The 230,686-nt window shown below is 38.8% G+C and carries 200 protein-coding genes and 3 tRNA genes (2 of these 203 cut by a window edge); 73 read left to right on the forward strand and 130 right to left on the reverse strand.

Going from position 1 to position 230,686, the window contains the following annotated elements:
• From MR041_RS03785 to MR041_RS03800, 4 genes are all read left to right on the forward strand, one after another.
• On the forward strand, positions 1–179 hold the end of the coding sequence (locus tag MR041_RS03785; protein WP_242092255.1) for a LysR family transcriptional regulator. The gene continues 745 nt to the left of window position 1, outside the view; the window shows 179 of its 924 coding nt (coding positions 746–924); the start codon falls outside the window, past its left edge; it ends in the stop codon at positions 177–179.
• 243 nt (positions 180–422) lie between these two features.
• Positions 423–2,213 (forward strand): glycoside hydrolase family 9 protein, encoded by a 1,791-nt coding sequence (locus MR041_RS03790; RefSeq protein WP_242092256.1) that lies wholly within the window; start codon positions 423–425, stop codon positions 2,211–2,213.
• Between the two features lie 216 nt (positions 2,214–2,429).
• Entirely contained in the window at positions 2,430–4,529 is a 2,100-nt protein-coding gene (locus MR041_RS03795; RefSeq protein ID WP_242092257.1) for an ATP-binding protein, read from the forward strand.
• A gap of 208 nt (positions 4,530–4,737) precedes the next feature.
• On the forward strand, positions 4,738–5,883 hold the full coding sequence (locus MR041_RS03800; protein ID WP_242092258.1) for an alpha/beta hydrolase: 1,146 nt from the start codon (positions 4,738–4,740) through the stop codon (positions 5,881–5,883).
• 1,443 nt (positions 5,884–7,326) lie between these two features.
• Here the strand turns inward: MR041_RS03800 and MR041_RS03805 are convergent.
• Positions 7,327–7,398 (reverse strand) — tRNA-Arg (locus tag MR041_RS03805).
• A 199-nt stretch (positions 7,399–7,597) separates the two neighbouring features.
• Between MR041_RS03805 and MR041_RS03810 the strand changes: the two genes are divergently transcribed.
• Positions 7,598–9,064, forward strand: a complete 1,467-nt coding sequence (locus MR041_RS03810) for an MltF family protein (RefSeq protein WP_242092259.1) — start codon at positions 7,598–7,600, stop codon at positions 9,062–9,064.
• Positions 9,065–9,184: 120 nt separating this feature from the next.
• On the opposite strand, the gene MR041_RS03815 is transcribed toward MR041_RS03810, so the two are convergent.
• From MR041_RS03815 to MR041_RS03825, 3 genes are all read right to left on the reverse strand, one after another.
• Positions 9,185–10,441, reverse strand: a complete 1,257-nt coding sequence (locus MR041_RS03815; protein ID WP_242092260.1) for a serine hydrolase domain-containing protein — start codon at positions 10,439–10,441, stop codon at positions 9,185–9,187.
• Between the two features lie 95 nt (positions 10,442–10,536).
• Positions 10,537–10,776: a hypothetical protein gene (locus tag MR041_RS03820; RefSeq protein WP_242092261.1), complete on the reverse strand. Its 240-nt coding sequence runs from the start codon at positions 10,774–10,776 to the stop codon at positions 10,537–10,539.
• A 98-nt stretch (positions 10,777–10,874) separates the two neighbouring features.
• Positions 10,875–11,165, reverse strand: a complete 291-nt coding sequence (locus MR041_RS03825; RefSeq protein ID WP_242092262.1) for a DUF2188 domain-containing protein — start codon at positions 11,163–11,165, stop codon at positions 10,875–10,877.
• 170 nt (positions 11,166–11,335) lie between these two features.
• On the opposite strand from MR041_RS03825, the gene MR041_RS03830 reads away from it, so the two are divergent.
• From MR041_RS03830 to MR041_RS03845, 4 genes are all read left to right on the forward strand, one after another.
• On the forward strand, positions 11,336–11,860 hold the full coding sequence (locus MR041_RS03830; protein WP_242092263.1) for a VOC family protein: 525 nt from the start codon (positions 11,336–11,338) through the stop codon (positions 11,858–11,860).
• Between the two features lie 193 nt (positions 11,861–12,053).
• Entirely contained in the window at positions 12,054–12,347 is a 294-nt protein-coding gene (locus MR041_RS03835; protein ID WP_242092264.1) for a cation transporter, read from the forward strand.
• 34 nt (positions 12,348–12,381) lie between these two features.
• Positions 12,382–12,564: a hypothetical protein gene (locus tag MR041_RS03840; RefSeq protein WP_242092265.1), complete on the forward strand. Its 183-nt coding sequence runs from the start codon at positions 12,382–12,384 to the stop codon at positions 12,562–12,564.
• A gap of 63 nt (positions 12,565–12,627) precedes the next feature.
• The gene (locus tag MR041_RS03845) at positions 12,628–13,563 is read left to right on the forward strand and encodes a L,D-transpeptidase (RefSeq protein WP_242092266.1); all 936 of its coding nucleotides are present in this window, start codon (positions 12,628–12,630) and stop codon (positions 13,561–13,563) included.
• Positions 13,564–13,656: 93 nt separating this feature from the next.
• Here MR041_RS03845 and MR041_RS03850 read toward each other — a convergent pair whose 3' ends face one another.
• Positions 13,657–15,993 carry a glucosidase family protein gene (locus MR041_RS03850; RefSeq protein WP_242092267.1) on the reverse strand — a complete coding sequence of 779 codons (2,337 nt, stop codon included), beginning with the start codon at positions 15,991–15,993 and terminating at the stop codon, positions 13,657–13,659.
• Positions 15,994–16,295: 302 nt separating this feature from the next.
• Between MR041_RS03850 and MR041_RS03855 the strand changes: the two genes are divergently transcribed.
• Complete coding sequence (locus MR041_RS03855; protein WP_242092268.1) at positions 16,296–17,183, forward strand: dienelactone hydrolase family protein; 888 nt, start codon at positions 16,296–16,298, stop codon at positions 17,181–17,183.
• Between the two features lie 125 nt (positions 17,184–17,308).
• Here MR041_RS03855 and MR041_RS03860 read toward each other — a convergent pair whose 3' ends face one another.
• From MR041_RS03860 to MR041_RS03870, 3 genes are all read right to left on the reverse strand, one after another.
• A complete protein-coding gene (locus tag MR041_RS03860) occupies positions 17,309–18,235 on the reverse strand; it encodes a DUF2268 domain-containing putative Zn-dependent protease (protein ID WP_242092269.1) in 927 nt (308 codons plus the stop codon).
• 100 nt (positions 18,236–18,335) lie between these two features.
• The gene (locus MR041_RS03865) at positions 18,336–18,764 is read right to left on the reverse strand and encodes a hypothetical protein (protein ID WP_242092270.1); all 429 of its coding nucleotides are present in this window, start codon (positions 18,762–18,764) and stop codon (positions 18,336–18,338) included.
• 112 nt (positions 18,765–18,876) lie between these two features.
• On the reverse strand, positions 18,877–19,092 hold the full coding sequence (locus MR041_RS03870; protein ID WP_242092271.1) for a hypothetical protein: 216 nt from the start codon (positions 19,090–19,092) through the stop codon (positions 18,877–18,879).
• Positions 19,093–19,552: 460 nt separating this feature from the next.
• On the opposite strand from MR041_RS03870, the gene MR041_RS03875 reads away from it, so the two are divergent.
• Positions 19,553–20,269: a hypothetical protein gene (locus tag MR041_RS03875; RefSeq protein ID WP_242092272.1), complete on the forward strand. Its 717-nt coding sequence runs from the start codon at positions 19,553–19,555 to the stop codon at positions 20,267–20,269.
• Between the two features lie 272 nt (positions 20,270–20,541).
• Entirely contained in the window at positions 20,542–21,480 is a 939-nt protein-coding gene (locus MR041_RS03880) for a glycoside hydrolase family 43 protein (protein ID WP_242092273.1), read from the forward strand.
• 96 nt (positions 21,481–21,576) lie between these two features.
• On the opposite strand, the gene MR041_RS03885 is transcribed toward MR041_RS03880, so the two are convergent.
• On the reverse strand, positions 21,577–22,275 hold the full coding sequence (locus MR041_RS03885; RefSeq protein WP_242092274.1) for an acetolactate decarboxylase: 699 nt from the start codon (positions 22,273–22,275) through the stop codon (positions 21,577–21,579).
• 193 nt (positions 22,276–22,468) lie between these two features.
• Here MR041_RS03885 and MR041_RS03890 point away from each other — a divergent pair, with 193 nt between their 5' ends.
• From MR041_RS03890 to MR041_RS03900, 3 genes are all read left to right on the forward strand, one after another.
• Complete coding sequence (locus tag MR041_RS03890) at positions 22,469–23,257, forward strand: alpha/beta fold hydrolase (protein WP_242092275.1); 789 nt, start codon at positions 22,469–22,471, stop codon at positions 23,255–23,257.
• Positions 23,258–23,561: 304 nt separating this feature from the next.
• Positions 23,562–24,407 (forward strand): LytR/AlgR family response regulator transcription factor, encoded by an 846-nt coding sequence (locus MR041_RS03895; RefSeq protein ID WP_242092276.1) that lies wholly within the window; start codon positions 23,562–23,564, stop codon positions 24,405–24,407.
• A 117-nt stretch (positions 24,408–24,524) separates the two neighbouring features.
• Complete coding sequence (locus MR041_RS03900; protein ID WP_242092277.1) at positions 24,525–25,151, forward strand: CPBP family intramembrane glutamic endopeptidase; 627 nt, start codon at positions 24,525–24,527, stop codon at positions 25,149–25,151.
• Positions 25,152–25,867: 716 nt separating this feature from the next.
• Here MR041_RS03900 and MR041_RS03905 read toward each other — a convergent pair.
• Positions 25,868–25,941 (reverse strand) — tRNA-Asn (locus MR041_RS03905).
• 70 nt (positions 25,942–26,011) lie between these two features.
• Positions 26,012–27,343, reverse strand: a complete 1,332-nt coding sequence (rseP, locus tag MR041_RS03910) for an RIP metalloprotease RseP (RefSeq protein ID WP_242092278.1) — start codon at positions 27,341–27,343, stop codon at positions 26,012–26,014.
• 161 nt (positions 27,344–27,504) lie between these two features.
• Between rseP and MR041_RS03915 the strand changes: the two genes are divergently transcribed.
• From MR041_RS03915 to MR041_RS15695, 4 genes are all read left to right on the forward strand, one after another.
• On the forward strand, positions 27,505–28,173 hold the full coding sequence (locus tag MR041_RS03915) for an SCO family protein (RefSeq protein WP_242092279.1): 669 nt from the start codon (positions 27,505–27,507) through the stop codon (positions 28,171–28,173).
• 241 nt (positions 28,174–28,414) lie between these two features.
• Positions 28,415–28,651 (forward strand): FeoA family protein, encoded by a 237-nt coding sequence (locus MR041_RS03920; RefSeq protein ID WP_242092280.1) that lies wholly within the window; start codon positions 28,415–28,417, stop codon positions 28,649–28,651.
• Entirely contained in the window at positions 28,644–30,743 is a 2,100-nt protein-coding gene (feoB, locus tag MR041_RS03925) for a ferrous iron transport protein B (RefSeq protein ID WP_242092281.1), read from the forward strand. The genes MR041_RS03920 and feoB overlap by 8 nt, the downstream gene beginning before the upstream one ends.
• A 37-nt stretch (positions 30,744–30,780) precedes the next feature.
• The gene (locus tag MR041_RS15695; protein WP_479686166.1) at positions 30,781–30,909 is read left to right on the forward strand and encodes a FeoB-associated Cys-rich membrane protein; all 129 of its coding nucleotides are present in this window, start codon (positions 30,781–30,783) and stop codon (positions 30,907–30,909) included.
• On the opposite strand, the gene MR041_RS03930 is transcribed toward MR041_RS15695, so the two are convergent.
• On the reverse strand, positions 30,859–31,041 hold the full coding sequence (locus tag MR041_RS03930; RefSeq protein ID WP_242092282.1) for a hypothetical protein: 183 nt from the start codon (positions 31,039–31,041) through the stop codon (positions 30,859–30,861). The two genes, MR041_RS15695 and MR041_RS03930, sit on opposite strands and share 51 nt — an antisense overlap.
• Here MR041_RS03930 and MR041_RS03935 point away from each other — a divergent pair.
• The 7 genes from MR041_RS03935 (at position 31,028) to MR041_RS03965 (ending at position 37,050) form a co-directional block, all read left to right on the forward strand.
• The gene (locus tag MR041_RS03935; RefSeq protein WP_242092283.1) at positions 31,028–31,687 is read left to right on the forward strand and encodes a metal-dependent transcriptional regulator; all 660 of its coding nucleotides are present in this window, start codon (positions 31,028–31,030) and stop codon (positions 31,685–31,687) included. The two genes, MR041_RS03930 and MR041_RS03935, sit on opposite strands and share 14 nt — an antisense overlap.
• Entirely contained in the window at positions 31,680–32,471 is a 792-nt protein-coding gene (locus MR041_RS03940) for a transporter (RefSeq protein WP_242092284.1), read from the forward strand. The genes MR041_RS03935 and MR041_RS03940 overlap by 8 nt, the downstream gene beginning before the upstream one ends.
• A gap of 73 nt (positions 32,472–32,544) precedes the next feature.
• The gene (locus MR041_RS03945; protein WP_242092285.1) at positions 32,545–33,450 is read left to right on the forward strand and encodes a metal ABC transporter solute-binding protein, Zn/Mn family; all 906 of its coding nucleotides are present in this window, start codon (positions 32,545–32,547) and stop codon (positions 33,448–33,450) included.
• A 54-nt stretch (positions 33,451–33,504) separates the two neighbouring features.
• Positions 33,505–34,242, forward strand: coding sequence for a metal ABC transporter ATP-binding protein (locus tag MR041_RS03950; RefSeq protein ID WP_242092286.1), 738 nt, complete (start codon positions 33,505–33,507; stop codon positions 34,240–34,242).
• A gap of 24 nt (positions 34,243–34,266) precedes the next feature.
• The gene (locus MR041_RS03955; RefSeq protein ID WP_242092287.1) at positions 34,267–35,394 is read left to right on the forward strand and encodes a metal ABC transporter permease; all 1,128 of its coding nucleotides are present in this window, start codon (positions 34,267–34,269) and stop codon (positions 35,392–35,394) included.
• Positions 35,387–36,547: a metal ABC transporter permease gene (locus tag MR041_RS03960; protein ID WP_242092288.1), complete on the forward strand. Its 1,161-nt coding sequence runs from the start codon at positions 35,387–35,389 to the stop codon at positions 36,545–36,547. The genes MR041_RS03955 and MR041_RS03960 overlap by 8 nt, the downstream gene beginning before the upstream one ends.
• A gap of 143 nt (positions 36,548–36,690) precedes the next feature.
• Positions 36,691–37,050, forward strand: a complete 360-nt coding sequence (locus MR041_RS03965; RefSeq protein ID WP_242092289.1) for a YraN family protein — start codon at positions 36,691–36,693, stop codon at positions 37,048–37,050.
• Between the two features lie 94 nt (positions 37,051–37,144).
• On the opposite strand, the gene MR041_RS03970 is transcribed toward MR041_RS03965, so the two are convergent.
• From MR041_RS03970 to MR041_RS03980, 3 genes are all read right to left on the reverse strand, one after another.
• On the reverse strand, positions 37,145–38,473 hold the full coding sequence (locus tag MR041_RS03970; RefSeq protein WP_242092290.1) for a TlpA family protein disulfide reductase: 1,329 nt from the start codon (positions 38,471–38,473) through the stop codon (positions 37,145–37,147).
• Between the two features lie 34 nt (positions 38,474–38,507).
• Positions 38,508–41,885 (reverse strand): transcription-repair coupling factor, encoded by a 3,378-nt coding sequence (gene mfd / locus MR041_RS03975; RefSeq protein WP_242092291.1) that lies wholly within the window; start codon positions 41,883–41,885, stop codon positions 38,508–38,510.
• Positions 41,886–42,328: 443 nt separating this feature from the next.
• Positions 42,329–42,847, reverse strand: coding sequence for a ferritin (locus MR041_RS03980; RefSeq protein ID WP_242092292.1), 519 nt, complete (start codon positions 42,845–42,847; stop codon positions 42,329–42,331).
• A 249-nt stretch (positions 42,848–43,096) separates the two neighbouring features.
• Here MR041_RS03980 and MR041_RS03985 point away from each other — a divergent pair, with 249 nt between their 5' ends.
• Positions 43,097–43,528: a TerB family tellurite resistance protein gene (locus MR041_RS03985; RefSeq protein WP_242092293.1), complete on the forward strand. Its 432-nt coding sequence runs from the start codon at positions 43,097–43,099 to the stop codon at positions 43,526–43,528.
• A gap of 31 nt (positions 43,529–43,559) precedes the next feature.
• Here the strand turns inward: MR041_RS03985 and metG are convergent, their stop codons facing one another.
• Positions 43,560–45,653 (reverse strand): methionine--tRNA ligase, encoded by a 2,094-nt coding sequence (metG, locus tag MR041_RS03990; protein WP_242092294.1) that lies wholly within the window; start codon positions 45,651–45,653, stop codon positions 43,560–43,562.
• Positions 45,654–45,934: 281 nt separating this feature from the next.
• Here metG and MR041_RS03995 point away from each other — a divergent pair, with 281 nt between their 5' ends.
• Together MR041_RS03995 and MR041_RS04000 are read left to right on the forward strand one after the other, a co-directional pair.
• Positions 45,935–46,957 carry a S66 peptidase family protein gene (locus tag MR041_RS03995; RefSeq protein ID WP_242092295.1) on the forward strand — a complete coding sequence of 341 codons (1,023 nt, stop codon included), beginning with the start codon at positions 45,935–45,937 and terminating at the stop codon, positions 46,955–46,957.
• A 177-nt stretch (positions 46,958–47,134) separates the two neighbouring features.
• Positions 47,135–47,374, forward strand: coding sequence for a hypothetical protein (locus tag MR041_RS04000; protein WP_242092296.1), 240 nt, complete (start codon positions 47,135–47,137; stop codon positions 47,372–47,374).
• Positions 47,375–47,459: 85 nt separating this feature from the next.
• Here MR041_RS04000 and MR041_RS04005 read toward each other — a convergent pair whose 3' ends face one another.
• On the reverse strand, positions 47,460–48,053 hold the full coding sequence (locus tag MR041_RS04005) for a YceI family protein (protein WP_242092297.1): 594 nt from the start codon (positions 48,051–48,053) through the stop codon (positions 47,460–47,462).
• 121 nt (positions 48,054–48,174) lie between these two features.
• On the opposite strand from MR041_RS04005, the gene MR041_RS04010 reads away from it, so the two are divergent.
• On the forward strand, positions 48,175–49,038 hold the full coding sequence (locus tag MR041_RS04010; RefSeq protein ID WP_242092298.1) for a helix-turn-helix domain-containing protein: 864 nt from the start codon (positions 48,175–48,177) through the stop codon (positions 49,036–49,038).
• 38 nt (positions 49,039–49,076) lie between these two features.
• Here the strand turns inward: MR041_RS04010 and MR041_RS04015 are convergent, their stop codons facing one another.
• On the reverse strand, positions 49,077–49,820 hold the full coding sequence (locus MR041_RS04015; protein WP_242092299.1) for a TerB family tellurite resistance protein: 744 nt from the start codon (positions 49,818–49,820) through the stop codon (positions 49,077–49,079).
• Between the two features lie 170 nt (positions 49,821–49,990).
• Here MR041_RS04015 and MR041_RS04020 point away from each other — a divergent pair, with 170 nt between their 5' ends.
• The 4 genes from MR041_RS04020 to MR041_RS04035 all read left to right on the forward strand — a co-directional run bounded on the left by MR041_RS04020 (position 49,991) and on the right by MR041_RS04035 (position 52,354).
• Positions 49,991–50,401, forward strand: a complete 411-nt coding sequence (locus MR041_RS04020) for a BrxA/BrxB family bacilliredoxin (protein ID WP_242092300.1) — start codon at positions 49,991–49,993, stop codon at positions 50,399–50,401.
• A 124-nt stretch (positions 50,402–50,525) separates the two neighbouring features.
• Positions 50,526–50,921 (forward strand): hypothetical protein, encoded by a 396-nt coding sequence (locus MR041_RS04025; RefSeq protein WP_242092301.1) that lies wholly within the window; start codon positions 50,526–50,528, stop codon positions 50,919–50,921.
• A 24-nt stretch (positions 50,922–50,945) separates the two neighbouring features.
• Positions 50,946–51,686, forward strand: coding sequence for a lysophospholipid acyltransferase family protein (locus MR041_RS04030; RefSeq protein ID WP_242092302.1), 741 nt, complete (start codon positions 50,946–50,948; stop codon positions 51,684–51,686).
• A gap of 2 nt (positions 51,687–51,688) precedes the next feature.
• On the forward strand, positions 51,689–52,354 hold the full coding sequence (locus MR041_RS04035) for an HD domain-containing protein (protein ID WP_242092303.1): 666 nt from the start codon (positions 51,689–51,691) through the stop codon (positions 52,352–52,354).
• Between the two features lie 6 nt (positions 52,355–52,360).
• Here the strand turns inward: MR041_RS04035 and MR041_RS04040 are convergent, their stop codons facing one another.
• Positions 52,361–52,537 (reverse strand): hypothetical protein, encoded by a 177-nt coding sequence (locus MR041_RS04040; RefSeq protein WP_242092304.1) that lies wholly within the window; start codon positions 52,535–52,537, stop codon positions 52,361–52,363.
• A 24-nt stretch (positions 52,538–52,561) separates the two neighbouring features.
• Positions 52,562–53,434, reverse strand: a complete 873-nt coding sequence (locus MR041_RS04045; RefSeq protein ID WP_242092305.1) for an AraC family transcriptional regulator — start codon at positions 53,432–53,434, stop codon at positions 52,562–52,564.
• Positions 53,435–53,962: 528 nt separating this feature from the next.
• Between MR041_RS04045 and MR041_RS04050 the strand changes: the two genes are divergently transcribed.
• Entirely contained in the window at positions 53,963–54,559 is a 597-nt protein-coding gene (locus tag MR041_RS04050; RefSeq protein WP_242092306.1) for a hypothetical protein, read from the forward strand.
• A 60-nt stretch (positions 54,560–54,619) separates the two neighbouring features.
• On the opposite strand, the gene MR041_RS04055 is transcribed toward MR041_RS04050, so the two are convergent.
• A complete protein-coding gene (locus MR041_RS04055) occupies positions 54,620–55,693 on the reverse strand; it encodes a PA0069 family radical SAM protein (protein ID WP_242092307.1) in 1,074 nt (357 codons plus the stop codon).
• A 194-nt stretch (positions 55,694–55,887) separates the two neighbouring features.
• On the opposite strand from MR041_RS04055, the gene MR041_RS04060 reads away from it, so the two are divergent.
• On the forward strand, positions 55,888–57,243 hold the full coding sequence (locus MR041_RS04060; protein ID WP_242092308.1) for a sulfatase family protein: 1,356 nt from the start codon (positions 55,888–55,890) through the stop codon (positions 57,241–57,243).
• Positions 57,244–57,301: 58 nt separating this feature from the next.
• On the opposite strand, the gene MR041_RS04065 is transcribed toward MR041_RS04060, so the two are convergent.
• The 7 genes from MR041_RS04065 to MR041_RS04095 form a co-directional block, all read right to left on the reverse strand.
• The gene (locus MR041_RS04065; RefSeq protein WP_242092309.1) at positions 57,302–58,084 is read right to left on the reverse strand and encodes an enoyl-CoA hydratase/isomerase family protein; all 783 of its coding nucleotides are present in this window, start codon (positions 58,082–58,084) and stop codon (positions 57,302–57,304) included.
• A 3-nt stretch (positions 58,085–58,087) separates the two neighbouring features.
• Positions 58,088–59,539, reverse strand: coding sequence for a sensor histidine kinase (locus MR041_RS04070; RefSeq protein ID WP_242092310.1), 1,452 nt, complete (start codon positions 59,537–59,539; stop codon positions 58,088–58,090).
• Positions 59,540–59,723: 184 nt separating this feature from the next.
• Positions 59,724–60,272, reverse strand: coding sequence for a CopD family protein (locus MR041_RS04075; RefSeq protein ID WP_242092311.1), 549 nt, complete (start codon positions 60,270–60,272; stop codon positions 59,724–59,726).
• A gap of 17 nt (positions 60,273–60,289) precedes the next feature.
• Positions 60,290–61,645 carry an MATE family efflux transporter gene (locus MR041_RS04080; protein ID WP_242092312.1) on the reverse strand — a complete coding sequence of 452 codons (1,356 nt, stop codon included), beginning with the start codon at positions 61,643–61,645 and terminating at the stop codon, positions 60,290–60,292.
• Positions 61,645–62,679 (reverse strand): ferrochelatase, encoded by a 1,035-nt coding sequence (hemH, locus tag MR041_RS04085; protein ID WP_242092313.1) that lies wholly within the window; start codon positions 62,677–62,679, stop codon positions 61,645–61,647. The genes MR041_RS04080 and hemH overlap by 1 nt, the downstream gene beginning before the upstream one ends.
• A 32-nt stretch (positions 62,680–62,711) precedes the next feature.
• Positions 62,712–62,900, reverse strand: a complete 189-nt coding sequence (locus MR041_RS04090; RefSeq protein WP_242092314.1) for a hypothetical protein — start codon at positions 62,898–62,900, stop codon at positions 62,712–62,714.
• A 44-nt stretch (positions 62,901–62,944) separates the two neighbouring features.
• Complete coding sequence (locus MR041_RS04095; protein ID WP_242092315.1) at positions 62,945–63,841, reverse strand: helix-turn-helix transcriptional regulator; 897 nt, start codon at positions 63,839–63,841, stop codon at positions 62,945–62,947.
• Positions 63,842–64,035: 194 nt separating this feature from the next.
• Here MR041_RS04095 and hemA point away from each other — a divergent pair, with 194 nt between their 5' ends.
• The 14 genes from hemA to MR041_RS04165 all read left to right on the forward strand — a co-directional run bounded on the left by hemA (position 64,036) and on the right by MR041_RS04165 (position 78,467).
• On the forward strand, positions 64,036–65,301 hold the full coding sequence (gene hemA / locus MR041_RS04100; RefSeq protein ID WP_242092316.1) for a glutamyl-tRNA reductase: 1,266 nt from the start codon (positions 64,036–64,038) through the stop codon (positions 65,299–65,301).
• Positions 65,294–66,871 carry a hydroxymethylbilane synthase gene (gene hemC, locus MR041_RS04105; RefSeq protein WP_242092317.1) on the forward strand — a complete coding sequence of 526 codons (1,578 nt, stop codon included), beginning with the start codon at positions 65,294–65,296 and terminating at the stop codon, positions 66,869–66,871. The genes hemA and hemC overlap by 8 nt, the downstream gene beginning before the upstream one ends.
• Positions 66,872–66,922: 51 nt before the next feature.
• Positions 66,923–67,948: a uroporphyrinogen decarboxylase gene (gene hemE / locus MR041_RS04110; RefSeq protein ID WP_242092318.1), complete on the forward strand. Its 1,026-nt coding sequence runs from the start codon at positions 66,923–66,925 to the stop codon at positions 67,946–67,948.
• Positions 67,941–68,696 (forward strand): EI24 domain-containing protein, encoded by a 756-nt coding sequence (locus MR041_RS04115; RefSeq protein WP_242092319.1) that lies wholly within the window; start codon positions 67,941–67,943, stop codon positions 68,694–68,696. The genes hemE and MR041_RS04115 overlap by 8 nt, the downstream gene beginning before the upstream one ends.
• Positions 68,686–69,231, forward strand: a complete 546-nt coding sequence (locus MR041_RS04120) for a GNAT family N-acetyltransferase (protein WP_242092320.1) — start codon at positions 68,686–68,688, stop codon at positions 69,229–69,231. Before MR041_RS04115 ends, MR041_RS04120 begins: the two co-directional genes overlap by 11 nt.
• Positions 69,231–70,133, forward strand: a complete 903-nt coding sequence (gene hemF, locus MR041_RS04125) for an oxygen-dependent coproporphyrinogen oxidase (protein WP_242092496.1) — start codon at positions 69,231–69,233, stop codon at positions 70,131–70,133. The genes MR041_RS04120 and hemF overlap by 1 nt, the downstream gene beginning before the upstream one ends.
• Before the next feature lie 89 nt (positions 70,134–70,222).
• Positions 70,223–71,215 (forward strand): porphobilinogen synthase, encoded by a 993-nt coding sequence (gene hemB / locus MR041_RS04130; RefSeq protein ID WP_242092321.1) that lies wholly within the window; start codon positions 70,223–70,225, stop codon positions 71,213–71,215.
• Between the two features lie 49 nt (positions 71,216–71,264).
• Positions 71,265–71,729, forward strand: coding sequence for a GNAT family N-acetyltransferase (locus MR041_RS04135; protein WP_242092322.1), 465 nt, complete (start codon positions 71,265–71,267; stop codon positions 71,727–71,729).
• An 85-nt stretch (positions 71,730–71,814) separates the two neighbouring features.
• Complete coding sequence (locus MR041_RS04140; protein WP_242092323.1) at positions 71,815–73,110, forward strand: serine hydrolase domain-containing protein; 1,296 nt, start codon at positions 71,815–71,817, stop codon at positions 73,108–73,110.
• A gap of 24 nt (positions 73,111–73,134) precedes the next feature.
• A complete protein-coding gene (locus tag MR041_RS04145) occupies positions 73,135–74,223 on the forward strand; it encodes a CNNM domain-containing protein (protein ID WP_242092324.1) in 1,089 nt (362 codons plus the stop codon).
• Positions 74,223–74,696 (forward strand): methylated-DNA--[protein]-cysteine S-methyltransferase, encoded by a 474-nt coding sequence (locus MR041_RS04150; protein ID WP_242092325.1) that lies wholly within the window; start codon positions 74,223–74,225, stop codon positions 74,694–74,696. The genes MR041_RS04145 and MR041_RS04150 overlap by 1 nt, the downstream gene beginning before the upstream one ends.
• Positions 74,697–74,803: 107 nt before the next feature.
• A complete protein-coding gene (locus MR041_RS04155) occupies positions 74,804–75,967 on the forward strand; it encodes a serine hydrolase domain-containing protein (protein WP_242092326.1) in 1,164 nt (387 codons plus the stop codon).
• On the forward strand, positions 75,951–76,664 hold the full coding sequence (locus MR041_RS04160) for a 3'-5' exonuclease (protein ID WP_242092327.1): 714 nt from the start codon (positions 75,951–75,953) through the stop codon (positions 76,662–76,664). The genes MR041_RS04155 and MR041_RS04160 overlap by 17 nt, the downstream gene beginning before the upstream one ends.
• Before the next feature lie 126 nt (positions 76,665–76,790).
• The gene (locus MR041_RS04165) at positions 76,791–78,467 is read left to right on the forward strand and encodes an ABC transporter ATP-binding protein (RefSeq protein WP_242092328.1); all 1,677 of its coding nucleotides are present in this window, start codon (positions 76,791–76,793) and stop codon (positions 78,465–78,467) included.
• Here the strand turns inward: MR041_RS04165 and MR041_RS15595 are convergent.
• Positions 78,462–78,584, reverse strand: a complete 123-nt coding sequence (locus MR041_RS15595) for a hypothetical protein (RefSeq protein ID WP_277926310.1) — start codon at positions 78,582–78,584, stop codon at positions 78,462–78,464. The two genes, MR041_RS04165 and MR041_RS15595, sit on opposite strands and share 6 nt — an antisense overlap.
• Positions 78,585–78,819: 235 nt before the next feature.
• On the opposite strand from MR041_RS15595, the gene MR041_RS04170 reads away from it, so the two are divergent.
• The gene (locus tag MR041_RS04170) at positions 78,820–80,787 is read left to right on the forward strand and encodes an acetoacetate--CoA ligase (RefSeq protein WP_242092329.1); all 1,968 of its coding nucleotides are present in this window, start codon (positions 78,820–78,822) and stop codon (positions 80,785–80,787) included.
• 136 nt (positions 80,788–80,923) lie between these two features.
• On the opposite strand, the gene MR041_RS04175 is transcribed toward MR041_RS04170, so the two are convergent.
• From MR041_RS04175 to trhO, 4 genes are all read right to left on the reverse strand, one after another.
• On the reverse strand, positions 80,924–83,269 hold the full coding sequence (locus MR041_RS04175) for a penicillin-binding protein 1A (protein ID WP_242092330.1): 2,346 nt from the start codon (positions 83,267–83,269) through the stop codon (positions 80,924–80,926).
• Positions 83,270–83,313: 44 nt separating this feature from the next.
• Positions 83,314–83,808, reverse strand: coding sequence for a gliding motility lipoprotein GldH (locus MR041_RS04180; RefSeq protein WP_242092331.1), 495 nt, complete (start codon positions 83,806–83,808; stop codon positions 83,314–83,316).
• The gene (locus MR041_RS04185; protein WP_242092332.1) at positions 83,795–84,976 is read right to left on the reverse strand and encodes a PSP1 domain-containing protein; all 1,182 of its coding nucleotides are present in this window, start codon (positions 84,974–84,976) and stop codon (positions 83,795–83,797) included. Before MR041_RS04185 ends, MR041_RS04180 begins: the two co-directional genes overlap by 14 nt.
• A 245-nt stretch (positions 84,977–85,221) precedes the next feature.
• Positions 85,222–86,292 (reverse strand): oxygen-dependent tRNA uridine(34) hydroxylase TrhO, encoded by a 1,071-nt coding sequence (gene trhO / locus MR041_RS04190; protein ID WP_242092333.1) that lies wholly within the window; start codon positions 86,290–86,292, stop codon positions 85,222–85,224.
• Between the two features lie 329 nt (positions 86,293–86,621).
• Between trhO and recA the strand changes: the two genes are divergently transcribed.
• From recA to MR041_RS04210, 4 genes are all read left to right on the forward strand, one after another.
• Complete coding sequence (gene recA / locus MR041_RS04195; protein ID WP_242092334.1) at positions 86,622–87,617, forward strand: recombinase RecA; 996 nt, start codon at positions 86,622–86,624, stop codon at positions 87,615–87,617.
• A gap of 104 nt (positions 87,618–87,721) precedes the next feature.
• Positions 87,722–88,129: a hypothetical protein gene (locus tag MR041_RS04200; protein ID WP_242092335.1), complete on the forward strand. Its 408-nt coding sequence runs from the start codon at positions 87,722–87,724 to the stop codon at positions 88,127–88,129.
• A 46-nt stretch (positions 88,130–88,175) separates the two neighbouring features.
• Complete coding sequence (locus MR041_RS04205; protein ID WP_242092336.1) at positions 88,176–88,718, forward strand: RNA polymerase sigma factor; 543 nt, start codon at positions 88,176–88,178, stop codon at positions 88,716–88,718.
• Positions 88,718–90,229, forward strand: coding sequence for a hypothetical protein (locus MR041_RS04210; RefSeq protein ID WP_242092337.1), 1,512 nt, complete (start codon positions 88,718–88,720; stop codon positions 90,227–90,229). The genes MR041_RS04205 and MR041_RS04210 overlap by 1 nt, the downstream gene beginning before the upstream one ends.
• 83 nt (positions 90,230–90,312) lie before the next feature.
• Here MR041_RS04210 and MR041_RS04215 read toward each other — a convergent pair whose 3' ends face one another.
• On the reverse strand, positions 90,313–91,044 hold the full coding sequence (locus MR041_RS04215; RefSeq protein WP_242092338.1) for a lysophospholipid acyltransferase family protein: 732 nt from the start codon (positions 91,042–91,044) through the stop codon (positions 90,313–90,315).
• A gap of 203 nt (positions 91,045–91,247) precedes the next feature.
• Between MR041_RS04215 and trpS the strand changes: the two genes are divergently transcribed.
• Positions 91,248–92,216: a tryptophan--tRNA ligase gene (gene trpS / locus MR041_RS04220; RefSeq protein WP_242092339.1), complete on the forward strand. Its 969-nt coding sequence runs from the start codon at positions 91,248–91,250 to the stop codon at positions 92,214–92,216.
• A gap of 4 nt (positions 92,217–92,220) precedes the next feature.
• Here the strand turns inward: trpS and dprA are convergent, their stop codons facing one another.
• On the reverse strand, positions 92,221–93,324 hold the full coding sequence (gene dprA / locus MR041_RS04225; RefSeq protein WP_242092340.1) for a DNA-processing protein DprA: 1,104 nt from the start codon (positions 93,322–93,324) through the stop codon (positions 92,221–92,223).
• Positions 93,325–93,423: 99 nt separating this feature from the next.
• Between dprA and MR041_RS04230 the strand changes: the two genes are divergently transcribed.
• Positions 93,424–94,776, forward strand: coding sequence for an HU domain-containing protein (locus tag MR041_RS04230; RefSeq protein WP_339328746.1), 1,353 nt, complete (start codon positions 93,424–93,426; stop codon positions 94,774–94,776).
• A gap of 104 nt (positions 94,777–94,880) precedes the next feature.
• Positions 94,881–95,390, forward strand: coding sequence for an acyl-CoA thioesterase (locus MR041_RS04235; RefSeq protein ID WP_242092341.1), 510 nt, complete (start codon positions 94,881–94,883; stop codon positions 95,388–95,390).
• 44 nt (positions 95,391–95,434) lie between these two features.
• Here MR041_RS04235 and MR041_RS04240 read toward each other — a convergent pair whose 3' ends face one another.
• The 18 genes from MR041_RS04240 to MR041_RS04325 form a co-directional block, all read right to left on the reverse strand.
• Positions 95,435–96,658 carry a murein hydrolase activator EnvC family protein gene (locus tag MR041_RS04240; RefSeq protein ID WP_242092342.1) on the reverse strand — a complete coding sequence of 408 codons (1,224 nt, stop codon included), beginning with the start codon at positions 96,656–96,658 and terminating at the stop codon, positions 95,435–95,437.
• On the reverse strand, positions 96,658–97,443 hold the full coding sequence (gene lolB1, locus MR041_RS04245) for a lipoprotein insertase outer membrane protein LolB1 (RefSeq protein WP_242092343.1): 786 nt from the start codon (positions 97,441–97,443) through the stop codon (positions 96,658–96,660). The genes MR041_RS04240 and lolB1 overlap by 1 nt, the downstream gene beginning before the upstream one ends.
• Entirely contained in the window at positions 97,436–98,815 is a 1,380-nt protein-coding gene (locus MR041_RS04250) for a tetratricopeptide repeat protein (RefSeq protein WP_242092344.1), read from the reverse strand. Before MR041_RS04250 ends, lolB1 begins: the two co-directional genes overlap by 8 nt.
• Before the next feature lie 218 nt (positions 98,816–99,033).
• A complete protein-coding gene (gene dut, locus MR041_RS04255) occupies positions 99,034–99,468 on the reverse strand; it encodes a dUTP diphosphatase (protein WP_242092345.1) in 435 nt (144 codons plus the stop codon).
• Positions 99,465–100,931 carry a lipopolysaccharide biosynthesis protein gene (locus MR041_RS04260; RefSeq protein ID WP_242092346.1) on the reverse strand — a complete coding sequence of 489 codons (1,467 nt, stop codon included), beginning with the start codon at positions 100,929–100,931 and terminating at the stop codon, positions 99,465–99,467. The genes dut and MR041_RS04260 overlap by 4 nt, the downstream gene beginning before the upstream one ends.
• 58 nt (positions 100,932–100,989) lie before the next feature.
• Positions 100,990–101,517 carry a hypothetical protein gene (locus tag MR041_RS04265; RefSeq protein WP_242092347.1) on the reverse strand — a complete coding sequence of 176 codons (528 nt, stop codon included), beginning with the start codon at positions 101,515–101,517 and terminating at the stop codon, positions 100,990–100,992.
• A 126-nt stretch (positions 101,518–101,643) separates the two neighbouring features.
• The gene (gene atpG / locus MR041_RS04270) at positions 101,644–102,504 is read right to left on the reverse strand and encodes an ATP synthase F1 subunit gamma (RefSeq protein WP_242092348.1); all 861 of its coding nucleotides are present in this window, start codon (positions 102,502–102,504) and stop codon (positions 101,644–101,646) included.
• Positions 102,505–102,606: 102 nt separating this feature from the next.
• Positions 102,607–104,181 (reverse strand): F0F1 ATP synthase subunit alpha, encoded by a 1,575-nt coding sequence (gene atpA, locus MR041_RS04275; RefSeq protein ID WP_242092349.1) that lies wholly within the window; start codon positions 104,179–104,181, stop codon positions 102,607–102,609.
• A 6-nt stretch (positions 104,182–104,187) separates the two neighbouring features.
• Positions 104,188–104,724, reverse strand: coding sequence for an ATP synthase F1 subunit delta (gene atpH / locus MR041_RS04280; RefSeq protein WP_242092350.1), 537 nt, complete (start codon positions 104,722–104,724; stop codon positions 104,188–104,190).
• 5 nt (positions 104,725–104,729) lie between these two features.
• Complete coding sequence (locus MR041_RS04285) at positions 104,730–105,230, reverse strand: F0F1 ATP synthase subunit B (protein ID WP_242092351.1); 501 nt, start codon at positions 105,228–105,230, stop codon at positions 104,730–104,732.
• Between the two features lie 83 nt (positions 105,231–105,313).
• A complete protein-coding gene (gene atpE / locus MR041_RS04290; RefSeq protein WP_102756010.1) occupies positions 105,314–105,505 on the reverse strand; it encodes an ATP synthase F0 subunit C in 192 nt (63 codons plus the stop codon).
• A gap of 31 nt (positions 105,506–105,536) precedes the next feature.
• Positions 105,537–106,631, reverse strand: a complete 1,095-nt coding sequence (gene atpB, locus MR041_RS04295) for a F0F1 ATP synthase subunit A (protein ID WP_242092352.1) — start codon at positions 106,629–106,631, stop codon at positions 105,537–105,539.
• A 116-nt stretch (positions 106,632–106,747) separates the two neighbouring features.
• Entirely contained in the window at positions 106,748–107,134 is a 387-nt protein-coding gene (locus tag MR041_RS04300; RefSeq protein WP_242092353.1) for a hypothetical protein, read from the reverse strand.
• Positions 107,131–107,373: an AtpZ/AtpI family protein gene (locus MR041_RS04305; protein ID WP_242092354.1), complete on the reverse strand. Its 243-nt coding sequence runs from the start codon at positions 107,371–107,373 to the stop codon at positions 107,131–107,133. The genes MR041_RS04300 and MR041_RS04305 overlap by 4 nt, the downstream gene beginning before the upstream one ends.
• Positions 107,324–107,749, reverse strand: a complete 426-nt coding sequence (locus MR041_RS04310) for a bactofilin family protein (RefSeq protein WP_242092355.1) — start codon at positions 107,747–107,749, stop codon at positions 107,324–107,326. The genes MR041_RS04305 and MR041_RS04310 overlap by 50 nt, the downstream gene beginning before the upstream one ends.
• Before the next feature lie 12 nt (positions 107,750–107,761).
• On the reverse strand, positions 107,762–110,332 hold the full coding sequence (porW, locus tag MR041_RS04315) for a type IX secretion system periplasmic lipoprotein PorW/SprE (RefSeq protein WP_242092356.1): 2,571 nt from the start codon (positions 110,330–110,332) through the stop codon (positions 107,762–107,764).
• A 106-nt stretch (positions 110,333–110,438) separates the two neighbouring features.
• Positions 110,439–111,146, reverse strand: a complete 708-nt coding sequence (locus tag MR041_RS04320; RefSeq protein ID WP_242092357.1) for an ABC transporter ATP-binding protein — start codon at positions 111,144–111,146, stop codon at positions 110,439–110,441.
• Between the two features lie 11 nt (positions 111,147–111,157).
• The gene (locus MR041_RS04325) at positions 111,158–112,639 is read right to left on the reverse strand and encodes a DUF5687 family protein (RefSeq protein WP_339328747.1); all 1,482 of its coding nucleotides are present in this window, start codon (positions 112,637–112,639) and stop codon (positions 111,158–111,160) included.
• A gap of 102 nt (positions 112,640–112,741) precedes the next feature.
• On the opposite strand from MR041_RS04325, the gene MR041_RS04330 reads away from it, so the two are divergent.
• Entirely contained in the window at positions 112,742–113,800 is a 1,059-nt protein-coding gene (locus MR041_RS04330) for a ferredoxin--NADP reductase (RefSeq protein WP_242092358.1), read from the forward strand.
• Positions 113,801–113,839: 39 nt separating this feature from the next.
• Here MR041_RS04330 and MR041_RS04335 read toward each other — a convergent pair whose 3' ends face one another.
• Both MR041_RS04335 and MR041_RS04340 read right to left on the reverse strand, forming a co-directional pair.
• The gene (locus MR041_RS04335; RefSeq protein WP_339328748.1) at positions 113,840–114,850 is read right to left on the reverse strand and encodes a glycosyltransferase family 9 protein; all 1,011 of its coding nucleotides are present in this window, start codon (positions 114,848–114,850) and stop codon (positions 113,840–113,842) included.
• Positions 114,851–114,981: 131 nt separating this feature from the next.
• On the reverse strand, positions 114,982–115,587 hold the full coding sequence (locus tag MR041_RS04340; RefSeq protein ID WP_242092359.1) for a DUF4254 domain-containing protein: 606 nt from the start codon (positions 115,585–115,587) through the stop codon (positions 114,982–114,984).
• A gap of 236 nt (positions 115,588–115,823) precedes the next feature.
• On the opposite strand from MR041_RS04340, the gene upp reads away from it, so the two are divergent.
• Positions 115,824–116,477 (forward strand): uracil phosphoribosyltransferase, encoded by a 654-nt coding sequence (upp, locus tag MR041_RS04345; protein ID WP_242092360.1) that lies wholly within the window; start codon positions 115,824–115,826, stop codon positions 116,475–116,477.
• Here upp and MR041_RS04350 read toward each other — a convergent pair.
• A complete protein-coding gene (locus MR041_RS04350) occupies positions 116,472–117,395 on the reverse strand; it encodes a DUF6427 family protein (RefSeq protein ID WP_242092361.1) in 924 nt (307 codons plus the stop codon). The two genes, upp and MR041_RS04350, sit on opposite strands and share 6 nt — an antisense overlap.
• Positions 117,396–117,462: 67 nt before the next feature.
• On the opposite strand from MR041_RS04350, the gene MR041_RS04355 reads away from it, so the two are divergent.
• On the forward strand, positions 117,463–117,690 hold the full coding sequence (locus MR041_RS04355; RefSeq protein ID WP_242092499.1) for a DUF6341 family protein: 228 nt from the start codon (positions 117,463–117,465) through the stop codon (positions 117,688–117,690).
• On the opposite strand, the gene purD is transcribed toward MR041_RS04355, so the two are convergent.
• Positions 117,685–118,956, reverse strand: a complete 1,272-nt coding sequence (gene purD / locus MR041_RS04360) for a phosphoribosylamine--glycine ligase (RefSeq protein WP_242092362.1) — start codon at positions 118,954–118,956, stop codon at positions 117,685–117,687. The genes MR041_RS04355 and purD overlap by 6 nt on opposite strands.
• 90 nt (positions 118,957–119,046) lie before the next feature.
• On the opposite strand from purD, the gene MR041_RS04365 reads away from it, so the two are divergent.
• The 3 genes from MR041_RS04365 to MR041_RS04375 are packed head-to-tail and all read left to right on the forward strand — an operon-like array spanning position 119,047 to position 122,623.
• The gene (locus MR041_RS04365) at positions 119,047–120,366 is read left to right on the forward strand and encodes a phenylacetate--CoA ligase family protein (protein WP_242092363.1); all 1,320 of its coding nucleotides are present in this window, start codon (positions 119,047–119,049) and stop codon (positions 120,364–120,366) included.
• Positions 120,363–121,457, forward strand: a complete 1,095-nt coding sequence (wecB, locus tag MR041_RS04370) for a non-hydrolyzing UDP-N-acetylglucosamine 2-epimerase (RefSeq protein WP_242092364.1) — start codon at positions 120,363–120,365, stop codon at positions 121,455–121,457. The genes MR041_RS04365 and wecB overlap by 4 nt, the downstream gene beginning before the upstream one ends.
• Positions 121,457–122,623 carry a glycosyltransferase family 4 protein gene (locus tag MR041_RS04375; RefSeq protein ID WP_242092365.1) on the forward strand — a complete coding sequence of 389 codons (1,167 nt, stop codon included), beginning with the start codon at positions 121,457–121,459 and terminating at the stop codon, positions 122,621–122,623. Before wecB ends, MR041_RS04375 begins: the two co-directional genes overlap by 1 nt.
• On the opposite strand, the gene MR041_RS04380 is transcribed toward MR041_RS04375, so the two are convergent.
• The 31 genes from MR041_RS04380 to MR041_RS04530 form a co-directional block, all read right to left on the reverse strand.
• A complete protein-coding gene (locus MR041_RS04380) occupies positions 122,617–123,963 on the reverse strand; it encodes an undecaprenyl-phosphate glucose phosphotransferase (RefSeq protein ID WP_242092366.1) in 1,347 nt (448 codons plus the stop codon). The two genes, MR041_RS04375 and MR041_RS04380, sit on opposite strands and share 7 nt — an antisense overlap.
• Before the next feature lies 1 nt (position 123,964).
• A complete protein-coding gene (locus tag MR041_RS04385) occupies positions 123,965–124,951 on the reverse strand; it encodes a UDP-glucuronic acid decarboxylase family protein (protein ID WP_242092367.1) in 987 nt (328 codons plus the stop codon).
• Positions 124,952–125,157: 206 nt separating this feature from the next.
• Positions 125,158–126,555, reverse strand: a complete 1,398-nt coding sequence (locus MR041_RS04390; protein ID WP_242092500.1) for a UDP-glucose 6-dehydrogenase — start codon at positions 126,553–126,555, stop codon at positions 125,158–125,160.
• Positions 126,552–127,487, reverse strand: a complete 936-nt coding sequence (locus tag MR041_RS04395) for a WD40 repeat domain-containing protein (RefSeq protein ID WP_242092368.1) — start codon at positions 127,485–127,487, stop codon at positions 126,552–126,554. Before MR041_RS04395 ends, MR041_RS04390 begins: the two co-directional genes overlap by 4 nt.
• Entirely contained in the window at positions 127,484–128,632 is a 1,149-nt protein-coding gene (locus tag MR041_RS04400; RefSeq protein WP_242092369.1) for an O-antigen ligase family protein, read from the reverse strand. The genes MR041_RS04395 and MR041_RS04400 overlap by 4 nt, the downstream gene beginning before the upstream one ends.
• A 2-nt stretch (positions 128,633–128,634) precedes the next feature.
• Entirely contained in the window at positions 128,635–129,363 is a 729-nt protein-coding gene (locus MR041_RS04405; RefSeq protein WP_242092370.1) for a WecB/TagA/CpsF family glycosyltransferase, read from the reverse strand.
• Positions 129,356–130,477 (reverse strand): glycosyltransferase family 4 protein, encoded by a 1,122-nt coding sequence (locus MR041_RS04410; protein ID WP_242092371.1) that lies wholly within the window; start codon positions 130,475–130,477, stop codon positions 129,356–129,358. Before MR041_RS04410 ends, MR041_RS04405 begins: the two co-directional genes overlap by 8 nt.
• Positions 130,478–130,495: 18 nt before the next feature.
• Positions 130,496–131,677, reverse strand: a complete 1,182-nt coding sequence (locus MR041_RS04415; RefSeq protein ID WP_242092372.1) for a glycosyltransferase — start codon at positions 131,675–131,677, stop codon at positions 130,496–130,498.
• Positions 131,674–133,860, reverse strand: a complete 2,187-nt coding sequence (locus MR041_RS04420; protein WP_242092373.1) for a nucleoside/nucleotide kinase family protein — start codon at positions 133,858–133,860, stop codon at positions 131,674–131,676. The genes MR041_RS04415 and MR041_RS04420 overlap by 4 nt, the downstream gene beginning before the upstream one ends.
• A complete protein-coding gene (locus tag MR041_RS04425) occupies positions 133,857–134,606 on the reverse strand; it encodes a glycosyltransferase family 2 protein (RefSeq protein WP_242092374.1) in 750 nt (249 codons plus the stop codon). Before MR041_RS04425 ends, MR041_RS04420 begins: the two co-directional genes overlap by 4 nt.
• Entirely contained in the window at positions 134,603–135,436 is an 834-nt protein-coding gene (locus MR041_RS04430) for a hypothetical protein (RefSeq protein ID WP_242092375.1), read from the reverse strand. Before MR041_RS04430 ends, MR041_RS04425 begins: the two co-directional genes overlap by 4 nt.
• A 477-nt stretch (positions 135,437–135,913) precedes the next feature.
• Positions 135,914–136,570 carry a LicD family protein gene (locus tag MR041_RS04435; protein ID WP_242092376.1) on the reverse strand — a complete coding sequence of 219 codons (657 nt, stop codon included), beginning with the start codon at positions 136,568–136,570 and terminating at the stop codon, positions 135,914–135,916.
• The gene (locus tag MR041_RS04440) at positions 136,567–137,823 is read right to left on the reverse strand and encodes an oligosaccharide flippase family protein (protein ID WP_242092377.1); all 1,257 of its coding nucleotides are present in this window, start codon (positions 137,821–137,823) and stop codon (positions 136,567–136,569) included. The genes MR041_RS04435 and MR041_RS04440 overlap by 4 nt, the downstream gene beginning before the upstream one ends.
• A 52-nt stretch (positions 137,824–137,875) precedes the next feature.
• Positions 137,876–138,598 (reverse strand): phosphocholine cytidylyltransferase family protein, encoded by a 723-nt coding sequence (locus MR041_RS04445; RefSeq protein WP_242092378.1) that lies wholly within the window; start codon positions 138,596–138,598, stop codon positions 137,876–137,878.
• 1 nt (position 138,599) lies between these two features.
• Positions 138,600–139,697 (reverse strand): iron-containing alcohol dehydrogenase family protein, encoded by a 1,098-nt coding sequence (locus MR041_RS04450; RefSeq protein WP_242092379.1) that lies wholly within the window; start codon positions 139,695–139,697, stop codon positions 138,600–138,602.
• A complete protein-coding gene (locus tag MR041_RS04455; protein ID WP_242092380.1) occupies positions 139,694–141,211 on the reverse strand; it encodes a xylulokinase in 1,518 nt (505 codons plus the stop codon). The genes MR041_RS04450 and MR041_RS04455 overlap by 4 nt, the downstream gene beginning before the upstream one ends.
• 8 nt (positions 141,212–141,219) lie before the next feature.
• Positions 141,220–142,050, reverse strand: coding sequence for a class II fructose-bisphosphate aldolase (locus tag MR041_RS04460; protein WP_242092381.1), 831 nt, complete (start codon positions 142,048–142,050; stop codon positions 141,220–141,222).
• Positions 142,051–142,111: 61 nt separating this feature from the next.
• On the reverse strand, positions 142,112–143,149 hold the full coding sequence (locus tag MR041_RS04465; protein WP_242092382.1) for a GDP-L-fucose synthase family protein: 1,038 nt from the start codon (positions 143,147–143,149) through the stop codon (positions 142,112–142,114).
• A 3-nt stretch (positions 143,150–143,152) separates the two neighbouring features.
• Entirely contained in the window at positions 143,153–144,271 is a 1,119-nt protein-coding gene (gene gmd / locus MR041_RS04470; RefSeq protein WP_242092383.1) for a GDP-mannose 4,6-dehydratase, read from the reverse strand.
• 83 nt (positions 144,272–144,354) lie between these two features.
• On the reverse strand, positions 144,355–145,362 hold the full coding sequence (gene pseB, locus MR041_RS04475; protein WP_242092384.1) for a UDP-N-acetylglucosamine 4,6-dehydratase (inverting): 1,008 nt from the start codon (positions 145,360–145,362) through the stop codon (positions 144,355–144,357).
• A gap of 707 nt (positions 145,363–146,069) precedes the next feature.
• Complete coding sequence (locus MR041_RS04480) at positions 146,070–147,206, reverse strand: aminotransferase class I/II-fold pyridoxal phosphate-dependent enzyme (protein WP_242092385.1); 1,137 nt, start codon at positions 147,204–147,206, stop codon at positions 146,070–146,072.
• A gap of 802 nt (positions 147,207–148,008) precedes the next feature.
• Positions 148,009–148,596 carry a sugar transferase gene (locus MR041_RS04485; protein ID WP_242092386.1) on the reverse strand — a complete coding sequence of 196 codons (588 nt, stop codon included), beginning with the start codon at positions 148,594–148,596 and terminating at the stop codon, positions 148,009–148,011.
• A 447-nt stretch (positions 148,597–149,043) separates the two neighbouring features.
• On the reverse strand, positions 149,044–150,306 hold the full coding sequence (locus tag MR041_RS04490) for a nucleotide sugar dehydrogenase (RefSeq protein ID WP_242092387.1): 1,263 nt from the start codon (positions 150,304–150,306) through the stop codon (positions 149,044–149,046).
• A 123-nt stretch (positions 150,307–150,429) separates the two neighbouring features.
• Positions 150,430–151,242 (reverse strand): dTDP-4-dehydrorhamnose reductase, encoded by an 813-nt coding sequence (gene rfbD / locus MR041_RS04495; RefSeq protein WP_242092388.1) that lies wholly within the window; start codon positions 151,240–151,242, stop codon positions 150,430–150,432.
• A gap of 43 nt (positions 151,243–151,285) precedes the next feature.
• The gene (rfbC, locus tag MR041_RS04500) at positions 151,286–151,846 is read right to left on the reverse strand and encodes a dTDP-4-dehydrorhamnose 3,5-epimerase (protein WP_242092389.1); all 561 of its coding nucleotides are present in this window, start codon (positions 151,844–151,846) and stop codon (positions 151,286–151,288) included.
• Positions 151,836–152,705 (reverse strand): glucose-1-phosphate thymidylyltransferase RfbA, encoded by an 870-nt coding sequence (rfbA, locus tag MR041_RS04505; protein WP_242092390.1) that lies wholly within the window; start codon positions 152,703–152,705, stop codon positions 151,836–151,838. The genes rfbC and rfbA overlap by 11 nt, the downstream gene beginning before the upstream one ends.
• Before the next feature lies 1 nt (position 152,706).
• Entirely contained in the window at positions 152,707–153,750 is a 1,044-nt protein-coding gene (gene rfbB / locus MR041_RS04510; RefSeq protein WP_242092391.1) for a dTDP-glucose 4,6-dehydratase, read from the reverse strand.
• Positions 153,751–153,753: 3 nt separating this feature from the next.
• The gene (locus MR041_RS04515) at positions 153,754–154,827 is read right to left on the reverse strand and encodes a YveK family protein (protein WP_242092392.1); all 1,074 of its coding nucleotides are present in this window, start codon (positions 154,825–154,827) and stop codon (positions 153,754–153,756) included.
• A gap of 11 nt (positions 154,828–154,838) precedes the next feature.
• Positions 154,839–156,527: a DUF6909 family protein gene (locus tag MR041_RS04520; protein WP_242092393.1), complete on the reverse strand. Its 1,689-nt coding sequence runs from the start codon at positions 156,525–156,527 to the stop codon at positions 154,839–154,841.
• 97 nt (positions 156,528–156,624) lie between these two features.
• Positions 156,625–158,127: a GH3 auxin-responsive promoter family protein gene (locus MR041_RS04525; RefSeq protein ID WP_242092394.1), complete on the reverse strand. Its 1,503-nt coding sequence runs from the start codon at positions 158,125–158,127 to the stop codon at positions 156,625–156,627.
• Entirely contained in the window at positions 158,128–158,997 is an 870-nt protein-coding gene (locus MR041_RS04530) for a M23 family metallopeptidase (protein WP_242092395.1), read from the reverse strand. It abuts the gene before it with no gap.
• Positions 158,998–159,114: 117 nt separating this feature from the next.
• On the opposite strand from MR041_RS04530, the gene MR041_RS04535 reads away from it, so the two are divergent.
• Positions 159,115–159,300 (forward strand): twin-arginine translocase TatA/TatE family subunit, encoded by a 186-nt coding sequence (locus MR041_RS04535; protein WP_242092396.1) that lies wholly within the window; start codon positions 159,115–159,117, stop codon positions 159,298–159,300.
• Between the two features lie 75 nt (positions 159,301–159,375).
• Here MR041_RS04535 and MR041_RS04540 read toward each other — a convergent pair whose 3' ends face one another.
• The 4 genes from MR041_RS04540 to MR041_RS04555 all read right to left on the reverse strand — a co-directional run bounded on the left by MR041_RS04540 (position 159,376) and on the right by MR041_RS04555 (position 164,361).
• Positions 159,376–160,353: a DUF4837 family protein gene (locus MR041_RS04540; protein ID WP_242092397.1), complete on the reverse strand. Its 978-nt coding sequence runs from the start codon at positions 160,351–160,353 to the stop codon at positions 159,376–159,378.
• Between the two features lie 20 nt (positions 160,354–160,373).
• Complete coding sequence (locus MR041_RS04545; RefSeq protein WP_242092398.1) at positions 160,374–161,927, reverse strand: LysM peptidoglycan-binding domain-containing protein; 1,554 nt, start codon at positions 161,925–161,927, stop codon at positions 160,374–160,376.
• A gap of 162 nt (positions 161,928–162,089) precedes the next feature.
• A complete protein-coding gene (locus MR041_RS04550; RefSeq protein ID WP_242092399.1) occupies positions 162,090–163,277 on the reverse strand; it encodes a phosphoglycerate kinase in 1,188 nt (395 codons plus the stop codon).
• 232 nt (positions 163,278–163,509) lie between these two features.
• Complete coding sequence (locus MR041_RS04555) at positions 163,510–164,361, reverse strand: T9SS type A sorting domain-containing protein (RefSeq protein ID WP_242092400.1); 852 nt, start codon at positions 164,359–164,361, stop codon at positions 163,510–163,512.
• Between the two features lie 148 nt (positions 164,362–164,509).
• Between MR041_RS04555 and MR041_RS04560 the strand changes: the two genes are divergently transcribed.
• The gene (locus MR041_RS04560) at positions 164,510–165,673 is read left to right on the forward strand and encodes a DNA polymerase III subunit (RefSeq protein WP_242092401.1); all 1,164 of its coding nucleotides are present in this window, start codon (positions 164,510–164,512) and stop codon (positions 165,671–165,673) included.
• On the opposite strand, the gene MR041_RS04565 is transcribed toward MR041_RS04560, so the two are convergent.
• Genes MR041_RS04565 through MR041_RS04575 form a run of 3 tightly spaced genes read right to left on the reverse strand, consistent with a single transcriptional unit; the run spans position 165,670 to position 169,575 of the window.
• Positions 165,670–168,021 (reverse strand): TonB-dependent receptor domain-containing protein, encoded by a 2,352-nt coding sequence (locus MR041_RS04565; protein WP_242092402.1) that lies wholly within the window; start codon positions 168,019–168,021, stop codon positions 165,670–165,672. The genes MR041_RS04560 and MR041_RS04565 overlap by 4 nt on opposite strands.
• A 58-nt stretch (positions 168,022–168,079) precedes the next feature.
• The gene (locus tag MR041_RS04570) at positions 168,080–169,009 is read right to left on the reverse strand and encodes a FecR family protein (protein ID WP_242092403.1); all 930 of its coding nucleotides are present in this window, start codon (positions 169,007–169,009) and stop codon (positions 168,080–168,082) included.
• 53 nt (positions 169,010–169,062) lie between these two features.
• A complete protein-coding gene (locus MR041_RS04575; protein ID WP_242092404.1) occupies positions 169,063–169,575 on the reverse strand; it encodes an RNA polymerase sigma factor in 513 nt (170 codons plus the stop codon).
• Between the two features lie 366 nt (positions 169,576–169,941).
• On the opposite strand from MR041_RS04575, the gene MR041_RS04580 reads away from it, so the two are divergent.
• A complete protein-coding gene (locus MR041_RS04580; protein ID WP_242092405.1) occupies positions 169,942–170,346 on the forward strand; it encodes a DUF6438 domain-containing protein in 405 nt (134 codons plus the stop codon).
• Between the two features lie 25 nt (positions 170,347–170,371).
• Positions 170,372–170,506, forward strand: a complete 135-nt coding sequence (locus tag MR041_RS15600) for a hypothetical protein (protein ID WP_277926312.1) — start codon at positions 170,372–170,374, stop codon at positions 170,504–170,506.
• Between the two features lie 2 nt (positions 170,507–170,508).
• Here MR041_RS15600 and MR041_RS04585 read toward each other — a convergent pair whose 3' ends face one another.
• The 5 genes from MR041_RS04585 to MR041_RS04605 all read right to left on the reverse strand — a co-directional run bounded on the left by MR041_RS04585 (position 170,509) and on the right by MR041_RS04605 (position 177,937).
• The gene (locus MR041_RS04585) at positions 170,509–171,027 is read right to left on the reverse strand and encodes an OmpH/Skp family outer membrane protein (protein ID WP_242092406.1); all 519 of its coding nucleotides are present in this window, start codon (positions 171,025–171,027) and stop codon (positions 170,509–170,511) included.
• Positions 171,028–171,257: 230 nt separating this feature from the next.
• Positions 171,258–172,115, reverse strand: a complete 858-nt coding sequence (locus MR041_RS04590) for a class I SAM-dependent methyltransferase (RefSeq protein ID WP_242092407.1) — start codon at positions 172,113–172,115, stop codon at positions 171,258–171,260.
• 69 nt (positions 172,116–172,184) lie between these two features.
• On the reverse strand, positions 172,185–174,056 hold the full coding sequence (mnmG, locus tag MR041_RS04595) for a tRNA uridine-5-carboxymethylaminomethyl(34) synthesis enzyme MnmG (RefSeq protein WP_242092408.1): 1,872 nt from the start codon (positions 174,054–174,056) through the stop codon (positions 172,185–172,187).
• 76 nt (positions 174,057–174,132) lie between these two features.
• Positions 174,133–174,549 carry an rRNA maturation RNase YbeY gene (gene ybeY / locus MR041_RS04600; RefSeq protein ID WP_242092409.1) on the reverse strand — a complete coding sequence of 139 codons (417 nt, stop codon included), beginning with the start codon at positions 174,547–174,549 and terminating at the stop codon, positions 174,133–174,135.
• On the reverse strand, positions 174,542–177,937 hold the full coding sequence (locus tag MR041_RS04605) for a DUF4175 family protein (protein ID WP_242092410.1): 3,396 nt from the start codon (positions 177,935–177,937) through the stop codon (positions 174,542–174,544). Before MR041_RS04605 ends, ybeY begins: the two co-directional genes overlap by 8 nt.
• 89 nt (positions 177,938–178,026) lie before the next feature.
• On the opposite strand from MR041_RS04605, the gene gltX reads away from it, so the two are divergent.
• On the forward strand, positions 178,027–179,541 hold the full coding sequence (gene gltX, locus MR041_RS04610; protein ID WP_242092411.1) for a glutamate--tRNA ligase: 1,515 nt from the start codon (positions 178,027–178,029) through the stop codon (positions 179,539–179,541).
• A gap of 84 nt (positions 179,542–179,625) precedes the next feature.
• On the opposite strand, the gene MR041_RS04615 is transcribed toward gltX, so the two are convergent.
• Positions 179,626–180,309 carry a hypothetical protein gene (locus MR041_RS04615; protein WP_242092412.1) on the reverse strand — a complete coding sequence of 228 codons (684 nt, stop codon included), beginning with the start codon at positions 180,307–180,309 and terminating at the stop codon, positions 179,626–179,628.
• A gap of 82 nt (positions 180,310–180,391) precedes the next feature.
• On the opposite strand from MR041_RS04615, the gene MR041_RS04620 reads away from it, so the two are divergent.
• Positions 180,392–181,324, forward strand: a complete 933-nt coding sequence (locus MR041_RS04620; RefSeq protein ID WP_242092413.1) for an SPFH domain-containing protein — start codon at positions 180,392–180,394, stop codon at positions 181,322–181,324.
• Between the two features lie 105 nt (positions 181,325–181,429).
• On the opposite strand, the gene MR041_RS04625 is transcribed toward MR041_RS04620, so the two are convergent.
• The 6 genes from MR041_RS04625 to MR041_RS04650 form a co-directional block, all read right to left on the reverse strand.
• Complete coding sequence (locus MR041_RS04625) at positions 181,430–181,735, reverse strand: hypothetical protein (protein WP_242092414.1); 306 nt, start codon at positions 181,733–181,735, stop codon at positions 181,430–181,432.
• Positions 181,736–181,841: 106 nt separating this feature from the next.
• Positions 181,842–182,474: a response regulator gene (locus MR041_RS04630; RefSeq protein WP_242092415.1), complete on the reverse strand. Its 633-nt coding sequence runs from the start codon at positions 182,472–182,474 to the stop codon at positions 181,842–181,844.
• Complete coding sequence (locus MR041_RS04635) at positions 182,461–183,957, reverse strand: ATP-binding protein (protein ID WP_242092416.1); 1,497 nt, start codon at positions 183,955–183,957, stop codon at positions 182,461–182,463. Before MR041_RS04635 ends, MR041_RS04630 begins: the two co-directional genes overlap by 14 nt.
• A 206-nt stretch (positions 183,958–184,163) precedes the next feature.
• Positions 184,164–185,327, reverse strand: coding sequence for an uS9 family ribosomal protein (locus tag MR041_RS04640; RefSeq protein ID WP_242092417.1), 1,164 nt, complete (start codon positions 185,325–185,327; stop codon positions 184,164–184,166).
• A 64-nt stretch (positions 185,328–185,391) separates the two neighbouring features.
• Positions 185,392–185,871, reverse strand: a complete 480-nt coding sequence (locus MR041_RS04645) for a DUF1761 domain-containing protein (protein ID WP_242092418.1) — start codon at positions 185,869–185,871, stop codon at positions 185,392–185,394.
• Between the two features lie 90 nt (positions 185,872–185,961).
• Positions 185,962–186,960, reverse strand: coding sequence for a phosphoethanolamine transferase (locus MR041_RS04650; protein WP_242092419.1), 999 nt, complete (start codon positions 186,958–186,960; stop codon positions 185,962–185,964).
• 52 nt (positions 186,961–187,012) lie between these two features.
• On the opposite strand from MR041_RS04650, the gene MR041_RS04655 reads away from it, so the two are divergent.
• On the forward strand, positions 187,013–187,210 hold the full coding sequence (locus tag MR041_RS04655; protein WP_242092420.1) for a hypothetical protein: 198 nt from the start codon (positions 187,013–187,015) through the stop codon (positions 187,208–187,210).
• A 270-nt stretch (positions 187,211–187,480) separates the two neighbouring features.
• On the opposite strand, the gene MR041_RS04660 is transcribed toward MR041_RS04655, so the two are convergent.
• The gene (locus MR041_RS04660; RefSeq protein ID WP_242092421.1) at positions 187,481–188,467 is read right to left on the reverse strand and encodes an acyltransferase family protein; all 987 of its coding nucleotides are present in this window, start codon (positions 188,465–188,467) and stop codon (positions 187,481–187,483) included.
• Between the two features lie 9 nt (positions 188,468–188,476).
• Positions 188,477–190,474: a glutamine--tRNA ligase/YqeY domain fusion protein gene (locus MR041_RS04665; RefSeq protein ID WP_242092422.1), complete on the reverse strand. Its 1,998-nt coding sequence runs from the start codon at positions 190,472–190,474 to the stop codon at positions 188,477–188,479.
• A 99-nt stretch (positions 190,475–190,573) separates the two neighbouring features.
• On the opposite strand from MR041_RS04665, the gene folB reads away from it, so the two are divergent.
• Positions 190,574–190,948, forward strand: a complete 375-nt coding sequence (gene folB, locus MR041_RS04670) for a dihydroneopterin aldolase (protein WP_242092423.1) — start codon at positions 190,574–190,576, stop codon at positions 190,946–190,948.
• Between the two features lie 100 nt (positions 190,949–191,048).
• Positions 191,049–191,119: transfer RNA gene (locus MR041_RS04675), tRNA-Cys, on the forward strand.
• A gap of 105 nt (positions 191,120–191,224) precedes the next feature.
• On the opposite strand, the gene MR041_RS04680 is transcribed toward MR041_RS04675, so the two are convergent.
• From MR041_RS04680 to MR041_RS04780, 21 genes are all read right to left on the reverse strand, one after another.
• A complete protein-coding gene (locus tag MR041_RS04680) occupies positions 191,225–191,905 on the reverse strand; it encodes a LysE family translocator (RefSeq protein WP_242092424.1) in 681 nt (226 codons plus the stop codon).
• A 105-nt stretch (positions 191,906–192,010) separates the two neighbouring features.
• On the reverse strand, positions 192,011–195,769 hold the full coding sequence (locus MR041_RS04685) for a glycosyl hydrolase (protein WP_242092425.1): 3,759 nt from the start codon (positions 195,767–195,769) through the stop codon (positions 192,011–192,013).
• A gap of 273 nt (positions 195,770–196,042) precedes the next feature.
• Positions 196,043–198,109 carry a T9SS type A sorting domain-containing protein gene (locus MR041_RS04690; RefSeq protein WP_242092426.1) on the reverse strand — a complete coding sequence of 689 codons (2,067 nt, stop codon included), beginning with the start codon at positions 198,107–198,109 and terminating at the stop codon, positions 196,043–196,045.
• 294 nt (positions 198,110–198,403) lie between these two features.
• The gene (locus tag MR041_RS04695; RefSeq protein WP_242092427.1) at positions 198,404–199,333 is read right to left on the reverse strand and encodes a glycoside hydrolase family 17 protein; all 930 of its coding nucleotides are present in this window, start codon (positions 199,331–199,333) and stop codon (positions 198,404–198,406) included.
• A gap of 24 nt (positions 199,334–199,357) precedes the next feature.
• Positions 199,358–200,779, reverse strand: a complete 1,422-nt coding sequence (locus MR041_RS04700; protein ID WP_242092428.1) for an MFS transporter — start codon at positions 200,777–200,779, stop codon at positions 199,358–199,360.
• Positions 200,780–200,839: 60 nt separating this feature from the next.
• Positions 200,840–201,754, reverse strand: a complete 915-nt coding sequence (locus tag MR041_RS04705; RefSeq protein ID WP_242092429.1) for a glycoside hydrolase family 17 protein — start codon at positions 201,752–201,754, stop codon at positions 200,840–200,842.
• A 55-nt stretch (positions 201,755–201,809) separates the two neighbouring features.
• Positions 201,810–202,439, reverse strand: coding sequence for a hypothetical protein (locus MR041_RS04710; RefSeq protein ID WP_242092430.1), 630 nt, complete (start codon positions 202,437–202,439; stop codon positions 201,810–201,812).
• Positions 202,440–202,470: 31 nt separating this feature from the next.
• On the reverse strand, positions 202,471–203,901 hold the full coding sequence (locus MR041_RS04715) for an MFS transporter (protein WP_242092431.1): 1,431 nt from the start codon (positions 203,899–203,901) through the stop codon (positions 202,471–202,473).
• A 17-nt stretch (positions 203,902–203,918) separates the two neighbouring features.
• Positions 203,919–205,370, reverse strand: a complete 1,452-nt coding sequence (locus MR041_RS04720) for a glycoside hydrolase family 30 protein (protein WP_422613563.1) — start codon at positions 205,368–205,370, stop codon at positions 203,919–203,921.
• Positions 205,371–205,432: 62 nt separating this feature from the next.
• On the reverse strand, positions 205,433–206,701 hold the full coding sequence (locus MR041_RS04725) for a glycosyl hydrolase family 17 protein (RefSeq protein WP_242092433.1): 1,269 nt from the start codon (positions 206,699–206,701) through the stop codon (positions 205,433–205,435).
• 2 nt (positions 206,702–206,703) lie between these two features.
• Positions 206,704–207,924, reverse strand: coding sequence for a glycoside hydrolase family 17 protein (locus MR041_RS04730; RefSeq protein WP_242092434.1), 1,221 nt, complete (start codon positions 207,922–207,924; stop codon positions 206,704–206,706).
• Positions 207,925–207,976: 52 nt separating this feature from the next.
• Positions 207,977–211,387, reverse strand: a complete 3,411-nt coding sequence (locus tag MR041_RS04735; RefSeq protein ID WP_242092435.1) for a hypothetical protein — start codon at positions 211,385–211,387, stop codon at positions 207,977–207,979.
• Positions 211,388–211,503: 116 nt separating this feature from the next.
• Positions 211,504–214,212, reverse strand: coding sequence for a carbohydrate binding domain-containing protein (locus tag MR041_RS04740; protein ID WP_242092436.1), 2,709 nt, complete (start codon positions 214,210–214,212; stop codon positions 211,504–211,506).
• 13 nt (positions 214,213–214,225) lie between these two features.
• Positions 214,226–215,077, reverse strand: coding sequence for a glycoside hydrolase family 16 protein (locus tag MR041_RS04745; RefSeq protein WP_422613558.1), 852 nt, complete (start codon positions 215,075–215,077; stop codon positions 214,226–214,228).
• Between the two features lie 30 nt (positions 215,078–215,107).
• Positions 215,108–216,529: a carbohydrate-binding protein gene (locus MR041_RS04750; protein ID WP_242092437.1), complete on the reverse strand. Its 1,422-nt coding sequence runs from the start codon at positions 216,527–216,529 to the stop codon at positions 215,108–215,110.
• Between the two features lie 12 nt (positions 216,530–216,541).
• Complete coding sequence (locus MR041_RS04755; protein ID WP_242092438.1) at positions 216,542–219,730, reverse strand: glycoside hydrolase family 2 TIM barrel-domain containing protein; 3,189 nt, start codon at positions 219,728–219,730, stop codon at positions 216,542–216,544.
• Between the two features lie 453 nt (positions 219,731–220,183).
• Positions 220,184–221,143: a PKD domain-containing protein gene (locus MR041_RS04760; RefSeq protein ID WP_242092439.1), complete on the reverse strand. Its 960-nt coding sequence runs from the start codon at positions 221,141–221,143 to the stop codon at positions 220,184–220,186.
• A 16-nt stretch (positions 221,144–221,159) separates the two neighbouring features.
• A complete protein-coding gene (locus MR041_RS04765) occupies positions 221,160–223,127 on the reverse strand; it encodes a carbohydrate binding domain-containing protein (protein ID WP_242092440.1) in 1,968 nt (655 codons plus the stop codon).
• A gap of 16 nt (positions 223,128–223,143) precedes the next feature.
• Positions 223,144–224,634, reverse strand: coding sequence for a RagB/SusD family nutrient uptake outer membrane protein (locus MR041_RS04770; protein ID WP_242092441.1), 1,491 nt, complete (start codon positions 224,632–224,634; stop codon positions 223,144–223,146).
• 9 nt (positions 224,635–224,643) lie between these two features.
• On the reverse strand, positions 224,644–227,673 hold the full coding sequence (locus MR041_RS04775) for a SusC/RagA family TonB-linked outer membrane protein (protein ID WP_242092442.1): 3,030 nt from the start codon (positions 227,671–227,673) through the stop codon (positions 224,644–224,646).
• Positions 227,674–227,901: 228 nt separating this feature from the next.
• Positions 227,902–230,686: the 3' portion of a triple tyrosine motif-containing protein gene (locus MR041_RS04780; RefSeq protein ID WP_242092443.1), read on the reverse strand. Its footprint extends 17 nt past the window's final position; 2,785 of the gene's 2,802 nt are visible here — the last part of the coding sequence; its start codon lies off the right edge, out of view; it ends in the stop codon at positions 227,902–227,904.

Below are 230,686 nucleotides of genomic sequence, written 5' to 3' on the forward strand. Positions count from 1 at the left end.
TGATGAACGGTGATCTGCAAATCATTCCCGTTAAAGGCTTACCCATTAGAACAACATGGAATTTGATCTGGTTGAAATCCAAAAAACTGTCGCCTGCCGCCTTAGCCTACCTCGATTATATTACAGCTCAGAAACATACCATAATAAAGGACAAATTTTCCTGGATCAACAAGTATTGATTCAATTTTAAAAAAGACCATTCCGTCGCATAAATACAACTTTAAAATGGCTAAAAATGGTCCTGAAAAAGGTTGAGAACGCGGTAAATGTATAAAGATGGTCTATCATTTAACGCTTCATCTGACCTGCAGATACGGGAATCCCTAACTTCTTTCTGTTCTTCAATCTTATGCCGTAAATTAGGTGTTGATCCCCTCGTTATTTCCCGTCCAATTGATTAGTTTTATATAAACATATGCGGTATGAGACCTTTGATTCAACTATTTCGAATTATAATCCTAATTGCATTAGCCCTTGTAACACATCACATTCAGGCAGCATCCGATATGGAAATCAGGGTGAATCTGAGAGGCTACCCAAGCCACATGCCCAAAACCGCTCTCCTGTTGAGTAAAAGCGCCTTGGAAGCTCCCACCTTAATCCTGATGGATGCGACAGGCACCATGCGCGGCACCTATAAGGGGGTTCTGCATAGCACCCACTGGTATCCATTTTCGCATTACTATACTTTTGACTTTTCAGATTTTCAGGATGAAGGATCCTATTACTTTCAACTTAAAGGCAGTGGCATCACCAGTCATAATTTTATTATCGGTCCCTATCCGAAGTGGCAGGAAGATGTCGTTGGGTTTATCAGAACCCAGCGCTGCGGTTTCAACCCTTACACAGGGGCGTTTTGTCATCAAAAAGACGGACTCAGTTTTTATGGTAAACGACCGGATAGCACCCGCATTGATGCTACCGGCGGATGGCATGATGCCGGCGACCAATTAAAATATTTAATAACCGGGAGCAATACGACGGCCCGACTGCTCATGGCCTTTCAAATGAAACCCGATCAGTTTAAGGATGAGTACAATGCCAAAGGGCTGATTGGGGCGAACGATCTGCCCGATATTCTGGATGAAGCCCGCTGGGGCCTGGAATGGCTGTTGAAATTACATCCCGCCCCGGATGAGTTATACCACCAGGTTGCTGACGACAGGGACCACCGGGGGTTTAAACTGCCTCATGAAGACAATGCCGACTATGGGTGGGGGGCCAATAGTTTTCGGCCCGTTTATTACGCCACGGGACAACCCCAGGGGCTTTCTGAATATCAAAGCCAGGCAACGGGAATTGCCAATTTGGCCGGGCGCTCTGCTGCCACACTTGCGCTTGGCTATGAGGTGTTTAGTACATTCGAAGCGCACAAAGGATTTGCCGATGAGTGCCTCAAAGCGGCACATGAGCTCTATGCCATGGGAAGAAGGCAGGAAGGCTTCCAGCAAGGGAACAGTTACGGCGCGCCCTACCGCTATGAAGAAAATACCTGGGCTGATGATATGGAATGGGCCGCTGCCTTACTCTACAGGATTACCAAAAAAAAACCATTTCTCGACGCGGCCAGAGCCTATGCCAAAAGGATTGGAACCTGGTCCTGGATGGAACGCGATACCGCCCGTCACTATGAGATGTATCCTTTTGTGAATATGGGACATTATGCCCTATGGCAGTCCGGGACTTCAAATGATAAAAAGGAGGCCATTGCCTATTATGAACACAATTTAGAGCAAATTGAGAAGAGCGCCGCAGAGAATCCCTATGGTGTCGGTCATTTATTTATATGGTGTTCCAATAATCTGGCGGCTGCCGTCGCTACTCAGGCCATGCTCTATGAAGACATGACCGGTTCGAAAAAATACCGTACGCTGATGCAAAACCATATGAACTGGCTTTTGGGGCTGAACCCCTGGAATTCGAGCATGATTACGGAAATTCCCGAAAATGCAGATACACCGGTGGATGTGCACATGCCATTCTGGAAGATAAAAAAAGAAGCCATAAAAGGGAGCCTGGTGGATGGTCCGATCTGGACATCCATACTCGACAACATGATCGGTATTGAGTTGTCCGCCCCGGATGAATATGCCCATTTGCAACCCCAACATATAAAATACCATGACGACTGGGCTGACTACAGCACCAATGAACCCACCTTGGACGGTTCGGCTGAATTGCTTTTAATTTTAACCGCATTGAGCAAGGACTAAAATTGCACTTGTCATTCTCTTATTGCTCTCCCATAATACATCTCACCGCTGCAGATGGTATTACTCTTCGTGGTGCTAAGCTCAGATCCGGAACCTAAGGGACTGATATTAATCATTGCCAAAAAAAACAGTCTCCAGTATTTTTAGAGCCTGAGTCTCTAAAACTGTTTTACCATCAAAGCAATTGAACATCTGTTACAGAAACTAAATAAAGGATTGACCCAATATGTTTATCAATCTGATGATACTTCGGATAACATTATCCTGAAAATAACATGGCTTTTACTCAATATAGGCGGTCTCCTGTTCTTGTTGCCCTTTACCTTTATCTATGGTTTCACCTCAGGACCAGTGGTGTTTGTCATGAACATCATTTTTTGTCTGGGTCTGATGATACCCCTGATGATCTTTCATTTCCATAGAAGAAACATTGAATCATTTGCATTTGCAACCCAACTCATCCTGGTTGTAATGACGTCCATAAAGGTCTACCTAATGGGTGGACTGCTTAACGTGGGTACGCCTGTTTATGTGGGACTAATGGCCCCTATATATGCACTTACACTTCCCAATAAAAAAAGAGCTGTCTTTATTTTTATCTTTTTCATAGTGTCCCTGATCATAGCTACCTTACTTAATCCTCATGGCCCTGACGATCATCTTTTTGCCCACTATTTTGTCGGATTACTTATTTTTTCGTCCTTCACCTTCTTTACGCTCTACTATTATACGACCCAATTACAGAGGATCAAAGCACAAGAAAAAAAACGGGTAAAGGATCTGGATGAGCTAAGGACTAAATTTTACACCCATATCACCCATGAATTCCGAACGCCTGTTAATATCATTGCCGGTATGGTAGATCAGATGAAGAAGAACCCTTCCAAATGGCTCAATGAAGGTCATAGTATCGTGAAACGAAACAGTAGAAATCTCATCAGCCTTACGGATAAATTGCTTGACCTTTCAAAATTAAAGGCCGGCTCCATGCCATTGAACTTTATCCAGGATGACATTGTATTGTATATTGAATATCTTGTCGAGTCCTTCCACTCCCTCGCCGCAGTAAAACATATAAAACTCTCCTTTTCTGCTGAACCGAAAACCATCCGGATGGATTTCGATCCGGACAAAATTCATGATATCATTTACAATTTAATCTCCAATGCCATTAAATTCACTCCCGACAGGGGTTCCGTAAAAATAGGTCTCACAAGAATTGAAGACTATAGCTTCGTGTTAAAGGTTAAAGATACCGGTATCGGCATTCCCAAGGATCAATTGCATCGCATTTTTGACCCCTATTTCCAGGCTAAAAACCATCTTGAAACCCTTAAGGAAGGTTCCGGTTTAGGCCTTTCGTTAACCAGGGAAATCGTGAAACTCCTTGACGGGACCATACAGGTCAACAGCATCTACAACAAAGGATCCCTGTTCACCGTTACCCTGCCCATTACCAATAGGGCGCCCATAGCACAACTTCCATTGCCGCCCAAAGCATCACATGATGGCTCGGTCATGTTGCATACCCCGGCGGTTGAAAGGCAGGACACTAACCAACTTACTTTGCTTATTGTTGAAGATAATACTGATGTTATACGCTATCTCCAGTCCCTGCTGGCCCCTTACTATCACCTGGAAGTAGCAGGAAATGGATTTGAAGGGCTGAACAGAAGCCTGGAGATCATTCCGGATCTCATTATAAGCGATGTTATGATGCCGGTTATGGACGGGTTCACCATGTGTAAAAAGTTAAAGGAAAACATCAGAACAAGTCACATCCCCATCGTGCTTTTAACAGCTCGGGTGGATTCCGATTCGCGTAATGAAGGCCTTAAGTGCGGTGCCGACGCGTACTTGAATAAACCCTTTAATCAGGAAGAACTATTCATAAGAATAAATAAGCTCATCGCTTTGAGACATCAGCTTCAACTGCGCTACCGATCGGTACATCAGGAACAGCTCAGTTCGGATACTATGGTACGTTCAGACAGATGCAAAGAAGACCAGTTCATACATGAGGTCCATACCATTCTAAAGGCCCATTTAGCTGATGAAGAATTTGGGATTAAAGCCTTATGTCGATCTCTGGGGATGAGCCGAGCCCAATTATACCGCAAATTTTCCGCTCTTACAAACACTACCGTATACTGTTACCTGCGTACCCTAAGACTAAAAAAAGCCAGAGAACTGCTTCTCACCACCAATCGCAATGTCACTGAAGTGGCCTACGATACCGGTTTTAAAAACCTCTCCCATTTCAGTAGGACCTTTGCCAAAGAATTTGGTCATGCCCCCAGTAAGACCAAAATCTGAAATGGTGGCTTTAATAGTGTTCATTTGCATTACATTCTGAGACGTTCAGGCAAACATTTGATACTTAAAAACAAGCCCTTACGGGAAAAGAGAATTAATTTTCCAATTGAAAATCAATTAGGTTCAGGTCAGGGCCCTTGGGTATAAACCTATATACCTCTGTCTTCTGAACCGGTGAATATTACAATAAACTTAAAACTAGTGTCTCATGAAAAATTTCAGATTTATTTACACATTAATGGCGGCCCTACTGGTCTTCTGGAACTGCGAAGTTGACCCATTAGAATCCAATTCCCAGGACCTTTCAGCCTCCAAACACGATACTGAAGCTGTCCATAAAAGTAAACTTCAGAATAGAGTATTTATAAGTGAAGCGCTTACACATAATGCGCTAGGTAATACCAACGTCAGAAAATTACAGATTTACACACCACCCGGTTATGATAAGCACGGCGATCGCATGTATCCCGTTGTTTATTTACTCCATGGTGAACCATTTTCCGAAAAAACATTTATCGATATGAAGACCTGGGATGAAACCATAAACCCCAACGGTTATTTTAAAGAGTATCCCGATTTTCCCGAGCAAGGATTCAAAGCCTGGGTTGATGATCTTATTGATTCCGGGGCCATGGAACCCATGATTATTGTTATGCCCAATTCCGACAGTGAGGCAGGTTACAGGTTCAGTTTTTATTCCAATTCCATATTAAATGGCAATTTTGAGGATTATATTGTTCAGGATGTGGTCCGTTATATGGACGAACACTATAACACCATATCCAATGCCTCAGGACGAGCCTTAATTGGCTATTCTCAAGGAGGATATGCAGCATTCAAATATGGTTTGAAGCACGCCGATATCTTTGGCACCGTTGCCAGTCATAGCGGATTATTACTCGTCGATGCCGTTCTCTCCCTTGGTGAGGTTGTCATCGCAGAAAACCCTGATGGATTTACCGGTCCCGATCCCACGAAATTCTTAACCTCCGCGGGATATGCCATGAGTGCTGCCTGGTCGCCCAATCTCGAGAATCCACCATTCTTTGTCGATTTACCTTTTGAATGGCCTTACCCGGAGCCACTTCCCGAAGTCGCTGCCAGATGGTACGAACATGACGTGTTTACTTTGTTGGACTCCCATGTTAACGCCTTTAAATCATTGAAAGGGATCTATTTCGACGTGGGTATTTACGATGAACTCGGTATTCAGGAGGCCTATCCCTATATCATAGCCAAATTGGATTACTATGGTATTGACTATACCTATAAAACCTTTAAAGGTGGCCATTTCAATAAAACCTTCGAACGGTTAGCCGAATCACTGGCCTTCTGTTCCAATGCGATGCAATAGAATAAGAATACCTTCATAAAACCGTCATCTAATGACGGTTTTTTTATGCGCACGGATTCCCGGTTAGCATTCGGCATGGCTGCTAGAGCATTATTTGCCGAGGGTTCTTCAATGAGACACTTTTTTAACAAACCCAAAAGGCATTCTTTTTGATACGGCTAAACTGTAAAATCCCTGATTATCCTTTGGAATCATTAGTGTTTACAGGGCCTGAGAAGCATGCGCAAGAAATGGACATTTCTTGCTTACGTTTCCTCCAATTCATGCCGATGTTTTCTAAGTTTCCTAAGCATGAAATTTTGGATCCACAGCCAGGGCTTTTTCCTAAAAATCCAGGCAGGTTTTCCTGCTTATTACAGGTTTGTGTTTTTTTAATCAAACTTCACGTCACACTTTATGCCAACTCGACGGCTCGCTCCTTTGCTAAATACATCCGCAGGATGTATTTTGAACACTTGGACTTGTTCATTTTTTTGCTTGTCCAACCCTTCGACTGCCTGTCGGCCGGTAGGCGGGCGCTCAGGGCAATATCATACCGAGGAAAGTTATGTATCCTTTACAAAGCGTAAACCATAATGGTTGTCATTCCTGCCTTTCGACTATGGCTCAAGATAAACTACAGCAGGAATCCATTAATAAATATGGCCTGCCCAATTACTACAAGTTTAATCGGTAAAATGCAATCAAAATTCATAAAATCGAATAATAATATTTAAATGAAAAAAGTGGATTATGCCATAGGATGTATTTTGAACACTTGGACTTGTTCATTTTTTTGCTTGTCCAAAAAAACTGAACCTAAAAAAAGGACACCAATAGTAGGAATTTCACCTACGGTGAACCAAGCTCAAAACTTGGCGTCGCTTCGCTCCTGGATTTCCAAGCTTTTGAGCTTCTATTCTTACTATTGGAGAAGTACATTGCAGTTTTGAATTTTCTTGTCATTCCTGCCTTTCGACTATGGCTCAAGATAAACTACAGCAGGAATCTATACAGAGCTTATTCTTCTAACCAAGAAATACTTTTTTCAAACTCCCCTTTCTCCCGGGCCAAGCGTAAAGAAACAGTCTGGTAGACTGTTTTAGCGCAGGCACTAGGTGGCGCCAAGGTAGGGGAGGTGGATCCCTCCCAAATACTTGGGATCGGGGGATGAAGGGTTTTGGATAATAGGATGCTATGTTTAATTGTTCTTTTTACCATTGCCGTAAAAAGAACCAAAAAGGTCTAGTCCTTATAGCTTCGGCGGTCAATTCAAATTTTGAAGACTAAAATCAATGAACTCCTCCCAAAGGTCGTCAAACAGCATTGATTTTGACGTCTTTTGCAATTGATTGACACTCGCCTGCCAGCTATTATGGACTTATCGGACTAAAGAGGGAAGCAAATAATATTAATAAGTCTTGTTCCTACCTAGGGCTCGGGACTATTCCCTGCCCGCCTTCGTGGCTCTACCAGGACTCGAACCTGGATCTAGAGTTTAGGAAACTCCTATTCTATCCCTTGAACTATAGAGCCGTAAATTGCCACAGGCAGGCCACAAACATAATAAACTTGGATAACATAAAAAAGCCTAAAACCACTGCGCGAATGACTTATAATGCTTAAACGAGAAGCAGATATTCCTAAATCAGACCCTGAGTCATTACTTATCACCCATTTTTGTAAATCTTCATATTTGTGTATCTTATACAGGTTCAATTTATAACAAACACCAATGATGCGCTTTATACGAAATACCATAACCGCAGTCTTAATTCTTTTATCCCTGTCCTGCGGGCATACCAATGCGTCCTCTGACCTGGCGGACCGACATTCATTATTTAAAAAAAACGTATCCAAACCCATTAAATTTGATTTGGACAAGATCAAATCCAGGGGGACCTTACGCGCCATTGTCTTTGAGGGTCCCACGAGCTATTTTCTGTACAAAGGACAGGCCATGGGATTTGAGTATGAACTTCTGAAGCATTTCGCCACACATTTGAACGTTGATCTCAAGATCATCGTGGCTAAAAATTTTGATGAATTAGGCGAACTCCTGAATAGCGGGGCTGGCGATCTTATTGCCCATGGGTTTACCGTAACCCTGGATCGGCAAAAGTCCTTTATGTTCTCCGATTATCTGTATCTAACAAAGCAGGTCCTGGTGCAGCGAAAGCCCAAAAACTGGAGGGCGATGAAACTTCATGAAATAGACAAAGAGCTCAAACACGATCCAATTCATTTGATCGGGGACACGGTGACCATTCGCGACCATTCCTCCTATAAAATGAGACTCGAAAATGTTATGAATGAAATTGGCGGCTTAATTCATATGAACATTGTGGATTCATCCATTTCTACAGACGAATTGATCCACATGGTACACAAAGGCGATATTAAATACACCATTGCTGATAACACCATAGCCAACGTGTTTTCATATCACTTTAAGAACCTTCATGTGTCAACCCCCATTAGTTTTTCCCAACGGGCGTCCTGGGTGTTACGTCGAAATACGCCGGAGCTGAAATCCGCGTTGGATGCATGGATCACTCAAATGAAACAACGTACCGACTATTACGTTATCTACAATCGTTATTTCAAAAACAGGTCCAGTATTTTACGACATGTGGAAAGTGATTATTATTTTAACCGGACCGGGGAGATCAGCCCTTACGATGACTTGATAAAGAAATATGCTGAAAACCTCCCCTGGGACTGGCTGCTACTGGCGAGTCAGGTATATCAGGAATCGCGTTTTGACCCTGAGGCCAAGAGTTGGGCCCGCGCTCATGGTTTAATGCAAATCATGCCCTCGACCGCCGAAGAACTCGGTATAACCAATACAGCCAACCCGGAAGAAAGTCTTCGAGGCGGGACCTCCTATTTACTTGACCTCTGGAATGAATGGCAGTCGATCCCCGACGTCAAGGAGCGTATCAAGTTCACCCTGGCCAGTTACAATGCGGGGCTGTACCATATTAAAGATGCCGTACGTCTCACCACACAATTGGGGGGCAATCCGAAACTTTGGGACGATCATGTCGAGCAGGCCGTTCTGAAGTTAACCTTGAAGAAATACTATACACGACCTGAGATCAAATACGGTTATGTTCAGGGCACCGAACCGGTAAACTATGTCAAAGATATTCTGAAACGGCATCGCTTATATCAATCCTTTTTTGAGGAAACCATCTGAGGCCTTTTATCGGGTTGAGTCCTGAATTAGGATACATTTACCCGAACTCCACAGAGCCATACAGTTGTTTGCTGTGGCCCTGCCAAGACGATGCATAAATAAATTCGTTCGCTTTAGAAATTAATTGGCCAAAAGGGATGTCCCCGTTTCATTCAAAGGCCCCAATTGACCGGCAATGGTCCTGTACAGCGCTATTTCATGGTCATGAAAATAACCGGTTGTATCCGTTTTAAAATGATGGTTCGAGGACAGTTTAACAATAACCATATCCTTGTCAGGATCGACATAAATGAATTGCGTATAGATGCCCTGAGCGTTAAACTCGTCATCAGCACCTAGGGGAATCCACCATTGATACCCATAGCCGTCTTTTGATCTCGCATTAGGGCGCACCCCCGGCATGACATGAGGCGCATCGGGTGTAACAGAAGCCTTAACCCAGGCGCCGGGCACCACCTGTTTCCCGTTCCAACGGCCTGAATCCAGGAAGAGCTGTCCAATTTTGGCATAATCCTTTGCGGTGCAGTTCAGTCCGCCCACAGCAAACTCCATCCCTTCATTATCAATGATCCAGAAGGCATCAGATTCCGCCCCGATAGGCTCCCACAGCTTGTCGTGCATGTATTCGGAAATGGACATACCTGTTGCTTCGGTTAAGATCATACCAAGGACCTGAGTATCGATGCTCACGTAATGATTATAGGTGCCGGGTTCACGTTCACGCTCCAGGGTTTTGGCAAATTTTCTCATGGGTTTACCGATGGCAAAATAGCGTCCCATAATGTTGATGTCCGAGTAGAAATCGCTGTAATCCTCATTAAACCGCACCCCTGAGGACATTTGTAATACGTCCTTAATTCTAACACCGTCATAACCCGTACCTGCAAACTCCGGCAGGTATTCCGTAACCGTGTTCTCTATACCCTTAATATAGCCTTCTTCAATGGCTATTCCAATGAGTGCGGAGATGACCGATTTTGACATGGAAAATGAGATATGGGTGTCGGTTGGCTGAAAACCATTACTGTAGTATTCGTAGATAATGGAGTCCTGTTGTATGACCAATAAAGCATCGGTGAGCGTATAATCGAGATAAGACTGTGTATCTATAACGGAATCGTTGTGCGAAAAGGTTTCGGGAAGCATTAATGCCTTCTTCGCATACGGAAAGGTATGGGCCCGGGTCGATTTAGGGACTTGTCTGATGGGGAAAATAGAGGCGACCTCACGAAAGTTCTCCGATATGTGCTCCGGTTCAAAAAAGGTGACCACCTTATACAGGCGATAGGCCTCCTGACGGTAGAACAGCAGTATAATAAATACCAAAAGCACGAAGAGAACTGCCAATCCCTTCACAATTTTTTTGATTCGTTTCATAATTCCATATTGCATTGTGCTCTGACCCCGGAATTTTACAAGGGACGATCAAAGCCTGGTTTATTTTAAGATATTAGGGGTGACGTCCGGCCATTTCAGCTGAGATTACCTGTCAGGGCGGCACCCAATAAAACGACCATGACAATTCCTAACACTGCAATTACTGTAACCACCAAAGAAATGACAAAAACGGCGATCCAGCAGCCCCTGTTCGGGCTCTCACTGCTCTTTTTTCGTAACCCGTTACTATATCCCAAATACAGTAATGGAAACAGAATCCCAAAAAAGAGTACGAGTAACATCAGTAGTATATGGCCGAAATGGAAATCATTCATCCTGACATCTTTTTTATAGATAAGGTGCTGAAAGATACAGAAAATCCCTTTATGACTCGAATAAAAAGTTTCAGAGCACCATATCCGGGTACAACTACCTAATCAAAATCGATTCGGTCCCTGATGGTCCCATCCTGTCTGTGAATGATCACATGCGCTTTGTGTTTTCTTGCCAGGCCTTTCGCTTTTCTAATCGCTGTACTCTGTTTTCTGTGTTTGGAGCTAATTCGTTTATTGCCTTCGCGCCGTACCGCCCAACCATCCTCATAAGGGACCACATGCTGATTCCAGGTCCTGCTTCTTGAGCCACTGCCTGAACTTTTAATAAAGGCTTCGAGCAACTCCCTTAGTATCCCTAACCAGGATGGTGCATTGTTGTTTTTTGCCATTTATGACTGCTTTTGGATCCCTAAGATACTATTTTCCTTCATGATGCCGTGGGATGACTTAGGTTACCGGATCTTCCTCCATTCATTACCCTTTATTCACTCTATACTATGACCTGTCTGTATGACCAAATAATACTTATCTTTAGTAAAGTAACGCTAATCGATATACTATGCACCTTTTAAGAAAAACAACTTTAATTTATTTATTCGGCTTACTTACGTTCCACAACGCCTCATTTTCCCAATCGCATGCGGACCTGGGCGTTGCTGCCATTGGATTAGTGGTAAGCGACATTGACATTTCAGAGCACTTCTATAAAAACATACTAGGTATGCAAGCCATTGGAGGCTTTAGTCTGGATGCGCAATGGAGTAAGGAGGCCGGGGCGGCACATGGGAAACCGTTCTCCGTGAAGCAGTTTAAAATGAAAGATCGGTCTTCCGCTACGGTATTGAAGCTAGCTTATTTCGATAAAACGGAAAAAGGTACGGACCAAGGGGGATTTGATACCCATTCAGGTGTCAATTATATTAGCCTCTTTTACAATGCTGAAGCATTTAAGGAGGTCATGAGGCGGATTAGTGCATCCGGCATCGAAAAGGTAGGTTGGGTGAAGCGAGACTCCTATCAACTGGTCTTTATCAAGGATCCTGATGGTGTTTTCGTTGAAATCGTTGGCCCTCCCGACCAATGAATCGACATTAACTGAAAAAGGGGACGTGCATTCTTAAACCCAAAAACATCTCAAACGCTGAAGCTTCTTTCATTTCTGATGAAAAGACAGGTAGTACAACCGGAACCATATTGAAAACATGCCAGAAGACTGATGATTATCATTTTATGCTTATGGGCTAAATTCTACCTTTATCCATAATCATTACTTGATAATGAAAACCACCTTATACATACAAAACCTAAAAGATGCAGGATGCGAGGGGGTCATCCTAAAAAGGCTTTCGGAACTCGAGCATATCAAAAACATCAGCTTTAAACTGCCCTACAGCACCATTACTTTCGAGCATCACAACAAAGCGGATATCAAAGTCGTAAAAAAGATGCTGTCAAAAATAGGGTATCCTCCCTTTGGAGAGAAAAACACATTAGGACAAAAAGCAAAATCGTATGTAAGATGCACTGCCGGGCGAATTAAAACAAAAGAACCCGCAGAAAGAATTCCATAATGACATCATATCAATTTATAGTAAACATAACATCATGAACACAAAAGAAGACAAAAGTAATTGGGCTATTGGCGGTGGCATTCTCGCAGGATTAGGTACGGGTTTCTTTTTCCTGGAGCAATCCGCTTTAATGTTTGTCGGCGCTATACTCCTGGGGCTGGGCGTTGGATTAATCATCACTTCCATTTTATCGGGGGCAAACAACAGGAAACCGTAGGCATTTCGAAAAAATAGGTTTCTAATCCCAACACCTGCAGCTGACAATTTTAAAATAAAAACCATGAAACGCGTATCAAAATGGGCATTAATGACCCTGCTGCTTTTATTGGTGAGCTTCAAGGTGAGTTGCCAGAAGCAAGATCCCTTTAACGACAACTCGGATAGTCAGGGCGGCAATGCGTTATTGGATCATCCCCTTCCGCTGAACATTCGAATTGACCGGAATATTAGTGTTGCCCATTATTTTCACTATATGGATTCTATTGTCAGCACATACGATTCCATGACGCCCTATACCCTCACGGAGCACCTCCTTGTTAAAAGTAATCCATGGATTATAGACACCCTCAGAAACACCGACTATTACAGGATGAAAGCACGGGATTCGTTCGTGTACAACCAAAGAAAACTGATCGCCCTGGCCGAAGGCTCTGATCTCATGATTCCGGATTCCTTAACGGCTGCAAAACTCATGACGGCCTTGGAGCATACCTATTTGGATGTCAATATCCCCGAGTTTAAACTCCGTATCTATGAGGATACCCTGAAGCTTTATGAGTTTCCCATTCGCGTTGGCAGACACGAAAAAAAATACTTGGAAATGTCCGGCAGGATTGAAGATCTAAGAACGAAACCGGGTATTGGCACCATTGTAGGATACAATAAAAACCCGAGATATGTGAATCCTGTTAACAACCATGAGTACTTTGTGACTAAAAGAGACGACAACCGGGTGACCAGGCTGCCCCTCATTCCTTTTTTGGAAACCGAGATCAACGGGTTGAGAAACGGGCAGCTCATACACCCGACCACAAACCCCATCACCCTTGGAAAAGCCTATTCACATGGCTGCATAGGCACCAGGGAATCCGATGCCTGGGTGATCTATTATTACGCCCCGATCAACACAAAAATAATTATCAGGTACGACCTCGATGTTATTGATGACCACGGCAAGCCACAAAAACTAAAAGATATTTACGGGTATGCTCTTTAACGATCAGAGGCCATCTAAAACTTTCTTTTGACAGATCATTTGATATACAGCCTGTACCGTATACGGCTTATATAAAGTGGCTACTCACAATACTCAATCCGACAGTTTCCTGACGGTATATACAACAGTATCGGGCTCCGGGACCTCCTCGCTGATGACTTCTTCGCCTTCCTTTTTTTCAAACAGGATGCGCCATCCGCTCTGTTCACTTTGAATACGAATAGTATACCCTGATTCTGTCTTCGTATAAGCGACCGATACATGATTATCTCCAACCCTGACGTTTTCCAACTTAGCGCTTTCCCAGGCAGAGGGCATCAAGGGTGAAATGGTAATCTGTTTCTCAGAGGCCCTGGGAGTGATTCCAAAGAACTGTTGAACAACCGGTACAGCATAACTGTACAGATTCCAGGCCTGGGCAAACATCCCGTAATCCGGAGAGACTTCATAAATGCTCCCCGGCAGTGCAAAACTGAAACTTCTACCCATACGCTTGAGATAGTCGAGGGCCTGATCAGGATTGCCGTAGTTGTTCTCGGCAACAGCCGAAACGCCGGTAGGCAATGTCATTACCGCTCCGGTATATGAAAATACCTTACTGCCCTTAAATGATCCTATCTCCTTTCCTGCCGATGCGTCCCTATCAATACCCGTAACGAAAACCCCGTAAGGGTTCACAAATTTACGAGCCGTTATCAATGCCTGCTTCGCTTTTTGCGCATCTGCAATGCCTGTTTCCAATGGGGTGTTCACGACCCAGTTATGGTGGAGCACAAAAGGCCGCACGGCGTCCGATGGGTGATTTAAAATATATCTTTTTGTCTCTAAGAGTTCCTCCACCGCCCAGGGCTTGTTTAAGGTATCCGCACGGATTATGGCATCTTCAATGAGACTCAAAGTTTCTTCATCCGTTGCCATAAAATCAGCGAATGAGTTAAATGCTTCCACCCACAGGACCTCGTTGATTTTATCTTTCAGATCCATCGCCTTGTTGAGATACTCCGACGACAATTCCGATTCCCCCAATGCTTCGGCAATTTTAGCCGCATCCCGGAATCCGCTTTGCGTATAGGTGGCGACATCGATCATCTCCGATTCGAGACCGTGAATTTCCATCATCCCGGCCCCTTCTGGGAAGCCGTTCTGATCATGATCCCTATCCGTAGCAATCCAGTCCAAACCGCGCTTTATGAGATCGAAATTATTTGACAGGAGCGTTTTGTCCCCGGTCCACAAATAGGTTTCCCATACCAGGGATGCAAACTGAGGGGTTTCGTTCATATTGCCGGGATTAAAAACCACGCCATTGGTCGATGCTTCATGAATAATTCTACCATTAGTATTTGTGTCGCGAGAAAGCTTCGCTATGAGGTCAATACTGGATCTGGCGATATCAAACTGACCAATGGATACATATCCTTTGAGCGCAAACTCCGTATCGCATCCAAACCACCATGGGTAATCCGGATAACCAGCTGCTATGCCGCGTCCGATCTCGGGCACCTCCCGAATGAACCACTCCGAATTATACTTCAACCATGTATAAACCAGATCGAACTCAGGATCAGAAGTCGTTAATCGCGCCTGGTTTTCAATGTCCTCAAAACGACGCTGCTTTTTCGATAAAAGTTCGGGGAAACCGAATCGCAACGCTTCTAACTCCCCAAGGACCTCTGCCTGATCCTTGTAGGAACCGGAGATGAAAAAATAGATGGTTTTCGTTCCCTTTTTATCAATTTTCAAGGGCAGGTCCATTCGGGCGGATCTGCCCTGACCCTTATAACTGCTTTCCAGGGATTCAAACCCCTGAATGGGTTCAGAACAGCCTACAGCTGCAAACCAATCGTTATTCTGATCCTTGGCAAGAATGCAATTTTGAGATGCATCAAAGCTTACCGTGTCGGCTCCATCGATCATCTGGGTTCGTTCTCCCAGCCAGGTGGGTCTCAGGTCAAATGCCACTTCAAAGGACAGTGTTCCTTCGAAAGGCGTAGGGTTGAGGTTGCTAATGCTATACCCAACGACTAGTCCTTGCTTTTGATCCGGAGCGAATTGAACGCGATCGACCGACAATCCGAAGTCTGAAAGATCATAAAGAAAGGCATTCCCGTGGGGATAGTTTGTAAATTGTGCATCCTTGAGCTCGGTTGTTTTGGATGAAGCTGTTATGTGTGCCTTGAATCCGTCGAGTAATTTTATGGGATGATTCCATATGCCCCCCATTTCTTTGTCGATATGCCAGCCGATTTCGGGGAAGCCTCCATTTTGTGCACCGATGGCATAAACGCGATCTCCCGCAGTGATGTATGGCGTGGTTTTAAATTCGTTCTTTCCGGAAATCCCTTCAGTATGAAAATCTAAATGCGATTCACGATGATGAACACAACTGAGAACGAGGATTGAAATAAGTATAGAAATCGAAGTTTTCATGGCTTTAAAAATAGCCTTAAAAATAAAAAAATCGAATACACCATAAAAGCATAAGGATTATAAAGTGATACCCCTCCCTCACTGCAGCAGGACAAAAAGGGTTCAGTTGGATCCATGGAACGGGTGTTTTTCGACATAGTTAAGTGTAAATCTGCGCCCTCAAAAGGACAAAACTAAAAAAGCAATGCTAAACATGCGATAAATAGGTTCAGAGCAAAATACAATCAATGCAGACCATGACATTAAATTGATTGGTTAATATTTCCTATATTGAAAGAATAAAAACGAAACCGGATACGCCTATGAAACCATTAAAAAAAGAAGACATCAATCAGCAGGTTTTTGAACTCTATGATGCTTATGCCCATAATAAAATCGATAGACGTCAATTTATTGAAAAGTTGTCCCTGTATGCTGTTGGCGGTATAACCGTTTCCTCACTGCTCAGTTTTATCAGTCCGAATTATGCGGACACCCTTTTGGTACCACAAAATGATCCGCGTTTGGATTCCGGATATATCCATTATGAATCGCCAAAAGGGGGAGGCACCATAAAAGGCTTGTTATCCAAACCGAGTGCTACTGAAAAAAAATTACCGGGTGTTGTGGTAGTGCATGAAAATCGGGGCTTGAATCCCTATATCGAGGATGTGTGCCGGCGTACAGCCCTGGAAGGTTTTATTTCCCTGGCCCCTGATGCCTTAACGCCGCTTGGCGGTTATCCGGGTAATGACGATGAGGGACGCGCTTTACAACGCCAACGGGATCGCAATGACATGCTGGAGGATTTTATAGCGGCCTACCATTATCTCAAAAGTCATGAATCCTGTGACGGGAATGTTGGGGTCGTTGGTTTTTGTTTTGGTGGTTGGATCTCCAATATGATGGCGGTAAGATTGCCCGATTTAGGAGCAGCCGTTCCCTTCTATGGCGGACAACCCTCGGCCGAAGACACCGCTAAAATCAAAGCCCCGCTGCTTCTGCAATTTGCTGAGTTGGACGCTCGTGTAAATGCCGGTTGGCCGGATTATGAAGCCGCCTTAATAGCGAACAATGTGGAATACACCGCTCATATGTATGAAGGCGTAAACCATGGATTTCACAATAATACCACACCGCGCTATGATGAAGACGCTGCGAACCTGGCCTGGAAAAGAACCATTGCATTTTTCAAGGAAAAGCTGGGCTGATACTGCCTGATTGATCGCCTTAAGTTTTCAGCTGATTTGTGGCGGGATAAACGTCCTGTCCCAGGCAGGTGAACGCGTGCAGACGGTTCAAAACAAAAAGGTCGCCCAAAAATGTTGTGAAGCATTTAACTCTTCTTAAAATAGTTACTTTTTTCTAAGCATTCGCTGGCATTGGTCATATTAAGTATTTCATTTATTACCGCATTTCTATCTCCAACTTCGTCAAAATAATGACTCCATATTTTATACCCCATAACATAGCCTAATAATTGAGGATGTTCTTTCTTTCCAATCGATTCCCAAAGCCAAAATGAATTGTCATGAATTTTAAGGTCATCCAAAAATTTTTGTTTTAATTCTGCCTCATTTTCATTAAAATAAGCAACAGAGCTTTCCTGTGTAAGGCTTCCTAACACCTGATTGGTTATAAATTCAGCTCCTCCCTCACGAAGGCAAAGCCCCAACATATTATTGGGCTGAGAATATAAAGAAACATAGTGTTGCATGCCTACAGTTTTGGCTTGCTGAAAATGGGCAAGTTCATGCACAATCAGGCTTAGTAATTTCTCTTCATTCTCTACTATTCTTGTTACCGTAACCAGCTGTCCGTATCGAGAGGCCTGTGCAATACCTCTGTTGGCTCCTACTAACAAATAGGTCGGAGCAAACATGGCATTTGGAACTACCTCTTCAAATCTGTTCAATACACTTAGCATCTTTGGTTTAAATGCGCTTAATCCATTCAGGAAGGCTTCTATTTTTTGATAGTCTTCCGGTCTTTTCATTATCGCTTTCTTAAGCATGTCCGGTGTTAAACCATGTCTGCTTATATACTCCTTCAGACCAACTGATGCCCTGTCAAAATAGTACGTGTTTAATACTTGAATCGTATCCCTATTTTTTTTCAAGTGATTCATGGCCACAGTGAAATTCTCAATATCTGTATAAATTAACTCTGCTTGGCTGGCCTCAGTTGGATAATTTGGCTGCTGTGCATAGGCCATTGCAAGACCAAACATCAGCAGTACAATACCTTTTGTGTATTGATTCATAATTGTAGTGTTTCAATAATTACTCGTTAAAAGACAATGATTATCGTCGCGTCCCAGACCGTCGAACTTATCCTATTGTTCCGCAGTAGTGCATCTATAGCTAGTCGGTAACTCTACGCCAGCCCACAGCTAATCCATCACTAACCTCCATTCCTACGCCTTTAGCCGCAACTTTCTCATTGATTATCCAGGAAACATCATAAAAATCGCCTGCTTTTTCTATTACCAGGTCATATTCATCTGAAAACTTACCACTTTCATAGAAGTACCGCACATGATAATTACCAGCATAGCCATCTGTATGTGGTCCACCAGTAGCTAAGCCCGGTCCGCTGGATTTGTTGGCATAATTCCATCTAGCAAATAATGTTCCCGGTGTATTGCCTTTTGTATATAGGACAAAGCCAATATTTAAAGGTTTTTTCGCATTTGTATCAGTAGCGTTCTGAGAATTGGTAAAATACGGAATTGTAAAGGCTATCATCAGTAATTTAATTTGCAGTGATCTAATAAATAGTTGTTTTCTCATTTGATTTGATATTTAGTAAACCCCATAAAGGTATTAAATTATAAATGAAGCGGTTTAAATCAGAATTGATTGCAGTTTTCAAGGATTAACTGCAACTAAATGTATTCTTAATTTAATTTCCCGCAAATGGACTTCCAAAAACACCTACAGCTAATTCAGCCCACAGAATTAAAAATAAAGCGATGATGAAAAAATAGTATAAATAACGCTTATGCCTTAATTTAACGCTTTTGCTTATTGTTGATATTCCCAGTCCGAGAAGCAATAATACGATGCCCATAATGACAAAATCGAACCAACTCCAATCGACTTCATTTGAAAATTGCATGGTTGTTAATGGAATTAACAATAATAACAATGGGTAAAATGTAAGTTTAGAAATTCTGAATGGATGCATAACATTATAATTGATAATTAAAATTACATTTTTAATTAAACTATGCGCTTAAGCTTATGTTAAAAAACAATTCATTCGGCAGTTCTATAGTCATTATATGTTATTGGTGTAGCTATGATGGTTTTCATTTAAAAATGACGCTTCGAGAGGGGCCTTAAGCGGGATGGGTTGTTTATTCCAACCCTGTGCAAACTTGAACCTGCTTAAAAATAAATGTTAATTAATTAAAATATAATTCGTACATTGGATTTAGCAATCCACTTAGCATGAGTGGGTTCATACATAAATTGCTTCCCCTTTTCCATAAATTAACATCCTTGTTTAGGTCTCCAGATTTACTTAAATGATCTTACATTGGATGGATAAGTATTAATTTAAAATCTAACTAATTATGAGAAAACACGTTTTAATGATGTCTCTTATGACATTCATCTTTTTCGGTTGCGGAACCAATGAGTCTGAACCGATTCAAGAGACACAACAAAAAGAATTTTATTCTAAAATGGTAAAGGATTTGGTTGCAAATGAAGATTTTCGAAACTATTTTAACAGTTCCAATTCTGCCCAGGATAAACCAAGTTATTCCCGCGGCAATGGGAATAGCGTTTGGTTTATTGAGAATGGTTATGGGGCACTTTGGGGTATTGGAATAGGGAATGATAATGGCACACCTGATTTCCCGGATGATGATTTTACCGAAAAAGTCGTTTTTTTAGGTGGTAAATCTGCCGACATTAAAGTGTTTAAAAATGGTTACGCAAGGGCACAATCTTCGTCGAATGAGGCCTTTTGCTTTGTGATTGATTTTTCCAATTTCTCCTTTTTAGGCAATGATTGCTATGAGACAAAAGGACATTTCAATTTGAAGGTAAGTGGAGATTTAATGGTCGATGAAGCGCCTTGGGGGGAACTATTTTATGTCATAGATTATGATTCAGTTTTTCTACACGCCAACAATATTACCATTAACAATGAATCCATTACCTATGATGATGTCACCGGAGAACCATTGTACTGTAATGGGGATGCTACGATCGAAAAATCGGTATCTCTTAAATTAGTGGGTGACGGGAACGGTCCTCTTGAAGGCAGAGTAAAGATTGAATAACATAAAAGTTATGAGTAAAACACCTCAATTTATGAGGTGTTTTTTTTTATAAACTATTCACAATGCACTCGTTTTGTAAATGGCTAAGGCTCGCCTTATTCTACCTGTTCCTCAGCGTTGCTCGACTATCAAATCAATTAATTATTCCTGGTTAATTCAAAAAATGTTCTGCTCTATAATATTTTAATACCATTACTTTTCTTTTAGTACTTTATTTATTTTAAATTTCTCATGTCATATCAACTTGATTATAAAAAATTCTCAGAATGGTCATGAAAGCATATCAATTCATCTTATTTGGAATTACACTTATGACCTTGAGCTGTTCCGTAAAGGAAGAGGTTTATTTGTTTTCATATTTCAAGAGCAATGGAGAAGATGGGCTCCATTTGGCGTTTAGCCATGACGGACTTAAATGGGAGGCTTTAAATGATGATAAATCATTTTTAAAACCCGAACTAAGTAAGGACAAACTGATGCGTGATCCTTGTATCATAAAAGGCCCTGATGGAACATTTCATATGGTTTGGACTGTAAGTTGGGAAGAAAAGGGAATTGGTTATTCAAATTCCGATGACTTAATTAATTGGTCTGAGCAAAAGTTTATTCCCGTTATGCAACACGAAAACGCATGCAAAAATGCATGGGCTCCGGAATTGTTTTATGATAAGAAGAAGGAACACTACCTTATTTTTTGGGCCAGTACTGTATCTGATAGGTTTTTGGAAACAGCAAATCAAGCTGAAGAAGATTGGAATCACAGAATGTACTACACAACGACCAAAGATTTTGAAGTTTTTTCAGAAACGAAAATTTTTTTAGAGCCCGGGTTTAATGTTATTGATGCGACGATATCCGAAAACGAAAATCACTATTTTATGATCATTAAAGACGAGACCCTACTTCCAAAGCCTAAAAAAAGTCTTCATATTTTATTTTCAGATCATCTTTACGATTGGAATGTACCTGTTTCAAAAGCCATATCGGGCAATTGGGTAGAAGGCCCCACAATTGCACGCCTAAATAAGGATTGGATTGTTTATTTTGATCAGTATAGAAAACAATCTTATGGCGCTATAACCTCGGAGGATTTGGTTCATTGGAAAGATATTTCAAATTCCATTTCGTTTCCTGACGGCATGAGACATGGCACTTTTTTTAAGGTTTCTAAAAGGGTATTCTCTAAATTAAAAAACCATGCTTCAAACTAATCCGTTATTTCAGGGAAAGACCAAAACCAAGATCCCTGGTTGCCTGTATTAGGGTCGCTTTGCTCCCCCTATTATTGAAAGTTGCAGCGGCGCTAATTATTTAGAAACTTTTAATGTCGCTTTTTTGGAATCAAAAACTACGGAATCGACATGCCCCATTATTGTGCGGTCATCGGAGATAAAATGGGCATGAAAATAACTGTCATGATGGGTGAACACCGTTTTATGATTTCTTGAAAAAAATCCAATTATAGATCCACTGACATCATCATATCTGTAATTTGTCAGACCCTCATGTGCTTCCCTGGGTGAAGACACTAAACTACCTTCAGGAAGATTGACACTGTGAATAGTAAGGTCTTCAAAAACACCATCAATTCGCACAAGTAAAGGATCATCATACGCTATGAAAAGTGAATCGATAAATTGTTCCGTTGATTTAAGCGATAACCTATGATCCGGCATTACTAATTCCATCAATTCACTCTTGCTTGTGTACACAAAAAATGGAGCTTTAGTTGATTTCATTTGCGTCACCTCGTGAGTGGAACTGTCTATAACTTTTGAAACAAATGTTTGTCCTTCAAACAATAACACTTCTCCTTTTAAGTATTCAATAGGCCCCAATCCATAGGAAGTCGGATGATTCATGGAATCTGTTGAAATTTTACCAGCTAATTCTCCCTTCCACATCACATCCCTCATCTGACCAACAACTTTGATAGAGGATGTATTGTTATTATTGTTACATGAGATGAACAACACAAAAGACGAGATGAACAAAAAGTATTTCATGATTCAAAAATAAAAAAACGGCTACACTTTAAAAGGATAACCGTTTTACTGTGATACGTTGGGCCCCCTGATATTGTTATGTCGAACCAATTTAATGAAGAATTGAAAAGATTTGCTTCATATTATGATTTTTATCATTATTCCTTAACCATTTAAAAAGTATCTTTTTAGATTCTCATAAACTAGACGAACTATGAAAAGACTAATTAAGCTCATAATGATTTTCACCGTTTCCTTAAACATAGCATGCAAGGAATCTCAACAAAAAAATAATTATGTTTTAGTTCACGGAGCTTATCATGGAAAATGGTGCTGGTATAAAGTTATTCCCATCCTGGAAAAAGATGGCAATAAGGTTTACGCAATAGATTTGCCGGGACATGGGCAAGACAACACGCCTCCAGAAGATGTAACATTAGAAAAGTATAAAGAGAAAATTTTACAAACTATAAACAAAATTGATGGGCAAGTTATATTAATTGGACACTCTCTTGGAGGAATTTCAATATCTTCAGTTGCGGAGACAGTTCCAGATAAAATTAAATCTCTAATTTATTTGAGTGCTGTTTTACCAATAGATGGTGAGTCTGCTTTTGTGGCTTCTTCGTTAGACCCAAATCCAAATGAAACTGTTTTTTATGAAATTTCTGATAATAAAAAGACTGTAAAGGTTATTCCTGACCTTGCTAAAGATATTTTCTATAATACTTGTTCTGATAAAGACAAGGAATACGGTATTTCGAAATTATCTGCTCAGGCTATGGAACCTTTTTTCGCTACTGTTAATTTGTCTAAAGAACGTTTTGGAAATATCCCAAAATATTTTATCGAAACCCTGAAAGATGAAGCTTTAAGTATAGAGATTCAACGTATCTGGCATCAAAGAACTAAATGTGAAGCTATTTATTCCTTAGATAGTGGTCATTCTCCATTTTTCTCAATGCCAAAAAAACTTGCCGAGACGATATTAGCGATAAAATAACTCTTTCTATGTCATCAGGATATTATAGAAATAACCCTTAAGTTTAAGGCATAAAAAACCATCGATATTATTGTAAGTGGTTTTTTTGCTCCTGCTCCGCAGCTGAACCACTGGAATCAATCAGTCATGCTTATTATTACCTACCTTCGACAAGCTCATGGTAAACTTGCTCGGTGAATTAACCCGGTCTGCCAACTGAATGGTTCTTCTCCAAGAAGGTCACTTGAATTTTTCGCTAATTTTACTTTTATTTTATGTGTTGCTATTGCAATAAAAATATAACAGAGAAAGATACCTTTGTAACATGTTTGAAACGCCATCAAATAAAAAAACAAGCATTTGGCCAAAAGATGGAGCAATTTATACAGAAACCGTTGTCATTATTTTGTTGGCCATAGTTTCCATGTCACTCCAGTATGGCAGGCTGGATTTAACCACATTGCTGAGTCCCCAATTAGGGGTAAGGATCATTGGAAGCTTATGTGTGTGGTTTGCGAACAAATACACCCTAGATTATATACTTCAGTCCAGGATTGACTCCAATAAGGTCTCTCAATACCTGCCTTTTGAGATGACCATAGCTTCGGTAGCCGTGACATCGATCATTTACCTTATTTTTTATCCGATTTTACTCTATCTGAACGACTTGAGTTTTGTCTGGGCCAAATTTCTTCAGGGGCTTTTTCTTACCTCCGGGCTTAGTTTGCTTATTGTGACCTTTTATGCTGGTATTCATATATGGAAATCCTGGTGGAGTGATGGTGAATTCCTATTCCTTGCGAAAGATAACGGACAAGCCGAAAAAGAATGGAGAGACTTTATCACCATAAAAAAATCCCAGGAGGACATAACTATTGACCTTAATGACGTGAGCTACTTTATAAGTGAATTTAAGATCGTGTTCCTGGTGGACACAACAGGTAAGAGATGGATCACGCAATACAATCTCTCTGAACTTGAAAACAGTCTCGATGACAGGTTCTTTAGATTGAATCGAAGAATTCTGGTTAGTCGCCCGATGATATCCCGTGTTAAAAAGCTCTCAAATCACAGACTTCTCGTAACAGTTGGTAAAGAAAACGAAAGTCACAAAGAGCCCGTCAGCAGATATAGGTCCACGAGATTTAAACAATGGTTACACAGCGCATAGCAATTAGTGATCATTCAGTAAAAATTCTGTGACCATTCAGGAAATGATTTGCACCCGCATGAAGAATTTACATGACAGTGTCGGTTATTTGTACTTATAAACAAATCATTCACAATTATGAAAAATAACAAGCTAACACTTTTCGGATTACTTTTATTCCTTGGGTTTCCTTTTCTATTGCAGTTTTTACACCTTGAGTTAATGTTTTTCGAAACAGGGATGTGGCTGCTTCTTGTTTTGATCCTCTTATGGATCTATTTGGTAGAGAAACGGACGATTGCCACAATCGGATGGAAAACATTGACAGTCAAAACAGCCTTTTCTGGAATAGGTCTGGGACTTGTGATTTTCATTCTTTTTGGGCTTTTAACCACTGTTATCCGAGCCATAGGCCTTGAGCTCAGTCAAGAAACAGCAGAGCTGATCGCAAGCCAATCCATTCCTTTTCTCTTACTGATGGCGTTGAGAGCAGCTGTGATTGAAGAAGTGCTCTATCGCGGATATGCTTTTGAACGTCTATACCAACTGACGAAGTCCAAATGGCTGGCCGCATTCGTGCCGGTGATCATTTTTACCCTGATGCACGTGTCCTGGGGTGTTGGACACCTCGTGTTCGTATTCATTGCAGGCGCGATTTTCATGCTTGTGTATATTTCTAAAAGACACCTGGGATTGATTATGATTGCTCATTTTATAACTGATGTTATTGCTTTGCTTGTGTTACCAATCTTGCTTGAAGCTTAGCAAAGTGCTAATGTAAATACAGAGCAAAAAACGCTTTTACATATTTGTAAAAACTTTATAATATTATTAAATGAAAATCCCTGCCATAAAAAAATGACGGGTTTTAAATTATATTTTAGCAATATAGAGCAAGCTTAATATGAGGTATAGTTTTAAGTATTTATCAGATGTGACTTATTCCATAAAATGCATAAAAGGTGATTAGTACATTTATTCTTATTAAATTCCATATTCAATAAGTATTTTTACCAATGAGTCTTAATAAGCTGAAAAAAGACTATAAACAGAAGTAAATAATAATTAAAAAACAATCAATAGTATGGATTTTAAAAAAGTAACATTCTTGGCATTCTTAGGTAGCCTTTTGATGCTGTTCCCATCGATTCTGTGGACATTAAGTAGCATTATTAGTAGTTGGGATTATAAATTATTTGGTCTTATACCTTCTCCATTACCATCTGTTGTATCTTTAATAGGTCAGATATTTATTGTCATTTTCTTTTATGCGCTCTACGAAAAACAAGATTAAAATGGTACAAACATAAAAGACCTACATTTTCATGTAAGTCTTTGGTGAGTTGCTCCCCCACCCCGCCCGAACGACTGAAATCGTTCAGTCGGGCGGGTTGGGCTTTCCGCTTATAGCGGGACAGGCTTCTTCGCCCAAAAGGGTCAAAACAAAAACGCCACCTTTTGGTGACGTTTTTCTTTCGATGCTCCCCCTCTTGGGCTCGAACCAAGGACCCTTTGATTAACAGTCAAATGCTCTAACCAACTGAGCTAAGGAGGATCATTTTCGCTTTTTGCGAGCGCAAATATATGCTAATTTTTAATCACTACAAATTTAATAATTAAAATTTTTAATCAAAAATGGCTTTAATGATATCATTGCCATTGGCAAACAAAACCAGTGCAATTAGAATGAAGAACCCTATCATTTGGGCATATTCCATGAACTTATCCCCCGGTTTTCGGCCCGATACCATTTCGTACAGTAAAAAGGTCACATGCCCACCATCTAATGCCGGTATGGGTAACAGGTTCAACACGCCAAGCATAATCGATAAAAATGCCGTTAAATACCAGAATGCCTCCCAATTCCATTGGGCAGGAAACATGTTTCCAATGGCCGCAAATCCACCTATCTGCGTGGCGCCCTTTTTTGTAAAAATGTATTTAAACTGCCCCAGATAATCCCGAACTTCCCAATACCCGTGGCTCAATCCTCCGGTCACACTTTCGGCAAAATTATAATCCCTTTGATTGAAGCTAATATATTCCAAATCCGATGGCGTTGTAAAAATGCCCATCACCCGGTCTTCTCCCAATGTAATTGAAGTCTGATTTAATTGGTTATCCCTCTCGTAGGAAATCTCAAAGCTATTGCCGCCCTGGTTTTTAATTTCATAAGTTAAATCCGAGTAATACGCAACCGGTTTGTCGTTAACGGCCACTATTTTATCTCCGGCCATTAACCCTGCCTTACCGGCTGGCAGGTCCGCAACCACAGAATCTAACTTAAAAGGATAACGCGGGGATAAACCGGGGATATCCCCTGCCTCAAACAGTTGGGTGCCTATGTCTTCCGGAAGAGCAATATCCTCAATGACACCATTCTCATGCGCAACTTTAATATTCTCGACCGTCCTGAACATCAGGATTTTGTTGATATCAACCGTAAGCTCTTCAAAGGGCTCTCCATTTACCGAAATGATCTTATCCCCCTGTTGAAATCCATATTTCTCCAATGTTTTGGAAACACCGTAACCATATTTAATATCATCTGTGTTGGAATAATTCGTTCCCCAGGTAAATAGCAGCATGATAAACAGAACGAAGGCCAGAATGAAATTCATAAGAACACCACCTAACATGATGATTAAACGTTGCCAGGCCGGCTTTGTCCTGAACTCCCATGGTTGTGGAGGCTGAGCCATTTGTTCAGTATCCATGCTTTCATCAATCATACCCGCTATTTTTACATAGCCCCCTAAAGGCAGCCAGCCAACACCATATACGGTTTCTCCTATTTTCTTTTTGAACAAAGAAAATTTCACATCAAAAAACAGATAAAACTTCTCCACCCGAGTTTTAAAGGCTTTCGCCGGGATAAAGTGCCCCAGCTCATGCAACACCACCAATATGGACAAACTCAATAACAATTGAGCTGCTTTTACTAAAAATACCGACATCTAATTTTTTTTAATCGCACAAAAGTAATGTTTTAAACCAAGTTTAAAAAGCTATTTGTGTTGGGACGAACTGATTTAACATGATTTTAAGGCTTTATAATTTCCGCGACCACCCACATTCGTCGTATTTTTGTAATAAAGTTATTTCATAAGTTTATCTCATGTTATCATTTTTTAAGGTTTACAGAAAATTTGCCATCGTTTTTGGCATTATTTCAATCATCATTATTTCACTTATTTACAGGACCTTAAATGTATACCAGCCATTGCCCGTTTACCAACCTGCTATGGTAAGTACCGATTTGGTGGACAGTACGCTTCAATACAAAAAGAAATACCATAAAATTGCTGATTTCTCCCTGGCTAACCAGAACGGTGATACCATAACTAAAGAAGATTATGACGGTAAAATTTATGTAGCCGATTTCTTTTTTACAACCTGCCAAACCATCTGCCCCATCATGACCGACCATATGGTCACCATTCAAAACGAAATCATGGACGACGATGAAGTGATGCTGCTCTCTCATAGCGTAACTCCCGAAATTGACAGCGTGGCTCAGCTGAAGCGCTATGCCATTGAAAAGGGCGTTATTGACAGCAAATGGAATTTGGTAACAGGAGAAAAGAAACAGATTTATGATCTGGCCAGGAAAAGCTACCTGGCAGTCAAAGATATTGGAGATGGCGGCCCTTTTGATATGATCCATACTGAAAATTTTATGCTGATCGATAAGAAAAGGCAGATTCGAGGATTTTACGATGGCACAGATGCAGAGGATATGGAAAAACTACTGGATGACATCGCACATTTAAAGAAGGAAGAATAACAGTCTGCCCATGGCATCGCCAGGGTGTCTTGCTGGTTTTTTTTATTGCTTAAGTACCTATTTCTCGACACCATGTATTGGTGTTTCCATAGATCAATTTGTTAAAGCGAGTTCTTTTGTCACTTGTCATGTTCATCGAGATGCTGTCATTATTGAATCATTTAAGAAACTTTGAACTTGAAACTTTGAACTTGAAACTATTTCCCGTATTTTTGCTTCTTTAAAATCAATCTAAATAAGCTTGCAACATTCGATAGCACATCTGAAACTTGGTGAACGGGGCATTATTATTGACGTTTCTTCCAAACTAATCCCCTTAAAACTCCTGGAAATGGGTTGTCTTCCCGGTAATATGGTGGAGCTCGTTCAGGTGGCACCCTTCCAAGACCCCATATATCTCAACATTAACGGGTCGCATCTTGCCATAAGAAAGGAGACTGCTGTTCATATTTTAATTGAAAAAGTACTCCATGGGTAAACAAATAAATGTTGCTTTAATTGGAAACCCGAATACCGGTAAAACCTCGGTTTTTAATGCCCTTACCGGATTAAATCAGAAAGTGGGCAACTACCCGGGTATCACGGTGGAAAAAAAAGAGGGGCTTTGCAGATTACCTCGGGGGGTCAAGGCCCATATTATAGATTTGCCCGGAACCTATAGCTTGAATGCCTCATCACTTGACGAAAATGTGGTCATTGAATTACTGCTGAATAAAAATGATAAAGATTTTCCGGATGTGGCTGTTGTGGTAAGTGATGTTGAAAACTTAAAACGCAACCTGCTTCTGTTTACTCAAATTAAGGATTTGGAAATTCCGACCATCTTGGTTATCAATATGGCAGACCGCATGAACTACAAGGGTATTTCATTGGATATTGACTATTTGGAGAAACAGCTACAAACAAAAATTGCCCTGGTCAGTACCAGAAAAAAAGAGGGCATTGATACCTTAAAGGATTTGATCGCAAACTACAAGGAACTCTCCGTTACACCCTGCTTGAATGCTTCTGAAATTGACACCCCCTATTTCGATAACCTGCGCAAAGCGTTCCCAAATCAGCTGCTTTATAAACTGTGGTTGGTCATCACTCAGGATGTCAATTTCGGTAAGACCAACAGAAAGGAAATAGAGGATGTATCCGGTTTTAAAACCAAAAGTAAAGCGGATTTAAAACGTCTGCAACAAAAGGAAACCATAAAGCGGTATCAATTTATAAACAATGTGCTCAAGGTTGGGCAAACCATAGATCTGAACAATGCCAAAGACCTCCGCATTAAACTGGATCGGATTGTAACACATAAATTTTGGGGCTTTATTATTTTTGGGTTTATACTGCTTACCATATTTCAGGCGATATACGACTGGTCCGCTGTCCCCATGGATTTTATCGACTCTGCCTTTGCTTCCCTAAGTGAATGGATTAAAAATCAACTTCCGGGTGGTGCCTTCACGGATTTGTTGGCCGAAGGTATTGTTCCGGGACTGGGTGGGATCGTTATTTTCATACCTCAAATCGCCTTTCTGTTTTTGTTTATCTCGGTATTGGAAGAAAGCGGATACATGAGCCGTGTCGTCTTCTTAATGGACCATATTATGCGCCGTTTTGGTTTAAGCGGTAAAAGCGTGGTGCCTCTTATTTCAGGTACGGCCTGTGCTATTCCGGCCATTATGGCAACACGAAACATTGAAAGTTGGAAAGAACGCCTCATAACTATTTTGGTTACACCATTTACGACCTGCTCTGCCAGGTTGCCTGTCTATTTGATCATTATTGCATTGGTCATCCCAGAGGGCCGCATTTTTGGCCTGGGTTATCAGGCTTTAACCCTCATGTTATTGTATCTGATCGGGTTTGGTAGTGCCGTTTTTTCTGCCTACATCCTCAACAAAGTTCTGAAGATTAAGAGCCGAAGCTTTTTTGTGGTTGAAATGCCCAATTATAAAATTCCTCTTTTTAAAAATGTGGTGTTCACCGTAGTGGAAAAAACGAAATCGTTTGTCTTTGGTGCGGGAAAAATCATCTTAGCCATTTCTATCGTGCTATGGTTCCTCGCTTCCTATGGACCGAATGAAAATTTTAATGAGGCTGAAAGCATCGTTAAAACAGAGTTTGAAGACCAAAATTTAAGTGATGAAGAACTCCAACAAAAAATAGCCTCTCACAAATTGGAACATTCATTTATTGGTGTTATTGGCCGTACATTGGAACCTGCGATAAGCCCTTTGGGTTATGACTGGAAAATAGGTATCGCCATTGTAAGTTCCTTTGCGGCACGAGAAGTTTTTGTCGGTACCCTGGCAACCATCTACAGCGTTGGCAGTGATGAAGAAGAAACCATTAAAAACAGAATGGCAGGTGAGGTGAATCCTATATTGGGAGGGCCTTTATTCAATTTTGCCTCGGGTATTTCGCTGTTACTTTTTTATGCATTCGCTATGCAATGCATGAGTACACTAGCCGTTGTAAAACGTGAGACAAACAGTTGGAAATGGCCAATTTTACAGTTGTCCATTATGAGTACCTTTGCGTATATTGTTGCTTTAATTGCTTTTCAAGTCTTGAAGTGATGCACTATTTCATGTAGCTCAATGCCTTATGACCGCGATGATTCAAAATTTATTGGTTCTTATCTGCCTGATACTGGCCCTGCTGTTTCTGGGTAGAACGTTTTTATGGAAAAGCTCAAAACATAAAAATTCCTGTGGCGGCAAGGATGATTGCGGCTGTCACTGATAATCTATACCCTATCCCTAAAGTAAATAAATGAGATCCATCATTGTATGCATCTCTTTTTTTTGTTACCTTTGAAAAATATTTAAGTATGCTTAAATTAATTTTAAAGGTATTATAAATGTCTGTTGCCATCGAGAATTTTTTAAAGGCCATTTACAAAAATGGTAAACGCGATAATAACGATACCAAGCCCGGGAGTATTGCCAGAGAACTCAATATATCTAATGCCGCGGCTACGGATATGGCACAAAAATTGGCAGCGAAAGACTTACTCCATTACGAAAAGTATCAAGCGCTCAGGCTCACTGAAAAAGGCACCAAAATAGCAATGGATGTGATACGAAAACATCGGCTTTGGGAGTCATTTTTATTCAAAACCTTCGATATGTCCTTGCACGATATACACAGGGAAGCTGAGTTATTGGAGCACCAGACCTCAGATTTCCTGGCCGAAAAAATGAGTACTTACCTGGGCAATCCTAAGTTTGACCCTCATGGCGATCCGATTCCCAATGCCGATGGCGAAATTACGACGGTGGATTCCTCCATAGCCCTCTCACAGGCCGAGGAAGGAAAACACTATACGATTTCACGATTGATGAGTGACGACAAGGAGTTTTTTGAATTCTGTGCACAACACGGACTTAAATACGGTCATGTGGTTCTGGTATCAAAACAATTCACCAAAACCAAAATGACTCAAGTTCAAATTAATAACAATACCCTCATTTTAAATGAAGGATTTACTTCGATAATTTATGTCAATGAAAATGAATAGAATAGCTGGTATGCTCTTAATTTGTGCGACATCAGTCTCGGTTTTCTCTCAGGAATTAGATTCCTCTCTGGGTACGCTGATAACGGATCGCCCTGATGCCACAGAATCGCCATCCACTGTTCCTGTTGGTTACATTCAGGTAGAGACCGGAGCGTTTTTTGAACGTTATGAAGAAGGTGATTTTAAAAATGAGAACTACACGTTCAATACCACTTTAGTCAGGCTCGGGATTTTAGAAAATCTGGAATTACGATTAGGATGGGATTTTATTGAACAAAAAACAAGTGGACAAAACAATGTATTAAGTGGTTTTAGCCCGCTTCTTTTGGGGACCAAAGTGGCCATTGCTGAAGAAAATGGTTGTTTCCCTGAGATTGGTCTCATTGGGCATTTATTCTTGCCTGTTAGCGCGGGGAGGGACTACAAGCCGGAGACCACTGGGATAGATTTCAGGTTTGCCTTTGCCCATACACTTAGCGAACGTTCCAGTTTATCGTATAATATTGGTGCTCAATGGGGCGACGATTCTCCCGAAGCCGCCTATATATATACCCTTGCATATGGGCTGGGGCTTACAGAAAAACTAGGGGTCTATGCAGAACTCTACGGTGACTTTCCGGAAAACCATAGTGCCAACCATTACTGGGATGCGGGATTGACTTATCTGATATCTGATAGCGTGCAGTTGGATGCTACTATTGGAACCAGTATAACCGAGGGACAGGATATTTTATTAAGTGGCGGCCTCAGCTTTAGAATACCTACAAAAAGACAGAAGGAATGAGAAACAGTACAAAAGACATAAATCGGAATAGTGTGTTAACCTCTTTATTGCTGAGATTTAAAAAGATACATCCATGAAGAAAATAAGTGTCCTAATGGCAGTTATGATACTGCTATTTAGTTGCAAAAATGAGAAAAAAGAGCATTCCCCGCTAAGGGTCGTTACCACCACAACGATGATTACCGATTTAGTGAAGCAAATTGGTGGTGATCTTATCGAGGTCCGGGGTTTGATGGGTAGTGGTGTGGATCCTCATCTGTATAAGGCGAGTGAAGGTGACGTTACCAAATTGACCAACGCCGATATTATTTTTTACAATGGCCTTCACCTGGAAGGAAAATTGGTTGAAGTATTTGAAAAGATGAAGAACAAAAAAACCGTGGCAATAGCTGATGCGCTGGATAAAAGCACCTTGATCGGATCGGAGTACTTCGCTTCCAATTACGACCCCCATATTTGGTTTAACGTGGATTACTGGAAGCAAGCTACCAATTTCGTGGTAAATACACTTTCCGAAACATTACCCGAACAAAAGGACTTTTTTGAAGCCAATGGAACGGATTATATAGAACAATTGGATGCCTTGAAGGCAAAAATTACGAATACGATAGCAACTCTGCCACTGGAAAAACGCATTCTGGTTACCGCTCATGATGCTTTTAATTATTTTGGGGCTTACTTCAATTTTGAAGTTGTTGGACTTCAGGGTCTGTCAACAGCAACTGAAGCCGGCGTTCAGGACGTTCAAAATCTGGCGGCGTTTATCATAGAGCGTCGGGTAAAAGCCATTTTCGTAGAGAGTTCTATCCCTAAGCGCACCATTGAGGCCCTTCAGGCAGCTGTGCTGTCCAAAGGGCATGAGGTTACTATAGGTGGTACTTTGTATTCAGATGCCCTGGGAGATGCCGATACCGTTGAAGGCACTTATTTAGGAATGTTTGAATATAACGTGAATACCATAGTAAATGCACTTAAATAACTTTAACCTGTTCTTTAAGTCGTTAAAAAAATACAATGAATGAATTAAACTAAAATGGAACCAAAAATAGCTGTACAAGTTGACGATTTAACGGTGGCCTATAACTACAAACCGGTGCTCTGGGATATCGATCTCGAGATTCCTGAGGGTGTTCTAATGGCTATTGTGGGGCCTAACGGGGCTGGAAAATCGACACTTATCAAATCTATTTTGGGTATTCTAAAACCTATTGCGGGAAGTGTCAGCATTTATGGAAAACCTTATGCTAAACAACGTGAACTGGTAGCCTATGTCCCTCAAAAAGGAAGTGTCGACTGGGACTTCCCAACAACGGCATTGGACGTCGTCATGATGGGAACCTACGGGAGTTTAGGCTGGATAAAACGTCCGGGGCAAAAAGAGAAGAAAGCAGCGCTTGAAGCTCTGGAAAAAGTAGGCATGTTGCCATTTAAAAACAGACAGATCAGTCAGCTGTCAGGAGGACAACAACAACGTGTCTTTTTGGCCAGAGCTTTAGTGCAAAACGCTGCTATATATTTTATGGACGAACCCTTTCAGGGTGTTGATGCTACGACCGAAATCGCCATAATTAATATTTTAAAGGAATTGCGTAAGGCCAATAAAACGGTTATCGTTGTGCATCACGATTTACAAACGGTACCCGAATATTTCGATTGGGTCACTTTTTTAAACGTAAAAAAAATTGCCACTGGTCCTGTAAAAGACATCTTTAATGATGATAACCTGACGAAGACCTATGGCATAAATTATAAAGTCAGTATCCAGGAATAGTCATTACACGAGTATAATTAAACAATGGACTTAGCAGAATACATACAGTTAGTGTTTACGGACTACACCTTGCGCACCATTACACTGGGCACTGCGATCCTGGGAGCTGTAACTGGTATGTTAGGAAGCTTTGCCGTATTGCGAAAACAAAGTCTTTTAGGCGATGCCATCTCCCATGCCGCCCTTCCCGGTATCGCCATCGCATTCTTAATCACCGGAATTAAAGACAGCAACGTTTTACTGCTTGGTGCCCTGATAAGTGGCCTTGTGGGCACTTTTTGGATACGAGGAATCATGAATAAAACGCACTTGAAATCGGATACCGCGTTGGGCCTTATTTTGTCCCTTTTCTTTGGTTTTGGAATGTTACTGCTCACCTTCATTCAAAAACAGCCCAACGCCAATCAGGCCGGACTGGACAAATATTTGTTCGGGCAGGCAGCTACCTTGGTTGAAAGTGATGTATGGATGATGACTCTGGTAACAGGGTCATGCTTATTTGTGCTTTTACTTTTCTGGAAGGAATTTAAAATCCTTTTGTTCGATGCCGATTACACGAAAACGCTTGGGTTCAACACCAAATTTATAGATGTTTTAATAACGACGTTTATCGTCCTGGCCATTGTTCTCGGATTACAGACTGTAGGTGTGGTTCTCATGAGCGCCATGCTGCTGGCACCTGCGGCAGCCGCTCGACAATGGACTAACAGCCTGGGTTACATGGTGATTATTGCCTCTGTTTTTGGCGCCTTGTCAGGTGTCGTTGGCACCGCCATCAGTGCAAGTCAAAATAACCTGTCTACAGGGCCGGTCATTGTTATCGTCGCAGGCGTATTTGTACTGATTTCCTTTGTCTTTTCACCAAGCCGAGGTCTCTTGTTTAAACAAATAAGATTACTAAAGAACAGACGCGATTTAAAATTACATAAGACCTTATCGTTTATGTACAATATTGCCAGAACACATGACGATATCTCTCATCCGCATGCGATTAAAATTTTGAATAATTTTCAGGGGTATACCACGGGGACCCTTCAAAAATTAGTCAGAAAAAATTATGTCCGCTTGGAAGCCGGCCAGTGGAGCCTGACCTTGGAAGGGTTTAAAGCAGCATCAAATTTGTATAACCAACAAGATCACAAAGATGAGTAGTGCCCAACTGGAAATACAACTCATTGCTAGTCTCGTCGCTATTGCCTGTGCCATCCCAGGGACCTTTTTGGTCCTGCGCAAAATGGCCATGATCAGTGATGCTATTAGTCATTCCATCTTACCGGGTATTGTTATCGGTTTCTTTATTACCCAAGACCTGAATTCCCCTTTACTTATCCTATTGGCTGCAATGACCGGCATCATTACAGTTATTTTGGTTGAGTACATTCAAAAAACAGGGTTGGTAAAAGAAGACACTGCCATTGGTTTAGTCTTTCCAGCATTATTTAGTATCGGTGTAATTTTAATTGCTAAAAATGCGAATGACGTTCATCTGGATGTCGATGCCGTACTCCTTGGAGAACTCGCTTTTGCGCCCTTCGACAGGTTAGTGATAGATGGATTGGACCTTGGTCCAAAGTCCTTATGGATTATTGGGGCCATATTGCTAACCACCCTGGGCCTGTTAATCGCATTTTTTAAAGAATTGAAGTTAAGTACCTTCGATATGGGTTTAGCCGCTTCCTTAGGGTTTCCCCCGGCAGTTATCCATTACGGTTTGATGAGTGTATCTTCTGTGACCACAGTAGGGGCCTTTGATGCTGTGGGTGCTATTCTGGTCGTTGCCTTAATGATTGCACCGGCGGCAACGGCTTACCTATTGACCAACGATTTAAAACGCATGCTCGGTTATGCCATCGGTTTCGGCGTTTTCAGTGCCATCTCCGGATATTGGCTGGCTCATGCCCTCGATGCCTCTATTGCCGGCTCTATAACCACCATGCTGGGATTATTGTTTTTAACGGTGTATCTCTTTGCTCCCAATAAAGGTATTATTGCCGTATTGTATCGTGAAAAACAGCAACGCACCGAAGTGTCTTTATTAACCTTTCTACTGCATCTTAAAAATCATAATGAAGAAACCGAACGTCATGTTAACCATTTGAATGAACACATAAACTGGCAAAAAGTTCGCAGCAAAACGGTATTGGATCTGGCTATTAAGAACAATATGATCAGCATTACCAATAATATCGTTTCGCTCACCGAAAAGGGTAATGATTTTACCACTCAGGCCATCGATTATATCATTACCAACGAAGATGCTCAAATTGAGCACATGAAAGACGATTTCTTCCTGTTCAGGGGATAATATTTTCTAATACGAACATAAAACACGCTTGGGCACACGCCTTTTTCGTGTTTTCAAAACGAATTATAGTTACATTTACAGCCTCCGATTTTAAGTGTTTCGGTCCTTCTTTAACCCATGTTTCAAATCATAACTAATTATATATGGCCCAACATTACGACCTAGGCATTGAAGGTGAACAGCTGGCAGTTGATTTGCTCTTAAAAAAGGGATATCAAATTTTAGAACGCAATTATCGCTATGATAAAGCAGAAGTAGATATTATTGCACAACAGAGCAAGACGCTTGCGATTGTGGAAGTAAAGACCCGTTCCTCCCTAGATTTTGGGAATCCGCAAGATTTTGTGAAACGAAAGCAAATTAAGAACCTGGTAAAAGCAGTTGACGCCTATATTAATGTGAATCAATTAGATGTCGAAGTTCGATTTGATATCATTGCTATCGTTAAAACAGGCACCTCATTTGAAGCTGAACATTTGGAAAATGCCTTTTACCATTTCTAACACTACCCTTTTTTATCAACACGGCCGCACAGCCTGTAGCCTGATTCTGAGAAAGGAAGCCAAGGCAGGATCAACCCTGTACTAAAATTTAAATTCAATCTGAACTAAACCATTCTTCCAGGGCTTCAAAATGTTCCGGTTTGGATACAATACGCTTGTCCTTATCTAAAACATAATAGGTTGGAGTTGACCGAACACCATATCGCTTCGCAATCGTGTTCTCCCATTTTCCTTTACCATAAATATTTATAAACTCTGGATAATCTAATATGAGATCCTCCCAACGCGAATTATCATCTTCCAGTGCTATTGCAATAATTTTAACCGAATCCTTTTGAAACGTCTTGTAAAAGTCATGTAATTTTGGGATTTCATCCAGGCAATGGGAACAATTTGAATTCCAAAACACAATGATATAATTTTTGTACCCTTTCAATTCACTTAAATTTCGATTGCCTGTTTTACCCTCCTTGGTTACATTAAACAAAAAGTCCGGTGCCTCATTCCCCAGGGAAGTATCCTTGAAAACAATTAATCCATTAAGCAGGCGCTGATCATTCAAGGACACTGCAATATCCATTAAATAGGATTCCCCAATATAGTTAGCCACGTCCTCCTTATTTAAATCTACCATTTGCTGCCATAAATCGACCAACAAAATACGCTTGACTTCCAAAGATGCTGATGCCATAGCTTGCCATAAAGTATCGGTATTTTCTATATATGCTTTGGTTTCATCCTCGGTAGATGCAGTCATTCCGAAGACATAATTAAGCATTTTTGCCTCCATAAGACTCGAACTTTGAAGCGTTTTATTGCTAAAATCAATAGCATCAAAATAATGGGTCTTGAGCAGATTCAAATAGGCCTTTAGGTCCACATATGTTTTCGGGATATATGGCTTATTCGCCTTTATAAGATCAAGGGCTATGGTGCCTTTTGCGGCCTTTTCAAAACTATCCTGTGTTTCACGCTGTATCTTAAAAATGGCTCTTAAAGCCGTTGTATCTTTACTTCCTTTTCTGTAGTATTCCCCAATACTTTGGGTAATCCTGGACATACTGTTGGCATAGGACGAGAGCAACTTATTCTCGAAAGATTTTAGGAATGACACCCCGGTTTCCGGGTTAAATGTAAGTTCTATGTCTTCCTTACCACTATAGATTACATCAAAATTGTAATCCTCCTGTGGGACCGCATAAACAATTTTATAAATGCCCCTGGTAACCGTAGAATCCAACTCAAACTTAAAACTGCCATCGCTGTGTATCTCAGCACTATTTATGTACTTCGAAACGGTAGGATTCGATTTGTATAGCAGAACGACCTTATAATCCTCGGGAGGTGAAAAACGTCCCGTGATGGAATATTGCCCCAAAATCAAGTGAGGTAATAATAGGACTATGGCAATAAAATGTTTCAATTCTATATGGTATTTAACTTAGGTGGCACAAGAATTACGCCAGTATGGACTGTAAAACCTTCAGTGCCTGTCGTACTGATTTTATCTGATCAAAAGTCAGGATTAAACGCAATCCATTTCTGGTTTGTTTTTCTTTTATTTTGCATAAATCAGGATGCCCCTGAACAAACTGTAACACTTTGGTAAAGGTATCACTTTGGTAAAAACTACTTTGCTGATCGTTTAAAAAATATCCGATAAGTTTCCCCTTTTTCATGACTACCTTTTCAAAACCAATTTTGGTAGCCAGCCATTTAATCTGAACACTGTCAAGTAAATCGACTACCTGTTGTGGTAATGCACCAAATCGATCCACCAAAGCCCCTTCAAAATGACGCAATGCCTCTTGACCCTTAATCGAATTCAATTCCGTATATAAATTTAATCTTTCTGTAATATTATTGATATAACTGTCTGGGAAAAGCAACTCAAAGTCAGAATCGATGGTGACATCCTTCACATAAGTAGTCCCTTCCTTGGTATCCTCATAAAGCGCCTTAAATTCATTTTCTTTAAGTTCTTCTATAGCTTCATTCAATATTTTCTGATAGGTGTCGAAACCTATTTCATTTATAAATCCGCTTTGTTCTCCTCCCAAAAGATCACCGGCCCCTCTTATTTCCAAATCCTTCATGGCAATGTTAAAACCACTGCCCAGTTCCGTAAATTGTTCTAAGGCTGTTATACGCTTTCTGGCATCATCGGTCATGGCAGAATACTCAGGAGTAATAAAATAACAGAACGCCTTCTTATTACTGCGTCCTACACGCCCCCGCATCTGATGTAAATCACTCAACCCAAAGTTATTGGCATTATTAATAAAAATGGTATTAGCATTAGGCACATCCAAGCCACTTTCTACAATGGTCGTACTCACCAACACATCAAAAGCACCGTCCATAAAGGCCAACATGAGTTGTTCTAATTTTTTTCCTTCCATTCGACCGTGTCCAATGCCAATTTTGGCATCCGGCACCAGTCGTTGAATTAATCCAGCAACCTCCTTAATATTCTCAATTCTGTTATGAATAAAAAATATTTGTCCGCCACGCTGAATCTCATAGCTTATCGCATCCCGAATGATGTCTTCATTAAATCGGATAACATGGCTTTCGATGGGATATCGATTTGGTGGTGGGGTAGTGATAACCGAAAGATCGCGAGCCGCCATTAAACTAAACTGAAGTGTTCTCGGAATAGGCGTTGCTGTTAGTGTGAGCACATCTACATTTTCCTTTAAGGTTTTCAGCTTCTCCTTTACAGCTACACCGAATTTTTGCTCTTCATCTACAATTAATAGCCCCAGGTCTTTAAATTTGACATAGCTGTTCACCAATTGATGTGTTCCTATAATAATATCGACACCACCGCTTTCCAATCCCTTAAGGGTTGTGCGTTTTTCTTTTGTCGTTCTAAACCTGTTGAGATAATCAACAGATACCGGAAAATCCTTAAGGCGATCCGAAAAGGTCCTGAAGTGCTGATATGCTAAAATGGTAGTAGGCACCAGGATTGCAACCTGTTTACCATTATCAACCGCTTTAAAGGCTGCCCGAATGGCAACCTCTGTTTTTCCAAAACCCACATCGCCGCAAACGAGCCTATCCATTGGGCGTTCGCTTTCCATATCTGCTTTTATATCGGCAGTCGCTGTGCTTTGGTCTGGTGTATCCTCGTAAATGAATGAGGCCTCCAACTCATGTTGCATGTAACTATCCGGGTGGTAGCGATACCCTTTTTGGGTTTTGCGTTTGGCATATAATTTTATTAGGTTAAAAGCAATGTCCTTGACCTTTGCTTTCGTTTTTTGTTTTAAGGTCTTCCAGGCATTACTGCCGAGCTTGTAAATCTTAGGTGGTTTCCCGTCCTTACCATTAAATTTCGTGATTTTATGGAGGGAATGGATACTTAAATACAGAATATCGCGCTCGCCATAAACCAATTTTATTGCCTCTTGCTTTTTCCCTTCAACATCAATCTTTTGAAGCCCGCCAAATCGTCCTATACCGTGATCGATATGGGTTACGTAGTCCCCTATATTTAAATTCGTTAACTCCTTTAAAGTAATGGCCTGCTTTTTAGCATATCCATTTTTAATATGAAATTTATGATACCTTTCGAAGATCTGATGATCTGTATAACACGCTATCTTGTTGTCGTGATCTATAAACCCCTGATGCAATGCCAGTATAACGGTCCTATACTGTTTAACCTCCAGGTGAGCGTCATCAAAAATATCATGAAATCTCTTGGCCTGCTGTTCACTGATACAGGTAATGTAATTGGTATATCCTTTATTGAAGTTGGCATTTAAATCTTCAATGAGCAGATCGAATTGTTTGTTAAAGGATGGTTGGGGTACGGTGTTAAACTGAATTGTTCGATAGGTTTCTCCATTGCTGGCATCTGAATTGGATATGGATTGACATAAAGTAGCCTGGGTGCCGAATTCAATGATCGAAAACTCAGACAATTGTTGTTTCAATAGTTTGGAATCACAAAACAGTTCATCGGGCTCAGCATGTTTTAATTCTGAGGAAAGGTCCTTAAAGGCCTGTTCGGCCTTCAAATAAAAATCATCTATTCTACCTAATAATAAATCGACGTTTTTTACAGCAATCACTGTTTTTTGAGCGATGTATTTTAAAAAACTTTGTCGTTTTTCTTCTAAGAATTTATTAGCAACATTAGGAATGATGTTAATTTTTTTTATTTGATTCAGGGAAAGTTGTGTTTCTACATCAAATGTCCTAATACTGTCTATTTCATCTCCAAAAAATTCGATGCGGTAGGGTTCATCATGAGAAAAGGAGAACACATCCACGATACCTCCTCTCACCGAGAACTCCCCGGGTTCTGTTACAAAATCAACCCGTTTAAATTGGTATTCAAATAGAACTTCATTCAAAAAATCGATCGAAAGCTCATCTCCAATCCTGATGCTTTGGGTGTGCCGTTCTAATTCCCTTCTAGTCACTACCTTTTCAAAAAGCGCGTCCGGATACGTTACAATTACAGCCGGCTTCTTCTGGGAATTAATACGGTTTAAAACCTCGGCACGTAACAACACATTGGCATTATCGGTCGCTTCAATTTCATAGGGTCTTCGGTAGCTTCCGGGATAAAAAAGGACATCTTTTTGATTCAGCAACTGTTCCAAATCATTGAGGTAGTGAGCTGCTTCCTCCTTATCGTTAAGGACAATAAGGAACGGTTTATCTGCAGCTTTAAACACAGTAGATATTACGAAGGAAACCGAAGAGCCCACAAGGCCCTTAACATGTACATTTTGTCTGGTTTTGGCAATAGTATTCTGCAGATTTTGCGTTTGCAAAGCCTGTAAAAAGGTTTGAGAGATAGGGGATATACTCACAAAAAGTTATTTTGAAATGCAAAGATAAGATATTAGAACGCATTGCAAAGCACTAATTAGAAGCAATTCTTTAACTGAAAGAAACATGGTCAGTGTCTTCGTTAACTCTGCGCATTTCAATGAAGAAGGTGAGGCTATTTTAAGCGTCTTGACAGAAGGCATTGATTTGTGTCCTAAAAAGCCAATTGAAGAGCGGAAGTGATGGTTAAGCCACTTTTTTCAGTAAGTCGAAACAAGGGCATTTTTTACATCGTTTTGAATCGCATTTCTTGTATTTCTTACAACAACTGGATTTTACATTATCGGAAGTCAACACGCCCAACTTCTGTAACTTTTTAATTTTCTTTTTTCGCTTCTTTTTGCCCAAACCTGAGAATAGGTTTAATTATACTAGACAAAAATATGTTATTTTTATTGAATCTAAATAAAATTAAGTGTTAAAATTACTCAGGATCTTCCATGGAAGCCGAACTGACCGTCAGGTTTACAATATCCCTATCGAATAAGTACAAGCCACCCTTATCGTTTCCAATAAGATTAATTTTATCCAATATGGTTCTAGCCATGGCTTCTTCTTCAATTTGTTCAGACACGTACCACTGCAAGAAATTATGAGTAGCGTAATCCTTTTCTGTTAACGTAATGTCGACCAGCTTATTAATGCTTTCTGATACAAATACTTCGTGCTTAAAAAGCATTTCAAACATTTCTTTGAAGGATTCAAAAGTCACGTTCGGCGCCTTCAATTCAGAGATCTGGGCGTGTCCCCCGCGCTCATTTACAAATTTTATTAATTTGAGCATGTGGTCGCGTTCTTCACTGGATTGATCGAACATAAAACCGGCAACACCTTCCAAGCCCTTAACTTCTGCCCAACAGGCCATTGCTAAATAAATTTGTGAAGATTCTGCCTCTATTCTTATTTGGTCATTTAAGGCCTTTTCTATTGATTTTGATAACATAATACTGATTTTACACAAAGTTACGCAATTATTTAGCGTTTTTAAAGCAAGACCGCGTACTTATTTCAAGAGAAATACAATTAATTTTTAGCTTCAAAATACTTTTAATTCTTTAAAATTTTATCGACCTTTAATATTGCTATTTTATGTGTTTTTAATGATGCGAAACCTTCACTAAAAATTTAGTAATAGGGTTTAGTTTATTAAAAAAAATATGTACGTTTGCAGCACTAATTAAGAAAAAAAGGCATGTCTATTTCAGATTTATTTGACAGTGGTTTTAAGAAGCGCAATCAAGATCATTTTGCAGCCATTGTTAGGGTGGCCATGGACGATGGTGTTATCAGCGATGAAGAAAAGGCATTTTTAGATCGCTTAGCTATTAATTTAGACATCAGTGAATCCGAGTATAAAGCGATTTTAAAAGATTTCAAGAGTCATCCTATCAATCCTCCTGTATCTTACGATCAGCGTTTAGAGCGATTATATGATTTGTCGCGTATGGTCTATGCAGACCATATTCGAGAGCCTCATGAAGAAGTATTGCTGAGAAAAATTGCAGTCGGGTTGGGGTTTCATGCCGTAAATGCCAAATATATTGTGGATAAGGCTTTGACATTGGTAAATAACAAGGTTGATCTAGACACGTTCAAAGACCAGATAAAAAACATGCATAAGTAACCTTAATTGGAATATCCCTTTTATACAGATGTTAACTTACGGTCAACCCATTTGTAGCCTGGGCCTTATTGTCCGGATTAACAAATACAAGTTGCCCATCTGAAGATGCAGTCATCAGGATCATACCCTGACTTTCAACACCACGCAATACTCTGGGAGCAAGGTTTATTAAAACCGTTACCTGTTTTCCGACGACCTCCTCTGGGGTAAAACTTTCTGCAATACCTGAAACAATAGTACGCACATCAATACCGGTATCTACCTTTAACTTAAGAAGCTTCTTTGTCTTTGGCATTTTTTCAGCTTCCAATATGGTGCCAATACGAATATCTAATTTTGTGAAATACTCAAAGGCAATTTCCTCCTTTTGAGGTTCTACTTTCTTGTTGGCAATTTCGTTGGCTCTTCTGCTAGCCTCCAGCTTATCCAATTGTTTCTGTATGGTTTCATCCTCTATTTTACTGAAAAGTAATTCTGCCTTCCCAATACGATGATTCGCTGGCATAAGTGCTTCCTTAACTGTAATATCAATCCATGAATTCTGCACATCATTCCCATCAAACCCTTCAATTGCCGTGGGTTTGAGATGCAACATCTTTTTAAGTTTTTCTGAAGTAAATGGTAAAAAAGGCTCAGATAAGGTCGCTAAAGCTGCAGCAATCTGAAGGGCGACATACATTATAGTTTTGGTTCGCGCTTCATCCACTTTTATCATTTTCCAAGGCTCTTCGTCGGCCAAATATTTATTCCCCAGACGTGCCAAATTTATAAGTTCCTGACCGGCTTCCCGAAATCTGTAACGTTCTATAGAACTAGCAATGACATCTGGATAAGCCCTCATCTTTCCCAAGGTATCTTCATCCGTTTGGATGAAATCTGACGGTTCAGGTACGATTCCGTTATAATATTTATTGGTCAATACGACAACACGGTTTATAAAATTCCCGAATATGGCAACCAGTTCGTTATTGTTCCTCGCTTGAAAATCCTTCCATGTAAAGTCGTTGTCCTTGGTTTCAGGAGCATTAGCATTTAACACATAACGCAACACATCTTGTTGACCCGGAAATTCCTTTAGGTAGTCCGGTAACCATACCGCCCAATTCTTTGATGTTGATAATTTCTGGCCTTCTAAATTTAAGAATTCATTTGCCGGCACATTCTCGGGTAAAATATAACTACCTTCAGCCTTTAACATTGCAGGGAAAATTATACAATGGAATACAATGTTATCTTTTCCAATGAAGTGCACTAATTTGGTAGCTTTATCTTTCCAATACGGTTCCCAATCTTTACCCTCACGTTCAGCCCATTCTATAGTCGACGAAATGTATCCGATTGGAGCATCAAACCAAACGTAAAGGACTTTTCCCTCGCCGCCTTCCAAAGGCACAGGGATTCCCCAATCTAAATCCCGGGTTACTGCACGAGGTCTGAGACCATCATCAATCCAGGACTTTACCTGACCATAGACATTGGGTTTCCAGTCCTTTTTATGGCCCTTAAGAATCCAATCCTTGAGAAAAGCTTCATGTTTATCTAAAGGCAAAAACCAATGTTTTGTTTGTTTTAAAGTAGGTGTATTTCCCGTTAAAGCTGATTTTGGATTTATTAAATCGGTTGCATTATGGCTAGTCCCACAGTTTTCACACTGATCTCCATAGCTCTCCTCATTGCCACATTTTGGACAGGTTCCAACGACAAAACGATCTGCTAAAAACTGATGGGCCTTTTCGTCGTAAAGCTGTTCGGTAGTTTCTTCAATAAATTCACCCTTGTTATATAAGGTCTTAAAAAATTCTGATGCCGTTTTATGATGTATGGGAGCCGTCGTTCGCGAATAATTGTCATACGAAATGCCAAAATCTTCAAAAGATTTTTTAATAATCGCGTGGTATTTATCAACGACATCCTGTGGTGACACACCCTCATTCTTCGCTTTAATTGTAATAGGGACACCGTGCTCATCACTACCTCCAATTAAGGCCACATCGTGACCGGTTAAACGTAAGTAACGTGCATAAATATCGGCTGGAACATATACGCCTGCCAGGTGTCCAATATGTATTGGGCCATTTGTGTAAGGCAGTGCTGTGGTAATGGTGTAACGCTTTGGTTCGTTCATGTTCGATGTATTCGTATGTCAGTCAAGCGTGTGAAGACGATAATACAGGTACCCGACTCCGCCTAAGACATCACAAGAAGTGTGTAAATTAATTAATTTTTAAGCCGTAAAAGTAAACATTTTAAAAGGGATTTAGAAAAAATAACTCTTGAATCATGTCTTTAAAGCCTCCCTTAGTACAGTAAGACATCATGTATCCTTCAATTCATAGAAGAGTTGTTGTAAAAGCAGGTTATTGACACCACTGGAAAGAATCTCTTAAAGTCAATTTCACTAAAAAAATGTACATTTACAATATGTCTAAAATCGCTCTATTAACTACCTTGTGTTGTACTCTCATTTTATTTGTAAAGGGTATAGTTACGGCACAGGAAATAACACCTCACAAATTGATACAACCACCATATCTAAAAGCCGGGGATTCAGTTGCCATTGTGGCGCCCTCGGGAATTCTTAAAAACAAATCAGACGAAATAGAACAAGCAAAGCAATTATTGAAGGGATGGGGACTACAGGTTGTTATAGGAAAACATGTCTTTCAGGACGCGAATCATTTTGCCGGCACCGATGATGAACGTTGTGAAGATTTACAAAAGGCATTGGACGATCCTGGCATAAGGGCCATTTGGTGTGCCAGAGGGGGTTACGGGACTGTTCGAATTTTAGACAAATTAAATTGGGCTAAATTTAATGAAAACCCAAAATGGCTCATTGGATATTCCGATATAACCGCTCTTCACAACGCTATCCATAATGAAGGTGTAGAAAGCATACACGCCTTAATGTGCACAAGTTTGTCTGAGGAGTTCAGCTCGATTGAACAAACTATTGACACCTTTAAAGATGCCATTTTTGGCACCGGTTTGAATTATACCCTGGAAGGTTCGACATATAACAGGACAGGTTCGGCAAAAGGACAATTAGTAGGTGGTAACCTCACCATGCTGCATACCATGTTAGGTTCGAAAACCAGTATTGATACGTCGGGTAAAATCCTTTTTATTGAAGAGATCGGTGAATACAAATACCATATAGACCGAATGTTACAAAGCCTGAAGAGGGCCGGTTATTTTGATAATTGTAAAGGTCTTATTGTTGGCGATATAAGTAAGTTGCGAAAAAACACAACCCTTTGGGGCAGTTCTGTTGAACAACTTATTTTAGACGCATTGTCCGACTTCACTTTTCCAATTGCATTTAATATGCCCGCTGGGCATGAAAAGGATAATAGGGCGCTAATATTGGGAAGAACAATTCAGCTCAATGTGAGCCACAATCAAACTATGGTTATTTTTGACAGGTAAAAGGCCTATTGTTTAAAATATTTTAATTTTTCAACCTCATTTCATCGGAGAAAATTTTCACTTCAAAGAACTATCGTTTATTGAACGGCATTATTATGTAATTCAACTATTTTATTTATACACGGGAAGCGTATGCTTTAATCTTGTAGAGTAAATCATTACAAAACCCAAATCATTATGAAAACATTACAATCCTTATTAGTAGCCGTTCTTCTCCTACTTTCTTTCAATGCTAAAGCAGACGACATGATCTTGAACACGGACTTAAACTTATTTAATCCGGATGTACGCAAATGTTTAATAGAATCATCTAAAGAAGATGGTTGGGAGTTAAAATCTGTATATCTTAATACCAAGAATGAAATTATAATGATTTTTGATAGAGGTGATGAAACTAAAATTTACAAGAGCAAATAAATCACTTTAACCAAATTATAAAATATATTAAACCAACTAATTCTTTTAATTAGTTGGTTTTTTTATTTTTTTAACTGCAAAAGATTTAGCATTCATCAAGACTGTCCCATAGAAGGGTGACTTCAAATTCTATGGCGTCGGAAATAACATCATCCTTGAGATTTGTAAAATAGCCTTTCGATTCATAGTTAACCCCCCATAAGGTCCTATCGATTATAAATCTAGAGGTCATTACGTCCTTCCCATTCCTGAATCTGCGCTCTCCTTTGAACCTGATTGCGTTGGTAACGCCCTTGATGGTGAGGTTTGCTAAAACCTCAAAATAGTTATAATCAGAATGCACAACATCTACAAACTCCAATGTGGATACCGGGTATTTCGCGACATCGAAAAAATCTGCACTTTTTAAATGCCCCACTAAATTACCATTGTATTTCCCGTCTGTGTTTAAAATCGATTTCATGTCTATTTTGAAGATTCCTCCCGTAATTGATCCATCTGATACTGTTATTTGCCCTGACAAGAATTTTACGATGCCATGATGCTTGTTAAATTTAAAAAGGTGAGAACCTTCCCAATGAATACTGCTGTTCTCCGTGTCTATCTCTACAATGCTCTGCGCATTCAATACAGAAATAAAACCTAATACCAGTGCTGTTCTTAAAATGTGTTTTGTCATAATATTTTATTTTAGCTAAAATTAAGCACACTCAATCCCCGCCTTGTAAAAAAAGTGTAAAAGAATTGTAAAACAGATGTGAAAGCGTGAGTATTTCATTTTCTTTGTCCTTTTATGAATAATGTATAGAACGAATTTTGTATTTGTATTATCGGTATTGACAACCCTGTTTTCTATTGTGAGTTGCACGAAAATAAATGGGCCTGATACCGCTCCTGAAAATGTTAAAGTAGCGCTGAGGTATGCAGCTCATAAAATTCTTTTATCCAATAAGGATACTACCAGTATTGTTCCTCCCATTAAACAGATTAATGAGAACAGATATGAAATGGTATTTAAAAACAGTCTGACTCTTAACCCGGATAGTTTAGTTGCAATTGTAAACCACAGTTTAAACTCAGCTCGTGGACCAAGGAACTACATCGTAGAGGTTATAAATTGTTCAGATAAAGAGGTTGCTTACAGCTTTCAAATTGCAGGCACAAAAGAAAAGGAACTTATCCCATGTTTAGGGCGAAACTTGCCTGAAGGATGCTATACGATTCAAGTATTGTTTTCGACGACGAAACCTGCCACAGCTCCAATATTTGGTTATTTACTCATTGCTGTTTTACTTGTACTTTTTATTTCCATATGGTTTCTTTACAGAAGGAAACTTGAAAGGGTATCGTTAACAAGTGTGACTTCACCATATACTAAAATTGGCCCTTATAAATTTTATAAAAACGAAAACAAACTCATTAAAGATGCTTTAGAGATCAAGCTCTCTACTAAAGAATGTGAGCTTATGTCTTTGTTCAGCAACCATCAGAACCAAGTCATCAAGAGAGAAATCATCATAAAACAAATTTGGGAAGATCATGGCGTTTATGTCGATAGAAGTTTAGATACATTTGTTTCAAAGCTTCGGAAAAAATTCAAAAATGATCCAACTATTCGTTTTGAAAACATTCACGGTGTTGGCTACAAACTTGTTGTAAACTAATTGTTCATGCTTACAATTTACGGGTGATGAGCACAGCTTTAAAACCCGCGTTCTTTCTGTAATTGCTCATAAGCATCTTGAACCTGTCTAAATTTTGCCTCAGCACCATCGCGGTGTTCTTCTCCTAAATGGATAACCTTGTCAGGGTGGTATTTTTTCGCCATTTTCCGATAGGCCTTTTTAATGTCATCATTCGAAGCATTCTTATCTATTTCTAAAATTTTATAGGCACTGTCGCTGCTCTTATAGAACATCGCCTTTATACTTTCGTAATCTGCAGCACTTATCCCCAAATAACCGGCCATAATATGAATCTGTCGCTCCTCTTCCTGAGTTACAACACCATCCGCTTTAGCGATACCAAATAAAAAATGAACCAACTGCAGTCTTGAAGCATGCTGCATCATATGTCTGATCTGTTGGCAAACTTCGCGTGTTGAAATATGTTTTTGCTTTCCGATTTCCTTAAACAATCGAAAGGCATGATTCGCTCGCTCTTTACCGTACATGCTCACAAATTGCTGTCTTACAAAATCCAATTCTCGACGGTCCTGTTTGCCATCGGCTTTAATGACTATGGAGGCTAAAACAAGCAAACTCACTTCAAAATCACCAGGTTGTGTAGGGATATGCTCTTGATAGTGCCTATATTGTCGTTGTCCTATGCGTTCTTCTGCTCCTATGGCATCTGCCATGCTGCCAAGCGCAAGTCCAATAATAGCTCCAATCGGGCCACCAAATGACCATCCCAGGGCTGCTCCTATCCATTTTGAAAAACTCATGTAATTTTTTATTAAATTAATCGTCAAACCTACACATAAAATAGCGCTATTTAAAGATGTAAATCACTTTATTATGGCGGAATTGTAATTGTTAGTTGAATGCATTCCTTTTTTGTTACACAATTGATATATTTGCAATTCTTAAAAGTTAAATATTTAAATATTAAAATATGTACCCAGCAGAATTAGTAAAACCAATGCGTGAAGATTTAACAAGGGTGGGATTTGAAGAATTACAGACCCCTGATCAAGTTGATGCCGCTTTAGCGAAAGAAGGCACGACCTTAGTGGTGGTTAATTCGGTATGTGGCTGTGCTGCGGCCAATGCCCGTCCAGGAGCAAGATTAAGTTTACAAAATCCAAAACGTCCTGATCATATTGTAACTGTATTCGCCGGGGTAGACCGAGAGGCGGTTGCAAAGGCAAGGGAGTATATGATTCCATTTCCACCGAGTTCCCCGAGTATGGCTCTTTTTAAAGATGGCGAATTAGTACATATGTTAGAGCGTCATCATATTGAAGGTCGCCCTGCTGAACTTATCGCAGATAATTTAATGGATGCCTACAACGAGCATTGTTAAAAACCTATTTTTAGGTAACATATAAAACCGTGCTGATCTCATTATATATCGAGTTCTGGTACGGTTTTTTTATGCCTTTACGCAACCAAACCTAGAAATGAGCATCTCATAAAAAAATGAATCCATGAGTAGGCCCTTTATAACTACCGTTGTACTTCTTGTTTGTTTTGTTTTTACAGCTTTTCAATGCGATGAGGAGGAGTATCCTGACTATGACACTGAACTCGCAGAGTTAAACGAGCTAAAATTACAAATTGAAACTCTCGCAGGAACCTCTGAATGCAATGATGATACGATGTGCAAGTTTATTGCATTTGGCAGCAAACCTTGTGGTGGCCCCTGGTCTTACCTCGTCTATTCGACTTCAATAAATACGGTGGAGCTTGAAAATTTGGTAGCATCCTATAATGAGAAAGAAAACTTTTTTAATGAAAAATGGGGTATTGCATCAGACTGTGCCCTGGCTCAGCAACCTACAAGTATAACCTGCGAAAATAACTCCTGTGTAGCTGTTTACTAACGGTTAGTTTATTATTTTTGGAGCATGTTAAAGCTCTTATCATACCCCTTAACCTCTATATATTATCTGTTATTTGGTTTAACGCTGGTTATATTTCATCCCATACAATGGTTTTGTTTCAATGTTTTTGGGTATAAGACTCATAAATTGAGTGTGGATATTTTACAGTTTTGTCTTTTAAAGTGTACACATGTGTTGGGTACTCGATTTTCATTTTATAATCCACACACTATAAGCACAGAATCACCACTTATTATTGTGGCCAATCATCAAAGTCTATACGACATATCTCCCATTATGTGGTATATGCGAAAACACCACACCAAATTTATCAGTAAAATGGAATTAGGAAAGGGCATCCCAAGTGTATCTTACAATTTGCGTCATGGCGGTTCCGTTTTAATAGATCGAAAAAATTCACGTCAATCTTTACCGGCAATTAAGGCTTTTGCTCAATACATTGAGGATACCAAAAGGGCCGCTGTTATCTTTCCGGAAGGTACACGCAGTAAAAATGGAAATCCTAAACCATTTCAAACTAAGGGGCTCAAACTCTTATTTAAACATGTGCCTTCAGCCTTGGTCGTTCCAATTTCAATAAACAATTCCTGGAAAATGCTTCGCTATGGGAAATTCCCTATGGGATTGGGTACACATATTAAATTCGAGGTTCATGAGCCAGTGAAAGTTTCGGAATTCAAGAACAACCCATTGGATTTAATAGCTCAAATAGAAACCACCATTAAAAACAATATTTCAGTATAAGGATGTCAATAAAAACAGATACAGCCATTGTTTTAAAAACTCAGGAATTTGTAAAACTGAAATTGGCAAATGCCGAAGGCGGTCATGATTGGTTTCATACACTCCGTGTTTATAACAATGCTTTACGCATTTCAAAAACAGAACAGGTTAATCTTTTTGTGGTCGAACTGGCCGCATTACTGCATGATATTGCTGATAGTAAATTTTACAATGGCGATGATACGGTAGGGTCTAAAATAGCACGTGAATTTCTTTTCAGCCTTAATGTGGATTCTTTAATTATTGAACATGTCATAAAAATAATTGAGAACATATCATTTAATAAATCGATTGATAATACGACGCTTTTTGTCTCGGAAGAACTTAAAGTTGTACAGGATGCGGATAGGCTGGATGCCATGGGTGCCATAGGTATTGCGAGGGCGTTTAACTATGGGGGCTATAAGAACAGAGCAATACACAATCCGGACATTAGACCAAATCTCGATATGAGTCGAGCTGAATATAAAGCTTCAACAGCTCCGACCATTAATCATTTTTATGAAAAACTCCTGTTGCTTAAAAACCAAATGAATACCCGTACGGGTAAACTATTAGCAGAAGGCAGGCATGCGTTTATGGAGTCTTATTTAAAACAGTTTTATTCTGAATGGCAGGGAAAATATTAAAGATTTCTAATTTTCCTTAGCAATTTCGAGAGCCGTTAATTTATAATCCAATATGGCCAATTGTTCACCGTGCATTATAATTTCTTCCACTGTAAGATCGCTCTTCGAATTAATAAAATTGCGCAGTCCGTTTAATTTGGTAGTATAGTAGTCTATTGTCTTTTCAATTTTATCCATATCCATATGTGAAGGCTTTTTTTAATTGTATTATTGAATAATCTGTTTTATTTCTTTGCGGTACTGGGAAGCACTCTTTCCAGTGATTTCGTTAAACTGCTTGTTAAAATGTGAAAAGTTATTAAACCCACATTCAAAACAAACATCGGCTACGCTCATCTGACTTTCGTTAAGAAGTTTAGTCGCATGTACTACCCGATATTCGTTTACAAGTTGCGTAAACGTTTTCCCGGTAGTCTTCTTAAAATACCTACAAAAGGCCGGTACTGTCATGCTCACTTTATCGGCAATTTCATCTAAAGATATGTGTCGTTGAAAATTTGAATTGACATACTTGTAAATGGTATTTATTTTGGCGCTATCCTGTGGATTGGTTTCCAATGCAATCCCATCGGCATTCAGTAAGGAATAATCGTCTGTATTTGCCAGAAAATTTAAAATTTCCAAGAATTTTAAAACGAGCTCCAAGCCTTCATACTTGGTGAGATTACTAATCTTTGGGCCAATCACTTCCTTAGTTTCAATTTTGAATCGAATCCCCTTTTTGGCTCTGTCAAACAAAGCCACTACATTGGCCATTTCGGGAATTTTTATGAAATCTTCTCCGAGAAAGTCTTGCTTGAACTGCACTGTTGTTTCTGAACCGTTGGCTGTTAATCTATCGGCAAATCCATTGTGAGGTAAATTTGCTCCAATTAAAATGAGCTGGCTGTTGTTAAAATAGGAAAGGTGGTTCCCGATATGCGTCTTTCCCTGACCTTTATTGATGTAAACCAATTCCAATTCGGGATGGAAATGCCAAAAGGCATTTATTTTATCAACTTTTTCCAGGTGCTGTCTAACAATCAAGGAACTACCAAAACTTGGGCTAAGTTTTTCTAAAGTAGGTTTTTTTGTAATCATAAATAGATCTTTTACATAACAAATTTACAATTTAATAGCCATTAATTCTATATACAATTAACTTAAATATATGCTATATTAACTTTACAATTAGGTAACGTTATATTAACAGATAATATAGCATATAAATTAGTAAAATTTGATGTTTTTGAGACCCTTATTTCAACATATCTTTGTCTCATAATATGGATGTTATCATAGATTCCATAATATTGATGCGAGTGTTACCCATTAGGGTTAGATCTTAAAACACATTCATTAATAATTAGTTTAATGTCTTATTTAGTTTAGTTTAGTTTGAAAGTGGGCTGTGGTGGCCCACTTTTTTATTTCATACAGCTGTTTTAAACATTAAACCTGGTATTGGGCTTATATGTTGTATTGATTCATATGTATACTATATTAACTTAACTTTTTATTAACGTAAAAATAACGGTTAATTTAGAACATAAATTGACCAAAATCGATGTTTTGAAAGAATACAGCCTGATATAAATTTGTCGTGTAGAACGTTAAAAAATCCAAATCATGAAAAACGTATTAACACACACTAAAAAAGTAATCCTGATGGCTGCTGTATGCGCCATTTCTATGGGTTACGCTATGGAGACCTCCTTGTTAGAAAACACTGAGAATGTCAAAACTACAGCTTTAACTCTTAATGATGTAAAAAAAGGCAACCTGCTTTGCATTAAAAGTGAAAATGGTATCATTATCTATAAGGAGTCTATTGATAAGAGCGGTAAATATTCTAAAAATTTCGATTTGACAGCCCTGCCTGACGGAAAATATTTCTTTGAACTGGAAAAAGATGTGGCTATAAAAATCATTCCGTTTAAGGTCATGCTCAACCAAGTAACTTTTAACAAAGACAAGGAGGCCATTATTTTCAAACCTTTTGTCAGAAAAAACGAAGATTTGGTTTATGTTACCAAACTGGCGGTGAGATCGGAGCCCTTAAAGATTAGTGTATACCGTTCCGATCACTTTGGTTCTGAATTATTACATTCGGAATCCATTGAAGGTGTTCAAAACATAGGTCGTGTATACCGACTTAAAGAAGGCAGATATAAAATTGTATGCCATGCAAACAATATGGAGTTTATAAATTATATTCAAATCTAGTTCAATTCGACATACTTAATTTTATTATTTCAAAAGCGGGTTTAAAAACCCGCTTTTTTGTTAAAACAGTTTTAGCTGTCCTGACTTACATGGTTCGTGCAAATTGCAATTCAGTGTCGGCATATCCTTATCCTTAAAATACTTATTTTTCGCCAGTTTTATTAGACCATTGATGTGTTCAGCGATTTTACCTTCTCCTCTCATTCGCTTACCAAAACGACTCTCGTTAAGGGTGCCTCCATGACAACTTTTTATTTGATTTAATACTTTATCCGCTCGATCGGGGATTGCTGTTTTAATCCAATCTTCAAAAACAGATCCGATAGCGCCGTTTAATCTCACTATAGAATGGGTTATGGATTGCGCACCATGTTCCGAAACCAATTTAGCCAATGGTAAAATTTCATGACTGTTAATAGAAGGAATTATTGGAGCCATCATCACATTTACCGGAATACCCGATGAGCTTAAGACCTTGACCGTTTCCAAACGCTTTTTCAGACTTGCCGTTCTGGGTTCTAGAATACGTCTTGTTTTTTCAGAAAGTGTTGTTATGGATACACTAACTGAAAGCAGCTGATCCCTATTTAAAGCCTTTAGAATTTCCAAATCCCTTAAAATTAAAACGTTCTTCGTAATAATACTTACCGGGTGCTTATATTTTAAAAAGACCTCTAAACATTGTTTTGTTAATTCTAACTCGCGTTCGACAGGCTGATAACAATCCGTGTTCCCCGATAGAACAATAGGATATGCTTTCCAATTTTTCCTTTTTAGAACACGCTCCAATAGAATTGGGGCCTCCTTTTTAAATAATATTCGCCGTTCAAAATCCAAACCTGGTCCATAACCCCAATATTCATGACTATTACGCGCATAACAATAAATGCAACCATGTTCACAGCCCTGATATGGATTCATACTATACATAAACCCGAGATCCGGACTATCTACTTTATTTAATATGGTTTTGGGGAAAACAGGTGAATACACTGTTTTATTGTTACCTGGTGATTCTCCTTCCCTATTGCAGAATTCAAGAAAATCAGGTCTCTTTTCATGATGTAATTCAAAAAATCGATTGGGAACTTCAACTTGCGCACCGCGCCCTTTTATTATTTTGTTTTGATTCAATTACTGTAAAACTTTAAACCTTGACTAATCAGATGAGTTTATGAATTTAGTAATTAATCTGTTTAAATTGGACTATCTTAAAATGGTTTATCCACAAATTTAAATTGCATACATTTTCCCTAATTGGAAAAATTGACGAAATTGGTCGGTAATTGTTTGGGTAATTCAAACTCCATTTTTAATATCAACTTATAATGAAAAAAACAGCCATTATCTTCAACTTAATCCTCTTCACATTTTTGTCCTGCAATGAATCAAAACAAAACGATGAGGCCGTAAAAAATGAGCGTCCAAATATCATTATGGTTTACATGGATGATATGGGTTATGGGGATCTGGAGTGCTATGGCAACCCCGTCATAAAAACACCACACCTAAACAAAATGGCCGCAGAAGGTATTAAATTCACTTCCTTTTATGCGCCAAGTTCAGTTTGTACACCATCCAGAGCTGGGTTACTTACCGGCCGTTATCCGGTTAGAAATGCACCGAATAACTTTGGCCCTGAATCGACAAATGGCCTACCCCTATCAGAGGTTACCATTGCGAATGTTTTAAAAGAATCAGGGTATGCCACCGGAATTATTGGTAAATGGCACTTGGGTCATTTACCTGAATATCTGCCCACCTCTCGTGGATTTGATTATTTTTACGGGTTACCATACAGCAACGATATGATTCTGCCCTGGTGTCCCTGGCTCACTGAAAAGGATAAACTTTTTTTATATGAAAACGACAAACCAGTTAAAGAAATTGGCAAAAATCAGGATCGGCTTATGCTGGATTACTCCGATAAGGCCATAGCCTTTATTAAAGAACATAAAAAGAAGCCTTTTTTTCTGTACTTGGCCCATGCCATGCCCCACTTGCCAATTAGTGCTCCTGAAGAATTTAAAAACAAATCCAAAGGGGGGCTTTATGGCGATGTCATAGAGACTATAGACTGGACCATTGGGGAATTAATCAAAATATTAAAGGATGAAGGTTTGGAAGAACGTACTCTGGTGGTTTTTACCAGTGATAACGGACCCTGGCACAATTTGCCAGATCGGATGCTTGCAGATGGTGTTGAGCCCTGGCACACTGGATCTACCGGGACGTTTAGTGGATCCAAAATGACCACATATGAGGGTGGATCCAGAGTGCCTGCTATTATGTATTGGCCCAATACCATAGAGAAAAACCGGATCAACCAAGATATTGTAACAGGATTGGACTTGTTCCCAACATTTGCAGCATTGGCTGAGGGTGAATTACCTACACAATATCCTATTGACGGAAAAAGTTTAGTCGAACTTATAAAAGAAAATAAAAGTTCACCTCGAACCGCGTTCATGTATTGTAAAGGGAAAACCATTGAAGCCATTAGAGATCACGAGTGGAAATTAAGAATCACTGAAGCTGATGGCCTGGAACTTTTTAATCTTTATGAAGACCCGAGTGAATTTTATAATAGGGCGTCGGAATTTCCGGAAAAAGTGAACGTACTAAAAGCCAAAATAAAAGTCTTCGCTAAGGACACACAATCAGAGGTATACGACATACCCTAGTGAAGTTCAATGCCTTATTGCAAATACAGGCATCATCTAAACTTCGACCATGTACATATCATTTTCCGGGAAAATTGGCTTTTCTTTTTTCCAGGAAAGCTGAGGTGCCTTCCTTGAAATCATCTGTAGCAAAAGAATGGCCAAATTCTTCAATCTCAACATCAAATCCATTAACTCCGTTTTTAAAATTTGCATTTATTGACTTGATGGCAGCAGCAATGGCTACAGATGAATTTCGTGTTATTTGAACAGCCAATTTTTCACAAAATGGCAAGAGGTTATCTTGAGTAGTTACGTGATTTATCAATCCGAATTTTAGCGCATCATTTGCGTCAATCATCTTGGCGGTCATAATAAGTTCCATTGCGCGTCCTTTACCTATCAATTGAGGTAACCGTTGTGTCCCCCCATAACCGGGAATAACACCTAACGACACTTCGGGCAGACCCATTTTAGCGTTATCGCTAGCCACCCTAAAATGACAAGCCATTGCAAGTTCAAGTCCTCCGCCGAGAGCAAACCCATTCATAGCCGCAATCACAGGTGTTCCTAAATTCTCAACAAAGTCGAACACTAATTTTTGTCCATTGGCAGATAATTCTTTCCCTTCTTCAGCAGTGAAATCGGCAAACTCACTTATATCTGCTCCAGCTACAAATGCCTTTTCTCCACTTCCTGTTAATATAATAACCTTTATTCCTTTATCCCGGTCTGCAATATCGAAAGCATGGTGTAACTCCTGAATGGTTTCAATGTTCAATGCATTTAACTTATTTGGGCGATGAATAGTAATTGTTGCTATTTCATTGCTTTTATCTAAAATGATATTTTTATAGCTCATAGTCTAGGCTTTTGGAAAAACAACTTTAAATACAGTTCCATTATCTTTTTCAGATTCGAAAGATATTGTACCGTTATAAGTTTCAACAATATTTTTTACCATAGCTAATCCCAAACCCATCCCACTTGATTTAGTAGTGAATTTGGGCTCAAAAACTTTATTTTTATTCTCTTCAGAGACTCCAGAACCATTATCCGCCACAGAAATGATAACATTCCCATTTAACTCACTTACATGAACGATAATTTGTGGGGAATCCGTTTTTGCTATGGCCTGAATCGCATTCTTAACTAAGTTGGTTACAACTCTAATAAGTTGAGTCCTGTCAAATTTCGCAATAATATTTTCCTTTTCATAAGTGAAAACGATGTAATCCTCGTTAAAAATATCAAGAGCAAGCTTTACGATTTCAACAACATTGAGATTCTCATTCTGTTGCGCAGGCATTTTAGCAAATGTTGAAAACGCAGAAGCAATAGAACTCATTGTATCAATTTGTTGAATTAAAGTCTTACTATATTCATTTACTTTAGTCGTAACATTGGGATCATTGGGGTCAAATTTACGTTGAAAATTTTGAACGGTAAGCCGCATTGGAGTTAAGGGATTTTTAATTTCATGTGCGACTTGTTTTGCCATTTCCCTCCATGCCTGTTCCCTTTCACTTGTCGCTAATTTAACGGCACTTTCTTCCAATTCATCAATCATGCTGTTATAGGAGCTAACCAAAGTGAAAATTTCTTCACTCATATCGTTTATCATGATTTTCTCATTTCTTTTTTCAAGCCTGGTTTCATTGATCTTATCGCTGATAGCCTGTAGAGATTTAGTAATGTATTTGGACAACAATAATGCAATCCCTATGGCAATGATTAATACTAGCAAATACGCATACCCCAGGCGCATCAGAAACTCACCAAGTTCTCTCGCTAAAAAATCATCCCTCTCCAGGTATGGTAAATTTAAAATGGCTATGGGTTTAAACTTATTGTCCGTTAAATAGGTATACGATGATTGATACGTCTCACCATTCTCTTCATGTATATCAACATAACGATGTGATGCTGTATTCGATATGCCATTTATAATTTCAGCGCTCAGGCATTGCTGTAATGTATCCTGAGCCAATATGGCTCTCGAGGACTTTAAGAGCGATCCTTCTAAATCATAAAGATTAATTTGTAAGGAGTGGATGTCGGCAATTTTATTGAGTTCATCCTTAAAAATTAGGTTGACCTTTTCTGTCGCAACAGGATAAGACGTTTCTTTTATCACATTATTTAAATGGCGTTGAATCGCTCTTTCCTTTCGTTCCAAACGTTGCTCATGATAGTCGCGTGTTTCTTCATTATATTGAAAAATTGAGACAGAAGCAATAATAATTGATGCGAATAAGACAAGCAATATCATCGCTATAAAGATTCTGGTTCGTAATGAAAGATTTCTTAGTTTCATTCGTTCATATCAAATTTTTATTTAGGTAATAAGGTGCAACTATTAAAGATAAAAGAACCATAGCAAACTACACTTTAACAACATAAAAATTTTAATTAAATAGCTTAACATTAACAATAATCACACCAAATACCCTAAATAAACCACAGATGGATTTTTACTGTTAGTTGGATAAACAAAGTGCTTAGTTCCCTGTGTTTTTTTCCCGGATAGCCTTGTACATTTTGTAACCTAACATAATTAAAATCCCCAAAGCCAATAAACCAATAATTCCCCACACCCAATTAATAGCACTTTTAAGAATGGCTAAAAAAACTACAGCGAACAAAATAAAAGTGGCTCCTTCATTCCAAATACGCATAAAACCTGACGATTTTTTTACAACATCGTTTTGCAACTGCTTGAAATACTGATGGGTTTTTAAGTGGTATAAAATGAGAAGCACTACAAAAACCAATTTAACCAGCATCCATGTTTGTTCTAACCAATAGGGTTGTAAGAGAATTAACCAAGTGGCAAAAATAGTAGCTAATAAAGCGGATGGCCAAGTAATTATATACCACAGACGTTTTGCCATAACTTTAAGCTGTCTTCCCAAAATTTCCTTCTCTGGATCCGACTTATGAAAAGCCTCAATTTGGTATACAAAAAGTCTTGGTATATAAAATAATCCTGCAAACCAAGTGATGACAAAGATGAGATGGAATGATTTAATGTATTGATAATATTCCATGTTTAATAAATAATCCCTTAATGATAGGTTCCTGGTTTCAAATTCTTGACAATTTCCCTGTATAAAAAATATCCCGTGACTAGTGTTGCTAAAACATCCGCAATTGGAAATGCGATCCACACACCGAGTTCGCCATAAAACAAAGGTAAAATAAAAATAAGAGGGATAAAGAAAAAACCTTGTCGAGTAAGGGTTAAAAGCAATGCCTGTTTCGCCTTGCCAATAGCCTGAAAATAGGCCGCTCCAATAAGTTGGACCGCTATTATTGGGGTGGCTGCAAAAACCCATCTCATTGCTGGTGGTGTCTCTGAAATGACATCCACATCATTGGTAAAAAGCCTGGTAATAAATTCTGGAAAAATCATTAATAATAAAAAAACCAAGGTTGCTAAAACAGCCGCATACTTTATGGCAGTAAATATGGTATCCCTTACTCTGAGATACTTTTGAGCACCATAATTAAAACCAGCTATAGGCAAGAATCCCTGTGTAATCCCATACACCGGGAATAAAGCAAACATTAACATTCTACCCACAATAGCATAAGCAGTCACAGAAGTTTCACCACCAAAATGGAATAAGATATTATTCATAATAAGGTAAGTAATACTGACAACAGCCTGCCTTGAGAGTGTTACAAAACCTAAAGCCCCGATTTCTGTAACTATCGATTTGTTTAGTCCAAAATGACATTTATTTATTTTTAATTCTGAATGTTCTGACATAAAAAACCAAAACAAATAAATAAAACACAGAAAATAGGATCCGGTTGTTGCCCATGCTGCTCCTACCATACCTAGTTCAAGAATATTTATAAAAATATAATCCAAAATTAAATTGCCAACCGAAGGTATCATCATAGCATACATGGCAAACTTAGGTTTCCCCTCAGCTCTTACTACCGTATTTCCCATCATGCAAAGCGCCAAAAAGGGCACTCCATAGAGTACAATAATATAATAGGTCTTGGCTGGTTCAAAAATGCCTCCCTTACCACCAAAGGCGGGAATAAGATCGTCCACAAAGACCAAACCGAGAATGGCCATTGTGGTCGTTAAAAGTATTGTTAATGTGAGCTGGTTGCCAAATGTTTGAAGCGCTTTTGAAATTTGATTTGCTCCTAATGCTCGAGATATAATTGAAGAACCCCCTACACCAATGGACATCCCTAATGCGGCAATAAAAAAAGACACCGGTAGAACCACATTTATAGCCGCTATGGCAATGGCACCAATCCAGTTACCAACAAATATGGTGTCGACTAAAATATTTAGTGACATCACCAGAATGCCTATTGAAGCAGGAATTGCTTGCTTTACAAGTAGTTTATTAATAGGTAAGGTGCCTAGATCTTCAGATGAAATCTTTGCCATTACACAGCCAAAGTTTCAGTAGAGACCCAATCATTAATCCAATTGGACAACAAATCTACAAATTCTTGATCGTCATTCAAGCAAGGAATTGTTGTAAAGGTACTACCTCCCATCTCATGAAAGATCTCTTGGCCTTCCATAGCAATCTCCTCGAGAGTTTCCAAACAATCACTAACAAAAGCAGGGGTGACAATGGCCATATTTTTAACACCTTGTTTCCCAAGGCGCTCTATCGTTCTATCTGTATAGGGTTGTAACCATGGATCAAATCCCAAACGGGATTGAAAAGAAGTGGAATAAGTTCCTTCCTTTAATTGGAGCGCTTCAGCTACCAATCGCGTTACTTCAAGACATTGATGCCTGTAGCAATACTTATGCGCCTCACTGGCAGTCACGCAACATTTATTATCAATTTTACAATGAGATTTTGTGATATCACTCTTTCTTATGTGACGCTCAGGAACCCCATGGTAAGAAAATAACAAATGTTCATAAGGCTTATTTTTTAAATGGGTTTTTATGGAATTTGAAAGGACTGAAATATAATCCGGTTTGTTATAGAATGCTGGTACCGATTCCATTTTTAAATTTGGGAAATGCGTTTGCTTAACTTTTTCGGCCAATACCAGAATGGTTTCTGTCGTGGCCATGGCGAATTGTGGATACAGTGGGAAAATTAGAACCTTTTCAACACCCTTATCTACCAATTCCTGTAGTCCCCTTTCAATAGACATACTTCCATACCGCATAGCCAAAGCCACAGGAACATCTACCTGTTTTTGTATTTTGCTCTGCAACCGTTCAGATATCACGATAAGAGGAGAACCCTCTTCCCACCAAATTTTTTTATAAGCAGCAGCCGAAGCTTTCGGTCTTGTTTTTAAAATAATTCCCCTTACCAATAATGCCCTGGCCACATACGGGATGTCTATTACCCTTTCGTCCATTAAAAACTCCCCTAAATACTTTTTTACGTCTCTTGGCTCAGGACTATCCGGAGAACCAAGGTTTACTAACAAAATTCCTTTTTTCATATACAGTGTAATTGTAATAAGTCATTTAAAAATTATTCTTCGCTCTTATTTGGTTTTGGCTCAATCAGCATTTGCTCCATCTGTTGTTGGTAGTATAATTTTGGTCTTTGTTCTGAATAATCACAATCTTGAAAAATACCACATGACACATTCGGTCGAACCAATGAATTTAAAGATTGCTCCTGAGATAAGGCTTCAATTTCCGGGGTTAAATATTTCATGAATTAACGATTTTAAAATTGATCATCACAAAGATTCATCATCTTTATGATAATGACATAATATATTTCTTTGGTGTTGTACCATACTTCTTCTTAAATGCCGCTATGAAATGACTGGAGGTGCTGTAGCCAATTTTATGCCCCACTTCGTTAACATTATGCTCTCCGGATTCCAGTAGCTTTCGGGCTACCTCCATTTTATAATCGAAAAGAAAGCTGAATACGGAATCACCGTATATCTGCTTAAAGCCTTCTTTGAGTTTTTTTAAGTTCAATCCAATTTCATCCGAAAGCTCCTGGAGCGTTGGAGGTTCTGCCATTCGTGCAACAATAATATCTTTGGCCATTCTAATTTTTATAACATTAGTCTCATCGACTAAAAAAGGACATTGTTCGACATCTGCATCTTCACTTCGATTAAAATACAAGCTCAATAATTCAAAGGCCTTACCCCTAAAATACAAGTTCTTAATAGATGAATTGTAATTGAAATTAATCAACTGGTTCAATACAATGGCCATAGACGGCGAAATTATGCCATCCTTATAATACTTTTTATCCTTGTTATCAACATTTAAAAACGAAATGTAATCGGCCTCTTGAGAAAACAATCCGTGAAACTTTTTTATTGAAATTAAAATTGAAGCAACCCATGATTTCGGTGTTAACTGAAGATCAATGGGTAACTCACGTTGTGGATTATAGAGCAGCAATGAACTCTCTTCGTGGATGTCTAATTTGTACTGCCCCTGATTAAAAACAAAGGTAGTCGTACCTTTTAAACAGAAATGAAATTGAATAAAATCACTATGCACTTCTTTTACAAGACTTTGAGTAATATCCTGATCATTTTTATAGGTTAAAATGAAGAAGTCTTCATCAATCTTAGTCTTATCAAAAGTACTTTCAGCGACATTTTTATCCCTGTCATTTATTTTCATTTTCTAAACTTATTTAGATTTGTTCTAAATTAATTAAGGCAAAAACAGCCATTTTATTAGCAAAAATATGACATTTATCATAGTAAATTATAAAAAATGTTTAAAAAACTATAAGCGATATTAAAAGTTCCTTTAGCGTTATTTTTTTTTGACATATCCTTCTACATTTGTTAATTGATTATTAGATTCATCTCATGCAGAAGTATAATATTTCTAGAAGCAACTTCTTTTATGCCATTGGTTTAAGTTATAAAAAAGCTGATGCTCATATTAGGGAGCATTTTAGTTTAGATGAAGATTCCAAACTTAAACTTTTATTCCAAGCAAAACAAAATGGCTTGGAAAGTCTCATCGTAATTTCAACGTGCAACAGAACTGAAATTTATGGTTTCGCCCAGCATCCTTATCAGCTTATACAGTTGCTTTGCGACAACACAGAAGGGACTGTAGAGGAATTTCAAAAGGTAGCTTATATTCATAAGAATAAAGATGCTATCACACATATGTTTCGCGTTGGCTCAGGACTGGACAGTCAGATTTTAGGTGATTTTGAAATTATAAGTCAATTAAAAGCCAGTGCAAGAATTTCTAAAAATCATGGTCTGCTCAATCATTTTACTGAACGTTTAGTGAATGCTGTTATTCAGGCCAGTAAACGCATCAAAACGGAAACTAATATTTCTTCCGGTGCAACTTCAGTATCATTTGCGTCTGTTCAATATATTTTTCAGAATGTAAAAGATATCCCCCACAAAAACATCTTGTTATTTGGTACAGGTAAAATAGGTAGAAATACTTGTGAAAATTTAGTGAAGCATACCAAAAACGAGCATATTACCTTAATTAACCGAACTAAGAACAAAGCGGAAAAAGTAGCTGGTAAATTTAATTTGCTAGTAAAAGACTATGCCAATCTACAAGAAGAAATAAGTAAATCGGATATATTAATTGTTGCCACCGGCGCTCATCGACCAACTATTGATAAACATATTCTTCAAATAAGAAAGCCATTATTGATATTAGATTTGTCAATTCCAAAAAATGTGAATGAAAATGTTGAAGATTTAGAACTTGTTTCGTTGGTACATCTTGATCATCTTTCACAAATCACGGATGAAACTTTAGAAATGCGGCAGACACATATTCCTTATGCAGAGGCCATAATAGAAGAAGTGAATGCAGAATTTAACAACTGGTTGGAAACTCGAAAATTTGCACCTACAATTAGAGCATTGAAGCACAAATTAAGTGATTTTGCTGCTTCAGAGTTAGAAATGCAGCGCAAAAAATTAACCGATTTCAATGAAGCTCAAGCCGAGCTAATTAGCAATAACATCATTCAAAAAATAACCAACCACTTTGCACACCATTTAAAAGATGATGGTGTTTCTACCGACGAAAGTCTAGAACTTATTAAAAAAGTGTTTCAGTTGGAAGAACTTTCAATAACCAATGTCTAAATCCATAAGAATTGGTACGCGCGATAGTGAATTGGCATTATGGCAGGCCAAAACTGTACAACAACAACTGGAACACCTGGGGTATAAAACGGAATTAGTTCCTGTTAAATCCACAGGAGATAACGTTCTTGATAAACCCCTTTACGAATTAGGAATTACGGGAATCTTCACACGCACTTTGGATATCGCCATGTTGAACCATGACATCGATATTGCAGTTCATTCATTAAAAGATGTTCCAACTGTTTTGCCTAAGGGCATCGTTCAAGCGGCCGTATTAAAACGAGGCAATGTAAAAGATATATTGGTTTTTAAAACTAACGAAGAGTTTTTGTCCGCTCAAAATGCCGTTATTGCTACCGGAAGCCTTCGTCGAAAAGCACAATGGTTAAACCGTTACCCAAAGCACACCGTCGAAAATTTAAGAGGTAATGTTAATTCCAGACTTAAAAAACTGGAGGACAACTCGCATTGGAATGCGGCAATTTTTGCGGCCGCAGGATTAGGCAGGATAGGTATCAGACCTGAACAATCTGTCAATCTCGATTGGATGATCCCCGCACCCGCTCAAGGAGCTATAATGATCACTGCCCTAGAACAAGATAGTTTTGTTCGTGAGGCCTGTGCAGCATTGAACCATGAAGAGTCCGAAATATGTACCACTATCGAACGCCAATTTTTAAATAAACTTGAAGGTGGATGCACAGCACCAATTGGTGCCCTGGCTGAAATAAAAAATAACGAGGTATGGTTTAAGGGTATACTGTTGAATAATGATGGATCAAAAAAAATAGAAGTTTCAAAAGTTGAAAAACTCGGGAAACACCAGAATATAGCCGACTTCTGCGCCAACTATATTATTGAAAGAGGGGGTAAACGCCTGATGGATAACATCAAACGTTCAGACAAAAAAGCCAATGTCTATTCGACAAAATCACTGACGGAGGACCAACGCTTTTTGCTCAATAAAAATGTGACGGTAGAAAATAGCGATTTTATAAAAATTAGCTTAAATCGCATTCTCCCTCATCTTCTAAAAAATAAAATACAAAATGTTATTATAACAAGTAAAAACGCGGTTGAAGCCCTAACTACCAATTATTCAGCAAATAAATTACAATTCACAAACATATACTGTGTTGGACGAAGGACAAAGCGATTAATTGAAAGCAAGATTGGAAAAGTAACACACGTTGAAAAGAACGCTAAAAAATTAGCTGAATATCTTGTAGAATTTATGAATGGTGATGAGGTTACTTACTTTTGTGGAAATTTAAGGTTAGATGATTTACCGCATATTTTGAATAAAAACGGAATCAAACTTCATGAAGTAGAGGCCTATCAAACCAAATTTGATGGTCTTAAGGTTCCGGACTCGGTAGAAAGCGTTATGTTTTACAGTCCATCAACCGTTGAAAGTTTTGTGCGCGAAAACCATAAAGAAGTCATTGCTTTTTGCATTGGGGAAACAACGGCGAAAGAAGCTCAGAAACACTTTGCTGATGTCAGGGTTGCCAAAGTCCCTACTGTGGAAAGTGTAATAGAGTTAGTAAACGAACATTATATTTAATTTAAACCAGACCTTTTGGAGTATTGAGAACTTTAATGGTCTTTAAAAACTATGATAAAAAACGATTTATTTTTAAGGGCTTTAAAAGGCGAGACTGTAAATCGTCCTCCGGTCTGGATGATGCGCCAGGCAGGTCGATATTTACCTGAATTTATGGCCATTCGTGAAAAGTATGATTTCTTTACACGTTGTCGCACACCGGAGCTGGCCAGTGAAATAACAGTTCAACCGATTCGCCGCTATGGTATGGATGCAGCCATTTTATTCAGTGATATTTTGGTTATTCCACAAGCCATGAATATCGAAGTACAAATGAAACCTAATTTTGGTCCTTACTTACCAAATCCAGTTCGTACTTCTGATGATGTAGAGCGTGTTTGTATTCCAGATGTAACTGTTGAACTGGATTATGTTTACAAAGCCATTGAAGCCACCAAGGAATTGCTTAATAATGATATTCCCCTTATTGGTTTTGCTGGTTCGCCTTGGACCATTTTATGCTATTGTGTGCAAGGTCAGGGCAGTAAAACATTTGATAAGGCTAAAGCATTTTGCTTTACGAATCCAATAGCAGCTCATACGTTACTCCAGAAAATTACAGATACTACCATAGCGTACCTTAAAGAAAAGGTAAAAGCAGGATGCAATGCTCTTCAGATTTTCGACTCTTGGGGAGGTATGTTAAGTCCAACAGATTATCAAGAGTTTTCTTGGAGGTACATTAATCAAATTATAGAAGCCCTTAAAGACGATGCCCCTGTTATTGCTTTTGGAAAGGGCTGTTGGTTTGCCTTACATACAATGGCACAATCTAATGCCTCAGCATTGGGTATCGATTGGACTTGTTCAGCGAGAAACGCACGCTACTTGACCGGTGGCAACATGACTTTACAGGGCAATTTCGATCCAGCACGTTTGCTATCTCCTCCCATGGAAATAAAGAAAATGGTAACTCAAATGATCAATGAATTCGGCAAAGATAAGTATATCGTAAATTTAGGTCATGGTATTTTGCCCAACGTCCCTCTCGATAATGCAAAGGCTTTTATCGATGCCGTAAAAGAATATAATGCTTAAAAATATAATAAGAGGTATAAAAGGGTATTTTGGTGCGTTTGGTTTGATTTCAAAATTGAAACTCTGGAAATACTTTGCTATCCCAATGCTCATTAGCTTTGCAACGGCTGTGGCTATTTTTGCAGTTGCCTATGGTTGGTCCGATAATTTTGGAAGCTTCATTTCAAAAGCATGGGTTTGGGAGTGGGGAAAGGAAACTTTTACCACCATCAGCAGTATTGTCGGAGGGATAATAATAGTAGTTATTGGCCTTATCCTGTTTAAACATATCATAATGGCTTTATCTGCTCCTTTTATGAGTCCAGTATCCGAAAAAATTGAAACGCATTTCACGGGTAATCCTCCTCTTTATTTAAGAAACACCTCATTTACTCAGCAACTTTGGCGGGGCATAAGAATTAATGGTAGAAACTTAATCATGGAATTGCTTTTAACCATTCCTGTATTATTATTAAAACTTATTCCATTAGTGAATATCTTTTCAACATTTTTATTATTCCTAATCCAAGCCTATTATGCCGGGTTTGGCAACATGGATTATACTTTGGAACGCCATTTTAAATTCGGTGAAAGCCTTCGATTTGTGAAAAATCATAAGGGATTAGCTATTGGAAATGGGATTGTATTTTTGCTCATTTTATTAGTCCCAATTATTGGTGTCATTTTAGTCTTACCTCTTTCTGTTACCGCAGCATCGAAAAATACAGTTGAAGTATTAAATCTTAAGATACAGGAACATGAGGTTTAAGCTCGACACCTGTTATATAGAGCCTATTCAATCTGGTGATGCAGTGAATATCTTTAATTTTGCAATCTCGAATGCGCAAAGACTCAAAAGATACTTCCCTGTAACGCTGAAAGAAAATCGAACACTCGAATTATCCAAGATCTTTGTAATTCGAAAAGTAAAGGAGTTTCAATCAAAAGAAGAATTTTTATATACGCTTAAAGAAAATGGCTCCTCTCGTTTAATAGGTTTATTATACTTAAAATCTCTGGATTGGATTAAAAAACATGGGGAATTAGCTTATTGTATAGACCAGCCTTTTGAAGGCAAAGGAATCACCACAAATGCAGTAAAAAGTATTTCCGAGCATGCCTTTAATGAATTAGGTTTGAAAACGATAAAAATTATTGTCCATATTTCGAATTTAGCGAGTATTATGGTTGCTAAAAAGTGTAATTTTACTTGGATTAAAACATTAAAGAACGAGCACACACCACCCGGAGAACGTGCTTTGGATATGGAATTATATGAATTGTATAATGCGATTGAGCCATGATTAAAGAAAAATTTTATAGTTACATACAAGAACTTCAGAACAGCATTACCTCAAAACTGGAAAACATTGACGGCGAGGCCAAATTTCATGAAGATATCTGGAAGCGCAGTGAAGGTGGAGGCGGAAGAACTCGTGTTATCCAAAATGGGAAGGTATTCGAAAAAGGAGGCGTTAATATATCCGCTGTACATGGTAAACTACCCAAGTCCATGCAAAGCTATTTTAAGGTAGGTGATGTGGATTTTTTTGCCTGCGGCCTCAGTTTGGTCATTCATCCGAAAAACCCTATGGTTCCAACAGTACATGCCAACTGGCGCTATTTTGAGATGTACAGCAATACAGGAGAAATAGTCGACCAATGGTTCGGAGGAGGTCAAGACCTAACGCCTTATTATTTATTTGAAGAAGATGCGATGCATTTTCACGCTGTATGCAAATCAGCGTGTGACATGTATAATAACGAATTTTACCCCCTGTATAAAGCACGATGTGACGAATACTTTTATAATTCCCATCGCAGTGAAGCCCGAGGCATAGGAGGATTGTTTTTCGATTACTGTAAGGCTAATGATGATATGTCAATGGAGGATTGGTATAACTTTGTAACTCAAGTTGGTGATAGTTTTCTGGACGCTTATGTTCCAATTGTTGAAAAACGTATGGATTTACCCTATAATGACGCGAATCGGGATTGGCAAGAAATTCGACGTGGACGTTATGTCGAATTTAATTTAGTTCACGATAAAGGTACGCTGTTCGGATTAAAAACCAATGGTCGTATTGAAAGTATATTAATGAGCCTGCCACCTCGTGTGCAATGGGTTTATGACCATCATCCCGAACAGGGAAGTGAAGAGGAAAAATTGATTCAAATTTTAAAACACCCTAAAGCCTGGGTGTAACTTAATTATTCTAACTTCAGCTAAAAATCTTAACTGTTTTTAAGGAAGGTGCTTCAGCTGATTCAGATAAACAACAAAATAAATTATTTATGTATCCATTAAGAAGAAATAGACGACTCAGAAATAATGAAGTCATTCGCAATCTGGTTCAAGAAAACACAGTTACGCCTAACGATTTTTTGGTGCCTCTTTTCGTTGTGGAAGGTAAAGGGATAAAAGAAGAAATTACCTCAATGCCTGGTTATTATCGCTATAGTTTAGATGTACTTGACAAGGAGGTTAGAGCGCTTTGGAATCTGGGCCTAAGATCCGTTCTAGTTTTTGTGAAAGTTTCTGATAGTTTAAAAGATAACAAGGGAACTGAAGCATTGAATCCAAATGGCCTTATGCAGCGTTCTATAAAAACCATTAAAACAGCATGCCCGGACATGTTGGTAATGACCGATGTGGCTTTAGATCCCTTCTCTGTTTACGGTCATGATGGTATCGTTAAGGATGGCCAAATACTAAATGATGAAACCAATAAAGTCTTAGCGGAAATGAGTATTTCACATGCCCAAGCAGGTGCCAATTTTGTAGCACCCAGCGACATGATGGACGGTCGTATTTTGAGGATCCGCGAAGCACTAGATAGTCTGGGGTTTGTAAATACAGGAATAATGAGCTACTCTGCTAAATATGCTTCGTCATATTACGGTCCGTTTCGTGATGCTCTGGATTCAGCTCCTGTGGATTTAATAGATGTTCCAAAAGACAAAAAAACCTACCAAATGGATCCGGCAAATAGAATAGAGGCGCTTCGAGAAACTGAAATGGATATTGCGGAAGGGGCAGACATTGTCATGGTCAAGCCAGGTCTATGTTATCTGGATATTGTTCGAGAAATTAAAAATAATGTCAGGGTCCCAATAGCTGTTTATCAGGTTTCCGGTGAATATGCCATGTTAAAAGCTGCCGTCGAAAAGGGATGGCTAGATCATGATGCTGTCATGATGGAACAAATCATTGCTATTAAACGTGCCGGCGCTGATATCATAGCGTCGTACTTTGCGAAAGATGTCGTTCGACTTTTAAACGGATAACCCTTTTTAAACAATTTCTAGAGCACTTTAGGTAGTTTATACTGCACGGATGAAATTTTATAATTTTAAAGACTTGTCTGAATCTCAAAGAGAGGAGCTACTCATGCTTTGGAATACTGTTTATCCGGAACGTTTAAATTACGATACGCTCATTGATTTTGATACATATCTGACCCATTTAAAAAAGGTGTCACATCTTTTGGTTTTAGATGAAAATAAAAAAATCAGAGGGTGGTATTTTGATTTTATTCGTGATGGTGAAAAATGGTTTGCCATTCTTTTAGACCCGGAAATTCAGGGCATGGGATTGGGGACAAAAATGCTGAGCCTGGCTAAAGAAAAGGAAGTTGAATTAAATGGCTGGGTAATAGATCATAATAATCATAAAAAGAAAAACGGTGAAATGTATAGATCGCCTTTGAATTTTTACCTGAAAAATGGATTTGAAGTGCTGTCAAATGTCAGATTGGAACTTAAAAACATATCTGCAGTTAAAATAGTTTGGAAAAAATAGGGATTCCAATAATTAAACTTTCAAACGGTCTGGGGTCTATTTTAATTTTTCATTTTGTATTTTTCAGATTATTATTTTTAAACCCATGCGAATCCTGATTCTATTTTTCTTAGTAAGCAATAGTGTTGTAAATGCTCAATTACAATATGCTTCGCTCGCTTCGGTAGGTTTGGATTCTGTATATGTTCAGAATAAAGTAGATTCTATAATGTATCGAGGGATTCAGGAGCAGGCTTTTCCGGGAGCTCAATTATTAGTAGCTAAACAAGGAAACATTGTATTCCATCAGACCTATGGATTTCATACCTACGACAGTATCAGGAAAGTACAATTAGACGATATTTATGATTTGGCCTCAGTTACTAAAATTACCGGGCCATTACCTGCTTTAATGAAACTCTATGAGGACGGTGTTATCGATCTGGATAAACCTTTTAGTAGTTATTGGAAATCCTGGAAACATAGAAAAGATAAAAAAAATATCACCCTGCGAGAATTACTGGCTCACCATGCCGGTATGGCATCCTATATTGTTTTTTTAAACAAAGTCCTTAGAAAAGGAGAACCAAAACGACGATTTGTTCGAGCCAAACCAAACAAGCGATTTTCCAATCAGGCCTATGCCAATATTTTTGTAAAGGATAGATTCAATCACAAGGTGTTTAGAACCATTAAGCGTTCTAAAGTAAGTAAAAACAAAACGTATTTGTATTCCGGATTAGCATCTCTGATTTATCCGCAGCTTATAGAAGATGTCACGGGAGAGGATTATGTTAGTTATCTTCAGAGAAACTTTTATAAACCATTGGGATGCAAAACACTTACTTATCTTCCTTCAAACCACTCGTTTAACAACATTATAGTTCCAACAGAATTTGATTCCATTTTCCGAAAAACACTCACGCAGGGGTGGGTACACGATGAAAATGCCGCGCTGTTTGGAGGAGTATCTGGAAACGCCGGACTCTTTGCAACCGCCAATGATCTGGCAGTTTACATGCAGATGTTGGTTCAGAAGGGCAGTTATGCCGGACAACAATTTTTTAAACCCTCGACTGTAGAAGAATTTACACGAATTCAATATCCGGATAACGACAACCGTCGTGGTTTGGGGTTTGACAAACCCCTTATTGGAAACGACACGCTTCAGCTCAAAGAAGCATATCCTGCACCTGAAGTGAGCCCTGAAAGTTTTGGGCATTCAGGTTTTACAGGTACTTTTGTTTGGGCTGACCCAATAAACGAACTCGTTTTTATTTTTTTATCAAACCGAGTCTATCCAAGTAGAAAACACAGGAACATATACAAGCTTAACATTAGGTCAGCACTTCAGCAAGTATTTTACACTGTGAACAACCCTGCCGATTCTCAAAATAATTAGTATTTTAGACATTTCTTTTAAGCTATGAGCGCATTAATCTTTTGGGCGACGATCTCAATTTTCTTTTCTTTTTTATGTTCTATTCTCGAGGCTGTTTTGCTTAGTGTAACCCCGACGTTTATAAATATCAAAAAACAGGAAGGCAAGGACTATGCTTCAAGGCTTGAATCCTTAAAAAAGGATGTTGACCAACCTTTAATTGCCATACTAACGCTCAATACCATTGCACATACTTTAGGAGCCATGATGGTAGGTATTGAAGCGGAGAAGTTGCCTTACAAAGTAGAAGTTTTTGGAATAAACACAGTAGGTATTGTTTCAGCAATTATGACCTTTCTTATTTTGGTTGCATCAGAAATAATCCCTAAAACTATTGGAGCTACATACTGGAAAAGCTTAGCTAATTTCACATCAAAAGCATTAGCACTTTTAATTTTTCCATTAAAATGGACAGGTCTTCTCTGGCTGTTACAATTAACCACAAAGCTCATTGGAGGCAAGGGACATCACGGCAGTATTCTGAGCCGTGAAAGCTTTATGGCTATGACAGATATGGCTCACGAAGAAGGGGTCTTTCAGGAAAATGAAAGTGTTATTATTAAAAACTTACTTAATTTTAAACAAGTTTTTGCCAAAGACGTAATGACGCCACGGACAGTTATGAAAACAGAAGATAGCAGTTCCACTGTAGAGGCTTTTTTCAACAAAAACCTAAACCTTCGGTTTTCCAGAATTCCCATTTACAAAGACCATACTGACAATATTATCGGATTGGTTTTAAAGGATGAAATATTTAAGGAAATGGCTCTGGATCATGGAGATAAAAAATTATCAGATCTTAAACGCAACATCATCGTAGTAAGTAGAAGCCTCCCAATTCCTACACTTTTCGAAAAATTAGTGGAAAGTCGAAACCATATGGCACTGGTCGTAGATGAATATGGGAGTGTTAATGGGCTGGTAACAATGGAAGATGTTATTGAAACCTTATTAGGCCTCGAAATAATGGACGAGAGTGACAATGTTTCCGACCTACAACATTTGGCTAGAAAGAGTTGGGAAACCCGTGCTAAAAAATTAGGTATTATTATCGACGATAATGCTAAAGACTAATGGAAAGTTGTATCATAGAAACGCCCTTAGGATTTACCAAAATCGTTGGAGATGATTATGGCATAACTGATATTACGGTCTTAAATTCAACTGAAAAAATTACAGATATTATTCCGGAATCTTTGGAAGAATGTGTTATCCAGCTTAATGAGTATTTTGAAGGTACACGACAACAATTCGACTTGGCATTGAATCCTCAAGGCACAGATTTTCAAAATAAAGTTTGGCGGCAACTTGAACAAATTCCTTATGGAAAAACAATTACCTACTTTGAACTTTCAAAACAATTGGGCGATATAAAAGCTATAAGAGCAGTTGCACAGGCTAATGCTAAAAACCCTATTTGGATTGTCATACCATGTCATCGCGTAATTGGCAGTGATGGTCATTTAACCGGATATGCAGGTGGACTACACAGAAAAAGATGGTTATTGGAACATGAGTGTCCTCACAAACAACAATCTCTTTTTTAAAACTTTATTAGCCATTTTTGTTACGACGAATACCTGTTGATGCCAGGGTATATTGAGATAGACCTTTCGATTAATTTTTCTATATTTATTTAAACATAAATTTCCCTATGAAATTTCTAAAAAATTTTATCAAATGGATCATTATCCTATTTGGTTTTCTGATACTAGTTCTCTTTATAACCGATACCGATTACCTGATTAAGGCGGTAAGAACCATATATTTGAATGGACATACCACAGCATTTTTAAAAGACTATAACTATTTTGATACCCAATTAATTGAAAAAGGCACACCCCAACCTTGGCCTTATCATAAAAATTATAATTCAATTGAAGAAACGGAAAATCTCAAACAAGCGAATTCCCAATATGGCACCATAGCTTTTGTTATTATTAAAAACGATAGCATTTGGTTTGAAAATTATTACGATGACTTTAACGAAAGCTCCTCTACCAACTCTTTTTCCATGGCTAAAAGTTACGTGTCTGGCCTTTTAGGTAAAGCAATCATGGAAGGTCATATTAAAGACCTGGATCAACCTGTATGTGATTTTTTTCCTGAATTCTGCAGTGGACTGGCGGCCGACCTAACCGTTGGTGATTTGGCAAGCATGGCATCTGGATCAAATTGGGATGAAGCATATTATTCGCCGTTTTCTATAACAACTAGAGCTTATTTTTATGACGATTTAAAAACGATGATGCTCAATAAGTTTAAAATTGTTGATCGGCCAGGAGAGAAGTTTGTATATCAAAGTGGGAACACCCAATTATTAGCTATGGTTTTAGAAAACGCGACGGGTCAAAAACTATATGATTATCTGGAACAAAGCTTTTGGAAACCATTGGGAAGTGAGAATAACTCCTTATGGCAGATAGATAATAAGTCTAACAATATGGTAAAGGCTTATTGTTGTATTGCAAGTAACGCCAAAGATTTTGCTCGTTTGGGCAAGCTTTATAAAGATTATGGTAAATGGAAAGGCCAACAGGTACTGGACTCCGCTTTTGTAGCAAAATCCTTAAAACCGCGATTTGCCGAAGATCAGAGATACGGATATGGATGGTGGCTTAAGGAGGTGAATAACAAACCTTTCTATTTTATGTGGGGTCATTTGGGACAGTATGTCATGATACAGCCTCAAAGCAATGTCATTATAGTTCGTTTAGGACACAATGCACCCAAACATTCAATCAGTACATTCCCTAAAGATATTGATATCTACATAGAAGAGGCCTACAAAATGTTAGACTATGATAAAAAGACTTAACCTCGAAGACATCCTATTTCTTGATATAGAAACCGTTCCGGAAACCCAATTTTTATCTGATTTGGATGAAACCAAACAAGTATTATGGGAGCTCAAATCACAATACCAAAGAAAAGATGAATTTACTGCAGATGAATTTTATGAACGTGCAGGAATTTGGGCAGAATTTGGAAAAATCATTTGCATTTCTGTTGGCTATTTTAATATTCTTGGAGAAGGCAGAACCTTTAGAGTGACTTCTTTTCACGGTGATGAACTGACTATTTTAAACGATTTTAAAACCCTTATCGTTTCACATTTTAGTATGTCCAAACATCTGTTGTGTGCACATAATGGTAAAGAATTTGATTTCCCTTATATTGCAAGACGAATGATCATTAATAATATAGAGCTGCCAAACAAATTAAATCTTTTCGGAAAAAAACCATGGGAAGTGCCTCATTTAGACACATTGGATCTTTGGAAATTTGGAGATTATAAAACGTTTACTTCCTTAAAACTTTTAACCAATGTACTTGGTATTCCATCACCGAAAGACGATATTGATGGTAGTCAGGTGTACCGAGTCTACTATGAGGACAAAGATATGGATCGAATTATTACCTATTGTGAAAAAGACACCATTGCTGTTGCTCAGGTTTTGTTAAGATTACGTACTGATGAATTACTTTCAGATGACGAGATTATTCATATTTGACTAAATAGATTTATGCGCCGTGTAGTTTTTGGGCGTGTTATTAAAATGAACAAGCTTTAAATAGAGTTGTGATTATACCTTTACAAAATAGACCTTATTCAAACTGTTAACTTTTAATTGAAAATATTGAGTATACCGCTTATACAAATAAAAGACCTGAGCATTTCATTTGGAAACACTGAGGTGATTCACAACATATCATACGATTTGCACAATAATGAGATTCTTGGTATTGTTGGGGAGTCAGGATCAGGAAAATCGGTGTCGTCTTTGGCCATTTTAGGTCTCTTACCAAAAAACGCCGGAAGAGTTACATCGGGTTCTATCATTTATCAGGACAGAAATTTACTGCAGCTTTCAAATAAGGCATTGCAAGACGTTCGTGGCAATAAAATTGCCATGATTTTTCAAGAACCCATGAGTTCCCTCAATCCATCCATGACATGTGGAAAACAAGTTCAGGAAATACTCGAACGACATAACAATTTATCTGCACTAGAATCCAAAGAAGAGACCCTTTCATTGTTTGAAAAAGTAAAATTACCTGATCCCTCACGCATTTTTAGGTCCTATCCTCACGAAATTTCAGGTGGACAGAAACAGCGTGTGATGATTGCATTGGCCATAGCATGTAAACCGGATGTTTTAATTGCAGATGAACCTACAACAGCGCTTGATGTAACTGTACAAAAAGACATTATAAATCTGTTGAAGCGGTTACAAAAAGAAACTGAATTGAGTATTATTTTCATCACGCACGATTTGGCCTTAATCTCAGAAATTGCCGATAGAATCTTAGTCATGTATCAGGGACAAATTGTGGAACAAGGTCCTTCTGAATCCATCTTCAAAAATCCGCAACATAACTATACAAAAGCATTAATTCATTCAAGACCGTCACTGGATATAAGATTAAAAAAATTACCCACGGTTCAAGATTATCTAAGCCATGATTTTTCGAGAGAGATTATGACGTCAGAAGAACGTCGTCAAAGGCATAGCATTATGTATAATAACCCGCCTATTTTGGAGGTGATTAATCTTGAAAAGACCTATATTTCAAAATCCGGCTGGCTTTCTAAATCACAAGCTTTTAAAGCTGTCGACAGGGTCAGCTTTAAGCTTTATGAAGGCGAAACTCTGGGTCTTGTAGGTGAATCCGGATGTGGTAAATCAACATTAGGAAATGCCATATTACAACTTGATAAGGCATCAGCTGGAACAATTTTATACAAAGGCAAGGACATTACAAATCTTTCGACTTCTGATATTCGGGCGTTGAGAAAAGAAATACAAATTATTTTCCAAGACCCCTTTTCGTCCTTAAACCCTAGAATCCCAATTGGAGAAGCCATTATGGAGCCCATGAATGTTCATGGTATTTTTAATACTGTCGAAGACCGTAAGGCTAAGGTGTTATCAATTCTAAAACGTGTGGGCCTTTCTGAAACCTTTTACAATAGATATCCACATGAGTTTTCCGGCGGACAACGTCAGCGTATTGGTATTGCAAGGACCATCGCAGTACAACCTAAATTAATCATCTGTGATGAATCAGTATCGGCTCTGGACATATCAGTTCAGGCACAGGTGTTAAATCTTTTAAATGAACTTAAAGAAGATTTTGGATTTACCTATATTTTTATTTCTCACGATTTGGCTGTTGTAAAATATATGAGTGATCAGCTCTTGGTTATGAACAGTGGTAAAATTGAAGAATTGGACGATGCAGATGTGATATACAACCATCCTAAAAAAGAATATACCAAAAAGTTAATTCATGCAATCCCTAAAGGACTATAGCATGAAAACTTTTTTGGTTATATAGAGTAATCCTCTAATAAACTGTAAATACTCCTGAATGGTTTCCTTTAGCTTACTGTCTTTAAATTCAATTTGCTCGGATACATTAGATGCCATATTTCAAGTAGGTTAAGTTTATGGTAGATTTGGGGCAAATCTGAATATTTAATTGGTTTATTTGGGGACTGTAAAAATGCATATTATTTTTAAATTATCAGTTTATAATCATATTTATTCGTTGTAATGCACTTTTTTTTAACATTTGTTGCTTTTTTCCTTCAATTAAGATCTTAAACCCGAGAACAGTATTCAATACAGAATGCTTATATTTATATCTATTAAAAATTAAAAAATGTCTGTAAAAAAATTGTGGGAAGGCTCGGCTCAATTTCAAGAGAACAGTCACTTATTTAAATATAAAACCTGGTTGGCCCACGAATACCAGATTGACCTCAACTCCTATGACGATATTTGGCAGTGGTCTGTCGACCATATTGAAGATTTTTGGAGAAGCATTTGGGACTATTTCGACATTATTTCACATCAACCTTACCAGTCTGTTTTAAAGTTAAGGACCATGCCCGATTTCGAATGGTTCTCAGGGGCACAATTAAACTATGCAGAACATATCTTTCGACATCATCATTTAGATGAAGAAACAGCGATACTATTTTCCAATGAACGCGGTGTTTCGGAAACGCTTTCATGGAAAGGTTTAAAAACCAAGGTTGCATCTATGGCCACTTATTTAAAGTCTATAGGCGTTTCAAAAGGGGATTGTGTTGCAGCTTTTCTACCAAATGTACCAGAAGCAACGATTTCTTTTCTAGCTGTAAATTCCTTAGGTGCCATATGGTCCAGTACCTCTCCTGACTTTGGAAGCGAAAGCGTCATTGACCGGTTTATTCAAATTAAGCCGAAAGTCTTTATTACAGTTGACGGGTATTATTACAACGGTAAACCTTATGATAAAATAGATATCGCCAAAACAATTGCAAATGCACTGCCGACCCTGCAACAGGTTATTGTATTGCCTTATCTTAACCAAGAAGCTATTACCTCATTTCCAAGAGAAGCTAAAAACATCAAGGACATATTCAAAAATAAAGGTGATGAACTGAGTTTTGAACCGGTTAACTTTAATCATCCGATATGGGTGTTATATTCATCGGGGACAACAGGTTTGCCCAAAGCCATCGTGCACTCCCACGGGGGTATTCTATTGGAACATTTAAAGTACATGGCATTTCATAACGACGTACACGAGGGTGAACGTTATTTTTGGTTCACTACCACGGGATGGATGATGTGGAATTTCCTTCAATCTCCTTTACTCATGGGTGCAACAATTGTTCTCTATGATGGTTCTCCAACTTATCCAGATTTTAACCGTCTCTGGAAGTTCTCTGAAAGTGTAAAAATTAATCACTTTGGTACCAGCGCCCCCTTTCTTGTAGCCAGTATGAAGCAACATATTAAACCTAAAGAACATTATGATCAGGCCGCTCTTCGGTCTATAAGCTCCACTGGAGCGCCTTTACCTTTTGAAGCATTCGAGTATGTTTACAGAAACATAAAAAGTGATGTTTGGTTATGTTCCATGGCCGGAGGCACTGATGTTTGTACGGCCTTCGTAGGAGGGTCTCCATTTTATGCCGTTCATGCCGGGGAAATACAATGTCGGGCCCTTGGAGTTTCATTACATGCATACAACGATAAGGGAGAATCTGTGGAAGATGAATTAGGTGAAATGGTTATAGACAAACCAATGCCATCAATGCCTATATATTTTTGGAATGATCCTGATAATAAACGTTACCAGGCCAGTTATTTTGATCATTTTCCGGGAAAATGGAGACACGGTGATTTTATAAAAATTAACTCTAAAACGAAGGGCATTGTTATTTACGGCAGGTCTGATGCAACCCTTAACCGGCATGGCATTCGTATTGGCACAAGTGAAATATATCGTAGTATTAACAAGATAAATTCTATTGAAGATTCACTCATTGTTAATTTAGAATTGGAAGGCGGCCGGCATTACATGCCTTTATTTGTTAAAATGAAAACCGGTATTGAATTATCGGAGAATATCAAAACTCAAATAAACAACCAACTTAAAAAAGAATATTCTCCACGTCATGTGCCGGATACCATTATTGAAGTTCCCGATATTCCTTATACAATAAGTGGTAAAAAAATGGAAGCTCCCGTAAAAAAAATTCTAATGAAAATGGCAATAGAAAAGTCTATTAACAGAGATTCCATGAAAAATCCCGAGTCAGTGGATTTCTTTATCGCCTATGCTAAAACAATTTAATTTCTGCCTAATTTTTCATTACTATGGGAGCAATACACCAGAAGTCAGATCTTTAAAGGTTAAATTATAAGGACAAGTCTATTTCAAAAAAAATGGCTGCAAAACCAATCTGTTGATATACATTGGTTCAGCTATTTCAATTAAAATCCAATCCCTCAGGCATGGTGTCTTCCTGTTCATCCTCGATAATAAGGCTTTCCCCTTCTTCCGAACAATCTACATTTATTGAAAGTTCTAATGGGGCTTCAAATTCTTCCTGAGATATATCCAAGGTGTCATCGGCATAGCAACTTTTCATATATAAGGCCCAAATCGGTAATGCCATAGCAGCACCCTGTCCATACGTAATCGATGCAAAGTGAGCAGCCCTGTCTTCAGCTCCAACCCATACTCCAGTCACTAAATTAGGAACCATCCCCATAAACCAACCATCACTTTGATTTTGTGTGGTTCCTGTCTTTCCAGCAATAGGGTTTGTAAATTCATAAGGGTAACCCGTTACAATTTCCCTGAAATCTGCTCGGTAGGCATCAGCTCCTTTGGTTCTTAAACGCACACCAGATCCAAATTGTGTAACCCCCTCCAAAAGTTTTACGGTAACATAGGCGGTCTCCTCATTCAATACATCACGTGTTTCTGGCTTAAATTGATATAGTATAGTGCCGTTTTTATCTTCGATTTGGGTGACCATAACAGGTTTCGTATAAACGCCTTTATTTGCAAAACTGGCATAAGCACCTACCATTTCATAGACACTCAAATCGGGGGTTCCAAGTGCAATAGATGGCACAGGTAAAATATTGGATTCAACTCCCAGCTTTTCAACTAAATCCTTTACAGGTTGTGGTCCGACTTTGTCAATTAACCGAGCTGTTACAGTATTCACTGAATTGGCTAGGGCATTTTTTAATGTACGCACCCCACCGTAGTCATCATCAGAATTCTTGGGACACCATTCTTCGGGGTTACCATACTTGTTCTTCTCAATACAAAAGGGCGTGTCCGGTATTTCATCACAGGGTGACAAATGCAACTGATCTATAGCTGCGGTATAAACAAAAGGTTTAAACGTCGAGCCTATCTGACGTTTCCCCTGCTTGACCATATCATATTGAAAATGCCGGTAATTAATTCCGCCCACCCATGCTTTAACATGCCCTGTAAATGGATCCATAGACATCATCCCTGTTCTTAAGAAGGATTTATAGTAGCGCATGGAATCGATGGGCTTCATAATAGTGTCCTTTTCTGATGGCTTACCATCCTTCCATTCAAATACGGACATCTGTATGGGTTTATAGAATGACTCGACTATGTCTTTGTCTTTTTTTCTCAAGTCATATTTCATGTGTCTCCATCTTTCAGATTGTCTTATGGAATTGCGCATAAGGGTATCAATGGCGCCTAAAGTTAATTCTAGAAATGGTGCCGTGGGATTACGTTTAGGTGTATTCTGATGGAAAAACTCAGCCTGCAATCTCGGCATATGTTGCTGAATGGCATCCTCGGCATACTTCTGCATTCGGGAATCTATAGTCGTATATATTTTCAAACCATCATTATACAAGCTCCATTTCGTGCCATCTGGTTTTGGGTTATCCTTAATCCAATCCTTCATGAACGATTTCAAATACTCCCTAAAATAGGTCGCTATACCCTCGCGGTGAGATTCCGGCGTATAGTTCAGTTCCAATTCTGTTTTCTGCAAAGAATCTCTGATTTGCTCAGAAATGTAGCCATATTTCTCCATTTGTGATAACACAACATTACGTCTATTTTTAACCCCTACTGGATTTCTTCTGGGGTCATAAAGGGATGAGTTTTTAAACATCCCGACTAACATGGCTGATTCCTTTAATTCTAAATCTATAGGTTCCTTACCAAAATAAATGCGGGCCGCACTGCGAATACCATCCGCATTATTTAAAAAGTCATAAATATTAAAATACTGGGAAATTATTTCCTCTTTCGTATATTGACGCTCCAAACGAATTGCAATTATCCATTCCCTCACCTTTTGAAAAGCACGTTCAAACTTACTTCTGGATACTTGTTTGGTAAATAATTGTTTTGCCAATTGCTGTGATATTGTGCTGGCTCCACCTCCGCCTCCCAACATGACTAATGCACGCAATGTCCCTCGTGCATCTATGCCCGAATGACTGTGAAATCGCACATCCTCTGTAGCAATTAAGGCTTCTACCAAATGCTTGGGTAACTCATCATACCCTATTGGAGTTCTATTATCATCAAAATAAAATTTTCCAAGGGTAGTCCCATCTGAAGATATGATTTCGGTGGCTAAATTTGTTTTAGGGTTTTCGAGTACCGTATGATCCGGCAGTTCCCCAAGAAAACCCCATGAGGCCACCATAAACAGCACTACTATTGACATTATACCCGCCAAAAACAGTATCCAAAACCAACGAATATATTTTGAAAAATCCTGAGCTTTTTGTTTTCCCTTTTTTGTTTTTGCCATAAAATAAGCGCCTAAATAAATAAGTATCTTAAGTCCTTTAAATTTTATTTTCCCTGCGGATTTTCTATTCTAAACCCAATATCAGTAATCCCTTCCAATTCAACCACACCCTTAACCTTTCCATTTTCACGCATGGCATGCTGAATACGTACAATATATTCCCCTTTTTCGTTAAATACGACATTTTCCTTATACCATAATTTATTTTCCTTAATGTCGGTATGGCCTGAACCAAGAAGCTTACCATTGGCGTCTGCCATTCGATATTCAAGGGTGTCCGTAATGGTCTTTCCGTGAGGAAATACCATTTCTACAATTAAAAATATATTGTTGTATTTATAAGTATTCGTATTTCTTAAGTTCACAAATAGGTTATATGGTTTTATCGAATCAGGTGGATGTATTTTAAAACTGGTGATAGAATCCTTATGCCATGCATTAGGGACAGATTTATATTCATCGAAAACATGATTGGAATCACAGGAAACAATTACAAAAGCAAAACTCAATACATTTAAAAAAATATTATTTCGAAACATTTTTACGGTTTTGGGATTTCCTTCTTTTATTGTTATTCCTTGAGTTTCTTTTGTTTTTACGTTTATTTCTACGTCTTGGATTATCAAAACGTGTTAAACTATCTTGACCTACAACGTTTTCAAATTCAGATTTAGTGTCTTCCATAAGATCCGACACATATTCTTCGAGGCTGGCAACCGATTTACCCTTCTTATTAATTTCAATAATTTCATTAGCCTGCTGTGCTGTAATCTTGTGCCAATTCATCCATTCCCCTTCATAGGCATACCACATGAAACCCTTAAAAATGTCTATTTTTTGACAAACTGCCGTACCTTTTCCAGTGAGCAATTTTATATCCGTCTTTGGAAATTCCTCCAAAGCATCTAAATAGGTGTCTAATTCATAATTGAGGCAGCACTTTAATTTTCCACACTGGCCTGCCAGTTTAAGTGGGTTTAAGGATAACTGTTGATATCTCGCTGCCGAGGTACTCACTGAACGGAAATCGGTTAACCAGGTAGAGCAACATAATTCACGCCCGCATGACCCTATTCCACCAAGTCGTGCAGCTTCTTGCCTGAATCCAACTTGTTTCATTTCAATGCGCGTTCGAAATTCACGAGCAAAAACTTTAATAAGTTCCCGAAAGTCAACGCGTTCCTCTGCGGTATAATAAAATGTAGCTTTACTGGCATCACCTTGGTATTCGATATCAGAAATTTTCATTTGCAGATTTAAATCAATTGCAAATTGTCTGGCCTTCACCTTCATAGGTTCTTCTTTCTCACGAGCCGCACACCAAATATCAATATCTTTTTGAGATGCCTTACGGTATATTTTTAATGCCTGATCATTATTTGTGTTAATTTTTTTGCGATTCATTTGAACGCGCACCAACTCACCGGTAAGGGTCACCATTCCAACATCATGACCGGCCTGTGCCTGCGTAGCCACAATATCACCGATACTCAAGCTTAAATTCTCAGTGTTTTTATAATAGTCCTTTCTGCCGTTTTTATATCGCACCTCAACCCAGTTAAAGGGCGTCTCTCCCTTTGGAAGTGACATATTAGACAACCAATCAAATACGGTTAGTTTATTACAGCTATCCGTACCACAAGTCCCATTATTTTTACATCCCCTTGGTTGACCATTCTGTTCAGTTGAGCAACTGTTACATGCCATAAAGTTATATGTTGAATTCAATAATAAATGTAATTATTACCGAATTTTAGATTCATAAATTATTTTCCTATGTAAATATATAATTATTCTGAGTACTTAAAAAAAGAAGCTTGATATACTTCTTAATGTTTCGAAAACGTAATCTCATCTAATTGAAATTAAAAAATTTCGATATAAGTAAATCCTGGAAGACGTGCTTTTATACCCTCCCGGAGAATAGCGATGACTGAATACTTATGTTTAAACTACTGCTTTGCCTTTAAAACCTCAAAAATATTCCTCAAATCCTTTTTGTATGGTAAGTGATCCGCACGTCCTTTTTTAAAGATATCGTTGCTGTTTCCCTGTCCTTTGCGAAGGGCTTTTTGTTCTTCATAAGGTAAAGCATGAATTTCTTTACACGTTTCTGAACAGCAATTATTCATTTCTTCCTTGCATTCATCGCACTGAATAAATAATAAATGACAGGCCTCATTTGCACAATTGGTATGCACATCAAATGGTTTACCACATTGATGACAATTTGCAATGATATCATCGCTAATTCGCTCTGCACGCCTATCATCGAATACAAAGTTCTGGCCTAAAAACTTATTTTCAATACCCTGTTCCTTCACCTGTCTTGTATATTCAATAATACCGCCTTCTAACTGATATACATTCTTAAATCCTTTATGTTTAAAATAGGCACTGGCCTTTTCACATCGGATGCCTCCTGTACAATACATAACAAGATTCTTGTCTTCCTTGTATTCTTTTAAATCCGCCTCAATAATATCCAAAGATTCTCTAAAGGTATCGACATCCGGGGTTATGGCATTTTTAAAATGACCTATTTCACTTTCATAATGATTTCGCATATCAACCAGCACCGTATTGTTATCTTCAATAAGAGCATTAAAAGCATTGGCGTCAACATGAATTCCCTTGTCTGTTACATCAAAAGTTTCATCGTTCAATCCATCTGCGACAATTTTGTGTCTAACCTTAATTTTCAACTTTAAAAACGATTTGTTATCCTGTTCAACAGCAATGTTTAATCGAACACCTTTTAAAAAAGCAATAGTATCTAAATGTTCTTTGAAGGCCTTGAATTGATTTGCAGGAAGAGATAATTGTGCATTTATACCTTCATGGGCTACATAAATTCGCCCTAAAACATCCATGGCGTTCCAGGTAATAAAAAGATGATCCCTGAAAATTTTCGGATTGTCGATTTTAGCGTATTGGTAAAAAGAAAGAGTTAATCGACGCTCTCCGGATTTATCTATAAGCGCAGCTCTTTCTTCAGCACTTAATTTATTGTACAGTTGCATGCTATACTAATGTGTTAAGAGTTAAAGAATATGTTAGAATGCAAAAGTACAATATTTAAGTGAAAACAATAAAAAAGCACTTTAGTAAACATTAAAGTGCTTTTGAAACCAAAGTGGTTACATAACATAACCAGATATTAAAGATAGTCACCGCGGCATTACAGCCGTCATTATGAACTCCATGACAACTGATTTACCTAATATTTTCACAGCAAAAATTTCCCGGTTTATATATGAGATACAAAATGTTTAAAAAGGTTGCGTTATAAAATTGTATTCTGAAAAAACTTATATTACTTTAGCAAGTATAACAAGAGAATTAGAATTAAATGAGTGAAAAAGAAGCAAAATTAAAAGCCCTTAAACTTACTTTAGATAAGCTGGATAAGGCTTATGGTAAAGGTACGGTAATGAAAATGAGCGATGCCGCTGTTGTTGATGTAGATTCCATCTCTTCAGGTTCCTTAGGATTGGATATTGCATTAGGTGTAGGCGGTTACCCCAGAGGAAGAGTTATTGAAATTTATGGCCCTGAATCGTCCGGTAAAACTACCTTAACCCTACATGCCATTGCTGAGGCTCAAAAAAATGGAGGTATAGCGGCTTTTATTGATGCCGAACATGCATTTGACAGGTTTTATGCTGAAAAACTGGGTGTTGATATTGACAATTTAATTATTTCACAACCCGACAATGGAGAACAGGCACTTGAAATCGCGGACAATCTTATTCGCTCAGGAGCTATAGACATCGTTATTGTTGATTCCGTTGCTGCTTTAACACCAAAGAGCGAAATAGAAGGTGAAATGGGTGATTCCAAAATGGGACTTCATGCGCGTTTAATGTCACAGGCTTTAAGAAAATTGACAGCATCTATTAGTAAAACTAACTGTACGGTAATATTCATTAATCAATTACGTGAAAAAATTGGGGTGATGTTTGGAAATCCCGAAACGACCACAGGAGGTAATGCTTTGAAATTTTACGCCTCTGTAAGATTAGATATCAGACGTTCAACCCAGATAAAAGATAGCAATGGTAATGTATTAGGTAACAAAACCCGGGTTAAAGTGGTGAAAAATAAAGTAGCACCTCCATTTAAGGCCACAGAATTTGATATTATGTATGGAGAAGGCATATCGAAAGTTGGGGAAATATTAGATCTCGCGGTTGACTACGAAATTATCAAGAAAAGTGGATCGTGGTTTAGTTATGGAGAAACTAAGCTTGGTCAGGGTCGTGATGCGGTTAAGGCCCTGATTAAAGATAACCCCGAACTTATGGATGAATTGGAGGAGAAAATTAAAGAGCTTCTTAAAACATAATAAAAGCAAAACAATCTCGATATAAATCGAGATTTTTTTGCTTTAAGCGCAACCTTTTCGAACTTGTGACATCTATTTGAAAACAACAATCGAAATTAAAGTTTATGAAAAATATATTTGTTTTTAGCCTTATACTAAGCCTATTGGTGTCTTGTAGTATCGGTGATGATTCGGTTAACTACGATCTTGAGATTTTACCAGTTGAAAGTGTTGATATACCTGATGAATTTGAGTTTGGACAGACCTACCCGATTACTGTGTATTATTACAGACCAACGACTTGTCATGCTTTCAGAAATTTTTATTACGAAAGAGATGATAATGTTAGGACTGTTGCCCCAATTACATATGTCGATACAAAAAACAATTGTTCAGACCTTACAGATAATTTAGTGGAGGCCACATTTAATTTTATTGTTACGAGAAATGGTTCATATATCTTTAAATTTTGGCAAGGAGAAGATTCGAGTGGTGAAGATCTATTTTTAAGCATCGAAGTCCCTGTTTTGTAAATTTGATACATAATAAATGAACCTTAACAGTTAATGCGTTTTTAATTTGAGTTTAAACCAACTCATAGAACATTGTAAAACGAATGATACTAAAGCACAAGAGAAATTATATAGACTCTTTTCGGGTAAATTATTTTCTATTTGCTTAAAGTATTCGAATAATTATGCCCAAGCTGAAGACAACCTGCAAGATGCTTTCTTAACCATTTTCGAAAAAATTGGTCAATTTAAAGGTAAAGGATCATTTGAAGGTTGGATAAAGCGCATTACGATTAATACCGCTTTACAACGTTACAGGACAGAGAAGGTGTTCAATATAGTTAATGAAAATGAAGTTGAAGATTTTGAAATAGAGGTTAATGGCGATGCTATTTCTTTAGATTACTTGTTAAAAGCCATACAAGATCTGCCTGACAGGTACCGCCTGGTTTTTAACCTCTATGTTTTAGATGGATATTCCCATAAAGAGATTGCAGATATGCTGAATATTACCACTGGAACCTCGAAATCGAATTTATCAAGAGCGCGGCATATTTTAAAGCAGGCTGTTGAAAATTATACATTAAATGAAAACATTCAGTCATTATAATGGGTGAAAAAAAACATATAGATAGATTATTTCAGGAAAAATTCAAGGATTTTGAAGCTCATCCTAGAGACGAAGTCTGGAGTACTATTGAATCGCGATTGCATAAAAAGAAGAAAAAACGTCGTGCTATCCCGCTTTGGTGGCGCTATGCCGGTGTTGCCGCCCTTTTGGTTTTATTACTTGGCATTGGTAATTTAATTTTTAATTCAGGTAGTACTATTAAGGCTCCTTCTTATCAGGTAGGAGATACCAACTCCAGCAATGATGATCAAACAACGGGTAACACGGGAGATTCGGATTCAAAAAAAGATCAAAACATTGAAGTCATAGTAAATTCTGCTGATGAGATCGCTATCGATGAAGTAAAAGAACTCAAAAATAATAACGAAGCATCAGATAATATAGCTCCTTTTAAAAACACAAATCCAATCACAGAAGAAAACCTAGACTCTAAAAAAAATATTACCAGCAATAAGGAAGCTGTGAAGCCCAGTGATTTAAATACGGTCCTAAAGGATGACAATACTTTAATTTCAAAGGACAACAACATAGCGGCACAAAAGGAACTTGAAACTAAAGGAGATGATAAGACTGATGCAATGGATCGGATTCAAAAGGAGGCGGCGAACTATAAAACTTTTAAATCGGATTCTTCTGTTGTGGTTAAAACTAATCCCAAAGATGACGCCACTGAAGATAAAAACGACATTTCTATTGAAGATTTAATAGATAAGGATATAAATGAGCTCATTGAAGAAGAGAAATTTAGCAGGTGGAGTGTTGCCCCAAACGCTGCGCCTGTTTATTTCAATAGTCTGGGAACAGGATCTTCGATTGATCCCCAATTTAATAACAACGCAAAAACGGGCGAATTGAATATGAGTTATGGTATTAAAGCCAGTTATGCCATCAATAAAAAAATACGCATTCGTTCGGGCATCAACAAAGTTCGTCTAGGTTACAATACAAATGACGTTGTAATTTACCAATCGATCGGATTTAGCGAAAACGCAGTTGGCGCTTCTTTATCTAATATTAAATCAAATTCTAATAATTCCGTATCATCCTTAAGTTCAGTGCGTTCATCGTCATTTGCCAGTGCTGAAAATATTAACTTAAAAAGTAATGCCGGCTTACTATCTTCGGTCACTAATACCACTATTAATCAAGAATTTGGCTATATAGAAATTCCTTTGGAAATACAATACACCATTCTGGATAAAAAGTTCGGGCTTAATCTGATTGGTGGATTTAGTTCCTTTTTCCTGAGTGAAAATAAAGTGTATTCTGAGAGTACAGATTCCAGGACACTATTGGGTGAAGCGAATAATTTAAATAATGTAAGTTATAGTGCTAATCTGGGGCTTGGTTTGAATTATAAATTATCTAAAAAATTAGATTTTAATTTAGAACCCTTGTTCAAATATCAAATAAACACCTTCAGTAATACGTCCGGTAATTTTAATCCTTATTTCATAGGTGTTTATACTGGGTTTGCAATAAAATTTTAGGTTTTGGTTAGATCTGGATATTGGTGAATGAAAAGTTAAAACCAATATCAAACAAAACGGCCCCTTGAGCGGGGCCGTTTTGCTTATTGGTCTATAAGTGAGCTATATATAATTCCTCTTGCACGTTCATTTAAGGATTTTGTGTCCTCAATTGTTAAATTATCAGTCGATAAAAACGCATGAACCTTTACCCGCATCAATCCCGGCCCGCCATTAAAAAGGGTATAGGAAAATCGCTTCTTGGTATCAAAAAAAGTTAAGGGCACTATTGGTATCTTATGGTTGATGGCTAACCTAAAAGCACCGTCTTTAAAATCATCTAAAACAATATGTTCTTCGGGAACGCCTCCTTCCGGAAAAATACATATACTAAGGCCTTGTTTCAATCGTCTTTGAGCCCTTATAAATACGGCTTTTCGACTTTTTTCTGAACTCCTGTCGACCATAATACTGGTACGTTTATAAAAAAACCCAAACAGAGGTATTTTTGCTAGTTCCTTTTTCCCAACAAAAACAAAAGGATTCTTGATAGATGCCAGCATCAACATGATATCAGCCATTGAAGTATGATTCGCGATAAACATATAACTTTTATTCGGAATTGGGTTTTGTTCGAAATCAATTATCACCTTAAATCCCATTCCAAATAGGATAAATTTTGCCCATAGACGAGCCAATTTAAAAAAATAGGGATACCAAGATTCTTTAGAAATTGAAATGAGTAAAATGGGAAACAAAGTAATAATAGGAAGGGCCACCAATACGTAAAACCATATTCGGTATAAAATCCAGAAGATATATTTAAACACCATCATAGACCCTAAAAATACATAAATGTATTGAGCATTTTAATTTAATAAATTCGTTTATGGCTTTTTGACAGTGCATCCGAAATACATGTCAGAGCGATTTCCGATATAAATTCTATTGTAGAATAATGCTCAAAAGAATTACCTTTGCGATGATTTAAAACGAATTGCAGTCTTTAACAGCCCAATACTTTGAAGTAAATATAGTTATGGCAAGAATACTCACAGGCATACAAAGTACAGGAACACCGCATTTAGGAAATATTTTAGGAGCGATTCTTCCGGCTATAAATATGGCGGAAGAACCAAATAATGATTCCTTTTTGTTTATTGCCAATCTTCATACCCTAACACAAATTAAAGATGCCGAAACACTTAGAATGAATACCTATTCTACTGCGGCTGTTTGGTTAGCGTTCGGATTAGATATTGAAAAAACGGTATTTTACCGGCAAAGTGATATCCCCCAGGTAACAGAACTGACCTGGTATTTAAGTTGTTTTTTCCCCTACCAACGCCTCACCTTAGCACATAGCTTTAAAGATAAGGCTGATCGATTGGAAGATGTAAATTCTGGCTTGTTTACCTACCCTATGCTCATGGCCGCCGATATTCTATTATATGATGCCAATATCATTCCGGTTGGTAAAGACCAATTGCAGCATATAGAAATGACACGTGATGTGGCCTCCCGATTTCACGCAAAAATGGGAGAAACATTTGTGATGCCGGAAAGTAGAATTCAGGAAAACACCATGCTTGTGCCTGGTACAGATGGAGAAAAGATGAGTAAAAGCAGGGATAATACGATAAATATTTTTTTGGATGACAAACAGCTTCGAAAGCAAATTATGTCCATCAAAACTGATAGCACCCCGCTTGAGGATCCAAAAGACTGGACAACCTGTAACTGTTTTGGGCTTTATGAGTTATTGGCAAGTAGTGAAGAGGTCGAGGCTATGAAAACAAATTACGAGAAAGGCGGATATGGTTATGGCCATGCAAAGCAAGCCTTGTTTGAGCTCATTTTGACCCGTTTTGAAGAACCTCGTAAAAAATACAATTATTACATGAGTCATCTTAACGAGATTGATAAGGCGCTTTCCTATGGTGCAGAAAAAGCAAGGCGTGTGGCAAATGAGGTTTTAAATAGGGTAAGGGAAAAAGTGGGCTATTAATCCCTTATGCAACTTCAAAAAGTTTTCCGGGCAAAGGTCTAATGACCCCTTTTAATTCCATGTTTAAGAGCACACTACTTACTTTAAAGACTGGCATGTTACACTCTAAAGCAATACTATCCAATTGCTCCTTTTCTCGATTAATCAGATAGTTATAAATAATTTTTTCATCCGCGTTTAATTCAACAAATAATTGTTTTTGGATGGGTTGCTTAGTTTGCTCATCCCATTTCCAATTTAAAATATAGGGTACATCTAAAGGGGTCGTTAACATATGTGCCCTTTGATGCTTGATCAAATTATTGCACCCTACGCTTTGTGAGTCGGACGGCCTGCCAGGTATGGCAAACACATCCCTATTGTAGGAGTTGGCAATATCAGCGGTAACTAAGCTTCCCCCTTTTTCTGCCGATTCTATCACAATAGTGGCTTCACTTAATCCCGCAATAATCCGGTTTCGTTTTAAAAAATTATTTCTGTCGAAAATGGACGTACTCCAAAAATCCGTTAAAAATCCACCATGTTTTTCAACATCAGATACATATTTTTTATGCGTTTTTGGATAGATTTGATTTAAACCGTGGGCCAAGCAACCTATGGTTTGTAACTCGTTTTTTATGGCAGCCTTATGGGCAGTAATATCGGTGCCATAGGCAAACCCCGAAACTATTATTGGGTCATATGGTTTTAATGTCTCAATTAATTCCTCACAAAATGCGACTCCACTTGTCGTAATTTTTCGTGTTCCCACAATACTAATAACCGGATTATGTTTTAAGCTGATATTTCCCTTTTCAAACAGTAAAATAGGGGCATCAACACAATGTTTCAATCTAAACGGATAAGATTCCTCTTCAAAATAAGACACTTTTATAGCATTGTCTTTAATAAATTTCAACTCATTTTCTGCGGCTTCTGCATGCCTGGTATTATATAAATCTGAAATCGTATAGTGTCCGACTCCGGGAATCTTGAGAAGACGTTGCTTTTTTTCCTTTAAAACCGCTTCCGGGGAACCACAAGATGAAATTAAGCGTTTTGCGATAATATCTCCAATATTGGTTACGTGTTGTAAAGTAAGGGCATAGAATAATTCATGGTAGGTCATAATTTCAATTTAAGGTGCAAGTAAAGAAATATTTTAAACTGTTGATAAATACTTCTCTTCAAATTTATTCTGTATTCTTAATTTTTTAACTTTGTTTTTATGCAGCTTGAAACCTACATCAGTGATTTACTTTATCGATATGAATGTGTTACGATCCCTAAATTTGGATCGTTTTTATCTCATCGCGTATCTGCAAGTATAGACGAATCTTCACACGCTTTTTGGCCACCAAAAAAAATACTGTCGTTCAACGAGCAAATTCAAAAAAATGACGGGCTATTGGCTCATTATATTGCAGATGTAGAAAAAATTCCTTTCGATCTTGCGAATAAAAAAATAGCAAAACGCGTAAAAATTTTAAAATCATATTTAACGCAAGGAGAAACACTGACATTTAAAAATATCGGCGAGATTGTTTTTAATAATGAAGGCAAGATTTTATTTGAGCCAACATATCGTCTCAACTATTTAACCGATGCATTCGGCTTGTCAAATTTTGAGTCACAAGCTATTCTTCGCGAAGTTCATAAGGATACAGCAGAAGCTCTTGAACGCGTTATTCCCATTGGAGTGACACCGGAAAAACGCAAATCAAAATCTTATCTAAAATATGCAGCAGTAGCCGTGATTGCTCTGGCCTTAGGTGGATTTACAGCGTCGAACTATTATGTGAATAAAATTGAAACTCATAATCAATTAGCGCAGGAGCAAGCCAATGAACAACTTGAAATCAAAATCCAAGAGGCTACTTTTAGTTTAAATCCTATCCCGGCCATTACACTAAATGCTGTAAAGCAAACCGGTAATTATCACATAGTTGCCGGCGCTTTTCGTATAAAGGAAAATTCTGCTAAAATGGTTCAGCAGCTTAGGAAGCTTGGGTATCCAGCACGATATGTCGGTGTAAATAAATATGGGTTACACGAGGTTATCTATGCAAGTTATGAAAAAGGCTCTGAAGCTTTAAGTGCGGTTCGTGAAATTAGAAAAACACATAATAAAGATGCCTGGATACATATCGATAGAAACCTTGACCAACCTTTATATAAAAATACCTCAGGAGCCATATATCCAGTGAAACCTGAAAAGACAAAGAATATACAATTAGGTTCAGAAAACAAATCTGAAGCTAAGGTAATGACATCGAAAGAGGAATTAGACATTAGTAGAAGTCCAAATATTATTCAAATTTTAAAAGGTGTTGAGGATGTGAATAATGGATTTTATCTGATTTTAGATGCCTTCAAAGATGCTTCTCTAAGAGATCGTTTTATTAAAACCCTTGAATCTGAAGGATATGCAAATGTGCGTTTCTTTTTCGATCAAAAAAGCGACTATTTTTTCGTTTATAATGAAACATTTAGTGTGTCCGAATTAGCCTCAAAAGCGTTAAAGTTAAAAGTGAATAGTCCTAATCGCGAAAAAATGTTTATTGTTAAGGTTGAAAATTAAACCTCATCATCCAGCAGCCTTTATTAATACAAAATTGCATTCGGTTTTACTTCTTAAAAACTTAAAAGGATAGTACCTTTGCCCCATCTAAATTGTTACCCAAGATGCAAGCAAAAACACCTGAGCAATCTAAGACCATCCTTACAGATATGGTTTTACCGGGAGAGACCAATCCCTTAAATAATTTATTTGGTGGAGAGTTGTTGGCCCGTATGGATCGTGCGGCCAGTATTGCTGCAAGGAGGCACAGCAGACGGATTGTGGTCACAGCCTCTGTTAATCATGTTGCCTTTACCAAAGCTGTTCCATTAGGTAGCGTGGTGACGGTTGAAGCCAAAGTATCCCGTGCATTTAAAACGTCGATGGAAGTATTTATTGATGTTTGGATTGAAGATCGTGAATCCGGTGAACGCACAAAAGCAAACGAAGCTATTTATACCTTTGTGGCCGTTGACGATACAGGACGTCCCGTAACCGTTCCGGAGGTTACCCCGGAGACCTCCCTGGAGAAAGAACGATTTGCCGCCGCTTTACGCCGGAAACAACTGAGTCTCTTGTTAGCCGGAAAAATCAAACCAAATGATGCAACTGAATTGAAGGCATTATTCGAGTAATTATGCTGCTATTATAAGTCTCAACTTGATTAAAGCCGGAGGAGTTACATCTTATAGATCCAGGCGGCAGGATCCTGGGTGTCGCTTTCTTTTGAAACAACAAAACTGAGAACCGATTCATTAGTTGCTCTATTTGTAGCGACTTCACCTATGACTTGCTTCGTATTAACCTTGTCGCCTTCTTTAACATATACTTTAGATAAGTTTTTATATGTGGTTATATAATTCCCGTGGCGCACCATTACCAACGGATTAACATTCTTAAGTGTAATCACACCTATGACTTCCCCGCTAAATACCGTGCGGACCTGGGCCCCCTTTTCTGTAGCTATACGAACACCATTGCTCTTTATGGTAAGCGATCTGTTTATTGGATGCGGTTGATTGCCATAACGCAGTTTCACATACCCTTTCTCAACCGGCCATGGTAATTTCCCTTTATTGGCAACAAAATTTGAAGCCAGGATTTTTTCTTCAGCAGTTAAAGCAAAGCTCGTAGACGATTCCGATTTTCCTACTCTTTTATTCGAACGGGCTATCGCGGCTTTAATTATTTTCTCTATCTCTCGGTCTATACGATCGGCTTCTTGCTGCTTCGCCTTAATTTGTGCCGTATATCTGCTCATATTTTTTTTAATAGACTGCATAAGAGATTCATGTTGCTTTTTTGTTGCTTCCAGCGTCCTTTGAGTCACCCTGTTTTCGGATATAAGACGCTCCTTTTCCTCTCTTTGTTTTAATAAATCTTGATTTGTGTTTTGCAGTTCTACGGTCTTGGCTTTAATAGTTTCTCCCTGTTGTTTTTGATGATTGGCATACTGTTTAATATACTGTAATCGTTTATAGGCTTGCTTGAAGTCGGTTGAAGACAGCAAAAACATGACCTTACTTTGCTTATTTTTACTTTTATAGGACTTCACGACCATTGCAGCATAATCCTCTTTTAATTGCTTTAATTCCGCTCTTAGGGATGTAATCTTCTTTTGATTGGCATTAATTTCACGAGTTAAATAGTTTGCCTGCTGGTTGGTAATCTTAATAAGGTTGTTGAGCACCGTAATTTTATAATTGAAGTCTTCTATCAGTGATAATTCTGATTGGGCTTTAGATTTCGTTTCGGCTTGTAGTTCACTGATCTTTTGAATTTCCCTCCTTAATTCTTGTCGACGAGTTTCCAATTCTTGTTTCCTGTTTTGGGAAAACGCAAATGTTGATAGAATTAACGCAGCAAATACTATAATTCTAAAGATGTCCCTATTGCTCGTCATTACAATTTAATTTCATCATAACCCGACGGTATCTTAAACGGAAATCTTAAGTCGGCATTCAATGAGACTCCCCTGTATTCCAATCCCACTTTTAATTCCTCATCTTCTTCAAGGGCAATCACTTTGATTCGTTCCGGAAGGGTTTGCTTATTCACTTCCTGATATTGTAAATAATCAATTTGCAAATGTCTGGACAGATAAGGCTGGGTTAACTGCTGTGATTCAATTTTAAAATACGATGGATTAAGTAAGTAAAATATTTCAATGATCTCCTGTTGGCGTCTCGGTTGCAGCACGTATTTATTCTCATGGATAAATGACTTATAAGAATCGTCTTTAAGATTATAAAGTGCCTCTCCCAACAACAAATTCTGCACTTTGCTAAAGTCCAGTTCTGTTCCCAAAACCTCACTTAGATAAGTGTATCCTCCATCAAAATAAGTTCTATCTAATTTATTATAAAAACGAACCCTATCCGGTGTTATTAAAGCCTTTACAACTGATATTGGCGTCGAGGTTAATAAAATCTGTTTGTCCTTTTCCATTCGTAAATTAATCGTATACGCTTTAGAGGATTTACCATCATCCATATCTATTTTAATTCGAGTAGATAAGGTTTTAAAATCCGGCGATCTTTTAAGATTCTCTCGTATAACCTGCTTGGTAGATAAATTCAAATTGGCTTCTCCCGATCCTAAACTCCTTGAGGATTTACAGTTGAAAGTCCAGATGGCCAGAAGGGTGAATACAATATATTTAAACTTTTTGATGATGTCCTTATTCATTGGGGTTTTGTAATAGTTTTATCTTATCAGTAAACGATTTTGCCTTGTCTAAATTGTTTATTGCTTTATAAGCACCTGCTAATTGGATGTAAAAATCGATTTCCATTTTAGAATCGTCAATGATGTAATCCAGACCCTCTTCCAAAACATCAATAGCCTCATTTGGTTTATTCAGCGATCCCAGTGCAACGCCATTAATTAAATAAATTAGGGGTTGAGACGGGTATTTTAGAAGCGCTTCGGCACTTTGTTGCAGGACTTGTTCAAACTGCTTTAAATCCAATTTCAATAACAATACATTCTGTAAAACAGAATATGTATTCTCATCCAACCTTAAAACAGATTCAAAATAGCGCAGTGCTCTTTCCTTATCCCCTTTCGACAAATAATACTGTCCTAATTCTTCCAGGGTTTTTTTATCGTTCTGACTTTCTGCCAAGGTTGTCGCCTCAACCAAATCGGTTTCGTATTCCGGGTTATTGTTTACAAAACTTACAAAATCAGATAACACTTTTAATTTCGCGTCAGGCTTAACTTGATTACTTTTCAAGACGATCTTCATTGATTCTATCGCCAAATCCGGCTCATTAGCATCTAAATAAAACTTGTATAAGGCCAAATGCACCAGTTGTGAATTCGGATTAATCTGTAACAGTTCCTTTGCGGTTTCAAAAGCCTTATCCTTTTGGTTGTTTTCACTGTAGCGATAAATCAGGGCCAAATAATTTGATTCCTTTCCAGGATCATCATCAACACGCTGTTCAAGGTTTTCAATTTGATCTTTTTTACGTCCAGTGGCCTTGTAAACCTGATTCCTTAAAACATCACGACTTTCAGAAATGCCATGTGCTTTATCAAGTTCATCCAAAAGCTCCAGAGCATCATCATAATTTTTTGTTCTTACATACAGTGCTGCCAAATCTTCCTTGTAATCCGGATGGTATTCAACTAGCTGTTTAATGGCTTTAATGGCCTTGTCTAAATCATTTTGAGCCACATAAAATCCATACAATTCATCTAAATACCATTCGTTATCAGGATCTTTTTTAACCGCTTTGTTAAATGACGCTTCTGCAGCTCCAAAATTCTTGAGTTTGTTGTAGTTCTTTCCAAGTTCGAAATATAAAACCGCCGGCTCATCATTTAATTCAATACACTTTAAAAGAGCTTCAATCGATCGGTCATAATTCTCAATCCCTTTTTGCTTTAGGGCCTCATAAAAATATTCCTGAAATTGATCCTCTACGTTACCCAGATCATCATCTGGCGTTTTGTTGAAATCGACCTGGGCATAACTCAATTGCGAAATACAGAGTATTCCAAAAAGAAAATTGAATATGTTAGCGTTATAGTTCATTGTAACATAGGACATCCTTGGGTATATTCTGATAAAATGGATTTCAAATATTATTCCAAAACAGAATAATCTCCAAAACTAACGGCCAAATAATCACCATTGTAAGTAACGTAATTACCAGTCATTGCATTGTCTAATTTAGCGTTTTTAAACTGTATATAGGATATCTCCCTTATCAATCAACATAAGGCATCACCTCGTTGGTTCGCCAAAGGAAATTAGAATATTGACTTTTATTTTATTCCGGTGCTTCCAAAACCACCTTCTCCCCTTGAAGTTTCCGTTAATTCATCTACTTCCACCCACTCAGTCCGTTCATGCCTGGCTATGACCAGCTGGGCAATGCGTTCGCCATTTTGTACGATAAAATCTTCATGAGATAAATTCACCAAAATAACTCCTATTTCTCCCCTGTAATCAGCATCTATAGTTCCGGGAGCATTTAATACCGTAATCCCTTTTTTAGCCGCTAGTCCACTTCGAGGACGTACCTGAGCTTCATAACCTAATGGCAATTCTATGAATAGACCTGTTCCGACAATGCTCCTTTCCAGAGGTTTTAAGGTTCTGGATTCGGTTAAATTTGCTCTTAAATCCATTCCTGCTGAAGCACCTGTTTCGTAGTGCGGTAAGTCATGTCTGGATTTATTAATTATTTTAATAGTCATTCCTGTTTCTTTAACAATAGGTTAATCTGGCTTTTTTCCATTACAAATACAAATCCCAAAAATACAACTAACATCGAGATTCCAATAATATAATTTGTTCTAAATTGGTAGAATGATAATAAAGACAACCCAATGGACAGTCCTAAATATCCTAATATTTTTTTTAAATTATACGGTATAGGATAATATTTCTTTCCGAAATAGTAAGATAGTCCCATCATCGTTGCATAGGCACATAGGGTGGCGACTGCAGAGGCCTTATAACTGAAGGTTTTGATAAATAAGATGTTAATAATTAGTGTTATAAGGGCTCCAACGATAGAGATTAACGCTCCAAACTTTGTTCTGTCTGTAATTTTATACCATACCGAGAGACTGTGATAAATCCCCAAACAAAAGTTCGCGATTAATATTATGGGAACGACCCACATGGCTTCCCAATAGGATTCACTTCTTACAATAAATGGTTTTAGGATATCTACAAATACAATTACTGTTAGCATAATAACAGAACCAAAAGCAACAAAGAATTCTAGAATTTTGGCATAATTTCTTTGGGGGTTTCTGCTCTTGGCATGACTGAAAAAGAACGGTTCTATACCCAATCTATAGGCCGTTGCAAATAGTGTCATAAAAACGGCTATCTTGTAACAGGCGGAGTACATCCCTATCTGGTTTTCTGCAATGTCCGCAGGCAATAGTTCTTTTAAAAGAATCCTATCAAATGTCTCATTTACAGAGAAGGCAATACCCGCAATTAAAACCGGAAAAGCATAGGCTACCATTTTTTTCCATACTAATTTATTGAACCTATATTTCACCTTAACATAAAATGAAAACATGACTAACAATGTCACTGCACTTGCTATTAGGTTAGCAATGAAGATGTAACTGACTTCAAAATCTGGCACATAAATAACGTCGAATAAGGAATCTTCTGAAGCCAATCTTTTAAGCCCCAATAAAAAGAAAATATTCAGCCCTAAATTGATAATGACATTGGCTATTTTAATGACTGCATATCGCATAGGCCGCTCTGTAGCACGCAACCAGGCAAAGGGAATAACCACCAGGGCATCCAATAACAAAATCCATATAACCAGGACGATGTACTTCACATCAATGTCAATTAACCCAGCTATCTGATCTTGAAAAAATAAGGCGATTAAGAAAAATCCCAAAGAGGATAACACTAACGAAATAGTGGAAGTCCCTAAAACTGCATCTTTGTTTTGTTCCTTATTGAAGAACCTAAAAAATGCGGTTTCCATGCCATAGGCCAATAACACGTTGAACAAAACAAAATAGGAGAAAATAACCGATACTTTACCGTATTCAGCTACTGAGGACAATACCCCTTCCGTAGTGTAAAGCGGCACGAGCAAAAAACTCAACATACGCGGAAGGACCGTTGCTATGCCATATATAAAAGTTTGCTTAAAAAGCGTTTTAAGTGCGCCCAAGGACATGAGGTTTATATGGCTAAAAATACAGTTTTAGCCAATGCAAACCAAAGATAAGTTAGTGCTTCTGTTGCGGCCTAACAGGATAATAGATCGGGGCCTTCTTTATAATTCCGGTAATTTTGAAGTATTCCCTTTTGCGTCCATCCTTATAACTGATAACGCATTCATCATCCTTAAGCTCAAAAGGGATATGGGTCCCAATTCGAGGCAGCTTATTCCCATATTCAGCATATGGCTCATTGCTCATAATGATGTCGGGTTTACTATTTTGTCGCCGCTCAAATCTTGCCAGAAAAAGGAGTGGATTCACCTGTTCCAGGATCTTTCTTTGACCTTTAAAATACACACTGTCCAAAACAATGTTATTTGGCAATTGCTTTAAATGAATGTATAGATTCGTACCGGACTCTGAATCTTTCTCACCGCCTACCCAGCTTTGAGAATATACTTCTTTAAAATTTACATCAAATGAATCCTGAATTTTATAAGAGGAGGCGCAATGCGTAAAGCAACCTGTTATAACGGTTAATAATCCTATAAAAAAGATCCTATTTCGAAATCCCATATTATTTTCTTGATTCATTTTAAATATATGAAATCAAATAGTGTTCCATAAAAAAAACCTCAGCTATCTAAACCATATATTTAGATAGGTGAGGTTAAAAATTAGATTCTAAAAAGATGCTAAACGCCTTCGGCTCTATAAGATTTAGTTATTCAATGCCTCAGCACCTCCAACAATCTCTAATATTTCGTTTGTAATGGCTGCTTGCCTTGCCTTATTGTAGGATAGCGTTAACTGGTCTTTTAATTCTTTTGCGTTGTCCGTTGCCTTGTGCATGGCTGTCATACGAGCACCGTGTTCACTGGCAAAGGAATCTCTGACGCCCTTATAAAGCTGCGTCTTTAAGGACTTCGGAATTAACTGTTCAACAATTTCTGCTTTTCCAGGTTCAAAAATATAATCGGAACTGGCACTGCCATTTCCTTCAATTGGCACAATAGGTAAAAACTGTTCGGTCATTACAATCTGAGTTGCCGCATTTTTAAATTTGTTATAAACAATTTCAATCTTATCGCATTCACCAGCAACAAATTTATCCATCAGCAACTGAGCGATTTCAGCAACGTTGTCAAAGGTTAAATCATCAAAAACGTCACTTTTATTTGCAATCACCTTATTTGTTTTCTTGAAGGCGTCATTGGCCTTTTTCCCTATTACCAAATAAGACACCTCTTTATCGGCGTAGGTTTCAGAAGTTAATTTATTAACCTCTTTTATAATGTTCGAATTAAATGCACCAGCCAGTCCTCTGTTGGAGGTTATTGCCACAACTAATACTTTTTTTACCTGACGCTGTGTCGAAAATTTACTTCCGGTATCGGCATCAAGGGTAGCACTTAAACTTTGTAAAAGTTCGGTAAGTTTATCCGCATATGGACGCATTGCCGTTATGGCATCCTGAGCTTTCTTTAACTTTGCAGCCGATACCATTTTCATGGCACTGGTAATCTGCATTGTTGAAGATACCGAAGATATTCTGTTCCGTATTTCTTTTAAGTTTGCCATTGGCCAATTCTGATCTCTCTGGTAAGAGAGGAGATTTTATTAGTTTATTATAAATTACGCGTCATCAATACTCTCGTTATTCTAAGGTTATATGAGAACAGATCAATATTTCCCAGCTAAATCCTTAGCAACAGCCGTTAAGGTATCTGTAATTTCATCTGTTAATTTCCCTGCCTTAAGGGTATCTAATACCTCTCTATGCTTGGCATTTAAGAACTCTATAAAATCTCTTTCGAATTCCTTTACCTTTTCAACAGGAACATTTCTTAATAAATTCTTTGAGCCGGCATAGATTATTGCAATTTGATCCTCCACTTTATAGGGGTCATTCTGTGCCTGCTTTAAAATTTCTACGTTACGTTTTCCTTTCTCAATAACATTCAGGGTAGAAGCATCCAAATCTGAACCAAATTTGGCAAAAGCCTCTAATTCGCGATATTGCGCCTGGTCTAATTTAAGGGTACCTGCCACTTTCTTCATAGATTTAATCTGGGCATTACCTCCCACACGAGACACCGAAATTCCAACGTTGATAGCGGGCCGTACACCCGAATTAAATAGATCGCCATCCAGGAATATCTGACCATCGGTAATGGAGATCACGTTCGTGGGTATGTAGGCTGATACATCTCCCGCCTGTGTTTCAATAATTGGCAAAGCTGTTAAGGAACCCCCTCCTTTGACCAATGGTTTTAAGGCATCTGGAAGATCGTTCATGTTCTTAGCAATGGCATCGTCGTTGATAATTTTTGCTGAACGTTCCAACAAACGCGAGTGTAAGTAGAAAACATCACCGGGGTAAGCTTCACGACCCGGTGGTCTGCGCAATAACAAGGATACCTCTCGGTAGGCTACCGCTTGTTTGGAGAGATCGTCATAGATAATTAATGCCGGACGACCGGAATCTCTAAAATACTCTCCTATAGCAGCTCCTCCCATAGGCGCATATACTTGCATAGGTGCAGGATCCGAGGCATTTGCCGCAACAATAGTTGTATAGGCCAAGGCCCCTCTGTCTTCCAGGGTTTTGGCAATATTAGCTACCGTAGAGGCCTTTTGCCCTACTGCAACATAAATACAATACACGGGCTCACCGGCATCATAAAATTCCTTTTGATTCAAGATCGTGTCTATACAAACCGTGGTCTTCCCTGTTTGTCGATCGCCAATCACTAACTCCCGTTGTCCTCGACCAACCGGAATCATGGCATCGATAGACTTAATACCCGTTTGCAATGGCTCCGATACAGGCTCACGGAAAATAACACCCGGAGCTTTGCGCTCTAATGGCATTTGATAGGTTTTTCCAGAGATAGGGCCTTTCCCATCTATTGGGTTTCCCAAGGTATCAACAACACGTCCTACAATGCCTTCTCCAACATTAATAGAAGCAATTTTATCGGTACGTTTTACTGTAGACCCTTCCTTTATTCCTTTGGATTCACCCAATAATACGATACCAACATTATCTTCTTCAAGGTTCAGTACGATCCCTTCCAAGCCGCCTTCAAACTCTACTAACTCCCCGTATTGTGCGTTCGATAAGCCATATGCGCGAACAATACCATCACCTACTGTAAGAACTGTTCCTACTTCATCCAATGAAGCCGAGGCCTCAAATCCCGCAAGTTGTTGTTTCAAGATTGCTGATACTTCAGCCGGTTTTACTTCTGCCATCTTATTTTAATTTAATGTAAATTCTCTTTTTAATTTATTAAGCTTGTTAGCAACACTAGCATCATATTGCTTGTCTCCAACTCTTAGAACAAAACCTCCTAAAATGGCCTCATCCACAACCTTTTCTAATGTCACTTCCTTATTTGTCAATTCCTTAATTTTTGCCAAAACCTTAGCTTCTAAAGCACTTGTCATCGGAAAAGCTGTGGTCACCTTAGCGACTTCTTTCCCCATAAATTCATCATAAAGTGCACTATATCTCCTGGCGACGTCATAAACGATATCAATTCTTTTGTTTGTAACCAATACATCAAACAACCCCGAGGTAATCGCATGACATTTAGGAAAAACCGAAACTAAAGCCGTTTTTTTTGTTTCAGATTTGGTAACCGCATTATGCAATAGTTCACTGAGTTCTTCGCTCTGATCTAAGGTATTAGCAATCAACTTCATGTCCTCATTCACCACATCAGCCTTTTTCTGCTCTGATGCCAATGCCAACACGGCCTTTGCGTAACGTATTGCTGCTCTGCTTCCTGCCATTATATCTATTTTAATGTGGCCTCACCCAACATCGACTCCACCAATTTAACCTGTTTGTCCTTGTTGGACAATTCTTCACGAACTACCTTTTCTGCTATTTCAAGGGATAGACTTGCGACTTGTGATTTTAAATCAGCAATCGCAGCCTTCTTTTCTGTTTCAATTGTGGCCTGTGCCTGGGCAATAAGTTTAGCCGAGGCTTCCTTGGCTTCGTCCTTGGCATCTTCTATCATCTTATTCTTCATGTCTCTTGCCTCTTTCAGCATGAGTTCACGTTCAGCTCTGGCTTCCTTCAACAACTTCTCATTATCCGCCTTAAGATTTGTCATTTCCAGCTTGGCTTTCTCCGCAGCATCTAAAGCATCCTTTATGCCCTCTTCCCTGCTATTCACCGAATCTAAAATCGGTTTCCAGGCAAACTTCTTTAATAACAAGACTAAGGCAATAAATAAAACGGCCTGCCATACAAACAATCCTAACGAAAAGTGTTCAAATAATTTTTCCATAATTCTTTAAATTTCCAAAACCCGATGTTTAATTTAAAAAGAACAGCTATAACCAACCGTTATAGCTGTTTCTTAAATGTTGTTTACACTGCAAATAATGCAGCGAATCCAATACCTTCAATTAACGCTGCTGCAATAAGCATAGCGGTTTGAATTTTTCCTGTAGCTTCAGGCTGACGAGCGATAGCTTCCATAGCAGAACCACCGATTCTACCAATACCTATACCTGCTCCTATAACTACTAAACCTGCACCTACGATAGCTGGAATCTCCATAAAATATATATTTAAAAATTAAACATTCAATTTAATGATGGTCATGTTCTTCAACCGCCATCCCAAAATACAATGCCGACAGCACTGTAAAAATATAAGCCTGTAAAGCTGCTACCAATAATTCTAATATGCCCAACACAAAGGCCAACAGAAATGACAACGAGCTTCCCAACCAGTTCTCCAATAAAAACACCATTCCAATGATACTCATTAACACCACATGTCCCGCAGTAATGTTCGCATACAAACGAATCATTAGCGCAAATGGTTTAATAAAAGTTCCTAATAACTCTATAGGTGCCAAAATAATTTTCATTGGAACAGGCACACCCGGCATCCAAAAAATATGTTTCCAGTAATTTTTATTTCCTGAAAACGTGGTTATGAAATAGGTGATGAGTGCCAAACATAAAGTGACTGCAATATTATTTGTCAAGTTCATTCCAATGGGTGTTAAACCAAATAAATTAACGATCCATACAAAGAAGAATACCGTCAACAAATAACTCATATAGCGTTTGTAATGTTTTTCACCAATATTAGGAATGGCGATTTCATCCCTTACGTACAATACGATAGGTTCAAGAAAACGACCCAGACCTTTAGGCATTCTTCCATTCTTTTTGTAGGCCATAGCCATGCGTCTGAACATAAAGAACATGATGGCAAATACCATGAAAATCATGACGACATTTTTAGTTATGGAAAAATCTAAGGGTTTTTCATTTATTGGATGATGATGGTCATCTTCAATTATTTCTCCATCAGGAGATGCTACCTTATATATTTTGGAATGATATAACTTGTAATAGCTGCCATCAACCTCTGCAACCGTTTCTCCGTGATGAAATTTTGAAGACGAAAATAGTTTCAGCCCGTTATCCCATAAAATTACCGGTAGTGGAAACCCAACATGTTTTTCTTCACCAGCATCCGTTTTATAGGAAAACAAGTTGAAATCATAAGAATCCTTTAAGTGATGTTGGATGTATTCCTTAACTTCAGCTTCGGTAGTTTTGCCTGAATTTGATGCTTCATGACCATGGTCCTGCTCCTTTCCGTAAGAAACAATGGTCAGTAAAAACAGTATTAGGTTTAAAGGTTTTAAAGCTATTTTTCGATGCATATCACTTTCAATAATAGTGGCTTAAAAATCGCTGCAAAGGTATGTTTTTCTATCAAAAACAAAAACAATTTTTTCTTTTATTTGACGGAAGGGTTAAGGAGGTGTTTTTCAGCTAATTATTTCAGCTTATTTAACCAGTTACCAAGACTAATTGTTTCGATTATTAATCCGATCGCATAAGGGACAAAAAAAGAGGCAAATTCCAATTTGGAAAGTACCCCATCCTCTTTGAAAATAGGATAAAAGAGGATAAAAAATATAGCGAATTTCAATAAACTTCCAACTAAAAATAAAAACCCTAACTGGGCCGTAAATCTGTTTCTCAATAGATATAAAACGCCAAAAATCAGGACGACCAAAATAAGATTGACAGTGTAAGAAAGTATAATTTCATTCTCAAATAAGGCCAAGCCAAACACCTTTAAGGCACCTATATGAATATAAAAGGTAATACTTAAAAAAAATATTGCTTTTAAAGCGAAGCGAAGAATGGGGTGCTTCATGTATTGTTAATTCTGTTGACTTGCTTCAGGACGACGTAAAGCGATATCCCCACACCCAAAAGCGTCATAATTATAATATACAGCTTCTGTCCGTTATTATAGTTAGCGTCTAACCATTTGCCCAGTAGGACAAACAAATAGATAGTAACCCCCATTTGAATGGCAATTCCGGAAAGTTGGGCAACATTTTTAAGCTGTTTTTTCGGATCCAGGTCCTTGTTGTCTTTGTTGCTGGGCATTGGTCATTTCTTTTACGGCTCCTTTCATCATACAACTTACATTAAACGTGGCTCCGGGCTCCACTGCTAATTTACCTACAACGACTTCTCCCTGAATAAATGCAGAGGCTTTTAAGGTCAGTGTCCCTGTAAGGGCCAGTTTACCATCAAATTTCCCCTCAAAATGGGCATCGGTTCCTTGCAAGGTGCCTTTCAGTACCCCCTTTTTTCCAACCACCACCTTGCCCGTGGTTTTGATGTTGCCCTCCAGGACGCCGTCAATTCTCAAATCGCCTTCACTGTTGAGGTCTCCAACTATTTTTGTGCCCTGAGCTATAATATTTTGATTGGATGTTCCTTCTGCCATGGTTTTGTCTTTTTTGTTATCAGAAAACATATTACTGTAAACTTAGTTATTACTTAAATTTAAAAAGGTATTCAAATTCTTATGAATTTGTACAATTCGGTAATTATCGGATGAAATTACAAAATAAGGTTTCGTGATTTTTTTTCTTTCCTCTTTTCTTAATAATTGATCAAATGTTTGGGCGACATTTTTATTGCGGATACCGTGAACGAGTATAAGTGTCGTATTTGGATCATATACATCCATGGATGATTTCAGGTCATAGTATTTAATGTTTTTCAGTATGGTGTCCAGCTCCTGTTTATACCCTAAGATTGTTTCCCTGTTGTCTTCTTTGAATTGAAAAACCACCTTATAATTGTTTGTCAGACTATCATTAGGTTCTATGAACTCGGCACTTGATAATTGCGGCATTACTTTAGACTGGATTTCCTGTGCCTTGATACCTTCCGGTGTATTGGCGTAGGTCACCGCTACAAAATTAATGGCTTCTTTGTAGGGTTCGAAACCATAAAGGCGCCCTACTGCAGTCGCTTTAAGGAGTTCGAATTTGGAAACTATCGCTTCCCCATCGAAGGCATTGATATAGTCCTCACACTTTTGTATGACCGTTTCATATTGCTGATCCTCATGCAATTCATACAGTTTTTCATACAACACTTCAGGACTGTTCTCGTCTACGAGACTCGCCAATTCAGGATTCGACAATATGGTTGCGTATCGTGAATCGGGATAGTTCTTTATGATGTCCTCCTTGGCTATAAGGGCTTCTGAGGACGCACCAATTAATTCATAAATTTTAAACAAATTATATTTAGATGGTAAAATCAATCGCTCTTCCGGATTACTTTTTAAAAGTTCCTGGAATTTCCCTTTTGCCAATTCATATTCCTTGAACTTTTCTTTATAAATGAGGCCCAGTTGATAATACGCATAGTTTCGTTCTTTCCAGATACTATCAATCTCTTTTTCTTCAGACGGAATTTTTGATATGTAAAATTGGGGGTCATAACGTTCTTCTTCAGTTGCAGTAGCTAACAGGTCCCCACCGGATACCAGACCCGCACCACCAGATCCGGGTTCACTGGACCATCTCCAGTTATCCTCCAAGGTTCTGTTACCCCAGATTTTAACAAATTCGTTTTTGCCATAAGCTACCGTCGTGGGATTATAAAAGTAAAATGTACTTCCCTGGCCGGGCAAGCCACCGCCACCCATATTCATCCGTTGACCGGGAAGGTTATTGTTTACCGTTGCCAGACCACCCTTGTTTCGCTCGTTTGCCTCTTGTAATTCTTTTTCTTTCTTCGCTTTTTGCTCTAAACTATCCGTAAAAGCTTCAAAAAAGGCCAGCCGTTCAGATTCCGGCAGGTTAATTAAATGCAATAGGCTATCATTCACCTGAGCGATATCTTCATAATAAATGACATCAATAAGATTATCTCTTTTCTTTTTTATAACGCGATAGGGCTTCGAATCCGTTACGAGGTTATTCATGGTACTGTCATAATACTGACCCGCCTCTCTGTACAGAGAGGCATCGAAATTCTTGTCCCCCAGAATTTGATAGTTTTTCGCAATGAGTAGTTGGTCTTTAGAATTAGTTCGCAAGGATTTATTGTAATACACATTGGCCAATGAGTCCGATTGGTTTCGATCATGAAACACGGCGATTTGATGGTATATTTTATCCAGATAAGGTCTGTTTTCTCTATTTTCCTCCAACTCGGTAAGCAATGTTCTCAATGCTAATTTATCCCCATTGTCATAATCGAAATTCTTAATTTTCTCGATATAGGCACTTATCATATATATTCTAGGTGTCTTCCTGTTGAGTTCAATGACTCTGTCGAAGGCTATATTCGCACTATCCTTATATCCTAAGGCATTGTACAATTGTCCTTGTATAAAACGGTAACGTCCACGTTCGTCGTTACTCTTTGTTGCCACGGACGCTATTTCTAATTTGGCTATGGCAGTATCCAGGGCCTTGAGGTTTAAATAGGCCTGCGCCATTGTTGATGTGGCGTCGGCAAGATCCTGACCTTCTAAGTCCTCCTGCCGTAATAATCGTTTCAAGTTCTTCAAGGCCAGTTCGTCATTCTCCAAACGGAGGTTGGTTTTTTCGCGCCATATTTTTGCCTGATTGATTTTATCACTTGCCGGATATTTATAAAGGATATAGTTAAAAGCTTCTATTGCCGGCACAAAACGCTGATCGAAATACCGAGCCTTTCCAAGCAACAGGTAAGCCTCATCAATCTGCGGATTTTTTTCACGCCCGTCTATATTCATGCTGTGCTTCTGAATGGCTTTTACGGCCTTTTCTTCAGCGCGATTAAAATTTTCATTTTTGGACTGGCCCGGAAGCATGACCACATCCATAACCTCCATGCGTTCTATTGGCAATACATCCCAATAATTATCCTGATAGCTTTCGTTAAGATTGAGGCGTCCATCCTCCAATGCCAGGTAGCCGTTATACAATGTATTGAACTCGGTAGTAACGGCATGGTAGTTTCGACTTATAAAGTTATCCTTCTTTCTCGAACAACTTACCAATAAAATAATGGAAATGGTTATGGCTAGTATCCCTTTTGAAAACGACTTCAATACCTTGAAAATTTAGTATTATAAATAACTACATTCCCTTGCATATATTATGCAGGTAGGTAAAAATAAGCATCTTTTTTGATTCGCCCAGATATTTGTGCGCCTTTTAGCCCAAAGACTGATTCGCAAAATGCGCTTCCAATTCTTTTAGTGTCGCTTCATTGGTGATCAAGTCTTTAATAATTTCTCCTTTATGCAAAACTACAATGCGTTCGCATACATCAGTAACATGGAGTAAATCGTGACTTGAAATTAATATGGTAACACCTTGCTTTTGTGCCAGGTCTTTAAGTATCGCTTTTAATCGGATTTGAGTTGTGGGGTCTAAATTGGCAAAAGGTTCATCTAAAACAATGACTTCCGGTTGACCAATAAGAGCGGCAGCGATACCCACTTTTTTCTGATTCCCTTTACTCAAGTCTCTTAAATATTTCTTCTTGTTTAATATCTCACCATGAAAAAGATCTTCAAATCGGTCTAAGACTTTATTAACATCGGCCCTGTTCTGTCCTCTCAATTCACCGATAAAGTAAAAATATTCCTCCGGTGTTAAATACCCAATTAAAAAACTTTCATCAATAAATGCAGTAGTAAAAGGTTTCCAGTCTTCACTTTTGTTGACTTGAATCGTATTTGACACGATATGCCCCGACGAGGGTTGTATTAAATCCAGGAGTAACGAAAAATACGTTGTTTTTCCCGCACCATTATTCCCAACAAGTCCAAAGCTCTGTCCTTTTGGTATGTCCAGAGTTTCAATATTTAAGACGGTATTCCCATTATAGACTTTCGATAAATTTGATGTGCTTATCATATTACATGTATTTAGTTGTCCTGGCCAAAGGCATCAATCATTTTATATTTTGAGTTCAGGTATCTCCTGGTTATGTGTTGCATCAGTTTTTCATGAAAAACGATCCCGACAATCCCACTTATTATCAATACCAACGACGCTATTTCAAATCCAATTAACGCATTAAATAATGCAAAAATGCCCATTGGCAACAGCATTAAAGGAATCCCGATAAGCCATTGCACCGCTCCGGTGCCTTGATAATTAAAGGCCGCTTTTTGACTTAAATCGATTTTCTTTCTGTTAAAGGAACCACCATATAGTATAACATGGGAGTTAACGCCGACATTGTAAATAGCCGCCGCGAAATGGGCTAAAAGTACTTTCCATCCAAAATAGATATAGGGAATTCCCAATACAAACAAAATGACGACACTCAGAGCCATTAAGGTGAATTTCGATTCCAAATACTGCTTGTACTTAATGTTTTGACTCATCAGCAGTTTATAATAACTACTGTCCCATGCCGGAATAAATTGACCGAAATTGATTAAAAAGATCCCTGTTGAAAATACACCGACAAACACATAAAAGGAAGTCAAGTCCTGAAATCTCGGATTTGGATAAAAAAACAGGCCGTATAACAAACCCATTAAAACAATCCATACAGAGGATTTGGAACGTTTGTTTCGCCAGATTAATTTTAAGTCCATTTGCATAAATGGCGCAATTCCTCCGAAGTTCTTTGTCCAATTTAAATTAGAGGTCCGCACTTCCTTGATCTCGGATTTTAAACCGCTATCCAGGAACAATTTCTCAGTTAAGAGTTTGCCGTTTAAAATATACAATGCCATTAAAACAACCACTAAAACCAGGTTGTAATAGGGTTGGTCATAAATGGTTAGATACGCCTTGGAAACAAACGCTCTAAAGGAAACAATATCAAAATAATCCATTGCGAAAAACAAGCCCACCAAAAGAACCATGGGTAAAAAAGACAGTTCTTTTTCTGCCAAATAATTTTCCACTATAAAATTGAAAAAATTAATAACGAACACGGTTAATGCCAGAGCCAGCATCCAGAAAACCACCGAATAGAGTGGATAATCATTAAGAATTAAGGTCACTCCAAACGGAATAATTGCAAAAAAAGGTAAAAAATTGAAGAATGAAACTACCGATTTTCCCAATACATAATTAACTATTTTATGCCGTTTAATGGGAAGGACCAATAACGGTTTCACATGCATTACCGGTAATTTCTGGAAGAAAAAACGCATCAAGAGGTCTCCCAAAATCCAATAGAACAAAAAGCCATTAACCATTAAAAAAGGATCCTCATCCGGGAAAATCTTCTTTAAGGCAGGAAACAGAGCAATCCCCATAATTAAAAAAACAGCCATGAAGTATATGGCCAGGAAACCTAAAAGTATCTTAATCCCTAAACTTTTTCCGAAACTGGCCGAACGTACAAAAGATTTCCACTCCAGACCTAAGAACAGTTTAATCATCATTTGGGTTGCGTTTATCGGTTAGTAACCTATTCATTTAAAATGTTACATTCAAAATTAAGATATGCTAAAGGACTTCACTATTTTTGTCAAAAAAATTTTAGCATGTCTTCATTTTATAAACTCTCTATTAAAAATATAAAGCGAGAAACGAATAAAGCGGTAAGCATAACCTTTAATGTTCCTGATAACCTGAAGGATATCTTTCGTTATAAAGCCGGACAGTACATTACTCTAAAAGCACACATCGCTGACGAGGAGGTGAGACGCGACTATTCCCTCTGTGCCTCCCCCAAAAGTAACACCTTAAAGGTGGCGGTTAAAGAAGTTCAAGACGGTACCTTTTCTGCCTATGCCAACACAGAATTGAAAGTTGGGCAAACCTTGGAGGTAGCGCCTCCGAAGGGACGCTTTATTTTCGAGCCCAATGATTCCAAGACAAAGAATATCGCGGCATTTGCTGCAGGCAGTGGCATAACGCCAATAATGAGTATCATAAAATGTGCCCTGGAAGAGGAAGTTTACAGTAAAGTGATTTTGGTCTATGGCAATAAAACAACCCAGGACACCATGTTCTTAAATGAGCTTCTAGAATTACAGCATCAATACAAAGACCGGTTTTCCATTCAGTTTGTGTTCAGTCAGCAGGATAATGAAGACGCGATTTTTGGTCGAATTGAAAAAAGCACGATTAATTATGTGATGAAAAATAAGCATAAACACATCGATGTCGATGCGTTCTACCTCTGCGGACCTGAAGCCATGATCCATACGGTTAAAGACGTATTGACCGAACATGGCATTGATGAAAATCGCATTCACTTTGAGCTGTTCAAGGCTTCGAAAACAGATGAGGTAACTTCTACAAGCACCGCTTCCAATGATAAAGTTCAAATTACGGTAATTGTGGACGACGAAGAGACCGTCTTTGAAATGTCCTCTAATCAAACCATTCTGGAAGCCGCACTCGATGAAGATCTTGACGCTCCCTATTCCTGTCAGGGTGGCATCTGCAGCAGTTGTCTGGCACGTCTCAAAGAGGGACAGGCCACTATGATTCAAAACAATATTCTAACAGAGAATGAAGTTGCAGAAGGCCTCATATTAACCTGTCAGGCACAACCCACATCACCGAAGATCCTGGTCGATTATGACGATGTCTAAACACATCTGTCCGGGTACCGGAATATAATTTCGAATATGTCAGGTAGATGACTGTTCCATGACAGCCTTAATTTTTTTAATGACGGTTTCGGGTGCTATGCTTCCCACCGCATGTTCATAGCCTTCGGGGTATCTATTTCCATATACGGATGTCGGTATTTTTGGATATTGGGCTCTGTCTGGAAGGAAGGCATGTCCTTCTGGCTGGTTAAAGGGTGCAAACCCCGCATAGGGATGCGTCACGCCCCAGATGGTAAAGGTGTTTACACCGAGCATAGCGGCAATATGACCATTGCCCGAATCCATGGACAGCATCAAGTCTAAATTGGAGATAACATCCATTTCTTCCGACAAAGTCAATTTTCCGGCAACATTGACGACATTTTTAATCCGGCCTTCAATTCCATTTAACACTTTAATTTCTTGAGGCCCTCCTCCAAATAAAAGGATTTTATATGTAGTGGAAAGCTTTGCAATAACCTGTTCCATTAATTCCAAAGGGTATTGTTTCCCTTCATGCGCGGCAAACGGTGCTATACCAATACCCTTGCTGAGATCTCCTCCAATAATCGATTTTATTTTATCATTTAAAACCGCTTTCTCCGGGAATCTTGGATTCGATAAATCCACAGGAAATCCCAATACTTCAAACACAAGAGCATAGCGTTCATGGGTTGTTTTAAGAGCCGTAAATCGCTTCCCGGTAGTTAATTCTTTTTTTTCCTTTCGCCCTTTATCGATGGAAACAAATCGTCTGCATTTTAGGAATTGTTTCAGGATCTTGGTTCGCAACACATTATGTAAATCGGCGATCGCATAGAAGGTATGTGCCGCATTGAGTTGCCTCGCTAGTTTATAGAGGCCAAAAACCCCTTTGTGCTGCCCTTTCAATTCGGCCGAGATCACTTTAACATTAGGAATGTTTCGAAATAAAGGGGTGAAAAATGTACGTGTTAAAACCGTTATATTCAGATCCGGGTGTTGCTCTGTCAATGCGCGCAAAACAGGTACGGTCATAGCGACATCACCCATGGCGGATAGTCGGATCACTAGAATATGTTTTGTGTTTAAGGACATCTGGTTATGCCATGTTCAATGATCGATTGTCGACTGCCTGTTGGGTGGCAGGGTCCAGCTATAACTTTGTTTTGATTGGATACACCTGTTAGGACCGGCAATGGTTATTTCTGAGAACGAAGTACCGGGTTTAGTGCTTCGTCATTGTACATTTTCATTTGCTTGTACACTTTCATATACTTATCCCCTTTTTCGATATCCTTCAAAAGCGTGTCTATCGCAGTCGATAAGTCCACACGCTGTTCCAATAACAGATTTAATTTCTTCTGGCAAGCCGCTCGATGTTCCGGTGTAGCATCCTCACGATGCGCTTCTTCGTTCATATGATAGATCTTCAAAGCGAGAATAGACAAACGATCGATGCCCCATGCCGGGCTTTCCGTATTAATAGTAGCATCACTCTTCGGCGTAACGTCCTTGTACTTTTCTAGGAAATAGCTGTCAATATATTCCACCATATCTGTCCTGTCCTGATTAGAGGCATCAATTTGCCGTTTTAACTTCAATGCCGCTACGGGATCGATATGCGGATCACGAATAATGTCCTCGTAATGCCATTGAACGGTGTCAATCCAACATTTTCTGTATAATAAATGCTCTATTAAATCCTCCTTTGAATAGGCGTTTTCAAACGGTTGATCGACCGTGTTAATTATGTGATATTTTTCAATAACCTCCTGAAATATGGTATTCGCTTTACTCGTAAACATGCTTAATGGTATTTTATAGTGCAAAAGTACATGAATTTTTTCATCTGTTTAAATTTTAAACCCTTATATCATCCAGGTGTTTTTTGTAAAGGCGAAAGTAACAACCATATGCCTTCACATCACAGTTCATGAGGTAGGACGCACTACTTCTATAAGGGTTATAAAATTTATTCTATAACTGAAGGAACATCCCTTTTATTTAGTTACATTTATTCAATCCTAATCTTTCACAATTCATGTATATTCACAATATTTCGCATAAGAACTCTATATTGAATACTTTCATTTCTGAAATCCGAAGCACCACCATACAAAGCGATCGTATGCGATTCAGGAAAAACATTGAACGGATAGGCGAGGTTTTGGCATATGAAATGAGCAAGTATCTCGACTATAAGGCCACTGCCATTAAAACACCGCTAGGAATTTCACATGTTAATTTACCTCAAAATGACCTGGTCTTATGTTCCATTTTAAGGGCAGGGGTTCCCCTTCATAATGGTCTGTTGAACTATTTTGATACTGCCGATAATGCTTTTATCTCGGCCTACAGACGGCATCATCATAATCCTGAAACCATCGATATTGTCATCGAATATATGGCCTCGCCATCGATTGAAGGCAAAACCCTTGTGCTGGTCGATCCGATGTTGGCAACGGGACAGTCGTTGCGCACTGCTTTCGAGGCCTTAAAACCCTTTGGGACCCCGGACAGCATTCATCTGGCCTGTGTCATCGGTTCCGAAGACGGGATTAATTTTATTCGAAAAGCCTTTCCTAAGAACACGCATTTATGGATTGCAGCTGTTGATCCTATCTTAAACGATCATGGCTATATCGTTCCAGGACTTGGAGATGCCGGTGATTTGGCATTTGGTGAAAAATTATAACATTAAGACAACAAAAGGCAGGGCCAAAAAGATCAATAAGAAAAGTTCCTTAAACCATTTTTCTTCAATCACTTCAATATAATTGGTTATAATAATAGCCAGAGGAGCAAAAAGGAATAAAAATTCGGCACTGCTTTTTTCAGGGACCAGAACTACAATCAGAAAGGCAATTAAAAAGGCAATTAAAATAAGATCGAAGGATGGCCTCAAGGCCTTCTTTTTCTTTTTAATAGATCGAATATAAAACAGCATGGACCAAATCCCAAACGATATTAGCATGGTTATAGCAAGTGTTAAACCCAGTTCATTGTAGTTTTCATAGGTGAAGCTTACATCGGGCAGGTTTTGAAACACGCCCAGATAATTCCCATAAGAAACGATTGAATAACAAACGGCAAAAAGAAAGACAGTAATTACCCCGGTAAAAGGGATTATCCAATGGTTTATTTTGTTATCGGTGTATAAGATTAAGGCCATTATAATGAGGAGGATAAACAGGATGGACCAAAAATAGAATAACGAAGCAACAGCGATCCAAAAGGCCGCATCAAAAAGCTTTTTATTCAGTTTAATCTGAGTACGGATACTAATAATACGCCTCATACCTAACAGCACAAAAAAATTGGCCATTATGATCCGGGTATCCTGAGTCGTTTTAAACAATGTGAGCAGAAACAGGCTGTAAAGTAAAATTTCGTAATTGTTGTTTTTGGTTAATCCATTTTTGCTTACAATAAAATTGACCAGTAAAATAGAGCTGTAACAAACCAAAAATGCAATCGCCTGTTTAAAGACCCATGAAAGCGTTAAGGAAACTTCTGATAATTTTAAAGAGCCAATCAGGAAAGCCAGAGCCGTAATAAAAAACACCACAATGAAATTTATTGGCTTAGATTTACTAAAAATGCTTGTTATCATTAGCTGTTTTTGTATTTTTGCCTTGTAAATATATTAAGAAGTGATTGGATAATACTAAAATGTTATGATGAAAGATTTCTTTTATGCCATTGAAGATTTGTTTGTGAATGTGCTCTTTGCGCCATTTGATGCGCTAAGGCATTTGGAGTTGGATAATTGGTTTGTGGCAAACGTCGTTTCCTGGCTATTTCTTATAATAGGCTTTGTTGCAATGCTCTATTGGTTAAAGCAGCTTAAAATGTTCAACGATAACAATGAGGAAGATAAAAGCATTTCTTCTCATTCGTTCTTATAAATCGAACCCTATATCCCTGCGATAATACATCTTATCAAAATGTAATTTTTCAATATTTTGGTAAGATTTTTTTATGGCTTCCTGATAGGTCTTACCATAGGTGGTAATGGCTATAACCCGTCCCCCGGAGGTCACAATTTTTCCATTATCAAGCTGTGCCCCGGCATGAAAGGGCACGGCATCGGAGATCAACTCTAGCCCTTTTATTTCCTTTCCCTTTTCATAAGCCTCGGGATAACCTCCTGAAACCAGCATGATGGTCGTTGCCGCGCGCTCATCAATTTCGATATCTATGTCTCTTAGGGTCCCATTTGCCATTGCCATTAGAATATCAACCAGATCATTCTTTAAACGCGGAAAAACGACCTCCGTTTCCGGATCACCCATTCGCACATTGTACTCAATAACCTTGGGGTCATCCCCAACTTTTATCAGACCGATAAAGATAAACCCGACATAGGGTAACCGGTCTTTCTTCAGGCCTTCTATCGTCGGTTTAACAATGCGTTCCTCAATTTTATTTAAAAAGGATGGTGTCGCAAAAGGCACCGGAGAAACTGCCCCCATACCACCAGTATTCAAGCCCGTGTCCCCTTCACCTATACGTTTATAATCTTTAGCCGTAGGCAGGATCTTGTAGCTTTGTCCATCGGTCAACACAAAACAGCTTAACTCGATACCGTCAAGAAATTCTTCAATAACGACCTTGGTACTGGCCTTTCCAAATTTTTCATCAATTAACATCCCCTTTAATTCCGCTTTCGCGGCCTCCAGATCATTTAGAATAACAACCCCTTTCCCAGCGGCCAAACCATCCGCCTTTAGTACGTAGGGTGGCTTCAGGGTCTCTAGAAAAGCAAAGCCTTGCTCTACAGTGTCTTTAGTGAAACTGTCATAGGCAGCAGTGGGTATATGGTGTCGGTATAAAAATTCCTTTGCAAATTCTTTACTGCCCTCCAATTGCGCAGCCGCTTTTTGCGGGCCGATAACCTTTATTTGCTTAAGGGCCTCATCATTCAAAAAATAATCATGAACCCCATTCACCAACGGATCTTCCGGACCCACAACCACCATGTCGATCGCCTTTTCCAAAACAAGTGTTTTGATGGCCTCAAAATCATTAACCCCGATATTCACGTTGGTTGCAATCTGGGCTGTTCCCGAATTCCCAGGGGCCACGAACAGGTTTCTGCATTTCGGGCTTTGTACTATTTTCCATGCAAAAGTGTGTTCTCTACCGCCGGAACCTAGAATTAAGATGTTCATTTTAAATGCTTTTTATGAAGTGCAAAAATAAAACTAATACTAGCAATACACGACTATTTTTTGTTTACTTTACAAAAAAGTTTCTTCATTTTGAATCTATTCAATTTCGTTTTAAAACTCAATGGCTTCCCTATTAAAAAGGCGAAACAGCTGTTAAAGTCTGTACAGCTTAAAAGTGAGATTGACTTTAAAGCTTATGTAGAGACCAAAAAACAGGATATAGTAAGCTATCATTTAAAACACAATACGTTTTATAAAAGATTCGCGAAGGAAGCAGATCCTTCAGACTGGAGGTCCGTTCCGGTGATGACCAAATCAGATTTACAGCAGCCTCTGGAATCCCTTTTGTCTGATGCCTTCACTAAACGCCAGGTGTACATCGGTAAAACTTCCGGGTCCTCGGGACATCCTTTCCTATTTTCTAAAGACAAATTTTGTCACGCCATGACCTGGGCCATCATACAGGATCGGTTCGGATGGTTCAACATCGACTTTAACAGCTCCAAACAGGCGCGGTTTTATGGCATTCCTCAGGATTCTGCGGGCTATTATAAAGAACAACTTAAAGATGTGATAAGCAACAGAACGCGATTCAATGTATTTGATTTAAGTGCTGAGGCATTTGAACTCTGGTTGGCTGTTTTTAAGTCCAAAAAACTGGAGTATCTCAATGGGTATACGAGCGCCATGGTACAGTTTGCCAAATATTTACAACAGAAAGACAGGGTGCTGAAATCCCTTTGTCCATCCTTAAAAATATGCATCGCGACTTCCGAAATGTTATTCGAAGACGATAAGGCCCTTATGGAAAGGTATTTTGGCATACCGGTAATTAACGAATATGGTGCCTCGGAATTGGATTTAATTGCATTCGAAAATCCAAAAGGCCAATGGCAGGTGAATAGCGAAACACTTTTTGTAGAGGTGTTGGATGATCACGGTAACACCCTGCCTTACGGGGAGGAAGGGCGCTTGGTCATCACGTCGCTCTACAACAAGGCACAACCCTTTATTCGTTACGATATAGGAGATATCGGAAGGTTATCAAAGCAGAGTACCTTAAAATCGCCTATTTTGGAGGATTTAACAGGAAGAACGAACGACATTGTGCATCTCCCCAGTGGCAAAAAGGCTGCCGGATTAACCTTTTATTACGTCACCAAAAGCATCATAGAAAAGGATGGCTCGGTTAAAGAATTTGTGATCGAACAACTGGAATTGGATCGATTTAAGGTGATTTATGTCAGCCCCGAAGCCCTGTCTGAGGATAAGAAAAATAGAATCATCAGGGAAATGGAAACTTATCTGGAAAAGGGGCTCCACATTAAATTTGAAAGACAAGACCATTTAGTTCGTTCAAAAAGTGGTAAATTAAAACAGTTTAGATCCTATATAAAACAAAACCCATGAACCTAACACTCGTTGCCGGTGCCAGACCAAACTTCATGAAGATCGCCCCCATTATTGAGGCTATTGAGGCTAAAAAAAAGTGCGGTGCTGACATTAATTACAGGCTGGTGCATACCGGACAACACTACGACGAACATCTGAGCGGGCGTTTTTTCGATGAACTTCATATTCCCAGGCCCGATATCAATTTGGGTGTGGGAAGTGGCACTCAGGCCGAACAGACCGCTGCCATTATGATTGGTTTTGAAAATGAATTAAAATACTATCCGAGTGATCTGGTCATGGTTGTTGGAGATGTGACCTCCACCATGGCCTGTACCATAGTGGCAAAAAAGGGCGGTATAAAAGTAGCGCATGTCGAAGCGGGGATCCGATCAGGGGATATAGGCATGCCTGAAGAAATCAATCGCATTGTAACCGATAGTTTGACAGATTATTTTTTTACCACCTCAGACTATGCCAATGCCAATTTAAAAGGGTTGGGTGTCCCTGAATCAAAAATTTTCTTTGTGGGCAATGTGATGATCGATACCCTGCTCAAGCAGGAGCCCCGCTTTAAGCAGCCAACGCTTTGGAACGATTTGGACCTCTCCCCCAAAAACTACTTTGTGTTAACGCTTCACAGACCCGGTAACGTAGATGCCCCTCAGGCACTAAAACAGTTAGTTGCCGGCATCGTTAAACATAGTAAAGGCCTTCCCGTTATATTTCCGGTACATCCCAGAACTGAAAAACTTCTGAGTACATTAGATTTGAATTTAGACACCCTGCATTGTCTTAAACCTTTAGGATACCTGGAGTTCAATTATCTCGTTAAGAATGCTCTGGCGGTCATTACGGATTCAGGGGGAGTCACCGAGGAAGCCACGGTAATGCATGTGCCATGTATGACTTTAAGAACGAGCACCGAGCGGCCGGAAACCTGTGCAATAGGGACCAATGTTTTAGTTGGTAACGATCCGGAAAAAATAGAACACACATTCGATTTATTGCATGCCGGGCAATGGAAAACAGGTGGGATTCCAGAATTGTGGGACGGACTTGCGGCCGAACGCATTGTTGACCATCTCATGACTATTTTTGAGTTGTAATGAAAGACATTCTTATCATAACCAACTATTTCCCTCCTGAAATTGGTGCCGCATCCAACAGAATACATCAGCTGGCCACAGGATTACATCAAAACGGTTTTAAGGTTTCTGTTGTAACGCCCTTACCCAATTATCCGAACGGACGCATTTTAAAGGCCTATCGGGGTGCCTTCAAAAGAACAACTGTTGAAAATGGCCTCACTGTCCATCGCTTATGGCTTTATGCGAGTCATTCCAAAAATAAACTGTTACGGTTGGCGTCCATGTTGTCCTATAGCATGAGTTTGATAGGGTTCTTTATCTGGAACCGACATCCAAAGACCGTTATTATTCAGTCGCCACCATTGATCGTTGCCTTTACATCCGTCTTGTTTCTGCGTTCCCGAAAAAGAAAACTCATTTTAAATGTGAGTGATCTATGGCCCTTGGCAGGTTTGGAATTAGGGGCTTTTAAAAAAGGTGTGACCTATCGCCTTTTGGAACGCATGGAACGTTTTAATTACAGGCATACAGACTTGATATTAGGGCAGAGCGAGGAAATTTTAACTCATATTGCCTCTGTCTATCCTGAGAAGCACACCTTCTTATATCGCAATTATCCGGAGTTCACCCCTCCGGAACTTAGAGAAAATCAACGGGCGGACCTTAAGATCAAATTGGTATATGCGGGCCTGATAGGTGTGGCTCAGGGCATTTACAGGCTTTGTACGGAACTGGATTATTCCATAGTGGAATTTCATATCTATGGGGCCGGTAGCGAGCAAACTTTGATCGAACAGCTTATCAAAGACTGCCCGGAATTGGATATTCACTTTTATGGTACCCTGCCGCGTCCGGAATTGCACAGGGTCTTAATGACCTATGATGTGGCCATCATTCCCTTGTTAAAGCGCATCTACGGATCCGTGCCTTCTAAAATCTTTGAATATGCACGTTTGGGTCTGCCCATACTGTATTTCGGCGGAGGTGAAGGAGAGCTCATTGTTGAGGAGCATGGTTTAGGCTGGGTCGCAAAGGCCGGTGATTATGACCATCTGAACAAAGTAATGGGTTCCATAAGCTTAGCCGATCTCAATGCTGAGCGGATCTTAAACACGCGACAAACAGCCATAACCAATTTTGATGCGGGCAAACAACTCCATGCATTGACAGCACGAGTTCAATAGGCTTTGTCCTCACCCTTAATCGCATTCATAAAGGTTTGAAAGATAATTCTAAGGTCTAAGAGCAGGGACCAGTTTTCTACATAAAAAATATCGAATTTTACCCGATTGATAATGTCCTTGTCCTTTTCAACCTCACCTCTAAACCCACTAACCTGGGCCAGGCCTGTAATACCGGGTTTAACAAAGTGTCTCACCATAAACTTGTCAATGCGTCGTGCATACATGTCCGTATGGCTTACCATATGAGGTCTTGGGCCCACCACCGACATATCGCCAAACAAGACATTAAAAAACTGCGGCAGTTCATCGATACTTGTTTTTCTTATAAAACGTCCTACCCTGGTGACACGATGATCTCCCTTAGTGGCCTGATATAAGTGTGCATCCTTATTTGGATTCATTGATCTGAACTTATAGCAATCGAACTCCTCATAATTAAACCCGTTTCTGGATTGTTTAAAGAACACAGGGCCTTTGGATTCCAATTTTATGATTATAGCCAATATCGGGGTTAACCACGATAGAATGAATACGATGATACAAGATGCAAATACAATATCGAACAATCGCTTTACAAATTTGTTGATGGGTTCCTGTAATGGAATGGAACGTATGGACAACACCGGAATATAGTCGTAATATTCATATTTCAATCGCTTTGAAAATATATCCTTATTGTCTGGAATGAACTTTAATTCCCTCAGGTTATTGTCTGCAAAATCGATCAAACTATTAATTTGTTTATTCGATAGTTCGGCCACAGAAAAATAGATCTCATCAACATTATGATCAACAACATAGTTAAAACACCTTCTCAAGCTATCGTTATCGTCTATGGTAAACTGCTTCATGAAATTATATCCATAATCCAATCGATTCTTTAAGATCGTAATAAGTTGTCTTGTTTTCTCATTATCTCCTATGACGATAACATTTCTGATGTTCCCTTTAAAAACAGCGCGGTATCTTTTAAATAAAAAAAAGACAAAAAACTTAAAAACGAGAATTAGAAAAAATACAAACAATAAATACTCCCCAAGAGCCAGGCGGCTTATGTTCGGTTGCTTAAAGACGCCTATATAAGCATAAAGCACCAAACCAAAGAATAGAAATTGACGAAAAATAAGCGGTATCACCTGAATGATCCTGGTATGGCGTTGGACTTCGTAAAAGTGATTCCTGACCGCAATAATAACCCAGAGCGTGGCGATATAACCAATAAAGAGGTAGGGTGAGCTTAAATTAATTTCAAAAAGAAAAACAGACCCAATGATGATAAATAAGTCAGCAAACCCGGTTATGGGTTTGATATAACTTGAATATCTGCTCTTTTTATACAATTTACTGCTTTATATGGTCTTTAAAATTCTTATGTTCGATTTTATAGAGTTCTTCTTTAGGAAGTCCTTTAAAATAAGCATAGGTCCTTTTCATACCCTCATGTCGATCTACTTTGGGTTCCCAATCTAAAATTTTTTTTGCTAACGTGATATCCGGTTGACGCTGCAGGGGATCGTTCTGGGGAAGGTCTTTGTAAATAATCTTCTGCTTTGTTCCGGCAAGCTTTACAATTTCTTCTGCAAAGGCATTGATCGTGATTTCATCAGGATTTCCAATATTCACCGGGTACACGTAGTCGCTTAACAGCAACCTGTAGATGCCTTCAATCTGATCGTCAACATAACAAAAGGATCGCGTTTGTGAGCCGTCTCCAAAAACAGTCAAATCTTCTCCACGCAGTGCCTGCCCCATAAAGGCAGGTATCACCCGTCCATCGTTAAGCCGCATCCTGGGACCATAGGTATTAAAAATGCGGACGATTCGTGTTTCCAGGCCATGGAATCGATGGTAGGCCATGGTCAGCGACTCCTGAAAACGTTTCGCTTCATCATAGACCCCTCGTGGACCGATGGTGTTTACATTACCGTAATAATCTTCAGACTGTGGATGTACCAAGGGGTCCCCATAGACCTCAGATGTGGAGGCAATGAGTATTCTTGCTTTTTTAGCTTTAGCCAATCCCAATAGATTATGAGTCCCCAGGGACCCGACCTTGAGCGTTTGAATCGGTATTTTTAAATAATCGATGGGACTTGCCGGTGATGCAAAATGTAAGATATAATCCAAAGGCCCATCAATGGCAACAAATTTGGTGACATCGTGTTCGATAAATTCAAAATGAGGATGTTGCTCTAGGTGTTCCAGGTTTCTTTTATCCCCGGTAATGTAGTTATCCATACCAATAACCTCATAGCCTTCATGAATAAAGCGATCGCATAAATGCGATCCTAAAAATCCTGCAGCCCCAGTTATTAAAACGCGTTTCAAAAATTCTAATTTAGATATTCGGTTGATTTCACAAATTTAAGGGAATAAGCCGAAAAGCCATGGTTTCTTTTATGGAAAACAAGTACGGGTATTACAATTTATTCAGAAATTGTACTTACACTATTACTATAATCTTACCCTCTATAAAAGCATAAAACACCCTCTCATTTGTCGTCTTTTTTAACCACACGCTCCGAATAACACCATTATGATCCTTTACCAATGGTGTAACAGGTAAAGCCAATTTCTTTGAGAGATACGGTATCTAAAATACCTCTGCCGTCAAATATAAAGGCCGGTTTTTGCATGTCATCGTATATGCGTTGCCAATCATAAGATTTAAATTCGTCCCATTCGGTTAAAACGGCTATGGCATGGGCATCTTTACAAGCCTCATAGGGGTTTCCACTTACCGTGAGTAGGTTTCTATTTTCCTGTTCTGACCGGGTATTCAAATAATCGAGATCAGCATACATGCGTTCTGGAATGACCTTCGGATCGTATGCCCAAATTCGAGCTTTCTCACTCAGCAAATTATCGGCGATTCGTATGGCCGGGGACTCCCTGGTATCATTGGTGTCTTTTTTAAAGGCCCAGCCTAAAAACGCAATTTTCTTACCCGAAACGGTATTGTATAAGGTATTGATGATGTGGTCTGAAAACCGCTGTTTTTGGTGGTCATTCATAAGGATCACCTGTTCCCAGTAATCCGCCACCTCATTTAAACCATAGCTTTTTGCAATGTACACCAGATTTAAAATATCCTTTTGAAAACAGGAGCCTCCGAAACCCACCGAAGCTTTTAGGAATTTTGGCCCGATCCGGCTGTCCATACCTATGGCTTTGGCCACTTCATTAATATCCGCCCCGGTCTGCTCACAAATCTCAGACATGGCATTGATAGAGGATACCCGTTGCGCTAAAAAGGCATTCGCGGTTAACTTCGATAATTCTGATGACCACACGTTGGTGGTAATAATCCGCTCCTCAGGCACCCAATGGGCGTAGATATCGACTAAGGCTTGAATGGCTTTTTCTCCTTCAGCATTAGGTTCTCCCCCAATCAGTACGCGATCAGGGTGCAATAGGTCTTCAACAGCGGTACCTTCTGCTAAAAATTCAGGATTGGATAAGATCTGAAATTGAACCCCATTCCCGGAATTATCCAAAATGTGCTTTATAGCCTCTGCGGTTCGCACGGGTAGGGTTGATTTCTCAACAATGATTTTATCGGTTTTGGTTACTTTGGCAATTTGCCGTGCACACAGTTCGATGTATTTTAAATCCGCCGCCATACCTTTACCCTTACCATAGGTTTTAGTAGGGGTATTGACGGAAATAAAGATCATATCCGCATCAACAATAGCTTGATCGATATCGGTGGAGAAAAAAAGATTTCTTCCTCTGGCCTGGGCTACTACCTCATCCAGCCCCGGTTCAAAAACTGGTAATTTATTTAAATCGGGGGAATTCCATGCGGCGATACGTACAGTATTCACATCCACTACGGTAACTTTAATATGAGGGCATTTCTGTGCAATAACGGCCATAGTGGGGCCTCCCACATAACCGGCACCAATGCAACAGATGGTTTTAATTTTCATTTCTGATCTATTTTCCATTTTTTGATTGTTCTATCCGCACTGCTGGTGTAAAAGCATTGTTCGCCCGACAAAATCTTTACAATTCTTTTCTTATTGTTCCAGGCTTTGATTAGTGATAAATTTTGTATGTCAATGAGTTTAATCTGTCCGTTCCAATCTCCGGTAAGGATATACTTGTCCTCATAAATTGCAATTGCTTCAATAATATCCTTCCCGATATGGATCGTTTTATTCTGGGCATTTCCATTTATATTAACCTTTATTAAATCGCCATTAAAAGTTGTCACAAACATATTTTCGTGCTGCTTGTCAAAAGTAAAGTTTACCAATAAGGAATTACCGTGGTATACCCGTTTTTTTACCTTGGTCTTTACATTGTAGCTAAATATTGTTCCAGAATCGGTAATGCCATATAAGTTTTCCTTATGATATTTGAGTTTTCTACAATAACTATCCAGGTTTAGGGAATCTATTTTATTGTACCTGGGAACATCGCCATACTTAAATATGGCTATCTGTTTGTCTTTTTTACTCAGGAAGAACAGGCTGTCTTTTGGCGCAATTTCAAAATCCATTAATTCAGTCGTATAATATACATGATATTTATTAATGCTTTTGGTTGAAACATTGTAAAATCTTATCGAGCTTCTATCTTTTACCAATTCATTTGATGCTGTCACAATAAGGTCTTGATCAAGAAACGGGTATAATCTTAGACCATAACCTCCAATAAAGAAGCCCTCAGAATTAATAAGCGAATCTCGTTGCTTTGATTTAAAATTGAAATTTTTAATGTGTCTTTTTTCAATATACAACAATGTGTTCTCAATAATCTCAAAATCTCTAACCGTAAATCCTGTTTCCACAACGATGTCTTGGCAAGTAGCTTTTGAAAAAAGTAATAAAATGAATATGCAGAGTCCCGCTTTCATGCTTTAAGTTCAACCTTTTTAGACATTGTATGGTAATAATACAAGGTGATACAAAAAAATACGATGCCATGATGCCTGTTAAAAAAACTTTCAACAAAGGACATCGGAATCATTACTATTAAAAATCCGATATACTCATACCTTATTGAGTTCTTGCCTTTCAGCAGTGGATAACTATAGGGGATGAACATTAAAATAAAGCCCACTAACCCAAACTTTAATAATGAGGTTAAAAATTGGTTATGTGCATTCAAATGGGAATCTAGAAAGTCATAATTCCCGTTTAAAAAATGTCCTGTATTTAATATATCATACTCATTAATGTTACCGTAACCCAATAGGGGCTGCTGCATAATACTCTCAATGGCGACATTCCAAATTCTCGATCTAAAATCCAGTGCTTTGAGGTACAATTCAAAGAAAAACGTATGGAATATGACAATCAGTATAGCAATAACAAAACCGAGTCCAATCAGTTTTTTAAAACTTAACTTTAACCATATTCCTGAATGGAATAACATCAAAGCCAGTGCGGTAACTATGGCGGCCTTACTTCTAAATAACAGTAAAAACAAAATGACCATGAGAAGCAAAAGAGACCTGCTTTTCAATTTAAAAACGTCATTTGAACTTAATATATAATTCATTATGAACAACAAATACAATGAAATGTATAAATGATGTATGTCAAAGACTTCCAAAATCATCTCCCTGTCATACCACTGCCATTCTACCAGTGTAAGAACAAGAATGAATAACATCAATATACCCACACCTAAGATTAGTGCCTTTGGAATCTGTGCTACGATCTTAATGTTATTATAAAATAATGGGACCAGCAGAAAAATAAGATATGGTGCGTAAGCCTTATCAAACGTTTTAAAAAACAACCATGAGCCATCAAGCCAAATGCCTTGAATTATAATATAGAAAACCAACAGCGTATAAAAGGTAATTACTGGTTTTTGATTCGAATACCAGCTAAAATCTTTTTTAGAAACCATCCTAAAAAACCGCAATAAGATACTCATAAAAAGAAGTTTGGAACTCCATTTTATAGATAGTGGTAGGGTAATTATGGAAGCCATGAATCCAATGTCATCTATTTGACCTATTAACCGTTTGGTAAGCCCCGACATATTCATTATTAATGGCCTTTAATTTTGAGGGTTAACATTTCCAAAAGAAACAATGGCGTTGAATACATATATCTTTTTGTCAACCTCCAGGCCGTAAAACTTCTGTAGAGCCATTCCATTTTACAGGCGATAACCCACTTGGGTGCTCTTTTTTTGGTTTCAGCCACAAAATCGAACACTGCACCTATGGTACAAATTATCTTGGCGTCAATGAATTCTTTATTTTGATGCACCCATTTTTCCTGTTTAGGGGCCGTCATTCCGACAAACAATATATCAGGTTGAAAAGCATTGATTCTTTGCAACATGACTTTATTGTCGAAATCATTAAAAACAGGTTTAAACGGGGGTGAATAAAATCCGAAATCAATGTTGGGATATGTTGTTTGTTGTTTTGTTTTTATAATATCTAAAGTTGACTGACTCGCCCCAAGGTAAAAACATCTTAATCCCTTCGCATCAGCCAGGTTAAGTAAATGGACATGTATATCTGCACCTGCTATCTTTTTTATTTTGGAATTATAAACCCATTTTGACATGAAAACTATACCTTCTCCATCAGGTAACAGGATATCACTGCCTTCCAAAGCTTTTCTGAATATTTTATCTGATTTGGCCACGATATAGGAATGGGCGTTGATTGTATTTATTATACTTTTTGACCCCTCTTCAATTTGAATGGCATTTAAACCTTTCGAAAAAATATTGAAGTTTTTTATATGAATTGATTTAACCATTACACATTTGAATTATTTTAAGAAGGTTTTCTTCAAAAACCTCTACAGAATAATTTCTTTCAAATTCTTTTCTGCAATTAAAAAAAATATCCTCCGATTGGTACTCAGAAAGCATCGTGTTTAGGTCTGCAAAAATACTTTCTTTATTAGTTATAACACCAATTTTAGGATGAATTATTTTACTTACTGCTCCAATATCAAAAGCTAAAACCGGGAGGCCGAAAGAGAGCGCTTCAAGTACCGCCAAAGGAAAAACTTCCTTTTTATAACTCGATGGAAAAATAAAAATTGTGGCATCGGAAAACAATCGTTTCTTTTTATCTCCTTGGACTAAACCATGGTAGGTAACATAATCTTCAAGCTTATGTGTTCTTACATAGGTATTGAAATAAACCTCGTCCTCTTTACTCGACCAGGCTCCTGCAAAATTGATCTTGACATTTTTTGAGCATTGTCTGAATCTTTTCGCCATCTCTAAGACAACATCGTATCCCTTATCTTTCATCATGTTTGAAAGGTAAAGAATTTGAACTTCTTTACTATGTATGCGACTTTTTATAATACTTCTAAACTCGGTGTTATTAATAGTATTTATAACCCCATTGGGTAAAATAGAAATACTGGAATAACTGTTTAAAAACTCTACCTCTGGTTTGAGCTTTTCTGAAATTAGAATAAGATGGGTATTGTTGACAAAGTAATTAGTAAGTAGTCTATTGAAGCGAGATTTACCCGTAAACTCTCGAATACCTCTCGCATGGTAATGATAGAAAATTTTAATATTTGCAAATCTACAATATACTTTCACGGGTAGCACCACCATCAAATCTCTATAAAAAGCAAAACCTTGAGGTGATGGTGTAAAATAAATATTTTTAGGTCTAAAAAAAATAAGTTGGAAGACAACTTTAAAAAATAACTCAAAAAATAACCCTAACTTCTTAATTTTAAAAGCTCCAATCTCATCTATACGACTTGAGGATTTTATCTTGATAAAAATAGTTTTGAATTTACCTTTAATCAATTTACTATTAAGAATATAATCTCCTACCTTAGATGCTCCATGAATTGGAGGAGAATAATGTAAAATAAATAAGGCTTTTTCATTTTTCATTCAACTAACTACTTGTTTCTAACTTAATGCGCTTTGAATTCTTTTAATTTTTACCTTTTCCGAAAAATAAGAATTGTAAACATTTAGAACTTTTGAAGACTCTTCTTTCAAAACGTATTCATTTGTTAGAATATTTCCCAAAATACTTTTAATTTTCAATTTGTCTTCATTAAAATTATCTAACTTAAAACTGAAACCAATATTTTGGTCCAAATATACTTTATGAGCACCAGAAGCAGATACTAAAAAAGGAACCCCATAACTAATAGCTTCTAATAGAGATGCTGCACCAGAATCTCTCAAGGACATAGATACAAACAACGACGACTTCTTCAATATAGATAACATATCTTTCCTAGAACTAAATCGCTTAATGTGAATAATTGACTGGTAATCCAGAAAGGGCTCAATTTTTTTGAAATATGGACCATCTCCGATGATTATTAATTTGTAATCGGTTAGATTCATCTCATTAAACTCCTTAAAAGCCTCTACAAAAAGGTGAGTAATTTTCCAATCGATTAATCGATTTGCCATAACAATCGTTTTATCTTTTTTGGTTACTATATCCTTTTTGTCGAAATCAAAGACCATAAGTTCGATCATTACCTTTTTATTAAATACTCTAGGTATCATATCAGAACTCTCAGGTGTTGAACAAATAATTTTTTCTGAACGAATACATCCCAAATAAAATAAAGGATTCAGGTAGATAGAATATCTTAATAAAAGTCGAAGAACCTCTTTTATTTTATCTAATGGTTTTAATTCTTTTAAATATGACAATGGATATGACTCCCCTCCTCCAAGAGGACCCCACACGAATTTAAAAGGTAAAAGAAAAAATATTGGAGGATAGTACATTGGAGTAAATGTGACCTGATGAATCTTAGAGTTTTTAAAGATTTTATAATGATTTATAAGATACGTAAACACAATAAACTGCCAAATAATATAATATGGTCGCGTTCCGAGAAATTTTTTAATAAAAAGAAGATTTTTAGAAATATCAATTCCTTTTAAGTGTATATTATTTCGCTCTTTTAATAATTTCGATAGATCATTGTTCTTTCTGGTAATCAATAGGATTTGGTCATCGCTAAATGCCCTAGAAATAGCTTTAGTCCAAAAATAGCCTACACCAGGCTCAGAACCACTATCCTCACAGGCATATGCAATTATAATTCTATCAAAAGTCATTTATTGGACCCGTCTATTTTAAGTAATAATTCGAACTCATGATTCTGATTTGAACACTCTTCTTCTTGAAGAAGAATTCTATTGATCAAAAAAACTTTTAGCATCTCATTAAATGTATCTAGTGAAATATTGTCTTTCAAATATTTGATTAACCTTTCACCCTCTAATTTTAAAATTAATTTACCTTTTTGAAAATAAAAATTAAACAAATCAACAAATTCAATCCCCTGGTTTGAATAATATTCAAAATCAATAAGTTGTATTAATCCGTTATTTGTTATGAGTATATTCCATAAGGCAAAATCACCGTGTTCAATGACTAAGTTATAACTAAAATTAGATGTGTTTTTAATATCTAATAATATCTCCATTAACTTAACCCTATTCATTATTTTTGCTCTATTAACTAATTTTAAAAATCCCGGATGCTCTCTTAATTTAAACTTCTCATTTGATTTCAATTTATCTAAAAGCATATCAATATCACGCCTTGACAAACATTTAGCACTTTGACCTTCAATTGGTTTCATTAAAAAATATTCACACCCATAATAAGTCCCTGAATGAATTAAATAATCCTCATCAAGTAATCCTCTTGAAGCCATCTCCTTCACTCCTCTTATCTCATTAATAATTTTGTGATTCCCTTTAGGATTGAGACCAATTTTAACATATCCATAAATATCTTCATTTGAATCTAGTAATTGTAAGATAAGTTTATCAGAAATCGTTGGATAATAAATTGATGATGTGAATTTCATTTGCAATACCTTTTCCAAATGATTTATAAACTCACCATTGCTATGAGATTTTAAAAAGTTTCTGAACACATTCCTGAAGGATAAAACATATCTTTTAAAAAAGATTTTGAAAATTAAGGCCTTCTTAGAATATGGATTATATAAACTAAGTCCATTTTCAATAGCTTTTAGTGAATTGATATTTAAAGATACTCTCTTCTTAAAAAAAGGTAGGCTAACATATTTACCATCTGAATAAAACATGCTATTATTAATTGTATTTTCTCTTAGCATAGTTTTAACAACATCATTTACTATCGCATCAACAGGCTTATTTGCATTGATTAAATAATAATTTTTCTGTTTGCCCAGTTCTCGATACTTTTTTAATTGTAATTTTAAACTTGTTTCAGAAACCTCCTTTTTCCTATTATGGATAACTTCCACGGGAGCCTCTAAAATAAAATGGATACTTGGTTTTGGGATGAATTTTTTTAAGAATTTAACAAAAGAGTCTGACGCTCCATAACGGTAACGCTTAGGATCTGCAAAAATATCTTCAAAATACCTATCAAAAACAATAAGCGTAGGGGTTATTTTTTTTGGAAGTATATTTATTAACCAATAGAAATTATATTCGAAAATAAAATATATCAATTTGAGCACAGATAATAGTACAGAATAGTTATTATTCTGATGAGGATTTATTTGAATGTTCTGGTTCTTCGATTTTATTTTTTTAGGTTTTAAATGATAATATTCGAAGTTAACAAACGGGTTGTTGGCCCTTATGCAATCAATAATTGTAGACTTGCCCGAACCATCTGGCCCCAAAAAAGAAATAGTCATACTCGGACATTCCAAAATTCTGTAATACAATAAGAAAAATTTATGCAAATAATATTTGAATAAAAAAAAAGGTGACCTAAGATATTTTTTTTCCTTCTTATATTTTTCTCTAATCTCATTTTCACTGATATCAGGCAATAGCTTTTGAAAATAACTTAAATGCTCTTCAACAGGGCTCTTTTTAAAAACCTTTTTTCTAAGGTAATAGAGAAACTCATCTTCTGAGTCAAGCATATACAAAGCCTTTCCTTTGATAAAGGTTGTCTTTTTTCTTTTCAGAGCCCCCTTAGTATCGATCTCCAAATTATTTTTATTCGAATAGGTCACGTCGAGTTCAATCTTAAATATTTCTGTATTATTAAAATAGATAATATTAAATCTTTGAACGCCTAAATCGATAGTATGGCTAACGTAATAGGACTGATTGTTCAAACAATAAGCAGAAATAAATCTTTTAAGGTCCTCTTTATTACAATTTATGACCAAATCAATGTCACATGTCTTTTCGAATATTTTATCAACATGATGTATAATAGCATAATCATAATGCCTTTCTAGAGTACTAAAAAAATCAAGAATTATATCTTCTCTCATATTTTAACCTTCTTTATGGTCTCTGAAATAATTCTTAAAAAGACCCCAAAATAACATTGAAAAATATTCATTCCTGAATTTTTTCTGGCAATAAAATTTTCTTTAAGGGATTTTAGAAGATTTACCTTCGCACTAATTCCTCCTAATCGATAATTTGAAATTAATTTAGGAATATAATGGAATTGAAATTTATCATGGTTATAATTGGTCAAGACGAATTGATAATCCGACAACGAGGAAAGACTAGTGTTGTATTTATTTTCATCATACACGTTTCTATGTATAAACATTGTTGGGTGGTTAAGCACCATACCATGGTATTTAATTAAAAAAGAATTGTTCTTAGCTTTCCTTATAAATGGTTTCCCATTCTCTGGAATACACATTTTATCGCCGTGAAAAATTCTTTTATTATCGTACTTTAAATATGTATTTACCACGGTTTCAACTGCATCCAATTCATACCAATCATCACTGTTAACTATTCCGATTAGCTCCCCTGACGCCAAGTCTATACCTTTGTTCATGGCATCGTATAACCCCTCATCCGGTTCACTGATCCATCTAGTGATTTTCGATTCATTCCGTTTAATAATGTCTAAAGTTCCATCTGTTGACTTTCCATCAATGATAATATACTCGATGTTTTTATAGGTCTGCTGTGCTACACTATCAATAGTTTGCTGTAAGTGTTTTTCACCGTTAAAAACCACCGTAATTATACTGACTAAAGGGTTATCCGTCATTTTAAAAATATTACCATTTGGTTTATTTCATTATCATTCATGACTCTGTATTTTTTAACTAAAACTGTCCCTATGGCCATCCATAAAAAAATAAATGTTGGGGTAAAAGCAGGTCGGAAAGACACCAAACTTAACATAGTGATTAACAAAATATAATAACCCAAGCGTTTAATGAATTTATTCCTGGATCTAAAAAGCGCCAGATAAATGGCTTGGAAATATATTAATAGATTTAAAATTAATAGAATCAGGCCTCCTTTCAATATCACCTGTAAATATCCCACTTCCACAGTAATCCTTTCTGGAACATCACCTGCCCACCCTTTTTGCCCCATAAAAATCCAATATCTCCGAGTTCTTTCAAAAAAATCACTGTAATAAGTTCCGAGAGAGCCTCTACCAAAAATTGCTTCAGTTTTATTCAAATCAGCAAAAATTTCAGCAAAAAGAAACGTTCTCGAATCTTGAAAATCTACAATAGATGATATGATATTTGAAACATAATCATAACCTATAGTAAAGACCCAAATTAAAACCAAGATAAAAACAGCAACAATATACTTCAAGAGAACACGACGTAGTTTTATGCCAACTATTTTATCCAATAACAGCAATCCAAGTGTTAATGATAAAAACAACAGGTCCATGCGCTGCTTTACACTTGTTGCGACAAAAATTAATATACCTATTGTGAGTACAACGATAATCTTTTTTCTCAAAGAAATGCGGTTAAGCCCAAGCAATAATATTAAGTTTACCGGCCTTAGCAACCAGGCCCATTGTAAATAACTATTGTTGAAAAACAGGGAAATTCCGAAAACTAAAATCATGAGTTCAAAAACAAAGAATATGACCCTGTAAACGATATTCCAGTTCTCTAATTTGAGACCAAGTGCCATGGCAACAGGCACTAACCAGGCCAATCCCATATAAACATTCCCAAAATTAGTGACCCAATCCTGCAAGGATAAAGAAAAGCCCCTGATCACTGTAATTATCCCCCAGATCAGAAGTAAATAAAACAAAATCCTTGAGCACAGAGGAATGTTTCTTAAAGATATCTTGTTTTTAATTGACAAGATGAAAATAATCAATACCGAAAATAATAATAAAGAGGTAATTGCGATTTTTAAAAGACTAATCCCATCAGGTCGAATTAAAAAGAACATTAAAACATAGCTCGCGTTAAGAACCAACCCCCATTTTAATAATTTTTGTTCCGATATGACCATGTATTAGATAAGATTATGTCAATTCCGGGCAATTTAGGAATATTAAGGTTAATTTAAGTCTTTTTTGGTTTAGATTTAATTTGGTTCTGGACGCCTAAAGAAGCCTTTTAATTTGTTTAAGATTAAAAATAAAAACGGTAGGTTTTTTCGAATGGTTTCTCTGAAAATAATATACTTGTTAAATTCAATTGCAGCCACATCCTTAACGGGAGTTCTCCAGTTTTTACCATATAAATCCACTAAAAACTTTTCCGGTTCTACAGGAATTTGAAATGTACTGCCCAGAAACTCGTAGTCCTCTGTGTTTTCTAAATATCTGCATTTTGCTTTTAGTCCTAGGTCACATTTCCTGTAATTCGAACTTGTTTTTTTAAAAAAATAAAAATCAATGTACTCCTCATGTCTTTTAATACTTAACAATTTTCCATCATATCTAATGACGCTGAAGCCTAACTCAATGACCTCTGGCAGCACATCTAAAAGCGCTTCCTTATGTTCTTCTAAAATGTATAAATCGATATCCTCATCATGTTCAATAAAATTATTTTCTCTGATGGCCCCCAATAAAGTGCCATAAATAAGTCCGAACTTTATATTATTCCCGTCTAAAACCCCTTTTAAATCCAGAAGATTCTGCTTGGCTAACTCCAGATTTATATATTTGGTCCCGGAAACCGGTATCGTTTCTTTATAGGTAATGATTCCCTTATTTGTAATTATCTCTTTTATCATTCTTGCTTTAATGTCATTAATTTCGTTTTAAACACATAATAAACCCTAAATACCAAACCCGTTAGCATGTAAACCGGAATAGCAAATACGACAATATAGACGTCTTTGGAAACATAAACTGCTAATGTAGTATATAAGATATAAATCAGAGCGGCATAGATGAGGCTATTGTTTGCATACTTTATATACCCGAAGGCCGCCAGTAAGGGATAGCCTAAAATCATACTCATAATTGCGAAAACCGCCCCGCTGAAAACAATTGTAAAAATCAAAGACAGCATACGACTTTGTTCATCATAAATGATCTGCAACAATTCCTGATTAAAATAAATAATTGGGATGACCAGTAATAATGATATGCCGGTTAAAGCAACTAATATTTTTTTTAAAAACACTAGGTTTCTGGTCCTTGCCATATAGGGATAAATGGTTTGAGACACCACTGAACCAAGACTCATAAATGCAAAAAACAATTTCTCAACCATGGTATAATATCCAACAATCAAATTTCCAAAATGTAGGCCAAATAAGGTCGTTACAAAATATCTGCTCCCATTGTTGGCCATCCTTGACAAGAAAAATTGAAAACTATCTACAAGCTCTTTAAGAATAGCCGCCTTTTTTGGTTTGACCCATTTTAAAGAAAACAGTTTAAAGGCCAGCCAAAACGCATAACTCGAGCCTAAAATCACACCTAATGCATTTAAAATAGGCACATAAATGTAATCTGAAGATTTCTTTATAACAACAAATATCAGGATCGTAAACAGGACTTTTGAGAATACATTAACGTAGGTCATATATTTCATTTTTTCCATGCCCTGAAACAGCCAGGTCGGAAAAATACAATTCCCTACCACTAAACCAAATGTAGCATAATATAACAGCGCATTCGTCTGAAAGATCTCTATTGTCAAAATAAGAATTGAGAGTGTAATGAAGGATAAAAAAAGCAAGCATAACTTAATGAACATGACCGAAGAGAATATCTCGGAAACCTTTTTAGAATCCGCTCTATGAATAGAGATTTCACGTGTTGCAGACAATTCAAATCCGAAGCTAACCAAAATGTTAAAATACATAACAATGGAAACGGCAAAGTTTACCAGCCCAAATTTTTCAACCCCCAATACCCGTACTAAATAAGGTAAGGTCACCAAGGGTAACAGCATGTTCATCCCCTGAAGAACAGATAAGGAAAAAAAATTGGATAAGAGGGCTTTTTTGTCTCCAGACCCATTAGATATTTTCATTCCGTGTTTTATCATAAATTATCACATCAGTAACTGAATTACTCTTCCCTCGTTATGAATTATATCTGCCAAACTTCTTTTTTGCTCTAATATAATCCTCTTCAAAGTCGACTTCTACAAAATTAGAATCTAAAATATCAAGAGCCCGAATATTGAATTGTTCTTTTTTTATTGCCTCAGAAATTACCGATTCCATATAGTGATGTAACTCGCCTTTTTTAAATAACATTTCCGCGGTCGATTTAAAAAACGGAATGGTTGATTTTTTAAATTTAGCAATGCCCAAAAACTCGCCGTCAGCAGATTCAGGGTTCATCTCTTTAGTGATCTGTATAACTTTACCATTCTTTAGTTCCATTTTCATTTCCTCCTCACCACAAAGCTTCCGTTCAAATGGAAGCACCATATCTCCCTCAGCACCAACCAATTCTTCCCAAATTGACCGTTCGGCCAAAGTGTCGGCATGTAAAAATAAAAAGTCGTCATTTAGGCTTTTCAGTCCCATGTACAATGACCCTAAAACATTACAATGATTCCAAAAAGGATTGTATATGATCTCAATGTTATTACATTTTGAAAGATGATCCTCAATTTTATGGCTGTTAAACCCGGTTACAACAATGATGTTTTTTAAATTCAACTGGCTCAATATATCTATGTTATAATCTAATAGTGTGTAGCCATCATCATCCAAAGGCAATAAACTTTTCGGAAGATCAATGGTATAATTTCCCAATCGACTTCCTTTTCCGGCAGCTAATATTACTCCTGTCATTCTATAATGAATTAAATAAAATCTTTTTAATAGTTTCAATTCCCGTGTACGATGGATCTGCTTCAAGGTTTCCCGATACCTGATTTGATATATCAATTATTTGATTTTCATTAATTCCCAGGTCTGAAATTGAGTAATCGATGTCCAAGCTTTCTTTTAATAACTGAACCTTGTCTAAAAACCCTATAATGCTAAGGTCTAAATCATCAGCAAGACGTTTAAATTCGATTAAACTGAGATCCTTCAAATGACTTAACCAGCCTTTGTACAAAGCAATTAATCCCTGCGCGTGACTTGTTCCGGTTAAAGGACCAATAACATACTGTATTCTGTGCGGAAGACAAGTTGAACTATAGGCTAAATTTATCCCCATTAAAGCAGATGAAAGCGCTATTTTCTCCATGGCATATAGATTATTTTCCTTGCATGCCGGGATTAAATACGAAAAAATGTTTCTTATACAGCCTATCGATTGATTTTTTACCAAAGGATTCGATTTTTTGGATATATAGGTTTCTATGGCATGTGTTAGGCAATCAAACCCAACCTCAGCTTTTAACTTGGAAGGACAGGCATTATGCAGATTGGCGTCTATAATCACGCCATTTGGTTGAATAATATCCCCTCGTAAACCTCCTTTAATGGAATTCTCTTTATCATAAATTATTGCACCAAAAGATAACTCTGCTCCTGTACCCGCGGTAGTTGGAATAGCGATAACCTTAATTTTATTCTTAGGCATTTCAGCTCTTTTATAAAACACATCTTTATAACTAACGCCCTGAAATGCTATGGATAAGGCCTTTGCAGCGTCTATTACAGACCCGCCACCAATGGCTATTATACTTTCTATGCGTTTCCCTGTCAGATCATTTATAACCTTATCTAAATCCTCAAATGGGGCATCCGGACTGATGTGATTGTAAATGTAAAGTGTTCTTTCCTTTTTTAGTTCATCAAAAATCGAAGAAAAATTAAAGGTGTCTAAAACGGTTTTGGAAATAAGAATTAAAACACGGCTCCCAAGATTAAACTCTGTTAAAACTTCAAAAGAAATTGGCGCTACTACTAATTTAGGTTTTATAGAATAATGTGTCATAAATTGCTTATGGTTTCTGATGCGAATGACTTAATCTGTTTCCTTAAATTATAGTGATCATTATACATTGGCAGTAAACGCTCATTTAATTTCTTATAGAACATAAAAAATTCATGATATACTTTATGATTATCCTCTGAAGGGTTAATGATTTTTCTAATTTTAATAATTTTCGATGCCGCCTCTTCTATAGAGTTAAACCTATTTAAACTTATCATCATGAGTATAAAAGCACCTACAGAAGTGCTTTCAAAATTTTCTATAACTTTTATTCTTTTATTGGTGACATCAGCTTTTATTTGATTGATTAGGTCGAATCTCGCCAATCCTCCACTTACGGTCATCGATTCGATGTCCAAGCCATTAGATGTTATCAATTTGAGAAGATCATTTGAAACAAAAGCAGTAGATTCAAAAACAGCTCGCGTAAATTCTTTTATTGTACTGCTTCTATTAACCCCAAAAAATGAACCTTTGGCATTGGCGTTCTTAAAAGGTGCGCGTTCTCCCAGCATATAGGGTAGAAAAAGTATTCCATGAGCGCCTATAGAGATCTCGTGCGCATTGTTTTCCATAATGTAATAGACGTTCTTATCCGCTTCATTATAAAATGCCTGCTTCAACCATTCTATGATACCTCCTCCCAAATTATTTGATGCGCCAATTAAAAATTTATCATGATTTCCCAGTTTTTGGGATAATATCAATCCCTTTCCAGCATTAAGGCCATGGTCTGAAAGCACCCTCACCGAAGTTACTGTTCCAGAAACATCACAGGCTGTTTTTTTATCCCCATCAAAAGACCCTACTACAGCACAAATGGCATCGTAGGTGGTCAATATATATTTACATTTAGGTGATAAATTAAATGTTGTTTTGATTTTTTTTAGGACCGGTAGTTCATATCCCATTTCCCTGACTATGGGCAATGTGTTCACATCCAAACCCACATTGTTAATTAGATCTTCATGATAGTTTCCATCATTAAAAAAACCCTTGCTAGCGTTTAGTGTATCCGTAAATACCTCCTCCGTGAAATAATAATTAAGGAATTCCCCCGCCCCAATCCAACATTTAACCTCACTGAATACTTCCGGATTATTTCTTTTTACCCAAAGTGCCTTAGAAATAATTGATGATTCCGGACAATTAACAATAGATTTTTCTCCCTGCGAATTAATTATGGTTTCTATCTCCTGAGCTTCCTTATATGCTCTTTTATCCGAGACCATCATAACTTTTGTTAAGGGGTTTCCTTTATCATCAATTCCAAAAATACAGGAGGAACTTGTTGTTGATGTGATGTATTCTATTTTACCGTTGAGGTAATCAATTGAGGAAATTTCGGTTAAAATATTCTCCAGTTTAATCTTCCATTCTCTTGAATCCTGTTCAACCTTATGATCGATTAAATTAGAATATACGGCCCTTGAAGTCGTATATATTTGTTTTCCTTCTTCATTAAAAACAATGCCTCTTATCGATTTAAGCCCTAAATTTATTACTAAATACATTTATTTAATTATTGAGTATACTTCATCAGGTATTCCTCAAAAAGTTGAGACAATCCCTCTGTCATTAATTTGTTAAAAGATATTTCATTATAAAGATCATTGCCAGAAGTATATGATTTTAATAAATCCATAGTATGTTTTTTGAGTTGTGTAGAAACATTAATCTTAACCACGCCATAATCAATTGTTTCCTTTATAATGCTATCCGGGAGTCCTGTCCCCCCATGTAAAACATAAAACTGTTGATCGTCCAACTTATTACTGGCTTCCTTTAAAATAGCAGTCTTTAATCCTTTCAAATCATCATAAAAACCGTGCGCATTACCAATCCCAAGGGCCATTAAATCGATTTTCGTTTCTTTTACGTAGGTCTCAATCTCTTCAATTTCTGCATATGAGGACCCTTCCTCTCCAAAACCATCCTCAACACCCGACACTTTCCCTAATTCCCCTTCAACTAAACAACCAACCTTCGAGGCATGTGCTATTATGATTTTTGTGTTTTTCATATTGGTCTCGATATCAAAAGCCGAGCCATCATACATTACCGAATCAAATCCAAAATCTATGCAGCGCTTAATAAACTGAAGGTCTATACAATGATCCAAATGAAAATAAATAAAGTCATTTCCATATGTTTTTATCAGAAATTCTATGCCGTACTTTTCATCAAGTAATCGTAAATACCTTTCTGAAAACTGAATTATTAATGGAACTTTCAATCTTTCCGACACTAATTTTGCAGCTTCCAGATGATACAGATTTTGAAGATTAAAAGCCATCAATGCTCTTTTACGCTTCCTCAAATCTAACAATACGTCCTTTAACTTGCTTTTCATTATCCTTCGAATCTTAACTTAAAATTCCTTTTGAATTTTAAGTCAAAACTTTTGTTCATATTTAATACGAATCATATACTCTTTGTATACCTTCCTCTAATTCAATTTTATATCGCCAACCCAACTTGTTTAATTTCGACACATCGGTTAGTTTACGCATTGTACCATCCGGTTTTTCTGTATTGAATACGAGTTCACCTTTAAAACCGACAATGTCTTTAATCGTTTCCGCCAATTCCTTAATCGAAATATCTTTGCCAGTCCCGATATTAATATGTGTATTTCGAATTTCCTTGGTTCCGGATGGAACCGTATCCTTAAAATCAATATGCTCCATCAGGAATACGCAGGCATCAGCCATGTCCTCACTCCATAGAAACTCACGTTTTGGCTTTCCTGTGCCCCAAATCTCAACACGGTTGGCAGTGACTCCAAATTGACTTAAATACGACTTGGCCTCTTCAATGGAATCTAGTCCTAAATCTTTAATAACAGCCTCATATTGGCCTTCTGATAATAATTTCCCTAAATGCATTTTTCTTATGAGCGCTGGGAGGACATGCGACTTTTCCAAATTGAAATTATCATTGGGGCCATACAAATTGGTAGGCATAACTGAAATGAAATTCGTTCCATATTGCAAATTATAGCTTTCGCACATTTTAATACCCGCTATTTTGGCTATGGCATAGGGTTCATTCGTATACTCCAACGGGTCTGTCAGTAAATAGTCCTCTTTCATGGGCTGCGGGCAGTTTTTTGGGTAGATACAGGTACTTCCCAAAAAAAGTAATTTTTTTATCCCATGACAATAACTCTGATGAATCACATTGTTTTGAATCATTAAATTGTCATAAATAAACTCTCCCCGATAGGTGTTATTCGCAATGATGCCCCCTACTTTAGCAGCTGCTAAAAACACATACTCCGGTTTCTCTTCTTGAAAAAATTCAGCTACGGCAGATGCCTCAGTTAAGTCCAACTCCTGATAGGTACGTGTCAAAAAATTGTTATACCCTTTGGATTTTAAGTTTTTTAAAATTGCACTGCCTACCAAACCCTTATGTCCGGCGACATAAATTTTAGAATTTTTCTTCATTCCTTATTCAAAGTAATTCATCGTTTCATAGCCCCCGTTTCTCAGATACTGATCCTTTTTCATCAATTTCAGGTCGCTCTGCATCATGTCCTGAACCAGATCGTTCAGGGAATACTTCGGAACCCAACCCAGTTTATGCTTTGCCTTTGAGGCATCTCCCACGAGTAAATCCACCTCTGTCGGCCTGAAGTATTTGGGATCTACACTCAAGACCTCTTTCCCTATTGGTAACTGATATTCCGAGTTGCTGCATGATTTTACATAAGCCTTTTCGTCTACTCCCTTGCCCTTGAATTCCAATTCAATACCAACTTCATTAAAACTCATTCTAACAAACTCCCTGACCGGAGTTGTTTTTCCTGTAGCAATGACCCAATCCTCTGCTTCCTCAGCCTGTAGAATCATCCACATCATTCGCACATAATCCTTGGCATGTCCCCAATCCCTTTGGGCATCCAAATTTCCTAAATAAAATTTATCCTGAAGACCTAAGGCGATTCTTGAAACTGCCCTGGTTATTTTTCGCGTTACAAAAGTCTCTCCTCTAATGGGCGATTCGTGGTTAAATAAAATACCATTACATGCATAAATGCCATAGGCCTCTCTATAATTTACCGTTATCCAATAAGCATACATTTTCGCAACTGCATACGGGCTCCTTGGGTAAAATGGTGTGGTCTCTGTTTGTGGTACCTCCTGGACCTTTCCATATAACTCAGAAGTAGATGCTTGATAAATACGGCACTTTTTTTCCATCCCTAAAAACCGAATGGCCTCTAACAATCTCAGAGTCCCAACCCCATCAGCATTCGCAGTATATTCAGGCATCTCAAAAGATACATGGACATGACTCATCGCTGCCAAATTATAAATTTCCTGAGGTTGCACTTCCTGAATAATCCGTGTCAGGTTGGTACTATCCGTCATATCCCCGTAATGAAGGAAAAAGTTTCTGTCTTGTTCGTGTGGATCCTGGTATAAATGGTCAATTCTGTCCGTATTGAACAAAGAAGATCGGCGTTTGATCCCATGCACTTCATATCCCTTCTTCAACAAAAACTCACTTAAATAAGCCCCGTCTTGACCTGTTACTCCAGTAATTAAGGCTATTTTTTTTGACATTGTTAATTCAATTTAGATTTATATATTCCCGATTTGATTTCAGCAGGTAAAAGTAAGATATTTATACTCCTAACCATAATCATTTAATCGTTTTTAAACGCCTCTATGATACCCTTTAAACTATCAACCGTTTCCCATGCCGTATTCTCCCCTGAATTATAACTAAACCCCTGAGGCACCTTTTTAGCATCAAAGCTACTTATAAAATCTTCCAAACGCCATGACGGGTTGGGAGGCAGAATAACATAATGGGCGCCAAGATCGTAGGTGTAGAAGGCATCCGTCTTGGAAATCATTTCCTCATGCACCTTTTCCCCCGGCCGTATTCCTATAATGGGCTTTTCACATTCCGGACCAATGGCATTGGCGACATCCATAATGCGGTATGAGGGTAATTTAGGGACAAATATTTCACCTCCCCAGGTATGCTCCAGGGCATACAGGACCATTTTAGCCCCTTCTTCCAATAAAATGTTAAACCGGGTCATATTGGGATCGGTAATAGGCAAAATGCCATCCTCCTGCTTCTTTTTGATAAAAAATGGTACCACAGAACCGGTAGATCCCATCATATTCCCATAACGCACCACCGTAAACCTGGTTAACGTACTGCCATTAGAATTATTGGCGGCTATGAACAATTTATCAGAAATCAGTTTTGTGGCTCCATAAAGACTGTTGGGCGAACAGGCCTTGTCGGTCGACAATGACACTACCCGTTCGACGCCGGCTTCCAGACAAGCCTCTATCACATGCTGAGCCCCTCCTATATTCGTTTTGATGCACTCATCCGGATTGCTTTCGGCCACATGAACATCTTTCATCGCAGCGGTATGGATCACATAATCAACCCCCTGAAAAACACGAAACAGGCGTTCCTTATCTCTTACATCGCCAATGACATAGTGTACCTGAGGGTATTTAGATTTCGGTAAGGTCCTGGCCATAGCAGCTTGTTTTTGTTCGTCTCTCGACAAAACGCGTAGTTGCTTTATCTCGGGATGTGCTTCTAAGATATATTGAGTTAATGCCTTTCCCAGTGAACCCGTACCTCCGGTTATTAATATGATTTTTTCGTTGTAATCGAACATTTGTTTTGTTTTCTGTTTCAGAACATATGGGACTTGGGCAAATTTAAAGTATTTAATTTATTGTTCATTTTTGGCTTGACCCAACCCTTCGACTTCCTGCCCGACCGGTAGGCTGATGCTCAGGGCAGGGAACTGAACCTAAGCCCGCCTGTTAAATTTCAGTAGATCCCGTTATCTCAGAACTCTTATAAGTAGCATAGAAGAATTCTAATACCTATTCGCCGATCTTAAAATACTTGTTATGTTCATTTTTTGCTTGTCCAAAAAACTGAACCAAAAAAGGACACCAATAGTAGGAATTTCACCTGCGGTGAACCAAGCTCAAAAATTGGCGTCACTTCGCTCCTGAATTTCCAATCTTTTGAGCTTATATTCTTACTATTGGAAACCGTACAAAGCAGCTTCCTTCATTCATATCGAATTCAATTTATGCTGCCTTTTTTCAACTTATAAATTCGTGTTGTTCATTTTTGGCTTGACCCAAAAACGAACCAAAAAACTCAAGTCTTACCCCATAACCTTAATTAAATACTACGGTACCCTCATCCACAGATGAAAAGAACTCGTTCCCATTACCATGGGAACTCAAACAGCTTTTCATCTCTCTGCCTCACTGCTACCTTGATTTTTAAAGGTTATGGCGATAGGACGTTAAATAAAATTCATGATCTTATTCGTTTTTTGTTTGCCCTTAAAGAAGTTAAGGTTCAAGTCTTTAAATACTCTAAAATAACATTGGAAATCATCTGTTTATCCGAATCCGTTAAACCGGAACCAGAAGGCAGGCACAAGCCATTTTCAAATAAGGTCTCTGCTACTTTACCCCCGTAATAAGGACATCCTTTAAACAAAGGCTGCAGATGCATGGGCCTCCATATGGGTTTGGATTCTATGCCCTGCCGACCTAAGGCCTGTAGTAGGCCCATCGCACTTTTATTGGCTTTATTAGGAGAAAATTGAATACAAGTGAGCCAGTGATTGGCATAGTGTTCGGCATTGGTCTCTGAAAATACCTGTATATAATCAAAAGGCTCGAACAGGTTTTTATAAAACAGATGATTCGCCCGTCTCTTTTCAATGTATGCCGACAAAGTCTCCATTTGACCCCTGCCCATACCCGCAGCAATGTTGCTCATTCTGTAATTATACCCCACCGTACTATGCGCATACCACAAGGCTTCATCTTTTGCCTGTGTCGCTAAGAAAATAGCTCTATCCTTTTGTTTTACCTCTTTGCAAATCAAAGCCCCACCTCCCGATGTGGTGATAACCTTATTACCATTAAAGGATAGAATACCAAAATCCCCAAGACTCCCACATTTATGGCCCTTATAGCTGCTTCCCAATGCTTCTGCCGCATCCCCAATAAGCGGGATGTCATATTTTTTGGAAACAGTCTTAATCTCATCCATTTTAGCCGGCATTCCAAAAATGTGCACAACAATGATGGCCTTAGGTTTTTTTCCTTTTAATAGGCGATCCTGAATCGTTTCCTCCAGGACTCTTGGACAAAGATTCCAGGTATCCTGTTCACTATCCACAAATATGGGTTTAGCCCCTTGATATAGTATTGGAAAGGCCGAGGCTGCAAAGGTCAGGCTTTGGCAAATCACCTCATCATCATGTTGTACTCCCGCTAAAATTAAGGCGAGATGAATGGCTGCCGTACCGGATGACACGGCCACCACATGCCTCTGTCCACCCAGATATGACTCCAGATCCTTTTCAAAATCTGAAATATGCCTTCCGGATGAAGCCACCCAATTGGTTGCCAGGGCCTCTTTAATATATTTTAACTCTTCACCACCCATGTGCGGTGGAGATATTCTTATTTTATAATTCATAAAGGAAGCATATGGGCTGTCGTGTCAAAGATAAAAAAACAGAACCTTGATCTTCAATGATCTCTAATTAATTCCATTCCTTCAACTTTTCCTATTCATGAAAAAAAAGTAAACCTGTTTGTCTTCTTTCAAGTAGTCAAGTTTTTCTATTTTCTCATTCTCAAATCACGAGACTGTCATTCCTGCGAAGGCAGGAATCTATTGATTCAAAATACGAAGAAACACCTTAAGAAAATATTAATTCAGTGTGGATAAATGGTTTCAACCATTAATAACTAAATAATGATGCTGGATTCCTGCCTTCGCAGGAATGACAATACCATGGGTATTTCCTTTAACTACAATCCCTAATCATTCCTTTATTATAGGCTGTTCTGACTCAAAAGACTAAAAAGCAAGTTTAATTTAATTGACTCCATACTTAATGTGTATGGGCTTCGAGGGAGCCTGTCTTGAGTCCCCGCCTGCCATGCGGGCAGGAAGTCGAAAGGCTCACCCTGACATTTTCGACTGCCTGCCTGTCAGTTTTCAAGTGATCAAGTTTTTCTAATTTCTCATTTTCAAACCACAAGACTGTCATTCCTGCGAAGGCAGGAATCCATTGATTCAAAGAACAACGAAAAACTTAGAAAAAAATAGATTTAGTAAGTACTAATAATTTCAACGATAGCGAACTAAACAATAATGGTAGATTCCTGCCTTCGCAGGAATGACAATACCATGGGCATTAGCCTTAACTACAATCCCTAATCATTCCTTTATTATTGGCTGTTCTGACTCAAGTGGCAAAGATTCAGAATACCTATTTCAGTCCGAATGATAATGCCACTGTTTTAAAAAGTATCCTGAGGTCTTTAAAAAAGCTGTAATTGTCGATATAGGCCTTATTGAGCGCTATTTTTTTCGGCCAGATCACTTGATCATTGTAAGTGCTGGGGTTTTCCTGTTGTGCCAATAACTCTTCCTCATCTTTAAAGTACAATGAAGCAACTCCTGTAAGTCCGGGTTTGACAGATAATATGATACGATCCTCACCCTCTAAAGCATCCGCATAACCGGGTATATCAGGTCGGGGTCCCACAAAACTCATGTCTCCCTTAAGTACATTCCATAATTGTGGCAACTCGTCCCATTTCATCTCTCTTAAGAAACGTCCCAAAGCTGTGGTCCTTAAGGAACCATCCGGTAGGTGCTGCATTGTCCTGATTTTATAGATATAAAAGGATTTTCCCCATTGACCTATCCTTTTCTGTTTAAAGATCCCATGCCGTCCAGTGTCTATAAATGCGAGAACTACAAGTACAACAATGAACCAGCCCAAAACAATCAGACTGCTTAGCGATACAAGGATATCGAAGATTCGTTTTATGATGACATCTCTAAATTTCAAAGAAACTAGTTCTATCTGATCTTATATGGTTTAAAAACGTGATACAAGCTAAAAGCAACGTTCCATTTTCACAATCGCCATAAAGTTATTGTTTTAATCCTAATGACATGCCTTTGATGTTAACCAGATTTCATAAGCGCTGTTCAGAACCATTTTGAACCTGTTTTTACCCCTAAGGAAGACTACAAAAAGGGATGCCTCTGGATCTGAAATTTCATGCGCAGAAAATTGGAAAAACATAAGGATGAATTGGAGAAAACCTAAGCACAAAAAAATAGTCTTTCCGCAAGCTTCTTAAGCCTTGTAAACACTACAAGTTTCAAAGGAAATTTTTATTCAACTGCCCTTATTCCTAAAACCATACTGCTTTGCTTCTTTTAATCATATTAAACATTCCAATAGAAGATTTCGTTGAAATGACAGCAACCCTTAATCCTCATGTATCCATTAAAGCCTGGCTGAAACCAGTTCCCTGGGCAGAATACTCTTCACATCGTAGATTACACAATCTTTAGAAGTTCTGAACTTTGTATAGTCGATGGTTTTAAATTCAGCGTGCCCTACTGCCAGGACCACTGCGTCATAATCATAATTCAGGGTCTTTTCCAATGTGATGTTATAGGTGTTTTTAACCTCACTGCTCAAGGCATGGGGGTCGTAAACAGCAACCGATGCTCCAAACCCTTCCAATTCCCGAATCACATCTATTACCCTGGAGTTTCTTATATCAGGACAGTTTTCTTTAAAGGTAATGCCCAAGACCAGAATGTTAGCCCCTTTTATGATACTTCCCTTTTCAACCAGCAATTTAATCACCTTATTCGCCACATGTATCCCCATGGTATCGTTCACACGTCTTCCCGACAGGATCACGTCCGGATAGTAGCCCAGACTTTCAGCCTTATGTGTTAGATAATAAGGATCTACTCCTATACAATGACCTCCTACCAAACCGGGTCTGAAGGGTAAAAAGTTCCATTTGGTACCGGCTGCTTCCAGAACCTCCAGGGTATCAACTTCTAACTTGTCAAACACCAGGGCCAGTTCATTTATCAGTGAAATATTAACATCTCTTTGAATGTTTTCGATGATTTTACCGGCCTCAGCCACCTTGATACTCGACACCCTGTGCGTGCCGACCGTTACGATACTATTATAAAGCTGATCCACAAGATCAGCCGTTTCAGGCGTACTCCCCGAGGTTATTTTGATGATGTTTTCAACTTTGTGAACCGGGTCTCCCGGATTAATACGTTCAGGAGAATAACCGCAGAAAAAATCCTTGTTGTACACCAGGCCGCTACTTCTTTCCAGCTCCGGAACACATATTTCTTCCGTACAACCGGGATATACGGTAGATTCGTAAATAACAGTATTCCCTTTGGATAAATACGACCCCACCAAAGTACTTGCTTCTTTGAGATAGGATAAATCCGGTCTATTGAATGCATCTATGGGCGTCGGAACCGTTATGATATACATATCGGCATCAGCAATGTCGTTGGCCTTCGAAGAAAAGCATATGGTCTTAGCCTCTGTAAAATCTCCGACATCGACTTCCCTGGTTTTGTCGATACCTTCTTTTAAGCTTGAAATGCGTTCTTTATCGATATCGAATCCAACCACTTGAAACCCTTTCTTCGAAAACGCCATGGCAATAGGGAGACCCACATAGCCTAAACCAATTACCGCTAATTTATATGCCTTCATATCCATGGGGTCTAAAATAATAAATTAAAAGAATTGGGCCTGTATTTCGTCAGAATATGTAACAACCGCATTGAAGTTATATTATAAAATGATCGATCCATAAATAGCCCCATGCCCCTCTGGTTAACCAAGAACTGAGTATTTAGGCCGCTTAGCCAGGGTTTTATAGGTATCGACCGGTTTCAGGATGACCTTATCTGCATAATTATTCTCCTGTAAGATCTGTTTTGCAAAGGCATACCAGGTCATCGGTTCGGAATTACAGAAATGATAGAGTCCGTAGGGTGGCTTCTGTTTTATAAGCTCTTCTATGATGTAACCTGCCAAATCCACCGTATCGGTAGGGCATCCCACCTGATCCGTGGTGATGTTCAGGGATCTGCCCTGCTCCGCGCTGTCGACGATAAACCGATAGAAGTTTTTGCCATAGACCTTACTGTACAGCCATGAGGTTCTAACAATATAATAGTGACTCGAATAGTCCTGAATGTACTGTTCTCCCAATAATTTTGATGCACCATAGGCATTTATAGGGTTTGGCCTGTCGGATATGGTGTACGGTTCCCTTTTAAGGCCGTCAAACACATAATCTGTGGAAATATGAATCAGGATCACTTTATGCCTTTTGCAGATCAGCGCCAGATTTTTCACCCCTTCAGCGTTCACCTTAATGGCCATTTCCGGTGTCTTTTCTGCTTGTTCGACATTCGTATATGCAGCACAATTGATGCAGTAATCAAAGCTATGCTTCTCAAAATACCCCTCAAGTGCTTCGTGATTCGTGATGTCCAATTCTTCTTTTGTGACAAAGGTGAAATCCATGGTATCCACACGGTTGGCATACCCCTCCTTAATGGTCAGGCCTAACTGTCCATTCGCACCTGTCACTAAAATAGCAAGGCGGTCCTGACTACTGGTTTTTGGATTGTGTTTCAATTGGAATATCCTGTTTAAATGGTCTCAATAAGAGGAACATCTCCTATTCAATGCCTTCATTACGACAAAATGCTTCGAAGCCTGGCAGGTTCATATCCTTTTCCGATATGATCAACTGATCATCAGGCCAGCCCCAGTCAATATTTAAGGTTGTATCGTTATAAATAACCCCGCGTTCCGATGCCTTATTGTAAAACTGATCACATTTATAGTTAAAAATGGTGTTGTCTTCCAATACCAAAAATCCATGAGCAAAGCCTTTAGGAATAAAAAGTTGCTGTTTATGGACATCGTCCAGCATAATCGAAAAATACTTTCCAAAGGTTTCTGAATTCGAACGCAGATCAACACATACATCCATCACTTTTCCTTTCGTAACTCGGACTAATTTCGCCTGTTCATACTGCCCGGTTTGAATGTGCAGGCCTCTTAAAACACCTTTCGACGATTTAGACTCATTGTCCTGAACAAAATCAATGCTGAGTCCCGTATGCTTTTCAAAACCATTTTTGTTGAAACTTTCTAAAAAATAGCCGCGTTCATCTTCAAAAACTTTAGGGGTTATCACGTAACACCCTTTAATGTATGTCTCCTCAACTGTCATACGCCGCGACTTGTTTCAGGTATTCACCGTAACCACTCTTGAGTAAGGGCTCTGCCAATTTCAACAATTGGGCCTTGGTTATGTACCCCATTTTAAATGCCATTTCTTCTATACATCCAATTTTCAAACCCTGACGCTCCTCTATCACCTCGACGAACTGACTGGCCTGCATCAAGGAGGTAAACGTACCCGTATCCAGCCAGGCTGTTCCCTTATCTAAAATACTAACATTTAATTTTCCCATCCCTAAATAGGCTTTATTCACATCGGTGATCTCAAGTTCACCTCTCGAACTGGGTGCTATGTTTTTGGCAATATTGACCACTTGATTGTCATAAAAATAGATCCCCGGAACAGCAAAATTAGATTTCGGATGGCTGGGTTTTTCCTCAATTGATATGACTTTCCCGGTTTTATCAAATTCCACTACACCATAACGCTTTGGGTCCTGAACATGATAGGCAAAAATAACACCACCTGAAGGATTTATATGATCCCTCAAGGTTTGTTGAAGCCCGGATCCGTAAAAAATATTATCGCCTAAAATGAGTGCCACATTATCCTCTCCAATAAATTCTTCTCCAATAATAAAGGCCTCAGCCAAACCATTGGGATGCTCCTGTACCGCATACTCAAAACGACACCCGAAATCGGAGCCGTTACCTAACAATCCTTTAAATAATGGCGTGTCCTTAGACGTGGATATAATCAATATGTCGCGTATTCCGGCAGACATCAAGGTGCTAAGTGGGTAATAGATCATCGGTTTATCATACACCGGCATTAATTGTTTACTCACCACCTTGGTAAGCGGATGCAATCGTGTCCCTGAGCCGCCTGCTAATATGATGCCTTTCATTTTAGTTGTATTGCTTTTTATAATAATCCTGATAACTGCCGCTGGTGACATGGCTTAACCAAAGTTCATTGTTCAAATACCAGTCTATGGTTTCGCTTAAGCCTTCCTCGAAGGTTACCGATGGTCCCCAACCTAATTCATTCTTGATTTTTGAGGCATCAATGGCATAACGCAAGTCGTGACCCGGTCTGTCTTTAACAAAGGTAATTAGCTTTTCGGAAGTACCATCCGGTCTGCCCAGTTTCACATCCATCTGTTTACACAATAATCTGACCAGCTCTATGTTTTTCCATTCATTACATCCCCCGATATTGTAGGTTGCTTTATTTTCGCCATTATGAAACACCACATCGATGGCCTTGGCATGATCTATAACATACAACCAATCTCTAGTATAGTTCCCGTCACCATACACCGGAAGTGGTTTGTTGTTTATGATATTGTTAATGAACAAGGGTATTAATTTTTCCGGAAACTGATTGGGTCCATAATTATTGGAACAATTGGAAATGACATAGGGTAACCGATAGGTTTCACCATAGGCCCTTACAAAATGGTCGGAACTCGCTTTGGAGGCCGAGTAGGGCGAATTGGGATCGTATGCCGTGGTTTCGGTAAATAACCCTGTGCTGCCCAGACTACCATACACTTCGTCCGTGCTAATGTGGTAAAAACGCTTCCCTTGAAAACTAGCCATCCATAGCGCTTTAAAGGCCTCTAAAAGATGAATCGTTCCTAAAATATTGGTCTTCACAAAAATTAATGGATCTTCAATGGAGCGGTCTACATGGGACTCGGCAGCCAAATGGATAACCCCGTCAAAGTGATGCGTTTTGAAAAGGGCATCTACGAATGCTTTATCGGTTATGTCGCCCTTTATGAATGTATAGTTATCGCGGCGTTCAATATCCTTTAAATTCTCTAAATTCCCAGCATAGGTCAGGGCATCCAAGTTATAAATATGATACTGCGGATACCGGTTTACAAATAATCTCACAACATGGGACCCGATAAAACCAGCGCCTCCGGTAACAAGTATGTTCATGGTTTACAATTTACTTTTAAAGCGCTCCAGGAAATTTAAAAATTCAATGATCAATAATAACATAAAAATCACCAGGGCTAATAGAAAGCCATAAGCAAAAGGTCTGCCTATCTCTAAACCGAAGATCTCTGCCTTATCCTTAACAACACCTCTTTCTTTCCCAATGGATACAATTTCCAGTATGTTTTCCTTATCCTCCAGTTCCCTTTGAATGTCAACCAGTTCCCGCCTTAAATTCAAATCACTCTGGTACAACTCAAACTCTTTCGTAACACTTTTGTTTTCCGTATTGTCTATCGTGATACTGGTTTGACCGCCGGACTTGGCCTCAGCAGCCTTTCTGAGTACCTCCTGGTATACGGCCTGCAAAGAATCTGACTTTACAAGCGTTTCCCTGATGGCGCTTTCCCGTCCCTTTAATTCACTCAAATCCCTTCTCTGTACATTTTGAAAGTAGGGGGAGGACTCAATTTTGTGAATAATCTCAACAATGACATCTTCGAAGGAGGCTGGCGAATAGGTGTCTATAGTCATTTCTTGAAGTGAAATATCAAATTCCTCGGAAAAGTTGAGGTAATCCTTATAGGTAATGGTGGAAGCCAAAACAGAATCCAGACTTTTGATGTAGGCATCATAGTTTTTTATCCTGCTGTTGTCATTGGTCACCGCTTCAATAGACATCCCTTGTATTGATGCAGCCTTGGATACATCTATTTTTAGGTCACTAGCCAATGTCACTGTATCTCTTTCCTGGACTAATTTATCAAAGTAAGTAATGGCTTCATAAAGCACCTCTCCTGTTTTGTAGTTTTGATTGATGATGGCAGACGATCGATACACGGGCTTAGATACTTTATTTTTAATAATTCCTAATCCAAAGCCAATGGCTGCGGCTATTATTATTTTTACCAGGTGCTTTTTGACAAAGAAAACAAGCCAGACGAAGGCTAAAAAAAGCCTGTTTAGAATATCTCCAATAAACCTAAAAAAGCGCTCAAAGGCATTACCAATCATTTTAAACAACTGTCCTAAATCGACTTCTTCGGATTGCTGCGGTGGGGGCAACTCTTTACTCATAACTATTCTGATTAATTAAATATTTGTTCTAAAATTTTTCTTGTAATGACATATGTGGGCCTAACTCCGGATGTGCCTAAGCCACCGGAAGCCAATGTGCTACCGGTTTCAAGAGGGTTATCACTGGCATAATAGGCATACCTGACCTTGACTTCGGGGCTGATATTCCCACGTACCTTCGAGGCCGCCTGGATGGCCTTCTGGTAATGCGCGCCTTCCATCTCCAAACCAATGACATTCCAGGTGGAGTTAAAGAAAAACTTGAGTATGTCTTTATTCTGTAGGGAGGTTCCTAAAACCGTTATCATAGCGCCATTACATACAGCAACACCCTGACCATTGAAATCTTCCTTACTCAACTCATTTTCAAAAGGGTAATTATCTGCCGTTCCCTCAAAGATATGCGCCGATGGTATCATGATATCGCCTTTTCCCCCTTCTAATATGCCCGCCTTTCCCATAACCGATATGGATTTCACATTTAAATGCAATTTCTTTCCTTTTACTGCATAGGGTTTCAGCAGTTCATCAATGGTTTCATAGGCCTGTTCTCCAAAGGCATAATCCATAACGAATATAAGTGGTTTTTCGGATTTCATCAACGTCTCATTTATGGCGATATCTAATTTTGAAACATCAAAAAAGGTGGTGTCGAAAACCTGCACATCAATATTGGTTCCCGAACTGTCTTTTATGTACAGCATCCCATTTTGTAAGGCTGCTTTGGTGACCCTGTCTCCCAATTCCCTGTTGTTCTTATTGCTCAACAGTTCATACACTTCAAATATATCTTTTTTTGAAGCTATGGCCTTTAAGGCGTTCGGCGCAAACAGGGTATTCAGGACACTATGCATGTTCGCGCTGATGATATGGATATTCCTGTCCAATAGTTGATTCTTGTGCAAAATCGACTTGATATTATTCGCCCAGATTTCACCATGTATGTGATGGCCAATGCGTTCTCTTAATACCGGACTAAAGGTAATGGTTCTTTTGTTGTGATGCACCTGTTCTTCAATGGCCAGCTTACCCAACCAATAGACTATATGTAACAAGCGCTCCGGTTGTTTAGGGGTGGCAAAGGCACTGTAGATTTCCGTAACTTCCTTAAAAGTGCGCCCTAATATATAGGCCGTATGCGTAATGGCCACTTCGCGTTCCTCCTGTGTGAGTTTCTTTTTTGCCAGGACCGATTTTTCCAACTTCTTCCAATCCCGTGTTGTCGTACCATCACCACTAATAACAACCCGCTTGCTTATTTTGTGTGATTCTACAAAAAGAAAAGTGAGATGGGTTAGGATATCATAGATTTCCGAACGACCGCGCGTAATCTCTATATTCATTTGCTCCTCATCAATCCTGTAGCAGTTGCGTCGGCGTTTTTCCGGAATAATTGGCTTAAAATGGGAGTTGGCATACCCTTCATCACTGGTCAGGTTAATATAGGTACATTCCTCAATACCCATGGGCAACCGGTCCATCACATAAAGCAGCCCGTTCAATTCGGCCTTTTCTTCACCAATGGAACCATAGATTTCGGGTTTCAGTAATAACAAGGCCTCCCGTAAGGTTTCCCCTGAAATTCCCATGGGCTTATAAAACCCTCTGTTGAACAAATGCCGCATGGTAACATACATACGCTCTATAGCGTTTGAGCTTTCCTGTGCCCTTGTTCTCCCATGTGATTTTTTGTTACTCATTGTATGTAATAATTGCCAAAGATACTACTATTTTATTCAGTTTGTGACCCTGCCGGTATTAACACATCTTCCATATGCATCAAAGAGATGTATCATTTTAAGTGTTTTCAATCTTATGTTCCAGAGCATCGGCTATTTTTCTGTCGTTGGCCAGCCTAGGGATTTTATTCTGTCCTCCTAATTTTCCAACGGACTTCATATAATCCTGAAACCCGTCTTTGGCAACTTTTGATATTTTTAAAGGCTGTAAAACCTTCCCCTGGATTAAATCATAGTAGTATGCATTTTGATTTTGAAGGGACGCATCAATGTGCCTTGCAAATTCGGTATAGTCTTCAGGTTCATTTTCAAATTCTATAAACCATTCGTGGTAAGGCAATCCTTCTTTCGGGTTTATTTGAGGGGCAACGGTAAACTCTGAAATACGTATGTCGGTGTTTTTCACTGCTTCCTCCATGGCCTGCTCTACCTCCTTGCCAATGACGTGTTCCCCAAAAGCAGAGATGAAATGTTTAATGCGCCCTGAAACGATGACGCGATAGGGCCTTAAGGAGGTGAATTGCACCGTATCGCCAATATTATAGGCCCAAAGTCCTGCATTGGTGGATACAATCATCACATAGTTTACATGTAACTCAACATCTTTCAGCGTAAGGCGTTCCGGACTGGCATCGAAAAATTCTTCCGCTTTGATGAACTCGTAAAAAATACCTGAGTCCAACTGAAGTAACATGCCCTTTTCATGCTGCCTGTCCTGAAAGGCAAAAAAGCCTTCACTTGCCGGATACAGCTCTATACTATCGACTTTTCGCCCAATGAGGTTTTCGAATTTGGCTCGATAGGGTTCGTAATTGACCCCTCCAAAAATAAACAGATTGAAATTTTGAAACAGGTCGCCCACCTTCTTCCCGGTTTTTTGCTGGAGCCTCTCGAAATACATTTGCACCCATGATGGAATTCCAGAAATGACGGTCATGTCCTCCGGCAGGGTCTCCTCAACAATGGCATCCACTTTGGCTTCCCAGTCTTCAATACAATTCGTCTCCCAGGAAGGCAGTCTGTTTTTTTGAAGGTATTTCGGCACGTAGTGGGCTACAATACCTGAAAGTCTTCCAATTTGAATACCGTTTTTCTCTTTCATAATGGGGCTGCCCTGTAAAAAAATCATTTTGCCATTTACAAATTTACTTTTCCCGGTTTCGTGGATGTAAAATAGAATGGCATTTCGAGCGGCTTCAACATGACTTGGCATACTCTCCTTGGTTATCGGTATGTATTTAGCCCCTGAAGTGGTTCCTGATGTTTTCGCGAAATAAAGGGGTTTACCACTCCAAAGGATATTTTCCTCTCCTGAGACCACACGCTCCACATAGGATTTCAAAGCCTCATAATCGCGTACCGGCACCTGTTTTACAAAATCGCTATGGGATCTGATGTTTGCAAAATCATGGTCTTTCCCGAATGCTGTATGCTGAGCCGCCTGTATCAGGTCGTGAAATACCTTCTGCTGTGTTTCAACGGGATGATCTATCCATTTTTGATTTTTTCTATAAATCAATTTAGCAAATTGCTTCGCCAAAATGGGCTTTAATGATAGCATTTATTTAAAGTCTATAAAATTTAAGGGGTTGATGGGATACCCGTCATTCCAAAGTTCGAAATGTAAATGTGGTCCCGTGGATAATTCGCCCGAACTTCCGCCTGTGGCAATGGCTTCACCGGCTTTGACCAGATCGCCCTGAGACTTGATTAATGATCCGTTATGCTTATAGACCGAAATTAACCCATTACTGTGCTCTATAATGATCACATGGCCTGTGGTGGCGGTCCATTCTGCAAAAATAACCGTGCCATCGGCAACTGCTTTAACAGGCGTATCTATAGTGACCGCAATATCGATGGCGTAATGTTTTTCCTTTAGATTATAGGTGTCGCTTACCGTGCCACTAACAGGTGGGAATAGCACAAAGCTCTTTGAAGATGTTGCCGATTCGAACAAATTATATTTGTCTTCCTTATCTACCTTTTCCCTTAAAATGGAGTCTTCAGCAATGGGTGTCAGATCCACCTCACTGGCCTCGATCTTTATGGCCTCAATAATGGAGTCCTTTTTTAAATCTTCGGCACTGATGTCGCCTTTCAGGACATCTCTTATGGATTTATAATATCTTTCGTTTAAGGCTAGAACGCGTTGCAGAGAATCCGTCTTATAATGTAACTCGGTGGCCTGCCTTTTAAGGCTGGTCGATGAATACCCTGGAATGTACTCCCTTAAGGATGTAGAGGCAATTAAAAAATAAGTGAACAGCATTAATATCAGAATGCTAACTGATACAAAAACAAAGACATTCAACCGTGTTAATTTAAAGGCAATACGCTCTTCAAAAGTGTCTTCATTAAGTATGACTAACCGATATTTATCGAGTAGTTTTTTTTTAATTCTGGCGGACCCTTTTTTCTTCTTGCTCATAATTCTAACAAAATTAAATAAAATAATTCCATAACCTGAATCCAGAAATACTAAAGTTATGCTATTAACGGTATTTTTAAACTTTAATTATTAACTTTGTTCTAAATAAATTTAACTATGAGTTCATATATTTTAGCAATAGGCCCCATGCAAATCGTATTAATTGTAATTGTTGTGTTATTGCTGTTTGGTGGTAAAAAAATTCCGGAATTAATGCGTGGCTTAGGAAGTGGAATTAAAGAGTTTAAGGATGCGAGCAAGGAGGATGATAAATCTGCGGACAAGAGTGATAAAACTGAATAACCGCATCCACAAATAAAAAAAGAAAAAAGGCCAACATTGATATGTTGGCCTTTTTAGTATTAATTTCAGTTCGTTTTAATTAATCTTTATGGACTTGATTATGGCCTCAAGTTCAAACATGTAATCTCTTTTCTCAACGGATGGTGCATAAGCAAATCCCTCAGCGATGATCCAACGGTCATTTTTATTGTCCTCTATAGCATAGTTGATATATGGTCCTGCCATAAACGCCTTCTTAACTTCCCACATGCCCTTGGTTTCCAGGGCCGGCTTTCCATCCAAAACCGTTTCCGTCTGAAAAGGGGTATAGGCATATTCCGTGATCATATAGGTGCCTTCAGTGGGGCCTTCAATATGTGCCTTTCCAATCGAGTCCCGTATGGTTACAATTTGATTTATAATGCTGTCATTGCGCATAATCCTTTCCTTCGGCAAGGTATAGATCATAAGGTTCAGTGTTCCCGTATTGACATCTTTGCGAATCCAAAAAAAGTTGTTTTCATCCTTGGCGACTCTGTATACCGTAGGAAACCTTACATCAACCCCGATCTTATCTTTGATGAAACTGGAATTGTACAGGGATTTTTTAATTAAGCGCTGTTTTTCATAGATTTCAATCTTCTTAAAGGTATTGACAATCCCGTCGCCATGCTCTTTAAGCTGGTTAATAACCTCGTCCTTCGTCATCCCTGAAACCACAACGACCCTTTGTGGTTGCGCATAGACATTCTTTAAAAACTGGGTGGAGGCCTGTTTTCCTAACTCTATTTTTAGTATGGTTCTGTTTTTAGTGATAAACCCGCTAAACACACTGGTCGGAATCTGGTTAATGTTAAACAGCGGCTCATCCTGGGGCAGACCGTATACGGGTGCTGCCAGTATATCCCTAATGGCTTCGCCAACGCGACCCTTCCAGGACTCGTTATCCAATACCACCGAAACTTCGTTAACAATGCCTGTCGAATCTACAAGAAACTTTTGCTTTGGTTTTCCATCATTGCAGGATAGCAAGGACAACACTGTAACGGCTATAATAAGGGGTTTATGTATCATAAATGTCGTTTTAAGGGAATTTAGCCTTTCGCTATTTTGAGCTTCATTCCCGGTTTTAACCTTGTGCCACTAATATCGTTCCAATCTTTAATATTCTGCACGGAAACTCCTGGAAATTTTTGGGAAATGCTCCATAAGGAGTCGCCGCTCTTTACGGTATAGGTTATGATATCACCTGATAGTGGCTTTGCTGAGGTCTTAGCAGCTACCGTAGAGACCGGATTCACATAAGGTTTTCTTGGATATATGGTCAGACGTTGACCTATCCTTAAGTCATTGCTCCGCAAGCCGTTCCATTGTTTAATCTGGCTTACTCTTACCCCATACATTCGGGCAATTTTCCCAAGATAATCGCCTGACCTCACCCTGTAGCGAATTCTGTCGTCCGCATTAAAAAATTGGGGCAAAGGCTTTTCTCTTTTAGCAAATTCCTCTTTGACAAAAGCATATATGGCTTCTTCATTATTCACGAATACACCAGCTGCCTCCTTGGGTAAACGCAGCACGTAGTTCTCATCTTTTATAAAAGGGATGATATCCAACTTGTACGACGGATTTAAAAACTGAAGCTGTTCAATAGGTGTTCCGGTGACTTCGGCCACCTGATCCAGGGTAATCATGTGTTTTACCCGTATGGTATCCGTTTCTATTAAAGCAAATTCAGGTTTTATTCTTTTAAACCCATGCGCTTCTGCATACTCGAAAATATACATATTTGCTAAAAATGCCGGTAAATACCCTGCCGTCTCACGAGGTAGATTATGTCTGATGTTCCAATAATTTTTGTACCCTCCGGATCTTCTGATAGCTTTGGTTACATTGCCCGGCCCTGAGTTATAGGAGGCCAGTGCCAAATCCCAGTCTCCGAAAATCTCGTATAATTTCGATAAGTACTTTGCTGCGGCTTCCGTAGATTTAATAGGATCACAGCGCTCGTCAACATAGCTGCTCACATCCAGTCCATACATTTTCCCGGTGGCAAACATAAATTGCCATAATCCCGTGGCACCAACCCGGGATTTGGCCCTTGGTTTTAATGCCGATTCAATGACTGCTAAATATTTTATTTCCAAGGGCAGATCGTGTTTATCCAACTCGTATTCGAACATGGGAAAATAAAATCCACTCAAAGTGATCATCCTTTGTAATAGCTCCCTTCTGTTTTTTAAATACGATTTAATAACACTTTCCAAAGACGGATTGTATTCCACATTAAATGGTGTTCTGGCGTCTAATTCCTTTAAGCGGGCCTTAAGGGTATCCGTATGCAGTTCCGGGTATTCAATATCATCATAGGTTAAATTGGTCACCGATTTGTAAATCGTATCGAACATATGGTTACTGTAGAGTTCCTCGAACCACTTCTCATCGAACTTAGAGGCCAATTCATGATCTTTAAGCGGCGTCTTTGGAATGGAATCCGTATCCTGTTCCAGTGACTGGAGGGTGATTGTATTGCTATCAACCAGGGGTGCCTTGGTTATAAATTTCTGCGTCTGCACGCTATCTGCAGTTTGCGCGTAACAAAGGCCTATATGACATAGGAACAGCCATTTAATAAAACGTATTGCCATAATGAATATCGCTATCTTATCGAATCAGTTATACAGCTAAATTCGGATTTTTTAAGGGAAATAAAAAATTTCATTGCTCACGGCGTTTTATAAGTTACCAAATGTTCCTATGCCTTTGCATGAGCACTAATTTCTCAAACTATCTTCTATGGAGTGCAAGGACTACTCTAATATCGCTGCAATTCCGGGAAGCGTTTTCCCTTCAAGACTTTCCAGCATAGCACCTCCACCTGTACTTACATAACTCACTTTATCCTGGAATCCAAATTGTTTTACAGCAGCCACAGAGTCTCCACCACCCACTAATGAGAAAGCGCCTTTTTTAGTAGCTTCAGCTATGGAATTCCCCAGGGCAATAGTTCCCTTGGCAAAATTTTCCATTTCAAAAACCCCTAAGGGGCCATTCCAAAGTATCGTTTTAGAGGCCATAACGACATCGTTGAAGGTTTGCAATGACTTTGGTCCGGCATCTATGCCTTCCCACCCTTCAGGGATGTTATTGATATCGACAATTTGGGTGTTGGCATCATTCTTAAAGGCATCGGCTGCCACGACATCCTCAGGTATATGTACTTGAACATCTTTTGTCTTGGCTTGTTTTAAAATATCCAATGCCAAATCCATTTTATCGTCTTCACAGATGGAATTACCAATTTGGCCTCCCTGGGCTTTTACAAAGGTGAAGGCCATTCCGCCTCCGATGATAAGGTGATCGACCTTATCCAATATGTTTTCAATTATGGTGATCTTGGAAGACACTTTTGCCCCTCCTAAGATGGCTAAAACAGGTTTTTCTCCTGTCTTCATCACCTTTTCAATACTCTCTATTTCCTGTGCCAACAGACTTCCGAAACATTTATGATCTGCGAAGAATTGGGCCACGATCGTCGTCGAGGCATGCGCTCTGTGGGCTGTTCCAAAGGCATCATTTACATAAATATCGCCTAACCTGGACAGTTGCTCGGCAAAATTCTGATCTCCTGCAGTCTCTTCACTATGGAATCTCAAATTCTCCAATAACAAGACTTCCCCCGGTTTTAAGTTCGAGGCTTCGGCTTCGGCTTTTGCTCCGACACACTGGTCGACAAACTTCACTTCAACACCCAATACATCTTCAACCTTAGAAACAATATGACGTAATGAGTACTCGTCCTGGACTCCTTTTGGTCGCCCCAGATGGGACATTAAAATACAGCTTCCTCCGTCTTCCAATATTTTAATTATTGTTGGCTTTGCTGAGATAATTCTAGTGGCATCGGTCACCTGGAAACTTTCATTTAAAGGGACATTGAAATCTACTCGTATTAAGGCTTTTTTATTTGAGAAATTAAAGTCGTTTATCGTTTTCATCGCTTTGTGATTTTATATGGACATAATTGAATCACAAATGTACTTAATTAAAAAGTGCCAAAAAATGTGTTTTTAAACGAAAACGTTTGAAGTGGAAAAGTTTTTAAATAATAGGCCTATTGCTAAGGATTAAATAAATAAAAGAAGGATTAAAAATTTAAAATCCGGAACATGTTTTCAAGAAAGCATTCCGGATTTCAATTAAAAGTAGGTAGGTATATTAATAAAGGAATTACCTTTTTATGAGTTTTAAGGTCTGTGATATATCTCCTGATTTTATTTGTGTTAAATATACGCCACTTGGTACATGGGTTAAATCGACCGTCATGGTATTTAACCCACCTTTTTTCCTTATAATTTCTTTCCCGAGAACATTATATACTGCAACCTCGTCCAATATGGTATAGGCACTGAATCTTACCACGCCTGAAGTAGGATTAGGTCCATAGGCAAAGCCTTCAATAGTTCTGTGCTTATTCGACAATGTGGCCGTCTTTAACTCAAAATCATCAAAGCCCAGATACTCATTGCCGTTTTGGTACACCACCAATCGCATTCTAACATAATCCTGACCGGATGGAATATTATAGGTAATTTCTTCCCAGCCGGTGGAATTAAAATTACCCGATTGGTCAGTTTTAAATACATCCTCCCTGTAATCGGAATAACTCCAATCGTTACCATTATCGTATCTTAATTCATAATATATGTAGTCGTTCTTATTAAGACCAACATAATGTACTCGAAACGCGATTTCAGCTGGTAAACCATTAATGGCAAAGGCGTTAAAGGTAAGGATGTGTTCTGGTGAATCCGATCCTGTAACCCCCTCGGAATACGGATTATCCAAATCCCTGCCGGCCAAATAACTCTTTCCGGCAAAAGGACCGGGAATACGACCGTTGGCACCGGGCTGGTTCATCCAAATATCTGTGCTGTTACTATTGGAGTAAAATGGGATATTGGAAGTGTAAGTCCAATTGTCCTCTGTCTTGTTTTCGAAGCCTTGTTTTGCTGACTGTGCGTTGAGATAAGATACGCAAGAACACAAAAGCAGTAATGCTAACTTAGTAGTTTTATTCATGGTTTTAACTTTAGGTAATTAAAAACAAATAGATTATTGAGCATTTCAAATCTATAACAAAATGTGTATCAGCCCTATAAAACTCGATGATTCACCTTTTATTTAGTCTTATTGCACTTTCATAGGCCATTTACACTATATTTGTCCCATGTTATTTCAGGAGGTATTAGGACAGGACCATATCAAAAAACACTTGATGCAAAGTGTTGATAACCATAGAATTCCACATGCTCAGCTGTTTGTTGGAAATGAAGGTTGTGGCACACTTCCAATGGCGATCGCCTATGCGCGTTATATGCTGTGTAACCATAAACAAGACCTCAACAGCACCGGCGATGAACCCTGTCATCTGAAATTCAGAAACTTTACACATCCCGACCTACATTTTGCCTTTCCGGTCGTTACGAGTAATAAAGCAAAAAGCCACCCCGTGTCGGCCAACTATTTAGAGGAATGGCGCCAATTGTTAAAGGAACAACCTTATGGAAACCTCTTTGACTGGTATAAATTATTGGGAGTGGATAACAAGCAAGGTCAGATTGGTGTGGACGAGGCCCAGGATATTGTAAAATCCCTTTCCCTGAAATCGTATGAGGGGGGCTACAAGGTGCTCATTATGTGGATGGCAGAAAAAATGAACCAAACCTGTGCCAATAAATTATTAAAGCTGATTGAAGAACCGCCTAGTAAAACTATTTTCATCCTTATTGCTGAGGACGAAGAGCAGATTATCAATACCATCAGATCACGGTGTCAGACCTTACATTTTCCGCCCTTGTCCGAAACAGTCATTTCGGAAGCCTTAGTGAAGCATTATGATTTAGATATGGCTGAAGCGATAAAAATTGCCCATCAATCCAATGGTAACTATAACAAAGCCTGTGATCTGGTTTACCACGATTCCGAGGATCTGCAGTTCGAAGAATGGTTTATCTTCTGGATTCGCAGTGCCTTTAAAGCAAAAGGCAATAAATCGGCTATACATGATCTTATAACCTGGAGTGAAGATATCGCCAAAACGGGACGAGAAACACAGAAGCAATTTTTACATTTCTGTCTTAGTTTTATCAGGCAGGCCTTATTGCTCAATTACAATACCCCCGAATTGGTCTTTTTGGAGCCAAAGTCTAAAAATTTTAAGCTGGAGAACTTTGCTCCCTTTATTCACAACAGCAATATTATAGAGATAAGCCAGGAGATTCAAGATGCGATATATCATATAGAGCGCAATGGCAACTCAAAAATTATCCTAACAGATTTATCCATAAAATTGACTCGATTATTACACAGGAAGCCGGCTCAGGCAAATTAGAATTCAACTCGAAACACCAGGTTTGGTGTTAATCCTAGAGAACTTTTATTGATTTCTCTGAGTTCGTCCTCGCTGTTTTGCGTGCTTTGTCTTATTTCATAGGTTCGGCTTAAGATATTCTCCCTGTTGTAAATGTTTAGTAGCGAAAAACCCAGTTTCCCTTTCCAGCTATCCTGTTTTGAAAAATTAAATGAATAGGTTGTGGAAAGATCCAATCGATGATAATTGGGTAAACGAGCAGCATTGGTGTCCTCAAAGACAATTACATTGCCATTTGGTGTATTTTCTATTCCCGAGGCTTTGGTATAGGGAATGCCTGTTCTAATGCTCCAGCCCAGTGAAATATTAAAATGACGCCATTCATAGGTGTGGGACCAGACAAAATTATGAGTGATATCGGTATTACCAGGAAATTCCTGGCCATTGTTGATGGTATTGAATAAAAAGTCATTATTTATGAGCGTATAGCCAAGCCAGGTGCGATAATTTTGAATTTTCTTTTTTATCAACACATCCATTCCGAAAACATCACTTTTCCCCACGGAGAAAAAATCATTCATCCGATCAAAACCTAGGGTTATGGAAGTTAATCCCTTAATTTTTTTATAATACAGTTCAAAGTCCAGATTCCATCCATTCTTATTAAACACCATACCGCTGGTTAATTGGGTGCTGCGAAGTATGGGTATGTCATCACCATCGGACAACACCCAGACCTGATTTTCCAGTCCAAATTCCTGAGTATTAAATTCGACAACCTCACTTACGGCCTGATGCAATCGTTCACCGGAAACTTTAAATTTCAAATCTGGGGTTACGTTAACACTGAACTGTACTCTGGGTTCAAGAAAGAGTTTGTCCAATATGGAAAAATAATTTGCTCTTAATCCTGTATTCAAATACCATTTATTATCAATCTTGTACAGATAATCGGCATATATGGCATGGGTATTGTTGATATTAGAACTGGATTCATTAAAATTCTCTTCCGGGCTTTCAGGCTCAGTGAAACTTAAACCATATTTAACTTCGTTTGAAGAAAATTGGTAGCCCAGGCCAAGGGATGTTTTGCTGCTGAGATCCCAGTCCATATTCAAGGCCAACCCAAAATCATTTATCGTATTTAATTTCTCCAACTGATCGTTAAGTTCACCTGAAATACTATTACTGCCTACATATTCCAAATCAAAATTAGAATAGTAGACATTAAAGTCGTGGGTCAATGCATCGTTATGTTCGTGACTCCAATTGAAACTCAATCCTTGGTTAACTATATCCAACTGATCGTCTGATGCTTCCTCGAACGCTTCTATTAAAAATCCATAATCCAGTTTATTCTTGGTATATAAACTACTCAGCTCAATTTTGTTATTAGCGTTTGGCTCGACAATGGCTTTTAGCGTAAAATCGGTAAAATAGAATAGATCATTAGTGGTGACAACTTCATCATCCTCAAATATTTTATTCCCATTGGAAATTTTTGTTTCCTGAAAAACCCGTTTCGATAGGTTTCTAAACGTTTCTGTATTAAAGGCATCCGTAATTGAACGCCGAGCAGAAAATAAGATAGCCGCTTTTTTACCCAGAGGGGTTTTCAAAAAGGCATCGGCATGTGTCATATTGAACCCAAATCCCCCCTCGGTAGTCCCGGGAATTGCATTCTCGGACTTAATATCGATAACACCGGAAATACGATCGCCATATTTAGCTTTAGTCCCGCTTTTGTAAAGTGTTATCTGGTCGGTAATGTACGGGTTAAAGGCAGAAATAGTGCCAAAAAAATGTCCGGTGTGGTACATTTTAATACCATCCCATAAAATTAAATTTTGGTCCGGCGTGCCACCGCGTATGAACAGATCGGATGCTGTTTCGTTAGGACTCTGTACCCCGGGGATTAATTGGATGCTTTGTAGAACATCTGGTTCTGTTAAGCCTGGAAGAATCCCTAAATTTTCAGGAGACATAGAAATGGAGGTGTCGTCCTTGTTGTTCTTAACCCCGGATGTAATATATTCCTCAATGAATATCTCATCGAGTTCCTGAGTGTCTGTAAGTTGTTTCTTTAATATTCTGACCGTGTAATAGCGACGCGATTCTTTTTTGAACTTCAGGAATAATTTGGTTTCTATATGATACAGGATGTCCTCCAGAACTGCATTTTCCAATTGCAGTGTTATGAACCTGTTGTTCACCAGTTCGGAGTTAAAAGACAACTTAATATTAAAGGATCTTTCCAGATCGGCGAATGCCTCACTTAAAGGGGTGTCCATATAGTCTACCGACTTCGTTTGCTGGGCTGAAATACAAACCGTCAGGAAAAATAGGATAACCGCTAAGTTGTACTTCATTTATTATTCTTATTAATTTGGAGACAACATCCAAATTTAGAATAAAATAACGAAATAATTAATTAGAGAGACCCGAATTAAGTTTAATAATCCCTTTTTCCTTGTCGACCGCATAGTGAAGTCCCATGGGTCCGGACACTGTTTTTAAGGCTAGATTTAAGTTCTTGTGAGTAAAGGCGCCTGTAAACCGCTTGTTCGAATCGATATTGGACGTATCGAATTTGATATTAAACTGGTTTTCCAAAGCCAATAAAACCTGTGATATCGGGGTATTATAGAAGGTCGTTTCTCCTGAGGTCCATGTTGAGGCATCAGCATTAAAATTCCATTCCTCCAGAGTATTGTTAACCACCCTGACGGCATCACCCGGTAACAAAATCAAGGTCTTGTTTAAAACATTACTGGTAACCCGAACTTTACCTTCCATACATTGCACTTCAAAATAAGCTGCTCTGGAAATGACGTTGAATTCGGTGCCAAGCACTTCAACCAATCCTAAGTCGGTTAACACCTTAAACGATTTGCCTTTTTCAACATCAAAAAAAGCTTCTCCCTGCAATTCAACAACGCGGTTCGAATTCCAATTCAACTTTTTTAGGGACGCTTCTGACTTCGCATTTAGGGTTAGTGTAGAGTTGTCCGGAAGAACAACCGCCAACTGTTCGCTAAATCCGGTATTGTAATGAGAACGCATCGTTGCAAAATAGAGTAGCCCAAGAGCTACAACAACAACGGCAGCTGCCGAGTAGGCCCAATTAGGTATAAGTCTTCTGACTTTACCTTCTGGTTGAGATTGATTTAGTTCCTTTAATTTTATTAATAGTGCTTGATCATTAAAAGTAGGTGCTTTCAGATTTTGGGACGCATCATTAATTTTTTTAAGAACCGGATAATCTTTTGAGTTTTCAAACCTTTCAAGCTCTTCCGAATTGAGTTCTCCTGCAATCCATCGGGCCAAAAAAGTGTTGTCTTTATTAAAATTTTCCATCTATTTGGTAGTTCCTATAATTATAAAACAGCTGATTTTAGTTTTACCCTACTTTATATGTCCCCTAATTTATCTCTTAAGGAAATTAAGGCCAAACTCATCCGTTTTTCTACAGCTTTAATCGATATCCCAACGATCTCGGCAATTTCAGAATATTTCTTTTTATCTATTCGGCTCAGCAAAAACACCTCCCGTTGTTTTTCGGGCAATTCGGCTATCGTCTTTTTTAGTTTTTCCATAAACTCCTGCTCCTCCATTATAAATTCGGGCGTTTCATTCGTGATGCTCTTAACGGGGGATGCTTCATGTTGCAATACAATCTTTTTATGGGCAACAGTATTGAGAAAAAGATTCCTCGCCACGGTAAACAAAAAAGATCTGGCTTTATCGAATTGCACTTTTGAGCAGTTCTTCCAAAGTTTTATGAACGCATCCTGCACAACGTCTTCGGCAAGCTGTCCGTCTCCACATTTATAATAAATAAAGTTGAATAGAGTTTTGGAATGTGAAGTATAAAGCGCTTCATAGGTTTTTTGTTCGCACACAGATTTGGATTCATTATTCATACGTATTGTAATACCAAGGCTTATTCACCAAAAATATAAAATTTAAAAAATAAAAGTAGGGTAATCTGCTTTTAAACTGTTTTACATATAAACAAGCTCCCTAAAGCCCCAATTAAGGAATTGTTTTTGTTAGCCCCAAGCCCCTTATTTACTATTCACTAACCTACAAATGTATTGGCATACAATACCATGATGTATTGATTTTAAAGATTTGGTTTATAAAATTAATCATGGATTGTATACAGATAACATTGTCTGAGAAAGGTTGAGTTAGCAAATTTGCGTCAGAGCAGGTCCCCAATCTATAAGTCTTTGTCGCAAATTCGCAACTTGATGAAACGTATGTAGAATTGAACTGAAGTTTTTATGACTTTATTAACCTCTTATTTTGTGAGCAAACCCAAGCGTCTTGAGCAAATGGATGACGCCTTTTTGAGCCTGACCAAAGGAAAATCCATCAATAATAACCCTGTTTTCGATCTATGGGTTTTTGAAAGTGGAACTGTTATTTACAAGGGTATTTCAAATGTTGAAAAGACCGGTGTTTATAAAACAACGGTTCCCTTGGAAACCATTAATAAAATAAAATCTCTGGTTAATCATCTTAGTCCAGATGATGTTGGAGACGCAAAGGGCAGGGAAAACCCCTTAACCATTATTAAGTTCAATGAGCGTAAAATGGTTTATCAATCCGTAAGAGCAAAAGGCAGCCTTTTTAAATTAAATAATCTCTTGGAATACATTGCTAGTACAATAAATAGTGATGACTAAATATTTGATAAACAAATAAAAGAGAATGAGGGTTCTTACTTTATTTGTGAGCCTCCGTAGACCTAACGACGGGGGCTTTTTTATACCTGTAGGTCAGCATAAAAACAGCGCCTATACCAATATTTCGGAATTCACAGAAGCCGAAATAGACATGAGGTAAACTTACTCTTTGCTATAATCGGCATTTAAGGCATCTAAAATAACCTGCGTGAGATTGTTTTCTTCGATACCATATAAAACAGAGGCAGCCGCATCACTTGTTCCTAAAATGTAGGTGTAGTTATGATCCTTCCCGTAGGTTTTTACAAAATCCTTTACTTTGACAATTAAAGAATCGATCTCGGCCTGAAAAGCCTGAGCTAACTGCTGTTGTTCAAGTTGCATTTGTTGCTGAAGTAACTGCTGTTTTTGTTGCAGACCCTGCATAAGTTCCTGAGCCTTTTTTTGAGTCGCTCTTCTCGCATCAATCTGGGTTTGTTGAACTTCCAGTTGAAATGCCTTACCAATGCTATCTGCCTTTTTATTGAACCTGGATTCCATGGCCTGGTATTTAGATTCAATATCTTTCTTTTCCTGGTACCCATTGATCACGGTACCATTTTCGACATACCCGATTTTCTTTTCTGTCTGACAACTAAAGCAAACTAAAAGAAAGGCTAATACATAAATTGAATTTTTCATTCTTAAGGTTTTTTAACTACGCGCACAAAAGTAGTAAAGTAAACATTGACAATACGCAGATTGGTATCAATTTATTACTATAGGTATTTATTATAGCAAAGTCTTTGTGTAATATATTTTAATTATAATAATTGAATTCATTTTAAGCCCTCTAAGCGATTTATTTTAATTGAGAAACCAAAGACACATCCTTAAGGAGATACAACCATTAAACGGGCTCAAAATTACTTTTAGTGGTTTTTTATAACATAAATAAACGATGAAGCTTCCTTCGATCGAAAAAAATTCAAGTTGGATAATATCCCAACAAAAATACCTTTCAGGATATTCATTTTACCGGACTTGTATTTTTCCGAAAGCAAACTAACATAAAAGGCGTCGAACCACATGGGTTTCGTACTTACAATTTCCATGTTATAATTAGAAAACAACGCATTCATGGCCTTGCGATCAAAATGCCACAAGTGTCTTGGGACGTCATAACCAGCCCAAAACGATTTGTAGTACCGGGCATCGAAGCTTCTGTAATTCGGCACAGCAACCACCAATGTTCCCTTAGGCTTAAGAAGCTGTTTAATTCGGGAGATTTGAATGTCTAAATCCGGAATGTGTTCTAAAACATGCCACAAGGTAATAACATCAAAGGTTCTCCCTTCCGTTGATAACAGGTCCTCTGTGTCATAAACCACATGGTCTGTTTTCTCATTAGCCATTCCACGTGCCTGGGCATTCGGTTCAATACCGGATACTATCCAATCTGCTCGCATAGCTGCATATAAGAAATCTCCGGTACCACATCCTATATCCAATAGGGTTTTACTTTTTGACTTAAACTGATTTATTAATTTCAATTTCCTTCTTAGGGCAATTGACCTAACACAATGATACGTCCATTCAAACCAATTTCGTCGGGTATTCGTGTGAGAAATATAATCTTCGCTTTTATAATAGTGCGGTAATTTCTCCGCTCTAGGGCGCGGTACAGTCTCTAAAAATCCGTATTCAGCATTTCGCTTTAACCGGAATTCTTCCCCTGTCACGACATAGTCCTTAACAATTAACCCAGCATGAGGCTCCCTATTTTCCATCACAACATTACTATTAACAAGACTAAAAAATGATTTATATTATAATGTTCCACGTGGAACAAATTGAAGTTATCTGCCCATATAAACCAATAACACTGAAATGTCATTAGGAGATACGCCACTAATCCTAGAAGCCTGGGAAACGGTTGTCGGTTGAATTTTTTTAAGTTTTTCCCGAGCTTCGTAACTCATCGACTTTATTTTTGAAAAATCGAAATTCTCAGGAATTTTTACATATTCCAAACGATTTAACTTATCCGCATTATTTTTCTCCTTTGCAATGTAACCGGAATATTTAATTTGTATTTCAGCCTGTTCAATAACTTCCTTATCCAAATTGTGATTCTGGATATATGCCTCAACACTATCAATTTTTCGAATATCATCCATGGTTATATTCGGTCGTGAAAAAATCTTAAACAATTTACCGGATTGTTTTACGGGCGCAGAATCTTTACTTTCCAATATCGGGTTGATCCTTTCAGGACTGACACTGGTACCTTTAAAAAAAGAAACAAATTTGTGAGCAGCATCATGCTTTTCGTTCATTCGTTTTAAGCGTGCTTCTGTGGCTAAGCCCAAGTCATACCCTTTAGGGGTTAATCTTAAATCAGCATTATCCTGCCTTAACAAGGTCCTGTATTCCGCTCTTGAGGTAAACATACGATAGGGCTCTTCAGTTCCCTTTGTAATCAGGTCATCAATTAAAACACCGATATAGGCCTCATCCCGTCTTAAGGTAAAAGGCGCCTTGTCTTGAACGTTAAGGCTGGCATTAATACCTGCCATTAAACCCTGGGAGGCTGCTTCCTCGTAACCTGTAGTCCCATTAATTTGTCCGGCAAAATATAATCCTTTTACCAGTTTTGTTTCTAAAGTATGTTTTAACTGGGTAGGGGGGAAATAATCGTATTCAATAGCGTAACCGGGTCTGAAAAACTTAACATGTTCAAATCCCGCAACCGATCGCAATGCATTAAACTGTACCTCCTCAGGAAGTGAAGTCGAAAATCCATTGACATACACCTCCACTGTATTCCAGCCCTCTGGTTCAACAAATATCTGATGGCGCTCCTTATCAGCAAATCGATTTATCTTATCTTCAATGGAAGGACAATACCTTGGTCCAATGCTTTTTATTCTTCCATTAAACATTGGTGACCGATTAAAGCCTTCCTTAAGCAACTCATGAACCACAGGACTGGTATAGGTCATATAACAAGAACGTTGTGATTTTAAGGGTTGGGTAATGTCTAAAAAGGAAAATTTCTCGGGATCCTCATCTCCTGGTTGTTCTATCATTTTTGAATAATCCAGGGAACGCCCATCGACCCTTGGTGGTGTTCCGGTTTTCATCCTGCCAGAATCAAAACCCAATTCCACCAACTGTTCAGTTATTCCAGTCGCCGCCTTTTCACCGGCCCGACCCCCACCAAAATTCTTATCTCCAATATGAATTAACCCATTAAGAAAGGTACCATTGGTCAATACAACCGTTTTTGATCTTATTTCAATACCCAAAGAGGTCTTTACCCCCACAACACGTTCTCCTTCAATAATAATTCCATTGACCATTTCCTGATAAAAATCCAAGTTAGGTGTATTTTCCAACAGCAACCTCCAATCTTCAGCAAAACGCATTCTATCACTTTGCACCCTTGGACTCCACATGGCCGGTCCTTTAGATTTATTCAGCATTTTGAATTGAATGGCAGAAGTATCTGAAACAATACCACTATAACCGCCTAGCGCATCGATTTCCCGAACAATTTGCCCTTTGGCTATACCGCCCATAGCAGGATTACAGGACATCTGTGCTATATTCTGTAGATTCATGGTTATGAGCAGCGTTTTACTGCCCATATTAGCCGCAGCGGCAGCAGCCTCACTTCCCGCATGACCACCTCCTACAACAATCACATCATATTCCTCATTAAACATATGCACTCATTTTTATTTCAGAATTGTTCCACGTGGAACATCTACCCATTAAAAGCCTGCAAATATACATCCAATTTCACAATATCTCCAAAACACTTAAATAGTAATCCTCCTTTTCTCTCATTAACTCTATTTCATTTTCTGATTTATCCTTATACCCGCAATAATGAAGTATACCGTGTATCATCACACGACACAGTTCATTATAAAACTCAACATTGTATCTTTTCGCATTGTCTTTTACCCTGTCCACGGAAATATAGATCTCTCCGTGTAGGGTTTTTCCTAACTTATAGTCAAAGCTTATGATGTCCGTGTAGGTATGATGGTTTAGATATTCTACATTTATCTGATACAGATAATCATCATTACAGAACACATAGGTAATATCCCCTTCTTTAAAGCCTTCTGACTTTATACTATCTGTAATCCATCTTGAAATTCGATCCTCGTTTGCTAACCTAAAATCAGTCTCATAAATAAAATCAATCATCTTCTGAATTAAAATAGACTTTAACTTTTCTTTTGTATTCCTGATTCAATGGTAAGGCCTGCCTGTTCAAAATTTCGGTCGAATTAAAGTATTCCCTGGCAGTCGGAATCTGATCCATGATTTGGTTATTAAAAGTATCCCTGTTTGTCTTGGCTTCCCTTTTGTTTTCCACGCCTTGCATAAAGGTGGCATTCTCAAGTTTTAACAATTGGTGCTCCAATTGCATCATCTTCTGAAGTGTTCGGTTTGTAAACCCCCTGTTTAACAACTCCAATTCGACATCTTCCATGTCCTTTAAAATCCTATCCCCAACACCTTTCTTTCCCTGCTTTTCAAGTTGTTCTCTCAAAGCATTACGCAGTTCCTGCTGACGCTGATAAATTTCATATAACATGCCATTCAATAGCTCTTCTGACTCCTTATCTCCGTTTCCTTGTTCAGTATTACCGTTCTCTCCTTGCTCGCCCTCTCTATCTTCTCCATTTTTGTCTCCTTCCTTTCCTTTCTTTTCTGACTGACCCTTCATGTCCTCTTTAAGCCCTTCCTGCATCATTTTATTTAGTTCTTCCTGACTCATAATAATATCAGGTAACTGCATATCTCCCTTTCCCTTACCGGGCGACATACTTAAACTTTCTTGCATATTATCTAAGATGTTACTTAAAAAATCAGCCAAATTATTGGCTGCTGTTATCGCAAACTGCTGTTTGGATACCCCTTGATACAATTGATTTTCAGCCAATAATTCTAAAGCTTTGTCCATATTAAAATAGACTTCGGTTATCTCCTTGTTCACTTGCTCCGAAATTTTAGGTTGTCGTAAGGACAAGGCAAAAAGACTATCGTCAATATGTTCAAAATGTTCTTTCAAGTCATTTTGCTTTCGCAAATAGGACGCGTATTTATTATGATTTATTTCAATTCCCTTAAACCGATCCATCAATGCCTCTTCGTCAAAAGAAAATACCACAAGATTATCTAAAATCTGCCTGAGCATTTCCATGTCCTCCTGCATTTGCTCGCCACCACCCATTTGCATTGCACCTTGCATTTTTTGACTCATTTGTTTCATCTTCTGTCCAGCCTTCTTCTGGCTTTCCTTAACATTGTTAAGTTGTTCTTCCTCCTGTTCGGCACCATCTTCTTTCTGATCTCCTTCTTCTGCATCAGAACCCTTTGGATCCATTTCCTCTAACTGATCAGTTGCTTTCTTTTGTTCCTTATCCACTTCATTTTCATCCAGTTTATCTCTTGGTATATCCATCGGCTTTTTTAGCTTAGAATTCTCCTCCTCCAGTTCATCCAAATCATTTTTATAGTTCTCAAATCGTTCGTTGAGATCTTCTTGCTTCTCCTTTGTGTTTTCCTCTTTCGATGTTTTGGATAAATTCTCTTGTTCTTCACCTAAGCGCTGCAAATCATCATTTAACTTTTCGAATTTCTTTTCTACATAAAACCGTTTCATCAATTCCAATAACTGATTTAAACTTCGCTTTTTATTTTTATTCTGCTTTGCGAGTTCTTCCAATTTATCAACCAGTTGCTCCTGATTAATTTTATCCTGAAGCTTTCTTAATTCTTCCAACAGTTTTTCATCTTCTTCTAACTGTTTCTCATTCTCCTCCAACCGTTTCTTTAAATCCTCATTAAACTGATCCGGCTCTTCACTATTATTCTGAAAATCTTCTAAATTATCCTTTAGTTTCTTATTGAAATTCTTCATCATTTCGTCCTGCTGCTGTTGCCGTTTTAAAAATGATTCTAACTTCTTTCGATCACTAAAATTTAAAATCGACTTTTCCTTCTGTGTCTTGGTCAACTCCTTGAGACGTTCTTCCTGCTTCTTATAACCATTCAACGAATTGTTCATATCTTCTATCGTCTCATTTTGTTGCTTTAAGTCCCTTTGCGTTTCCTCCTCCCGGGTTCGCTTTCTATAATAAAACGTTTTGCTCTTAGAACTTTTAATGTTGTTTACCTTATCATTGTCAAACACTTGAAAATAGAGTTCATAAGGCAGGCCTTCCATGACATCCTGGTTATTTGGGAAAGCCGACACAAACTGCGCTACATTGGAAGCAGGTATATCTATATTCACTTTCTTCTTGCGTTCCTCTTCACCTTGAGGATAATACACCAACAGTAATTTTGACAACCCATAATCATCACTTGCCTGTCCATAAAAATACATCGATTGCTGATCGAGGGTGTCCGTTTCGACCTTGATCCTTAGCTCCGGGTATTCATCTTTGACAACGTTTATTTTAAAGCTCAGGTTTTCATAATTGTTGACATTCTCATTACTCGTACTGATGGTATAGGGCATGTTTCTATAGACCTTCTTCGATGCAGAAAATGCGTTATCGTCGATCATTGAAAAATTAAAACTATCCTTGGCATAGAGGTGTACTTCATCAGTCGATTTGGTTTTTATATTCCAGTTGATATTCGTCCCTTCCGGAACAATAACATTACCGGTGTTTTTAATGGTCTCGTCCTTCTTCTTGGTGTGGGTTGGGTAAGTCAGATCCATTTCAAAACTTACCATAGAAGGTACTTCAACAACGTATAACTGATATGGGCGCGACCGTAATCCATTGGCCTCAAGTTGAAATTCTATAGAGGCCTTTGGTTTGGTAAATACATACTCAAATTCTGATGCACCAGTTTTCTGCAAAAAATAAGATTCATTATTAAATTGAATCTGAACATTATCAGGGACAATTTCTCCAATGGTTTTTACCTTAAGTTTGTAATCTTTATTCTCTAAGGTCCTTAACGCTTCATCTTCAAGAAAAAAATGAAAGGGAGCCGGCGGTTCAAAAGGCGTTCTGTAATGCACCACACGGGTATAGCTTTCACTAAACCAACTGAAATTCCCAAAAAGGATACTCAGTAAAAGAATAGCCACAGGTATAGCGACGTACTTTAAGTATTTCAGGTTTTTTCTAAAATCTATTGCCAGCCTGAAGGGAATAGGCTTCAATTCAATCGATTTCTGTTCAATACTGGCCAATAACAATTCAGACTTCACAACAGACTGGTTCAGTTGTAATACATTGAGCAATTTGTCATTAACTTCAGGGAAGTGGCGCCCAATAATCCTCGACGCTGCCTGGTGATTTATGCCTTTTTTGATCTTAAAAAGTCGGGCCAGAGGCATCACAATAAATTTACCCAATAACAACAGCTCCACTGAAACAAACATCCAAAACAAAATCGTCCGTGCGGTGGGATTTAACCACAAAGTATACTCCAAAAAAAGTATAAACATTAAATACAACAACCCAATGGCAACAAACAACATGCTGCCTTTAAGCAGTTCGTTGATATAATACTTCCGAACAAATTGCTCTAACTTTTTTAATATGTTGCTGAAATTGGTCATCCTTAAATACAATCACACTAAACTACAATTTTATTTAGTACTTGGTATATAATAATGTGTTAATTGTATCTTTGGAAAAAATATCAAAAATGACCAAGAATGTACGCGTGCGATTTGCGCCCAGTCCTACAGGACCATTACATATCGGCGGTGTACGGACTGCTCTGTTCAACTACCTCTTTGCCAAAAAACATCACGGAACATTTGTCCTTAGAATTGAAGATACGGATCGTAGCCGTTACGTTAAAGGCGCCGAAAACTACATTGTTGAGTCTTTGAACTGGTGCGGTATTCCTTTTGACGAGGGCCCGGGTAAAAACGAAAAATTTGGTCCTTACAGACAAAGTGCCAGAAAAGAATTGTACAAACAATATGCGGATGCCTTGATTGCCTCCGGTCATGCCTATTATGCGTTCGACACGCCCGAGTCTCTGGATGCTCATAGAAAGGATCACGAAAGCAAAGGAAAAACGTTCATATACAACTGGCACAATCGTCAAAAATTAGTCAACTCCTTAACCTTAAGTCCTAAAGAAACCCAAGCCAGGCTCGAGGATCGTGAGCATTATGTTATCAGGTTTAAGTCGCCAAAGAACAAAACCCTGATGCTTAAAGACATGATCAGAGGTGACATAAAAATCGACTCCAATATATTAGACGATAAAATCCTCTTTAAAAGCGATGGTATGCCTACCTATCATTTGGCGAACGTCGTTGACGATCATTTCATGGAGATTACCCATGTTATAAGGGGAGAGGAGTGGCTGCCGTCTTTGGCATTGCATTACCTGTTATACGATGCGTTTTCATGGGACGTCCCACATTTTGCACATTTACCATTGATCTTAAAACCAACCGGTAAAGGCAAATTAAGTAAGCGCGATGGCGATAAATTAAATTTTCCAGTCTTCCCAATAGAATGGGAAGATCCTAAAACTCATGAGGTTTCAAGAGGCTACAAAGAGGACGGCTATTTTTCGGAAGCTGTTGTTAACTTTTTAGCTTTTTTAGGATGGAACCCTGGCACCGAGCAGGAAATTTTCAGTTTGGAAGAGCTTGTTGAGGCGTTTGACTTAAAACGGGTGAATAAGGCAGGGGCGCGTTTTGACCCGGACAAAATAAAATGGTTCAATCATCATTACATGCAACAACAGTCGAACGCGGTACTGGCTGAATCCTTTAAATCACAATACGACGCACTCAATGATATTGATATAAACTACATTGCACTTGTTGTGGGACTGGTTAAGGAACGCGCTACGTTTATTAGTGATTTTTGGGACTTAAGTTTCTATTTCTTTCAGGCCCCTAAACAATATGATGAAAAAGCGGTAAAAAAGGCGTTTAAGGAAGATACCCCCGACGTAATGACACAATTGCTCGATTTAATAAGCGCCATTGATGAATATACGTCTAAAAACCTTCAAATAACCATCAAAAGCTGGATAACCAGTAACGAAATGGGGTTCGGAAAAATAATGATGCCATTGCGATTAGCCCTGGTAGGCGCCTTGCAAGGTCCTGACGTATTTGAAATCATGTTTCTCATAGGCAAAACCGAAACCGTTAGCAGGATAAAAACAATGATCAACAAGTTAAAATAGGTCAGCAAGCCAACGAAGTTTAATAAGGAAGAGACGTTGCCTTAATCCCATTAAACCCAACACCTTATAGGCTTTGCTGTTTTATTAAAACGAAATCATCGCTCCGAAAACCAACATGGATTGATTCCCCTTAAAGCGCTCATCCCCGCCTGTTGTATCGAGATTCTGGTCTTCTAGTTTTTTTAACATGTTTGTAAACCCGTAAATATATTGGGCCTTTAATCTAAAAAATCCATATCCTATTGAAGCCCCAATCAGACCATTGAAGTTAAATTGTGATATGGAACTGATATCTTCCGCCTTCAGGTTGTCATAATTATTAATGAAGTAGTCCTTTTGATCGTCGTCCTCCAGTTCCAATTTCCCATTGTATTGTATCATGGGTCCCGCATCAATCGTCAAATGACTACCAATCAATTTAATATGTCCCAGTAAGGCCAACTGCGCAGCAAACAATTTGTATTTTATTAATTCCTGTCCCTGTCCGGACGATGTGGCTCTACCTTCTATATTGATATAATTTTCCGAAAGCTGCATCCCATAACTCATGTTGTACCATCTGTGCGGGATATCCACCGTTGCAGAGGCACCAAATAAGAACCCGTTGTCCTGTTTCGTGATAAAATTATCGGTTTCAATATCAAATTGTGTGAGTGCCCCGAAAACACCTATGCCATTGGTTATGTTGTACGTTTTATGTTGTGCAAAACTTTTTGTAACAAAAACTAGTAATCCCACTACTAATAGTGTACGAAGTTTATATTTCATATGCTATGAATTGGTTTGAATACCGATCAAATATAGTATAAATTTTGTATCTTAATTTTTTAATCCTCATTAAACATTTATTATGAACTATCTTTTCTTTCCCATTGTTATTTTATTGGGGCTCATCATTTTAGTTACAGCCTTTTTTATAGTTAAACAACAAACAGCGGCAGTTATTGAGCGTTTTGGACGTTTTCAAAGTATTCGTCATTCCGGATTACAGATGAAAATTCCTTTAGTCGATAGAATTGCGGGTAAATTAAGCCTTAAAATACAGCAATTGGACGTGTTGGTTGAAACCAAAACTTTGGATGATGTATTTGTCCGCTTAAAAGTATCCGTCCAGTACAAGGTTATCCGTGACAAGGTGTATGACGCATTTTATAAATTGGACTATCCTCACGACCAAATTACCAGCTATGTGTTTGATGTGGTTCGTGCTGAAGTCCCGAAAATGAAGTTGGATGATGTGTTCGTCAAGAAGGACGATATCGCCATTGCTGTAAAAGCAGAGTTGAACGATGCCATGCTCGATTACGGTTATGATATTATTAAGACCCTTGTAACAGATATCGACCCCGATGCTCAGGTTAAATCAGCAATGAACCGTATTAATGCTGCTGAACGTGAAAAAATAGCTGCACAATATGAAGGTGATGCCCAACGGATATTAATCGTTGAAAAGGCAAAAGCTGAAGCTGAAAGTAAGCGGCTACAAGGACAGGGAATTGCCGATCAACGACGTGAAATTGCGCGAGGTCTGGAGGAGTCAGTAGAGGTATTGAACCGAGTAGGGATCAACAGTCAGGAGGCCTCGGCATTAATTGTGGTTACACAACATTACGACACCCTTCAGTCATTGGGTGAAGAAACGAACAGTAACCTCATTTTATTGCCAAATGCACCACAAGCCGGCAGTAATATGTTGAACGATATGGTGGCGAGCTTTACAGCCAGTAATCAGATAGGAGAGGCTATGAAACAAGCCAAGAATAATCCGCCAAAAGAGACCTGATCAGATTGCGCGCACAAGTTTAACTGTTCAGTTATAACATGCACTCGAAAAGGGATAAAAAAAACCAGCCTAAAGCTTTAGGCTGGTTTTTTTATTTGGCAGCCATTATCGCCCTGTTTTGCGCCAAGGCTTATAATTTTTGTAGGCCGGTCCCCTAAGCTTTGAACGTTCTGAACCAAATACAACAGCCGTATATTTTACTTCCCCCTTCTCATCCCAGGGCTTTCTGTTCTTATAGGCAGGTCCAATTAATTTTTCTTGCTTTTCTAGTGTATAAACCACTACCGGTTCGGTCTTATTTAACCAAGGTTTATAGTTCTTGTAAGCCGGTCCTTTTAGCTCGTTTCTGTTTTGAGCCATCAGACCCATGGACATTAAACCAGCAACTAAACATAAAATCAGATTTCTCATATGACCATTCGTTTTAATTTTGGTGTAAAATTAAGCACGAACATGAGTGCATAACCCTATGAGAAATCACCTAATTTGCATCCGTATAAATACGGATTAGCCGCTACTAAATAAACTTCAGTGTAACCGCCTTTTTAATAAGTTCCGCTGTATTTTTAACATTAAGCTTTTTAAGTATGTTGGCGCGATGGGATTCTATGGTTCTCGAACTCACATACAGTTTTACTGCAATTTCCTTAGTAGTCAATCCCTTTGATATCAGTTCTAATACTTCATGTTCTTTTTTTGAGAGCATAGCGTTGCTCACCGGATGTTCCGACATAAAATTGATCATCTTCTCTGAAATATTTTGATTGAAATATTTCTTTCCCTTACGCACTGTTCTCACAGCCTTTAACAACTCTTCCTGATCGGTATTCTTTAAAAGATAGCCGTAAGCCCCCATTTTGGCACATTTCGCAATATAATTACCCTCATCATGCATTGAAATTACAATTGGTTTAATTTGACTGCTTACGTGTTTTAATTGCCTTAAAGCTTCAAAGCCATCCATGTTTGGCATGGTTATATCCAATAAAACAATGTCAATGTCTTGATGCCCGTTAATAAATTCGATCAATTCAACTCCATCACTCACACAGTTTACGACTTCTATATCGTTATGTCTTTTTAAAAGCTCTTCAAGGCCATTTCTAAAGAGCTCATGATCATCCGCAATAATGAGTCTAATTTTTTCCATTTTCTATTGGTAACTCGATTATAAAAGTTGTATTGCCTGGCTTAGAGTTTATCTCGATTGTGCCGTTACATAGTTCCACACGTTCTTTTATATTGATTATGCCAGAACCCAAATTTACATTGTTAAGATCAAACCCAATACCATCATCAAAATAAAAAAGTGAGATAAAATCATCAAATTCAGACAGGGTGACTCTAATATTTTTTGCCATCGCATGTTTTAAGCTATTGTTTGTGAGTTCCTGACATATTCTAAAAAGATTAATTTCCTGATCCTTGGTAATTCTGCTCTGCTCTGGTTTTAATAAATCTTCAAAGGCAATTGACGTCTCAGTAGATTTTCGCATCTGATCAAAAAAATTACTTAGCGCTACCCCTACTCCAAAATCATCTATCGTCGAAGGCATTAAGGCATTCGACATAAGCCGGACCTCCGAAATGGTTTCGTCCGCCAATTTTTTCATTTCCTGTTGTAAGGCCTTATCCTCTACTTTGTTCTCAATATAAATCCTTAAAGATGTTAAAAGGGGGCCTATCCCATCATGCAGTTCACGGGAGAGGCGACGTCTTTCATTTTCGAGTCCATCCAATAGTTGGCGTTTGGTTCGCATGCTCTGGGTCGTCTCACTGTTTCTAAATTCAATAAGTTTGTCCCGCATTTTTATTAAACTATTTCCGAGTGCATCGTTTTTACTTTTTGGACTGTAGTTGGTGTTTAAATTCATTTCACCGATCTTCTTTGAGAAGTCCACAGCACCTTGTAATGACTTCTTTAAAAGATTCAAGGCTTCATACATTTCTTTTATTTCATCAGAATTTTTTGAATAGGTATCCGTACCATCATAGTTGCCCTGCGCCATGACTTTAAGACTCTTTTTCATCTTTATTATAGGGTCTGCAATAATCTTGGTTAAAAACAAGGACAGAAAAATAGCTATTAGCATAATAAGCAACAGCAGAATTAAAAGCCGTCGTTTTAAGCTTTTCAAAGGCGCCTCAACTTCGTCCTTATCTATTTCGGAAAGAATAGTCAATTTCAAATTTGAAAGTTCAATAAGGCTATAAACGCCATAGACATCAATGTTCCTGTAATCCTTGTAAATTCCTTTACCGGATTTGGAGTTCAAGGCATTGCGAACACCCTCCGTTCTCACCATGATATCTGTTGGAGACACATCTTCAAGAAATCGGGATTGCGTTCGCATTCTAAAATCCTCACCAACTAAATAGGACTCCCCCGTATTGCCCATTCCGGTTCGTTCTAAAAGCACATCCATAACCTTTTCGTAATCCACCATCTTTATAACAGATGCACTGTCTTTAATGCTTACCAAGGCAATGGCCAATTCTTTATGCTCTAAAAACGAAGTGAAATCATATATCCCGGGCTGCGTAATCTTCTTCGGTAAATTAATATGTAAACTATCTTCAGGTAATTTGGTGTTGGAATTGTTGACGAACTCCTGCCATTCGGATTGAATCAACTTTTCCAGCTGATTCTCTTTTAAGGTTTTTATAGAATTGAGCTGTTGAAGGATTCGGTTCTTTAAAACGTCCGAAAACTGGTTATAAAACGTGATTGACAGCAGTACGGCTACGAAAAAAACAAGGCTGTTAATGATTACTAATATGAGTGACTTTAAGCTAATCTCTATTAATTATTACAGTTTGTGAAATTACAAAGATAGGATTAATTGGTCTCTTTGAAAGGATGGCGTTCTTCCCAACTCTGTGCGGGATTCATAAGTTTAAACACCGGATATAAAATGGCATTTAAAAAAGGATTTGTATGCTTCAAATACATCACCATGGGTTCCGGTTTCGCGCCTACTGAACTCTTTATCGCCATCGCAGTTCTGGCATATACGATGGTATCAAATCGATTCTCAATACCAAACTGTAGCATATCATACAACATATTCAGGTAAAGCTGATTTGAATACTGATGTTTGCTGTCATATCCCAGAAAATACGTTTCTAAATCCTTCCCGTTCAAAATAAGGGTGTAAAACCCGACGAGCACATCATTTAAATAGTAACCATAGACCTTAAACTTGTCCTTTAATTTTAGCTTCAGTTCATAAAAATGGTTCTGAGGTAAAATAAAGGTGTTAAATCGGGCGTTGTCCGAAACATTGAGATACAATTCGTGCATCCATTTTGAACACCCTTGAGTCGTATTTAAATCAAGCTCCTTCGTAACAATTCCGTTTAGTTTCCTTCTGGCCCGTCTGTATCGATCCCTGTATTTCTTTTTTAAAGATCCAATATAATCGTTCATGGTGTGCCAGTTTTCAGGTAATAGCATCATCATATTGGGCTGCACTCTCACTTCATGTAGGTTTTTAGAAGTAAAAAACGTTCTGTTTCTGAAAATGGGGTCTTCAATAAAGAAATCTTTCAGCACAACAGCTCTAATCCGCTTTCCATAGGTTTTTAGTATGTTCTCTGTTAAGACCTCAACGCCCTTAAATAGTAAATCGAAGAATTCTGATGGTGCTATCTTATTTTGATCATAATAAAGTGCATGTTGACCTGTATGGGTTAAATTGCCAACGACTAGGACATTACCCTTTAATATTCTCGATACAAGGTCTCTAAAAAACTCTTTTAATCGTGATCTCGCCGCTTTTCTAAACATGTCCCTAAGATACAACTGGGCCCGTTGTATTACGACCATACCCACGAGGGCATCATTTTCCATTACCCCGATATAGAACCACTGGATATTGTCGGGTGCCACATTTTCTAATGCCTCCAAATACTTTGATTGTAAAAAAATATCATGAGCAACAAGAGCATCCCAGTTAGCCGGAAACTCTTTAAATGAATTAAAAATGCGAAACGTTTTCAATACCAAAAAAAAGACTGAAATTAAATTACCTCAGTCTTTATCTCTATTTAAAAATTACAAAATGTTAATGCCATCCACAGATAATCGCACCCATAACACCCAGGGTAACGACCCAGTAACCACTGTTTACAAGAATGTACTTGGCACCCTTTCGTTCAAACAGCGCATTGGTGCCTAAAATAGGCAGGGCGATAAAAATACCGGCTAAAACACCGTGAAAAGCACCATGCTTAAAGGTTCTAAACTCATTTGTGTAATCCGCCATAAAGGCATCATAAGACGGTAATACCCCGAGCTCACCCTGAACTAGACTGTAAGCCCCCATTTGATGAATAACCATTGGCATAATGGACATGGCCAAAAGAAATGCAAAAATTAAGGCCATAATAAAAATTTTGGCCATATTCCCGCCTTTTATCTTTTCTTCAGTCATGTCTGCTGCCTGCATCCATGCCGTACCAAATACCTTAGGATTGTACCAAATAAATCCGACAACAAGAGCAGAAACAGCTGCAGCTAAAATTGCTAAAAAATTAATTTCCATAATAGTTAAAATGATTAGTTAGTACATAAATGTAGTTAAAAAACTTATAACTAGATTGTTTTTAACATTAAGTAAAACATCAAATCATCTCTATTTCTTGGTAAAGATACTTTGAGTGTTATCGTAATTTAATCCCTTAATTTCAATTAAGTCTAACAGGCTATAATATAAAATATCCGTAGTATAATGATTGTAATTATTATTGGATAACGCTTCAACCTTTAAAGGGTATATTTCTTTAAATCTATTTGAATACCAAACAAACATTGCCGGATTTCTACTAGCCTCATCATTTTGCGCGTGAAGCCATTTACCGTTTTCTCCTAAAATCTCTCCATGATCCGAAAGATAAATCAATATACTAGGCACATTACAGTCCTGCAATATTTTAATTATTTCATTAATAAGATGGTCTAAATACACTACGGTATTATCGTATGAGTTTATAATGTCTTCGCCGTTTAAAGACGGAATATGTTTTGAGTTGATTACTGGCCTAAATTGTCTTATACTTTCAGGGTATCTGTTCTCATACCACCAATGACTGCCCATCATGTGTAACGTATACAAGCCCCTTGCTTTCGCTTCATTAACACTATTCTTAAACGGTTTTAACAATTGTTCATCCAAAGCCTTCCTGAAACTATACACAGATCTCAAACTGTCTATTAACAACACCTTATTATTGGTATCAACAATACTCTTATAACTCTTTTCTAATTCTTGATTTCCAATCCAAATGGTATAATACCCACTGCGGTTAAATACATCAAATATTGAAGTAATATTATTAAGATTATTAGTGTCGACACTCGCATCTGTTAGTATTCTTGGCAAGCTCGACCCTGTATAAGTGTGTGGTGTATAAATATTACTATAGCTAACCACATTCTTATTTCTAACCAAATAAGGTGTCGTTTCTTTAGCATATCCATTTAACTGCAGGTGATCTGCTCGGACAGATTCACCAAGTACTAAGACAATATTCAAACTATCTTTCAGTGCGGTTATGGTTTCTGGTACTGAATTAAACACATAATCAACTTTTTTGTAGTATTCAGTAACACCATAAATAACACTGTATGGCAATCTGCTTTTTAGGGTATTAGGGCGAATATTCTCTATTAAAAAAAACGTTGAAATGGACGCTAAGGATATCGTGAAGAAAGGCAAATTTCCCTTAAAAGGAATTTTTTTGAAAACCCAGCCAATTACAACTAACAAAGCGACCAGCAACAACATAAACATTAGGTATGGAAAAGACAACAGGTCGACAACAATGGAGGGTTTTGTCTCTATAACCGCATGGATCAAAGAATTTGTAACTGAAATATCTTGAGTATAAACCCAATATGAAAATAGGCAAAGAATGAAAAAAATAGGCATAAAAACCAACATAAACAACCATTTATTCATTGTTGTTAAGTAAATGTATCCAGCAATCGAAAACTGCAACAAAACAACATGAACTATGTACATAAAATGGTCCTTGACCCCTGATAAAGGGATGTTCCAATATGAAGATAGTGTTATACAAAAAACAAATAATACATTTAATGATACATTAAACACTATTTGATTTCTATATTTTAGAAAAAAAGTATAAAATCTATTTCTTAACCTTTCCATTCAATATTGGCATGTACTTGTTAATTAATAACACGATTGGTAAAAGAAGTAAAATCTGTAAAAAAACAAGGCCCAATTTTATGTGTTCACTAAAATTGAAAAGGGTTATTCCAATACCAACCAGAGCTAATTTTATCACAGTTAACGCTCTTAAGTGAAGTGCTAAAATCGGTATTGTATTTCTTCCCAAAAAAGCAAAGCCTGTTTTCATACGGAAAATTTTAAAAAATAAAAGAACAAAAAAGCAGCCGGCTAACCCACTGATTAAAAACAATATTATATTGCCATAATCAGACCTATACATATCTACTTTGGAATTAATTAAACCTGATATCAAGCTCAACATCAAGCAGAGCAATAAAACCCCAATTGATTTTATTCCCCGTTGAGCTGTTATCAATTTATTCTTCAAAACAAAACCCAATCCATAAAAAAATAATGAGACACAAGCGACATCAAAACTCCAAGGAAGATTAACCTCAAAAAAAACAGGATAACTAACACCAAAGAGCAACAAAATAATAAATACTATGTATTGGATATACCTGTTATTTATTTCGAGAATTAAAGAGAACAATAAAAATGACAAAAAAATGCACGGCAAAAACCACATTGGTATACCCCAATCCATGAACTGAATACCACCCTGGGCATAGAAAACGCCTAAAAATTCCTTTAAAGGATCTAAATCATAAGTTTTACTGTTTCCATAATGCCTTCCAATAAGAAACCAAAAACCATATAACATAAAACTCCATGCAAAATAAGGAATTATAATACATTTGGCACGATGTATTATCTTCTCTAAATCAACCTTTTTAGGATGAAACATCCCCGCAATAAAAAAAAACAAGGGAACATGAAAACTATATATATAGGATTCAATAATTGGAAAGTTATGTCCATAGATCACAAGAAAAATTCCCAAACCTCTAGCTTGATCTACCCATCTATATCTATGGTCCATTTAGCTTATTTAAAGGTTACTTGCCACATTACGAAGCTCATTATTGATATCAATTAACGCTGTTGAAATAAACTTATCAATCTCTACATTTCGCTCCAAACCTTGATTCAGTAACACCTTGAGTGTTATCGCAACGGCAATACGGGTTCCCACTTTTTTTACCGCCGTATGAAACAAGGGGGCCAATTCGGCATAACTCACATCTTTAGCCAGTTTCTCAATTTCGGCCTTTACTTTCTGCTGCTTTGCCTCCGGTAAATTTGTATACTTCTTGCCTAACTGCTGAATCACATCTATCGCTTTGCGCTTTGGAGGTTGCGGTTGTTGTTTGTTTGCCGGAGGGTTTTGTTTTGTCTTAACGGACTGTTTTGCCCAGGTATCCCGCAGACCTACCGTCTTATTAAACACCAAATGTTGCGGAGTCGAATCATCATCCACATTGAAATACCCCAAACGTTGAAATTGATAGCGCTCACCTACAGTAGCTCCTTCTAAACTCGGTTCAACATAAGCCTGTATCGTCCTTAAGGAATTCGGATTTAAAAACGCCGTAAAATCTTTGTCCTGATGACTGTCCGGTGCTTCATCCATAAACAACCTGTCGTATTCCCTGACTTCAGCTTTGATGGCATGCACAATAGAGACCCAATGCAACGTGCCCTTCACTTTCCTGGCGGTATCTTCTGAATAGGTACAGTGAATCTCTTCAACATGTCCTTCACTATCCTTTACAACATTTTCTGCCTTAATAATATAAGCATTCTTTAGCCGAACCTCTCCGCCCAACTTCAACCTGAAGAATTTGCTGCCCGCTTCCTCTTTAAAATCCTCCCGCTCGATGTAGAGTTCACGCGTAAAGGGTACTTTTCTATAACCTGCAGTGTCGTCCTCCTGGTTGTTCTCTGCATCCAACCACTCGACCTTGTCCTCGGGGTAATTTGTAATCACCAGTTTCACAGGATTCAACACTGCCATGACCCTGGGAGCCACCTTATTCAAATCCTCGCGAACACAAAACTCTAAGAGCGATACATCGATGACGTTATCGCGTTTGGCGACACCGACGGTCTCAACGAACTTTTTAATCGCATTTGGCGTATATCCCCTTCTCCTGATTCCTGAAATTGTAGGCATTCTGGGATCATCCCATCCGTTTACCACACCTTCCTCCACAAGTTTGAGCAACTTCCGTTTGCTCATAATCGTGTAGCTTAAATTTAAACGGGCAAATTCGCGCTGCTTAGGTCTTAACTTGTCTGAGTCGACCACCTGGTCCAAAAACCAATCGTAAAGCTCTCTGTGAGGCTTAAATTCCAGGGAACACAAGGAATGTGAAATTTGTTCAATGTAGTCACTTTCTCCATGGGTCCAATCATACATCGGGTAAACACACCAATCACTCCCGGTTCTGTGATGCTCTTTATGAATCACACGATACATTATAGGATCACGCATCAGCATATTCGGGTGTTTCATATCTATTTTTGCTCTCAAAATATGTTCGCCTTCTTCAAATTCTCCGTTCTTCATACGCTCAAAGAGATCCAGGTTTTCAGCAACGCTCCGATTCCTGAACGGGCTGTCCGTTCCGGCTTGTGTCGGTGTTCCTTTTTGTTCCGCCATGGCCTCACTGGATTGCGAATCCACATAGGCCTTGCCCTTCTTTATAAGCTCGACTGCCCAATCATAAAGGGTTTGAAAATAATCGGAGCTATACAGCTCCTGATCCCATGTGTAGCCCAGCCATGCAATATCTTCTTTTATGGCGTCGACATACTCCTGTTCTTCCTTCACCGGATTCGTATCGTCATATCTTAGGTTCACAGGGGCATTGTACTGTTCACCTAAACCGAAACTTATTCCAATAGCCTTGGTATGTCCGATATGTAAATACCCATTCGGCTCCGGTGGAAATCTAAAACGCAACTTATCTTTTGGCAACCCATTGGCTAAATCCTCTTCTATGATTTGCTCAATGAAATTTAATGACTTTCTTTCTTCTGACATAACATTGAAATCTCCAAAAATTAGTAATTGGAAACTCTCGTAATTAAACGAAAATTATTGCGCAAAATTAGGTAATTTTACCGACTTAAATGAGATTCCATGGGAATTATAAAAGTCGAAAATATTCGTGTGTTTGCCTACCACGGCTGTCTGAAGGAAGAGGCTAAAATTGGAAGCGACTACCGGGTTGATTTAAAAGTGAAGGCGAATTTACAGCCATCGGCTAAAAGTGATCAATTAAAGGACACGGTCGATTACGTCTTTTTAAATCGGATTATAAAGGAAGAAATGAACCAGCCTTCGCATTTGCTCGAAACGGTTTGCAGACGGATATTAGACCGTATTTTCAAGGAGGTCGATTTGGTGTCAAAAGCCACTGTCAGGGTGAGCAAACTCAACCCTCCGATCGGTGGCGATGTGCAACAGGTGACGGTAAAAATGAAGGATAAGCGAAAAAAGGCTAATACCGATTAAAAGCTGTTATTTTTTTTTACATTTGCACTGGATTCCTCTTAAAAAAGGAATCCAATTTAAAAAAACATCAAAGCAGGCTTTGATGTGTTTTTTTTCAAATGGCGTCATGGCCGAGTGGCTAGGCAGAGGTCTGCAAAACCTTCTACAGCGGTTCGAATCCGCTTGACGCCTCAAAAGAGTTACCGGGATTCAAATGTCAGGCTGAGCGCCCGCCTGCTGACGGGCAGGCAGTCGAAGCCTCTTTGAATCCCGGTATGCTTTTTAGCTCCTATACCGCTATTTTAGTGGTTTTATATTTTCCAGCTTTTCAATGTTTTTCTCATAGGTCTTTGGAAAGACCCCTTGCACCAACAACAAGACACCAAACCCTAAAATGACCATGGCAATTATTTTTTTTGCCTTGAATATGAGCCTTGGTGTTAGTTGTGCTCTTAACTTCTTAGCAATTAAAATCTTAAAGACATCGGTTATAAAATAGGTGAATAACATGGAAATAATAAATATGAGTTCCCCGTTTTCGGAACTGGTCAGGGAATCGCCCAAAACAATAAAGCCTAGCCAACCCAACAAGACGCCTATATTGATGAAATTGAGTAAAAATCCCTTAACAAATAGCTTACCATAGTCTTTTTGTATTTCAATCTTATGATATTCCTTAACGATGGCCCTGAAGGACTGTGAGGTCCGTATAAAGGAAATCACACCATATACAACCAATAATACCCCTCCAAAAATTAAAAAATTGGGATCGTTACTTATTTTTCCGCGCAGATTGTTCGTGCTGTAAAAGGCGATGAGAATAAAGATGATATCCGCCATAATGACGCCCAAATCGAAAATTAAAGCGCTTCTAAAGCCTTTGGTGGCACCGGTTTCCAATAACACGAAGAACACTGGGCCAATGGTAAAAGCCAGAATAATACCAAAAGGAACCGCTGTTAAAATATCATCTAACATTTTTATTTTACAAAACGTATAGCAAATTAAGTAATATATGACAAAACAAAAAGGGGTGCCCTCAATAAAAGCACCCCAATCTGGAATAAAAACAAAATTTTATACTTACTGTTTAATTAATTTCAAAGTGATAGATCCCCGTTCTGTGCTTATCTTAGCGAAATACATCCCTGGTTTTAATCCTGCAGCATTAACAGAGGCCTCCTTTCTATTCGGATTAACGGATAGTATGTTCTTACCCAAAATATCAAATACCTGAATCGACCTTATGATGTGGTTTTGAGATTTTATATTCCAGCTGTAACTGGCAGGATTTGGAAACAGTTTGAAAGATTCGGAATCAGGATGGACTGCTGATAAACTTGCCACCTGCTGCACATCGTCAAAATAAAAGGTTGAGGTATTGCTGCCGTCTCCTAAATTTCCAAAATCGAACATAAAGACCAGGCTATCATAATTACTGACCCCAGCGGCTGAAAAATCCCAACTTAGGGTTTCCCATTGGCCCGAAACCGTCGTTGTAGCATCTCTATCCGTAGCATTACCTCGATTCGCCTGTTCTTCAAGCTTTAATTTCACCGTGGTTCCTGCCGGCGCCTCCGTCCATAACCTAAGGGTGATGTATTTCTTGGTGCTGAAGTTTAAGCCTTCATTAAGGTCGATATAGGATCCAGCCCAGACTTTATGAATTTCCGGATTGTCTCCATATCGAATTATTTTGGCTAAATTCGAACTGCTATTCCCGGTACTTTGAGGTCCTGAAACCGCCTCTACGGTACCAACACCACCATTAAAATCGTTAAAATCCACTGTGGTCGGCTCCGTTTCAAAATCAAATGGCAGCCCCGTGTTCTCACCAATTGGTGTACATTCGGAACCATCGAATGCGAATGTCATTCTACCCAGGTTCACCTCACCGGCCATTGCCACCAATCTAAGAACATGTACCCCTGCCGTCAGATCAATATTACTCACTGCTTTAGTGCTCCAATTACCCCAGTCACCGGTATAACTAAATACAATATCCGGGCTGATTTTCACATTATCAATTTCAAAATAGATAGGCCCGCCGCCATTAGTGTTGCCCGAGGCAAAGCGTATATCCAAATTATAGCAACCTGTAGTCTGAACATCAATTGTATATTCCAACCACTCGCCGTCGGCAATCCATCCAACGGTAGCACCTTCTGTAACATCCGATTCGGCATCTACATCTTCAGTAGTTCTGAAATCGCCATTGTTTCCGATTGATGAATCAAAATAGGCTATGTTCTGACCGCTCCCGCCTTCAAAAATATCATAATGCCCTGCCTCAATAGTCCCAGGGATGGCAATCGGCATACCAGAATATGGTACCTGATCTCCAACCTGGATCGTAATTATATTACTTAAAGCAAAACCAGAAGCCGTATGGATCTTAGCATACATATTATAAATCCCCAAGGCCAAATTACCGGTAGTGTATGCATAAGGCGCAGTGGTATCCTCACTGAGCAAGGTGTCTCCATTATAAAATTCTACTTTTGTGATGCCGCTACCTGTTGTGGAAGTGGTTAGGTTGGCTATGCCATTTTCTGTAGTTTGATAGGTGTCCGAAGTTAGTTCCCCGGTAACGTTCACGTCTTTACTGGTAGCCATAGTATTAGCAGGAACATCTAATGTAAAGCCATCCGAGAAGGTAATGGTTATAGGCGCATTTGTATAATTATGGCCGACATAGGTTTTGTCGCCGCCATTATTAAAAACGGCTGCTATAGGATAATCTGCCGTAATGGTTGCGTCCAACTGACCCATGGCATTCATGGCGTGTAGCCAATGATAGGTTTGTGCATCAGAAACTCCAAATTTCAAAACTCTGTCAGGATCTGCATTGTAGAGTGCTATGGCTTCAGCAGGGTCTAAAAAAGACAGGTATTTCCATATCGTGTCGTGCCAAAGATTGGGATTGGTGTCATTGGGGTTTAGTATGCCCGTATTCGCTTTTAATTCATTCCATATGGTTTGCACATAGGTTGTGTTTTGACCGAGATATAAGGACCCTCCATGCATTGGATAGAGTTCTATGCCATACGAGGCCGCGATATCCGATGTCCAAAAGGTTTGATTATCATAGCTATTTCCCCATACTCGAGACACCAAACTATACGGGTGTGAGGGACTAAAATTACGTTCATACATGTCGAACCAATATTCTTCGATCGCGGTTTGTTCGGTGGTGTACAGATAAATGCCGAGATCTCGAATCGCATCATTACCTGTAATCGCACCCCAGTGAATCAATGAGGAATTAAACTGCATGCTCTCAGAGGTGGATTCCTGATCATTCCCCTGCGGGAAGGACGCTGTTCCATTCGCCCAACAATGACCGGCAAATGGGCTAAAATTTCTCAGAAAAGGGAATTGGGTGTCTGCTCTATTCGAAGATGCAGCATCTCGAATCAATACATTGATCATAGCGCCCCAATTATCCGCCCAACCGGGCTCAAACTGTTCCATAAAGGCGGCCGCATGGATAAAATAGCCCCAGTGAAAGTGATGGTCGTTAATATTGGTGTCCTGACCATGGCCGGCGGGATATCCGAGTAGCGCAGACCAATCACTGTTGTAGTAAAACAAAAAGGCCACCTCTCCCGATTCATAGGTCAGCCAATCCTCCAGGCGTTCTTTAATGGTGGCAATCATCTTATCCCGAGCTGTTGTATTGCCCATTTGATCCGCAATGCGTGCCGTCTGAATCAACCGGTTCATCACCTGACCTTCATTATAAGAATCCGTCCAGCTGGCTAAGGCGTCATTTTCAATCTGAGTTATTTTGGAATGCAAGTCCGGTGGGCTAAAACCTGAGCTGTAATTTGCCAAATAGGGTAGGGTAGGGAGAATTCCCTTAAAGGTGTTTTCTGTTGAAAAGGTGTTTCCCTCAAGCATTTTTAATTCGCCGCGAATGGAGCTATACGAATCGCCTCCAGGTGTATCCGATCCGGAAGCCAAATTGTTCCATTGGTGAGGCAGAAGCCCTTGTAATATTTTAGTATTAACGCCTGAGCCATCCTTGACATCCACTGTGGTGTTGAATTGTGTTGTTAAAACAGAGGTGCTTTCATTAAAGTTCCAGGATACTTCCGTGTTGGTAGGGAATACATAGGCGTATTTCTTATAGGCATTGGCAACAGTAGTCACATTTGAGGCCGTTAACGGAATCATCGCCATAGACCAATAATTGTTTCCATTGAGGGTAGAGGTATAGGTGTTGCCATTTTGTACCCATGTGCTTCCAACAGGTCCATATATGGCAAAATCAGCTCCGTTTCGCGCGTCGGTAACAGTAATCATTTCACCTGAAACATTCACCGTTCCCAGGTTTATGGTAATTGACGCCACTTCGGAATTTCCCTTTTCAAAATAAACGAAGGGCATTCCAATGCCGGAGGTTGCATTAAATCGATTCTCCCAATCCATAGTTACCGTCCAATCGGAATAATTTGAAACCGTTGTTTGAGCCGCATTCAACCCCTGAACTCCGACTATTATGGGTTGCTGATCATCAATAACCCCCCAGGGGATGTAGGTTACTACTAAGCCCTGGCTGACCGTTTTCATGGTCATGGGATAATTAAACAAATTATCGGCTGTACCATTTTTCATCAAAGCAGACCACCAATCGTTTGTAGGGACCGGTTTACCAGCAGCCATTCCGGAAAGGTATGGCGTACCCGACGGAAACCCATTTCGTCCTGCGGAATCTGTTCCCGGAAAAGTGGTGGTATAGCTTCCGCTACCTACCGCAACCTGAGAGAAAATACTTATTGAAAAAAAGAGGGCGAAAACCTGAAGGGCTTGTTTTGTATAATTTAAGCTGAATATCATAGTTTATAAATAGTTATGGTTTAGTTGTCATTCAATGATTAAAGTGTCACTTATACCATAACCAGCTGAATAGCTTATAAAATTACATGTCCATGAGTGATTCAGCCAATATTTTACCCATACACAACCTGCACAAATTGATTTTAATCGAACGTTGACACATACATAAACCATACAACTTAAGATTTAAAAAGAATACATCCAATCAAACAAAAAGGCACTTATTTCTAAGTGCCTTTGTTATCGTAAACCTGAACTAAATAGTTCTTATAATTACTGTTTAATAAGTTTTAAACTACTGGTGCCAGCTGCTGTTTCTATTTTAGCAAAATACAAACCTTTTGATAAAGTGCTAGCATCAATTTTAACTTGATCTGAATTAGGTTTTAAAGTCATGACTTGTTTTCCAAGGGTATTAAATAACGCAACAGATTTAATCTCAGCATATTTAGTTTTAATATTCCAAGTATCCTTTGCTGGGTTTGGATAAACTTTAAAAGTCATCTCTTCTAAATCAATAGTACTAAGTGCCGTTGCACTAACCACTACACTTCCTAAACTTCCTTCCTCTGCAGGATTAGCATTTAAACCCTTAATGTAAAAACCATATTGAACGATTAAGCCTGAAGCTAATTCTGCTCCAGTAGCTGATACAGTAAAAGCACCGCTAGCCGGTAAATCAAATGTTTTAGTTCCATTTAAAGCATCTGAATAACCCGCATTAGGATCTAATGCTTTAATAAAGAATTTAGCTTCATAAGGATTCCCAAGAGCATCGTTCCCTAAGGTATAAGAATCAACTTGTCCAGAAAATGTTAAATTATTTCCATTAAATGAGGCCCCAGGTTCTACAAATGTTGTGCATTCTACAATTTTATTTCCAATAGCACCATTTGACCAAAATGGATCTGACGCATTATAGAGAAGAAAATTAGGTTGCAACGTTATATCATCGGCTCCTATTGTCGTTTTAAGTTCAGCAACCGGTTTAGCAAAACCAGTAACATATGCACCTCCATCAGCAGGAGTATTAAAAGCATTTACATATCCAAGCCAAGTAGCATTAACATCAACAGTAACATTATTTCCTGTTGCAGCACCTGTTATTGGTAATTCTACTAAAGCGCCTCCTGATGGTAAGGCTACCCACAATCCAAATGCTGGTCCGTTAGAATTTACAGAAGGATCTAAAAATCCAGACGCTACTACTACTGCAGCGGTATCATCTAAACCTAATGTTGCTAAAGGGGCATCATAACTTTCAACAACTGTCACACCATCAGCAGTAGAAATGTTGATGCTATAATCTGCTGTTGGCAATTCTAAATACCCATTAGCATCAAATTCACCGTAAGAAATATTATCAACTAATACTGAAGGACCACTTACTTCGTTCACATCTACTGTTGGTGCATCTGTTGATCCGTGGTGCACTAATAGATCTGTGTTTCCTGAAGTTGCTGCTGCTTCCTGACCCATTGGGTATACTGCTATATCAAATGGTGTTGCAGGAGTATAACCAGATGGACTTACAATTCCTTCTGCTACTAAAATATAAGTCTCACCATCTGTAAGATTATATGGAAAAGTTGCTATAGCATCTCCTACTGAGGTACTGTTTGATGGTGCAATAGCGACACTAATCGGTGTCTCTGCCGGCACATTTATAAAAGGACTAGCGGTTCTAAAAGCAAAATCATCAAGCGTCAGCACTCCATCCAAATATACGTCAACTACGCTTGCCCCTAAATCCGCTGAATTATGAATAACCTGCACTCTTGCACTTGGTCCTTGATCAGTTAATGTAATTTTAACATTATCATAAAATAAATGAGCGGAAGAAGTTCCAGCACCCCCCGTTGTAGCACTTAATTGTAAAGTCACACCCCCACTGACATCTGATCCTAAAGTAGTTGTAAAGGAGAAATTTTTCCATACATTAGAATCAGGATCTAAGGCTAATGGACCGCCCCCTAAAATTTCAGATTTTGATACACCTCCCCCGTCAATTTCTGAGAACAACTCTGCGAAAGCTACCCCTCCATCAGCTGTAGTACCGCGTGCATCGAAAGTTATTGTAACTTCCTGATCACCTACTGCAGTTCCGATTCCAACATTTGCGTTTTTTATTAAACTAGCAGACGCTGGCACATTGTTATTCAATTCAGCACAATACGTTCCTTCTGAAGGATTAATATCGGTTATACCTTGTGTGCCATTAGTAAATTGTGTCCAACCTGTAAAATCATTTGTTTCAAAACCACCATTAACCGCAATATCGGTTTGTGAATACCCTAAAGATATAGTCAATAAAGTAAATAATAATGTAATTTTCTTCATACTTATAATAGTTTAGATTAATATTAAATTTTAGATTCCTAACAATATACTTTAAAAAAATCAATTTAAGTTGTTATCCACCACAACAAAATACATACAACTTAAAATTAATACTTCTGCTTCCAAAAAACAACTTAAACCCTTTAGAATTAACTAGTCATTCCACCTTTAGAAGCGTATTATGTTTTTCTCCTCTTTTATAAAATATGACCATGTTGTGGTCATGTTGTGGTGCTTATCATTGTCCTAAGCCTAAAATTACAACCATTATTAAGGCAATAAGCTCCAATTAAACTAAAAATAGACCTTGATATCTTTCAGGGACATAGATTTATTGACGTATTTTAACTTTTCATCCATATCCCATAAACCCCAATAGGCACCAACATCACCTTCGGTTCCCACTTTCCAGGATTCATCAAAAGATGAAAAATAGAAGATCTCTATATCTTCTTCTATAGACCACTGTTGCGTATTGATAAAATATTTCGTTGCATTTTCATAGGAGGGTAGTGCCCCGTGTATGCCCTCTCCTTCGCTTGGCCATCCCGTTTCCGTGATGATCACCTTTTTCCCCTGACCTGCACGCTGCGCCTGATGGTACATATCCTTCATATAAATCAAGGCATAATCAATGCTGCAGCCCTCCCAGTAGGGGTAACAATTGGCTAATATAACATCGCAGGCCTCGGTGATTTTTGGTCGATTAACAAACTCATAATAGGCATCCACATAGCCCATAGGCACGTTGTTTGGCAATGCCGCTTTAACCTGCTGCATATATTTTAATAGCTGGTCTTCTGTCAGGTCCTTTCTATACATCACTTCATTTCCAACTGCTGCTATATCAACATAACCTTGATTTGCGAGTCGCAGAAGCCCGGACACCTCCCTTTCGTTGATTTCAGCGTTGTCCCCGAGCCATGCCCCTACCAATGTCTTCATCCCCATCTCCTTGGCTAGTTCAGGAATCAACTCATTCCCATCGGTGCAGGAAAACGATCTAATCCATTTGGTATAGGGCTTGATCACTTCCAAACGTCTCCTTATTTGTTTTTCCGACAATTGATCACCCGGTTCCTGGCCCTCTTCGTAAGGACTAAAGCATATCCCGTGTATGCCGCTTTTCAACACCCTCTTGAACAAATTCTGAAGTCCTTTACCGGTTTTTTCATCCAAATGACCTCCGGACAATGCCCTGATTTTACCTAACCTGTTCGACATAATTCAATATTCTAATTTTAATAATCAATCTTTTCTTCTGGCCGCCAATTGAGCTTTAATTTCATTGGCCCTTTCTTCTGTGACACCGTAATCCCGCATGACAAGCATGGCTATTAAGGTGCCGGCAATTGGCAACCCTGAATAAAATGCCCTTAAACCCGTAATGGCTCCCTCGGGTTGTACCGCAGCGTCCGGATTGAAACCAACCAGGGTCATTATGGCTCCGCTTAATAATCCTGCTATTGCAAAACCGAATTTTACCATCCACCAATAAATAGCACCAAAAATACCCTCTCTGCGTTGACCGGTATTCAGTTCATCTATATCAATAACATCGGCCGTCATAGACATCATCAGGGTAAAGAGGCTCCCAATACCAAAAGAGAAAAACGGTAAGGCCAGTATGAACATATACGGCTTTCCCGGAACAAACAAAAACCATAGGAGGATATACCCAAAAATTGAAATGCCCTGTGCAATCATGAAGGTTTTCTTTTTTCCCAGTTTCTTGGACATTTTCGTAATGATCGGGATGACCAAAAACGTTGTGGCCAAAGCCCCGACACTTCCAAAAAGGGTCGGCCACACCCCGGCATCCCCGGCATCTCCATTGAACAAATGATAGACAATGATAAAAAACGAAAAGGCGGCAATGGTGTTAAACGCATTGAACACCAAAAAAGTAGCTATACATAGCTTTCTGAACGGTTTTGACCCAAAAGCTTCCTTAAAACCATCCAATATACCCCTTAAACTGCCTCCAATATTTTTTACAGTTAAGGGACTGTAATTTTCATTCAGTGTTGATTTACTCTTTAAGAAAATAGCCGGAACCATGGCAAACAGCATGCACACAATACCGACCCATATCGCCAATTCCCTGGTTGCCACATCGGCAGATTCAAACCAGCCCTTATCGTACATCACCACCCAAAACCAGGGCGCGATAACCCATGCCCATTGTCCGATCCACTGCGCTACCGCCATAATATCGGTGCGTTCATGAAAATCATCACTCATCTCGTATCCCATGGCAACATAAGGTACACTGAAAATGGTCAATCCCAGATAAAACACAAAGGACCAGATCAGGAAATAGGTGAAGTTATAGTCGATCCCATTCTCCCTGTACAACTGCCACATGATGACAAAGGACGCGCCCATGATAACGGCCCCAAGAAATACATATTGTCGTCTTCTGCCCCAGCGTGATTTTGTATTGTCCGATATAAAACCCATAATAGGGTCGGTAATGGAATCAAAAATTCTTGGCAGGAAGAACAGAATGCCCCACATCCAGCCCGGAAACCCTAAATCCTGAACCAACACTACCATAAAGATGCCTAATACGGCAGGAAACATCTGGTTGGCCAGCATGCCAATTCCAAAAGCTACTTTTTGCCCGAAGGGTACTTTATGTATTGAGCCTGTATTAATTATCGACATAATTTATTCTAATTAATTTTTAGATTTTAATGGGGACAAATAAAATCCTTACTATTTATATTAAAATTTCAAATTTTCATGTTTATCCCATAATCCCCAATACGCGCCAACATCACCTTCATTTCCAATTTTCCAGGATTCATCGAAGGAAGAAAAATAGAATATTGGGATGTCGTTGGTTTTCGTCCATTGAATGGTATCGATAAAGTATTTCATCGCTGCCTCTCCACTGGCTAAGGCGCCATCGAGTCCACCACCCTGACTGGGCCACCCGGTTTCGGTAATGATAATAGGCTTGCCTTGAGCGGCATCAACAACCGAACCGTACATGGCCTGCATATGGCCTAAGGCATATTCAATAGGGCAACCTTCCCAATAAGGGTATAAATTAGCCAAGACCACGTCCGTACTCTCAACTAATATCGGATACCTTGAAAACTCATAATAAGCGTCAACATAACCAACCGGTATATCCAAACCTTCTAAAGCCTCCTTAACACGATTAATATAACCGATTAACTCATCCAGGGTTAAATCATTTCTGTACAAAACTTCATTACCCACCGCCGCAACATCAACGTTACCGTCTTTTGCCAGGGCAATTAGTCCTTCTATTTCTCTTTCATTTTCGTCTTTATCAGAACCCAACCATGCGCCAACCAAGGTATTAAGGCCATGCTTTTTTGCCACTATGGGTACGTATTCATTACCTTCAATGCATGAAAACGACCGGATGGCACTAACATAGGGTTTAAGTATGTTAATGCGCTGTTCAACCTGTTCCATGCTTATGTCATCCCCGGGCGACTGTCCGTCCCGGTACATACTGAAACAAATACCATGAAAACCCTCTTGAATGGTTTTACGCCATAGGGCCTTTAATTCTTCTAAGGTGTAATCTGAAAGGTTTAGACCTTTTGTAGCCACCTGACTATATCCTTTAGGTTTGTAATATGAACTTTCTCTGTACGACATCTTATTTTTGTTTTACTGATTCTACTTTATTCTAACGACTCTTAAAATTGACAGGTTAAAAAACTCCTCTGCAATTCTTTCTTGTATAAACTTTTATTCTATCTACCTCTGTGGCGCCCGAAGGAATTTCCTCAAGCATTAATCCGGGGTAATCCTCTTTTTCCTTCCACGCTTCGATGGTTTTACTAAAAAACATCGAACTTGTGGAATCTGCTTCATAAACAATTAAATCGTAGGCTTCTCCTAAATCTCCGCCAAACCGGGTCACCACCTGCCATTCCCCATCTCTTTTATAAGACGTATTCGTGTGATCTGATTGGGGATAGTACAGATCGTCGGTTGGACGGATTAAAACCCAAATGTCATTTTCATTGGCCTCAGGATAGACCCCCATGGTTAGTATTCTGCAATCCACAGAATCTTTATCAATTGGTGAAATGACCTGCGTGTTACGCACGGGGCCTTCAATTTTCAGCTTGTTGCCAATCGACACTTGTTCGGCCTGACGGTTGTAATTCACCAGATCGGAGGAATAACTGGCGTAAATCAAAATTAAAACACCTATGATACCGGAAGGTATTCCTAATTTGGCACTAATGATTCTTGCGCCAGAACTTGTTTTTATACCACTGAGGATTGCAATTACTATGAGTACAAATCCTATAATAATTAGTTTTGTTGCCATATTGTTATTGTTTTTTATATGTACCGTTCCATTACAATACGCCTCTTCTTGCTTCCAATTGGGCCTTAATTTCTTTGGCTCTCTCTTCCGACAAACTGTACTTCCACATCACCCAAATAGCCAAAGCTGCAGTAACGACCGGAATAATGATGTCCGCTACTCTCAGTTTTGTCAGTGTCTCAACAGTCTGCGTAGCGGCATTACCGTCAAATCCAATCAACTTTAACACCAGACCTCCTAAGACGAGTGCCAAACCTTGGCCAAGTTTTACAACCCACCAGTACAATGCTCCAAAGGTTCCTTCCTTCCTCGGCATGCCGTTTCGAAGTTCATCTAAATCGCAGACATCTGCAGTCATACTCATCATCAGTGTAAATAAACTTCCCAATCCAAAAGACATCAAAGGAATTGGGATGAAAGACAGCCAGACATTATCAGGGGTAAATGCCCACCATTTCAGTGCGTAACCCACAATGGATATTGCTGTAGAGATAATGAAGGCATTCTTCTTTCCCCATTTGTTAGACATCGCTGATACTATAGGAATTACCAGAAATGCAGAAACCAAAGCCCCAATAGAGCTAAACCAAGCGGGCCATGTTGATGTCGCTTCATAGCTCCCATTGAAAATGTAAAATACAAAAATGAAAAAACTGAAGGACGCTACAATCTGGTATCCGTTGAACACCAGAAAGGTGGCCCCGCAAAGTTTCATAAAAGGCCTGTTTTTAGCAGCCTGTCCAATACTGGTAAACAAGTCTTTTAGGTTAGTAAATATACTCTTCAGGCTTAAATGTTTTCTATTTTCCATATTGGCGGAATCCATTCCACGGCAAAATATGGCCGGTAATAATCCTAGGAGTAAACACGCGGCTCCAACGTAAACGGCCATTGTCCTGACCCCTTCTGCCTGGTTGCCAAAGATATCAGGATCGGCAATAATGACCCAAAACCATGGAACGATGACCCAGGCAATTAAGCCTACCGTTTGTGAAAAAGCCATGAGTCGTGTTCGCTCGTTGTAGTCGGTTGTCATTTCATAGCCCAGTCCAACCAAAGGGGTGGCGAACATGGTGTTCCCGATAAGAAATACCATGGACATGATCAGAAAGTACCAAAAATTATATTCTGAAGAATTGTTCTCATCGAGTTGCCAAAGCAAGACAAAGGTAATGGCGCTTAGAATGCCGCCAATCAAAATATAAGGTCGTCTTCTACCCCATTTGGAACTGGTATTGTCTGAAATAAATCCCATAATGGGGTCGGTAATCGCATCAAAAAAACGAGGCAACCCTCCTAATAATCCAGCCAAAAAGGGATCCATCCCAAAAGCTGTGAGTAAGAAGAACATGAAGAAACCCAAGGCTCCGGGATATAGGTTCAAAACCAAATGTCCGGCTCCAAATGCAGCCTTCTGCCCTAATGGAACTCTGTCTTTTGCATCTGTTATAAATTTTGACATACCTTTTGTTTTATACGTTAGTTTGATTCATTCATTATAACAATAGATTGAAGGGCCTTAGCGTCTATAGAAAAGCTCGCGGTCCTTCCATTAAGATTCAAACGGATGGATTTTGGGGTGTCAAATTCATTAAAAATGATTACAACCATACTTTGATCCGGGTTCCGGGCAGCCGTGACCATGAGGTTTTCATCTGTATTTTCAACACCAATGATGGTCGCTCCGGGCCTAATGAATTTGCTGAAATGGGCCATGGTGTAGTACAAGGGGGTGAAATATACCTCATCGCGATCCGGATCGACAATAACAGGGGCCACACACCAATTTTTAAACCAATTTGGGCCGCCTTGCCTGTCTAAAACCATATTCCAATCAACCCATCCATCAACCCAATTGTTAAGACATCCAATAATATCACGGGCGTAACGATTAACGGGCGCATATTTAGGGTGTAAATACTTGTCTTTTTCAGGAGCCCAATCCCAGCCCCAGTCCGTTGCTTCTTTTCTCCAGTACCAGGCATCATCCTTCCACACTGGTATTTCAGCATCAACACAACCTTCAGTTTCTATAAGCAATTTCTCAGGCGCTTTATTGTGTGCATATTGAAGTTCTTTCGGAAAAATTTCATATGTGCTTTCATACCAATGAATGGCCGTGCCGTCAAAATATTTCGAGGAGGCTTCATCCCTGAACATTTCGTCTACCCATTCCTTTAAACCTGCTCGATTTTGATCATATCCCAAAATAATCTTATCGCCATAGCCATCGGCTTCCAATCTGGGTCCCAAATGAAATTGCACAAAATCTGTCATTTCTTTAGGTGTAAAATGCATACTTTCCCAATTGTTGCCATTACCATGGGGTTCGTTTTCAACTGTAAATCCCCAAATATCGATGCCTTCCGCTTTATAAGCCTCTAAATATTTTGAAAAAAACAAGGCCCAGGTGTCATAATATTTAGGCAGTAATTTGCCCCCAACCCAGCTATTATTATCTTTCATCCAGGGCGCTGCTGTCCAGGGAGAGGCGAAAATCTTAAACCCATCTTCCGATACCACCATGGCGTCCCTGATCATTGGAATAAGATCCTCCTTATCCTCCGCAATGGAAAAGTGCTCTAAATCAACATCATCAGCTACAGGTGTGTATGAATAATTAGACAAGGAGAAATCACAAGAATTCATATGGGTCCTGGTGAGTGAATAATTGGCCCCATCCCTTGAGAAATAGGCCTCAAGTATGGTGTCTCTGTTTTCTTTGCTCAGTTGATTTAACAAATAGGCCGACGATTCTGTAAAGGCACCTCCAAAACCGGTAATGACTTGAAACTTCTGCTCAGGCAGTACCGTCAGGTGTGCAACACTATCAAGGCTTTCAAAGGTTGCAATTTTAGTTAACTTGTTTCCTTTCGCTGAAGTTTCAAATACATCTATTTCAAGCATATTTTCTGTATTACAACTTGCCATAATGAATGTTGATATGAATAAAATTATATTTTGAAGGGATGCTTTCATTTAATTTTCTATTACTATTTTGCCAATTGGTTGGCTTCCCATTCCGCTTTGCTAGGCGGTACCTCCACATCTTCCATCAAGTCCTCCAACACGCCGTTATACGTTTTTGATATCGGGTTACCGTGTCTGGATAGCCCATTAAAAGTCCCTTTGTCCACTTCACTCCAAAGTGCATATTTTGCTTTACCGTCAACTGTAAAAAGCCCAAAGTGTTTTTCTGAGTTTCCGGGATCACTACCCCCTTTCCAGGGCTCGTCAAAACCCTCAAAATAAAAACAGGACAATCCGGCTTCATTGGTCCAGTCTCTCATGTGTTTATAGTAAAGCGCTTCTTTATATTCATCGCAGGCTTTCGAGCCATTGGGTCCGTAATGATCCGATGAAACACTGGCCCAGCCGGTCTCCCCGATATGTATGGGTTTGTTCACACCAAGACTTTCCATGTAGCGTTTTACATTGTTATACTGATTTATGGCATATTCCTTTGCCCTCAACATGGCTATTTCAATCTTTTCCAAATCCGTTTTTCCTACCATACCTTCCTGATTCAACCAAAAATCAGGCTGATAGTGGGTGTCATGCATCGGGTAGGTATGCATGGAAATAAAATCTACGGCTCTTATCAGGTCATTCAAATCTTCTACATGATATTCTTCACCGCCGCCGCCCCATGAGGCAAAATTATCAGAACTTGTAATCCAAAGGGTTTTCGGTAGTTTTCCCTGCTGTTTTAAATTCTGCAGATAATTTACCCATTTTAGAATGATCCAGGGTTCAACGTAATAAGTGGCTGCCCATTTTACCATGGCCTCATTACCCACGGCTATGGCCTTTACGATTTCCGGATACTGATTGGCCAGATAGGTCGCAACAAGAATCTGAGCTGCGTTGGCTTCACTTTCCTCATTGTGTACCGGGTCCTGATCGGTCCAGGCATTTTTACAGTCGATCCATGCCCCTAACATCACATACATTTCAAAATTCGGATCTTCCTGTTTTAATTCCTCTATAGCCTTTAAAAGATTGATCGCCTGTGGTTTGTGTACTTTATAGGTGCGAAGCATTTTAATCCCAATGGCCGACAAGAGTTTCATGTCTTCTTTCAGCTGATCTATCGAAGGTTCAACCCCGGGATCAGCATACCTGTATCCCCCATAGGACATGGCTAAATACTCAGGGTTTCCCAAAATATCTTTCGCTGTTAACTGAACAGCATCATTTGTTTTCTCGCTGCCGCAGGATGCTAAGATGCTGAATAAAAAAATCAGTAAATACCTTTTCATAATTAATGATTAATAGAAATATCTTCAATTCTAGGCGGTACGTGAACGTCGACGAGCAACTCCTCTTCACTGCCATTATACGTTTTCGTTATGGGTCTTCCGTCTCTGGTCAAGCCCTTAAAAATGCCTTTATCCACAAAATCCCAAATCGCATATTTAGCTTGTCCATCAATATTTATTAATCCGAAATGATTCTCGGATCCTAATGGATTATTGGCGTCTTTCCATGGTTCGTCAAAAGCTTCAAAATAAAAACAGGACACTTTTTCTTTATTGCTCCAATCTCTGATCAGTTGAAAATATCTTCCAGATTTATATTCATCTGCAGCTTTGGAACCATCGGCACCATAATGCTCATTCGAAATTGTGGCCCAGCCCGTCTCACCAATATGTACCGGTTTATTTACGCCAAGACTTTTCATGTAATTCTTTACGTTTCGATACTGATATATCGCAAAATTTAAAGCCCTCTGCATACCAGACTCTATTTTATCTCTATCTGACCAATCGTACTCGTTTTCGGGTACCAGCCAAAAGGCCGGATTATAGTGCGAGTTATGCATGGGATAAGTATGCATGGAAATATAGTCTACAGCTCTGATTAGCTTGTTTAAATCTTCGGTGTGGTATGCAGGGTCGCCACCACCCCACGAAGAAAAATCGTCTGAACTCGTTATCCACAGCGATTTTGGTAACAGGCCTTTTTTCTTCAGGTCTTGTAAGTGGTTGACCCATTTCAAAATAACACCTGGCCGTACAAAATAACTGGTCGCCCAATGCACCATGGCTTCATTGCCCACGGCTATTATTTTAACAATATCAGGGTATTGATTGGCAAGTGCAACAGCACGCTCAATTTCCCCGGAATTATGCTCACTTTCCACCTCATGATTCGGTACTTTGTCCGTCCATGCGTTCTTACAATCGATCCAAGCGCCTAACATGACATACATTTCGAAGGCAGGATCTTCAGTCTTTAACTCGCTTATCGCCTTTAATAGGTTTGGAGCCTGCTGTAATTGTACATTGTAGGTTCTTAATATTCTAACCCCCATGGCCGACATTATTTTCATGTCCTCCTTGAGCTGTGGAATAGTCGGTTGAATATCACGTGTTTTTTTGCGATAGCCCCCATAGGACATCGCGAGGTAGTCCGGGTTTCCTAATATATCGGCAGCAGTTAATTGCTTTTCCGTTCGCTTCCTTGTTTTACCGTTCAGCATTTCTTTTATGTTGTTATAAAATATCTTATTATTATTTATTTGATTTTCTTCTTTACTTCTTTATGTAAACCGTGATTTGTTTTACTTCACCCTTTCTTTCAAAAACCGACCTGGAAATCGCATTATCAATAGATGCATTATCCGATTTTTCTTTTTTACCACTAGAAAGGACAATTTCTATACCTGAAGATGTCGATTTTTTAAAAATAACCGGAACCTGACAATAGGTAAAGGCCAAACTATCTACTCCTAGATCAATGCTTTTCTGCTTCCCCTTGGTATTCAAAAAGCTATAGGTGACTTCTTCGTCTAAAAACTCCTTTTCCTGTAACAATTTTGGGTTGAATTTGATTTTACCCTCATGCACGGCAACACCCAGTTCGCCAAATCGGCTTAAAATATCTTCTTTTACCTGACCTGTCATCCCCGGTTGCTGCGCACCTTTTGTCGCTGGCGTATGCGAATAGGGGTCGGTAGGGAAAGCACCATAAAGTTCAGGAGATTTATGCACGCCTATCCCGGCATTTATCTCATAATAATGGTCCAGAAGTTTCCCAATAGTGACTTCGCTTTCGCCATTGTCGACGGCCATTAAACAGTTTTCCTGAACCGCTAACAACAGTTTAGAAACCATATGCCAGTAAATAGAACCCAACCCTTCATAACCAAAAAATGTTCCTGACCGACCGGTAAATGATTTGTGATCGAATATGTCCTCAAAAATCTGAAGCAAAACAGCTGTCTCTTCCTCGACAAGGGCCTTATATTTACTTTCCAGATTTTTAAGTGCATGTTTTAAACTATTGGCATTATTAAAATTACTGTTGAAATGATAATCGCCCTTAAGGTCTTGTTCGATAACTGATTTTTCATTATCCGCAACAAGCTTTTTTAATAGCTTGGATGTATTCACCTTTTCACGAGGGATGTTATTCCTTTTGTTAAATCCGGGTAAATCCTTATCCGGATATAATATGTAACTATATTGGTCCTCCCTGAAAAGCGCGCTACTCTTAAGTCCATCCAGAAGGCTCAGGGCCTGTACCGGGCTTAAATATCCAGCACTTAAAGCAGCCACCTGACCCTCGAGCATCTCCGGTAAGTAAGAAATTGATATTTCATGGTCATTCTCAACGGTCATTAAGTTATAAGCATGGTACATGTTATCATGCCTTTTGTTGGCCTTGATACTTTGCTCCAGGTATAATTTTGTGATTTTTATGAATTTGGAAACATCCGATAAAACTATGCTGGTCTTCTTGTTGGTAAACGCTTTTTCGTAAATCGTCGCCCTGTAATGACTTCCGGCATTCCCTAAGCCATCAAGAATGGTTTTTCTGTCCTTGTCTGAAATTTTACCTCCTAAAATATGTGCGTTACTGCTTAATGTCTCAGTAATCTCATTGAAGAAAACGCTTAATTCCTCAGAAATCTCAACACTTTCCGTGTCCGCTTTATCAATTACCCCTTCCAGGAAGTTGAAAAACCGATACAGATAGTATAAAGTTACCATGGAAACCCCGTTTCCTACCAGGGCATTATTGGCATCATTCCATTCCGGCCTTTGGGTATTCAACCAAATACCGCCTTCCGGAATAAAATTTGAAATCTTTGACAATACGGTTGCGAGAAGTTTTTCAATTAAATTAACCTGGTATATGTTCCCTCCTCGATCTAATAATAAGGCGCCATCAACTCCAATGTTTTCTCTTCTTTTTTCTATGGTTCTGTTTAACTCATAATCAAAATCAATCGTGTCCTTTGGATTCTTTAAAGTATCCTGATAGCTTTTAATAATATAGGGGACATTGGCATATACAAAGATATTCTCATTAAAGCGCTTTTCTAAAGTACCCGGATAATAATCTTCTATAAATTCGAGGAATTTTAACAAATAAATGATTTGATGATCGCCCCAATAGCCAATGTAAGACCAGGGATCGTGTTCCTCGATAATTTCCCAATCAAAGCCATCTTTGGTCACGCGATATGGGTTATACCCTTCAAAGGTTGTCGCGTTTAAAAACTTAAAGATCATACCCTCGATATATTCGGGGTAGGAGAGTGCCAATGCTTCCCAGTTCTGAAAAATATCACGCCAGTTGCCTTCATAGTCCAATATCTTAGACCCATCTATTTCACTTCTTGTGTTAATGGAAAATCTATTCCAGGGCCTGCTCGGGTCACCGTGCCTTCGGCTAAATTTAAGCGGAAGGTACTCTAAACACAATCTTTTAAAACTAGGGTTGTCATCCTTCTCAGCTATATTTCGAATATGCTCCAGGCTGAATGCTGCGGGAAGTTGATCAAGTATCCTTTTCTTAGCGTCATAAACCTTTTTATTCGCCTTTCTCATATAGGGAATAAAGTCGCTTTTTTCAATAGTATAACCGTCATCAAAAATACCTCCACGCATGATGTTAAACAAGGTATTTGAGAAGTGACGCATATTGATTAATGGGTCCTGGGTTAATTGAATCCCATCTGAAGACGAAACCAAATGAACCAATCTTTGGGTCCCCAAATCAATATCATTCTGGACCACTTCATCCAAATTGTCTTTGGTTTTAATACCTTCGGATATCTCAACCACATCTGAAATCGATTGATTGACGTTGGCAACAAACATCCAGTTTTTAGTCTCCTGAGTTTCTAAAATAAAATTTGAAGAAACAAAATAAGCGCCTTTCTCTGCCTTAATATCAACCTCCTGAGTGACTGGTTTTCCTTTTCTAAATGTATCCAACTGAAGCGATGATAAAAGATAGGTCGGGTTCTCCAGACCGCTTGACCAAACGGTGTTCGATTTAAGTGACTCGCTGGGTTCTGCTTTATCCACAATAACAGCACTTAAGGCATAAATACCCAATCCTACATCTTCCTGAAGTTCACTTCTTTTGTAGGCGTCAACTAAGTTGCTTCTGGTATTTTGCATTTCTGAAGTGACACTTGCCGGCAAAATATTTTGTAACCCGTCGAGTACAGTAACCTCAATAGGCTCGTACCCATTATTTCTTAGAGACGATTTCTTTATAAAGCCATAGGCGTTACTCGAATTCCACTCGTATCTGAAAATAACATCCAGGTCCAAATTCCGCTCTTCAAATATGATCTTATTCCCATAACTATTCTTATAGAGATTGGTTTTGGTCTTGTAAATACCCGTTTGACGAATTGAAAATGGTTCCCAGATCTTGGTTTTGCCGTCCTTTACAATGCGGAATATGGATTTACTTCCGGTAAATTCGGCCATTTCCGTAATCTTGTCGTCGGTATAGTATGGAAACAGGGAATAATCCGCGTTTCTTCTTCCGGCTGTCAGACCCCCATTACTGGAAATAAACATCCAGTGGTTGGAATCACTTACGATGCTCATAAAAAATGGGCGCATCTGATCGACGTTAGAGATCTTATAGAATTGCTCGTTATCAATACTTACTAATTCTCCTTTAATATTATTCATATGGTTGAAAATTTTGTACCCCTATTTAAAACTGCTTTATGCATTCCAATAGCGCTGTTTGGTAAAAAAAAGCCAGTGTTTCCAGGCACCAGCCTTTTGTTTATATCATCAATATGTTAATTTAAGGTTACAGACACGTTATCGATATTAGCCGAAACGCTACATCCCGTAGCTCCACCACAAACGGTTTCAATTAAAAATGAAATACCTCCAGAAACGTCTGTTCCTCCAGGAATGGTAAAAGATCCAGAGAAGGTAGTCCAAGCTCCAGAAAGTATTGGTGCCGGATTAAAGACATGCGTAAATGATGCTCCACCGGCTCCTTCTCCGAAAAGCAACACATTAAATACACCGCCCTCTCCTGCAGTAGACCCAATATGATCGAATGTAACCGTTACCGTATTGCCAGCCGCTACAGTACCGGCTCCTATGGCTTCCTGTTTAAATGCAGGGTTACTTGGGCCTCCTGTTTCTAATTTTCCAGACCAATTTCCGCCATTTGATAAGCTGTTGTCTAATACGGCCGTTCCACCATTTTGGAATCTAATCCATCCTGAGTCCGTGCCTGTTTCAAAATCACCATTAGATGCGAGGTTGTCACCGGTTCCACCGCCACCACCGCCGCCTCCGCCTCCGGAGCCGCCGTCGCAATCATTACATACAAGCACCACATTATCCAATACGACTACACCTGTTTCGGCTCCCATGTCAAACAGGACACGGCTGTTGACGCCGCCAAAAGAGGCCGTAAAATTGTAAGAGAACATCTGAGTGGCCGTCGTCAGATTAGCAGTTTCAGTATCTGCAGTCCATGGTGCCTCATTTAATCCTATCCCCGCAACAATACTTCTGTTACCATCGGAGGAGGCGTCGAAACTCAAGGTATAGCTTTTGCCCTGGATGATTTCTACAACCTGGCTCAGGTTCACATCGTAAGGATTTCCAGCAGTCATGACATTGGCAAAATTATAGGAGTTGTCGCCCTCAGTTACCACATTTGCGGCATTGCCAATCCATCCTGTGGTGGTTCCTGTTTCAAAATCACCGTTAGTGAGCAAATTGGAACCACCTGTGCCGCCACCACCGCCTCCGGTACCAGTTCCGTAAAGCATAAGGTCGTCAATATAATAAACGTCCGTGTTATTTGCATTTAAGTCAAAAAAGAGGACGATCTTGTCGAACTTACCACTATCTGTACTTTCAAAAGGGAATGTCAATTCTTCCCATGCACTCGTAACAGATGTTGTCAAGAATTTTTCCACATTATTACTGGGATTTCCAATTTCTTCCAATTTTATGCGTACTTCAGTATTTGGCCTGCCTGACCAAACTTTTATTTTTAGGCCTTCATTTGCATTAAAGTCTAACTTGGCATCTAAATCCATTTGATTATTATCCCATGGATTGTTACCAAGTTTTGTGATTTGTCCAACTTTGCAAGATGTATTAAGGTCATTACTAAAATCAGGGTTATCTATCCATTCAAAAGTAGCGCCATCCTGAATGATGCTCGCTGTAGGATCTGCCATAAAGGTGAGGTTGAAGTCAGCTCCAGCAAGGGATTGCATAGTTTCCGCTTCACAAGATTCGCCAGCAACTTGCTCAATATCATCAATAAAAAAGGTTCCCGCTGCCGTTCCCGGACCATCAACAAATAGGATCATATCATTATATGATGCGGTTGAGGTGAAATTGAACGTTAGTTCTTCCCAGCCCGAACCCGTGTGGTTAACATCTGATTCGACAGGGTCTTCAGTACCGTCTTCAAACTTCAGTTTAATCGGTAATGCTTGATTGGAAAACAGTTTAAAACGGACAGCGTTATTCACTGAAAAATCAATAGCCGTATCTAAATTAAAGAAGGCGTTTTCCCAATTTTCACCAACATTGACTATTTTACCCACTTTACTCTCCGCTGAGTTAATTCCCGATAATTCCGGATTGTCCACAACCTCAAAAGACACATTGCCAACTATCTTTGTCGCATAGTCAATACTATTGCAATCGAAATCTATAGGCAGTTCCAATAGGGTTTGAGGACAAGGAATGTCTGAAGTTGCTATTTGCGAAATATCATCAATGTAGAACTTACCAGAAGTTGTGCCAGGACCATCAACAAACATTGTGAATCTAGAATAGCTGGAAGATGAATCGAAAGTGAAATAAATTTCTTCCCATCCTGTTCCGCCATGATTGGCAGTGGTTTCAATGTCTGCTCCGGTACCATTCTCCAATTTCAGTAAGACACTTATAGGTGCATTAGACCAAAAAAGTGCTTTGACTGTTTTTAGGGTAGACAGGTCTAATGGCATGCCTAAATCGAAATAAAAGCCCTCGAAAGCAGCTCCGGAATTAGTTATTTCACCAACCTTAGAAACGCTTGCGTTGGCTCCAGATGGATCTGGATTATCAACCACCGCAAATGATGCACCACCAAAAACCTCAGGATCATATTTTGTATTCTCCCCGTCAAAAGAAATTGGAACAGTCGCTATTTCCGGTATTAAAATCGTTATCTCATCCTGAAAAGTGTCTTTGGCACCCGAAACATTTATAGCTTCTAGTACAATGGTATAAGTGCCGTTTTCATATGTTTTTGATGGATTAATAAATGTTGATGACGTTCCATCGCCAAAGTCCCACTTATAAGTATTTGCATTATCTGAGATATTGATGAAAGTAACCGTTCCCGTGTCAATATTCACGGTGTATGTGAATCCAGCGGTAACCTTTGGTAGTACAACATCGTCATCTTCACAACCCAGAAAGGATAGTGCCAATATAAAGACTGAAATTTTTCTGAATACTTTAAATATATTTTTCATTGTTAATTGTTTTTTAGTTGTTAGCGTTATTGTATACCCTTATGTAATCTACCAATAGCCTTTGTGGAAATTGTGTTTCGGTATTTGGCGGGCCAGGTAGAGCGCCTCCAACTGCAAGATTTATGATGATATAAAAAGGGCCATCATTAAACACCCATTCGCCAGGAACATCTTCTGGTGTAATTTGGTTATAAAGCACGTCATCTACATAATAATTTATGTAGTTTGGACCCCATTCTATTCCGAAAACATGAAAATTCGTATCAAATCTGTCATTATCCAAAACATAGGACTTGCTTACAGACTCACCTCCTGAATACCCGGGACCATGCACTGTACCAAACACTCGAGTGGGTTCATCTCCAACATACTCCATGATATCGATTTCCCCAATTTGTGGCCATATTTCTGTTCCATTATTATCATCTCCCAACAACCAAAATGCTGGCCAGATTCCCTGGCCATAAGGTAGTCTCATTCGTGCCTCAAAACGGCCGAAGGTTTGTTGGAACTTTCCTTTTGTTAACAGCCTTGCGGATGTATATGAAGACCCCTCGAAGGACTCCTGTTTGGCGGTAATAATTAAAACACCATTTTGAACAGTCACATTTTCAGGTCGATCTGTATAATATTGCAACTCATTATTGCCCCATCCGTTTTGTCCAGTGCCAATATCGTAATTCCATATTGCTGAATTTGGTGCTCCATCGGTATCAAACTCATCTGACATAATGAGGTTGTTAAATGTTGCAACGGTTTGTGTTTCATCAGTATCACAGCCAGAAATTATTAGAACAAGTGCCATCCAAATGCCTGTTGTAAATATCGGCTTGACTGATTTAGTATATTTATTTCTTCTTATCATTATTTAATGCTTTAAATTTAGAAATGCCTCTTATTCTCTAAAATAATAGATGTTGTCAACGAAAATGTTTGAAATGGTCGCGTCCGAAATAAAGAACAGCAAACCAATTTCATTACGCACAGTCAAACCATTAAAACTGGAAAGTGGCACATCAAAACTTTCCCAACTATTGGATGATAGTTGAGACCCTGTAATTGTGAAATCACCTGAAATTTCATTACCACCAACATCGTTTATTAATTGAAGTCTAATAAAATCATCAGGGTCTATAGCTTCTTGCACGTTAATATCAACATGTAAATGAGTCATTCCGGTCAGGTCCAGGGATTGGACATTTAAAAATGTACCAACACCTACAAAATTTAATTGCGTGTAATTAATAACCTGTCCTCCTCCCAAATCTAATGGAGGGGCGCCTCCTTGAGTTGTTTGGTATGGTGCAAAGAATCCATTATAGTAATCCACGGGTACGTTGGTATAAGCATCGCTAAAAACCGAAATAACATTTGCAGGATCGCGCGTGGGTATAGGTGCTTCATTGAAGTTCCCTAAAGACTCAATGGTTAATGAACCTTGTGATTCAACCCCCGCAATAGATGAGGTAATAACAGCTGTGCCTGAATCTAGAATCCTGACCATTCCAAGTTCGTCAACACTTGCTACACTTGGATTGGATGATACAAAATTGAAATATGAAGGCGCTGCCGAAACCAATTGGTTAATTCCGTTTGGTAATTGAAATGTTTGTGTCAAGCCTCTTTCAGAAAGATTAATTACAGTTCCTATAAAAGAGGTTTCAGTGATGTCTTGTCCATTCATCATCGCTGGTCTCGGCTGTCCAATGGTACCAAGATTTTCGAACTTCAACTCGTCAACCCAAAATGTGTAACCAAAGCCATCCGTTTCCTGTGTTCCAGCAGCATAACTGAACATTCCTCTTTCATTAATTAGTTTTGATGGATCTGGAATTGGAATTATATACTTTGACCAATTTGTTCCAAGATTTACATTATTGGCAATAACCACGTATTTATTCTCAAGAAAATCTGTTCCGAACCCCATCTCGCCTATAGTAACTCCACGGGAGGCTTTAGCCCAAAACGTTAGCGCGTTAAATCCTGTCAAATTGCGACCTGCTCCATCTATTCTAAAAATAGCACCTGCATAATTGCCTTCGGGATCATTGGCGTTTGGTACATCAAAACGCATTGAAGCATCACTATTATAACCTTCGCTTTCATCAACTGTCCATGCGGTGGCCTTAGAACCAGCAAAGGGAAAATAAAAATCAGATCCCATTCCTACAGGTGAATCGGAAAATATCTCTGGCGCGTTTGAAAAGGTAGCAAACACTGCTTCATCGGACAATTCCCTTTCACAACCAACAAAGGTAATGGATAGAAACCCCAATAGGCTTACTACATAACTGAATTTGAATTTAATATTTTTCATTTTCATAATATTTTATTTACCAATATTGATATGTATATAGGTTCTTATTTCCCATTCCTGACCATCGTCAAAGCCAACCGGGCTTAGCGGAGGAATTGCAGGGAATGTGTTTGGAGGGACAGCTGTAGGAGCATATCTAGGCGAAAACTCATTTAAAGAACGCCAAATACCGCGAACACCTATTTTCGTCTCAGGAAGTACAAACCAATCAGGTTTACTAAATGATGTTGAAATATCTATCATGTTTTGAACAGGGAAGGTCAGGTTAAAATCGCGATGATAGTCAAAAGGTCCCCAGTCATTAACTTTAAATCCGTATTCCAGCTTCCATTTTTTATAGATCATTTTAATATCTCCCCCAAAGCGTTCTATTGTTCTTTCGCTGTCTCCATTGGCTTGTGCAGTACCTCCATAGAGGTGGCTAATAACCCCTAAATCTGGACTAATTTTAGAAACTATTCTCGAGCTTATTTCCCAAAGATCTTGTGCCGGAGCGGATTGCGGGAATGCAAAAAAAGTACGGTTTGCCAAGAACCCGATCGCAGCATCCTGAGCTGTAGGATGGTGTCTGTATACAAATCCTAAATTAAAAGCCAGTTTCGCATCTTCAGCTCTGTCGTTATCCCATTCATAGAACCAGGTTCCCGGTGTGGGGTCAAAGGTGAGCAATAATTCTCCGGCTGTGGTTTCTCTATTTCCGCGAACGGCAAATGGATCGTCTATAAAATTTCGTAACCTACCAGGTGCATTGACATCATTAGGCATAGGGTCTACTAAAGGCTTTTGCCACAGAAAGTTTGGTGCTATTTGCCAATTCCCCATTAAAAAAGTGAATCCTGAAAGAATATTAGTCTGGTTGCCGCTTCCTGAATCCTTTAGCTTCCATCCGGTAAAAGTCCTTGTAGCATCCGCGCCTCCATTGGCAACTAAGCCCATATAGGCCGCCTGAGCATACCAGTTAAACTTCCCTGCTTGAAGTGTGATTTTAGCTTTTCCCCCCCAGTTGTCATCAGAATTTATTTTGTCTTGATATACTATATAATTCCCTGATTCACCAGTTACATCTTGAAAGGTACTTCCATTTAGTGGTCTACCTCCCCATATTCCACCCAGAGATAAACCAACTTTACCAAATTCTTTCTCTAATACCAAAGTAGCTCTCTCTGTCGGCCATGGTGGAATTACCCCTGAAACAATTTGGTTGGCATCCAAGATACGTCGTCCGTTATCATCAAAACGTAATGTTGTATTTATGTCCCTATGGTAAATACCGGTAATATCCCAATGCTTAAAGTGCGTTCGATACTTAAAGAGCATGGTTGGATTGGCTCCCCACCACAATTGTGGGCCAAAAGCCGCCTTTAGACCTTTAAAAGCTCTTTTACCATCGATTTCCAAGCCCAAAATTTCTCCGTTGTAAATGTCTAAGTTCGGGCCGTAATTAGCTTCTGGGTACAATCCGAAAAAGTCTCCTTCATATCCCCAATGGTAATGTCCAGTTCTATAGAATCCTCTAACATCTGCATGTTTAGAATTCCATTCAAATTCAGCATTGTACACCCTAACACGATTATTATCTGTTATGATTACTTCTTCACCTTGATCATTAATTACTGTAACCGGGCGTCCGACATTTTCATAAAAAATTTCATTAATCGGATTTTGTGCCACATTACCAAGAATATTAAAATTCACTTCGGCTCTCATGTTCGAAGTTGGTTGGCCCTCGACGCCAACGTAATACGATTGCATATGGTCGAAACCCAATCGATTCGGATAGGCTTCGGAGTTGGGATCCGGGTTATCTGGTGTTGTAATTAAGGATCCTCCTGTATTGAATGTTGTAAACTCAGCTCTTAAATTGCTGAGTTTAATCTTTCCCCCATCCTTCGCTTCAAGTGCCGCTTTATCACCTCGTGCCTTCAAAACAGCGTCCATTAAATTGATGTTATTGAAATAGTTTTGAATGAAATCGCTATCAACACCCTCTCCATATGGATTTAACCGATGTGCTTCCTTTAAGGCGTAATAGGCTGCACGTGGGTATAGGTCGTATAATCCGCGTGGGCTGGTTGGTCCTTTAGCACAAATTCCAAACCATTCCTCGTTCATGTTATTTTCCCCGTCTTTGTAGTCACTCTGGTATCCGCCATTGGCCCAGGACGCATTGTTGTCATGAACATCGGCATTCTCCCTTTTATCGAAACCAAATTTCCACCAACCGTCACTGAATTGAAAGGTAAATCCTCCTATGGAATTTTGAGCTTTCCCCAAGCCGGCTGCATTGGCATAGATCTCCCTCCAGTTCTCGACCATGTAATAGGCCTGAGATTTCTGATCTTCTTTGTTTTCGATCGCATTGAAGGCATCCGCCCCAAATTCGGTGAACATGATCGGCATATCCAATTTTGATTTTACCGTATCAAACATGTCCGTAAAGGAAGGGCCTCGATAGGAATTGACACCATAAATGTCAACATCCTTGCATTCCTCGGCAATAATATCAATGAACAACACATCCCCGTTACAGATGGCCACCGGATGCGATGCATCCAATTCCTTCATCATTTTGGCGGCTTCGTTCATTAACCTGTACATCGGTCTGCCCCGGCTTTCTCCAATGAACTGAATGCGTCCTTCATCATCCGGGAAATCCTCGGTTTCCGCACCGGCCCAAAACAGGCCGTAGTTGTTTTCATTGCCCAGGAGATAGAGCAGGAGTCCGGGTGTATTTTTATACCCTTCAACCAGGGTCTTTACCTCTTGAAGCAGAACCTCCCTGGTATAAGGATCATCATAGATGGTTACCGGTGTCCAGACCCCTTTTAAGGTCAACCCATAGCGACCAAAAGAGTGGTTCAACATGGTATGGATACCGTAATTTTCGTAAATGTATTTAATCCACCTGGCCGGAACACCCGTATACTGACGAATCACATTGACGTTCATGTTTCGCAATAAGGACATTTCGGTATCCAGTCCGGCACGGATGATATCGTCCGGCTTGTTCCAAAAATCGGCATTAACCGTATTGGTTCCAATGGGTATATAATCCCAGTTCATTCCATTTATTATGAAATCCTCACCATTAACGACCAATTTCATTCCATCGGAGTTCTTCACAACCTCCACCTGGGCTTTTTGAGCCCATAACACTGCTGTTGATAAAAAGAGCCATACACTTAGAAAAAAGTACTTCATATTGTTATATTGTTAAAATTTGTTCTTTAAATAAACGACACCTGCACAATAGTTTTCATGCGGTAAGACACCTATTTAAATTTAACGCTTTAGATTTTGAAATCCTTAAAATACACCACTACAAAATATATACATGTTAAAATGTCTTTTAAAGAACATGGCTATTCAATATGTATAGAAGCTTTCACGGTGTTTTTGGGGCGAGAAACCACTGCTTACATTCATCTGAACACTAAGATGTCGTGGTCATGTATGGTTTCTAATTCATGCAAACTGCACAGATTATATTACTGTTCTAACCCTAAATCATCAGGTTAAAAAGAAATAGGGGTGCATTCAGGAAAACAACAGTGCCATCATTTCCGAAGGTGTAAAAAAGTATGTTAAAAAAAGAGGAGGGTAAAATCAACTATCTTAATCCCCTCCTCTCATTTTTTAAATCATTCTTCCGTTTTAGTCATTCGGATTATCGGTTTGATACATGCAATACCAAGCATTTGCACCCTCCTCAATTCGAACATACAAGGTGCTTTCTGTTATGGTAATTATTTCCAATTTACCTGAAAGTTCCTCTCCAACATACCAGCACATAAATCCGCCATCAGAAATGTTTATGGTTGTTCCTCTGTATTCAGGATCAACGCCATCTTTTGTTGCATTGGAATTAGAAGGCGTAAAGGTTACAGTTTTAACACCAACCAGAGTTGGCGCCACTTCTGTTCCGTGACAATCATTAGCCGCAACACCTATAGCGTCAGCATATCCACCAGGGGTATAAGCAATTTCCTTTAACTGCTCAAAGGTAATCGTTTTACCATCTGCGGACTGGGTAAACACAAATTCAGCATTATACATACACAATTTATCGCCCCACCAGGGACCGGCATTGAACCAATAAGGCCATGTATGGGTTCCGTCCGACTGAACATCATTTGGACCTAAACCAATATTGCCGAGTTTGTCTGCGGCCCAGTACCATGTTTTACTACTTCCAGGACCTCCGGTTAGAAACTGTTTCGCTTCTTCATCTTCAAAGGAACTAAAGACATCAATATTCATAGAATAGGTCGTAGTAATCCCACCAATTCCAGATGCCATCACCGTGACCGTATAGGTGTTTACACCGGTTAAACTAAACTGGTGTGTCACATTGCCCGTCGGCGCCGACACCACTTTTGAATCATCTCCGAAATCATAGCGATAGGTGATGGCGCCATCAGCGGTGGCTGTAAAGTTCACCAGTCCCGATCCATCTCCATTGGGGTTATTCGCATCTACACCAACAATGGTCGCGCTCATGCTGACATTGCTCGGTGCGACAATATCGCCCACAACGCCTTCATCATCCTGACAGCTGCTAAACAACAGTACCAGGGTTAAGAAAACTCCTAATTTGAATTTTATATTTTTCATAATTACGTTTTAATATTTAATTAGCAAAAAGAGAGACATTATCTATATTTACCTGACCTGCATCGGCTCCCATATCAAATATAACGCGTGCATCCGCTGCGCCCCAATCCGTTGCCGTTAGTGTAAAGGTATACGTTGTACGTGTAGGTGTTATATCTACCGTCTCCACCGAGCTCGACCATGGTGCGGCACTCAAGCCAATACCGGACACTATGGATCTGTTGGTGTCAGACCAGGCATCGAAAGAGAAGGTGTAGGTTGTGCCCTGAGTTATTTCAACCTTTTGGCTCATATTAACTTCCCAGGCATTACCAGCCGTTGCAACGTCTACTGAATAATAGGTGTTTCCGCCATCTGTGACTACGGACACAAAATCAGTATCGTTTGTGCCTTTAATCCAAGGTTCAGGTCCGGCCTCAAAGTCACCATTTACTAATAATCCGCTATCAAATGGTCCGTCCCCTAAGAATAGAGATACGTTATCAATATTGACCTGACCAGCATCGGCCCCCATATCAAACAATACGCGTGCATCAGGGGCGCCCCATCCGCTCGCTGTAAGTGTTAACGAATAGGTGGTACGTGTTGGTGTAATATTAACCGTTTGCACTGAAGCTGACCATGGTGGGGCGCTCAGGCCAATCCCTGTGACCATAGATCGACTGGTGTCTGACCAAGCATCAAAAATCAAAGTATAGGTTTCATCCTGAAGAATCTCCACTTTCTGACTCATATTTACCTCCCATGGGTTTCCAGCAGAAGCTACATCTACAGAATAATAGGTGTTGTCGCCGTCTGTTACCACGGTAACCGGTGCATTATCATCTGTTCCTACAATCCAGAAATCACTTCCGTCTTCAAAATCGCCATTTGACAGTAAGCCATCATTGAACGGTGCAGCGCTTTCATTTCTAATATTGTCCACATAGAACGTCCAATCAGAACCACCGGATCCTACCGTTCCAAAGTCAAAGAACCAAACCAGTTTTTGATAGGTTTGTGAAAGATCAATATCACTGAAGTCGATCACAACCTCTTCCCAGGCACTATTACCTGTTAATGTTACCGTTTTCTCTATGTTAATATTTGCATCGTCAAGGTTTTCTAATTTAAATAGAAGTGTTCCTCCTGGTCTTGGAGACCACACATCAAGCTTTATTAGTTTCTTTTTACTGAAATCTATAGGAGATGACATAATAATGACATCGCCAGCCCAAACCTCACCAGCTCCCTTTTCAATTTTACCTACTTTCGCTGAAGGGTTGCCATTTGTGTCCGGGTTATCGACAACTTCTGCCGATGCACCACCAAATCCAATAAATTTTGTGGCATCAAATACTTCAAAAGTGATTGGCAGTACCACGGGAGAAGAAATGGTAATCACCACTTCCAATTCTGTCGTCTCAACACCACCACTCAGAGCAACCACCCTCATGGTATAATCTCCCACAAACGGATATTCATAACTTACAGTTTCTCCAATTGCCATGGGTGTAGGCTCCTCTGCCGTGTTTGATGTGTCGAAATACACTTCAAAGGATGCTGCAAAATCGGCTGTGGCAGAAACATCTAATTTAAAGGGGTTTGTTGGGTCTATTTCAGCTGTGACTTCTAAATTTTCAGGCGCCCGAAATGACACCATGAGTTCTTGTGTTACCTCAGTTTTTAATCCTGTTATACCAATAGCCTCAATGGTAATGTTATAAGACCCTTCAATATAGGTGTGGGTCACGGCTTCTCCCTGAATGACGCTCACCGGTTCGGCAGTACCGTCACCAAGCATGATGTTATAGTGTGTTGCTCCCTGCGCATTTGGCGTTATGGTTACAACACCCGAATTGTCCTGAGCTATTTTAAAGTTTGCAGATACCTCTGAAGGCGCAACGACTTCATCAACAAAACTCAAATCGTTATCATCTTCGGCACAATTGATAAACAGTGCCGTGATGAACAAAAGTGTGAATATGGTTTTTAAATTTTTCATATCGTATTTTTTTATTTTAGTATCCGGGGTTTTGAGTCAATATACCTCCGGATAAATTGATTTCTTCAATTGGAATGGGAAACACCTCGTGTTTGCCCGCTACAAATCCATCGATTTCCTGAGCCGCTCTTCCTGTTCGTACCAAATCGAAAAAGCGGTGGCCTTCACCTACCAATTCAACTCGTCTTTCCTTGTAGATATCATTGAGCAAATTGGTTCCTGTAGTTGCTACACTCGGTAACAGGGCTCTATTACGTACCTGATTCAGGTAATTTTGAGCTCTTGTGTCATCTATACCTCCTCTGTTCAATGCCTCAGCCGCCATTAAAAGGACGTCGGCAAAGCGAATGGCCCTGTAGTTATCCGGGTTTGTTAAGGCCGGATCGCTTCGGTCCAGATCACCTTTACGCGCCATCAATTTCCTGTTAAAATAGCCCGTTTGCTCATAACCTGCATTTTCATTATAGGAGGATCCAGGATTGTCAGCTATATATTGCTCTATATCTAAAATAGAGGTCTCATAACGCAGATCACCATCTTCGAAAGCATCTACCACTTCCTGAGTTGGGACGTTAAAGCTGTATCCTGCATCAAATTTTCCTGAGGCATCCACAAATTCTCTCGGTCCATTAAAGAACACGGTGTAATTACCCTCCAAACACTGGAAACAGTCATAACTTCCTCCATCAACATCGGAATACTGTATTTCGAAAACAGATTCGATATTGTTTTCCCAATCACGCTCAAACATATTGGGATACTCTTCTGAAGTCAATAAACGATGCGGTCCGTTGTTTATCAAATCTTCCAACACTGCGGCAGACTCATCAAATTTATCCTGAAACAGATACACTTTCCCTAAGAGGGCCTGTGCCGCACCTTTGGTGACTCGACCGGTTTCACTTTGCACATAGGGTAAATTCGCTGCGGCAAATTGTAAATCTGCCTCAATTAACGCGTATACCTCAGTTTTTGGTTTTCTTTTTACTTCATCTTTAAACTGGTCGCCATAACGAATACGCTTATCAACCAGCATCGGTACATCACCCCACCATTTAACCAATATAAAATTGAAATAGGCTCTTAAAAACCTTGTTTGGGCTATAACACTGGTCTTATTTGGGAAATCAAGATTATCCTGAAACTCCATGATATAATTACAGCGATTAACTGCTTCGTACATCCATTGCCACATGGTTCTCAAACCGCCATTGCTTTGTCCTATAGGTGTGTGTATCATGTCATCAATCTCCTGAATGTAGGGTGAATCTGTAGCACTCTCACCGCCACACAAGGTGTTATCAGAGGCTATTTCAGCGTACTGAAAGAACTTCGAGGTGGCCTGCAGGTAGTCGTAAGCCGCTACTAAGGCCAATTGATAATCTTCCTCGGACTTGAAAAAATCCTCAGAGTTTTCGTCTTCTGAAGCGACATCCACAAAAGAATCGCTACACGCTAATACTATTAGTGATATCAATAGTACATATAAGTATTTTAAATTTTTCATACCTCTTTTTTAAAATTTTACGTTTACTCCTAACAAAAATGTACGAGCGCTTGGGTAAATACCCTGGTCAATACCACCACCTAAGGGAATTCCAGTTCCTGCTGTTGGGTCGTAACCTTGATATTCCGTAAGCGTAAATAAATTGTTTGCCGATACATAGACTCTGAACTTATCAATCTTGGCATCCTCAGGGGCGTTGTTTGAGAACGTGTATCCCAATTGAATGTTTTGCAATCTTACGAACGATCCATCCTCAACATAGAAATCCGAAAACAGTGTATTCGGGTTGGTTCCAATCGTTTGTCTCGGTGCTGCATTGGTAGAACCCGGCCCTGTCCAACGGTCTAAGTACCATATCGGCTTGTTTACTCTCTGCTGGTTACGCTCATAATTACGTACGATTTCATTACCCAGAGATGCAAAAGCATAAGCCGAAAAGTCAATATTCTTGTAGTCAAAAGAAATATTCAGACCCATGGTAGCATCCGGAATCGGGTTTCCAAGGTCAACACGGTCATCTAAATCTATGATACCATCGTTGTTTTGGTCCACAAACCTAAAGTCGCCCGGTTGTGTTGGCAAGCTAGTCACCGCCGCATTATTTATTTCATCTTGCGACTGAAATACCCCGTCGGTTTGATATCCCACAAAATATCCTAATGGGAATCCTGCTTCCATTCTTGCGATTACCGGTTGAGAGATTCCAAAACCACCCGCTTCAAGATATTCACCTTCACCACTCACTGCAATCACTTCATTTTGGATGGCTGTAACATTATAGTTAATGTTGAATTTAAATTCCTCTCCAATGGTGTCTGAATACCCAATAGCGAATTCTAAACCAGTGTTTTCAACAATTCCTGCATTCACTACCGGAGCAGCACCTGTTCCTAAAAGACCAGAAACTTCAGGAGATACTAATAAATCTTCAGTTCTTCTGTTAAAGTAATCTGCCGTAATGTCTACCTTGTTATTTAATATACGCATATCTACACCAATATCCAAAGTCTTTTGCTTTTCCCATTTAATTTCCGGGTTAGCAATACCGCCTGAGGCTTTTCCAAAAACCTCATCCTCTTCATCATTACCTCCAAAGAAGTAAGTCCCTTCACCGGTTAATAAGGAGACAAAACGATAATCACCAATCCTGTCGTTACCCAGGATACCGTAAGACGCTCTTAGTTTTAACAGATCAAACACATTGCTGTCGCTCATGAAGTCCTCATCCGACACCACCCATCCTATGGATCCTGATGGGAAATATCCAAATTTGTTACCCGGGCCAAAACGCGTTGAACCATCTCGACGTATAACGGCCGATAACAGATACTTGCCTTTAAAATCGTACTGTAATCTGGCAAAATAAGACAACAACCTTCCATCAAATTTTGGATTGCTGCCACGCTCCGCGTAGATGTCTTCCTGTTCGGAGGCCAGGTCTACCCTGGCGTAATTTGGATCATTATTACGAATGTTTCGACCTCTTCTTCCCGAGAATACCCCTGTGGTCTTAAATACAGAAGTACCCAACAGCACATTTAACTTGTGCGTGTCATTAAAGGTGTTTTCGTATTTGATGAATCCATCGAAGGTATAATCCCTGTAGATATCGAAGTTTTCAGAAACTTCACTGGTCAGGGTGTTAAACACTTTTCCTATACCGTAGAAATCAATGGGGTCAAACACATAACCATCAACTTCAGAGTAGTTAAACTGAATATTCGCTTCAGCTGTAAAGTTATCTAAAAAGTTATATGATAAACCTCCAAAACCGAAGAGCTTCATTACTTTGGTTCTGTTGTGGGTGTTCGCCATTTGTGCCAATGGGTTGATCACCTCGGCGCCCAGGTCGTTGGCTAAAGAGTAAGCACCTGTTTCATCCCTTACCGGAATGGTTGGAGCCATATTCACGGCGTTGAACAACACGGAGCCTAATGTGCTCTCAGGAAGGTTGTTCTTTTTGGTTCGGGTTAAAGTCAATCCCGATTTAAATTTAAAATTCTCTAAAAAATCAAGGTTGTATGTTAACGCGTTGGTAAAACGGGTAAAATTAGACTTTTTACCACCAACAATTCCGTCTTGAGTTAAGAATGAGGAACTGTAGGAGTATGATGACTTTTCCTTACCGCCTCTCAACGCAATATTGTGATTCATTATAGGCGCGGCTTCAAAGACCTCATCCTGCCAATCCGTGCCGACGCCTAATCCGGAAATATCAGAGAAGGGTGGTGTACTGCCGGCAGCCGCATAGCCTTCATTAACGATCACAGCATACTCTGTTGCATTGAGTACAGGTAATTTACGTGTTGTCTCCTGAAATCCTGCCCAAGCATTGTACTCTACAGTTAAGGGCATTTCCTTTCTACCTGTTCTTGTGGTAATAAGGATAACCCCATTCGCCGCACGAACCCCATAGATACCTGCAGTGGCATCTTTTAAGACGTTCATGCTTTCAATATCACTTGGGTTAATCACACTCAGGTCCTCTACCACGTTACCATCCACCAATATTAATGGACGGCTATCACCGTTTGTCGATACACCACGAATGCTGATGGTCGATGCACCACCCGGGGAACCAGTGTTGGTCGTAATATTAACCCCGGCAACCTGACCTTGAAGCGCTTGCTCAATTCGGGTTGGCTTGAGTTTTTCAATGGTCTCAGAACCTACTACCGACACAGCTCCGGTGATTTCCTTTTTGGTCTGCGTTCCATAACCGATGACCACAACTTCACTGAGTTGTGCAACGTCTTCCTCGAGTATAACCGATAAAGGCGTGCTATCCGTAACCACAATGTCCTTGCTAAGATATCCTATATAACTAAAGGATATGGTAGCGCCAACTTCTACGTTCGTAATGGTAAAGTTACCGTCAAAATCGGTAACAGCACCCTTCGACGTGTCTTTTACAAGTACATTGACTCCGGGGAGTGGCATCCCTGAAGCATCTTGAACATTCCCACTAACATCTATACCTTGTGCATAGGAATGCGCTATGAAACATAGCATAAAAATTGTAATAATTGTTTGTCTCATATTGAGTTAGTTTTCGTTTAGGGTAAATCTAGAGATATAAATTGCTGTATCCATAAATTTTACCGCAACAAAAAATATACATCGTAAAAAAAATGTTGTCTTTTTGGGAAAACACCAATAAATAAGGGCAACTACGGAGATATTCACACTTTTAAGAAAACCTTAACATTTGTGTAAAATAATACGATGTTGTGGTGATGTATAGGTGAATAAAAGACTTGTTGTGTCTTAAATTTCTAAGATATAGTCGGATAGACTGGCCTCGTGCGCCAAATCCATCTTCTTTCGTAGTCGATAGCGCTTTACTTCAACGCTTCTGGGAGAGATGTTTAGCAGGGGTGCGATTTCCTTTGAAGACAGGTTTAAACGCAAATAAGCGCACAGTCTTAAATCATTAGAAGTTAAGGCGGGGTGTAACTCCTTTATCTTCTTTAGGAAATCCTTATCAGCATTATTAAAGGCTTCTTCAAAAAGATTCCAGTCGTCGGTATTATTCAAATTTCTGTCAATAATTTTAATAACGTGTTTTAACCGTTTTGGGTCATCAACATTTTGTAACTCTTTCTTCAGGTTGTTAAGGAATTCATTCTTTTTAATCAGGCTCATTGTTGAAATTCCCAATTCCCGATTTTTATTTTCAATATCCTGTCTCAATTTATCGTTGTTAAATCGCATTAACTGCTGTTTATTTTCCAATTCTTTGAGTTCCAATTCCCGCTCAGTTTTTAATAAAAGACGCTCCCGTTGTTTTCTGTAATAGCGCTTATACACATTATGAACTACAAAGGACAAAATAATTAACACAAGTGCATAAGCAGCGATCATAGTATTTGAAAGCAACCAGGGTCTTTGTATGGAAAAACTGTAAGAGGCCACATTTTCAGTTATGGTATTCCCAACCCGTGCCCTTACATTAAGATTGTAGGATCCGAAAGGTAGATTTTCATAAGTGGCGACAGGACTGTCGGACCAATTACTCCAGTCTTCCTGAAAACCTTTCAACTTATATTGATACTCTGTATCGACATACTTGTCGAATTCTGCAACATTAAAATGAAACCTAAAATTATTGTATTGGTTTTCAAATGTGCTGTTCCCGTTGTTGAAAATTTCAAGTGTAGCGCCTTTTAGGGTGCTTACATGAATTGTATTTATTTCGACATGAAACGTTTTTTCCTTAATCTTGTCCAGATCCAGCAACACAAAACCAGTTGAAGTCCCAATCAGATAGCTATTGTCGTCGAGATAGGATACATTCTCATACCCTGTGAGTCCTTTAGGAAGTGCTTTTGACCAGGGGATTTTATTAATTCTTGGAGAACCACTTAAATTATTTAAGGATAAATAGCTCAAGTTTCTCTCGGAAAACGCCCAAAGCGTATTGGTTTCCTTGACCGGAATAAGTTTTCCTGAGGTAAAATTAGCGCCATCGAAGAGCTGACTTAAAACAGAGTCCCTAATAAATTTTTTACCTGCTATATCATATTTAAAAACACCCTCTCTAAACCCCAACAGTAAATCATTTTTATACTTAATAATGCTAGAGTGCAATTCCTTGTCTATAACGGGCAGCTTTTTAATATCTATGACACTTCTAAAGCCCTTGTCAACTTCAATTTTAAAAACACCTTTATATTCATGGTTCACAAAAATATGATCATCAAAGTATTCAAAGAACCTGCTCGATAAATCAAAGCCTTCAATTTTGTTTCTGATCACCCAGTCACCTTCAACATTTTGTAAAACATATAACCCGTCATAATTACCCTGTAAAATTAACTCGTTGTTCGAATCGATTGGCTTTAGATTCCAGGTACCCTGGTTTATACCTACGACCTTTTTGGTTGTACCCTGATCAATTATTGAGGTGCCGGTGTCATGCCCACAGAACAATACACCGTTGATTTCTGTAAGCTGCCATACCGCCTCTTGAATGGTTTCAATATTCGTGAACGCGGAATCGGAATTGTTTTCTTTAAAAAATAACCCCTGGTTTGTTCCGACATAAACAAGGTCATTAAATAAAATTGAGGTGTTAATCGTTCCTATTTTACCTTTATCATCTTCATAAATACGGAATGGAGAGGACATGTTGATGCAGTTAATCCCATTTTCGAGGGCCAGCCAGATATTTTGTTCATTGTCTTCATAAATCCAATGTATTGTATTATTACTTAGCCCGTTAACCACATTAATTTTAAAATTTATAAGGCCTTCCTTTGTAAGATGCAGGATCCCGTTCGACCTCGTGCCCAACATATAACTCCCATCCTTCAACCTAATACTTCTAAAGACACTTACTTCTTCAAGGGTCATGTTGCCTGGTATATTCCATTTAGTCAATTGGGTCCCGTTAATGGTATAAAAACCGTCGTTCTCCGTTTCAAGAAGCAGGGTGTTGTTCTCTATAAACACATTGACCAATCGGTTACGCATCAAAACAGGATGGTCAGAGACTAATTTTGATTCACCTTTATCGATGACAAACAAGCCTTCTTCTGTATTCTGAAAGTATATTTTACCATCAACCTCAAAAATTTTATAGATAATGGTATTTGAATCAATGTTGTGAAATGAATGTGTTGTGGTATTATAAATATAAATGCGCTTTAAGGATTGAAACAAAATATAATTATCGACATTTATAATATTCCAAAACTCCTCATCTTCAAGTAAGGGGACCTCCAAGGTTTTAGACAAGGAATTATAGATCAGTTGTCCTGATTCATCTTTTTCCCAATAACCAAAATCGCCATTACACCCCGTATAAATGAGATCATCTATGACATGTACAGATCGTAAGATCGATTTGTTTGGTGATTCATAAAGACGCCATTCCGCCCCATTAAACTCAAGCAAACCTTTATTGTTGGCCACATATATATAGTTTCTGATATCCTGTGAAATGGACCAGTTCTGAGTTTCTCCGGCATAGTCTTTTGAAGTATACACCTGAATAGGAGGGTGTTCCTGAGCATATAGGATCGTCCCTAAGAATAAAAAACACAGGTAG

Source organism: Aestuariivivens sediminicola, assembly GCF_022662015.1.
GTDB lineage: Bacteria > Bacteroidota > Bacteroidia > Flavobacteriales > Flavobacteriaceae > Aestuariivivens > Aestuariivivens sediminicola.

Bases quoted from the DNA above. Each gene is read 5' to 3' on its own strand.
- MR041_RS03790 (WP_242092256.1), top strand. From the start codon at position 423: ATGAGACCTTTGATTCAACTATTTCGAATTATAATCCTAATTGCATTA.
- MR041_RS03800 (WP_242092258.1), top strand. From the start codon at position 4,738: ATGAAAAATTTCAGATTTATTTACACATTAATGGCGGCCCTACTGGTC.
- MR041_RS03810 (WP_242092259.1), top strand. From the start codon at position 7,598: ATGATGCGCTTTATACGAAATACCATAACCGCAGTCTTAATTCTTTTA.
- MR041_RS03815 (WP_242092260.1), bottom strand. From the start codon at position 10,441: ATGAAACGAATCAAAAAAATTGTGAAGGGATTGGCAGTTCTCTTCGTG.
- MR041_RS03820 (WP_242092261.1), bottom strand. From the start codon at position 10,776: ATGAATGATTTCCATTTCGGCCATATACTACTGATGTTACTCGTACTC.
- MR041_RS03825 (WP_242092262.1), bottom strand. From the start codon at position 11,165: ATGGCAAAAAACAACAATGCACCATCCTGGTTAGGGATACTAAGGGAG.
- MR041_RS03830 (WP_242092263.1), top strand. From the start codon at position 11,336: ATGCACCTTTTAAGAAAAACAACTTTAATTTATTTATTCGGCTTACTT.
- MR041_RS03835 (WP_242092264.1), top strand. From the start codon at position 12,054: ATGAAAACCACCTTATACATACAAAACCTAAAAGATGCAGGATGCGAG.
- MR041_RS03840 (WP_242092265.1), top strand. From the start codon at position 12,382: ATGAACACAAAAGAAGACAAAAGTAATTGGGCTATTGGCGGTGGCATT.
- MR041_RS03845 (WP_242092266.1), top strand. From the start codon at position 12,628: ATGAAACGCGTATCAAAATGGGCATTAATGACCCTGCTGCTTTTATTG.
- MR041_RS03850 (WP_242092267.1), bottom strand. From the start codon at position 15,993: ATGAAAACTTCGATTTCTATACTTATTTCAATCCTCGTTCTCAGTTGT.
- MR041_RS03855 (WP_242092268.1), top strand. From the start codon at position 16,296: ATGAAACCATTAAAAAAAGAAGACATCAATCAGCAGGTTTTTGAACTC.
- MR041_RS03860 (WP_242092269.1), bottom strand. From the start codon at position 18,235: ATGAATCAATACACAAAAGGTATTGTACTGCTGATGTTTGGTCTTGCA.
- MR041_RS03865 (WP_242092270.1), bottom strand. From the start codon at position 18,764: ATGAGAAAACAACTATTTATTAGATCACTGCAAATTAAATTACTGATG.
- MR041_RS03870 (WP_242092271.1), bottom strand. From the start codon at position 19,092: ATGCAATTTTCAAATGAAGTCGATTGGAGTTGGTTCGATTTTGTCATT.
- MR041_RS03875 (WP_242092272.1), top strand. From the start codon at position 19,553: ATGAGAAAACACGTTTTAATGATGTCTCTTATGACATTCATCTTTTTC.
- MR041_RS03880 (WP_242092273.1), top strand. From the start codon at position 20,542: ATGAAAGCATATCAATTCATCTTATTTGGAATTACACTTATGACCTTG.
- MR041_RS03885 (WP_242092274.1), bottom strand. From the start codon at position 22,275: ATGAAATACTTTTTGTTCATCTCGTCTTTTGTGTTGTTCATCTCATGT.
- MR041_RS03890 (WP_242092275.1), top strand. From the start codon at position 22,469: ATGAAAAGACTAATTAAGCTCATAATGATTTTCACCGTTTCCTTAAAC.
- MR041_RS03895 (WP_242092276.1), top strand. From the start codon at position 23,562: ATGTTTGAAACGCCATCAAATAAAAAAACAAGCATTTGGCCAAAAGAT.
- MR041_RS03900 (WP_242092277.1), top strand. From the start codon at position 24,525: ATGAAAAATAACAAGCTAACACTTTTCGGATTACTTTTATTCCTTGGG.
- rseP (WP_242092278.1), bottom strand. From the start codon at position 27,343: ATGTCGGTATTTTTAGTAAAAGCAGCTCAATTGTTATTGAGTTTGTCC.
- MR041_RS03915 (WP_242092279.1), top strand. From the start codon at position 27,505: ATGTTATCATTTTTTAAGGTTTACAGAAAATTTGCCATCGTTTTTGGC.
- feoB (WP_242092281.1), top strand. From the start codon at position 28,644: ATGGGTAAACAAATAAATGTTGCTTTAATTGGAAACCCGAATACCGGT.
- MR041_RS15695 (WP_479686166.1), top strand. From the start codon at position 30,781: ATGATTCAAAATTTATTGGTTCTTATCTGCCTGATACTGGCCCTGCTG.
- MR041_RS03935 (WP_242092283.1), top strand. From the start codon at position 31,028: ATGTCTGTTGCCATCGAGAATTTTTTAAAGGCCATTTACAAAAATGGT.
- MR041_RS03930 (WP_242092282.1), bottom strand. From the start codon at position 31,041: ATGGCAACAGACATTTATAATACCTTTAAAATTAATTTAAGCATACTT.
- MR041_RS03940 (WP_242092284.1), top strand. From the start codon at position 31,680: ATGAATAGAATAGCTGGTATGCTCTTAATTTGTGCGACATCAGTCTCG.
- MR041_RS03945 (WP_242092285.1), top strand. From the start codon at position 32,545: ATGAAGAAAATAAGTGTCCTAATGGCAGTTATGATACTGCTATTTAGT.
- MR041_RS03950 (WP_242092286.1), top strand. From the start codon at position 33,505: ATGGAACCAAAAATAGCTGTACAAGTTGACGATTTAACGGTGGCCTAT.
- MR041_RS03955 (WP_242092287.1), top strand. From the start codon at position 34,267: ATGGACTTAGCAGAATACATACAGTTAGTGTTTACGGACTACACCTTG.
- MR041_RS03960 (WP_242092288.1), top strand. From the start codon at position 35,387: ATGAGTAGTGCCCAACTGGAAATACAACTCATTGCTAGTCTCGTCGCT.
- MR041_RS03965 (WP_242092289.1), top strand. From the start codon at position 36,691: ATGGCCCAACATTACGACCTAGGCATTGAAGGTGAACAGCTGGCAGTT.
- MR041_RS03980 (WP_242092292.1), bottom strand. From the start codon at position 42,847: ATGTTATCAAAATCAATAGAAAAGGCCTTAAATGACCAAATAAGAATA.
- MR041_RS03985 (WP_242092293.1), top strand. From the start codon at position 43,097: ATGTCTATTTCAGATTTATTTGACAGTGGTTTTAAGAAGCGCAATCAA.
- metG (WP_242092294.1), bottom strand. From the start codon at position 45,653: ATGAACGAACCAAAGCGTTACACCATTACCACAGCACTGCCTTACACA.
- MR041_RS03995 (WP_242092295.1), top strand. From the start codon at position 45,935: ATGTACATTTACAATATGTCTAAAATCGCTCTATTAACTACCTTGTGT.
- MR041_RS04000 (WP_242092296.1), top strand. From the start codon at position 47,135: ATGAAAACATTACAATCCTTATTAGTAGCCGTTCTTCTCCTACTTTCT.
- MR041_RS04005 (WP_242092297.1), bottom strand. From the start codon at position 48,053: ATGACAAAACACATTTTAAGAACAGCACTGGTATTAGGTTTTATTTCT.
- MR041_RS04010 (WP_242092298.1), top strand. From the start codon at position 48,175: ATGTATAGAACGAATTTTGTATTTGTATTATCGGTATTGACAACCCTG.
- MR041_RS04015 (WP_242092299.1), bottom strand. From the start codon at position 49,820: ATGAGTTTTTCAAAATGGATAGGAGCAGCCCTGGGATGGTCATTTGGT.
- MR041_RS04020 (WP_242092300.1), top strand. From the start codon at position 49,991: ATGTACCCAGCAGAATTAGTAAAACCAATGCGTGAAGATTTAACAAGG.
- MR041_RS04025 (WP_242092301.1), top strand. From the start codon at position 50,526: ATGAGTAGGCCCTTTATAACTACCGTTGTACTTCTTGTTTGTTTTGTT.
- MR041_RS04030 (WP_242092302.1), top strand. From the start codon at position 50,946: ATGTTAAAGCTCTTATCATACCCCTTAACCTCTATATATTATCTGTTA.
- MR041_RS04035 (WP_242092303.1), top strand. From the start codon at position 51,689: ATGTCAATAAAAACAGATACAGCCATTGTTTTAAAAACTCAGGAATTT.
- MR041_RS04040 (WP_242092304.1), bottom strand. From the start codon at position 52,537: ATGGATATGGATAAAATTGAAAAGACAATAGACTACTATACTACCAAA.
- MR041_RS04045 (WP_242092305.1), bottom strand. From the start codon at position 53,434: ATGATTACAAAAAAACCTACTTTAGAAAAACTTAGCCCAAGTTTTGGT.
- MR041_RS04050 (WP_242092306.1), top strand. From the start codon at position 53,963: ATGAAAAACGTATTAACACACACTAAAAAAGTAATCCTGATGGCTGCT.
- MR041_RS04060 (WP_242092308.1), top strand. From the start codon at position 55,888: ATGAAAAAAACAGCCATTATCTTCAACTTAATCCTCTTCACATTTTTG.
- MR041_RS04065 (WP_242092309.1), bottom strand. From the start codon at position 58,084: ATGAGCTATAAAAATATCATTTTAGATAAAAGCAATGAAATAGCAACA.
- MR041_RS04070 (WP_242092310.1), bottom strand. From the start codon at position 59,539: ATGAAACTAAGAAATCTTTCATTACGAACCAGAATCTTTATAGCGATG.
- MR041_RS04075 (WP_242092311.1), bottom strand. From the start codon at position 60,272: ATGGAATATTATCAATACATTAAATCATTCCATCTCATCTTTGTCATC.
- MR041_RS04080 (WP_242092312.1), bottom strand. From the start codon at position 61,645: ATGGCAAAGATTTCATCTGAAGATCTAGGCACCTTACCTATTAATAAA.
- hemH (WP_242092313.1), bottom strand. From the start codon at position 62,679: ATGAAAAAAGGAATTTTGTTAGTAAACCTTGGTTCTCCGGATAGTCCT.
- MR041_RS04090 (WP_242092314.1), bottom strand. From the start codon at position 62,900: ATGAAATATTTAACCCCGGAAATTGAAGCCTTATCTCAGGAGCAATCT.
- MR041_RS04095 (WP_242092315.1), bottom strand. From the start codon at position 63,841: ATGAAAATAAATGACAGGGATAAAAATGTCGCTGAAAGTACTTTTGAT.
- hemA (WP_242092316.1), top strand. From the start codon at position 64,036: ATGCAGAAGTATAATATTTCTAGAAGCAACTTCTTTTATGCCATTGGT.
- hemC (WP_242092317.1), top strand. From the start codon at position 65,294: ATGTCTAAATCCATAAGAATTGGTACGCGCGATAGTGAATTGGCATTA.
- hemE (WP_242092318.1), top strand. From the start codon at position 66,923: ATGATAAAAAACGATTTATTTTTAAGGGCTTTAAAAGGCGAGACTGTA.
- MR041_RS04115 (WP_242092319.1), top strand. From the start codon at position 67,941: ATGCTTAAAAATATAATAAGAGGTATAAAAGGGTATTTTGGTGCGTTT.
- MR041_RS04120 (WP_242092320.1), top strand. From the start codon at position 68,686: ATGAGGTTTAAGCTCGACACCTGTTATATAGAGCCTATTCAATCTGGT.
- hemB (WP_242092321.1), top strand. From the start codon at position 70,223: ATGTATCCATTAAGAAGAAATAGACGACTCAGAAATAATGAAGTCATT.
- MR041_RS04135 (WP_242092322.1), top strand. From the start codon at position 71,265: ATGAAATTTTATAATTTTAAAGACTTGTCTGAATCTCAAAGAGAGGAG.
- MR041_RS04140 (WP_242092323.1), top strand. From the start codon at position 71,815: ATGCGAATCCTGATTCTATTTTTCTTAGTAAGCAATAGTGTTGTAAAT.
- MR041_RS04145 (WP_242092324.1), top strand. From the start codon at position 73,135: ATGAGCGCATTAATCTTTTGGGCGACGATCTCAATTTTCTTTTCTTTT.
- MR041_RS04150 (WP_242092325.1), top strand. From the start codon at position 74,223: ATGGAAAGTTGTATCATAGAAACGCCCTTAGGATTTACCAAAATCGTT.
- MR041_RS04155 (WP_242092326.1), top strand. From the start codon at position 74,804: ATGAAATTTCTAAAAAATTTTATCAAATGGATCATTATCCTATTTGGT.
- MR041_RS04160 (WP_242092327.1), top strand. From the start codon at position 75,951: ATGATAAAAAGACTTAACCTCGAAGACATCCTATTTCTTGATATAGAA.
- MR041_RS15595 (WP_277926310.1), bottom strand. From the start codon at position 78,584: ATGGCATCTAATGTATCCGAGCAAATTGAATTTAAAGACAGTAAGCTA.
- MR041_RS04170 (WP_242092329.1), top strand. From the start codon at position 78,820: ATGTCTGTAAAAAAATTGTGGGAAGGCTCGGCTCAATTTCAAGAGAAC.
- MR041_RS04175 (WP_242092330.1), bottom strand. From the start codon at position 83,269: ATGGCAAAAACAAAAAAGGGAAAACAAAAAGCTCAGGATTTTTCAAAA.
- MR041_RS04180 (WP_242092331.1), bottom strand. From the start codon at position 83,808: ATGTTTCGAAATAATATTTTTTTAAATGTATTGAGTTTTGCTTTTGTA.
- MR041_RS04185 (WP_242092332.1), bottom strand. From the start codon at position 84,976: ATGGCATGTAACAGTTGCTCAACTGAACAGAATGGTCAACCAAGGGGA.
- trhO (WP_242092333.1), bottom strand. From the start codon at position 86,292: ATGCAACTGTACAATAAATTAAGTGCTGAAGAAAGAGCTGCGCTTATA.
- recA (WP_242092334.1), top strand. From the start codon at position 86,622: ATGAGTGAAAAAGAAGCAAAATTAAAAGCCCTTAAACTTACTTTAGAT.
- MR041_RS04200 (WP_242092335.1), top strand. From the start codon at position 87,722: ATGAAAAATATATTTGTTTTTAGCCTTATACTAAGCCTATTGGTGTCT.
- MR041_RS04210 (WP_242092337.1), top strand. From the start codon at position 88,718: ATGGGTGAAAAAAAACATATAGATAGATTATTTCAGGAAAAATTCAAG.
- MR041_RS04215 (WP_242092338.1), bottom strand. From the start codon at position 91,044: ATGATGGTGTTTAAATATATCTTCTGGATTTTATACCGAATATGGTTT.
- trpS (WP_242092339.1), top strand. From the start codon at position 91,248: ATGGCAAGAATACTCACAGGCATACAAAGTACAGGAACACCGCATTTA.
- dprA (WP_242092340.1), bottom strand. From the start codon at position 93,324: ATGACCTACCATGAATTATTCTATGCCCTTACTTTACAACACGTAACC.
- MR041_RS04230 (WP_339328746.1), top strand. From the start codon at position 93,424: ATGCAGCTTGAAACCTACATCAGTGATTTACTTTATCGATATGAATGT.
- MR041_RS04235 (WP_242092341.1), top strand. From the start codon at position 94,881: ATGCAAGCAAAAACACCTGAGCAATCTAAGACCATCCTTACAGATATG.
- MR041_RS04240 (WP_242092342.1), bottom strand. From the start codon at position 96,658: ATGACGAGCAATAGGGACATCTTTAGAATTATAGTATTTGCTGCGTTA.
- lolB1 (WP_242092343.1), bottom strand. From the start codon at position 97,443: ATGAATAAGGACATCATCAAAAAGTTTAAATATATTGTATTCACCCTT.
- MR041_RS04250 (WP_242092344.1), bottom strand. From the start codon at position 98,815: ATGTCCTATGTTACAATGAACTATAACGCTAACATATTCAATTTTCTT.
- dut (WP_242092345.1), bottom strand. From the start codon at position 99,468: ATGACTATTAAAATAATTAATAAATCCAGACATGACTTACCGCACTAC.
- MR041_RS04265 (WP_242092347.1), bottom strand. From the start codon at position 101,517: ATGAATCAAGAAAATAATATGGGATTTCGAAATAGGATCTTTTTTATA.
- atpG (WP_242092348.1), bottom strand. From the start codon at position 102,504: ATGGCAAACTTAAAAGAAATACGGAACAGAATATCTTCGGTATCTTCA.
- atpA (WP_242092349.1), bottom strand. From the start codon at position 104,181: ATGGCAGAAGTAAAACCGGCTGAAGTATCAGCAATCTTGAAACAACAA.
- atpH (WP_242092350.1), bottom strand. From the start codon at position 104,724: ATGGCAGGAAGCAGAGCAGCAATACGTTACGCAAAGGCCGTGTTGGCA.
- MR041_RS04285 (WP_242092351.1), bottom strand. From the start codon at position 105,230: ATGGAAAAATTATTTGAACACTTTTCGTTAGGATTGTTTGTATGGCAG.
- atpE (WP_102756010.1), bottom strand. From the start codon at position 105,505: ATGGAGATTCCAGCTATCGTAGGTGCAGGTTTAGTAGTTATAGGAGCA.
- atpB (WP_242092352.1), bottom strand. From the start codon at position 106,631: ATGCATCGAAAAATAGCTTTAAAACCTTTAAACCTAATACTGTTTTTA.
- MR041_RS04300 (WP_242092353.1), bottom strand. From the start codon at position 107,134: ATGAAGCACCCCATTCTTCGCTTCGCTTTAAAAGCAATATTTTTTTTA.
- MR041_RS04305 (WP_242092354.1), bottom strand. From the start codon at position 107,373: ATGCCCAGCAACAAAGACAACAAGGACCTGGATCCGAAAAAACAGCTT.
- MR041_RS04310 (WP_242092355.1), bottom strand. From the start codon at position 107,749: ATGTTTTCTGATAACAAAAAAGACAAAACCATGGCAGAAGGAACATCC.
- MR041_RS04320 (WP_242092357.1), bottom strand. From the start codon at position 111,146: ATGATAAGCACATCAAATTTATCGAAAGTCTATAATGGGAATACCGTC.
- MR041_RS04325 (WP_339328747.1), bottom strand. From the start codon at position 112,639: ATGATGATTAAACTGTTCTTAGGTCTGGAGTGGAAATCTTTTGTACGT.
- MR041_RS04330 (WP_242092358.1), top strand. From the start codon at position 112,742: ATGTCTTCATTTTATAAACTCTCTATTAAAAATATAAAGCGAGAAACG.
- MR041_RS04340 (WP_242092359.1), bottom strand. From the start codon at position 115,587: ATGTTTACGAGTAAAGCGAATACCATATTTCAGGAGGTTATTGAAAAA.
- upp (WP_242092360.1), top strand. From the start codon at position 115,824: ATGTATATTCACAATATTTCGCATAAGAACTCTATATTGAATACTTTC.
- MR041_RS04350 (WP_242092361.1), bottom strand. From the start codon at position 117,395: ATGATAACAAGCATTTTTAGTAAATCTAAGCCAATAAATTTCATTGTG.
- MR041_RS04355 (WP_242092499.1), top strand. From the start codon at position 117,463: ATGAAAGATTTCTTTTATGCCATTGAAGATTTGTTTGTGAATGTGCTC.
- purD (WP_242092362.1), bottom strand. From the start codon at position 118,956: ATGAACATCTTAATTCTAGGTTCCGGCGGTAGAGAACACACTTTTGCA.
- wecB (WP_242092364.1), top strand. From the start codon at position 120,363: ATGAACCTAACACTCGTTGCCGGTGCCAGACCAAACTTCATGAAGATC.
- MR041_RS04375 (WP_242092365.1), top strand. From the start codon at position 121,457: ATGAAAGACATTCTTATCATAACCAACTATTTCCCTCCTGAAATTGGT.
- MR041_RS04390 (WP_242092500.1), bottom strand. From the start codon at position 126,555: ATGAAAATTAAAACCATCTGTTGCATTGGTGCCGGTTATGTGGGAGGC.
- MR041_RS04395 (WP_242092368.1), bottom strand. From the start codon at position 127,487: ATGAAAGCGGGACTCTGCATATTCATTTTATTACTTTTTTCAAAAGCT.
- MR041_RS04400 (WP_242092369.1), bottom strand. From the start codon at position 128,632: ATGAATATGTCGGGGCTTACCAAACGGTTAATAGGTCAAATAGATGAC.
- MR041_RS04405 (WP_242092370.1), bottom strand. From the start codon at position 129,363: ATGGTTAAATCAATTCATATAAAAAACTTCAATATTTTTTCGAAAGGT.
- MR041_RS04410 (WP_242092371.1), bottom strand. From the start codon at position 130,477: ATGAAAAATGAAAAAGCCTTATTTATTTTACATTATTCTCCTCCAATT.
- MR041_RS04415 (WP_242092372.1), bottom strand. From the start codon at position 131,677: ATGACTTTTGATAGAATTATAATTGCATATGCCTGTGAGGATAGTGGT.
- MR041_RS04420 (WP_242092373.1), bottom strand. From the start codon at position 133,860: ATGAGAGAAGATATAATTCTTGATTTTTTTAGTACTCTAGAAAGGCAT.
- MR041_RS04425 (WP_242092374.1), bottom strand. From the start codon at position 134,606: ATGACGGATAACCCTTTAGTCAGTATAATTACGGTGGTTTTTAACGGT.
- MR041_RS04430 (WP_242092375.1), bottom strand. From the start codon at position 135,436: ATGATTTTAGTTTTCGGAATTTCCCTGTTTTTCAACAATAGTTATTTA.
- MR041_RS04435 (WP_242092376.1), bottom strand. From the start codon at position 136,570: ATGATAAAAGAGATAATTACAAATAAGGGAATCATTACCTATAAAGAA.
- MR041_RS04440 (WP_242092377.1), bottom strand. From the start codon at position 137,823: ATGAAAATATCTAATGGGTCTGGAGACAAAAAAGCCCTCTTATCCAAT.
- MR041_RS04445 (WP_242092378.1), bottom strand. From the start codon at position 138,598: ATGACAGGAGTAATATTAGCTGCCGGAAAAGGAAGTCGATTGGGAAAT.
- MR041_RS04450 (WP_242092379.1), bottom strand. From the start codon at position 139,697: ATGACACATTATTCTATAAAACCTAAATTAGTAGTAGCGCCAATTTCT.
- MR041_RS04455 (WP_242092380.1), bottom strand. From the start codon at position 141,211: ATGTATTTAGTAATAAATTTAGGGCTTAAATCGATAAGAGGCATTGTT.
- MR041_RS04460 (WP_242092381.1), bottom strand. From the start codon at position 142,050: ATGAAAAGCAAGTTAAAGGACGTATTGTTAGATTTGAGGAAGCGTAAA.
- MR041_RS04465 (WP_242092382.1), bottom strand. From the start codon at position 143,149: ATGAAGAAAAATTCTAAAATTTATGTCGCCGGACATAAGGGTTTGGTA.
- gmd (WP_242092383.1), bottom strand. From the start codon at position 144,271: ATGTCAAAAAAAATAGCCTTAATTACTGGAGTAACAGGTCAAGACGGG.
- pseB (WP_242092384.1), bottom strand. From the start codon at position 145,362: ATGTTCGATTACAACGAAAAAATCATATTAATAACCGGAGGTACGGGT.
- MR041_RS04480 (WP_242092385.1), bottom strand. From the start codon at position 147,206: ATGAATTATAAAATAAGAATATCTCCACCGCACATGGGTGGTGAAGAG.
- MR041_RS04490 (WP_242092387.1), bottom strand. From the start codon at position 150,306: ATGAAGGCATATAAATTAGCGGTAATTGGTTTAGGCTATGTGGGTCTC.
- rfbC (WP_242092389.1), bottom strand. From the start codon at position 151,846: ATGACAGTTGAGGAGACATACATTAAAGGGTGTTACGTGATAACCCCT.
- rfbA (WP_242092390.1), bottom strand. From the start codon at position 152,705: ATGAAAGGCATCATATTAGCAGGCGGCTCAGGGACACGATTGCATCCG.
- rfbB (WP_242092391.1), bottom strand. From the start codon at position 153,750: ATGAACATACTTGTTACCGGAGGCGCTGGTTTTATCGGGTCCCATGTT.
- MR041_RS04515 (WP_242092392.1), bottom strand. From the start codon at position 154,827: ATGAGTAAAGAGTTGCCCCCACCGCAGCAATCCGAAGAAGTCGATTTA.
- MR041_RS04520 (WP_242092393.1), bottom strand. From the start codon at position 156,527: ATGAGTAACAAAAAATCACATGGGAGAACAAGGGCACAGGAAAGCTCA.
- MR041_RS04525 (WP_242092394.1), bottom strand. From the start codon at position 158,127: ATGCTATCATTAAAGCCCATTTTGGCGAAGCAATTTGCTAAATTGATT.
- MR041_RS04530 (WP_242092395.1), bottom strand. From the start codon at position 158,997: ATGAGCAAGAAGAAAAAAGGGTCCGCCAGAATTAAAAAAAAACTACTC.
- MR041_RS04535 (WP_242092396.1), top strand. From the start codon at position 159,115: ATGAGTTCATATATTTTAGCAATAGGCCCCATGCAAATCGTATTAATT.
- MR041_RS04540 (WP_242092397.1), bottom strand. From the start codon at position 160,353: ATGATACATAAACCCCTTATTATAGCCGTTACAGTGTTGTCCTTGCTA.
- MR041_RS04545 (WP_242092398.1), bottom strand. From the start codon at position 161,927: ATGGCAATACGTTTTATTAAATGGCTGTTCCTATGTCATATAGGCCTT.
- MR041_RS04550 (WP_242092399.1), bottom strand. From the start codon at position 163,277: ATGAAAACGATAAACGACTTTAATTTCTCAAATAAAAAAGCCTTAATA.
- MR041_RS04555 (WP_242092400.1), bottom strand. From the start codon at position 164,361: ATGAATAAAACTACTAAGTTAGCATTACTGCTTTTGTGTTCTTGCGTA.
- MR041_RS04560 (WP_242092401.1), top strand. From the start codon at position 164,510: ATGTTATTTCAGGAGGTATTAGGACAGGACCATATCAAAAAACACTTG.
- MR041_RS04565 (WP_242092402.1), bottom strand. From the start codon at position 168,021: ATGAAGTACAACTTAGCGGTTATCCTATTTTTCCTGACGGTTTGTATT.
- MR041_RS04570 (WP_242092403.1), bottom strand. From the start codon at position 169,009: ATGGAAAATTTTAATAAAGACAACACTTTTTTGGCCCGATGGATTGCA.
- MR041_RS04575 (WP_242092404.1), bottom strand. From the start codon at position 169,575: ATGAATAATGAATCCAAATCTGTGTGCGAACAAAAAACCTATGAAGCG.
- MR041_RS04580 (WP_242092405.1), top strand. From the start codon at position 169,942: ATGACTTTATTAACCTCTTATTTTGTGAGCAAACCCAAGCGTCTTGAG.
- MR041_RS15600 (WP_277926312.1), top strand. From the start codon at position 170,372: ATGAGGGTTCTTACTTTATTTGTGAGCCTCCGTAGACCTAACGACGGG.
- MR041_RS04585 (WP_242092406.1), bottom strand. From the start codon at position 171,027: ATGAAAAATTCAATTTATGTATTAGCCTTTCTTTTAGTTTGCTTTAGT.
- MR041_RS04590 (WP_242092407.1), bottom strand. From the start codon at position 172,115: ATGGAAAATAGGGAGCCTCATGCTGGGTTAATTGTTAAGGACTATGTC.
- mnmG (WP_242092408.1), bottom strand. From the start codon at position 174,056: ATGTTTAATGAGGAATATGATGTGATTGTTGTAGGAGGTGGTCATGCG.
- ybeY (WP_242092409.1), bottom strand. From the start codon at position 174,549: ATGATTGATTTTATTTATGAGACTGATTTTAGGTTAGCAAACGAGGAT.
- MR041_RS04605 (WP_242092410.1), bottom strand. From the start codon at position 177,937: ATGACCAATTTCAGCAACATATTAAAAAAGTTAGAGCAATTTGTTCGG.
- gltX (WP_242092411.1), top strand. From the start codon at position 178,027: ATGACCAAGAATGTACGCGTGCGATTTGCGCCCAGTCCTACAGGACCA.
- MR041_RS04615 (WP_242092412.1), bottom strand. From the start codon at position 180,309: ATGAAATATAAACTTCGTACACTATTAGTAGTGGGATTACTAGTTTTT.
- MR041_RS04620 (WP_242092413.1), top strand. From the start codon at position 180,392: ATGAACTATCTTTTCTTTCCCATTGTTATTTTATTGGGGCTCATCATT.
- MR041_RS04625 (WP_242092414.1), bottom strand. From the start codon at position 181,735: ATGAGAAATCTGATTTTATGTTTAGTTGCTGGTTTAATGTCCATGGGT.
- MR041_RS04630 (WP_242092415.1), bottom strand. From the start codon at position 182,474: ATGGAAAAAATTAGACTCATTATTGCGGATGATCATGAGCTCTTTAGA.
- MR041_RS04645 (WP_242092418.1), bottom strand. From the start codon at position 185,871: ATGGAAATTAATTTTTTAGCAATTTTAGCTGCAGCTGTTTCTGCTCTT.
- MR041_RS04655 (WP_242092420.1), top strand. From the start codon at position 187,013: ATGGACGCTAAGGATATCGTGAAGAAAGGCAAATTTCCCTTAAAAGGA.
- MR041_RS04660 (WP_242092421.1), bottom strand. From the start codon at position 188,467: ATGGACCATAGATATAGATGGGTAGATCAAGCTAGAGGTTTGGGAATT.
- MR041_RS04665 (WP_242092422.1), bottom strand. From the start codon at position 190,474: ATGTCAGAAGAAAGAAAGTCATTAAATTTCATTGAGCAAATCATAGAA.
- folB (WP_242092423.1), top strand. From the start codon at position 190,574: ATGGGAATTATAAAAGTCGAAAATATTCGTGTGTTTGCCTACCACGGC.
- MR041_RS04680 (WP_242092424.1), bottom strand. From the start codon at position 191,905: ATGTTAGATGATATTTTAACAGCGGTTCCTTTTGGTATTATTCTGGCT.
- MR041_RS04685 (WP_242092425.1), bottom strand. From the start codon at position 195,769: ATGATATTCAGCTTAAATTATACAAAACAAGCCCTTCAGGTTTTCGCC.
- MR041_RS04690 (WP_242092426.1), bottom strand. From the start codon at position 198,109: ATGAAGAAAATTACATTATTATTTACTTTATTGACTATATCTTTAGGG.
- MR041_RS04695 (WP_242092427.1), bottom strand. From the start codon at position 199,333: ATGTCGAACAGGTTAGGTAAAATCAGGGCATTGTCCGGAGGTCATTTG.
- MR041_RS04700 (WP_242092428.1), bottom strand. From the start codon at position 200,779: ATGTCGATAATTAATACAGGCTCAATACATAAAGTACCCTTCGGGCAA.
- MR041_RS04705 (WP_242092429.1), bottom strand. From the start codon at position 201,754: ATGTCGTACAGAGAAAGTTCATATTACAAACCTAAAGGATATAGTCAG.
- MR041_RS04710 (WP_242092430.1), bottom strand. From the start codon at position 202,439: ATGGCAACAAAACTAATTATTATAGGATTTGTACTCATAGTAATTGCA.
- MR041_RS04715 (WP_242092431.1), bottom strand. From the start codon at position 203,901: ATGTCAAAATTTATAACAGATGCAAAAGACAGAGTTCCATTAGGGCAG.
- MR041_RS04720 (WP_422613563.1), bottom strand. From the start codon at position 205,370: ATGGCAAGTTGTAATACAGAAAATATGCTTGAAATAGATGTATTTGAA.
- MR041_RS04725 (WP_242092433.1), bottom strand. From the start codon at position 206,701: ATGAAAAGGTATTTACTGATTTTTTTATTCAGCATCTTAGCATCCTGC.
- MR041_RS04730 (WP_242092434.1), bottom strand. From the start codon at position 207,924: ATGCTGAACGGTAAAACAAGGAAGCGAACGGAAAAGCAATTAACTGCT.
- MR041_RS04735 (WP_242092435.1), bottom strand. From the start codon at position 211,387: ATGAATAATATTAAAGGAGAATTAGTAAGTATTGATAACGAGCAATTC.
- MR041_RS04740 (WP_242092436.1), bottom strand. From the start codon at position 214,212: ATGAAAAATATATTTAAAGTATTCAGAAAAATTTCAGTCTTTATATTG.
- MR041_RS04745 (WP_422613558.1), bottom strand. From the start codon at position 215,077: ATGATAAGAAGAAATAAATATACTAAATCAGTCAAGCCGATATTTACA.
- MR041_RS04750 (WP_242092437.1), bottom strand. From the start codon at position 216,529: ATGAAAAATATTAAATTCAAATTCAGTTATGTAGTAAGCCTATTGGGG.
- MR041_RS04755 (WP_242092438.1), bottom strand. From the start codon at position 219,730: ATGAAGTACTTTTTTCTAAGTGTATGGCTCTTTTTATCAACAGCAGTG.
- MR041_RS04760 (WP_242092439.1), bottom strand. From the start codon at position 221,143: ATGAAAAATATAAAATTCAAATTAGGAGTTTTCTTAACCCTGGTACTG.
- MR041_RS04765 (WP_242092440.1), bottom strand. From the start codon at position 223,127: ATGAAAAATTTAAAAACCATATTCACACTTTTGTTCATCACGGCACTG.
- MR041_RS04770 (WP_242092441.1), bottom strand. From the start codon at position 224,634: ATGAAAAATTTAAAATACTTATATGTACTATTGATATCACTAATAGTA.
- MR041_RS04775 (WP_242092442.1), bottom strand. From the start codon at position 227,673: ATGAGACAAACAATTATTACAATTTTTATGCTATGTTTCATAGCGCAT.